At 72.5% G+C, this 225,596-nt stretch carries 206 protein-coding genes and 1 riboswitch (1 of these 207 running past the window's edge); of the genes, 78 read left to right on the top strand and 128 right to left on the bottom strand.

Features of this window, described 5'->3' with window-relative positions:
• On the bottom strand, positions 1-302 hold the 5' end (the start) of the coding sequence (locus ABT118_RS21315; protein ID WP_350670983.1) for an SDR family oxidoreductase. 547 nt of this gene lie to the left of the window's left edge; 302 of the gene's 849 nt are visible here — the first part of the coding sequence; its start codon is at positions 300-302; its stop codon lies beyond the left edge, outside the window.
• Positions 303-397: 95 nt separating this feature from the next.
• Between ABT118_RS21315 and ABT118_RS21310 the strand changes: the two genes are divergently transcribed.
• Positions 398-775 (top strand): winged helix-turn-helix transcriptional regulator, encoded by a 378-nt coding sequence (locus tag ABT118_RS21310; protein ID WP_350670980.1) that lies wholly within the window; start codon positions 398-400, stop codon positions 773-775.
• A 40-nt stretch (positions 776-815) separates the two neighbouring features.
• Here ABT118_RS21310 and ABT118_RS21305 read toward each other — a convergent pair whose 3' ends face one another.
• The 20 genes from ABT118_RS21305 to ABT118_RS21210 form a co-directional block, all read right to left on the bottom strand.
• A complete protein-coding gene (locus ABT118_RS21305) occupies positions 816-1,847 on the bottom strand; it encodes a 2-oxoacid:ferredoxin oxidoreductase subunit beta (protein WP_350670974.1) in 1,032 nt (343 codons plus the stop codon).
• Positions 1,847-3,793 carry a 2-oxoacid:acceptor oxidoreductase subunit alpha gene (locus ABT118_RS21300; protein WP_502884623.1) on the bottom strand — a complete coding sequence of 649 codons (1,947 nt, stop codon included), beginning with the start codon at positions 3,791-3,793 and terminating at the stop codon, positions 1,847-1,849. Before ABT118_RS21300 ends, ABT118_RS21305 begins: the two co-directional genes overlap by 1 nt.
• A 176-nt stretch (positions 3,794-3,969) precedes the next feature.
• Positions 3,970-4,632, bottom strand: a complete 663-nt coding sequence (locus tag ABT118_RS21295; RefSeq protein WP_350670964.1) for a LuxR C-terminal-related transcriptional regulator — start codon at positions 4,630-4,632, stop codon at positions 3,970-3,972.
• Positions 4,633-4,690: 58 nt separating this feature from the next.
• Complete coding sequence (locus ABT118_RS21290; protein WP_350670961.1) at positions 4,691-5,704, bottom strand: polyprenyl synthetase family protein; 1,014 nt, start codon at positions 5,702-5,704, stop codon at positions 4,691-4,693.
• Positions 5,705-5,867: 163 nt separating this feature from the next.
• Positions 5,868-7,499: an NADH-quinone oxidoreductase subunit NuoN gene (nuoN, locus tag ABT118_RS21285; RefSeq protein ID WP_350670956.1), complete on the bottom strand. Its 1,632-nt coding sequence runs from the start codon at positions 7,497-7,499 to the stop codon at positions 5,868-5,870.
• Complete coding sequence (locus ABT118_RS21280) at positions 7,496-9,112, bottom strand: NADH-quinone oxidoreductase subunit M (RefSeq protein WP_350670952.1); 1,617 nt, start codon at positions 9,110-9,112, stop codon at positions 7,496-7,498. Before ABT118_RS21280 ends, nuoN begins: the two co-directional genes overlap by 4 nt.
• Before the next feature lie 31 nt (positions 9,113-9,143).
• Complete coding sequence (gene nuoL / locus ABT118_RS21275) at positions 9,144-11,039, bottom strand: NADH-quinone oxidoreductase subunit L (protein WP_350670948.1); 1,896 nt, start codon at positions 11,037-11,039, stop codon at positions 9,144-9,146.
• Between the two features lie 14 nt (positions 11,040-11,053).
• A complete protein-coding gene (gene nuoK, locus ABT118_RS21270) occupies positions 11,054-11,353 on the bottom strand; it encodes an NADH-quinone oxidoreductase subunit NuoK (protein WP_057227572.1) in 300 nt (99 codons plus the stop codon).
• Positions 11,350-12,198 (bottom strand): NADH-quinone oxidoreductase subunit J, encoded by an 849-nt coding sequence (locus ABT118_RS21265; RefSeq protein WP_350670942.1) that lies wholly within the window; start codon positions 12,196-12,198, stop codon positions 11,350-11,352. Before ABT118_RS21265 ends, nuoK begins: the two co-directional genes overlap by 4 nt.
• Positions 12,195-12,776 (bottom strand): NADH-quinone oxidoreductase subunit NuoI, encoded by a 582-nt coding sequence (gene nuoI, locus ABT118_RS21260; protein ID WP_350670938.1) that lies wholly within the window; start codon positions 12,774-12,776, stop codon positions 12,195-12,197. The genes ABT118_RS21265 and nuoI overlap by 4 nt, the downstream gene beginning before the upstream one ends.
• Before the next feature lie 2 nt (positions 12,777-12,778).
• On the bottom strand, positions 12,779-14,110 hold the full coding sequence (gene nuoH, locus ABT118_RS21255; protein ID WP_350670934.1) for an NADH-quinone oxidoreductase subunit NuoH: 1,332 nt from the start codon (positions 14,108-14,110) through the stop codon (positions 12,779-12,781).
• Positions 14,107-16,545 (bottom strand): NADH-quinone oxidoreductase subunit G, encoded by a 2,439-nt coding sequence (locus ABT118_RS21250; protein WP_350670930.1) that lies wholly within the window; start codon positions 16,543-16,545, stop codon positions 14,107-14,109. Before ABT118_RS21250 ends, nuoH begins: the two co-directional genes overlap by 4 nt.
• Positions 16,542-17,897 (bottom strand): NADH-quinone oxidoreductase subunit NuoF, encoded by a 1,356-nt coding sequence (gene nuoF, locus ABT118_RS21245; protein ID WP_350670925.1) that lies wholly within the window; start codon positions 17,895-17,897, stop codon positions 16,542-16,544. The genes ABT118_RS21250 and nuoF overlap by 4 nt, the downstream gene beginning before the upstream one ends.
• Positions 17,897-18,637: an NADH-quinone oxidoreductase subunit NuoE gene (gene nuoE / locus ABT118_RS21240; RefSeq protein WP_502884622.1), complete on the bottom strand. Its 741-nt coding sequence runs from the start codon at positions 18,635-18,637 to the stop codon at positions 17,897-17,899. Before nuoE ends, nuoF begins: the two co-directional genes overlap by 1 nt.
• Positions 18,634-19,956: an NADH-quinone oxidoreductase subunit D gene (locus ABT118_RS21235; RefSeq protein ID WP_350670922.1), complete on the bottom strand. Its 1,323-nt coding sequence runs from the start codon at positions 19,954-19,956 to the stop codon at positions 18,634-18,636. Before ABT118_RS21235 ends, nuoE begins: the two co-directional genes overlap by 4 nt.
• Positions 19,956-20,660, bottom strand: a complete 705-nt coding sequence (locus tag ABT118_RS21230; RefSeq protein WP_350670917.1) for an NADH-quinone oxidoreductase subunit C — start codon at positions 20,658-20,660, stop codon at positions 19,956-19,958. Before ABT118_RS21230 ends, ABT118_RS21235 begins: the two co-directional genes overlap by 1 nt.
• Positions 20,657-21,211: a NuoB/complex I 20 kDa subunit family protein gene (locus ABT118_RS21225; protein ID WP_350670914.1), complete on the bottom strand. Its 555-nt coding sequence runs from the start codon at positions 21,209-21,211 to the stop codon at positions 20,657-20,659. The genes ABT118_RS21230 and ABT118_RS21225 overlap by 4 nt, the downstream gene beginning before the upstream one ends.
• 60 nt (positions 21,212-21,271) lie before the next feature.
• Positions 21,272-21,631, bottom strand: coding sequence for an NADH-quinone oxidoreductase subunit A (locus ABT118_RS21220; protein ID WP_057227592.1), 360 nt, complete (start codon positions 21,629-21,631; stop codon positions 21,272-21,274).
• A 442-nt stretch (positions 21,632-22,073) separates the two neighbouring features.
• The gene (locus ABT118_RS21215) at positions 22,074-22,718 is read right to left on the bottom strand and encodes a response regulator (RefSeq protein WP_350670907.1); all 645 of its coding nucleotides are present in this window, start codon (positions 22,716-22,718) and stop codon (positions 22,074-22,076) included.
• Complete coding sequence (locus tag ABT118_RS21210) at positions 22,715-23,758, bottom strand: sensor histidine kinase (protein ID WP_350670902.1); 1,044 nt, start codon at positions 23,756-23,758, stop codon at positions 22,715-22,717. The genes ABT118_RS21215 and ABT118_RS21210 overlap by 4 nt, the downstream gene beginning before the upstream one ends.
• A gap of 154 nt (positions 23,759-23,912) precedes the next feature.
• Between ABT118_RS21210 and ABT118_RS21205 the strand changes: the two genes are divergently transcribed.
• Positions 23,913-24,485, top strand: a complete 573-nt coding sequence (locus tag ABT118_RS21205; RefSeq protein ID WP_350670897.1) for a hypothetical protein — start codon at positions 23,913-23,915, stop codon at positions 24,483-24,485.
• Here the strand turns inward: ABT118_RS21205 and ABT118_RS21200 are convergent.
• Positions 24,455-25,399, bottom strand: a complete 945-nt coding sequence (locus tag ABT118_RS21200) for a DMT family transporter (RefSeq protein ID WP_350670893.1) — start codon at positions 25,397-25,399, stop codon at positions 24,455-24,457. The genes ABT118_RS21205 and ABT118_RS21200 overlap by 31 nt on opposite strands.
• 142 nt (positions 25,400-25,541) lie before the next feature.
• Between ABT118_RS21200 and ABT118_RS21195 the strand changes: the two genes are divergently transcribed.
• The 10 genes from ABT118_RS21195 to ABT118_RS21150 all read left to right on the top strand — a co-directional run bounded on the left by ABT118_RS21195 (position 25,542) and on the right by ABT118_RS21150 (position 38,573).
• Positions 25,542-26,765, top strand: coding sequence for an ROK family protein (locus ABT118_RS21195; RefSeq protein WP_350670889.1), 1,224 nt, complete (start codon positions 25,542-25,544; stop codon positions 26,763-26,765).
• Positions 26,766-26,800: 35 nt separating this feature from the next.
• The gene (locus tag ABT118_RS21190; protein ID WP_350670883.1) at positions 26,801-26,899 is read left to right on the top strand and encodes a putative leader peptide; all 99 of its coding nucleotides are present in this window, start codon (positions 26,801-26,803) and stop codon (positions 26,897-26,899) included.
• 144 nt (positions 26,900-27,043) lie between these two features.
• A complete protein-coding gene (locus ABT118_RS21185) occupies positions 27,044-28,630 on the top strand; it encodes an ABC transporter substrate-binding protein (protein ID WP_350670877.1) in 1,587 nt (528 codons plus the stop codon).
• Between the two features lie 5 nt (positions 28,631-28,635).
• On the top strand, positions 28,636-29,580 hold the full coding sequence (locus ABT118_RS21180; protein WP_350670871.1) for an ABC transporter permease: 945 nt from the start codon (positions 28,636-28,638) through the stop codon (positions 29,578-29,580).
• Between the two features lie 4 nt (positions 29,581-29,584).
• On the top strand, positions 29,585-30,409 hold the full coding sequence (locus tag ABT118_RS21175; protein ID WP_350670867.1) for an ABC transporter permease: 825 nt from the start codon (positions 29,585-29,587) through the stop codon (positions 30,407-30,409).
• Positions 30,406-32,019 (top strand): ABC transporter ATP-binding protein, encoded by a 1,614-nt coding sequence (locus ABT118_RS21170; RefSeq protein WP_350670865.1) that lies wholly within the window; start codon positions 30,406-30,408, stop codon positions 32,017-32,019. Before ABT118_RS21175 ends, ABT118_RS21170 begins: the two co-directional genes overlap by 4 nt.
• A complete protein-coding gene (locus tag ABT118_RS21165) occupies positions 32,019-34,346 on the top strand; it encodes an arylsulfatase (protein WP_350670861.1) in 2,328 nt (775 codons plus the stop codon). Before ABT118_RS21170 ends, ABT118_RS21165 begins: the two co-directional genes overlap by 1 nt.
• A 67-nt stretch (positions 34,347-34,413) precedes the next feature.
• A complete protein-coding gene (locus ABT118_RS21160) occupies positions 34,414-37,419 on the top strand; it encodes a tetratricopeptide repeat protein (RefSeq protein WP_350670857.1) in 3,006 nt (1,001 codons plus the stop codon).
• Between the two features lie 99 nt (positions 37,420-37,518).
• A complete protein-coding gene (locus tag ABT118_RS21155; protein ID WP_350670853.1) occupies positions 37,519-38,181 on the top strand; it encodes a peptidylprolyl isomerase in 663 nt (220 codons plus the stop codon).
• 56 nt (positions 38,182-38,237) lie between these two features.
• On the top strand, positions 38,238-38,573 hold the full coding sequence (locus ABT118_RS21150; protein WP_350670850.1) for a MazG-like family protein: 336 nt from the start codon (positions 38,238-38,240) through the stop codon (positions 38,571-38,573).
• 32 nt (positions 38,574-38,605) lie between these two features.
• On the opposite strand, the gene ABT118_RS21145 is transcribed toward ABT118_RS21150, so the two are convergent.
• The 6 genes from ABT118_RS21145 to ABT118_RS21120 form a co-directional block, all read right to left on the bottom strand.
• Positions 38,606-39,874 carry a geranylgeranyl reductase family protein gene (locus ABT118_RS21145; protein WP_350671081.1) on the bottom strand — a complete coding sequence of 423 codons (1,269 nt, stop codon included), beginning with the start codon at positions 39,872-39,874 and terminating at the stop codon, positions 38,606-38,608.
• 94 nt (positions 39,875-39,968) lie between these two features.
• Positions 39,969-40,661: a demethylmenaquinone methyltransferase gene (locus ABT118_RS21140; RefSeq protein ID WP_350670847.1), complete on the bottom strand. Its 693-nt coding sequence runs from the start codon at positions 40,659-40,661 to the stop codon at positions 39,969-39,971.
• Positions 40,662-40,763: 102 nt separating this feature from the next.
• A complete protein-coding gene (locus ABT118_RS21135; RefSeq protein ID WP_350670842.1) occupies positions 40,764-41,348 on the bottom strand; it encodes a hypothetical protein in 585 nt (194 codons plus the stop codon).
• 210 nt (positions 41,349-41,558) lie between these two features.
• Entirely contained in the window at positions 41,559-42,167 is a 609-nt protein-coding gene (locus ABT118_RS21130) for a hypothetical protein (RefSeq protein ID WP_350670839.1), read from the bottom strand.
• 8 nt (positions 42,168-42,175) lie between these two features.
• Positions 42,176-43,384: a cyclic dehypoxanthinyl futalosine synthase gene (gene mqnC, locus ABT118_RS21125; RefSeq protein ID WP_350670835.1), complete on the bottom strand. Its 1,209-nt coding sequence runs from the start codon at positions 43,382-43,384 to the stop codon at positions 42,176-42,178.
• Positions 43,385-43,481: 97 nt separating this feature from the next.
• A complete protein-coding gene (locus tag ABT118_RS21120; protein WP_350670830.1) occupies positions 43,482-44,354 on the bottom strand; it encodes a menaquinone biosynthetic enzyme MqnA/MqnD family protein in 873 nt (290 codons plus the stop codon).
• A gap of 351 nt (positions 44,355-44,705) precedes the next feature.
• Here ABT118_RS21120 and ABT118_RS21115 point away from each other — a divergent pair, with 351 nt between their 5' ends.
• The 3 genes from ABT118_RS21115 (at position 44,706) to ABT118_RS21105 (ending at position 46,982) form a co-directional block, all read left to right on the top strand.
• A complete protein-coding gene (locus tag ABT118_RS21115; RefSeq protein WP_057227626.1) occupies positions 44,706-44,909 on the top strand; it encodes a cold-shock protein in 204 nt (67 codons plus the stop codon).
• Between the two features lie 170 nt (positions 44,910-45,079).
• Entirely contained in the window at positions 45,080-46,081 is a 1,002-nt protein-coding gene (locus ABT118_RS21110; RefSeq protein WP_350670822.1) for a bile acid:sodium symporter family protein, read from the top strand.
• A 94-nt stretch (positions 46,082-46,175) separates the two neighbouring features.
• The gene (locus ABT118_RS21105; RefSeq protein WP_350670815.1) at positions 46,176-46,982 is read left to right on the top strand and encodes a glycerophosphodiester phosphodiesterase; all 807 of its coding nucleotides are present in this window, start codon (positions 46,176-46,178) and stop codon (positions 46,980-46,982) included.
• Between the two features lie 58 nt (positions 46,983-47,040).
• Here ABT118_RS21105 and ABT118_RS21100 read toward each other — a convergent pair whose 3' ends face one another.
• Positions 47,041-48,348, bottom strand: coding sequence for a dicarboxylate/amino acid:cation symporter (locus ABT118_RS21100; RefSeq protein WP_350670812.1), 1,308 nt, complete (start codon positions 48,346-48,348; stop codon positions 47,041-47,043).
• 309 nt (positions 48,349-48,657) lie between these two features.
• Complete coding sequence (locus ABT118_RS21095) at positions 48,658-50,148, bottom strand: peptidoglycan D,D-transpeptidase FtsI family protein (RefSeq protein ID WP_502884621.1); 1,491 nt, start codon at positions 50,146-50,148, stop codon at positions 48,658-48,660.
• Positions 50,149-50,358: 210 nt separating this feature from the next.
• Between ABT118_RS21095 and ABT118_RS21090 the strand changes: the two genes are divergently transcribed.
• Entirely contained in the window at positions 50,359-51,591 is a 1,233-nt protein-coding gene (locus ABT118_RS21090; RefSeq protein WP_350670809.1) for an MFS transporter, read from the top strand.
• 32 nt (positions 51,592-51,623) lie between these two features.
• On the opposite strand, the gene ABT118_RS21085 is transcribed toward ABT118_RS21090, so the two are convergent.
• The 7 genes from ABT118_RS21085 to ABT118_RS21055 form a co-directional block, all read right to left on the bottom strand.
• Positions 51,624-54,809, bottom strand: coding sequence for an SdrD B-like domain-containing protein (locus tag ABT118_RS21085; RefSeq protein WP_350670804.1), 3,186 nt, complete (start codon positions 54,807-54,809; stop codon positions 51,624-51,626).
• A gap of 86 nt (positions 54,810-54,895) precedes the next feature.
• On the bottom strand, positions 54,896-55,930 hold the full coding sequence (locus tag ABT118_RS21080; RefSeq protein WP_350670800.1) for a LacI family DNA-binding transcriptional regulator: 1,035 nt from the start codon (positions 55,928-55,930) through the stop codon (positions 54,896-54,898).
• Between the two features lie 38 nt (positions 55,931-55,968).
• The gene (locus tag ABT118_RS21075) at positions 55,969-56,295 is read right to left on the bottom strand and encodes a DUF4229 domain-containing protein (protein WP_350670792.1); all 327 of its coding nucleotides are present in this window, start codon (positions 56,293-56,295) and stop codon (positions 55,969-55,971) included.
• Between the two features lie 104 nt (positions 56,296-56,399).
• Positions 56,400-56,927, bottom strand: a complete 528-nt coding sequence (locus tag ABT118_RS21070) for a GNAT family N-acetyltransferase (RefSeq protein ID WP_350670789.1) — start codon at positions 56,925-56,927, stop codon at positions 56,400-56,402.
• An 11-nt stretch (positions 56,928-56,938) separates the two neighbouring features.
• Complete coding sequence (locus ABT118_RS21065; RefSeq protein ID WP_350670782.1) at positions 56,939-58,264, bottom strand: MFS transporter; 1,326 nt, start codon at positions 58,262-58,264, stop codon at positions 56,939-56,941.
• Between the two features lie 89 nt (positions 58,265-58,353).
• Positions 58,354-59,655 carry an MFS transporter gene (locus tag ABT118_RS21060; RefSeq protein ID WP_502884624.1) on the bottom strand — a complete coding sequence of 434 codons (1,302 nt, stop codon included), beginning with the start codon at positions 59,653-59,655 and terminating at the stop codon, positions 58,354-58,356.
• Between the two features lie 297 nt (positions 59,656-59,952).
• Positions 59,953-60,423: an ATP-binding protein gene (locus ABT118_RS21055; RefSeq protein WP_350670774.1), complete on the bottom strand. Its 471-nt coding sequence runs from the start codon at positions 60,421-60,423 to the stop codon at positions 59,953-59,955.
• 429 nt (positions 60,424-60,852) lie between these two features.
• Between ABT118_RS21055 and ABT118_RS21050 the strand changes: the two genes are divergently transcribed.
• Positions 60,853-61,371 carry a sigma-70 family RNA polymerase sigma factor gene (locus ABT118_RS21050; protein ID WP_350670770.1) on the top strand — a complete coding sequence of 173 codons (519 nt, stop codon included), beginning with the start codon at positions 60,853-60,855 and terminating at the stop codon, positions 61,369-61,371.
• On the top strand, positions 61,368-62,501 hold the full coding sequence (locus ABT118_RS21045) for a zf-HC2 domain-containing protein (protein ID WP_350670766.1): 1,134 nt from the start codon (positions 61,368-61,370) through the stop codon (positions 62,499-62,501). Before ABT118_RS21050 ends, ABT118_RS21045 begins: the two co-directional genes overlap by 4 nt.
• A 27-nt stretch (positions 62,502-62,528) precedes the next feature.
• Here ABT118_RS21045 and purU read toward each other — a convergent pair whose 3' ends face one another.
• Positions 62,529-63,395 carry a formyltetrahydrofolate deformylase gene (gene purU, locus ABT118_RS21040; protein WP_350670763.1) on the bottom strand — a complete coding sequence of 289 codons (867 nt, stop codon included), beginning with the start codon at positions 63,393-63,395 and terminating at the stop codon, positions 62,529-62,531.
• A gap of 91 nt (positions 63,396-63,486) precedes the next feature.
• Entirely contained in the window at positions 63,487-64,005 is a 519-nt protein-coding gene (locus ABT118_RS21035; protein ID WP_350670756.1) for an SCO4402 family protein, read from the bottom strand.
• A 184-nt stretch (positions 64,006-64,189) separates the two neighbouring features.
• On the opposite strand from ABT118_RS21035, the gene ABT118_RS21030 reads away from it, so the two are divergent.
• Positions 64,190-65,470 carry an ABC transporter substrate-binding protein gene (locus tag ABT118_RS21030; RefSeq protein WP_350670752.1) on the top strand — a complete coding sequence of 427 codons (1,281 nt, stop codon included), beginning with the start codon at positions 64,190-64,192 and terminating at the stop codon, positions 65,468-65,470.
• Positions 65,471-65,552: 82 nt separating this feature from the next.
• Here ABT118_RS21030 and ABT118_RS21025 read toward each other — a convergent pair whose 3' ends face one another.
• Both ABT118_RS21025 and ABT118_RS21020 read right to left on the bottom strand, forming a co-directional pair.
• Positions 65,553-66,623, bottom strand: coding sequence for a hypothetical protein (locus tag ABT118_RS21025; RefSeq protein WP_350670749.1), 1,071 nt, complete (start codon positions 66,621-66,623; stop codon positions 65,553-65,555).
• A gap of 156 nt (positions 66,624-66,779) precedes the next feature.
• Positions 66,780-68,156, bottom strand: a complete 1,377-nt coding sequence (locus tag ABT118_RS21020) for an NsdA family TPR-like regulatory protein (RefSeq protein WP_350670745.1) — start codon at positions 68,154-68,156, stop codon at positions 66,780-66,782.
• Between the two features lie 355 nt (positions 68,157-68,511).
• Between ABT118_RS21020 and ABT118_RS21015 the strand changes: the two genes are divergently transcribed.
• On the top strand, positions 68,512-69,207 hold the full coding sequence (locus ABT118_RS21015; protein WP_350670744.1) for a bifunctional DNA primase/polymerase: 696 nt from the start codon (positions 68,512-68,514) through the stop codon (positions 69,205-69,207).
• A 396-nt stretch (positions 69,208-69,603) separates the two neighbouring features.
• Here the strand turns inward: ABT118_RS21015 and ABT118_RS21010 are convergent, their stop codons facing one another.
• Positions 69,604-70,302: an iron-dependent transcriptional repressor DtxR gene (locus tag ABT118_RS21010; protein ID WP_350670742.1), complete on the bottom strand. Its 699-nt coding sequence runs from the start codon at positions 70,300-70,302 to the stop codon at positions 69,604-69,606.
• Positions 70,303-70,521: 219 nt separating this feature from the next.
• Here ABT118_RS21010 and ABT118_RS21005 point away from each other — a divergent pair, with 219 nt between their 5' ends.
• From ABT118_RS21005 to ABT118_RS20995, 3 genes are all read left to right on the top strand, one after another.
• Positions 70,522-71,271, top strand: coding sequence for a sugar isomerase domain-containing protein (locus tag ABT118_RS21005; protein WP_350670739.1), 750 nt, complete (start codon positions 70,522-70,524; stop codon positions 71,269-71,271).
• Positions 71,272-71,438: 167 nt separating this feature from the next.
• Positions 71,439-72,392, top strand: a complete 954-nt coding sequence (locus ABT118_RS21000) for a DUF4231 domain-containing protein (RefSeq protein ID WP_350670738.1) — start codon at positions 71,439-71,441, stop codon at positions 72,390-72,392.
• A 38-nt stretch (positions 72,393-72,430) separates the two neighbouring features.
• On the top strand, positions 72,431-73,297 hold the full coding sequence (locus tag ABT118_RS20995) for an alpha/beta fold hydrolase (RefSeq protein ID WP_350670735.1): 867 nt from the start codon (positions 72,431-72,433) through the stop codon (positions 73,295-73,297).
• Between the two features lie 65 nt (positions 73,298-73,362).
• Here the strand turns inward: ABT118_RS20995 and ABT118_RS20990 are convergent, their stop codons facing one another.
• The 12 genes from ABT118_RS20990 to pdxH all read right to left on the bottom strand — a co-directional run bounded on the left by ABT118_RS20990 (position 73,363) and on the right by pdxH (position 90,915).
• Positions 73,363-74,322 carry a 2-hydroxyacid dehydrogenase gene (locus tag ABT118_RS20990; RefSeq protein ID WP_350670732.1) on the bottom strand — a complete coding sequence of 320 codons (960 nt, stop codon included), beginning with the start codon at positions 74,320-74,322 and terminating at the stop codon, positions 73,363-73,365.
• Positions 74,323-74,416: 94 nt separating this feature from the next.
• Positions 74,417-78,436 (bottom strand): FxSxx-COOH system tetratricopeptide repeat protein, encoded by a 4,020-nt coding sequence (fxsT, locus tag ABT118_RS20985; protein ID WP_350670731.1) that lies wholly within the window; start codon positions 78,434-78,436, stop codon positions 74,417-74,419.
• A complete protein-coding gene (locus tag ABT118_RS20980) occupies positions 78,433-79,767 on the bottom strand; it encodes a TIR-like protein FxsC (protein WP_350670730.1) in 1,335 nt (444 codons plus the stop codon). The genes fxsT and ABT118_RS20980 overlap by 4 nt, the downstream gene beginning before the upstream one ends.
• Positions 79,768-79,919: 152 nt before the next feature.
• Complete coding sequence (locus ABT118_RS20975) at positions 79,920-80,735, bottom strand: AAC(3) family N-acetyltransferase (protein WP_350670726.1); 816 nt, start codon at positions 80,733-80,735, stop codon at positions 79,920-79,922.
• A gap of 26 nt (positions 80,736-80,761) precedes the next feature.
• On the bottom strand, positions 80,762-83,167 hold the full coding sequence (locus ABT118_RS20970) for an FxsB family cyclophane-forming radical SAM/SPASM peptide maturase (RefSeq protein WP_350670723.1): 2,406 nt from the start codon (positions 83,165-83,167) through the stop codon (positions 80,762-80,764).
• 60 nt (positions 83,168-83,227) lie between these two features.
• Positions 83,228-83,413 (bottom strand): FxSxx-COOH cyclophane-containing RiPP peptide, encoded by a 186-nt coding sequence (gene fxsA, locus ABT118_RS20965; protein WP_350670720.1) that lies wholly within the window; start codon positions 83,411-83,413, stop codon positions 83,228-83,230.
• A gap of 313 nt (positions 83,414-83,726) precedes the next feature.
• Positions 83,727-83,885, bottom strand: a complete 159-nt coding sequence (locus ABT118_RS20960; RefSeq protein WP_350670718.1) for a hypothetical protein — start codon at positions 83,883-83,885, stop codon at positions 83,727-83,729.
• Between the two features lie 41 nt (positions 83,886-83,926).
• Positions 83,927-86,608 (bottom strand): SAV_2336 N-terminal domain-related protein, encoded by a 2,682-nt coding sequence (locus tag ABT118_RS20955; protein WP_350670716.1) that lies wholly within the window; start codon positions 86,606-86,608, stop codon positions 83,927-83,929.
• Positions 86,605-87,582 (bottom strand): AAA family ATPase, encoded by a 978-nt coding sequence (locus ABT118_RS20950; RefSeq protein ID WP_350670710.1) that lies wholly within the window; start codon positions 87,580-87,582, stop codon positions 86,605-86,607. Before ABT118_RS20950 ends, ABT118_RS20955 begins: the two co-directional genes overlap by 4 nt.
• Before the next feature lie 27 nt (positions 87,583-87,609).
• The gene (locus ABT118_RS20945) at positions 87,610-89,685 is read right to left on the bottom strand and encodes a VMAP-C domain-containing protein (RefSeq protein ID WP_350670708.1); all 2,076 of its coding nucleotides are present in this window, start codon (positions 89,683-89,685) and stop codon (positions 87,610-87,612) included.
• 40 nt (positions 89,686-89,725) lie between these two features.
• Complete coding sequence (locus tag ABT118_RS20940) at positions 89,726-90,145, bottom strand: CU044_2847 family protein (RefSeq protein ID WP_350670706.1); 420 nt, start codon at positions 90,143-90,145, stop codon at positions 89,726-89,728.
• A 71-nt stretch (positions 90,146-90,216) separates the two neighbouring features.
• A complete protein-coding gene (pdxH, locus tag ABT118_RS20935; RefSeq protein WP_502884619.1) occupies positions 90,217-90,915 on the bottom strand; it encodes a pyridoxamine 5'-phosphate oxidase in 699 nt (232 codons plus the stop codon).
• 328 nt (positions 90,916-91,243) lie between these two features.
• Here pdxH and ABT118_RS20930 point away from each other — a divergent pair, with 328 nt between their 5' ends.
• Positions 91,244-92,344, top strand: coding sequence for a citrate synthase 2 (locus tag ABT118_RS20930; RefSeq protein WP_350670704.1), 1,101 nt, complete (start codon positions 91,244-91,246; stop codon positions 92,342-92,344).
• 147 nt (positions 92,345-92,491) lie between these two features.
• Entirely contained in the window at positions 92,492-93,610 is a 1,119-nt protein-coding gene (serC, locus tag ABT118_RS20925) for a phosphoserine transaminase (RefSeq protein WP_350670702.1), read from the top strand.
• A gap of 185 nt (positions 93,611-93,795) precedes the next feature.
• Here the strand turns inward: serC and ABT118_RS20920 are convergent, their stop codons facing one another.
• Complete coding sequence (locus tag ABT118_RS20920) at positions 93,796-94,647, bottom strand: AraC family transcriptional regulator (protein WP_350670698.1); 852 nt, start codon at positions 94,645-94,647, stop codon at positions 93,796-93,798.
• 87 nt (positions 94,648-94,734) lie between these two features.
• Here ABT118_RS20920 and ABT118_RS20915 point away from each other — a divergent pair, with 87 nt between their 5' ends.
• The gene (locus tag ABT118_RS20915) at positions 94,735-96,489 is read left to right on the top strand and encodes a glycoside hydrolase family 35 protein (protein WP_350670697.1); all 1,755 of its coding nucleotides are present in this window, start codon (positions 94,735-94,737) and stop codon (positions 96,487-96,489) included.
• A gap of 279 nt (positions 96,490-96,768) precedes the next feature.
• Here the strand turns inward: ABT118_RS20915 and ABT118_RS20910 are convergent, their stop codons facing one another.
• Together ABT118_RS20910 and thpR are read right to left on the bottom strand one after the other, a co-directional pair.
• The gene (locus tag ABT118_RS20910; RefSeq protein ID WP_350670693.1) at positions 96,769-97,707 is read right to left on the bottom strand and encodes a LysR family transcriptional regulator; all 939 of its coding nucleotides are present in this window, start codon (positions 97,705-97,707) and stop codon (positions 96,769-96,771) included.
• Between the two features lie 80 nt (positions 97,708-97,787).
• Positions 97,788-98,378, bottom strand: coding sequence for an RNA 2',3'-cyclic phosphodiesterase (gene thpR, locus ABT118_RS20905; protein WP_350670690.1), 591 nt, complete (start codon positions 98,376-98,378; stop codon positions 97,788-97,790).
• 46 nt (positions 98,379-98,424) lie between these two features.
• Between thpR and ABT118_RS20900 the strand changes: the two genes are divergently transcribed.
• Positions 98,425-98,943 (top strand): GNAT family N-acetyltransferase, encoded by a 519-nt coding sequence (locus ABT118_RS20900; protein ID WP_350670688.1) that lies wholly within the window; start codon positions 98,425-98,427, stop codon positions 98,941-98,943.
• 19 nt (positions 98,944-98,962) lie between these two features.
• Here the strand turns inward: ABT118_RS20900 and ABT118_RS20895 are convergent, their stop codons facing one another.
• Together ABT118_RS20895 and ABT118_RS20890 are read right to left on the bottom strand one after the other, a co-directional pair.
• A complete protein-coding gene (locus tag ABT118_RS20895; protein ID WP_350670686.1) occupies positions 98,963-100,483 on the bottom strand; it encodes an MFS transporter in 1,521 nt (506 codons plus the stop codon).
• A gap of 119 nt (positions 100,484-100,602) precedes the next feature.
• The gene (locus ABT118_RS20890) at positions 100,603-101,043 is read right to left on the bottom strand and encodes a MarR family winged helix-turn-helix transcriptional regulator (protein ID WP_502884618.1); all 441 of its coding nucleotides are present in this window, start codon (positions 101,041-101,043) and stop codon (positions 100,603-100,605) included.
• Positions 101,044-101,279: 236 nt separating this feature from the next.
• On the opposite strand from ABT118_RS20890, the gene ABT118_RS20885 reads away from it, so the two are divergent.
• Positions 101,280-102,059, top strand: a complete 780-nt coding sequence (locus ABT118_RS20885; protein WP_350670682.1) for an MHYT domain-containing protein — start codon at positions 101,280-101,282, stop codon at positions 102,057-102,059.
• 57 nt (positions 102,060-102,116) lie between these two features.
• Here ABT118_RS20885 and ABT118_RS20880 read toward each other — a convergent pair whose 3' ends face one another.
• Positions 102,117-103,814, bottom strand: coding sequence for an enoyl-CoA hydratase-related protein (locus ABT118_RS20880; RefSeq protein WP_350670680.1), 1,698 nt, complete (start codon positions 103,812-103,814; stop codon positions 102,117-102,119).
• 218 nt (positions 103,815-104,032) lie between these two features.
• Positions 104,033-105,493, bottom strand: a complete 1,461-nt coding sequence (locus ABT118_RS20875) for an NCS2 family permease (protein ID WP_350670677.1) — start codon at positions 105,491-105,493, stop codon at positions 104,033-104,035.
• Positions 105,494-105,737: 244 nt separating this feature from the next.
• Between ABT118_RS20875 and ABT118_RS20870 the strand changes: the two genes are divergently transcribed.
• Both ABT118_RS20870 and ABT118_RS20865 read left to right on the top strand, forming a co-directional pair.
• Entirely contained in the window at positions 105,738-106,013 is a 276-nt protein-coding gene (locus ABT118_RS20870) for a DUF2530 domain-containing protein (protein ID WP_350670675.1), read from the top strand.
• A gap of 52 nt (positions 106,014-106,065) precedes the next feature.
• A complete protein-coding gene (locus ABT118_RS20865; RefSeq protein ID WP_350670673.1) occupies positions 106,066-108,600 on the top strand; it encodes an HAD-IC family P-type ATPase in 2,535 nt (844 codons plus the stop codon).
• 62 nt (positions 108,601-108,662) lie between these two features.
• On the opposite strand, the gene ABT118_RS20860 is transcribed toward ABT118_RS20865, so the two are convergent.
• Positions 108,663-111,953, bottom strand: coding sequence for a sacsin N-terminal ATP-binding-like domain-containing protein (locus ABT118_RS20860; RefSeq protein ID WP_350670671.1), 3,291 nt, complete (start codon positions 111,951-111,953; stop codon positions 108,663-108,665).
• Between the two features lie 213 nt (positions 111,954-112,166).
• The gene (locus ABT118_RS20855) at positions 112,167-113,048 is read right to left on the bottom strand and encodes a DUF3027 domain-containing protein (RefSeq protein ID WP_350671070.1); all 882 of its coding nucleotides are present in this window, start codon (positions 113,046-113,048) and stop codon (positions 112,167-112,169) included.
• Positions 113,049-113,496: 448 nt separating this feature from the next.
• Between ABT118_RS20855 and ABT118_RS20850 the strand changes: the two genes are divergently transcribed.
• The 4 genes from ABT118_RS20850 to ABT118_RS20835 all read left to right on the top strand — a co-directional run bounded on the left by ABT118_RS20850 (position 113,497) and on the right by ABT118_RS20835 (position 117,117).
• Positions 113,497-114,867: an MFS transporter gene (locus ABT118_RS20850; protein WP_502884617.1), complete on the top strand. Its 1,371-nt coding sequence runs from the start codon at positions 113,497-113,499 to the stop codon at positions 114,865-114,867.
• Positions 114,868-114,965: 98 nt separating this feature from the next.
• Positions 114,966-115,535: a hypothetical protein gene (locus ABT118_RS20845; RefSeq protein WP_350670668.1), complete on the top strand. Its 570-nt coding sequence runs from the start codon at positions 114,966-114,968 to the stop codon at positions 115,533-115,535.
• Positions 115,532-116,278 (top strand): futalosine hydrolase, encoded by a 747-nt coding sequence (locus ABT118_RS20840; protein WP_350670666.1) that lies wholly within the window; start codon positions 115,532-115,534, stop codon positions 116,276-116,278. The genes ABT118_RS20845 and ABT118_RS20840 overlap by 4 nt, the downstream gene beginning before the upstream one ends.
• On the top strand, positions 116,275-117,117 hold the full coding sequence (locus ABT118_RS20835) for a 1,4-dihydroxy-6-naphtoate synthase (RefSeq protein ID WP_350670665.1): 843 nt from the start codon (positions 116,275-116,277) through the stop codon (positions 117,115-117,117). Before ABT118_RS20840 ends, ABT118_RS20835 begins: the two co-directional genes overlap by 4 nt.
• A 7-nt stretch (positions 117,118-117,124) precedes the next feature.
• Here ABT118_RS20835 and ABT118_RS20830 read toward each other — a convergent pair whose 3' ends face one another.
• Entirely contained in the window at positions 117,125-117,508 is a 384-nt protein-coding gene (locus tag ABT118_RS20830) for a cold-shock protein (protein ID WP_350670662.1), read from the bottom strand.
• A gap of 393 nt (positions 117,509-117,901) precedes the next feature.
• Positions 117,902-119,041, bottom strand: a complete 1,140-nt coding sequence (locus ABT118_RS20825; protein WP_350670660.1) for an alpha/beta hydrolase — start codon at positions 119,039-119,041, stop codon at positions 117,902-117,904.
• Between the two features lie 181 nt (positions 119,042-119,222).
• Between ABT118_RS20825 and ABT118_RS20820 the strand changes: the two genes are divergently transcribed.
• The gene (locus ABT118_RS20820; RefSeq protein ID WP_350670657.1) at positions 119,223-119,435 is read left to right on the top strand and encodes a hypothetical protein; all 213 of its coding nucleotides are present in this window, start codon (positions 119,223-119,225) and stop codon (positions 119,433-119,435) included.
• 12 nt (positions 119,436-119,447) lie between these two features.
• Here ABT118_RS20820 and ABT118_RS20815 read toward each other — a convergent pair whose 3' ends face one another.
• Positions 119,448-120,053: an HAD family hydrolase gene (locus tag ABT118_RS20815; RefSeq protein ID WP_350670655.1), complete on the bottom strand. Its 606-nt coding sequence runs from the start codon at positions 120,051-120,053 to the stop codon at positions 119,448-119,450.
• Between the two features lie 81 nt (positions 120,054-120,134).
• Between ABT118_RS20815 and ABT118_RS20810 the strand changes: the two genes are divergently transcribed.
• The 4 genes from ABT118_RS20810 to ABT118_RS20795 all read left to right on the top strand — a co-directional run bounded on the left by ABT118_RS20810 (position 120,135) and on the right by ABT118_RS20795 (position 124,050).
• The gene (locus tag ABT118_RS20810) at positions 120,135-121,169 is read left to right on the top strand and encodes a FecCD family ABC transporter permease (protein WP_350670653.1); all 1,035 of its coding nucleotides are present in this window, start codon (positions 120,135-120,137) and stop codon (positions 121,167-121,169) included.
• A complete protein-coding gene (locus ABT118_RS20805; protein WP_350670652.1) occupies positions 121,166-122,209 on the top strand; it encodes a FecCD family ABC transporter permease in 1,044 nt (347 codons plus the stop codon). Before ABT118_RS20810 ends, ABT118_RS20805 begins: the two co-directional genes overlap by 4 nt.
• Complete coding sequence (locus ABT118_RS20800; protein ID WP_350670648.1) at positions 122,209-122,997, top strand: ABC transporter ATP-binding protein; 789 nt, start codon at positions 122,209-122,211, stop codon at positions 122,995-122,997. The genes ABT118_RS20805 and ABT118_RS20800 overlap by 1 nt, the downstream gene beginning before the upstream one ends.
• A gap of 69 nt (positions 122,998-123,066) precedes the next feature.
• On the top strand, positions 123,067-124,050 hold the full coding sequence (locus ABT118_RS20795; protein WP_350670643.1) for an ABC transporter substrate-binding protein: 984 nt from the start codon (positions 123,067-123,069) through the stop codon (positions 124,048-124,050).
• Between the two features lie 42 nt (positions 124,051-124,092).
• Here ABT118_RS20795 and ABT118_RS20790 read toward each other — a convergent pair whose 3' ends face one another.
• A complete protein-coding gene (locus tag ABT118_RS20790) occupies positions 124,093-124,800 on the bottom strand; it encodes a hypothetical protein (protein WP_350670642.1) in 708 nt (235 codons plus the stop codon).
• Between the two features lie 192 nt (positions 124,801-124,992).
• Between ABT118_RS20790 and ABT118_RS20785 the strand changes: the two genes are divergently transcribed.
• Positions 124,993-127,527, top strand: coding sequence for a helicase-associated domain-containing protein (locus ABT118_RS20785; protein WP_350670639.1), 2,535 nt, complete (start codon positions 124,993-124,995; stop codon positions 127,525-127,527).
• 18 nt (positions 127,528-127,545) lie between these two features.
• Entirely contained in the window at positions 127,546-128,265 is a 720-nt protein-coding gene (pgeF, locus tag ABT118_RS20780; protein WP_350670638.1) for a peptidoglycan editing factor PgeF, read from the top strand.
• A 1-nt stretch (position 128,266) separates the two neighbouring features.
• On the opposite strand, the gene ABT118_RS20775 is transcribed toward pgeF, so the two are convergent.
• Positions 128,267-128,515, bottom strand: a complete 249-nt coding sequence (locus ABT118_RS20775; protein ID WP_350670634.1) for a hypothetical protein — start codon at positions 128,513-128,515, stop codon at positions 128,267-128,269.
• Between the two features lie 103 nt (positions 128,516-128,618).
• On the opposite strand from ABT118_RS20775, the gene ABT118_RS20770 reads away from it, so the two are divergent.
• Both ABT118_RS20770 and ABT118_RS20765 read left to right on the top strand, forming a co-directional pair.
• Complete coding sequence (locus tag ABT118_RS20770; RefSeq protein ID WP_350670632.1) at positions 128,619-130,256, top strand: DNA repair helicase XPB; 1,638 nt, start codon at positions 128,619-128,621, stop codon at positions 130,254-130,256.
• A gap of 196 nt (positions 130,257-130,452) precedes the next feature.
• Positions 130,453-132,510, top strand: a complete 2,058-nt coding sequence (locus tag ABT118_RS20765; protein WP_350670628.1) for a HelD family protein — start codon at positions 130,453-130,455, stop codon at positions 132,508-132,510.
• 31 nt (positions 132,511-132,541) lie between these two features.
• Here ABT118_RS20765 and ABT118_RS20760 read toward each other — a convergent pair whose 3' ends face one another.
• On the bottom strand, positions 132,542-133,228 hold the full coding sequence (locus tag ABT118_RS20760; RefSeq protein ID WP_350670625.1) for a copper homeostasis protein CutC: 687 nt from the start codon (positions 133,226-133,228) through the stop codon (positions 132,542-132,544).
• 147 nt (positions 133,229-133,375) lie between these two features.
• Positions 133,376-134,074 carry a hypothetical protein gene (locus tag ABT118_RS20755; protein WP_350670621.1) on the bottom strand — a complete coding sequence of 233 codons (699 nt, stop codon included), beginning with the start codon at positions 134,072-134,074 and terminating at the stop codon, positions 133,376-133,378.
• 76 nt (positions 134,075-134,150) lie between these two features.
• Here ABT118_RS20755 and ABT118_RS20750 point away from each other — a divergent pair, with 76 nt between their 5' ends.
• Positions 134,151-134,780 carry an HD domain-containing protein gene (locus ABT118_RS20750; RefSeq protein WP_350670619.1) on the top strand — a complete coding sequence of 210 codons (630 nt, stop codon included), beginning with the start codon at positions 134,151-134,153 and terminating at the stop codon, positions 134,778-134,780.
• Here ABT118_RS20750 and ABT118_RS20745 read toward each other — a convergent pair.
• From ABT118_RS20745 to thrC, 6 genes are all read right to left on the bottom strand, one after another.
• Positions 134,761-135,030 (bottom strand): DUF4031 domain-containing protein, encoded by a 270-nt coding sequence (locus ABT118_RS20745; protein ID WP_350670617.1) that lies wholly within the window; start codon positions 135,028-135,030, stop codon positions 134,761-134,763. The two genes, ABT118_RS20750 and ABT118_RS20745, sit on opposite strands and share 20 nt — an antisense overlap.
• Positions 135,027-135,383 carry a DUF8819 family protein gene (locus tag ABT118_RS20740; RefSeq protein ID WP_350670614.1) on the bottom strand — a complete coding sequence of 119 codons (357 nt, stop codon included), beginning with the start codon at positions 135,381-135,383 and terminating at the stop codon, positions 135,027-135,029. Before ABT118_RS20740 ends, ABT118_RS20745 begins: the two co-directional genes overlap by 4 nt.
• 137 nt (positions 135,384-135,520) lie before the next feature.
• A complete protein-coding gene (groL, locus tag ABT118_RS20735) occupies positions 135,521-137,143 on the bottom strand; it encodes a chaperonin GroEL (RefSeq protein WP_350670612.1) in 1,623 nt (540 codons plus the stop codon).
• Between the two features lie 320 nt (positions 137,144-137,463).
• A complete protein-coding gene (locus ABT118_RS20730) occupies positions 137,464-137,667 on the bottom strand; it encodes a cold-shock protein (RefSeq protein WP_030289665.1) in 204 nt (67 codons plus the stop codon).
• A 579-nt stretch (positions 137,668-138,246) separates the two neighbouring features.
• Positions 138,247-138,525: a ubiquitin-like small modifier protein 1 gene (locus tag ABT118_RS20725; RefSeq protein WP_350670607.1), complete on the bottom strand. Its 279-nt coding sequence runs from the start codon at positions 138,523-138,525 to the stop codon at positions 138,247-138,249.
• Positions 138,526-138,556: 31 nt separating this feature from the next.
• The gene (gene thrC / locus ABT118_RS20720) at positions 138,557-139,837 is read right to left on the bottom strand and encodes a threonine synthase (RefSeq protein WP_350670604.1); all 1,281 of its coding nucleotides are present in this window, start codon (positions 139,835-139,837) and stop codon (positions 138,557-138,559) included.
• 17 nt (positions 139,838-139,854) lie between these two features.
• A riboswitch (SAM riboswitch) is annotated at positions 139,855-139,991 on the bottom strand.
• A gap of 137 nt (positions 139,992-140,128) precedes the next feature.
• On the opposite strand from thrC, the gene ABT118_RS20715 reads away from it, so the two are divergent.
• Positions 140,129-141,154 (top strand): glucosyl-3-phosphoglycerate synthase, encoded by a 1,026-nt coding sequence (locus ABT118_RS20715; RefSeq protein ID WP_350670601.1) that lies wholly within the window; start codon positions 140,129-140,131, stop codon positions 141,152-141,154.
• Positions 141,155-141,235: 81 nt separating this feature from the next.
• Positions 141,236-142,708 carry an alpha,alpha-trehalose-phosphate synthase (UDP-forming) gene (locus tag ABT118_RS20710; protein WP_350670599.1) on the top strand — a complete coding sequence of 491 codons (1,473 nt, stop codon included), beginning with the start codon at positions 141,236-141,238 and terminating at the stop codon, positions 142,706-142,708.
• A gap of 24 nt (positions 142,709-142,732) precedes the next feature.
• Here ABT118_RS20710 and ABT118_RS20705 read toward each other — a convergent pair whose 3' ends face one another.
• A complete protein-coding gene (locus ABT118_RS20705; protein WP_350670596.1) occupies positions 142,733-143,473 on the bottom strand; it encodes an SDR family NAD(P)-dependent oxidoreductase in 741 nt (246 codons plus the stop codon).
• Between the two features lie 103 nt (positions 143,474-143,576).
• Positions 143,577-145,541 carry a carbohydrate-binding protein gene (locus ABT118_RS20700; protein WP_350670593.1) on the bottom strand — a complete coding sequence of 655 codons (1,965 nt, stop codon included), beginning with the start codon at positions 145,539-145,541 and terminating at the stop codon, positions 143,577-143,579.
• A 191-nt stretch (positions 145,542-145,732) separates the two neighbouring features.
• Between ABT118_RS20700 and ABT118_RS20695 the strand changes: the two genes are divergently transcribed.
• The 5 genes from ABT118_RS20695 to ABT118_RS20675 are packed head-to-tail and all read left to right on the top strand — an operon-like array spanning position 145,733 to position 151,473.
• Positions 145,733-147,076, top strand: a complete 1,344-nt coding sequence (locus tag ABT118_RS20695) for an ABC transporter substrate-binding protein (RefSeq protein WP_350670592.1) — start codon at positions 145,733-145,735, stop codon at positions 147,074-147,076.
• Positions 147,073-147,927 (top strand): carbohydrate ABC transporter permease, encoded by an 855-nt coding sequence (locus tag ABT118_RS20690; protein ID WP_350670589.1) that lies wholly within the window; start codon positions 147,073-147,075, stop codon positions 147,925-147,927. The genes ABT118_RS20695 and ABT118_RS20690 overlap by 4 nt, the downstream gene beginning before the upstream one ends.
• Positions 147,924-148,739 (top strand): carbohydrate ABC transporter permease, encoded by an 816-nt coding sequence (locus ABT118_RS20685; protein WP_350670586.1) that lies wholly within the window; start codon positions 147,924-147,926, stop codon positions 148,737-148,739. Before ABT118_RS20690 ends, ABT118_RS20685 begins: the two co-directional genes overlap by 4 nt.
• Complete coding sequence (locus tag ABT118_RS20680; RefSeq protein WP_350670583.1) at positions 148,736-150,475, top strand: glycoside hydrolase family 36 protein; 1,740 nt, start codon at positions 148,736-148,738, stop codon at positions 150,473-150,475. The genes ABT118_RS20685 and ABT118_RS20680 overlap by 4 nt, the downstream gene beginning before the upstream one ends.
• A complete protein-coding gene (locus ABT118_RS20675) occupies positions 150,472-151,473 on the top strand; it encodes a LacI family DNA-binding transcriptional regulator (protein WP_350670582.1) in 1,002 nt (333 codons plus the stop codon). The genes ABT118_RS20680 and ABT118_RS20675 overlap by 4 nt, the downstream gene beginning before the upstream one ends.
• On the opposite strand, the gene otsB is transcribed toward ABT118_RS20675, so the two are convergent.
• Together otsB and ABT118_RS20665 are read right to left on the bottom strand one after the other, a co-directional pair.
• A complete protein-coding gene (gene otsB, locus ABT118_RS20670) occupies positions 151,464-152,276 on the bottom strand; it encodes a trehalose-phosphatase (RefSeq protein ID WP_350670580.1) in 813 nt (270 codons plus the stop codon). The two genes, ABT118_RS20675 and otsB, sit on opposite strands and share 10 nt — an antisense overlap.
• Positions 152,277-152,325: 49 nt before the next feature.
• The gene (locus tag ABT118_RS20665; RefSeq protein WP_350670576.1) at positions 152,326-152,553 is read right to left on the bottom strand and encodes a DUF3263 domain-containing protein; all 228 of its coding nucleotides are present in this window, start codon (positions 152,551-152,553) and stop codon (positions 152,326-152,328) included.
• 99 nt (positions 152,554-152,652) lie between these two features.
• On the opposite strand from ABT118_RS20665, the gene ABT118_RS20660 reads away from it, so the two are divergent.
• Positions 152,653-153,000, top strand: coding sequence for a cupin domain-containing protein (locus ABT118_RS20660; RefSeq protein ID WP_350670573.1), 348 nt, complete (start codon positions 152,653-152,655; stop codon positions 152,998-153,000).
• 60 nt (positions 153,001-153,060) lie between these two features.
• Here ABT118_RS20660 and ABT118_RS20655 read toward each other — a convergent pair whose 3' ends face one another.
• Together ABT118_RS20655 and ABT118_RS20650 are read right to left on the bottom strand one after the other, a co-directional pair.
• Positions 153,061-154,344, bottom strand: coding sequence for an extracellular solute-binding protein (locus ABT118_RS20655; RefSeq protein ID WP_350670569.1), 1,284 nt, complete (start codon positions 154,342-154,344; stop codon positions 153,061-153,063).
• A 131-nt stretch (positions 154,345-154,475) separates the two neighbouring features.
• Positions 154,476-155,255, bottom strand: a complete 780-nt coding sequence (locus ABT118_RS20650) for a DeoR/GlpR family DNA-binding transcription regulator (protein WP_350670566.1) — start codon at positions 155,253-155,255, stop codon at positions 154,476-154,478.
• Between the two features lie 159 nt (positions 155,256-155,414).
• On the opposite strand from ABT118_RS20650, the gene ABT118_RS20645 reads away from it, so the two are divergent.
• The 3 genes from ABT118_RS20645 to nagA all read left to right on the top strand — a co-directional run bounded on the left by ABT118_RS20645 (position 155,415) and on the right by nagA (position 158,585).
• Positions 155,415-156,326 (top strand): SIS domain-containing protein, encoded by a 912-nt coding sequence (locus tag ABT118_RS20645; RefSeq protein WP_350670564.1) that lies wholly within the window; start codon positions 155,415-155,417, stop codon positions 156,324-156,326.
• Between the two features lie 157 nt (positions 156,327-156,483).
• Positions 156,484-157,416 carry an ROK family protein gene (locus tag ABT118_RS20640; RefSeq protein ID WP_350670562.1) on the top strand — a complete coding sequence of 311 codons (933 nt, stop codon included), beginning with the start codon at positions 156,484-156,486 and terminating at the stop codon, positions 157,414-157,416.
• Positions 157,413-158,585, top strand: coding sequence for an N-acetylglucosamine-6-phosphate deacetylase (gene nagA / locus ABT118_RS20635; protein ID WP_350670559.1), 1,173 nt, complete (start codon positions 157,413-157,415; stop codon positions 158,583-158,585). Before ABT118_RS20640 ends, nagA begins: the two co-directional genes overlap by 4 nt.
• A 211-nt stretch (positions 158,586-158,796) precedes the next feature.
• On the opposite strand, the gene ABT118_RS20630 is transcribed toward nagA, so the two are convergent.
• Together ABT118_RS20630 and ABT118_RS20625 are read right to left on the bottom strand one after the other, a co-directional pair.
• The gene (locus tag ABT118_RS20630) at positions 158,797-159,696 is read right to left on the bottom strand and encodes a carbohydrate-binding protein (protein WP_350670555.1); all 900 of its coding nucleotides are present in this window, start codon (positions 159,694-159,696) and stop codon (positions 158,797-158,799) included.
• 164 nt (positions 159,697-159,860) lie between these two features.
• Positions 159,861-161,669, bottom strand: a complete 1,809-nt coding sequence (locus tag ABT118_RS20625; protein WP_350670553.1) for a GGDEF domain-containing protein — start codon at positions 161,667-161,669, stop codon at positions 159,861-159,863.
• A gap of 386 nt (positions 161,670-162,055) precedes the next feature.
• Here ABT118_RS20625 and ABT118_RS20620 point away from each other — a divergent pair, with 386 nt between their 5' ends.
• Positions 162,056-162,580 (top strand): flavin reductase family protein, encoded by a 525-nt coding sequence (locus ABT118_RS20620; RefSeq protein ID WP_350671058.1) that lies wholly within the window; start codon positions 162,056-162,058, stop codon positions 162,578-162,580.
• A 23-nt stretch (positions 162,581-162,603) separates the two neighbouring features.
• On the opposite strand, the gene arfB is transcribed toward ABT118_RS20620, so the two are convergent.
• Entirely contained in the window at positions 162,604-163,038 is a 435-nt protein-coding gene (arfB, locus tag ABT118_RS20615) for an alternative ribosome rescue aminoacyl-tRNA hydrolase ArfB (protein WP_350670549.1), read from the bottom strand.
• 63 nt (positions 163,039-163,101) lie between these two features.
• Between arfB and ABT118_RS20610 the strand changes: the two genes are divergently transcribed.
• Together ABT118_RS20610 and ABT118_RS20605 are read left to right on the top strand one after the other, a co-directional pair.
• Entirely contained in the window at positions 163,102-163,590 is a 489-nt protein-coding gene (locus tag ABT118_RS20610; protein ID WP_350671054.1) for a hypothetical protein, read from the top strand.
• 103 nt (positions 163,591-163,693) lie between these two features.
• A complete protein-coding gene (locus ABT118_RS20605; protein ID WP_350670546.1) occupies positions 163,694-164,269 on the top strand; it encodes a TerD family protein in 576 nt (191 codons plus the stop codon).
• Positions 164,270-164,344: 75 nt separating this feature from the next.
• Here ABT118_RS20605 and ABT118_RS20600 read toward each other — a convergent pair whose 3' ends face one another.
• The 7 genes from ABT118_RS20600 to ABT118_RS20570 form a co-directional block, all read right to left on the bottom strand.
• A complete protein-coding gene (locus tag ABT118_RS20600) occupies positions 164,345-165,391 on the bottom strand; it encodes a hypothetical protein (protein ID WP_350670545.1) in 1,047 nt (348 codons plus the stop codon).
• Positions 165,392-165,496: 105 nt separating this feature from the next.
• Complete coding sequence (locus tag ABT118_RS20595) at positions 165,497-165,985, bottom strand: DUF3180 domain-containing protein (protein ID WP_350670543.1); 489 nt, start codon at positions 165,983-165,985, stop codon at positions 165,497-165,499.
• A gap of 99 nt (positions 165,986-166,084) precedes the next feature.
• Positions 166,085-166,684 carry a 2-amino-4-hydroxy-6-hydroxymethyldihydropteridine diphosphokinase gene (gene folK / locus ABT118_RS20590; RefSeq protein WP_350670541.1) on the bottom strand — a complete coding sequence of 200 codons (600 nt, stop codon included), beginning with the start codon at positions 166,682-166,684 and terminating at the stop codon, positions 166,085-166,087.
• Between the two features lie 43 nt (positions 166,685-166,727).
• Positions 166,728-167,087 (bottom strand): dihydroneopterin aldolase, encoded by a 360-nt coding sequence (folB, locus tag ABT118_RS20585; RefSeq protein ID WP_350671050.1) that lies wholly within the window; start codon positions 167,085-167,087, stop codon positions 166,728-166,730.
• A 221-nt stretch (positions 167,088-167,308) separates the two neighbouring features.
• A complete protein-coding gene (locus ABT118_RS20580; protein ID WP_350670538.1) occupies positions 167,309-167,803 on the bottom strand; it encodes a nuclear transport factor 2 family protein in 495 nt (164 codons plus the stop codon).
• Between the two features lie 44 nt (positions 167,804-167,847).
• Positions 167,848-168,705, bottom strand: a complete 858-nt coding sequence (gene folP / locus ABT118_RS20575; protein ID WP_502884615.1) for a dihydropteroate synthase — start codon at positions 168,703-168,705, stop codon at positions 167,848-167,850.
• Positions 168,706-168,801: 96 nt separating this feature from the next.
• Positions 168,802-170,640, bottom strand: coding sequence for a phosphatidylglycerol lysyltransferase domain-containing protein (locus ABT118_RS20570; RefSeq protein ID WP_350670536.1), 1,839 nt, complete (start codon positions 170,638-170,640; stop codon positions 168,802-168,804).
• A gap of 468 nt (positions 170,641-171,108) precedes the next feature.
• On the opposite strand from ABT118_RS20570, the gene ABT118_RS20565 reads away from it, so the two are divergent.
• A complete protein-coding gene (locus ABT118_RS20565) occupies positions 171,109-171,861 on the top strand; it encodes a ferritin-like domain-containing protein (RefSeq protein ID WP_350670533.1) in 753 nt (250 codons plus the stop codon).
• A gap of 305 nt (positions 171,862-172,166) precedes the next feature.
• Here the strand turns inward: ABT118_RS20565 and folE are convergent, their stop codons facing one another.
• From folE to dacB, 6 genes are all read right to left on the bottom strand, one after another.
• Positions 172,167-172,775 carry a GTP cyclohydrolase I FolE gene (gene folE, locus ABT118_RS20560; protein WP_350670530.1) on the bottom strand — a complete coding sequence of 203 codons (609 nt, stop codon included), beginning with the start codon at positions 172,773-172,775 and terminating at the stop codon, positions 172,167-172,169.
• A 99-nt stretch (positions 172,776-172,874) separates the two neighbouring features.
• Positions 172,875-174,902 (bottom strand): ATP-dependent zinc metalloprotease FtsH, encoded by a 2,028-nt coding sequence (gene ftsH, locus ABT118_RS20555; RefSeq protein ID WP_350670528.1) that lies wholly within the window; start codon positions 174,900-174,902, stop codon positions 172,875-172,877.
• Between the two features lie 247 nt (positions 174,903-175,149).
• Complete coding sequence (gene hpt, locus ABT118_RS20550) at positions 175,150-175,704, bottom strand: hypoxanthine phosphoribosyltransferase (RefSeq protein WP_350670525.1); 555 nt, start codon at positions 175,702-175,704, stop codon at positions 175,150-175,152.
• Between the two features lie 67 nt (positions 175,705-175,771).
• A complete protein-coding gene (gene tilS / locus ABT118_RS20545; RefSeq protein WP_350670523.1) occupies positions 175,772-176,899 on the bottom strand; it encodes a tRNA lysidine(34) synthetase TilS in 1,128 nt (375 codons plus the stop codon).
• Between the two features lie 212 nt (positions 176,900-177,111).
• The gene (locus tag ABT118_RS20540) at positions 177,112-178,266 is read right to left on the bottom strand and encodes an Rv3626c family coenzyme F420 biosynthesis-associated protein (RefSeq protein ID WP_350670521.1); all 1,155 of its coding nucleotides are present in this window, start codon (positions 178,264-178,266) and stop codon (positions 177,112-177,114) included.
• 104 nt (positions 178,267-178,370) lie between these two features.
• Positions 178,371-179,771: a D-alanyl-D-alanine carboxypeptidase/D-alanyl-D-alanine endopeptidase gene (gene dacB, locus ABT118_RS20535; protein ID WP_350670518.1), complete on the bottom strand. Its 1,401-nt coding sequence runs from the start codon at positions 179,769-179,771 to the stop codon at positions 178,371-178,373.
• Positions 179,772-179,907: 136 nt separating this feature from the next.
• Between dacB and ABT118_RS20530 the strand changes: the two genes are divergently transcribed.
• Both ABT118_RS20530 and ABT118_RS20525 read left to right on the top strand, forming a co-directional pair.
• Entirely contained in the window at positions 179,908-180,396 is a 489-nt protein-coding gene (locus tag ABT118_RS20530; protein ID WP_350670514.1) for an inorganic diphosphatase, read from the top strand.
• Positions 180,397-180,610: 214 nt separating this feature from the next.
• Positions 180,611-181,279: a biliverdin-producing heme oxygenase gene (locus ABT118_RS20525; RefSeq protein WP_350670512.1), complete on the top strand. Its 669-nt coding sequence runs from the start codon at positions 180,611-180,613 to the stop codon at positions 181,277-181,279.
• A gap of 63 nt (positions 181,280-181,342) precedes the next feature.
• Here ABT118_RS20525 and ABT118_RS20520 read toward each other — a convergent pair whose 3' ends face one another.
• Together ABT118_RS20520 and ABT118_RS20515 are read right to left on the bottom strand one after the other, a co-directional pair.
• Complete coding sequence (locus ABT118_RS20520; protein ID WP_350670509.1) at positions 181,343-183,484, bottom strand: HtaA domain-containing protein; 2,142 nt, start codon at positions 183,482-183,484, stop codon at positions 181,343-181,345.
• A gap of 42 nt (positions 183,485-183,526) precedes the next feature.
• The gene (locus ABT118_RS20515; RefSeq protein WP_350670506.1) at positions 183,527-184,984 is read right to left on the bottom strand and encodes an HtaA domain-containing protein; all 1,458 of its coding nucleotides are present in this window, start codon (positions 184,982-184,984) and stop codon (positions 183,527-183,529) included.
• 163 nt (positions 184,985-185,147) lie between these two features.
• On the opposite strand from ABT118_RS20515, the gene ABT118_RS20510 reads away from it, so the two are divergent.
• The 3 genes from ABT118_RS20510 to ABT118_RS20500 are packed head-to-tail and all read left to right on the top strand — an operon-like array spanning position 185,148 to position 188,010.
• Complete coding sequence (locus ABT118_RS20510) at positions 185,148-186,146, top strand: heme/hemin ABC transporter substrate-binding protein (protein WP_350670504.1); 999 nt, start codon at positions 185,148-185,150, stop codon at positions 186,144-186,146.
• 17 nt (positions 186,147-186,163) lie between these two features.
• Positions 186,164-187,204, top strand: coding sequence for a FecCD family ABC transporter permease (locus tag ABT118_RS20505; protein WP_502884614.1), 1,041 nt, complete (start codon positions 186,164-186,166; stop codon positions 187,202-187,204).
• On the top strand, positions 187,195-188,010 hold the full coding sequence (locus tag ABT118_RS20500; RefSeq protein ID WP_350670500.1) for a heme ABC transporter ATP-binding protein: 816 nt from the start codon (positions 187,195-187,197) through the stop codon (positions 188,008-188,010). The genes ABT118_RS20505 and ABT118_RS20500 overlap by 10 nt, the downstream gene beginning before the upstream one ends.
• Before the next feature lie 18 nt (positions 188,011-188,028).
• Here the strand turns inward: ABT118_RS20500 and ABT118_RS20495 are convergent, their stop codons facing one another.
• Positions 188,029-188,244 (bottom strand): dodecin, encoded by a 216-nt coding sequence (locus ABT118_RS20495; protein WP_350670496.1) that lies wholly within the window; start codon positions 188,242-188,244, stop codon positions 188,029-188,031.
• 61 nt (positions 188,245-188,305) lie between these two features.
• Positions 188,306-188,833 carry an RsiG family protein gene (locus ABT118_RS20490; protein ID WP_350670493.1) on the bottom strand — a complete coding sequence of 176 codons (528 nt, stop codon included), beginning with the start codon at positions 188,831-188,833 and terminating at the stop codon, positions 188,306-188,308.
• Between the two features lie 373 nt (positions 188,834-189,206).
• Here ABT118_RS20490 and dtd point away from each other — a divergent pair, with 373 nt between their 5' ends.
• Complete coding sequence (dtd, locus tag ABT118_RS20485; protein WP_350670491.1) at positions 189,207-189,641, top strand: D-aminoacyl-tRNA deacylase; 435 nt, start codon at positions 189,207-189,209, stop codon at positions 189,639-189,641.
• A 7-nt stretch (positions 189,642-189,648) separates the two neighbouring features.
• Here the strand turns inward: dtd and ygfZ are convergent, their stop codons facing one another.
• The 3 genes from ygfZ to ABT118_RS20470 form a co-directional block, all read right to left on the bottom strand.
• Positions 189,649-190,605, bottom strand: coding sequence for a CAF17-like 4Fe-4S cluster assembly/insertion protein YgfZ (gene ygfZ / locus ABT118_RS20480; protein WP_350670489.1), 957 nt, complete (start codon positions 190,603-190,605; stop codon positions 189,649-189,651).
• 10 nt (positions 190,606-190,615) lie between these two features.
• Complete coding sequence (locus ABT118_RS20475; protein WP_350670487.1) at positions 190,616-191,065, bottom strand: Fur family transcriptional regulator; 450 nt, start codon at positions 191,063-191,065, stop codon at positions 190,616-190,618.
• A gap of 79 nt (positions 191,066-191,144) precedes the next feature.
• Positions 191,145-191,729 (bottom strand): heme-binding beta-barrel domain-containing protein, encoded by a 585-nt coding sequence (locus ABT118_RS20470; protein ID WP_350670485.1) that lies wholly within the window; start codon positions 191,727-191,729, stop codon positions 191,145-191,147.
• 268 nt (positions 191,730-191,997) lie between these two features.
• On the opposite strand from ABT118_RS20470, the gene ABT118_RS20465 reads away from it, so the two are divergent.
• Positions 191,998-192,360 carry a DsrE family protein gene (locus ABT118_RS20465; protein ID WP_350670483.1) on the top strand — a complete coding sequence of 121 codons (363 nt, stop codon included), beginning with the start codon at positions 191,998-192,000 and terminating at the stop codon, positions 192,358-192,360.
• Here the strand turns inward: ABT118_RS20465 and ABT118_RS20460 are convergent.
• From ABT118_RS20460 to ABT118_RS20435, 6 genes are all read right to left on the bottom strand, one after another.
• Positions 192,354-192,614 carry a DUF3099 domain-containing protein gene (locus tag ABT118_RS20460; RefSeq protein WP_350670480.1) on the bottom strand — a complete coding sequence of 87 codons (261 nt, stop codon included), beginning with the start codon at positions 192,612-192,614 and terminating at the stop codon, positions 192,354-192,356. The two genes, ABT118_RS20465 and ABT118_RS20460, sit on opposite strands and share 7 nt — an antisense overlap.
• Positions 192,615-192,688: 74 nt before the next feature.
• The gene (locus tag ABT118_RS20455; protein ID WP_057227860.1) at positions 192,689-192,979 is read right to left on the bottom strand and encodes a DUF1416 domain-containing protein; all 291 of its coding nucleotides are present in this window, start codon (positions 192,977-192,979) and stop codon (positions 192,689-192,691) included.
• A 30-nt stretch (positions 192,980-193,009) separates the two neighbouring features.
• Positions 193,010-193,846 (bottom strand): sulfurtransferase, encoded by an 837-nt coding sequence (locus ABT118_RS20450; protein ID WP_350670477.1) that lies wholly within the window; start codon positions 193,844-193,846, stop codon positions 193,010-193,012.
• Between the two features lie 228 nt (positions 193,847-194,074).
• Positions 194,075-194,155 (bottom strand): putative leader peptide, encoded by an 81-nt coding sequence (locus tag ABT118_RS20445; protein WP_350529122.1) that lies wholly within the window; start codon positions 194,153-194,155, stop codon positions 194,075-194,077.
• Between the two features lie 184 nt (positions 194,156-194,339).
• The gene (locus ABT118_RS20440; protein WP_350670475.1) at positions 194,340-195,056 is read right to left on the bottom strand and encodes a hypothetical protein; all 717 of its coding nucleotides are present in this window, start codon (positions 195,054-195,056) and stop codon (positions 194,340-194,342) included.
• 54 nt (positions 195,057-195,110) lie between these two features.
• Positions 195,111-195,419 (bottom strand): MoaD/ThiS family protein, encoded by a 309-nt coding sequence (locus ABT118_RS20435; RefSeq protein WP_350670472.1) that lies wholly within the window; start codon positions 195,417-195,419, stop codon positions 195,111-195,113.
• Between the two features lie 656 nt (positions 195,420-196,075).
• On the opposite strand from ABT118_RS20435, the gene ABT118_RS20430 reads away from it, so the two are divergent.
• From ABT118_RS20430 to ABT118_RS20410, 5 genes are all read left to right on the top strand, one after another.
• The gene (locus tag ABT118_RS20430; protein WP_350670469.1) at positions 196,076-196,807 is read left to right on the top strand and encodes a response regulator transcription factor; all 732 of its coding nucleotides are present in this window, start codon (positions 196,076-196,078) and stop codon (positions 196,805-196,807) included.
• A gap of 100 nt (positions 196,808-196,907) precedes the next feature.
• Positions 196,908-197,951 carry a LacI family DNA-binding transcriptional regulator gene (locus tag ABT118_RS20425; RefSeq protein WP_350670465.1) on the top strand — a complete coding sequence of 348 codons (1,044 nt, stop codon included), beginning with the start codon at positions 196,908-196,910 and terminating at the stop codon, positions 197,949-197,951.
• Between the two features lie 97 nt (positions 197,952-198,048).
• Positions 198,049-199,134 carry a S1C family serine protease gene (locus ABT118_RS20420; protein ID WP_350670461.1) on the top strand — a complete coding sequence of 362 codons (1,086 nt, stop codon included), beginning with the start codon at positions 198,049-198,051 and terminating at the stop codon, positions 199,132-199,134.
• Between the two features lie 44 nt (positions 199,135-199,178).
• On the top strand, positions 199,179-199,952 hold the full coding sequence (locus ABT118_RS20415) for a response regulator transcription factor (protein ID WP_350670459.1): 774 nt from the start codon (positions 199,179-199,181) through the stop codon (positions 199,950-199,952).
• Positions 199,949-201,442 (top strand): sensor histidine kinase, encoded by a 1,494-nt coding sequence (locus ABT118_RS20410; protein WP_350670457.1) that lies wholly within the window; start codon positions 199,949-199,951, stop codon positions 201,440-201,442. The genes ABT118_RS20415 and ABT118_RS20410 overlap by 4 nt, the downstream gene beginning before the upstream one ends.
• A gap of 21 nt (positions 201,443-201,463) precedes the next feature.
• Here the strand turns inward: ABT118_RS20410 and ABT118_RS20405 are convergent, their stop codons facing one another.
• From ABT118_RS20405 to ABT118_RS20375, 7 genes are all read right to left on the bottom strand, one after another.
• Complete coding sequence (locus tag ABT118_RS20405; protein WP_350670456.1) at positions 201,464-201,880, bottom strand: nuclear transport factor 2 family protein; 417 nt, start codon at positions 201,878-201,880, stop codon at positions 201,464-201,466.
• A gap of 158 nt (positions 201,881-202,038) precedes the next feature.
• Positions 202,039-203,856, bottom strand: a complete 1,818-nt coding sequence (locus ABT118_RS20400; RefSeq protein ID WP_350670454.1) for a bifunctional metallophosphatase/5'-nucleotidase — start codon at positions 203,854-203,856, stop codon at positions 202,039-202,041.
• Between the two features lie 180 nt (positions 203,857-204,036).
• Positions 204,037-205,386, bottom strand: a complete 1,350-nt coding sequence (locus tag ABT118_RS20395) for an ATP-binding protein (RefSeq protein ID WP_350670451.1) — start codon at positions 205,384-205,386, stop codon at positions 204,037-204,039.
• A 23-nt stretch (positions 205,387-205,409) separates the two neighbouring features.
• A complete protein-coding gene (locus tag ABT118_RS20390; protein WP_502884613.1) occupies positions 205,410-206,978 on the bottom strand; it encodes an SCO6880 family protein in 1,569 nt (522 codons plus the stop codon).
• 7 nt (positions 206,979-206,985) lie between these two features.
• Entirely contained in the window at positions 206,986-208,233 is a 1,248-nt protein-coding gene (locus ABT118_RS20385; protein WP_350670447.1) for a hypothetical protein, read from the bottom strand.
• Positions 208,223-209,032: a hypothetical protein gene (locus ABT118_RS20380; RefSeq protein ID WP_350670444.1), complete on the bottom strand. Its 810-nt coding sequence runs from the start codon at positions 209,030-209,032 to the stop codon at positions 208,223-208,225. Before ABT118_RS20380 ends, ABT118_RS20385 begins: the two co-directional genes overlap by 11 nt.
• A 125-nt stretch (positions 209,033-209,157) precedes the next feature.
• A complete protein-coding gene (locus ABT118_RS20375) occupies positions 209,158-209,508 on the bottom strand; it encodes a DUF8827 family protein (RefSeq protein WP_350670441.1) in 351 nt (116 codons plus the stop codon).
• Positions 209,509-209,756: 248 nt separating this feature from the next.
• On the opposite strand from ABT118_RS20375, the gene ABT118_RS20370 reads away from it, so the two are divergent.
• Together ABT118_RS20370 and ABT118_RS20365 are read left to right on the top strand one after the other, a co-directional pair.
• On the top strand, positions 209,757-210,809 hold the full coding sequence (locus ABT118_RS20370) for a C40 family peptidase (protein WP_350670438.1): 1,053 nt from the start codon (positions 209,757-209,759) through the stop codon (positions 210,807-210,809).
• 147 nt (positions 210,810-210,956) lie between these two features.
• Positions 210,957-211,622: a phosphatase PAP2 family protein gene (locus ABT118_RS20365; RefSeq protein ID WP_350670433.1), complete on the top strand. Its 666-nt coding sequence runs from the start codon at positions 210,957-210,959 to the stop codon at positions 211,620-211,622.
• Here the strand turns inward: ABT118_RS20365 and ABT118_RS20360 are convergent.
• Positions 211,619-211,783 (bottom strand): hypothetical protein, encoded by a 165-nt coding sequence (locus ABT118_RS20360; protein WP_350670429.1) that lies wholly within the window; start codon positions 211,781-211,783, stop codon positions 211,619-211,621. The two genes, ABT118_RS20365 and ABT118_RS20360, sit on opposite strands and share 4 nt — an antisense overlap.
• A gap of 158 nt (positions 211,784-211,941) precedes the next feature.
• Between ABT118_RS20360 and ABT118_RS20355 the strand changes: the two genes are divergently transcribed.
• Both ABT118_RS20355 and ABT118_RS20350 read left to right on the top strand, forming a co-directional pair.
• The gene (locus tag ABT118_RS20355) at positions 211,942-212,793 is read left to right on the top strand and encodes an SCO4651 family lipoprotein (RefSeq protein ID WP_350670426.1); all 852 of its coding nucleotides are present in this window, start codon (positions 211,942-211,944) and stop codon (positions 212,791-212,793) included.
• Positions 212,794-212,897: 104 nt separating this feature from the next.
• Positions 212,898-213,134 carry a hypothetical protein gene (locus ABT118_RS20350; protein ID WP_350670424.1) on the top strand — a complete coding sequence of 79 codons (237 nt, stop codon included), beginning with the start codon at positions 212,898-212,900 and terminating at the stop codon, positions 213,132-213,134.
• Between the two features lie 22 nt (positions 213,135-213,156).
• On the opposite strand, the gene ABT118_RS20345 is transcribed toward ABT118_RS20350, so the two are convergent.
• Complete coding sequence (locus ABT118_RS20345) at positions 213,157-213,492, bottom strand: metal-sensitive transcriptional regulator (protein ID WP_350670421.1); 336 nt, start codon at positions 213,490-213,492, stop codon at positions 213,157-213,159.
• Positions 213,493-213,800: 308 nt separating this feature from the next.
• Here ABT118_RS20345 and ABT118_RS20340 point away from each other — a divergent pair, with 308 nt between their 5' ends.
• Together ABT118_RS20340 and ABT118_RS20335 are read left to right on the top strand one after the other, a co-directional pair.
• Positions 213,801-214,421, top strand: coding sequence for a DUF47 domain-containing protein (locus ABT118_RS20340; protein ID WP_184915803.1), 621 nt, complete (start codon positions 213,801-213,803; stop codon positions 214,419-214,421).
• A 5-nt stretch (positions 214,422-214,426) separates the two neighbouring features.
• On the top strand, positions 214,427-215,422 hold the full coding sequence (locus ABT118_RS20335) for an inorganic phosphate transporter (protein ID WP_350670419.1): 996 nt from the start codon (positions 214,427-214,429) through the stop codon (positions 215,420-215,422).
• Between the two features lie 109 nt (positions 215,423-215,531).
• On the opposite strand, the gene pstB is transcribed toward ABT118_RS20335, so the two are convergent.
• The 8 genes from pstB to mshD form a co-directional block, all read right to left on the bottom strand.
• Complete coding sequence (gene pstB, locus ABT118_RS20330) at positions 215,532-216,308, bottom strand: phosphate ABC transporter ATP-binding protein PstB (protein WP_350670418.1); 777 nt, start codon at positions 216,306-216,308, stop codon at positions 215,532-215,534.
• 42 nt (positions 216,309-216,350) lie between these two features.
• A complete protein-coding gene (pstA, locus tag ABT118_RS20325) occupies positions 216,351-217,421 on the bottom strand; it encodes a phosphate ABC transporter permease PstA (protein ID WP_350670416.1) in 1,071 nt (356 codons plus the stop codon).
• Entirely contained in the window at positions 217,421-218,398 is a 978-nt protein-coding gene (pstC, locus tag ABT118_RS20320) for a phosphate ABC transporter permease subunit PstC (RefSeq protein WP_350670412.1), read from the bottom strand. Before pstC ends, pstA begins: the two co-directional genes overlap by 1 nt.
• Positions 218,399-218,539: 141 nt before the next feature.
• The gene (pstS, locus tag ABT118_RS20315) at positions 218,540-219,670 is read right to left on the bottom strand and encodes a phosphate ABC transporter substrate-binding protein PstS (protein WP_350670409.1); all 1,131 of its coding nucleotides are present in this window, start codon (positions 219,668-219,670) and stop codon (positions 218,540-218,542) included.
• A 233-nt stretch (positions 219,671-219,903) separates the two neighbouring features.
• Positions 219,904-220,392 (bottom strand): NUDIX hydrolase, encoded by a 489-nt coding sequence (locus tag ABT118_RS20310; protein WP_350670407.1) that lies wholly within the window; start codon positions 220,390-220,392, stop codon positions 219,904-219,906.
• A complete protein-coding gene (locus ABT118_RS20305) occupies positions 220,377-221,459 on the bottom strand; it encodes a CHAD domain-containing protein (protein WP_350670404.1) in 1,083 nt (360 codons plus the stop codon). The genes ABT118_RS20310 and ABT118_RS20305 overlap by 16 nt, the downstream gene beginning before the upstream one ends.
• An 80-nt stretch (positions 221,460-221,539) precedes the next feature.
• On the bottom strand, positions 221,540-223,747 hold the full coding sequence (locus ABT118_RS20300; RefSeq protein WP_350670402.1) for an RNA degradosome polyphosphate kinase: 2,208 nt from the start codon (positions 223,745-223,747) through the stop codon (positions 221,540-221,542).
• A 220-nt stretch (positions 223,748-223,967) separates the two neighbouring features.
• On the bottom strand, positions 223,968-224,900 hold the full coding sequence (gene mshD / locus ABT118_RS20295) for a mycothiol synthase (protein WP_350670399.1): 933 nt from the start codon (positions 224,898-224,900) through the stop codon (positions 223,968-223,970).
• A 106-nt stretch (positions 224,901-225,006) separates the two neighbouring features.
• On the opposite strand from mshD, the gene ABT118_RS20290 reads away from it, so the two are divergent.
• Positions 225,007-225,474, top strand: coding sequence for an NUDIX domain-containing protein (locus tag ABT118_RS20290; RefSeq protein ID WP_350670394.1), 468 nt, complete (start codon positions 225,007-225,009; stop codon positions 225,472-225,474).
• Positions 225,475-225,596: the final 122 nt, after the last annotated feature.

The following is a 225,596-nucleotide window of genomic DNA, read 5'->3' as shown; positions in this document are numbered from 1 at the left end:
TAGGCGAACAGCGCCACCCCGGCGGCCTTGGCGGCCTCGACCACGGCGGTGTGCTGCGGCACCCGGGCGCCGACCGCGTTGCCCGAGATCAGCAGCACCTTGTCACCGGCGCCGAAGGCGGCGGCCAGCGTCTCGGGGCGGTCGTAGTCGACCACCCGGACGTCGACGCCCTGGGCGGCCCAGTCGGCGGCCTTCTCGGCGGAACGGACGGCGACCGCGACCTCGGTGGCGGGGACCTTGGCGAGCAGGCCCTCGACCACCAGGCGGCCGAGCTGTCCGGTGGCTCCGGCGACGACGATCATGACGTTCTCCCTGCGTGGGCTCTTGTGCTGACTGGACTTACCGTATGTACTGGACTTACCAATCGGAAGTACGCACTTCAAAGTAGGGTACTGACATGAAGGTAAGTGCAGAGCTGATGCCGCCGGCCGACGTCAACGACCGGATGTGCCCGTCCCGGGGCGTGCTGGAGCACGTCACCAGCCGCTGGGGCGTGCTGGTGCTGATCGCCCTGACCGAGCGGGAGTACCGGTTCAGCGAGCTGCGCCGCCGGGTCGCGGGGGTGAGCGAGAAGATGCTCGCGCAGACCCTGCAGAACCTGGAGCGGGACGGCTTCGTGCACCGCGAGGCCCACCCGGTGATCCCGCCCCGGGTCGACTACCGCCTCACCGGGGCCGGCACCGAGGCGGCCGGGCTGGTCGCCGGGCTGGCGCACTGGGTGGAGCGGCAGACCCCCGACGTGCTGGTGGCCCGCCAGGCGTACGACGCCCGCTGACCCCGGGCGGGGTCAGCGGGCGTCGTACCGCGGGGCCGGGTCAGACCACCGTCCAGGTGTCGCTGCCGTTCAGCAGCGCCCCCAGGTCGCCCGCGCCGCGCTGGGCCACGGCCTGGTCGAGCTGATCGCCCATCAGGTCGTCGTAGACCGGCCGCCCGACCGCGCGGAGCACGCCGATCGGGGTGTGGTGCAGGGTGTCCGCGTCGGCGATCCGGGAGAGCGCGAAGGCGAGCGCCGGGTTGGGGTGGTGGGCGTTGTGCACCAGCACCTGCGCCTGGTTCTGCTCGGTCAGCGGGGCGACGTACAGCTCCCCGAGCGCGTCCCGGAAGACGCCCCGGCCGGCGAAGGTGACGGGCTGTCCGTGTTCCAGCCGGATCAGCGCCTCGTCCCGGGTGCCCGGGTCCTTGAGCACCTCGAAGGCGCCGTCGTTGAAGATGTTGCAGTTCTGGTAGATCTCCACCAGCGCGGTGCCCTGGTGCTCGGCCGCGGCCCGGAGCACCGAGGTCAGGTGCTGCCGGTCCGAGTCGATGGTGCGGGCGACGAAGGTGGCCTCGGCGCCGATCGCCAGCGAGAGCGGGTTGAACGGGTGGTCCAGCGAGCCCATCGGCGTGGACTTGGTGATCTTCCCGACCTCGCTGGTGGGCGAGTACTGACCCTTGGTCAGACCGTAGATCCGGTTGTTGAACAGCAGGATCTTCAGGTTGACGTTCCGCCGCAGCGCGTGGATCAGGTGGTTGCCGCCGATCGACAGCGCGTCCCCGTCACCGGTCACCACCCAGACCGACAGGTCCCGCCGGGAGGCCGCCAGGCCGGTGGCGATCGCCGGGGCGCGGCCGTGGATCGAGTGCATCCCGTAGGTGTTCATGTAGTACGGGAACCGGGAGGAGCAGCCGATCCCGGAGACGAAGACGGTGTTCTCCCGGCGGATGCCCAGCTCGGGCATGAAGGACTGGACCGCGGCCAGGATCGCGTAGTCCCCGCAGCCGGGGCACCAGCGCACCTCCTGGTCGGTCTTGAACTCCTTGGCGGTCTGCAGTGCCTCCGCCTTGGGGACCAGCCGAAGACTCTCCATCAGTTCTCCTCCAGGGTGCCGATGGCGGCGGACAGGACGTCGGCCAACTGGGCCGCCTTGAACGGGAGTCCGCGCACCTGGTTGTAGGACTCGGCGTCCACCAGGTACTTGGCCCGCAGCAGCAGCGCCAGCTGCCCGAGGTTCATCTCCGGGACGATCACCTTGTCGTAGCTCTTGAGGATCGACCCCAGGTTCGCCGGGAACGGGTTGAGGTGGCGCAGGTGCACCTGGGCGACCTGGCCGCCGTCGGCCCTGACCCGCCGGACCGCCGCGGTGATCGGGCCGTAGGTGGAGCCCCAGCCGAGCACCAGCACCCGGGCGCCGTCCGACGGGTCGTCGACCTCCAGGTCGGGCACGTCGATGCCGTCGATCTTGGCCTGCCTGGTCCGGACCATGAAGTCGTGGTTGGCCGGGTCGTAGGAGATGTTCCCGGTTCCGTCCTGCTTCTCGATCCCGCCGATCCGGTGCTCCAGGCCCGCCGTACCGGGCACCGCCCACGGGCGGGCCAGCGTGGCCGGGTCGCGCTGGTACGGCCAGAACTCGCCGTCGTGGTTCGGCCCGGTGGCGAAGTCCGGCTCGATCACCGGGAGTTCGTCCACCGCCGGGATCCGCCACGGCTCCGAGCCGTTGGCCAGGTAGCCGTCCGAGAGCAGGAAGACCGGGGTCCGGTAGGTGACCGCGATCCGGGCCGCCTCCAGGGCGGCGGCGAAGCAGTCGGCCGGGGTGGCCGGGGCCACGATCGGCACCGGCGCCTCGCCGTTGCGGCCGAACATCGCCTGCAGCAGGTCGGCCTGCTCGGTCTTGGTCGGCAGCCCGGTGGAGGGGCCGCCGCGCTGGATGTCGACCACCAGCAGCGGGAGTTCGAGCGAGACCGCCAGGCCGATGGTCTCCGACTTCAGTGCCACCCCGGGGCCCGAGGTGGTGGTGACGCCGAGCGCCCCGCCGAAGGCGGCGCCGAGCGCGGCGCCGATGCCGGCGATCTCGTCCTCCGCCTGGAAGGTCCGGACGCCGAAGTTCTTGTGCCGGGACAGCTCGTGCAGGATGTCCGAGGCCGGGGTGATCGGGTACGAGCCGAGGAAGACCGGCAGGCCGGAGCGCTGCCCGGCCGCGATCAGGCCGTAGGACAGCGCGAGGTTGCCGGAGATGTTGCGGTAGGTGCCCTCCGGCAGCCGGGCCGGGGCCACCTCGTAGGAGACCGCGAAGTCCTCGGTGGTCTCACCGAAGTTCCAACCCGCCCGGAACGCGGCGATGTTGGCCTCGGCGATCTCGGGCCGCTTGGCGAACTTGGTGCGCAGGAACGCCTCCGTCCCGTGCGTGGGCCGGTGGTACATCCAGGACAGCAGCCCGAGCGCGAACATGTTCTTCGCCCGCTCGGCGTCCTTGCGGGCCAGCCCCGAGTCCTTGAGCGCCTCCAGCGTGAGCGCCGTCAGCGGCACCCGGTGCACGTGGTACGCCTCCAGCGAGCCGTCGCCCAGCGGGTCGGCCGCGTAACCGACCTTCGCCAGCGCCCGCTTGGTGAACTCGTCGGTGTTGGCGATGATCTCGGCGCCGCGCGGCAGGTCGCCCAGGTTGGCCTTGAGCGCGGCCGGGTTCATCGCGACCAGCACGTTCGGCGCGTCGCCGGGGGTCAGGATGTCGTGGTCCGCGAAGTGCAGCTGGAACGACGACACGCCCGGCAGCGTGCCGGCGGGGGCCCGGATCTCGGCCGGGAAGTTCGGCAGCGTGGAGAGGTCGTTGCCGAACGAGGCCGTCTCCGAGGTGAAGCGGTCGCCGGTGAGCTGCATGCCGTCGCCCGAGTCGCCGGCGAACCGGATGATCACCCGGTCCAGCCGCCGGATCGGCTTCGCGACCCGCTGTCGGCCGCCGGGCGGCGGCACCGGCCCCGAGCGGTCCTCGCCGTCGTCCGAGCCGTCCACTGCCTCTGCCTGATCCACCTGACTGGTCACTGCCGCGGACCTCCTCGTGGGCGCCAGCCGCGGGCGTGAGCCGTGTGCCCCGTCCGCCTGGTGCACTGCTTCGCATCCTAGGCGGCCGGACCCCGGACGTACCGGAACTTCAGGCCAAACGGCGGGGCCGCCACCCGTTCACAACGTTGACGCGGGTGGAGTCCATACCCTGCCGGTCAGGACTGGAGGTAGGTCAGGACGGCCAGCACCCGGCGGTGGTCCTCCGGGCTCTGGCCCAGGCCCAGCTTGAGGAAGATGTTGCTGACGTGCTTCTCCACCGCACCGTCGGAGATCACCAGCTGCCGGGCCACCGCGGCGTTGGTCCGCCCCTCGGCCATCAGCCCGAGCACCTCGCGCTCGCGCGGGGTCAGTTTGGCCAGCACGTCGCCCTTGCGGCTGCGGCTGAGCAGCTGCTGCACCACCTCCGGGTCCAGCGCGGTGCCGCCGTCGGCGACCCGGACCACGGCGTCGACGAACTCCCTGACCTCGGCGACCCGGTCCTTGAGCAGGTAGCCGACCCCCCGGGTGGAGCCGGCCAGCAGCTCGCCCGCGTACTTCTCCTCGACGTACTGGGACAGCACCAGCACCCCCAGCGCCGGGAACAGCCCGCGCAGCGTGACGCAGGCCCGGACGCCCTCGTCGGTGTGGGTGGGCGGCATCCGGACGTCGGCCACCACCACGTCGGGCAGCTCGCCGATGGCGGCCAGCTCCTGCACGGTGCGCACCAGCGACTCGCCGTCGGCGACGCCGGCGACCACCTCCAGGCCCCGGTCGGTGAGCAGCCTGGTCAGGCCCTCGCGCAGCAGCACGGAGTCCTCGGCGATGACGACACGGAGCATGACGGCCTTTCGGAGCGAGCGAGTGGACGGCGCCCAGTCTCCCTCATCCGACGGTCCGTCACATCGTGCGGATGGCCACCGCGTCGCACAGGCCCTGCAGGGCCGCCTTGGCCGGGCACTCCGGCAGCGGGGCGAGCAGCGCGCGCGCCTCCTCGGCGTAGCGCAGGGTGTCCCGGCGCGCCCGCTCCAGCGCGGGGTGACGGCGCAGCAGCTTGAGCGCCTCGGCGTGCAGCTCGTCGTCGGCCGCCAGGTCGAGGGTCAGCAGCTCGCGCAGCCGGACGTCCTCGGGGTCGGCCGGGTCCACCGGCATCTGCTGGAGCAGCAGGATCGGCAGCGTGGGCACGCCCTCGCGCAGGTCGGTGCCGGGGGTCTTGCCGGACTCGTGGCCGTCGCTGGCGATGTCGAGCACGTCGTCGGCGAGCTGGAACGCGGTGCCCATCCGCTCGCCGTACAGGCGGAGGATCTCGACCGTCTCCGGGGCGGCCCCGGCCATCAGCGCGCCGAGGTGGCAGGAGACGGCGACCAGCGAACCGGTCTTGCCTGCGATCACGGCCAGGTAGTGCTGGAGCGGGTCGTCCTCGGCGGTCGGTCCCGCGGTCTCCAGGATCTGACCGGTCACCAGCCGCTCGAAGGCGTCGGCCTGGATCCGGACCGCCTCCGGGCCGAGGTCGGCCAGCACCTGGGAGGCGCGCGAGAACAGGAAGTCGCCGGTCAGGATCGCGACCGAGTTGTCCCAGCGGGAGTTGGCGCTCTGCGCACCGCGCCGGACCGGGGCCTCGTCCATCACGTCGTCGTGGTACAGCGTGGCCAGGTGGGTCAGCTCGACCACCACGGCGGACGGCACCACACCGGGGGCGTACGGGTCGCCGAACTGCGCCGCCAGCATCACCAGCAGCGGGCGGAACCGCTTGCCGCCGGCCTCGATCAGGTGGCTGGCGGTGACGGTGATGAACGGGACGTCGCTCTTGACCGTCTCGGCCAGGGAAGCCTCCACGGCATCCATGCCGGCCTGGACGTCGCTGGTCAGATCGCGGTCCTGCACGCTCAGCCCGAAGGGCCCCACGACGGTCACGCAGACCACTCCTGTCCCTGGTCGAATCGCGGCCCGGTCCCTGAGTGCCGCCGCTGGCCTACTACTAGGAGGGTATCCGGTCGCGAGTGGATCACTGCACGGGCGTGCTCGTGTATACGAAACGGGGCCCGCAGCCTGCGGCTACGGGCCCCGTCGACACGACTCAACGCGTGAAGACCGAAGCCGAGGAGGCCAGGTCGAGGAAGTACTGCGGCGCCAGACCGAGCACCAGCGTGACCACCACGCCGAGCGCGATCGCGGTGCTGGTGAGCACGCTGGGCACGGCCACGGCGGGCCCGCCCGGGCGCGGGTCGGAGAAGAACATCAGCACGATGACGCGGATGTAGAAGAAGGCCGCGACGGCCGAGCTGAGCACACCGACGATCACCAGCGGGGTGGCGCCGCCGGCCGCCGCCGCCTGGAACACCGCGAACTTGCCGGTGAAGCCCGAGGTCAGCGGGATGCCGGCGAAGGCCAGCAGGAAGAGCGCGAAGACCGCCGCCAGCAGCGGCGAGCGCCGGCCCAGACCGGCCCAGCTGGAGAGGTGGGTGGCCTCCCCCTTGGAGTCCCGCACCAGCGTCACCACCGCGAACGCGCCGAGGGTGACGAAGGAGTACGCGGCCAGGTAGAACAGCACCGCCCCGATGCCCTGCTTGTTGGAGGCGATCACCCCGGTGAGGATGAACCCGGCGTGCGCGACCGAGGAGTACGCCAGCAGGCGCTTGACGTCCTGCTGGGTCACCGCCAGCACCGCGCCGACCGCCATGGTCAGGATCGCCACGCCCCACATGACCGGCCGCCAGTCCCAGCGCAGGCCCGGGAAGGCCACGTAGAACAGCCGGAGGAAGGCGCCGAACGCGGCCGCCTTGGTGGCCGCCGCCATGAAGCCGGTGACCGGGGTCGGCGCGCCCTGGTAGACGTCCGGGGTCCAGGAGTGGAACGGGACGGCACCGATCTTGAAGAGCAGGCCGACCGAGATCATCGCCAGGCCGATCAGCAGCAGCGCGTCGTTCTGGGTGGAGCCGGCCAGCGCCGGGGTCACCTGGGCGACACCCGACACCACGTCGGCGATCTCGCCGAGCCGGACGGTGCCCGCGTAGCCGTACAGCAGCGCGGTCCCGAACAGGAAGAAGGCCGAGGCGAAGGCGCCGAGCAGGAAGTACTTGACCGCCGCCTCCTGCGAGAGCAGCCGGCGGCGCCGGGCCAGTGCGCAGAGCAGGTAGAGCGGGAGGGAGAAGACCTCCAGCGCGATGAACATGGTCAGCAGGTCGTTGGCGGCCGGGAAGAGCAGCATGCCGCCGACCGCGAACAGGGTGAGCGGGAAGACCTCGGTGGAGGCGAACCCGGCCGTGGCGGCCTGCCGCTCCTGCTCGCTGCCGGGGACGGCCGCGCCCTGCGGGGCGAAGGCGTCCACCGCGTTGCCGTTCAGGCGCGGCTCCAGCCGGCGCTCGGCGTAGGTGAGCACGGCCACCACGGCGGTGAGCAGGATGACGCCCTGGATGAACAGCGCGGGGCCGTCGATGGCGACCGCGCCCATCGCCAGCAGCCCGGCCCCGGTGGTGCCGTGGCCCTGGGCGGCGAGCACCACCACGGCGCCGAAGGCGGCCGCCAGCCCGAGCAGGGCCAGCGTCACCTGGGTGCCGTACCGGGCCCGGCGGGGCAGGAACGCCTCGGCCAGGATGCCCAGCAGGGCGGCGCCGAAGACGATCAGCATCGGCGAGAGCTGGCCGTACTCGATGTGCGGCGCCGGGATGCTGGGGCTGTTGCCGCCCGCGGCGGCGAGCCAACCGCTCACTTGTGCTCACCTCCGGTGGTGGCGGCGACCGGGTGGGCCGGTGCCGGGTCGGACTGCTGGACCTGGGTCTGGGTGGCGTCCACGGTCGGGTTGACCAGGTCGGTGAGCGGCTTGGGATAGACGCCCAGCAGGATGGTCAGCGCCACCAGCGGGGCCACCACGGCGAGTTCACGGACCTTCAGGTCCTTCATGCCCGCCACGCCCTCCTTGACCGGACCGGTCATGGTGCGCTGGTAGAGCAGCAGCGCGTACAGCGCCGCCAGCACGATGCCCAGGGTGGCGACGATCCCGATCACCGGGTACTTGGCGAAGGTGCCGACCAGGACCAGGAACTCGCTCACGAACGGGGCCAGCCCGGGCAGCGAGAGGGTGGCCAGGCCGCCGATCAGGAAGGTGCCCGCGAGCACCGGGGCGACCTTCTGCACCCCGCCGAAGTCGCTGATCAGGCGCGAGCCCCGACGGGAGATCAGGAAGCCCGCGACCAGCATCCAGGCGGCGGTGGAGATGCCGTGGTTCACCATGTAGAGGGTGGCACCGCTCTGCGCCTGGGTGGTGAAGGCGAAGATCCCCATGATGATGAAGCCGAAGTGCGAGATCGAGGCGTACGCGACCAGGCGCTTGATGTCCTTCTGACCGACCGCCAGCAGCGCGCCGTAGACGATCCCGATCAGGGCCAGCACCAGGATCACCGGCCCGAAGGTGGTGGACGCGTCCGGGAACAGGCCGAGGCAGAACCGCAGCATCGCGAAGGTGCCGACCTTGTCCACGACCGCCGTGATCAGCACGGCCGTCCCGGCGGTGGCCTCGCCCATCGCGTTCGGCAGCCAGGTGTGCAGCGGCCAGAGCGGGGCCTTGACCGCGAAGGCGAAGAAGAAGCCCAGGAAGAGCGCCTTCTCGGCGGTCGGGTCGATCACCAGCTTGCCGTCGGCGATCGCCCGGGTGAGCGTCGGCAGGTCGAAGGTGGCGAACCCCTGCCCGGAGGCGATCACGTACAGCCCGATCACCGCGGCCAGCATGACCAGGCCGCCGAGCAGGTTGTAGAGCAGGAACTTGACGGCGGCGTACGAGCGCTGGGCACTCGCGTCCGGACCGCCGGCCCGGTCGCCGAAGCCGCCGATCAGGAAGTACATCGGGATCAGCATGGCTTCGAAGAAGACGTAGAACACGAACACGTCGGTGGCCAGGAAGGAGACCACCACCATCGCCTCGACCGCGAGCACCAGGGCGAAGAAGCCCTGGGTCCGGCGCAGGTTCTCGAACGTGCCGTCCGGGTTCTGGATCGGCTCCGCGTCGTGCCAGGAGGCCAGCAGCACGATCGGCACCAGCGCGGCGGTGAGCAGCACCAGCACGGCGCCGATCCCGTCCACCCCGAGCGAGAAGCTGATCCCGAAGGACCTGATCCAGCTGTACGACTCGGTCAACTGGTAGCGGGCGCCACCGGGTTCGTACCGGACCACGACCAGCACGGCCAGCACCAGGGCGGCCGTGGAGACGGCCATCGCGGTGAGCTTCGCCGTCCGGCGGCGGGCCTCGGTGGTACCGCCCGGCAGCGCCGCGGTGAGCACCGCCCCGGCCGCCGGGACGGCACAGGTGGCGGTCAGCAGGTAGCTCATCGCCGTACCTCCCATGCAAGTTGACTGGTCATCAGACGGACCTCATCAGGAGAGTGGTGGCGACCAGCACCAGGGTGCCGCCGAACATCGAGAGCGCGTACGTCCGGACGTATCCGGTCTGGACCCGGCGCAGCCGGCCCGAGAGGCCCCCGATCGCGGCGGCGAGGCCGTTCACGAAGCCGTCCACCACCTTGCTGTCGGCGTAGACCAGCGAGGCGGTCAGGGCGGAGCCGGGGCGGACCAGCACGGCGTGGTTGAAGTCGTCCTGGAGCAGGTCGCGGCGGGCCGCCCGGGTGAGCAGCGAGCCCACCGGCGGGGTGACCGGCACCTGGGAGCGGCCGTACATCAGCCAGGACAGCAGCACACCGGCGGCCACGCAGACCGAGGTGAGCACGGTGACCGTGGTGGCGTTCAGCGGCGAGTCGCCGTGGGCCAGCCCGGTGACCGGCTCCAGCCAGCCGACGAAGGACTCGTTGAAGGCGAAGAGTCCACCGGCGAAGACCGAGCCGAAGGCGAGCACGACCATCGGCAGCGTCATGCTGGCCGGCGACTCGTGCGGGTGCGGCTCGTGGCCCTCGGCATCGGGCTGCCAGCGCTTCTCGCCGAAGAAGGTCAGGATCATCACCCGGGTCATGTAGAACGCGGTGACGGCCGCGCCGACCAGGGTGCAGACGCCGAGGATCCAGCCCTCGGTACCGCCCTTGGCGAACGCCGCCTCGATGATCTGGTCCTTGGAGAAGAAGCCGGACAGGCCGGGGAAGCCGATGATCGCCAGGTAGCCGAGGCCGAAGGTGACGAAGGTGACCGGCATGTACTTCCGCAGGCCGCCGTAGTGGCGCATGTTCACCTCGTCGTTCATGCCGTGCATGACCGACCCGGCACCGAGGAACAGCCCGGCCTTGAAGAAGCCGTGCGTCACCAGGTGCATGATGGCGAAGGCGTAGCCGATCGGACCGAGGCCCGCGGCCAGCACCATGTAGCCGATCTGCGACATGGTCGAGCCGGCCAGCGCCTTCTTGATGTCGTCCTTGGCGCAACCGACGATCGCACCGAACAGCAGCGTCACCGCACCGACCACCACGACCACGGTCTGGGCGTCGGGGGCCAGGTTGAAGATCACGCTGGACCGGGTGATCAGGTACACCCCGGCGGTCACCATGGTGGCCGCGTGGATCAGGGCCGAGACCGGGGTCGGGCCCTCCATCGCGTCACCGAGCCAGGACTGCAGCGGCACCTGGGCGGACTTGCCGCAGGCGGCCAGCAGCAGCATCAGCGCGATCGCGGTGAGCTTGCCCTCGCTCGCCTGGCCGGCGGTGCCGAAGACGCCGCCGAAGCTCAGGTCGCCGAACTCGGTGAACATCAGCATGATGCCGATCGACAGCCCGAGGTCGCCGACCCGGTTCACCAGGAAGGCCTTCTTGGCGGCCACCGCGGCGCTCGGCTTGTGCTGCCAGAAGCCGATCAGCAGGTACGAGGCCAGCCCCACGCCCTCCCAACCCGCGTACAGCAGCAGGTAGTTGTCCGCCAGCACCAGCAGCAGCATGGCGGCCAGGAAGAGGTTCAGGTACGCGAAGAAGCGACGGCGGCGCGGGTCGTGCGCCATGTAGCCCATCGAGTAGATGTGGATCAGCGTGCCGACACCCGTGATCAACAGCACGAAGGTGACCGACAGCTGGTCCAGCTGGAAGGCGATGTCGGCCTTGAAGCCGCCGACCTCGATCCAGGTGAAGAGGCGCTGGGAGACCGAGCGGTGCTCGGCGTCCCGGCCCAGCATGTCCGAGAACAGTGCCAGGCCGAGCCCGAACGAGGTGGCGGCCAGCGCGGTGCCGAGCCAGTGCCCGTAGCGGTCGAACAGCCGACCGCCGAGCAGCAGCAGGGCAGCACCGAGCAACGGGGCCGCCACGAGCAGCGGAATGAGTGAGTTCACCGTGGGCCCTCCGCCTACAGCTTCATCAGGTTGCTGTCATCGACCGAAGCCGAGTGCCTGGACCGGAAGATGGACACGATGATGGCGAGGCCGACCACGACCTCGGCCGCGGCGACCACCATGGTGAAGAACGCGATGATCTGCCCGTCCAGGTTGCCGTGCAGCCGGGAGAAGGTGACCAGGGCCAGGTTGGAGGCGTTGAGCATCAGCTCGACGCACATGAAGAGCACGATCGCGTTCCGCCGGATCAGCACGCCGGAGGCACCGATGGTGAACAACAGGGCCGACAGGTAGAGGTAGTTGACGGGGTTCACGCCTCGTCCTCCGACTTCTGCGGGACCGTCTCCAGCGCCTTGCGCGGACCGGTCACCGGCGGCCGGGCCGACTGCGGGCGGTCCAGCCAGTCGGCGGTGCTCGCCTCCAGCTCGGCCATCCGGTCCAGCATGTCGCGGCTGACGTCGCGGATCTGGCCGCGCTCGCGCAGCGTGTTCATCACCGAGTCCTCGCTGATGGTGCCGTCCGGCAGCAGGGCCGGGATGTCCACCGCGTTGTGCCGGGCGTAGACGCCGGGGGCGGGCAGCGGCGGCAGCTGGATGTTGTCCTTGACCCGCTGGGCCGCCAACTGCCGCTGGGTGAGCGGCGCCCGGACGTGCTCGCGGTGGGTCAGCACCATCGCGCCGACCGCCGCGGTGATCAGCAGCGCGCCGGTCAGCTCGAAGGCCCAGACGTAGTCGGTGAACAGCAGCCGGGCCAGGCCCTGCACGTTGCCCTCGGCGTTCGCCTCGGTCAGGCCGGCGAAGGTGGACAGCTTGGCGTTGGCGATACCGGCGATCAGCAGGACGCCGAAGCCGAGACCGCAGACCACCGCGGCCACCCGCTGGCCCTTGAGCTGCTCCTTGAGCGAGTCGGCCGAGGTGACGCCGACCAGCATCACCACGAACAGGAACAGCATCATGATCGCGCCGGTGTAGACCACGACCTGCACCACGCCCAGGAAGACCGCGCCCTGGGCCAGGTAGCAGACCGCCAGCGCCATCATGGTGGTGGCCAGGCAGAGCGCGCTGTGCACCGCCTTCTTCATCAGCAGCGTGCCGAGCGCGCCGCCGACCGCGAGCACGGCGAGGATCCAGAACTGGACCGCCTCTCCGGTGGAGGTCATCCCTGCACCTCCCGCTCCCGGTCGGTCTTCTGCTGCTGGACCGTGCCCGGCGCCGCCTGGGTGATCTCGCCCAGGTAGTAGGCGCTCTCGCCGGCCCCGGGGTAGTAGGCGTGCGGGGCCTCCACCATGCCCTCGGTGAGCCCCACCAGCAGCTGCTCCTTGGTGAAGATCAGGTCGGCCCGGGAGGAGTCGGCCAGCTCGTACTCGTTGGTCATGGTGAGCGCCCGGGTCGGACAGGCCTCGATGCACAGCCCGCACAGGATGCAGCGGGCGTAGTTGATCTGGTACACCGCGCCGTACCGCTCACCGGGCGAGTAGCGCTCCTCGTCGGTGTTGTCCGCGCCCTCGACGTAGATCGCGTCGGCCGGGCAGGCCCAGGCGCAGAGCTCGCAGCCGACGCACTTCTCCAGGCCGTCCGGGTGCCGGTTCAGCTGGTGGCGACCGTGGAAGCGAGGAGCCGTGGGCTTCTTCTCCTCCGGGTACTGCTCGGTCAGCCGCGGCTTGAACATGGCCTTGAAGGTCACGCCGAAGCCTGCGGCCGGGCCGAGGATCGACGACTTGTCGGTCTCGTCAGGCATGGTCAGCTCCCTTCCGACGAGGAGTGGTTGGCTCCGTTGAGGGCGTCCTGGAGTTTCGGCGCCCGGCTGGGCCGGCGCGGCACCGGCGGCAGGGTCTGGCCGGGCAGCGGCGGGACCGGGTAGCCGTCCGCCATCGGGTCGAACTCGGCCTGTTCGGCGGCGACTTCGTCCTTCTCCTTCGGCTTGAGCAGATCCCGGACCAGGAAGCCCAGCAGGATCACCACGATCGGCGCGCCGACGTACAGCACCACCTGGCCGAAGTCGTAGCCCTCGTTGCGCAGCGCGCGGACGGTGGCCACCATCACCAGCCAGACCAGCGAGACCGGCAGCAGCACCTTCCAGCCCAGCTTCATGAACTGGTCGTACCTGAGCCGGGGCAGCGTGCCGCGCAGCCAGATGAAGAAGAACAGCAGCAGCTGGATCTTCAGCGTGATCCAGAGCATCGGCCACCAGCCGTGGTTGGCCCCCTCCCAGAAGGCGGAGACCGGGTACGGGGCCCGCCAGCCACCCAGGAACAGGGTGGACGCCACCGCCGAGACGGTGACCATGTTGACGTACTCGGCCAGCATGAACATCGCGAACTTCAGCGAGGAGTACTCGGTGTTGAAGCCGCCGACCAGCTCGCCCTCGGCCTCCGGGAGGTCGAACGGCGCCCGGTTGGTCTCACCCACCATCGCGATGACGTAGACGATGAAGGAGACCGGCAGCAGCACCGCGAACCAGGTCGGCTGCTGCGAGGCGACGATCTCCGAGGTGGACATCGAGCCCGAGTAGATGAAGACCGCCGCGAACGACAGGCCCATCGCGATCTCGTACGAGACCATCTGGGCCGCCGAGCGCAGCCCGCCGAGCAGCGGGTAGGTCGAGCCGGAGGACCAGCCCGCCAGCACGATCCCGTAGATGCCGATCGAGGCCACCGCCAGGATGTAGAGCAGGGCGATCGGCAGGTCGGTGAGCTGCATCGGGGTACGGGTGCCGAAGATCGAGACCTCGTTGCCGGGCGGGCCGAACGGGATCACCGCGAAGGCCATGAAGGCCGGGATCGCGGCGACGATCGGGGCCAGCACGTAGACCACCTTGTCGGCCCCGGTGACCACCAGGTCTTCCTTCAGCGCCAGCTTGATGCCGTCGGCCAGCGACTGCAGCATGCCCCAGGGGCCGTGCCGGTTCGGGCCGATCCGCAGCTGCATCCAGGCGACGACCTTGCGCTCCCAGACGATCGCGATCAGCACCGTGCCGACCAGGAAGGCGAAGACGAAGACCGCCTTGATCAGCACCAGCCACCACGGGTCGTGCCCGAAGAAGCTCAGGGTCTCGGAAGCAGCGAGTGTCATGACTCCTCCGCCGGGGCGATGGTCACCAGGTGGCCGGTGGTGGTGCCGAGGCTGCGGTGGACGCCGCCCGGCGTGGAGTTGAGCGGCAGCCAGACCGTGCGGTCGGGCTGCTCGGGGTTCAGCTCCAGCGGCAGGGTGAGCGAGCCGGCCGGGCCGGTGACCCGGAGCGCGGTGGTGGCGCCGATCTCGGCGGCGGTGGCGGGCGAGAGCCTGGCCACCGCCGGGTGCCGGGTGCCGGCCAGGTGCTCGTCACCGATCTGCAGCGTGCCCTGGTCCAGCAGCAGCCGGTGGCCGCCGAGCACCGCCTGGCCGGCGGCCGGGCGGGGCAGGGCCGTGGCCGCCGCGTCGGGCGCGGCCGGGCGGTCCCCGTCCCAGGGGGCGAAGCGGTCCAGCTCCAGCCGGGCCGCGCGGACGTCCGGCAGGCCGATCGGCCGGTCCAGCGCGTCGCTGAGCATGCTCAGCACCCGGACGTCCGAGTGCAGGTGTCGGCCCATCAGCTGGTCGGGCTTGATCGCGGTCTCGAACATCCGGACCCGGCCCTCCCAGTCCAGGAAGGTGCCGGTCTTCTCCGCCACCGCGGCCACCGGCAGCACCACGTCGGCGCGGTCGGTCACGGCGGACGGGCGGATCTCCAGCGAGACCACGAACCGGACCCGGGCCAGTGCCTCGTCGGCCAGCGCCGGGTCGGCCAGGTCGTCCGGGTCGAGACCGCCGATCACCAGCGCGTCCAGGTCGCCGTGGGCGGCGGCGGCCAGGATCTGGTCGGTGTCCCGGCCGCTCCTGGACGGGAGTTCGGCGCCGCCCCAGATCGCGGCGGCCTCGGCCCGCGCCTCGGTGGCGGAGACCGGACGGCCGCCGGGCAGCAGGCCGGGCAGCGCGCCCGCCTCGACGGCCCCGCGCTCACCGGCCCGGCGCGGCACCCAGGCCAGCCCGGCCCCGGTCGCGGCGGCCAGCTTGAGCGCGGCGGTCAGACCGCCGGGCACGGTGGCCAGCCGCTCGCCGACCAGGATCACCGCGCCCGGCTGGCGCAGCAGTTGACCGGCCCGGCCGGCGTCGTCGCCGAGCGCGGTGTCCTCGGCCAGGGCGGTCAGCCACTCGGCCTCGGTGCCGGGCGCGGCGGGCAGCAGCGCACCGTGCAGCTTGGCCAGGCCCCGGCTGCGGTGGCTCGCCACTGCGAAGACCTGGAGGCCGCTGGCCCGGTTGGCCTTGCGCAGCCGCAGGAAGACGACCGGCGACTCCTCCTCCGGCTCGAAGCCGACCAGCAGTGCGGCGGGTGCGGCTTCGAGGGCCTGGTAGGAGAGGCCCGTTCCGTCCAGGTCCACCCCGCGGCCGGCCACGGCGGCGGCCAGGAAGTCGGCCTCCTCGCCGCTGAGCGGGCGGGCCCGGAAGTCCACGTCGTTGGTGCCGAGCGCGACCCGGGCGAACTTGCCGTAGCCGTACGCGTCCTCGACCGTGACCCGGCCGCCGGCCAGCACCCCGGTGGCGGCCCCGGCCAGGCCCTGGGCGGCGGCGGCCAGCGCCTCCGGCCAGGAGGCGGCCACCAGCTCACCGTCCTTGCGGACCAGCGGAGTTGCCAGCCGGTCGCGCTGCTGGGCGTAGCGGAAGGCGAACCGGCCCTTGTCGCAGTTCCACTCCTCGTTCACCGCCGGGTCCTCGCCGGCCAGCCGGCGCAGCACCTTGCCCCGGCGGTGGTCGGTGCGCTGGGCGCAGCCGGCCGAGCAGTGCTCGCACACGCTCGGCGAGGAGACCAGGTCGAACGGGCGGGAGCGGAACCGGTAGGCGGCCGAGGTGAGCGCGCCGACCGGGCAGATCTGGATCGTGTTGCCGGAGAAGTACGACTCGAAGTCGTCCCCCTCGCCGGTGCCGACCTGCTGCAGCGCGCCGCGCTCGACCAGGTCGATGAACGGGTCGCCGGCGATCTCCTGGGAGAAGCGGGTGCAGCGGGCGCAGAGCACGCAGCGCTCCCGGTCGAGCAGTACCTGACTGCTGATCGGGACGGGCTTGGCGTAGGTCCGCTTCAGGCCGTCGAAGCGGGAGTCCGTCTCGCCGGTGGACATCGCCTGGTTCTGCAGCGGGCACTCGCCGCCCTTGTCGCAGACCGGGCAGTCCAGCGGGTGGTTGATCAGCAGCAGTTCCATCACGCCGCGCTGGGCCTTCTCGGCCACCGGCGAGCTGACCTGGGTGCGGACCACCATGCCCTCGGTGACCGGGATGGTGCAGGAGGCGACCGGCTTGCGCTGGCCCTCCACCTCCACGATGCACTGGCGGCAGGCACCGGCGGGTGCGAGCAGCGGGTGGTCGCAGAACCGGGGGATCTGGGTGCCGATCTGCTCGGCGGCGCGGATCACCAGGGTGCCCTTGGGCACACTGACCTCGACCCCGTCGATGGTGAGCGTGACCAGGTCGGTGCTGGTCTGCGGCTCGGTCACGGTCATGCGTGCACCTCCCTCTCGGTGGTGGACTCGTGGGCGCGGCGGTCGGCCCAGACGGTGGAGGCCGCCGGGTCGAACGGGCAGCGCCGCTCGCTCAGGTGCTGCTCGTACTCGGCCCTGAAGTGCTGGAGCGAGGAGACGATCGGGCTGGCCGCACCGTCGCCGAGCGCGCAGAACGACTTGCCGTTGATGTTGTCGGCGATGTCGAGCAGCTTCTCCAGGTCGCCCGCCACGCCCTGGCCGGACTCGATCCGCTTGAGCAACTGCACCAGCCAGTAGGTGCCTTCACGGCACGGGGTGCACTTGCCGCAGGACTCGTGGGCGTAGAACTCGGTCCACCGGGTGACCGCGCGGACCACGCAGGTGGTCTCGTCGAAGATCTGCAGCGCCTTGGTGCCGAGCATCGAGCCGGCCGCGCCGACGCCCTCGTAGTCCAGCGGGACGTCGAGGTGCTCGTCGGTGAACATCGGGGTGGAACTGCCGCCCGGGGTCCAGAACTTGATCCGGTGCCCGGCCCGCACGCCGCCGCTGACGTCCAGCAGCTGACGGAGCGTGATGCCGAGCGGGGCCTCGTACTGGCCCGGGTTGGTGACGTGGCCGGAGAGCGAGTAAAGCGTGAAGCCGGGCGACTTCTCGGTGCCCAGCGACTTGAACCACTCGTTGCCCCGGGCCAGGATCGGCGGCACCGAGGCGATCGACTCGACGTTGTTGACCACCGTCGGGCAGGCGTACAGGCCGGCGATGGCGGGGAACGGCGGCCGCAGCCGCGGTTGGCCGCGGCGGCCCTCCAGCGAGTCCAGCAGCGCGGTCTCCTCGCCGCAGATGTACGCCCCGGCGCCCGCGTGCACGGTGATGTCCAGGTCGATGCCGGAGCCGAGGATGTCCTTGCCGAGGTACCCGGCCGCGTACGCCTCGGCGACCGCCGCGTGCAGGCGCCGCAGCACCGGCACGGTCTCGCCGCGCAGGTAGATGAAGGCGTGGTCGCAGCGGATCGCGTACGAGGCGATGATCATGCCCTCGATCAGCGCGTGCGGGTTGGCGAACAGCAGCGGGATGTCCTTGCAGGTGCCCGGCTCCGACTCGTCCGCGTTCACCACCAGGTAGTGCGGCTTGCCGTCGTTCTGCGGGATGAACTGCCACTTCATCCCGGTCGGGAAGCCGGCTCCGCCGCGGCCGCGCAGTCCGGACTCCTTGACCAGGGCGATCAGGTCGTCCGGTGCCATCGCGAGGGCGTTCTGCAGGCCCCGGTAGCCGTCGTGGCGGCGGTAGGTGTCCAGGGTCCAGGGGCGGTCGTCGTCCCAGGAGGCGGACAGCACGGGCGAGAGCAGCTTCTCGGCCGGCTCTACGGAGGTCATCACGCTTCCGTCCCTTCGTGCCGGGGGGCCACGACCTTGGCGCCCGGGGTGCCGGGCAGTGCCTCGCCCTTGGCGAGCCGCAGGCCCGCCATCGAGGGCGCGCCGCCCGCACCGGAGGCGTCCACCGCGCCGGGGCGCTCGTCCGGGAAGCCGGCCAGGATGCGGGAGGTCTCCTTGAACGAGCAGAGCTTGGCGCCCCGGGTCGGCCGCGGGTCGTGCCCGGCCCGCAGGTCGTCGACCAACTGCCGTGCGCTGTCCGGGGTCTGGTTGTCGAAGAACTCCCAGTTGACCATCACCACGGGGGCGTAGTCGCAGGCCGCGTTGCACTCGATGTGCTCGATCGAGATCTCGCCGTCGGCGGTGGTCTCGTTGTTCTCGATCGCCAGGTGCTGCTTCAGCTCGTCGAAGATCTGGTCGCCGCCGAGCACCGCGCAGAGCGTGTTGGTGCAGACGCCGACGTGGTACTTCCCGGCCGGGCGGCGCCGGTACATGGTGTAGAAGGTCGCCACCGCGGTCACCTCCGCCGTGGTCAGCTCCAACTGCTCGGCGCAGAACCGGATTCCGGTCGGCGTGACGCAGCCGTCCTCGGCCTGCACCAGGTGCAGCAGCGGCAGCAGGGCGGACCGGGCCACGGGGTAGCGGCCGATCAACTCCTTGGCGTCCTCGGCCAGTCGGGCGTGCACCTCGGCCGAGTACGGTTTGGCCGGGAGGGCCGGCATCCCCAGTTGGACGTCGCTCACCGGTCCACGCCTCCCATCACCGGGTCGATCCCGGCCACTGCGACGATCACATCGGCGACCTGGCCGCCTTCGCACATCGCCGCCATCGACTGCAGATTGGTGAACGAGGGGTCGCGGAAGTGCACCCGGTAGGGCCGGGTGCCACCGTCGCTCACCACGTGCACCCCGAGCTCGCCCTTGGGCGACTCGACCGCCGTGTACGCCTGGCCGACCGGGACCCGGAAGCCCTCGGTGACCAGCTTGAAGTGGTGGATCAGGGCCTCCATCGAGGTGCCCATGATCTTCCGGATGTGGTCCAGCGAGTTGCCCATGCCGTCGGGGCCGACGGAGAGCTGCGCGGGCCAGGCGATCTTCTTGTCCGCCACCATGACCGGCCCGGGCTTCAGCCGGTCCAGGCACTGCTCGACGATCCGCAGCGACTGGTGCATCTCCTCCAGGCGGATCAGGAACCGCCCGTAGGAGTCCGCGCTCTCGGCGGTCGCCACGTCGAACTCGTAGTTCTCGTACCCGCAGTACGGGTCGGTCTTGCGCAGGTCGTGCGGCAGGCCGGTGGCCCGCAGGATCGGTCCGGTGGCGCCGAGCGCCAGACAGCCGGCCAGGTCCAGGAAGCCGACGTCGACCAGCCGGGCCTTGAAGATCGGGTTGCCGGTGGCCAGCTTGTCGTACTCGTGCATCCGCGAGCGGAGCGTCTTGACCGCCTCGCGGATCTGGTCCACCGCGCCGGGCGGCAGGTCCTGGGCCAGTCCGCCGGGGCGGACGTAGGCGTGGTTCATCCGCAGGCCGGTGACCAGCTCGAAGACGTCCAGGATCAGTTCGCGGTCCCGGAAGCCGTAGATCATCAGCGTGGTGGAGCCGATCTCCATCCCGCCGGTGGCCAGGCAGACCAGGTGCGAGGAGATCCGGTTGAGCTCCATCATCAGCACCCGGATCACGCTGGCGCGGTCCGGGACCTGATCGGTGATGCCGAGCAGCTTCTCGACCGCGAGGCAGTACGCGGTCTCGTTGAACATCGGGGTCAGGTAGTCCATCCGCGTGACGAACGTGGTGCCCTGGACCCAGTTGCGGTACTCCATGTTCTTCTCGATGCCGGTGTGCAGGTAACCGATTCCGCACCTGGCCTCGGTCACCGTCTCGCCGTCGATCTCCAGGATCAGCCGCAGCACGCCGTGGGTGGACGGGTGCTGGGGGCCCATGTTGACGATGATCCGCTCGTCGTCGGCCCGGCCGACGGCCTCCACCACCTCGCCCCAGTCGCCACCGGTGACGGTGAAGACGCGGCCCTCGGTGGTGTCCCTGGCCTCTTCGTAGTGAGTGGTCATCAGCTGTACGACCTCCGCTGGTCGGGCGCCGGGATCTGGGCACCCTTGTACTCGACGGGGATGCCGCCGAGCGGGTAGTCCTTGCGCTGCGGGTGGCCGGTCCAGTCGTCCGGCATCATGATCCGGGTGAGCGCCGGGTGGCCCTCGAAGACCAGGCCGAAGAAGTCGTAGGTCTCGCGCTCGTGCCAGTCGTTGGTCGGATAGACGCTGACCACCGACGGGATCCGCGGGTCCGCGTCCGGCGCGGTGACCTCCACCCGGAGCGTCCGGGTGTGGGTGATCGAGCGCAGCTGGTAGACCGCGTGCAACTCCCGTCCGGTGTCGCTCGGGTAGTGCACCCCGTTGACCCCGAGGCAGAGCTCGTAGCGCAGGGCCGGGTCGTCGCGCAGCGTGCGGGCCGCCTTGAGCAGGTGCTCGCGGGCGATCTGGAAGGTGAGCTCGCCGCGGTCGACCACGGTCTTCTCGATCACGTCGGCCGGGTCGAGACCCTGCTCCTCCAGCGCGCCCTCGAACTCGTCCGCGACCTCGTCGAAGCCGTGGCCGTACGGGCGGCTGCTGGCGGGCGGCAGCGCGATCGGGGCGGCCAGGCCGCCGAAGCCGGAGGTGTCGCCGCTGCCCTGGGCACCGAACATGCCCTGGCGCTTGCCGACCACCTCGACCGCCAGCTCCCGGCGGGTGCCGGGGACGGGTGTCTGCTCGGTCATCGCAGCAGCCCCCGCATCTCGCTGGTCGGGGTGGCCCCCAGGGCCAGCTCCTCGGCCAGCTCCTCGGCCCGGCGCCGGTTCACGCCCAGCGGCTCGTGCTGGATCTTGTCGTGCAGCTTGAGGATCGCGTCCATCAGCATCTCCGGCCGCGGCGGACAGCCCGGCAGGTAGATGTCGACCGGGACGATGTGGTCCACGCCCTGCACGATCGCGTAGTTGTTGAACATCCCGCCCGAGGAGGCGCAGACGCCCATCGAGATGACCCATTTCGGATTGGCCATCTGGTCGTACACCTGGCGCAGCACCGGCGCCATCTTCTGGCTCACCCGGCCGGCCACGATCATCAGGTCGGCCTGCCGGGGCGAGCCCCGGAAGACCTCCATGCCGAACCGGGCCAGGTCGTAGCGGCCCGCCCCGGTCGTCATCATCTCGATCGCGCAGCAGGCCAGCCCGAAGGTGGCGGGGAAGAGTGACGACTTGCGCACCCACCCCGCCGCCGTCTCGACGCTGGTGAGCAGAAAGCCGCTCGGCAGCTTCTCCTCGATACCCATCAGATCCCTCTCTGCCTTCTCCAAGTCCGGTGGTTTGCCCTTGTGTTCACAAGGGGCTGCTCAGTCCCACTCCAGACCGCCGCGACGCCAGACGTAGGCGTAGGCGACGAAGACCGTGGCGATGAACAGGAGCATCTCGACCAACCCGAAGATCCCCAGGGAGTCGAAGCTGACCGCCCAGGGGTAGAGGAAGACGATCTCGATGTCGAAGACGATGAAGAGCATCGCCGTGAGGTAGTACTTGATCGGGAACCGGCCGCCGCCCATGGGCTGCGGGGTCGGTTCGATACCGCACTCGTACGCCTCCAACTTGGCCCGGTTGTACCGCTTCGGGCCGGTCAGTGAGGCCATCACGACGGAGCCGACCGCGAACGCCGCCGCGATGGCACCGAGTACGAGGATCGGCGCGTAGGCATTCATGAGCCCCCGCTCCCTCCGTCCAGTCGTCCTTGACTGCAGATCGGAACTGACGGGTCACGCTGTGGTTGACCCGTGATCCAACCCGTGAGATCACCTCATGTGAGGCAGTTCACAAGGGCTGGAACGAGCGCATCCTATGCCCGTCGGCTTGTGACGTGCGACACGCAGTTCTGGATGATCTTTGTGATCTGCGCCACCTCGCAAAGCATTACCAAGGCACCGGAGTCGTGTTCAATCAACACAGTGCAGGCAACTGCTCACAAACCGTCGCATTCACCTGTGAAGTGACTGGTCAGAGGGCTCCGCCTATATCAATGAGCACGTGCCCCAGGCAAATTTCAAGGACGGTGGTTGACGTGATAGTGGACCTCACCCGACCGGGTGGCGGTGCCCGAACGCGTGCTTGACCTTTCGTTCACAAGCGCACGAACGCGGGGCTCCGCTACCGGCGTTCGCTCCAGATCCGGGCCGCGATGCCGACCCGGTTCCGGACCCCGAGCTTGCGCTGGATCGCGGCCAGGTGGTTCTTCACCGTCCCGGGCGAGATGAACAGCCGGCCGGCGATCTCCGCGTTGGTCGCCCCGTCCGAGACCAGCCCGGCGATCTCGGCCTCCCTGGGGGTCAGCGGATCGGCCAGGGGCTCCGGCGCCTCCCGTACGGGGGCCGTCAGTTGACGCAGCAGCCGGACGGTGATCTGCGGGCTGATCAGGGTGTCCCCGGCCACCGCCGCCCGGACCGCCTCGACCAGCAGGGCCGGGCCCGAGCGCTTGAGCAGGAACCCGGCCGCCCCGTTCCGGAGCGCGGCGTGCACGTACTCGTCCAGGTCGAAGGTGGTCACCACGACCACCCGCACCGGGTTCGCCACCTCGGGGCCGGCCAGCTGCCGGGTCAGCTCCAGACCGTCCAGCCGCGGCATCCGGATGTCCGCGAGCACCACGTCCGGCCGCAGCAGCCGGGCCTGTTCGAGCGCCGAGACCCCGTCGGCCGCCTCCCCGACCACGGTCAGGTCGGGCTGCGCGTCCAGGATCATCCGGTACGCGCTGCGGATGTCGGCATGGTCGTCGGCCAGCAGGATCCGGACCGTCACAGCTCCCCCTCGGTGGCCGGCAGCACCGCGGTGACCTGCCAGCCCTGTTCGGTGCGGCCCGCGTCGAGCGTGCCGCCGAGCGCCTCGACCCGGGCGGCCAGCGCGGTCAGCCCGTGGCCGCCCCGGTGCCGGGGCCCGGGCTCGACCGCGCCCCCGTCGTCGGAGACGGTCAACTCCAGCTCCCGGTTCTGCCGGTGCCGGAGCGCCACCCGGACGGTGCGACTGTCCGGGGAGTGCCGCCGGACGTTGGTCAGCGCCTCCACCACGATCCGGTGCACGGTCGCCCCGGCCTCCCGGCCGACCGGCCGCTCCGGCAGGTCGAGCCGGACCACGGTGCTGCCGGAGGCGGCGAACCGTTCGGCCAGCTCGGGCAGTTCGGCCAGACCGGGCTGCGGCCCCCGGCCCGCCGCGTCGTCCTCGCCCGGGGTGCGCAGCAGTTCGACCGTGCGGTCGAGCGAGGACAGCGCCTGCTGCCCCGACTGCTCGATCCGGCGGAACACCTCGGCCAGCTCCGGGTGCGCCCCGGCCAGGAAGCCGCCCGCCTGGGCCAGCGCCACCATCCCGCTCACGTCGTGGGCCACGAAGTCGTGCAGGTCATGCGCGAGTTCGAGCTGCTGGGCGCGGCGGGCGGCCGCCACCCCGCGGCGGCCGCGCTCGTCCAGCGAACGGAGGTAGAACCCGACCAGGGCCGCCCCCAGCACGCCGACCGCACCGAAGCCGAGCAGCCCGCCCCGGGCCCACCCGTCGACGGGAGCCGCGTACCGCAGCGGCCAGCAGAGCAGGGCCGCCGCCAGTGCGGCGACCGCCGTCCGGCCCCGCCCCAACCGCACCGTCACCGTCACCAGGGCCAGCAGCCCGCCCAGTTCGACCACGCCGATCAACCCGGCCGGACCGCCGTCCGCGAACCCGCCGCGCGCCGCCCCGACGGCGGTCAGCCCGAGCGACACCGCCCCGGCCGCCGTCACCAGCCGCCGCTGCCCCGCCCACAGTGCGGCCGCGACCGCGAGCACCGGTACGACGCTCCCCCATTCCCCGATCATGCCGCCAGCCTAGGCAGGTCCACCCGGGTCCGCCTGTGCCGAACGGCACCTGACGGAGCGTCGGCCGGCTCCCGGACCTCCCGATCGGCATCTGCCGCCGGTGCCGGTCGCGCCGCGAGGCTGAGGGCACACCGAACGATCGAGAGGAACTCCGATGTCCGCCAGCACCCTTGCCGCTCCGCTCCGCCCCGCCGCACCGGCCGTACCCGCCGTACCCGCAGCCCCCTGGGCCGTGCGGGTGGCGCAGCTCGCCGCCCTGACCGCCGTGCCGTCCGGCCTGTGGCGGGTCGCGCTCGGGGTGGGGGTCCCGGTCGGCTTCTCCGGCACCATGGAGGCCCAGCTGACCGCCCACATGCCCGGCTGGGGCACCGCCTACGTACTCGCCCTCAGCGGGCTGGCCGAGCTGCTGGCCTTCCTGTCGCTGGGCCTGGTCCGCCCGTGGGGCCGGGTGACCCCGCGCCGGCTGCCGCTGATCGGCGGCCGCCGGGTCCGTCCGCTGGCCGCCGTGATCCCGGCCGGGCTCGGTGCGCTGGCCGTCACCGTGATCACCTTCGCGGCCGGGTTCGGCGGCTGGTACGGCCCGGACGCCATGGGCAGCCCCGAGGCACCGCAGGGTGCGGCCGGTCTGGTGATGACCCTCTGCTACGTGCCCCTGCTGGCCTGGGGCCCGCTGCTGGCGGTCGTCACGGTGGACTACTACCGCCGGGCCAGGGCCGGTTCGCGCTGATCCTCCGTCAGCGGGGCGGCGGGTGCGGGAGCCGGGGCCGCCGTGCGGCGGCCCCACTCGGTCCCGACCAGCACCAGCAGCGCCCCGGCCAGCGCGGGCGCACCGAGGTGGTCGCCGGCCAGCGTGATGCCGAAGACCGCCGCCCAGAGCGGTTCGGTGCCGAGCAGCAGCGACACCCGGGACGGCGAGGTGGCGCGGACGGCCCAGGTCTGCACCAGGAAGGCGAACAGCGTGCAGAGCAGCGAGAGGTGCAGCAGCAGGGCCCAGTCGGCGGCCGAGTAGGAGGCCGCCAGGGTGAGCGGCGAAGGGCCGACGAACGGTGCGACCAGGGCGAAGACCAGGGTGGCGGTGGCCAGTTGGACCCAGGTGAGGGCGCTGGAGTCGGTGTCCCTGATCACCCTGAGCCGGGAGACGGTGAGCACGTTGACGGTCCGCACCACGGCGGCGCCCAGCACCAGCAGGTCGCCGAGGCTGGGCGCGCGGAAGCCGCCGCCACCGGTCAGCAGGGCGACCCCGAGCACCGAGAGGCCGGCCGCCGCGACGAACGCCCGGGGCAGGGCGGTGCGGCTCAGCGCGCTCTCCGCGAGCGGGGTGAGGACCATGGTGAGGCTGATGATCAGTCCGGCGTTGGTGGCCGAGGTGTGCACCGCCCCGTAGGTCTCCAGCAGGAAGATCGCCCCGAGCACGACGCCGAGCGCGGCGCCGCCGAGCCACTCCCGGACGGTCAGCTTGGCCAGGGCCCGCCAGGTGAAGAGCGCCAGCAGCGGCAGCACCAGCCCGAACCGGAGCACCAGCATGGCCACCACGCTGTCCGGTTCGGCCACCTGCTTGACCACCAGGAAGCTGGATCCCCAGACCACGGCGACGCCGAGGACGGGCAGGTCGCGGAAGCTCTGGGCAGCGGATGTACGCACGGGGGTCTCCTCCGAGGCAGGGAAGGCCGGACCCGTACACCGTCGGACGGAGAAACCACCGATGGGTGGTGGCGGGCCATCGTCGCTCACCTGAGCACATACGATCAACACCTTTCCGGCCCGCGGACATGAGGGGGAAGCGATGCCCGGACCGACCGTCCGACCGCCGCGCGGGGAGGCGCCGCGGGGCGGGGACGACCGGCGGGACGTCAACGCGGCCGCCGTCCTGCAGACCGTCCGGGACCACGGGCCGGTGGCCCGCAGCCGGATCGCCGCCCTGTCCGGGCTCAGCCCGGCCGCCGTCACCCGGCAGGTGGTGGACCTGACCCGGATCGGACTGCTGCGCGAGCGGCCCGAGTTGGCGGCCGCCGGTTCGGTCGGCCGCCCCCAGCTGCCGGTGGACGTCGACACCGGGACGCTCGCCGTGGCCGGGGTGCACATCGGGGTGCCGCACTCCACCCTCTCGCTGCTCGACCTGCGCGGGCGAGTGCTGGCCCGGGAGGAGATGGGCAACCGGGGTCTGACCGGTCGGGCCGTGCTCGACCGGGTGACGGACCGGCTGCCCGGCTTCCTCGCCACCGCCCGGGAGTCCCGCCGGGTGATCGGTCTTGGGGCGATCATGGGCGGCAGCGTCGACCCGGTCCGCGGCGTGACGGTCCGCCACCAGCCGCTGGGCTGGCACGAGATACCGCTGCGGGCCGCGCTGGAGCAGGCGGGCGGACTGCCGGTGCACGTGGACAACCACGCCCGGGCGCTGGCCCAGTCGGAGATCCTGTTCGGCCGCCCGGCGGCCCGCCGCAGCGTGGTGCAGGTCTTCGTCGGCCATGTGGTCGACGCCGCGCTCGGCACCGGCGGGCTGGTCCACCGGGGGCCGCAGTCCGCCACCGGCGACGTCGCCCACCTGCCGGTCACCGGCAGCCGGGCGCTCTGCGTCTGCGGCCGCCGCGGCTGCTTCATGACCGCCGCCTCCGACGGCGCGCTGTACGCCGAGGCCGCCGCCGCCGGGGTGATCGCGGCTCCCGAACGCGCGCTGATGCTCGCCGCCGTACAGGCGGGCGACCCGGCCGCCGACCGGCTGGTGCGCCGCCGGGCCCGGCTGATCGGGCAGGCGGTCGCCCTGCTGGTGGATGTGGTCAACCCCGATCTGGTGGTGGTGACCGAGACCTTCGCGATGCTCGACCGGCGCTATCTGGACGCGATCCGGGCCGAGGTGGTCCGGCGCTCCCACCTGTGCCAGGACCCGGAGTTGATCGTCACCCAGCAGCTCGGGGCGGACGTGCTGGCGGTCGCGGCCGGCGCCGTCGTCCTGGGCGGCCTCTACCGCAGCCCGCTCGGTCTGCTGGACGGACCCGGTTCTGAGACGTGATTGACCAGCCCGAATCGGTCTGACAATCTGTCCGCATGTTCGCTCCCGCCCGGCTCGTCACCCGCAGGCACGTCGACCTCTGTCGACTCGCCGGCGCGCTCTGTGACGCCCGGCCGCAGCACTGCTGTCGCTGACCTCTCGCGACGCCCGCACCGCTCTCCGCTGATCTCCGCCTGCCGTCCGGCAGGTCCCGACCCGGGCCCTTTTTCGACCCCGGTTACTTCTGCTCCGAAATTAACTAAGTCCAGCCCCGCCCACAGCCAAGGTGGTCCCAGCCCATGAACGCGCTCAACTCCCCGCTCTCGAACGGCCTTTCGCGCCGCAACCTGCTCCGCGCCGGTGGTGCGGGCGTCGCGCTGCTGGCTCTCGCGGCCTGCCGTTCAGCGACGGACAAGAGCTCCGAGGGCGCGGGCGCCTCGGCCACCCCGAAGCGCGGCGGCACCCTCACCCTGGCCAGCGGCCTGGACTACACCCCCAGCCTGCTCTTCGCCCAGAGCGCGATGACCCACGTCCAGCGGCTGGTCTTCAACACCCTGACCCGCTACGACGACAAGCTCCAGCCGCAGCCCGAGCTGGCCACCTCCTGGCAGCTGGCCGCCGACGGCAAGGCCGTCACCTTCAAGCTCCGCGAGGACGTGCTCTTCCACAACGGCCGCAAGTTCACCGCCGACGACGTGATCTTCGCCGTGAAGAACCTGCAGAACCCGGTCCGCTCGGCCCAGTTGAGATCCACCGCACTCGCCGTCACCAACTTCGAGAAGAAGGGCGACTTCGAGCTCACCCTCACCCTCGCCCACCCGGTCAGCAACCTGTTCGACCTGTTCGAGTTCATGATCATCACCGACGAGGCCACGGTCGAGGACGCCGTCAACGGCAAGCAGCTGATCGGCACCGGCCCGTTCACCCTGGCCGGCCGCAACCCCGGCTCCTCGCTGAGCTTCAAGCGGAACGAGAAGTACTGGCTGCCCGGCCGCCCCTACCTGGACGCGGTCGAGATCCGGGTCATCCCGCAGGCCGACTCGCTCCTCTCCTCCCTCAAGACCGGCCAGTCCCAGCTGAGTTACGACGTGCTCGGCAAGGACGTGGCCGCCCTGAAGGGAGACTCCCAGTACCGGGTGAAGGAGTACGCCACCGGCGCCGGCGCCTACTACCTCGGCGTCAACCTGAGCGCGCCGCAGGTCCAGGACAAGCGGGTGCGGCAGGCACTGGCCTGGGCCCTGGACCGGGACCGCCTGGTCAAGCAGGCCCTCGGCGGCGTCGGCTTCCCCTCCTCCACCCCGTGGCCCAAGTCCTCCCCCGTCTACAGCGAGGCCGGCGCCGCCCACTACACCCACAACCCGGACAAGGCCCGCGCCCTGCTCAAGGAGGCCGGGGTGGACACCCTCACCCTGCCGCTCGCGCACGCCAACACCCCGGGCGGCACCGCGATCGCGCAGATCCTGCAGTACGACCTCAAGCAGGTCGGCATCACGGTCGAGCTCCAGCCGACCGACTCGGCCACCATGCAGAAGCAGCTCATCTCGCAGACCATGCCCGCGCTCTGGACCCTCAGCCACGGCTTCGCCCAGCTGCACCCGGCCACCCTGACGGTCAGCGCGTACCCCTTCAACGAGGCCAAGAACAGCTCGAAGTTCAGCTCCCCCGAGTACACCCGGATCGTCCAGGAGGCCTGGAACCGCGCCGACGGCGACAGCGCCGAGGCCAAGGCGCTTTACCAGAAGATCTCCGACACCCTGCTGGACGAGGCCTTCGTGATCGACCTCGCGGTGGCCGGCCGGACCGAGGTCGCCACCGGCAAGGTGGCCGGCGCCGACCTCAACAAGTACGCCTACCTGATCCTCGACGACGCCTACCTGACGGCCTGAAGGCGATGCGCTCCTACCTCCTCAAACGGCTGCCGTCGGCGGCGCTGGTCCTGCTGCTCGCCTCGTTCGTGATCTTCGCGATCCTGCGGCTGATCCCCGGCGACCCGGCCACCAGCCTGGCCGGGCCCGACGCCGGACCGGAGGCCGTCGCGGCCATCCGGGCCCGGCTCGGGCTGGACCAGCCGTTCCTCACCCAGTACGCCGGCTGGCTCGGCGACCTGCTCACCGGCGACCTCGGCCCGTCCTACGCGATCGGCGGCGAGGTCTCCGAGCTGATCGGCAACGGACTCGGCGCCACCGTCGAACTCACGCTCGCGGCACTGCTGTTGGTGGTGGTGCTCGGCCTGGCCATCGGCCTGGTCGGGGCCACCACCCGGCGCCCCTGGGTGGCCGGTGCGCTGCGCGCGCTCACCACCGCCGTGCTGGCCGTGCCGCCGTTCGTCACCGGCATCGCCCTGGTGCTGGTCTTCGCCGTCACGCTCGGCCTGCTGCCGCCCGGCGGGCACGAATCGGTGCTGGACGCCCCGGACCTGGCGGTCCAGTACCTGCTGCTGCCCGCGCTCTGCCTGGCCCTGCCCAGCGCGGCCATCCTCGGCCGGTACGTCAAGGACGGCCTGGAGCGGACCCTCGCCGAGGACTACGTCCGCACCGCGACCGCGCTCGGAGTCCCCCGGAAGCGGATCATCCGCCGGCACGCGCTGCCCAACGCGCTGCCGCCGGTGGTCACCGTGCTCGGCATGCAGATCGGCCAACTGCTCGGCGGCGCCGTCCTGGTGGAGGCCATCTTCGCCTGGCCGGGCCTCGGCCAGCTGGCCGAGCAGGGCGTGGTCCGGCGCGACTACCCGGTGGTGCAGGACCTGCTGCTGCTGATGGTCGGCGTCTTCGTCCTGGTCCAGCTGCTCACCGACCTCGTCTACGCCTGGCTCGACCCCCGGATCAGGTGGGAGTAACACCATGGCTCTTCTGCTCACCCGCCGCCGGCGACCGGGCCTGCTCTCCGCCCGCGGGCTCACCGGCCTCGCCCTGGTCGGCGCGGTCGCGCTGGCCGGGCTGTTCGCCCCGCTGCTCACCTCCTACGACCCGGTCGCGCAGAGCGACCTGGCCCTGGCCGGGCCGGGCGCCGACCATCTGCTCGGCACCGACGACATCGGCCGGGACCTGTTCAGCCGGGTGCTGTACGGCATCAGGACCGACCTGCTGATCAGCTTCACCGCCGTCCCGGTCGGCGCGCTGCTGGGCTGCGCCTTCGCCCTGCTGGCCGCCACCTCGCGCTGGGCCGACATGTCGGTCCAGCGGCTGTTCGACCTGATCCTGGCCTTCCCCGGCCTGATCCTGGCGCTGGCCGTGACCGCGATCCTCGGCCCCGGCGCACTGCCGGTGGTGATCGTCATCGCGCTGGCCGAAATACCCGGCTTCGGACGGCAGTTGCGGGCCGGCATCCTGGTCCAGCGGGAGCGCGAGTACGCCCTCGCGGCCCGGGTCGGCGGTGCCTCCAGACTCCGGGTGCTGGTCCGGCACGTGCTGCCGAACGCGGTCGACCCGCTGATCGTCCAGGGCGCCGTGGCGATGTCGGTCGCCGTCTTCATCGAGGGCGCGATGAGCTTCCTCGGCGTCGGCGTCCGCCCGCCGGAGCCCTCGCTCGGCTCGATCCTGAGCCAGTCGATGGCCTACCTCTCCACCCACCCCGCCTTCGCGATCGCCCCGCTGACCGCGGTCACCGCGCTGGTGCTCGGCTTCGCGCTGATCGCCGAGGCCCTGAACAAGGGGATCCGCCGATGAGCAGCACCACCGTCGCACCCGCCCCGGCCGACCGGGGGACCCGCTCGGTGCTCGAAGTCCGCGACCTGCGGGTCGCGTTCGGCGAGCAGGAGGCGGTCTCCGGGGTCAGCTTCTCGCTCGCCGCCGGGGACACCCTCGGCGTGGTCGGCGAGTCCGGCTGCGGGAAGTCGACCACCGCGCTGGCACTGCTGCGGATGCTGCCCTCCCCCGGCCGGGTCACCGGCGGCTCGGTGCTGCTGGACGGCGCGGACCTGGCCGCACTGCCGGAAGAGGCACTGCGCGCCGTCCGGGGCAAGCGGATCGCGATGATCTTCCAGGACCCGATGTCCTCGCTCAACCCCGTGCTCACCGTGGAACAGCACCTGCACGAGGCCCTGCTGGCCCACGGCCGGACCGACAAGGCAGCCCGCCGGGCCCGCGCACTCGAACTGCTCGACCTGGTCGGCATCCCCGACCCGGCCGCCCGGCTCCGCGACCACCCGCACCAGTTCTCCGGCGGCCAGCGCCAGCGCATCATGATCGCGCTCGCGCTCGCCAACGAGCCCGAGGTGCTGATCGCCGACGAGCCGACCACCGCGCTGGACGCCACCATCCAGCGCCAGATCCTCCAGCTGCTGGACCGGATCAACCGGGAGACCGGCACCGCGATCCTGCTGATCACCCACGACATGGGCGTGATCGCCCAGTCCTGCCGCCGCCTGCTGGTGATGCACGACGGCGAGGTGGTCGAGCAGGGCCGGACCGCCGAGATCCTGACCGACCCCCAGCACCCGTACACCAAAAGGCTGCTGGCCGCCGTGCCGCGCCTGGAGGAGCCCTCCCGGGCGGCCGGGCGGCCGGACGGCACGCCGCTGCTGGAGGTCACCGGGCTGCGCAAGACCTTCCCCGGCTCCGGCCGGTTCGGACGGCGCAGGCCGGTCACCGCGCTCGGCGGCGTGGACCTGGTGCTGCACCCCGGCGAGACGCTCGGCATCGTCGGCGAGTCCGGCTCCGGGAAGTCCACCCTGGCCCGGGCCCTGGTCGGGGTGCACACCGCCGACGCGGGGACGATCCGCTACCTCGGCCCCGGCGACCCGGCCCGCCGGATCCAGATGGTCTTCCAGGACCCGTACTCCTCGCTGAACCCCCGGATGACGGTCGGTCAGATCATCGCCGAACCGCTGATCGCGCACCGGCTCGGCGACCGGGCGGCCCGCGCCGCTCGGGTGGCCGACCTGCTCACCCGGGTCGGCCTGGACCCGGCGACCGCCGACCGCCACCCGCGCTCGTTCTCCGGCGGGCAGCGCCAGCGGATCGGCATCGCCCGCGCGCTCGCGCCCGAGCCGTCCGTGCTGGTCTGCGACGAACCGGTCTCCGCCCTCGACGTCTCGGTCCAGGCCCAGGTGGTCGACCTGCTGGCCGAGCTGCAGCGCGAACTCGGCCTGGCCGTCGTCTTCATCGCGCACGACCTGGCCGTGGTCCGCCAGGTCAGCCACCGGATCGCGGTGATGCACCGCGGCCTGGTGGTGGAGACCGGCGACGCGGACCAGCTGGTCACCGACCCGCAGCACGAGTACACCCGCACCCTGCTGGCCGCCGCGCCGCGCCTCACCGTAGTTCGGAGCACCTGATGACCTTCGGCACCCACCGCCGCGACCCCTACGCCGGCTTCCCCGGCACCGTCGGCCGCACCTTCGGCGAGTCCACCGCCGCCTGGCCGGACGCCCGCCGGGCACCCGAGCGGGCGCCCAACATCGTGGTCGTGCTGATCGACGACATGGGCTACAGCGACATCGGCCCGTTCGGCTCCGAGATCCCCACCCCGACCCTGGACGCGATCGCCGACCAGGGTGTCCGGCTCGCCAACTACCACACCATGCCGCTCTGCTCGCCGGCCCGGGCCGCCCTGCTCACCGGGCTCAACCCGCACCGGGTCGGCTACTCGATGGTCGCCAACTCCGACCCGGGCTTCCCGGGGTACGGCATGGAGGTGGCCGGCGACATCCCGACCCTGGCCGAGCTGCTGCACGACCAGGGCTACGCCACCTACGCCGTCGGCAAGTGGCACCTGACCCGGGACTCCGCCTCCAATGCCGCCGACGACCGGCGCAACTGGCCGCTGCAGAAGGGCTTCGACCAGTACTACGGCGTCCTGGAGGGCCTGACCAGCCTGTTCCACCCGCACCAACTGGTCCGCGACAACAGCCCGTTGGCGATTGACGAGTTCCCGGACGACTACTACTACACCGACGACATCACCGACCGGGCGATCGAGATGGTCAAGTCGCTCCGGGCCCACGACGCCGAGAAGCCGTTCTTCCTCTACCTGGCCCACAACGCCGTGCACGGCCCGCTCCAGGCCAAGCCCGCCGACCTGGCCCGGCACCGGGGCCGGTACGCGGACGGCTGGGACGCGCTCCGCTCCTCCCGGTTCGCCCGCCAGCTCGCCGCCGGGCTGTTCCCGGCGGGAACAGAACTGCCGGACCGGGAGACCGAGGCCGGGTACGACGTCCCCGCCTGGGAGTCGCTCACCGAGGTCCAGCAGCGGCTGTACGCCCGGTACATGGAGGTCTACGCGGCCATGGTCGACAACGTCGACCAGAACCTCGGCCGGCTCACCGACACCCTGGCCGCGCTCGGCGAACTCGACAACACCATCGTCGTCTTCACCTCCGACAACGGCGGCACCGGCGAAGGCGGCGCCGAGGGCACCCGGAGCTACTTCAGCCGCTTCGTCCACCACCCGAACCTCCCCGCCGACTGGAACCCCGACGTCGAGCGGGAGATCGACCTGATCGGCACCGCACAGAGCCTGGTGCACTACCCGCGCGGCTGGGGGATGGCCTCCAACACCCCGTTCCGCTTCTACAAGGGGCAGACCTACGCGGGCGGGGTGCGGGTGCCGTTCGTGCTCTCCTGGCCGGCCGGGCTGCCGCGCGCGGCCGGGGACTCCGGGGTGCGCAGCCAGTACCAGTACGTCACCGACCTGACCCCGACCCTGCTCGAACTCGCCGGCCTGGCCCGGCCGTCGGAGCGGAACGGGGCACCGGTCCAGGAGCTCGACGGGGTGAGCTTCACCGCCACGCTGCGCTCACCCGAGGCCCCGTCCGCGCACACCGAGCAGTACTGCGAGATGGTCGGCAACCGCAGCTACTACCGGGAGGGCTGGAAGCTGGTCACCCTGCACCGGCCCCGCACCCCGTACGACGACAGCGAGTGGGCCCTGTACGACCTGCGCACCGACCCGACCGAGATCCACGACCTGGCCGCCGAACACCCGGAGGTGGTCAAGGAGTTGTCCGAGGCCTGGGAGGCCGCGGCCTGGCGCAACGGCGTCTTCCCGCTCCCCGACGGCAGCGGGGCGATGGCCCTGCGCAACCCGGAGGAGGCCCGGCTGCGCCGACCCGTCACCCTGCTCGCGGGCACCCCCGAGCTGGAGCGCTACCGCTCGTCCCGGCTGATCTCCTTCCGCTCGTTCGAGGTCACCGCGAGGCTCGACGGCTACCTCCCCGGCGACCGGGGCGTCCTGGTCTCGCACGGCGACCAGGGCGGCGGCTACGTCCTCTACGTCGAGGACGGGCAGCTGCACTTCGCCTACAACCAGTACGGCGAACTGCACCACTCCGCCCCGGCCCCCGTCCCCGCCTCGGCCACCGCCGTCACCCTGCGGGCCACCGCCGTGGCGGACCTCAGGTGGGAGTTCGAGCTGCTGATCGACGGGGCCGCCGTGTCCGGCCTCCCGGCCGTGCACCAGCTCATCGGCATGGCCCCGTTCCAGGGCATCAGCGTCGGCATCGACCGCAAGTCCCCGGTCTCCTGGCCGCTCTGGGAGCGCCACCGCACCTTCCGCTACACCGGCGCCCTGCACTCCGTGACGTACACCCCGGGCGCCCCGGCACCGTACGACCCGGAGACCGTGGTCACCGCCCTGCGGGAGGCGGCGGCCGCCTTCGAGTGACGTTTCCGCGGCGTCGTCGGCAGCCCGGCCGTAGGCTGCTGACGACGTCCGGAGCGGTGGGGGTTGGGTGTTGGAGCTGTACGAGCGGCTGCGCGAGCTGCGGGAGCAGGCCCGGGCGGAGCGGGAGGCCGGCGGACTCCGGTTCTCCGCCCTCGCCGTCGAACAGGCCGTCCGCGCCTCCGCCCGGCCCGGGGCGGCCGGGTTCACCGCCCGCCGGATCAACGACTGGGCCCCGGCCGACCGCAGGAAGGCCCGGCTCCCCGGGGCCGAGGACCGCGGCTGCTTCCTCGCCCTGGTCGAACTCTGGAGCACCTGGGCGGAGCTGCCCTTCGACGAACCGTCCTGGACCGCCCTGCTCCCGGCCCAGTCGCCGTCGGCTCCCGGCTGGACCAACCTGATCAACGACGGCGACTTCGGCGGCACCGTGGTGATGGCGCAGACTGCCAACTTCACTCTCCCCGAGCGCCGCCCGGGCCCCGCCGACCTGCCGCCGCTGCGCGCACTCCCCCGTGAATTCACCGGACGCGAGGCCGAGTTGGCCGCCCTGCTGCCGCTCCTCGACCCCGACTCGGAGGCCGACCCGGTCCTGGTCACCTCCGTGGCCGGCATGGGCGGCATCGGCAAGACCACCCTCGCCCTGGCGGCCGGTCACGCCGCCCTCGCCAACGGCTGGTTCACCGGAGCCCTCTTCATCGACCTGCACGGCTACGACGACACCGCCCTGGCGGCGGGCCAGGCGCTGGACTCGCTGCTCCGCGCGCTGGGCGTCACGGCCGACCGCATCCCGCCGGACGAGGACGGCCGGGCCGCCCTGTACCGGGCCCAACTGGCCGCCCGGGGCGCCGTACTGGTGGTTGCCGACAACGCCTCCCGCCCGGAGCAGGTCCGTTCGCTGATCCCCGGCCCCGGCCCGCACCGGCTGCTGGTGACCTCCCGCGACGTGCTCACCCCGATCGGCTCCGCCCGGATCGACCTGGACGTGCTCACCCCGGACGGCGCCGTCACCCTGCTGGAGCGCACCCTCGCCACCGCCGACTGCCGCCCGGAGCGGGTCGGTTCGGCCCGGGAGGACGCCCTCCGGCTGGCCGCCCTGTGCGGACACCTGCCGCTGGCCCTCCAGGTCACCGCCGCCCAACTGGTCCGCGACCGGCACCTCCCGGTCGCCCGGCTCGCCGACGAACTGGCCGAGGAGCTGGCCGACACCGGCAGCCGACTCGGGCTGCTGGAGGACGGCGACCTGGCCGTCCGGGCCTCGCTGGAGCGGTCGCTGCACCCGCTCCCGCCGACCGCCGTCCAGCTGCTGGAGCTGCTGGCCCTCGCGCCCGGGCCGGACGTCTCCACCGAATCCGCCGCCCACCTCGCCGGACGCAGGCCCCGGGACACCCGGCGGCTGCTCACCACGCTCAGCAGTGCCAGCCTGCTCCGGCAGAGCCCCGGCGGCGGCCGCTGGACCCTGCACGACCTGGTCCGCGACTACGCGGCCGAGCACGCCAGGGCCCACGGCCACCGGCACGGACCCGCACTGCTGCGGCTGGCGCAGCACTACCGCTCGCTGGCGTCCGCCGCCGACCAGCTGCTCCACCGGCCGTTCGAGCCGGGCGGCCCGTCACCGTTCCCGGACCGGGCCGCCGCACTCGCCTGGATGGAGGCCGAGCGCAGGAACCTGGTGGCCGCGGTCGGCTCGGCGCCGGTCGACCCGGTCAGGTCGGTCCTGCTGGCCAACAGCCTGGCCCAACACCTGCACCGGCAGCGCTGGTTCGACGACCTCCACGCCGTGAGCTCGGTGGCGCTGGGGCTGGCGCAGGGGATCGGTGACCGCAGCCGCGAAGCCCTCGCCTGGCTCAACCTGGCCGGCGCCCACCACGACCTCCGGCAGTTCGACCGGGCCCGCACCGCCAACCGCCGGTCCCTCGCCCTGCTCCAGGAGCTCGGCGACCGCCACGGCGAGGCCACCGCCTGGAACAACCTCGGGAACGCCCTGCACGAGCTGCACCTCTTCGACGAGGCCGAGGATGCCACCCGCCGCGCCCTGACGCTGTACCAGGAGCTCGGCGACCGCCACGGCGAGGCCGCCGCCTCGGGCAATCTCGGCTCCTCGCTGCGCGAGCTCCGGCGGTTCGAGGAGGGCCACGCCGCCCACCGGCACTCCCTGGCCCGCCACCAGGAGCTCGGCGACCGCCACGGCGAAGCCACCGCCTGGAACAACCTCGGCGCCTCACTGCACGAACTCCGCCGGTTCGAGGAGGCCGAGAATGCCACCCGCCACGCCCTGACGCTGTACCAGGAGCTCGGCGACCGCCACGGCGAAGCCCGGACCAGGAACAACCTGGGGATCTCCCTGCACGGGCTGCGCAGGTTCGAGGAGGCCCGCACGGCCCACGGACAGGCCCTGGCCGCCCACGAGGTGCTCGGCGACCGCCACAGCCAGGCGATCTCCTGGTACAACCTCGGCAACGCACTCCGCGGCCTGGAACGCTTCGAGGAGGCGGAGGACGCCGCCCGCCGCGCGCTGACGCTGTACCAGGAGCTCGGCGACCGCCACAGCGAGGCCGCGGCCTGGAACGGTCTCAGCGCGGCCCTGCACGGCCTCCGGCTGTTCGAGCAGGCCCGGGACGCCGACCGGTGCGCCCTGCTCGCCGCCCAGGAGCTCGGCGACCGGCACGTCGAGGCCCTGACCTGGGGCAGCCTCGGCGCCTCCCTGCGCGAGCTCGGCCGGCTCGCCGAGGCCGAGGACGCCACCCGGCGCGCCGTCACCCTGTGCCGACAGCTGGACGATCCCCACGGCGAGGCCGTCGCCCACAACAACCTCGGCACCGTCCTGCGCGACCTGCAGCGCTTCGAGGAGGCCGAGCAGGCGGCCCGGCAGGCCGCCGAACTTCTCGGCGCCCCCCGGCTCCAGGACGCCTACCTGGAGGGCCGGGCCCTCGGGGAGCTCGCCGACACCCTGGCGGCGGCCGGGCGGGCCGGGTCCGAGGTCCGCGCCGTCCGCGCGAGCGCCGCTGCCGCCTACCGCCGGGCGGGCGAACCCGCCCAGGCCCTGGCCGCCCTGGACGGGACGGACCTCCGCCACTGACCGGCCCGGCCCGGGGCCGACCTGACACCGTGCATACCGACCGGGCGGATGGGCATGGATGATTGGTCCATGTCAATCACTCCCCCGGAGGCACCTCAAGTGCTGCGCAAACACTGGGCGTTGCTCACCGCCGCCACCACTCTGCCGCTCGTTCTCACCACCTCGGTGGGCATCGCCGACGCGGCCCCCGCCGCAGCCACGGTGACCTGTGCCTACACCCCGGCGGTGCCCGCCGACAACTTCAAGGGCATCCCGGTCTTCGACGCCAAGAAGGGCGCACAGCCGTACAGCGCGACCCTGAAGACCACCCAGGGATCGATCACCTTCAAGGCGCTCACCGACAAGGCGCCGTGCACCACCTTCTCGTTCCGCTTCCTGGCCGAGCACGACTACTTCGACAAGAGCCACTGCCACCGGCTCACCACCGAGCGGATCTTCGTGCTCCAGTGCGGCGACCCCACCGGCACCGGCAGCGGCGGCCCCGGCTACTCGTTCGCGGACGAGAACCTCACCGGCGCCACCTACCCGGCCGGCACCGTCGCCATGGCCAACGCCGGTCCGAACACCAACGGCAGCCAGTTCTTCTTCGTCTGGAAGGACACCAGGCTCTCCCCGGCCTACACCCCGTTCGGCCAGGTCACCGGCGGCCTGGACGTGCTCCAGAAGATCGCGGCGGCCGGCTCGGACTCGCAGAACAACCCCGGCGACGGCTACCCGAACCTGCTGCCCACCTTCAAGAACGTCAAGATCAGCAAGCGCTGACCCGGGCCCCGGCTCCCGTACGGTGGTGCTCCCCACCACCGTACGGGAGCACACGCATGGACAGCGCCACCTGGGACGCCCTCGACCGCATCGTCGACTGGCTCGACCACGAGAGCCGACTGCCGCCGGGCGAGGAGAAGTTGCTCCGCATCCTCAAGGTCACCGAGGAGGCCGGCGAAGCGGCCCAGGCCGTCCTCGGCGCCACCGGCCAGAACCCCCGCAAGGGCACCACCCACACCTGGACCGACGTCGAGCACGAACTCTGCGACGTCGTCTTCGCCGCCCTGATCGCCCTCCGCACCCTCACCCCGGACGCCCGCACCGTCTTCGCCGACCGCCTCGCCCACGTCACCACCCGCCCCCGACAGCCCGCCGCCCCCGAGCAGACGTAGTCCACTGGGGGGCGGGCCGGTTCGACGGGGGGTCAGGCGTTGGGGGCCACCCGGGAGAGGCCGTTGATGATGCGGTCCATCGCGTCGCCGCCCTGCGGGTCGGTGAGGTTGGCGAGCATCTTGAGCACGAACTTCATCAGGATCGGGTGGGTCAGGCCGCGCTGGGTGGCGAGCTGCATCACCTTGGGGTTGCCGATCAGCTTCACGAAGCCGCGGCCGAGGGTGTAGTAGCCGCCGTAGACGTCCTTGAGGACGGCCGGGTAGGCGTGCAGGGCGCGCTCGCGGCCCGCGTCGGTGATCCGGGCGTGGGCCTGGACGATGACGCCGGCGGCGAGTTGGCCGGATTCCATCGCGTAGGCGATGCCCTCGCCGTTGAAGGGGTTGACCATGCCGGCCGCGTCGCCGACCAGCAACAGGCCCCGGGTGTAGTGCGGCTGACGGTTGAACGCCATCGGCAGGGCCGCGCCGCGGATCGGGTCGGTCATGTTCTCCGGCGTGTAGCCCCACTCGGCCGGCATCGAGGCGCACCAGGCCTTGAGCACCTCGCGCCAGTCCAGCTCCCCGAACGCGGGCGAGGAGTTGAGGATGCCGAGGCCGACGTTCGAGGTGCCGTCGCCCATGCCGAAGACCCAGCCGTAGCCGGGCAGCAGCTTCTTCTCGCCGCCCCGGGTGTCCCACAGCTCCAGCCAGGACTCCAGGTAGTCGTCGTCGTGCCGGGGCGAGGTGAAGTACGTCCGGTACGCGACGCCCATCGGGCGGTCCTCGCGGCGGTGCAGGCCCATCGCCAGCGAGAGCCGGGTGGAGTTGCCGTCGGCCGCGACCACCAGCGGGGCGCGGAAGGTGACCGGCCGCTTCTCCTCGCCCAGCTTGGCCGTCACGCCGACGATCCGGCCGGTCCGGTCGTCCAGCACCGGGCCGGTCACGTTGGCCCGCTCGTACAGCCGGGCCCCGGCCTTCTGGGCCTGACGGGCCAGCAGTTCGTCGAAGTCGGCGCGCTTGCGGACCAGTCCGTAGTCCGGGAAGGCGGACAGCTCGGGCCAGTCCAGCTCCAGCCGGACGCCGCCGCCGATGATCCGCAGGCCCTTGTTGTGCAGCCACCCGTTCGAGGTCGAGACGTCGATCCCCATGTCCACCAACTGCTTGGTGGCGCGCGGGGTCAGACCGTCGCCGCAGACCTTCTCGCGCGGGAACTCGGTCTTCTCCAGCAGGAGCACGTCCAGACCGGCCTGGGCGAGGTAGTAGGCGGTCGTCGCCCCGGCCGGCCCGGCGCCGACCACGATGACGTCGGCGGTGCTCTCCACGGTCTCGCTGCTGTCGCTGCTCAGGTCAACTGCGGTCTCGGACACGGCTGGGCACACTCCTGCGATGCGGTCGGCTGGGCTTGGACGAGTCTAGCTAGGCCTTGAAGCCCCGGTGCAGAGCGACGATGCCGCCGGTGAGGTTGCGCCAGGCGACCTTGGACCAGCCGGCCTGCTGCAGGCGGGCGGCCAGCGCGGGCTGGTCCGGCCAGGAGCGGATCGACTCGGCGAGGTAGACGTAGGCGTCCGGGTTGCTGCTGACAGCGGTGGCGACCGGCGGCAGCGCCCGCATCAGGTACTCGGTGTAGACCGTGCGGAACGGCGTCCAGGTCGGGGTGGAGAACTCGCAGATGACCACCTTGCCGCCGGGCTTGGTGACCCGGTACAGCTCGCGCAGCGCGGCGTCGGTGTCCTGCACGTTCCGCAGCGCGAAGGAGATGGTGACGGCGTCGAAGCTGTCGTCCGCGAACGGGAGCTTGGTCGCGTCGCCCGCGGTGAGGGCGAGTTCGGGGTGGCGGGCCTTGCCCTCGGTCAGCATGCCGAGCGAGAAGTCGCACGGGACCACGTCGGCGCCCGCCTCCGCGAACGGCAGCGAGGAGGTGCCGGTGCCGGCCCCGAGGTCGAGCACGGTCTGGCCGGGCTGGGCGGCGATCGCCTCGGCCACCGCGCGGCGCCAGGCACGGGCCTGGCCGAGGGAGAGCACGTCGTTCGTACGGTCGTACTTGGCGGCGACGTCGTCGAACATCGCGGCGACTTCGTGCGGCTGCTTGTCCAGAGAGGCTCGGGTCACGACCCCCATTGTTCACCACGGCGCAGCGCAGCCTTCTGCAGGGCGCTCGGTTGCCCTGCCAAGGGCGCGGCGAACGGTGCCTGACCAGCCCTCGGACAGGCGCTAGCGCAGCGCGCGGCGGCCGCCGGGCTTGCGGCGGCGGCGGGAGCGCTTGCCGTGGGTGAGGGCGGGCATGCCCTCGCCGAAGGACTCGGTGGCGAAGGCGACCGTGGTGCGGATGCGGGTGGTGCGGGTGGCGGCGCGGGCGCGGTGGTGGCGCCAGATCCGGGCCGCGCATAGGGCGAAGAGCACCAGCGCGATCGGCACGCTGGTGCGGGCCAGGCCGACACCGGCCGGCTGGGGGTAGCGCTTGCCGCAGACCCGGACGGCGCCGGGGTCGGCGGCGGCGTACTCCAGGCAGATCGGGTCACCGGCCCTGGCGTGCTCGGGCAGCCAGAGGTCGGTGGCGGTGAGCGGGCGGCCGTCGGCCCGGTAGCTGATCGAGCTGTAGGTGGCACTGCCGGCCGGGAGTTGGGTGATGGTGCCCTGGACCCGGACGGGGTCGGCGCCGATCCGGTCGGCCTGGTCGGCCTGGCGCCAGCCGAGCAGGCACATGCCGAGGGCCAGCACCGCGCTCAGCACGGCCGCGAGGTACCAGCCTCGACCAAGGCGCGCGCTGCGCGGACGGGGAGCGGTCGCGGATCGCATGGTTCCTGTCGGCTTGCCGGACCGGGCTGGGGAGGACCCGGTGGAAGAGCACCCGTCCGCAGTACGGAGGGCTGACCGGGATCGTAACCGCTGGCGACCCCTCAGGTCACGGCGAGCAGCAATCAGTTTGTGTGAATAAAGCGGGAGTTAGTGCACTTACTTCCGCTTGACGGCCCGCCAGGCACACTGGTGGACCGGCGGTCGGCCGGCTCAGCGGCGGCGGTACAGCAGCCGTCCGCCCAGCACGGTGGCGAGGCAGCAGCCCGCGCCGGTCCGTTCGAGTTCGGCCACCGACCCGGCGGCGAAGACCGCGAAGTCCGCCCGGCCGCCGACCGTGAGCGGCCGGTGCACGACCGAGGCCAGCGGCGCACCGGCGAGCGGGTCCAGGCCCCCGGGCGGCCCGTCCGTACCCGGCACCACGACCAGGCCCGAGCGGGTCACCGCGGTCCGCACCGCGGGCAGCGCGAACGGGCCGGCCAGCGCCGTCACGCCGTGGCCGAGCAGCCGCTGCAGACCGAGCCGGGCGCTCCCGCCCCGGCGCTCCGCGGGGACGTCCAGCAGCAGCGGCCCGGTGCCGAGCTCCTCCCGGGGGTCCGGGTGGTACGCCGTCTCCAGCAGCCACTGCCCCGATCCGCACCGCAGACCGGGCGTCAGCAGCCCGTCCCACTCCCGCACCCGGGCCCCTGCGGCGGCATCGGCCAGCGCGGCGTACGGGCCCACCGCCGCCACCACCGCGCCGTCGACCAGCACCGCCCCGTCGGGGATCGACGGGGCGGTGGGGTCCGCGACCAGGGCGGTGGCCCGGTGCAGCGTGAGCATCAGGGCGCTCAGGTGGTGGAGAGGATCTTCAGCTCGGGGTGCGCGGTGCCGCCCTCGAGCGCGGTGGAGGCGATGTGCGAGGCCACCCGGGGGTCGACCGGGTCGTTGGCCGGGTCGTCCAGCACCCGCAGGTGCTGGTAGGTGGTGGAGCGCTGGGCCGGGGTGCGGTCGGCCGCGCGGATCAGGTGGATCAGCTCGGTCAGGTTGGAGCGGTGCTTGGCACCGGCCATCGAGACCACGTTCTCCTCCAGCATCACCGAGCCGAGGTCGTCCGCCCCGTAGTGCAGCGAGAGCTGGCCCGCCTCCTTGCCGGTGGTGAGCCAGGAGCCCTGGATGTGGGCGATGTTGTCGAGGAACAGCCGGGCGATCGAGATGATCCGGAGGTACTCGAACACGGTCGCCTGGGTGCGGCCCTTGAGGTGGTTGTTCTGCGGCTGGTAGGTGTACGGGATGAAGGCCCGGAAGCCGCCCGTGCGGTCCTGCACGTCGCGGATCATCCGCAGGTGCTCGATCCGCTCGGCGTTGGTCTCGCCGGTGCCCATCAGCATGGTGGAGGTGGACTCGACGCCCAGGCCGTGGGCGGTCTCCATGATCTCCAGCCAGCGCTCGCCGGACTCCTTGAGCGGGGCGATCGCCTTTCGCGGGCGCTCCGGCAGCAGCTCGGCGCCGGCACCCGCGAAGGAGTCCAGGCCCGCCCGGTGGATCCGGGTGATGGCCTCCTCGACCGAGACCTTGGAGAGCCGGGCCATGTGCTCGACCTCGGAGGCACCGAGCGAGTGGATCACCAGCTCGGGGAACGAGCCCTTGATCGCGGCGAACGCGGTCTCGTAGTACTCGACGCCGTAGTCCGGGTGGTGGCCGCCCTGGAACATCACCTGGGTGCCGCCCAGCTCGACCGTCTCGGCGCAGCGGCGGAGGATCTCGTCCAGGTCGCGCGACCAGCCCTTGTCGCTCTTCGGCGCCACGTAGAAGGCGCAGAACTTGCAGGCCGTCACACAGACGTTGGTGTAGTTGATGTTCCGTTCGATGATGTACGTCGCGATGTGCTCGGTGCCCGCGTAGCGGCGGCGACGGACGGCATCGGCGGCGGAGCCGAGCGCGTGCAGCGGCGCGGAGCGGTAGAGCTCCAGCGCCTCCTCCGGGGTGATCCGGCCGCCGGCGGCCGCGCGGTCGAGGACGGCCTGCAGGTCAGTGGCGGACAGGTGAAGCTCGGACACCTTGCTGGCCTTCTTTCTCTTCCGACGTCGGACGCGAACCAGCCTACGCCAGCCCCGGCACGCCCTTTCGGGCGTGTCGGGGCCTGCGGGGCACCGGTCAGGCGGGCTGGAGCAGAGTGACCGTCACATCGGGCGCGAAGCCGCTGTCGTGGCCGACCATGCGGGCGAACTCGGCGATGCCCGCGAGCTGCCGCTCGCCGAGCGAGAAGTCCAGCGCCTCGCTGAAGTACCGCTCCAGCACCGGGGCTTCGAAGGACTCCCAGCGGGCGGCCTGCGCGGCGACCTGGCCGGCCTCGGCCAGCGAGAGGTCGCGGGACTCCAGGAAGGCCCGGTGCACCGCGGCCACCGTCTCCGGGCTGCGCTCGGCGTAGTCGCGGCGGGCGGCCCAGACCGCGAAGACGAAGGGGAGGCCGGTCCACTCCTTCCACATCGCGCCCAGGTCGTGCACCGCGAGGCCCTGCTGCGGCGCCTGCTCCAGCGAGGCGCGCAGGGCCGGGTCGCCGATCAGCACGGCGGCGTCGGCCTCGGCCAGCATCGCGTCCAGGTCCGGCGGGGCGGTGAAGTACTCGGGCCGTACGCCCTCGCGCTGCTCCAGCAGCAGCCGGGCCAGCCGGACCGAGGTGCGGGAGGTGGAGCCGAGCGCGACCCGGCGGCCGTCCAGCTCGGCCAGCGGCCGCTTGCTGACGATCACGCAGGACATCACCGGGCCGTCGCTGCCGACCGCGATGTCGGGCAGCACCACCAACTTGTCCGCGTTGCGCAGGTACTCCACGCAGGTGATCGGGCCGATGTCGAGCGCTCCGCCCACCAACTGGTCGCTGAGCTTCTCGGGGGTGTCCTTGGTGAGGTCGAGGTCGAGCAGATTGCCGGTCCTGGCCAGTCCCCAGTACAGCGGAAGACAGTTGAGGAACTGGATGTGCCCGACCCTGGGCCGTACCGCCGCCGAGCCACTCGTGTCCTGACCGGTCACCGTGCGTCCTTCCTACCTGCCCGTTTCGTGCGCTCTCCGCAGCGTATGCCCGTTGACGCCGGCGGGGTGGTCAGGGGGTGCTCACTATCTGTGCCACGCGCGCGCGGGACACGAGGAGCGTGGCCTTGGTCACCCCTGGTCGGGGCTGCCGCTGCGTGCTACGGTTCCATCCAGTTGCAGTTTGATTCCCCTTGCAGTACTTGAAGCCTGCGGAGCATGTAACCGCGGGCTTTTTGTAGTTTTTCAGCTTTATCGAAAAACTCCGGACCCTTCCGGAGGCGGGGCGATCAGCGCAGCGGACCGGCTATCACACGGTGTGGTAGCCGAAACGTCCCTCGCAAGGAGAACGGCATGGCTCAGGGAACCGTCAAGTGGTTCAACGCTGAGAAGGGCTTCGGCTTCATCGCCCAGGAGGGCGGCGGCCCCGACGTCTTCGTCCACTACTCCGCCATCAACGCGAACGGTTTCCGCTCGCTGGAGGAGAACCAGGCGGTTTCGTTCGACGTCACCCAGGGCCCGAAGGGCCCGCAGGCGGAGAACGTCACCGCTATCTGATTCATCTCCTCTGATGATCTGATCGCTCTGGACCCCACTACCTCGGGTCCGGCGGCGGCCTACCGGTCGCCAGCAAGAGCATGACGCGCAGTACCAAGGGGGCCCGCCACGTCTTCGGACGCGGCGGGCCCCCTGCCTCTGCGTCAGCCCCCACCAGGCATGATCGGGCCATGCACCTGCTACGGGCCTTCGACCGCCGACTGCACCGGATCGGGATCGACGGCTACCTACTCCTGCTGCTCGGCACCGTCGGCCTGGCCACCCTGTTCCCCGCCCGGGGCGCGGCCGCCGAGCTCGCGAGCGACTCGGTGAGCGTCGCGGTCGGGCTCCTCTTCTTCCTGTACGGCGCCCGGCTCTCCCCGCAGGAGGCGCTGGCCGGCGCCCGGCACTGGCGGCTGCACCTGCTGATCCTGGGCTGCACCTTCGTGCTGTTCCCGCTGCTCGGCGAGGCCGCCCGGCTGCTGCCCTCCTCGGTGCTCGCCCCGCAACTGGTCACCGGGGTGCTCTTCCTCACGCTGCTGCCGTCCACCGTGCAGTCCTCGATCGCCTTCACCTCGATGGCCCGGGGCAACGTCGCCGCCGCGATCTGCGCGGCCACCTTCTCCAGCCTGGTCGGCATCGTGCTCACCCCGCTGCTGGCGGCCTGGCTGCTGTCCGGCTCCACCGGGGTGCAGGTCAGCGGGCAGCAGATCCTGGACATCCTGCTCCAACTGCTCGCCCCGTTCGCCGCCGGCCAGCTGCTCCGGCGCTGGGTCGCGCCCTGGCTGCGGCGGCACCGCTCGGTGACCCTGGTGGTGGACCGCGGCTCGATCCTGCTGATCGTCTACACCGCCTTCAGCGAGGGCGTCCGGGAGGGCATCTGGAGCCGGGTGACGGTCTCCCAGCTGCTCTGGCTGGGCGCGATCTGCCTGACCCTGCTCGGCCTGGTGCTGCTCTTCACCGCAGCCGCCTCCCGCCGCCTCGGCTTCCCCCGCCCCGACCGGGTCACGATCCAGTTCTGCGGCTCCAAGAAGAGCCTGGCCAACGGCCTCCCGCTGGCCACCATCATCTTCCCGGCCGCCACCGTCGGCCTGACGGTGCTTCCGCTGATGCTCTTCCACCAACTCCAGCTGATGGTCTGCACGGTGCTCGCCCAGCGCTGGGCCCGGGCGGCGGACGCCGAGGGGGGCTGACCCGGAGCGGCCCCGGGGCGCGCACCGGGCGGCTCGCCCGCCGAATCCGACGGCCTCCCCGCAGCAGGGCCCGCCGTGGGCTATCACTGGGCACATGGTCCGACTACGAAGAGTCGTCATCTGCGCGCTGACCGTCCTGCTCGCCTGGCCGTCGACCGCCTCGGCTCCCGCGTCCGGCTGCCCCCGGCCCGCCGTGGTCGGGCACCGGGGCTCCCCGGTGAACGCACCCGAGAACACCATGGCCGGGTTCGCCGCCGCCGTCCGGGACGGCGCCGACTGGATCGAGACGGACGTCCTGACCACCAAGGACGGCGTCCCGGTGCTGTTCCACGACCCGACCGTGGAACGGCTGACCGGCGGCACCGGCCGGGTCGCCGACCTGACCGCGGCCGAACTGGACCGGCTGCGGGTCACCGTCGGCCCCGGCCCACCGGAGCCGATCCCCCGGCTGACCGAGCTGCTGGACCGGCTGCGCGGCCGCCGGACCAGGCTGCTGCTGGAGATCAAGGAGATCGCCCGCCCCGAGGACGCCACCGTCATCGGCCGACTGGCCGCGGCGAGCGGGGCCGACGTGGAGCTCTACTCCTTCTACCCCCAGCACCTCAGGACCGCCCACGCCGCCGCACCGCGGCTGCCGGTCACCCTGATCCAGAGCTCCTGGTACGCCCAGGACCCCGCCGGACTCCCGCTGGCCGCCCTCTCCCTGGAACACGTCCTGGCCACCCCCGAACGGATCCGCACCGAGCACGCCGCGGGCCGGGCCGTGTACGCCTGGACGGTCGACGACAGCCGGAGCTGGGAGACCCTGCTCGGCGCCGGCGCGGACGCGCTGATCACCGACACCCCGGGGGCCGCCCGCCGCTGGCTGGACGAGCGCTGCCCGGCCGGGGCGGCACCCTGACGGAACGTCGAAGGGCCCCCGCCGGTGATCCGGCGGGGGCCCTGGGGCCGACGGTGCGTCAGGCGGCGATGACGACCTTGGGGGCGTCCTCGGTGAGGAGGTCGCCGGTGGGGTTGTTGTACGCGTTGAGGTCGAGGGTCTTCTCGCGGGCCGCGACCAGGATCGGGACGACGGACTGACCGGCCACGTTGGTGGCGGTGCGGATCATGTCGAGGATCGGGTCGATGGCGAGGAGGAGGCCGACGCCCTCCAGCGGGAGGCCGAGGGTGGAGAGGGTCAGGGTGAGCATCACGATCGCGCCGGTCAGGCCGGCCGTGGCGGCGGAGCCGATGACCGAGACGAAGGCGATCAGCAGGTAGTCGCCGATGCCGAGGTCGATGCCGTAGACCTGGGCGACGAAGATCGCGGCCAGCGACGGGTAGATCGCGGCGCAGCCGTCCATCTTGGTGGTGGCGCCGAACGGGACGGCGAACGAGGCGTACTCGCTCGGGACGCCGAGGCGCTCGGTGACCCGGCGGGTGACCGGCAGGGTGCCGACCGAGGAGCGGGAGACGAAGGCGAGCTGGATCGCGGGCCAGGCGCCCTTGAAGAAGTTCAGCGGGTTGAGACCGCCGACGAAGCGCAGCAGCAGCGAGTAGACGCCGAACAGCACGATCGCGCAGCCGACGTAGACGTCGATGGTCAGGGTGGCGAACGGCTTGAGCAGGTCCCAGCCGTAGACGGCGACGGACTTGCCGATCAGGCCGAGGGTGCCGAGCGGGGCGAGCCGGATGACCCACCACAGGGCGGTCTGGGTGAGGTCGAGGATCGCCTCGTTGAGCTTGCGGACCGGCTCGGCCTTCTCGCCGACCTTGAGGATGGCGGCGCCGACCACGATGCCGAGGAAGACGATCTGCAGCACGTTCACCTTGAGGAAGGCGTCCGCGATGTTGGTCGGGATGATGCCGGTCAGGAAGTCGATCCAGGTGCCGGGCTTCTCCGGGGCCTTGAGGCCCTGGGTGGAGAGGTTGGCGCCCTCGCCCGGGTTGGTCAGCAGGCCGAGGCCGAGGCCGACGCCGACCGCGATCAGCGAGGTGATCAGGAACCAGAGCAGCGTGCGGCCGGCCAGCCGGGCGGCGTTGGTGACGTTGCGCAGGTTGGCGACCGAGAGCACGATCGCGGTGAAGACCAGCGGCGGCACCGCCAGCTTGAGCAGCTGGACGAAGGTCTTGCCGATGGTGTCCAGGGTGGTGGTCAGCCAGGCGACGTCCTGGACCCGGGCGACGTAGCCGAGCAGCAGGCCGAGGACCAGACCGAGGACGATCTGGGCCCAGAAGGGGACGGTGCGGACCTTCGCGAGGAAGGTGGGCGCGGGCGCTGTGGACATGGTGGTGCGGCTCCGAGGAAGGAGAAGGGGGAGGGGAGGACGGGGCGGCGACACGGCCGGGGCCGACCACGGCGGGGAGGAGCCGGGGGCCTCAGGGGCGACGTGCCGCCCGAATACAGCTGACGGTGCGACAGGCGCGACCGCTGTCCACAGCGCTGGGCAGGCACGCGCAGCGCATGAGCGGGGGGCTCATGTCCTGCTGCCGGGGCGCGCCTGAGGTGGTCATGGCCGACACAGTAGCAATAAACCTTTGAGATGTTCAAAGTACTTGTTTGATGACGGCCACGAACCACCCGGGCGCCCCGGGGGTCACCGCTTCAGGTAGGCCTCCGTCATCGCCTTGACCACCGGGCCCGCCAGACCGCCGCCGCTGATCTCGGAGCGGTCGTCGGACCCGTTCAGCACCACGGCGGCGACGGCGATCCGGTGCCCCTTGCCGTCGTCGGCGTACGAGGTGAACCAGGCGTACGGCAGGCCGCTGTTGTTCACCCCCTGCTGGGCGGTGCCGGTCTTGCCGCCGACCGTCAGGCCCTTGATCGCGACCGACCTCCCGGTGCCGTCGGTGACCACCGAGACCATGGCGGACTGCAGTTGCTTCGCGGTCGCCCCGCTCATCACCCGGCCCAGCTCCACCGGCGGGAACTCCTGCACCGTCCGCCCCGAGTGGTCGGTGAGCTCCGACACGGTGGACGGCCGCATCAGCACCCCGTCGTTGGCGATCGCCGCCGAGACCATCGCCATCTGCAGCGGCGTCGCGGTGACCGAGAACTGGCCGATCCCGGTGAGCGCCACCTGGGACGGCTCCATCCCCGCCGGATAGACGCTGGCCGAGGCCCGCACCGGGGTGTCCAGCTGGGTCAGGTTGAAGCCGAACTTGGCCGCCTGCGCCGAGAGTTCGGCCTCACCGAGGTCGGCGGCCAGTTTGGCGAAGACGTTGTTGCAGGAGTACCGCAGCGCCGTCCGCAGGGTGGCGTCCGCGCACGGGGCGCTGGCCGACTCGTTGGTCAGCACCACCCTGGTCCCGGGCAGGGTGTACGGGTTGGGGCTGTCGGTCGGGGTGTCCACGTCCGGGTAGCGGCCGCGCTCCAGCGCGGCGGCGGCGACCACCAGCTTGAAGGTCGAACCGGGCGCGAGGGTGGAGCGCAGGGCGCCGTTCACCATCGCCCTGCCGCTGTCCGCACCGAGCCGCTGCCAGGCCTGCTCGTCCGCCTTGCCCCGCCCGGTGATCCCGGACGGGTCGTAGGACGGGGTGGAGACCAGCCCCAGAACGCGTCCGGTGGCCGGGTCGAGCGCCACCGCCGCGCCCTGCTTCCCGCCGAGCGCGTCCCAGCCGGCCCGCTGCACCGCGGGGTCGACGGTGGTGACCACGTCGCCACCGGCGGGCCGGGACCGGGTGAGCGGGTCGGTCACCGCCGCGACCGGACCGGTCAGCCGCCGGTCGCTGCCGTCCAGCAGGTCGGCGAAGAGGCTCTCCAGCTGGTTGCTGCCGTACGCCTGCGAGGTGTAGCCGGTCAGCGGGGCGTAGAGCGGGCCGTCGGTGTAGCTGCGCTTGTAGGCGAGCGGGCCGTCGGTCGGCACCGAGCCGGTCACCGGCTGCCCGCCGACCAGGATGTTGCCGAGCGGCTGGGCGTAGCGGTCGATGGCGAGCCTGGCGTTGGCCGGGTGCTGCGCGTAGGTGTCCGCCTCGGCCACGGCCAGCCAGGTGGCCCGGGCCATCAGGGCGAGCACCAGCAGCAGGCAGAACATCGAGGCGCGGCGCAGCGGGCCGGCCATCGGGTCACGGGTCCTGGGCTTGTTCATCCGTACCTGCGGCCCCCGGAGCGGCTTCCCGTCCGCCCGGCGGCCGGTCACGGCCGGCGTCCCGGTCCGGCCTGGCGAGTGATCAGCTGTCGGACTGTCAGACGACGAACGATCCCGCCCGGTTCCCGCCGCTCGATTGACCCCGATCCGGTTATACGTATAACTTATGACCTTGCCGCCACCCTCATGCCGTCTGGAGACCCGAATTCCATGGGCTACCTCGCCCTGCTCCGCGCCCCGCACGTCACCCGTCTCCTGCTCGGCACCCTGCTCGGCCGCCTCCCCGCCGGCATGACCGCGCTGGTGATCGCCCTCGCCCTGCGCGAGGCCGGCACCCCGTACAGCGCGATCGGGCTGGCCACCGCCGCGTACGCGATCGCCGCCGCGATCGGCGGCCCGGTGCTCGGGCGGATCGTGGACCGGACCGGGCAGCCGCGGGTCCTGCTCGCCTCCGCCGTGGTGGCCGGCGTCGGCTACGCCCTGCTCGCCCTCGCCCCCGGCTCGGCCTGGGCCGCCCCGCTCGGCGCCGCGATCGCCGGGCTGGCGATGCCCCCGCTGGAACCCTGCCTGCGCGCCCTGTGGCCCGCCGTGGTCGAGGAGGAGCAGCTCGACACCGCGTACGCCTTCGACTCCGCCGCCCAGCAACTGCTCTACGTGGCCGGCCCCTTGGCAGTGGCCGGGATCGCCGCCGCGTTCTCCCCGTCCACAGCCCTGTGGACGGCCGCCGGACTCGGCCTGGCCGGTGCCCTGGTGGTCGCCACCGCCGCACCCGCCCGGGCCTGGCGGGCCCCCGCCCGGCACCCCTCCTCGGGCCTGCTCGGCCCGCTCCGCTCCCCCGGCCTGGTCCTGCTGCTGATCGGCCTGGCCGGAGCCGGCTGGACGGTCGGCGCCCAGAACGTCCTCTTCATCGCCTACGCCGAGGACCACAGGGGCGGCCTCCCCGGCGGCGCCGGGCTGCTGCTCGCCCTGGCCGCCCTCGGCGGGCTGGTCGGCGCACTCGGCTACGGCGCCGTGAAGTGGCGCAGCACCACCGCCACCCGGACCTGGGTGATCGCGCTGGCGATGGCCGCCTCGTACCTGCCGCTGCTGCTGCTCCCCGCCCCGCTGCCGATGTCCGCCCTCGCCCTGCTCTCCGGCATCGGCCTGGCCCCGCTGCTCGCCGCCGCCTTCGTCCTGATCGCCGAGCTGGCCCCCACCGGCACCGTCACCGAGGCGTTCGCCTGGCTGATCACCCTCTTCGCCACCGGCAACGCAGCGGGCTACGCCGTCTCGGGAGCCCTGGTCTCGCACTCCCTCACCGCCGTAGCCCTCTGCTCCACCGCCGGGATAGGCCTCGGCGGCTGCCTGCTCTTCGCCGCCCGGGGCCGCCTGGTCAAGCCGTCAGAGGCTCGGGGAACTGCGACGCCGACCCCGGCAGAGGCCACCTTCAGCGTGCAGGGTTAGGCGCTTCCGCCGTTCGCCCGAGCCTCCCTGGGTCAGTGGCGCCCTCGCTGACGTGTGGTCAGGCCCAGCACCGCGCCCGCCGCACCCAGTGACAGTGCCAGCAGCCCGAGCAGCGCGAGCGGGAAGTCCGACCCCGTGACCGGCAGCCCCCCGGTCGGCGACGGCGAGGGCGGCGGAGTCGGCGAAACGCTCGGCTCCACCGTCGGGGCCGGCGTCGGCGACGGCGACGGCGGAGGCGTGGGCTTCGGCGGGAGCACGAGACCCAGGTCCAGGTTGAGCTGGGCCTCGCCCCCGGCGACCAGCACCTGCGGCGTCAGCCCGGTCACCGGGTCGGCGTCCGAGTCCTCCGCGCTGGCAGCCGTCCGGCGCACCGCGTCCTTCAGCGTCACGGTGGCCCCGGCCGGCAGCGTCGCCAGGTCGAACCGGACCGAGTAGGTCCCGTCCGGCAGCCGCCCGAACAGGTAGATCCCCCGCCCGTTCGAGGTGGAGCTGATCGGCTTGCCGTTGTTGCCGCGGACCTCCCGGCCCTTGGCGTCCAGCAGGTGGGCGGTGACCCCGGGCACGCCGGGCTCGCCCGGGTCCTGCAGGCCGTTCCGGTCGAGATCGTCCCAGACGAAGTCGCCGATCGAGTTGTTCAGCGGCTTCCGGTGGTGGACACCGACGCCGACCTTGGCCGGCTCGGCGGGCAGCAGCGGCGTACCGGTGCTGTCGGTGGCGGTGTACGCGAAGCTGTTCCAGGCGAACGCACCCTCGGGGGCGTCGATCGAGGCGACCATCGGCCAGGTCAGCGTGAACAGCCCGCCCGAGGGCAGCGTGCCCGGCCGGGTGATCCGGAACCAGGTGGCCAGCCCCGGGCCGGGGAAGGCCGTGGTCCACTCCGCGGCCAGACTGCATCCGGCCGGACCGCCGAGCGCGGCCGGACGGCACGGGTCCGCCGCCGTGGAGTACTCGACCACCACGGCCGGGTCGCTGCTGACGATGGGTTCGGTGAGCGAGGGCGCCCACGCACTGCCGCGCGGGGTGCCCGGCCGCAGCACGTACGCGTCCCCGGGGGCGGGCAGCCGGTCGTACGCCGTGAAGTCGGTGACGGCCTCGGGGGAGTCGTTGCGCACGGTCATCCGGTACGAGATCGCACCGCCGGGCGAGGAGGTGCCGGAGCTGCCGTAGCCCTTGTCCTCGTCGCCCTTCACCTCCTTGAAGGCCCGCAGCACGGCCGGCACCTGGATCTGCACCTGGGACGAGGCGTGGCAGAGCTTCTCGGTGGTGTTGCCGTTCCCGTTCAGGTCGCCGGTGTCGGGGACCGAGGTGTCGGCGCGGTAGTACATGCAGCTGACCGGGGCGGTCGGCCCGTCGACGGTGACGTACACGTCGTTGGTCAGGGTGCCCGGCTGGGCGCTGCCCGCCGCCTCGGCCTCGAACAGCATCCGGTAGGCGAGGCTGTCGTGCAGGTACATCATGTCCGGGGCGCCGGCGGGCCAGGTCATCCGGAGCAGCTGGCGGCCGTCCTGGCCGGGCAGCACCTTGACCTCCTGCGGTGCCTTGCTCTCCGGCCAGCTCGGGTCGGGCCGGGCGGAGCCGTCCACGTAGACCATGCCGGGCGGCAGCAGGTCGTACAGGACCAGCGGCCGGTCGAGGGTGTAGCCGGTCCGGTTGTACGGGACCACCTGGAAGGTGGCGGTGGCGCCGGGGGCGATCACCGCGCCCGCCGTGGTGGTCTTGGCGGCGCCGAGGTTGGTGGCGGCGGTGACCGTGGCCTCGGCACAGGCGTTGGCGGTCTGGCTGGTACCGGCCACGCTGCCGGTGACGTCCACACAGTTGCGCAGCGGGGTCGGCGCGGTCCGGCCGTCGTGTCCGGTGGCGACGATCTGGCTCAGCACCTGGATCGAGTTGCCCGGGCTCCAGCCGGTCGGGATCGGCCCGGCCCAGCTGAACCGCAGGCCGTCCAGCCGGCGGCCGGCCGGGATGCCGAGCACGTCGTTCGCCGGGTCGCTCGCGGCGGCGAAGGTGATCCGCCGGGCGTTCGCCCCGTTCAGCGCGGTGGTCGGGCTGAAGGCCTGCCAGGCCGGGTCGCCGTTCAGCCGGTACTCGAGGGTCAGCGCGATGCTGGTCGGGTTCCACGCCTCCAGCTGGATGCTCTGCGGGACCAGCCAGTTGTAGAGGCCGTCCGTGGTGCCGGTACCGGGATCGGTCACCACCATGCTGGTGATCGGCCCCGCGGTGTTCACCGGGAACAGGCTGAACGGGGCGATGTCACCGGAGGAGTACGTACCGCCCCAGTTCTTGGCGGCGGTGACCACCACACCGGTGCTGGCGTCCTGGAAGGTCGGCGAGACGGCGGTGGCGGTGGACAGGTCGCGCCCGGCGTCGGGGCCGAGCGGGTCGCCCGCCATGGTCACGGTGTTGGTGGCGGTGGAGCCGGTCGGGAAGGTCGGGTCGGGGTAGTTGACCACCAGCACCCCGGGGTTGCGGCAGCCCGCCTGGCCGTTGCCGGAGACGAACGGGCCGACGTCGTACTGCCAGGTGTTCGGCCCGGGCCCGCCCGAGGTCCAGCCCGGCGACCGCGAGGTGTCGACCACCGCGCCGACCGGCAGGCTGTCCAGCAGGGTGGCCGCGTCCAGGTCGACGTTCGGTACCCCGTCGGTCGAGCAGGTGCTGAACTGGTACGTCACCGTGCGGCCGTCCTGGCTGCTGGTCTGGACGCCCTTGGTCACCTTGTACTGCGGCTGCACCACCGCCGTGGTGGTGGCGGTGGCGGTCTGCGGGGTCTCGCCGTCGGCCGCGAAGGTGGCCGAGTTGACCGCCTGACTGCCGTTGGCGGTGGTGAAGTTGGGGAACTTCAGGGTGACCTTGACCGTCGCGGTGGTGCCGGGCGTCAGATCGTTCAGCACGATGTTCATCGTGCCGCCGTGCGCCCCGGCGGCCGGCACGGTCGAGGCGTCGACGTCCACCGTGGTGGCGTCCGGGGTCCAGCCGACGAACTCCATCCCGGCCGGCAGGGCGTCGGTGATGGTGCCGTTGGCGCAGTCCACCTGCGAGCAGGTGTAGCTGAGGGTGTAGGTGACGTTCTCACCCGGTGCGGGGCTGGCCTTGTCCACCGTCTTGGTGAAGGTGATCGCCGCCCGGGCGTTCGGGACACCCGCGAAGGTGCCGGCGAAGAGACCGGCGGAGAGCACCCCCAGGGCCGTCAGCAGCCGGGGAACCCGGGATTTCTTCCACATTCCGCCAGTTGACGGCCGGATCCGGGGCAGCATGCGGCGCCACGGCGGAGTTGTCCACCGGTAGGACCAACAGGTCGTCAGATGGCCTACTGCGCCGAGCGGGTGGAGCTGCGCAGCACCAGCCCGGTGGCCAGCGGCGCCACCGGCGGGACCGGCTCGCCGCGGAGCAGGGTCGCCAGTGCGGCCACCCCGGCCCGGCCGAGCTCCTCGCCCGGCAGGTCGACGGTGGTGAGCGGCGGGGCCAGCAGGTCGGCCACCGGGATGTTGTCGATGCCCACCACCGAGACGTCCGCCGGGATCCGCAGCCCGAGCTCGGCGGCCGCCTGGTACAGGCCCGAGGCCACCACGTCGTCGTCGCAGACCACCGCGGACGGCCGGTCGGGACGGCTGAGCAGCTCGTGCGCGGCGGCCCGCGCGGCCCGCTGGCCCTCGTTCAGGGTGACGCCCAGTTCGACCACGTCGAGGCCCGCGGTGGCCGCCTCGAACGCGGCCTGCCGGACCCGGAAGGTGTAAGCGGAGTGGGTCGAGCGCAGGTGGCCGATCCGCCGGTGGCCGAGTGCGGCCAGGTGCTCGACCGCGGCCCGCATGCCGCCCGCGACGTCCAGTTCGACGGTGGGGCGGGTCCGGCCGGTGCCCGGGTCGACCAGCTGCGGGTCGGCGTCCAGGAACACCGCCGGGGTGTCGGCGGGCAGCGCACCGAGCTGACTGTCGTCCGGCGAGCAGACCAGCAGCCCGTCGAACCGGCTGGTGGTGGCCGCCTCGGCCAGCGTCGCGCTCCCCCAGCCCGAACTGACCACCACGGCCAGGCCGTGCTTCCCCGCCTCCTCGTGCACCCCCACCAGCACCCGGCCGAAGAACGGACCGAGGATGTTCGGCACCGCGAGCAGGATCATCCCGCTCCGGCCCAGCCGGAGCTGACGGCCCGCCGCCTGCGGCCGGTAGCCCAGGCTCCGGGCCGCCGTCCGGACCCGCTCCCGGGTCGCCTCGGACACCCGCTGGCCGGCCTCCGCCCCGGAGAACACCAGCGAGACGGTCGCCTGCGACACCCCGGCCAGCCGCGCCACGTCCCGGCCGGTCGGCCGCCTGGACGGGCCCGGGGCGGGCGGCTCTGGCGTGGTCATCCGCTGCTCGGGGTCGGGGTCCGGCCGGGGTCGGCCGGTCAGCCCTGCGACCGGGCGGCGGCCGCGGCGCGGGCGGCGTCGTCGGCGGCGTCCTCCTCGGCGGCGACCTCGGCCGAACGGGACCGGCGGGTCGCGACCTTCTCCGCCAGCTGCGCGGACATCTCGTCCCGCTGCTTGCTGAGCATGACGTAGCTGAGCGGGGCCGAGACCAGGCCCGCGATCAGCACCAGGAAGACGACGCCGGTGCTGCCGGTGACCGGGATGACGCCGAAGTGGCCGAGCAGCATGGCGACCAGCAGGCACGACAGGAAGATGCTCAGGCGCATCGAGGTGTAGCGGAGCGTGGCGTGCTTCTTGCTGCTCACGAGGACGTCCTTCACTGCGGGGGTACGGCTGGCGCGGCTATCCAGTGAAGCATGCCTTCACATCGGCAACCGCCCCGGTATCTGCGCACCGGGGCCCAGGGCCGCTACGGCTGCAGCGCGAGCCACATGGTGACGTCGTCGCGGTCGTCGCCCGGGGCGACCCGGATCGCGCCGGGGACGCGGCCGACCTCGGTGTAGCCGCAGCGGAGGTAGAACTCCTCCAGCCCCTGGCCGCCCCGCAGGGTGAGCTTGAGACCGGCCCAGCCGGCCGCCGTGCCGACCCGGGCGGCCTCGGCCATCAACTCGGCGCCGTACCCCCGGCCCTGGAGGCCGGGGTCCACCATGACCCGCTTGAGCATCCGCCAGTGGTCCATCAGGTCGAACCGCATGTCCTCGAAGAACAGCGCCGCCGCCGGCCGCCCGCTGGGCTCGAAGCCGACCAGCAGCCGGTCGGGCTGCCCGGGGCCGAGCCCGGCGAACTGCTTCTCCGCCGTCACCCGGACCTGGTCCTCCGTCACCGGCGGGACGAACCCGACGGCGCCGCCCGCGTTGGTCACCGCCGTCCAGAGCGAGACGATCCCGTCGCGCAGCTCGGGGGTCAGTTCGGGGTCCAGGATGAAGGTGAGCGTCATGGGCACCGAGCCTAATCGGCGGCCGGGACGGCCTTCCCGGCGGTGGTGCCCCGGCCCAGGGCCAGGCAGAGCAGGACGGCCACCGCGCAGAGTGCGCCGGCGCCGTACCAGGCCAGGTCGTAGTCGCCGAAGCGGTCCCGGCTCAGCCCGGCCAGCCCGGCCACCGCGGCGGCGCCGAGCTGGTGGCAGGCGAGCACCCAGCCGAACACCACGGGTGCGTCGGCGCCGAAGTGGCGGCGGCAGAGTGCGATGGTCGGCGGGACGGTGGCGACCCAGTCCAGGCCGTAGAAGATCACGAAGGCCAGGATCGGCGGCTGCAGCGAACCGGCGAAGAGCTGCGGCAGCAGGAGCAGCGAGAGCCCGCGCAGCGCGTAGTACGCGATCAGCAGGGCCCGGGAGTCGAACCGGTCGGTGAACCAGCCGCTGGCGATCGTGCCCACCACGTCGAAGACGCCCACCATGGCGAGCAGTCCGGCCGCCGTGGTGACCGGCATGCCGTGGTCGTGCGCGGCCGGGATGAAGTGGGTGCCGACCAGGCCGGCCGTGGTGGCGCCGCAGATCGCGAACGAGCCGGCCAGCAGCCAGAAGGCCCGGCTGCGGCAGGCCTCGCGGAGGATCCGCAGACTGCGCAGGATCGCGCTGCCGTCGGTCCTGGGCGCGGGCGGCTGCTCGGTCGCGCCGTACGGGAGCAGGCCGAGGTCGGCCGGGCGTTCGCGCATCAGGACCAGCACCGGCAGCGCGACCGCGGTCGCGGAGCAGGAGACCACCACCACGGCGGTGCGCCAGCCGTGCTGCTCGACCAGCCAGGCGAGCAGCGGCATGAAGACCAGGTTGCCCGCCGCTCCGGCGGCGGTCAGCACCCCGGTGACCAGGCCCTGCCGGGCGGCGAACCAGCGCCCCGAGACCGTGGTGGCGAACGCGCCCGCCATCGAGCCCGAGCCGAGGCCGACCAACACGCCCCAGCAGAGCACCAGTTGCCAGCTCTGGGTCATCAGCATGGTGAGGCCGGCGCCGGTGGATATGGTCAGCAGCGCGGCCACGACCACCAGCCGGACCCCGAACCGGTCCATCAGCGCGGCGGCGAACGGGGCGGTCAGGCCGTAGAGGGTGAGGTTCACCGAGACGGCGCCGGAGATGGTCCCGTGCGACCAGCCGAACTCGGTGTGCAGCGCGTCCATCATCAGCCCGGGGGCGGACCGGAAGCCGGCCGAGCCGAGCAGCACCAGCAGCGCGACGCCCGCCACCACCCAGGCGTAGTGCAGGCGGGGCGGTCGGGCGGCGGGCGGGGCGTCGGCGGGCGCGGCGGCGGGGGACGCGGCGGCGGGGGCTTCGTTCACGGGCCGATCCTTCCTCGGTGCGGCCCCCCGGACGAGGCCCTGAGCTGCCAACCTGCGGCGAAACACCGCCACCTCCCGGTCGGACCGGGTCAGGGACGGTCGGGGACGCGGCGCAGGGTGCGGATGGGACGGACCAGCAGCAGGGCCGCGACCGCCAGCAGCGAGACCGCGATGCCGACCCCGAGCACGCGGTCCGCGCCGAAGGCCTCGGTGGCCGGGCCCGAGAGCGCGCTGCCGATCGGGAACATGCAGACCGAACCGGCCACTTCGTACGCGTGGATGCGGTTGAGCACCTCACCGGGGACCTGGGTCTGCACGCTGGTGGCCCACATGACGCTCCAGAAGGTCAGCCCGGTGCCGACCACCACCTGGGCGGCGGCGAGCAGCCAGACCGGCCAGCCGAGCACGATGCCGAGCGGGTAGAGCGGGAATGCGAGCATCGCCACCGCCCCGACGGCGAGCGGGCGTTCGGGCTTGTACCGGACCGCGAGCAGGCCGCCGATCACGGTGCCGGCGCCGAACGCGCAGTTGACCACGAAGTAGGCGGTGCCGCCGTACTCGGGGATGACCAGCCCGGATGAGACCGGGAGCAGCGGGCCCCAGCCGAGCACGGTGAAGAAGAGCCAGATCACGATGACGCCCCAGAGCCAGCTGCGGGCCCTGAACTCGTGCCAGCCGACCACCAGGTTGCGCCAGAGGCTGTCACCGTGCGGCGGGGCCGGGACGGTGCCGAGCCGGAGCGCGAACAGGCAGACCGCGCTGATCCCGTAGGTGACGGCCGCGATCACCATCACCCAGCCGGTGGCGACGGCGGCCAGGGCGCCGGCCAGGGCCGGGCCGAGCAGGGCGGCGAAGGCCTCGGCGGTGCGCAGTACGCCGTTGGCGCCCTGGACGTCCCGGGCCACCAGCGGGACGGTGGAGGCGGCGCCGGGCTGGAACATCGCGGCGGCGGTGCCGGCCAGCGCGAGCAGCAGGTAGAGCTGCCAGAGCTGGTCGATGCCGCGGAAGAAGAGCACCGCGAGCAGCACCCGGGTGGTCAGGTTGAGCAGGTCGGCGCCGATCATCATCCGGCGGGCGGTGAACCGGTCGGCGAGGACGCCGCCGAACAGCACCAGGCCGGCGAACGGGCCGAAGAGGAAGGCGAGCGCGAAGCCGACGGTGCTGGCGTCGTGGTGGGCACTGACCAGACCGGCCGTGACCGCGACCGGGAGCATCGCGTCACCGAGCAGGCCGGCGCCGCGGGCGGTGAAGTAGTACCGGAAGTTGCGGGACCAGATCGCCGGGGTCCCGGCTGCCGGGTCGGTGGTCGTCGGGTCGGTGGCCGGGTCGGATCCGGCCTGCCGGTCCTGTAGTTCGGGGAGCGTCACCCCAGCAGTTTTGGTGTAGACCACCTGGATTGCCAGTGGTTTACGGTCACGAATGATCACGATCGGACGGCGGCGGCATACGTGCCACGCGCGCGGCACGACGGCCGCCGTCCGATCGGCGTGCCCGGGGCCCCTGACCCGTGCACCGAGCGCTCCGTACTCGCCGAGGAAGGACCAGCCCCCTACAGCTCCCTCGGCGTCCCCTCACAACGGAGAACTGCACCCAAGAGTGATCAGTTGGATACGTCACGTCAATGGGTTGTCGGAAATTCGGAATGGTTGCGGCGCATTTACCGAGGCACGGGAGCACACGGCGGACACCTACGCGATCAGTGCGCCCCCTGCGCCGCTGGTCCGCTCCAGTGCCGGGACCGCCGTCGCACCGTCGCCGATCTCGCACCAGACCCGCTTGCCGGAGCCGTCCGGGTACCAGCCCCAGCGCTCGCAGAGCAGCTCCACCAGCTCCAGCCCGCGCCCGTTGGTCGCGTCACCCGCCGCGTGCCGGGGGGCGGGCGCGGTACAGCTGCCGTCGGCCACCTCGACTCGGACCAGCGTGGGGGCCGACGGCCCGTCACCCTCCGGCAGCGGCACGGAGAGCCGGAGCACGGCCGGCGAACCGGTGTGCACCACCGCGTTGGTGACCAGTTCGGAGACCACCAGCACCAGGGTCTCCGCGATCGGCGCGTCCGGGTCGAGCCCGTGTCCCTGGAGCCGCGAGCGCACCCACCGGCGCGCCCGGCCGACCTCGGCCGGGTCCGCCTGGACCGCCAACTGCACCTGAAGTACCTGCACCGCTCCACCACCCGCACTCGCAGTTCGAGGCCCGGTCGGACCGGCCGTGGCTCCGTCACGAATACGCCTCAGAATGATCCGGCAGGACGGTCGCAGCAAGCGCTTCGGGCATATTCCAGCGATGGGGGGACAGCGCAGTGCATACTGTCCCGCTCATCCTGGCGAGCGTCGCACCGGCGATCGTCCGGCCACCCGCCCCGACCTGGCCTTCCGGCGGAACGGCGCGAGCGTAACGAAAGGTACCGCGCAGCGGCGCGGATAGGACGGCCGCCACGAGCGAACCACCCTTCCTACATCTGTCCACCGCCGGTCGAACGGCCGAAAGTCCGTACCGCCACCGTCAACTGACGATTCGAAACTTCTTCATACGATTCCCCTCGCCGATGATTCTCGGCCAGCTACCGTGGAGGTGAGCGAGCGGGAGGGGCGATGGAGACCGCCGGACCGGTCCCGAGCTGGGACGAGCAGATCCACTGGCGGCTGGCCCGCGGCGAAGAGACCGCGCTGGCCGAGCTGTACGACCGGCTGGCCCCGCTGGTGCACGGTCTGGCGGGCCGGATCCTGGCCGACCAGACCGCCGCCGAGCAGCTCACCCGGGAGGTTTTCGGCCAACTCTGGGAGCACCCCGAGTCGTTCGACCCCCGGCAGGGCTCGCTCCGTTCCTGGCTCGGATCGCTGACCCGGCGCCGCGCCCTGGACCGGCTCCGGCTGGACCGGACCGACGACCACGAGCTGCGCGAGCGGGCCGGTGCCGCCCGGGCCCAGTACGTGGTCGACTCGCTGCCGCACCCGCTGCGCGAGACCATCGCGCTGGCCTGGTTCGACGGCCGCAGCTACCGGGAGACCGCCCGGCAGTTGGGCATCACCGAGCAGGCCGCCAAGCAGCGGCTCCGGCTGGCCCTCCAACTGCTCGCCACCGAACTGGCCGACGAGGAGGGTGAGTCGTGACGTACGAGGACGGTCCGGCGGCCGAACTCCGGCACGAGGCGTTCCGCTCGCTGCTCGGCGCCTGGGCGCTGGACGCCTGCCCGCGCCGCGAGGCCGCCGAGCTGGCGCAGCACCTGGCGGGCTGCCCCGAGTGCGCCGAGGAGGCCACCCGGCTGCGGAACGCGGCGGGCCGGCTCTCCCCCGACGAACCGCTGGACCCGGCGGGCTCGCTCCGCCAGCAGGTGCTGGACTGGTGCCTCGCCCGCCGCCCGGCCCGGCTCCCGGTCCCGCGCTGGGCCGCGCCGTACGCCACCGAGACCGCCAAGCTGGACGCGCTGCTGCGCGACCTCGGCCCGGAGGAGTGGCAGGAGGTGGCCGAACTCCCCTGGTACGGCGGGGTGCAGCGGTGGCGGCCGGCCGAGGTGCTGGGCCACCTGACCGCCGTCGACGGCTACCTCGCCCCCGGGCTCGGGCTGCCCGACCCGGTCCCGGGCGCACCGGTGGCCGTCCCGGCCCGCGTCCCCGCGCAGAGCACCCCCGGTGCCGCGGCCCCGGCACCCGAAGGACCGGCCGCCGGGGTGCTGGCCCGCACCGCGCGGCTGCTGGCCGTCCAGCGCGGCGCCGACCCGGGCACCGTCCGGGCGCAGTGGCGGCGGCAGAGCCACGCCCTGGTGCGCAGCGCCGCGCTCCGGCCGCAGGGCGGCGCGGTGGTGGACTTCGGCTTCGCCCGGCTCCCGCTCCGGGACGCCTTCGTGGACCGGGCCTTCGAGTGCTGGGTGCACGGCGACGACATCGCCCGCGCGGTGGACTACCCCTACCCGCCGCCGCTGCCCCGGCACCTGCGGCTGATGGTCGATCTGGCGGTCCGGATGCTGCCGGTGGCGCTGGCCGCCGTCCGGCCGCCGCTCACCGGGCCCGGGCGGGTGCTGCGGCTGGTCATCGAGGGGCCCGCCGCCGGGGAATGGCTGATTCCGCTCGACGGGCCCGGCACCGGCGGCCCACAGGTGGCCGAACTCGTCCTGGACGGGCTGGAGTTCTGCAACCTGGTGGCCGCCCACCGCGACCCCGACCGGATCCCGGCCGGTGAGTACGGCGACCGCACCGCGATCCGCGACGTGCTCCGGGCCGCACCGCTGCTGTCGCGTCCGTAGCCCGGCCGCGGCGCCGCCGGGGGCCGCCTAGGCGAAGACGACCGTGCGGGTGCCGTTGAGCAGCACGCGGTGCTCGCTGTGCCACTTGACCGCGCGGGCCAGTGCCTGGCACTCGACGTCGCGGCCGACCGCGACCAGCTGGTCGGGCGTCACGTCGTGGGTGACCCGGGCGACCTCCTGCTCGATGATCGGGCCCTCGTCCAGGTCGGCGGTGACGTAGTGGGCGGTGGCACCGATCAGCTTCACGCCCCGGGTGTGCGCCTGGTGGTACGGCTTGGCACCCTTGAAGCTCGGCAGGAACGAGTGGTGGATGTTGATGATGCGTCCGGTCAGCGCCTTGCACAGGTCGTCCGAGAGCACCTGCATGTAGCGGGCCAGCACCACCAGGTCGACCCGCTCGGCCGCGACCAGGTCGAGCAGCTGCTGTTCGGCCTCGGCCTTGTTCTCCCGGTTCACCGGCAGGTGGTGGAACGGGATACCGTACGACTCGGTCAGCTCGCGGAAGTCGGTGTGGTTGGAGACCACCGCGGCGATCTCCACCGGCAGCGCGCCGATCCGGGTGCGGAACAGCAGGTCGTTCAGGCAGTGCCCGAACTTGCTGACCATCAGGACCACCCGGATCCGCTCCGCGCTCGGGGTGATCCGCCAGTCCATCCGGAACGAGGCGCCGATCGCCGCGAAACTGGCCCGCAGCTTCTCGGTGCTGACGGGCTGTTCGGCCGAGAAGTGCACCCGCATGAAGAACAGCCCGCTGTCCCCGTCCCCGAACTGCTGGCTGTCGATGATGTTGCAGCCGGTCATGAAGAGGTAGCTGGAGACCGCGTGCACGATGCCCTGCTTGTCCGGGCAGGACAGCGTGAGGACGTACTGGGCGCTGGCCGTCGGCTGGTCCACGGGTGTCGTTCCGTTCTGCGGTCGCTGGTGGCGGATCGTCCAGGGTGTCACAGACCGGACCCGGCCGGTCGGAGCGACCGCAGTACGGACGTCAGCCGACCCGGGTGAGGATCCGCAGCACCTCCAGCGAGCGCGGCGGCTCGTCCGGGTCCTCGCCGTCGGCCAGTGCGAGCCGGACGTGCGCGGCCCTCGCCGCGTCGACCGCCTCGGGCCAGCCGGGGTGGGCCAGGTAGGCGGTGGCGTGGGCGTCCGCACCGATCTCGTGCAGCACCCGGAGCACCCGCAGCACGGCGGCGTCCACCAGGGCCGCCTCCTCGGCGTCGCGCAGGATGGTGCCGAGGTACTTCTCGGCCGGCCAGCGGTCCAGCCAGGTGTCCTCGACCAGGCGGTAGACGGCGTCGGTGACGTCACCGAAGCCGCTCCGGCCGGTCAGCCAGGTGTGCTGCTGGAAGGCGGGGTCGGACAGCATGTGCAGCGCCGAGCGCAGTCGGGCACGCCAGCGCCACCAGGGCAGGTCGTTGAGCGGCATGCCGCCCATCGTGCTTGAGCGGTGCCCGCTACGAGAAGGGGTTCGGTCAGACCGATGCGAAGAACTTGTACTGGCGGACATGTGGATCGATGCTACGTGCCCCGACTTCACACGTTCTACTCGCGTCACTGCGCCTGCCCACCCGGAGTTCCGCCCCCGTTGGCCCGTCGTTCGCTTTTCGTCCCTCTCGGCGCACTCCGCCCGGTCAAGGCTGAATCCGGCCGACCTGGCCTGCAGTTCTGTGACCTAGGAGGGGCACCCCATCATGAGGCGGAGCGGACCCGAGCTCGCACAGCCGACCGGAGCCCTGAGCCGGGCCGGCCGATGCCGTCGCACCGCCGGGGCGGTGGCCGCCGCCCTGTTGCTGCCCGCCCTGCTCTCCGCCTGCGGCGGTCCCGCCGACGCGGCCGGTGCCGACGACATCACCGTGATGACCTGGGCCCCGTCCGGCACCGGGTCCTCGGACCGGCCCGGGATGACCGCGCTGGCCGAGGCGGTGGGCCGTGAGCTCAACTCCTCCGGCGGGCTCTTCGGCCGCCGGATCAAGGTGCTCACCTGCAACGAGCACGACACCGCCGACGGCGCGGCGGAGTGCGCCCGCCAGGCGGTGGCCGCCCGTGCGCTCGCGGTGGTCGGCTCGTACAGCCAGTACGGTTCGAGCTTCATCCCGCCGCTGGAGGAGGCCGGCATCCCGTACATCGGCGGGTACGGCCTCTCCACGCCGGAGTTCAACAGCCCGATCGCCTACCCGGTCTCCGGCGGCACCCCCGCGCTGATCGCGGGCAGCGGCCAGCAGCTGGTCGAGGCCGGCTGCAAGAGCGTGTCGGTGATCCGCCCGGACACCCGGGCCGGCGACACCCTGCTCGGCTTCCTCGCCGGGGTGCTCAAGCCGGCCGGGGTCAAGCTGGTCGACGTCAAGGCCCCCGAGCGCTCGAACAACTACACCGAGATCGCCCGGAAGGCGATCGGCGACGACCGGGCCGGGAACTGCGTCACCGTCGCGCTCGGCTCCGAGTCCACCGCCAACCTGCTCGACCCGTACCGGCGGCTGGAGCCCCGGCGGACCCAGCTCGCCTCGGTGATCGGCAGCTTCCAGCAGTCGGTGGTCGACGCCACCGGCGGCGACGCCGGGCCGCTCAGCGGCGCGTACGCGACCGGCTGGTACCCGCCGGAGGCGTCGCACGTGTGGAACTCCCTGCGGTCCACCGTCCAGCAGTACGGCGGCGGCGGGGTGCCGATCGACGTCGCCGACCCCGGCGTGCAGACCACCTGGGTGGCGTACGAGGTGCTGCGGGTGGCCGTGGAGCGGGCCGGGCACGACAAGAAGCTGACCTCCCGGGGCCTGCGCAACGTCCTGGACAGCGGCGAGCCGATCGCGACCGGTGGCGCCACGCCCGAGCTGAGCTGGGGACTCACCGACATGCTGCCCAGCGCGGACTCGCCCCGGCTGGTGAACACCTCGGTGACCTTCCAGCGGGTCCAGGGCGGCCGCCTGGTCGACCAGCGGCCCGGCTTCGTGAACGTGCGCAAGATCCTGGCGGGCTGACCCCCGCCCCGGGACGACACGGCACAGCCCCGGCTCCCCTCACGGGGGGCCGGGGCTGACTGCTGTTCAGCGGCCGGTCGCCTCAGAGATCGGTGTCGACCTTGGTGGGCAGGCCGGTCTGGGCCGCGATCGCGTTCCACAGCGTGCTGGCCTGCTTCTTGGCCGTGGTGGCGTCGCCGCTGGCGGTGTTGCCGGCCTTGTAGTGCGGGTTGTCCTTCTTGGCCGGGTCGCAGGCGCCGGCCGAGTCGGCCGCCCAGAGGGCGTACTCGGAGTCGGCCTTGGCCGAGGCCTCCCACGCCTTCTTGAGCTGCTCGCCCAGCTGGGCCCCGCCCGGCAGCTGGTCGGTCTTCAGGCCGGCCAGGCCGGTGAGCAGCTGCTGGCGCTGGCCCGCCGCCTCGTTGAGCGCCTGCTGGGCCTCGGGGAGCTTCTCGCACTTGCCCACCCAGCCGACCGCGTTCACCACGCTCTGCCGGCTGGCGTTGGCGGTGCCGATCAGGGTCGACAGCGCCTGCGCCTGGGCCTTGCCGTCCGCGCTGATCGAGCCGGCGCCGCTGCTGGCGGCGGCGGACGCGCCGGCGGAGGTCTTGGCGGCCGGGCCCGCGCCCTTGCCGGCCGGGTCGTCGTTGCCGCTGAGCAGGACGGCGATCAGGATGCCGGCCGCCGCGCAGCCGGCCACCACACCGCCGATGATCAGCCGGTTGTTCGCCCGCCGGGGCTCCGGCGCGGGGGCCGGCGGGGCGTACGCCGGGGGCGCGGGCGGGAACTGCTGCTGCCCCCCGTACGAGGGCTGCTGCGGCTGGCCCCCGAAGGTCTGCCCGCCGAACGACTGCTGGCCCCCGAACGACTGCGGGGCCCCGTACCCCGGCTGGGCGGGCGGCTGCTGACCACCCGTCGGATCCGCGCTCGGGTACGGCGGCAGGAACTGGGTGGCCGGAGCGGCGTCACCGGCGACCGGCTGCTGCGGCACCCCTTGGTAGTCCTGCTGGTAGTCCTGGCCCCCCAGGTACTCCGGACCCCCGCCCTGGAACTGCTCGGTGGGCACGCCCTGCTGGACCGGTGGCTGCTGCGCACCGGCGTCCGGCTCCGGCCGGAACAGGTCGTCCAGGTTGAAGTCGTTTGAGTTGGAGTGGGAGTACGAGCGGCGCTGGCTCAACGCGATTCCTCACCTGTGCACGGCCCACCAACCGCACTGCGGGGGCCTTCCTCGGTTCTTCCGCGCGCTCGCTGCCTCGACAACGCAGGGGACGCCGACTATCGGGCCCAACCTACCCCGTCGCTCCGGCGGGTGACTACGCACCCTGGAAGTCCGTCATGCGGCCTCCACCTCCATCCGGGCCTGGAACTCCCGCACGGCGCGGTGGCTGCGGTACGGCTCCAGCCGGCGGCGGAACTCGTCCAGGTACTCCACGCCCCGGTTGGACCGCAGCCCGCTGAGCAGCCGGACCGCCTGGGTGCCGGTCTCGCAGGCCCGCTCCACGTCGCGCTGCTGGAGCTGGGCGGTGGCCAGCAGCACCAAGTCGACCGCGCGGCGACGGACCCGGGTCGGCGGGTGGAGTTCGAGCGCGGTGCGGGCGTACTTCTCCGCCTGCACGGCCTGCTCCAGGTCGCGGTGGCAGTGCGCCAACTCGTCCGCCAGGTACGCCTCGTCGAAGTGCACGATCCAGTCCGGGTCGTCCTCCGGGTTGCGCTGCTCCATCGCGGCCAGCGCCTTGGCGGCCACCGCCTCGCAGGAGCGGACGTCACCGAGCAGCGCGTGCCCCCGGGCCTCGGCGGCGTAGAACATCGCCATCGCGGTCGGGGTCGCCACCGAGCGGGCGCCCTCCTGGGCGGCGCGGGCGAGTTGGGCGATCTCGCGCGGATTGCCCAGCGCGGCCGCCAGGTGGCTCATCGAGGCGGCCAGCACGTACCCGCCGTAACCGCGGTCGTCGGCGGCCTGGGCCAGCCGGAGCGCCTGGATGTAGTAGCGCTGGGCCAGGCCGGGCTGGCCGGTGTCCACCGCCATGTAGCCCGCCAGCTCGGTCAGCCGGGCGACCGCGCCGAAGAGCTGACGGCCCGTCTCCTCCCGGTACGCCCCGCTGAGCAGGCCGGAGACCACGCTGTTCAGGTAGTGCACCACCACCGGGCGGACGTGGCCGCTGCCGAAGCGGTGGTCCAGGTCGACCAGCATCTGGGTGGTGGCCCGGATCGCCGCCACGTCGGCCAGGCCGACCCGGGGGCCGCCGGAGCGGGCCACCACCGGGTCCGGCGGGGTGATCAGCCAGTCCCGGCTGGGCTCGACCAGGGCGGAGGCCGCCACCGTGGCACCGGAGAGGAACTCCCGGCGGCCGACGTCGCTGCGCCACAGCTCGCAGACCTGGTCCAGCGCGCCGCTGAGGGTGGCGGCGAACTGCAGGCCGACGCCGGAGCTGAGGTTCTTGCCGTCCGCCATGCCGATCTCGTCGACCGTCACCCCCCGTCCGAGCTTGCGGCCGAGCGCCTCGGCGATCACCGCCGGTGCCTGACCCCGGGGTTGCTGGCCCCGTAGCCACCGGGCCACCGAGGTCTTGTCATAGCGCAGGTCGAGCCCGTGCTCGGCGCCACAGAGATTCACCCGGCGGGCGAGGCCCGCGTTCGAGCAGCTCGCTTCCTGGATCAGCTGCTGCAAACGCTCGTTGGGCTGCCGTGCGACGAGTGCTCTTGCGGCCATGGGCTTCGCCTCCCCACGCCCCCGGCCCTGACCGGCGGGCGACGATTCTTCTGCTCGAATTGCCGACGTGCCGACCGGTTAAGGCTTCTGAGTTCAGGTTAGCGATCAGCAACACCAGCGGGATACCCACGGTGACGGGCCCACCCCCCACGCGCCCTGCCAAATGCCCCTGTGCGCCCCCTGTTGCGCCGTCCGGGCTCCTTCGTCTTCTACCCGCCCCCGAACCCCGGGAACCCGTCCGGGAGTTGCCTGTTGGGCTCCGCGGCCGTCACCGGTACGGGTGACATTGCCGCCTGGCCGGAACCGACCGGGTCACGGGCCGTAACCCCACTCACGGACGGTAGTTGAGCAGCACGTGGAAGAGACCCCGGAAGCCCCCGAGTCGGGCCTGCCCAAGCCGCTCCTCGCGGCCCTCAGCTACGTCGAGGACCGCCACTGGGAGGTCGCGCCCGGGACTTGGCTGCTCGACGACGATGGCCCGGCGCGCTGCTCCTGCGGCGACCAGCGCTGCGCCCTGCCCGGCGCCCACCCCACCCACCCGGAGTGGCGGAACAAGGCCAGCGCCGGGCCCGGGGTGGTCCGCCGCTGGTGGTCCGAGCACCCGGAGGCGTCGATCCTGCTGCCCACCGGCCGGTTCTTCGACGTGCTGGACGTGCCGGAGGTGGCGGGCTGCCTGGCGCTGGCCCGGATGGAGCGGCTGAACCTCCAGCTCGGCCCGGTGGTGGCTGCCCCCGCCTCGTCCGGCCAGTCCGGCCGGCGGCTGCTCTTCCTGGTGCTGCCCGGGGTGGTGGCCAAGCTGCCGGAGATGCTCCGCCGGCTCGGCTGGGGCCCCGGCCGGCTGGACCTGGTGGCGCGCGGCGAGGGCGACTGGATCGTCGCCCCGCCGTCCCGGGTCGGCCCGTTCGGCCCGACCCGGTGGGCCCGGCCGCCGTCCGAGCTGAACCGCTGGCTGCCGGACGCCGAGGACCTGATCAGCCCGCTGGCCTACGCCTGCGGGCGGGAGGCCCCGCCGCTGCGGCCGCAGCCGAACCAGCCGGCCGCCGTGCACTGACCGGCTGACGGCGGCTCAGCCGCCTCCTCGAACTGCCGCCCTACCCCTATCGGGTGAGGGTGCGCACCGCGCGGGACCACGCGCGCGACTGACGGGCCTTGTCTCCCACCGGAGCCGGGGCCCGTCACACGTTTGCCCGGATAAGACACCGATGTACCCGGACGGCAGGGGCAGAAGCCGCTCGTACGAGTGACAACGCTCAAGGATTGCCAAGATCTGCCGAGGGGAGGAATTGCTCCGAGAGGGACCGCAGGAGGGACGCTCGGACGGGGAAGCCGAGCGGAGCGGATCGGGGGGGCTCTCGGGGGACGGCGGGGGAACGGCGGGGGACGGTGGGGGAACGGCGGAGCCCGGTGCCTGGGGAGGCACCGGGCTCGGCCGCACCGGAAGCAGAGGTCAGTGCGCCTCGGCCACGAACAGGTGCGCGGCGATCTCCTTGGGCAGCTCGGCCGCGCTCTCGCCGGAGCCGACCAGCACGCCGCCGTCGGCGCCCGCGGCGACCTTGACCGTGGTGCCGGGGCGGATGCCGGCCTTGCGCAACGTCAGCATCAGTCCCTCGTCGTTCTGGATCGGCTCACCGATCCGGCGGACCACCACGCTGACCCCGTGCTCGCCCGGCCGGACCGAGTCGAGGGTGGTCAGCGCGGCGTCGAAGCCCTCGCCCTCGGCCCGGGTGTCACCGAGCTCCTCCAGGCCGGGGATCGGGTTGCCGTACGGGGACTGGGTCGGGTGGCCGAGCATGGCGAGCACCTTGCGCTCGACCGTCTCGCTCATCACGTGCTCCCAGCGACAGGCCTCCTCGTGCACCTGCTCCCACTCCAGGCCGATCACGTCGACCAGCAGGCACTCCGCGATCCGGTGCTTGCGCATCACCCGGACGGCGAGCCGCCGGCCCTCCTCGGTCAGCTCCAGGTGCCGGTCACCGGCCACCTGGAGCAGCCCGTCCCGCTCCATCCGACCGACCGTCTGGCTGACCGTCGGGCCGCTCTGCTCCAGCCGCTCCGCGATCCGGGCACGCATCGGAACGATGCCCTCCTCCTCCAGCTCCAGGATGGTGCGGAGGTACATCTCTGTGGTGTCGATCAGCCCAGACATCGCCGCTGGCTCCGTTCCTCGGTATCCTCACCGCCAATTCTGACGTACGCCACCGGCAACCGTGAGCGCCCGACCCCTTCTTCCCGGGGCTTTCCGTCAGCTCGCCCGCATTTTCGTCACTGTTGACAGGCGCCCCCCGCAGGCCGCACCGTGCTGGCCGTAGCTTTCTCCCAATCTGCGGTCTGGACCATCGGGCCGCCCCCACGGTACGGAGATCTGATGAGCGACCTGGTCGGGGAGTACTTCGACGCCGCGGTGGAGCACCTGCACCGGATCAGGACCGAGGAGGCGGGGTCGATCGACCGCGCGGCCGAGCTGCTGGCCGAGGCGGTCGCGGACGGCCGGCGGATCTTCACCTTCGGCGCCGGGCACTCCTCGCTGGCCGCCCAGGACGTGGTCTACCGGGCCGGCGGCCTGGTGGTGATCAACCTGCTGAACGTGCCCGGCATGACCGGGGTGAACGTGATGCCCGCCCCGCTCGGCAGCGCGCTGGAGCGGGTCTCCGGGCTGGCCACCACCACCCTGGACCTCACCCCGGCCCGGGCCGGCGACCTGCTGTTCGTGATCTCGCTCTCCGGCCGCCAGACCATGCCGGTCGAGCTGGCCCAGCACGCCAGGTCCCGCGGCCTGACCGTGATCGGCGTCACCTCGCTGGCGTACCCGGGCGAGGTGAGCTCCCAGCACTCCTCCGGGACGTACCTCAAGGACCACTGCGACGTGGTGCTGGACAGCAAGATCGCGGTCGGCGACGGCGAGCTCAGCCACCCCGCGGCCGGGACCACCTTCGGCTCGGTCTCCACCATCGTCACCAGCGCGCTGATGCAGGCCGTGGTGGCCTCGGCGGTCGGCCGGCTGGCCGACCGGGGCATCACGCCCCCGCTGTTCCGCTCCGGCAACGTGGACGGCGGCACCGAGTGGAACGTCAAGGTGATGGCCGACAACGCCGAACGGATCTACTACACCTTCTGACCTTTGCTGTCGTCAGTTCCCCTGTCTTGATGGCCAGTTGACGCGCATACTGGCCGGACACCGGGCGTACCGCCGCTCCGTCGGGGGCAGTAGGTACCTGCTGGCGCGGACGGCGAGGGGCGGGGGTCCAGATGGTGGCGGCCGGTGGCGGGCGTTCGATGGGATGGGTGCGGGAGGACGAGCTGCTGCCCGAGCTGTTCTGGACGGCGGACTCCTCCTCACTGCAGGGGCAGCGGCGCGCGGTCGCACTGTCCCGCTGGGAGCTGCTGCTCCTGGTGGCGGCCGCCTTCACCGGCTCCGCCGACGGCAGCCTGTGGGCCTGGGCGGCGGCCCTCGCCTACCTGCTCACGGTCGGCCTGGCGACGGTCACCGGGCGGCAGAACCCGCAGGGCCTCTGGTACGAGGGCCGGGCCGCCGCCGAGTCGGTCAAGACGCTGTCCTGGAAGTACGCCGTCCGGGCCGACGCCTACCAGCCGCCGCCGAAGACCCTGCCCGACGCCGAGCGGCTCTACGACGTCCAACTGGGCGGGGTTATCAGCCAGTTCGGCACCAGCCGGGCGATCCCCCAGCTGGACCGGGTGCAGGCCGAACTGCAGTCCTGGCGCGGCCCGCTGGCCGGGCGGCCGCCGAGCCACCCCCAGATCACCGACACCATGCGGCAGCTGCGCGCCCAGCCGCTCACCGTCCGGCGCGAGGTCTACCTGCGCGAACGGGTCAGGACCCAGCGCGAGTGGTACCGGAACAAGGCCAGGTACTGCACCAACGCCATCCGCTGGGCCGACCTGCTCGGCGTGGTGCTGCCGCTCACCGGGCTGGTGCTGGCGATCCTGCGCGCCCTCGGCGAGTTCACCTTCGACGCGCTCGGCGCGGTCTCCGCGGTGGCCGCCTCGGTCTCCGCCTGGGCCCAGCTGCGCCAGTACCGGCCGCAGGCGGCCGCCTACACCATCGCCGCCTCCGAACTCGCGGTGATCGAGACCCAGTTGACCCAGCTGGCGGCCGAGGCACCGGACGCCGAGGAGAACTGGGCCCGGCTGGCCCGGGACGCCGAGGACGCCATCTCGCGCGAGCACACCACCTGGCAGGCCCGACGCGAGGTGCGCACCACCGACGCACCGATCTAGCGGGCCCTGCCCCGATCAGCTGTTCAGGAGGAGGCCACGTGGTGGTGCAACTGGTCGAGGTGGGCGATTCCCGCTCGCTCGCGGTCGAGACCTTCGGCGATCCGCACGGGCGGCCGGTGTTCCTGCTGCACGGCACACCCGGCAGCCGGGTCGGCCCCAGCCCCAGGACCTCGGTGCTCTACCGGCTCGGGGTGCACCTGATCGCCTTCGACCGGCCCGGCTACGGCGACTCCACCCGGCTGCCCGGACGACGGGTCGCCTCCGCGGCCGCCGACGTGGCCGCGATCGCGGACGCCCTCGGCCTGGGCGAGATCGCCATCCTCGGCCGCTCCGGCGGCGGCCCGCACGCCCTCGCCTGCGCCGCCCTGCTGCCCGGCCGGGTCAGCCGGGTGGCCTCGCTGGTCACCCTGGCCCCGCGCAACGCCGAGGGCCTGGACTGGTACGCCGGGATGACCCCCTCCAACGTCCGCGCCTACCGCGAGGCGGAGCACGGGCAGCACGCCTTCGCCGCCGCCTTCCAGTTCCGCTCGCAGCAGATCAAAGGCGACCCGGTCGGTCTGATCAAGAACCTGGCGCCCGAACTGCCGCTCACGGACCGGACGGTGGTCTCTGACACGGGGATCCGCCGGATGCTGTTGAGCACCTACCGGGAGGCGTTCCGTTACGGCGCGGACGGCTGGATCGACGACGTGCTGGCCTTCACCACCGACTGGGGTTTCAAGGTCGAGGACATCACCGTCCCGACCCGGCTCTGGCACGGTGCGGACGACCGGTTCTCCCCGGTCGAGCACTCCTACTGGCTCTGCGACCACATCCCGGGCGCCGAGCTCTACCTCCAGCCGGGCGCGGCGCACTTCGGGGCGTTCACGGTGTTGGCCGAGGCGCTCAAGTGGGCAGCCGGGTAGGCCTGGTACCCGGTTCGGCTCGCCGCCACGGGTGTCCAGCGCCCGCGCCGTACTGGCGCAGCCGCTCAGACAGCTGTGACCGGGGCTCCGCCCGCCAGTACGGCGAGGATGTTGTCGACTGCCAGACCGCCCATCGCCTGGCGGGTGCGGACCGTCGAGCTGCCCAGGTGCGGGGCGAGTACGGCACGGTCCTGGGCCAGCAGTGCGGCCGGGACGGCGGGCTCGTGCTCGAAGTTGTCGACCGCGGCGGCGAAGAGGTGGCCGGAGTCGAGGGCGGCGGCCAGTGCGGCCTCGTCCACCACTCCGGCGGTCATGCTCACCACCACCGCACCGGGCGGGAGCTGGGCCAGCCGGTCGGCGTCGATCAGGTGCCGGGTGGCGGCCGAGAACGGGCAGGTGACCACCAGGACCTGTGACCGCACGAGCAGTTCGTCCAGCGGGAGCCAGTGGGCCGTACCCTCCTCGGCAGCGGGCAGCCGGCTGCGGTTGTGGTAACTCACCGGCATGTCGAAGCCGGTGGCGCGGCGGGCCACGGCTTGGCCGATCCGGCCCATGCCGAGGATGCCGAGCTGAGTACCGGTCAGCTCCAGGCCGAGCATGAAGGTGGGTGCCCAGGCCCAGGGCTGTCCGGAGCGCAGCAGGCGCTCGCCCTCGCCGAGGCGGCGGGTGGCGGCCAGCAGCAGGGCCCAGGCCATGTCCGCGGTGGCGGCTGTGAGCACACCCGGAGTGTTGCTGACCGCTACGCCACGCACCGCGCAGGCTGCGAGGTCGACGTTGTGGGTGCCGACCGCGTGGTTGGCGACGATCCGCAGCCCTGGACCGGCCGCATCCAGGAACTCCGCGTCCACCCGGTCGTCCAGGGTGGTCAGCACCGCTGTCCGGCCGTGCACGGCCTGGAGCAGCTCGGCGCGGGACATCGGCAGCTCGCTGTCGTGCAGCGACACCGCGTGCGGCGCGAGTCGTTCCAGTACCCCGGGCGCGAGGCGGCGGGTGACGAGTACCGGGGGCGGCAGGGTGTCGGTCATCAGACCCGCAGCGTATCGCCCGCACCGGCACCCGCCCGTGCTCGGGCGGCTCCCCGGGGGTGCCGGGGAGCCGTTGTTCCCGAACCGGCTGTTCCTAGACCGGCTGGGGCTCCAGGTCCCGGTTGATGCGCTTCCAGCCGCGTGCCGCGACGGTGTTGGGGTGTTCCTCGCCGAAGAGGCGGAGGAGTTCGGCCACCGCGTGGTCCCGCAGTTCGGTGGCCTGGGCGAGGCGGCCGGCCTTGCGGAGGGTCACTCCGAGGTTGACCTCGCAGGCGACCGCGTCCGGGTGGCTCGGCCCGTAGCGGTTGCACAGGCCGCCGTAGGCCACCCGTTCCAGCTCCTCCGCCCGGGTCAACTGCCCGTCGTCGCCGTACGCGTTGGCCAGGTTGATCATCGCGTTGAGAGCGAACGGGTGGGAGGGGCCGAGGACCCGTTGCAGCCCCTCCAGGGCGTACCGGCCGCGCTGGATCGCGCCCTGGACATCACCGCTCCCACGCAGGTAGATGGCGAGGTTGTTCTCGCAGGCGAGGGTGAACGGGTGGTCGTCCCCGAACAGCCGCCGGTGGCCGTCGTAGACCGTGATGGCCAGGTCGCGGGCGGCCTCCTTGTCGCCGGAGGCGCTGTGGTCGGCGGCCAGGTTGAGTGCGCAGGCAAGGGTGTCGGCGGCCTGCGCACCGTAGCGGTCGAGATAGCGCTCGTAGGTCTGCATGGTGAGTTGGCGGGCCTCGCGCAGCTGGCCCTGGCGACGCAGCGAGACCGCGAGGGACTTGGCGTTGCGCAGGTTCTCCGGCAGGTCGGGCTGGAGCACGTCGGCGAGTTCCTCGGTGACCTCTCGGAGCAGTTCGATCGAGCCCCTGTAGTCGCCTGCCTCGCGCAGGTCCCGAGCCAGGTTGGACTTGCTGGTGAGGGTGTAGGGGTGCTTGGGCCCGAGCACGGCGAGCCGTCGGTCGAAGGTGTCCTGGTCGAGGTCGCGGGCGGCCTCGCTGTCACCGACCAGACGGTGGTCGATCGCCAGGTTGTTGGCGATCGAGAGCGTGCGGGCGTTGTCCTCGCCGAACAGCTCCCGGAACTGGCTGTGGGTTTCGAGGTCGAGGGAGAGTGCTTCCTGGAACCGGCCGAGCGCGCGGAGGTCGGCACCGAGCGAGCCGGCCGTCATCAGGGTGTAGGGGTTGTCCTCGCCGAGCAGCTCCCGCTGGCCGGCCAGGGTGCTCTCGTCCAGCGCCCGGGCCTCGGAGAAGTTGCCCTGCGAGCGCAGCACATTGCCGAGCTGGAAGTTGAGGCTGAGGATCTGCCGGTGCAGGAATCGGAGGTCGGCGGGCTCGTCGCGCTGCTCGGCCAGCCGGTGCTCCCAGATCAGCACCAGTTGTTCGGCGAGGGACCGGGCCCGGTCCAGGTCGACTCGCTTCCAGAGGTAGCGGACCCGGTCGATCAGCAGTTCGCGGGTCTCCCGCTCGTCGCAGTCCTGTGCCTTGGAGGGGCTGAGGTGCGGCCAGATCTTCTCGAACCTGGGCCAGTTGGCCGGGTTGTCGGTGTCCCCGAGCGGCGGGCGGGCACCGACCAGGATGCGGTGCACCTCGTGCATCGCGACCTCGCGCGCGCTGTCGTCCATCTCGGAGCGGACCACGGCCTGCACCAGCCGGTGCACCTGGAAGCTGTTGCTGGCGGCGTCCACCTTGGCCAGTGCGTACCGCCCCACCGCCTGGATCACCTTGCCCAGCATGAAGGTGTCGCTGAGGTCCGAGTCGTACCGGACCAGGGCCCGGATCATCTGGTCGCTGTAGAACAGGTCCATCGAGATCGGCTCCGGCGCGAAGAACGCGCAGAGCTGCAACAGCCGTACCGCCGCCGGGGACTGCTCACGCAGCCGCGCGATCGACACGTTCCAGGTCGCCCCGACCGGCGTGGGGTAGTCCACCGGTCGGCCGACCGCAAGGGCCTTCGTGGCCTCCGCGTGCAGTTGGGTGACGTAGGTGTCCACCGGCGTGCGAGTGGTGTCCAGCCAGGCGGCCGCGACCTCGACAGCCAGCGGCAGGTCGCCGACCGCCTCGGCCACCCGGTCCGCGTCGTGCCGGGAGAGCCCCCGGGTGCGTCGGGTCAGGTGCTCGATGCTCTCGCCGCGGGTGAAGACGTCGACCCCGAGCACCCCGGCCTGGCCCGACCAGGCCTGGTTCCGGGAGGTCACCAGGACGTGCCCCGAGCCGCCGGGGAAGTACCGGCGGATCTCCGACGGCTCGTCCGCGTTGTCGAAGATCAGCAGCCAGCGGGAGGTCGGGTGGCCCCGGCGCAGTGCCTCCCGCGCCGCCTCGGCGGCCTCGTTGACACTGTCCCCGCTGCGCAGCCCCAGCCGCCCCGCGAGCTCGGCGAGTGCGGCCGGGATCAGCTCGGTCTGTTCGGCGTCGATCCACCAGACCAGGTCGTAGTGGGACATGTAGCGGTGCGCGTACTCCATCGCCAGCTGGGTCTTGCCGACACCGCCGAGGCCGTACAGCGTCTGCGGAGTGGGCAGCACCACCGTCGGCCCGCCGATCAGCTGGTCGCGCAGCTCCTCCAGCACCTTGGCCCGTCCGGTGAAGGACGGGTTGCGCTGCGGGACGGACCAGTACGAGGGCTTGGTGCCGGGGAAGCGCGGGATCGACCCCGTCTCGTCATCGACCAGGGCGTCGTTCCGGCCGAGCGCGCGCAGCAGCGTGACGGCGGCCTGCGCCTCGTCGCGGCCGACCAGGTCGATCGGGTTACGGCTGTTGAACGGCGCGGTGAGCCGGACGTCGCTGACCCGGACGGGTACCAGCTGGCGGCGTGACCCGGCCGGGTCGAAGCCCGCCATCGAATCCCAGAGCGCGCGGGCCTGCGGCGAGCGCAGGTAGGCGGCCGAGAACACCGCGACCGTCCGGTGCGCGGCGTCGATGCCCCGCTCGGTCTCCGACCGGGAGTCCGCCCCCGCCTCCAAGTCCCGCGGAACCACCCGGAATCCGGCGCTCTCCAGGACGGCGGCGATCCAGTCCGCCCACATCCGGTCCTCGGGGACGTAGGAGAGGTAGAGGTCGGCGGGCACCGTCGGGCGGCGCCGGGTGTAGGCGTCCACCCAGTGCAGCCGGACGTCCTCGTCCAGCGGGGGCAGGCCGGTCACTCGGCCCTGGGTGAGCGTCGAGGTGAGCCGCTCGCAGGCGGCCAGCATCGAGGTCGGGGTGCCGACCTGGTCGCCGAAGGTGGCCAGGATCTCCTCGTACGCGTAGAACGGCCGGTACGGGATCTCCACCGCGCCCCAGTAGCTGGCGAGTTCGTCGTCGGCGAGGCCCTCGGGCAGTCCGCCGAAGCGGAGCCGGGCGAGTGCCCGGCCGGCGTCGGCCTTCTCCTTCTCCCCCTCGTCGATCCGCATCGGCACCGGCAGGATCCGGATCGCCCGCTCCCGGTACCGGTCGTTGATGTGCTGGGCGATCTTGGAGGCGCCCTCGATGCTCTGGTCGCTGAGGGTGAAGCAGACCACCAGGTCGTCCGGCATCTGCACGGTGCAGATCTCGGCGATGTCGGAGAGTCCGGTCCGGCTGTCGATCAGTACGTAGTCGTAACGGCTGGTCATGTCCCGCTTGAGCGCGTCGAAGAACTGTCCACCGTCGAAGCGGTCGTAGAAGAGGTCCCAGTCGAGCCGGCCGACCGTCTCGGAGTAGTCCCGGTTGGGCTGCCCGGCGGAGAGGAAGTGCAGGCTGCCGCCCGGCGGGAAGTTCGGCCAGGAGAGCGAGAGCGCGTGCGGGTGGACGCGGGCGAAGTCCTCGTGCCAGCCAGGGAGGTGGTCGACCTCGCGGAGCGCCTCCTCCCGGTACTCGGTGATCAGGTCCATCATGCCGGTGGTCCCGGCGAGGGCGTTCTGGTCGAGGAAGGGGCGGAAGAACTTGGCCAGGCCCGGTGCCTCCAGGTCCCAGTCCACGGTGAGCACCCGGAAGCCGTTGGCGGCCAGGATCCAGGCCGTGTTGGCAAGCGCCATGGTGCGGCCGGTGCCGCCCTTGTACGAGTAGAAGGTGACGATCCGGCCGTGTCGGTCCTCGCCCGCCTTCGGTTCGGCCGCCAACTCGGCTTCTCCCGGCGTCAGTCGGAGCTTCCTGGTCGGGTTCTCGGTCATTCGTGTCCTCCCCCGAAGGCGGCCCCCGGGGGAGAGCCGCCCTCCTCGTCGTCAGCTCCCCGCTCCGGAGGCCGACCTGGCGGTCTCGGCTCGTCACCGAAAGCCCCCCGCAGGCTGGGCCGCGGCGAACCTTGCGAATCCTGACTTCTCCTGGACCGGTCCTCGAAGGCGTACTTGGCCCCCATGACCGCCCGTTGCAGCGCCTCCTCGAAGTCCTCCAGGGTGTTCAGCCCGGAGGGGCCGCTGTGGAAGCTCGGCTTGGCCTCACGGTGCTTGAACCGCAGACTCCGGGCACTGAGCTCGGCCAACTCGCGGTCCTGCTCGACACATTCCTGATCGGCGGTGTTCCACGGCTCCAGCACCTTCACCCAGTCCGGATTCCTTCGGTCGAACTTCCTTACGATCTCCCGGCGTTGCTCGTCCCGCAGCGCCCAACGGTCCAGCAACAGCAGGCTGGGCGCGGTCGGCTCGGCCGCCTCCAGTACCTCCTCGGCCTCCTCGTCGAACTCGTGCACGCTCGACTCGAAGCCCATCTGTTTGGCCAGGCGCACCGCGTGTTCGGCCACCGGCCGGGTGGCCTGCGGCTGGTAGGGGTGCCAGTCCACCCGGCGCGGACCGTAGAAGTCCGGGTTCCGGCCCTCCGGCAGCTCGGCCTGCCGGTAAGAGAACACCGAGATCCGCAGCCGTTTGGCCGGCGCCTTCACCTCGAACGCGCTCGGCTGCGACAGGAAGTCCACCGGACGGACGGTGGGGATCACCGTGTTCTCCGCGACGTCCACGATCCGCCGGGCCAGCCGGAGCACCGCCAGTTGGTACGAGGCCTGGTAGTCACCCAGTTTCATCAGGGCGTACATCCCCTCGGCCACGTAGTTGGGCCCGAAACTGCTGTGGTTGAACTGGAGTTGGCTGGCCACCTGCGGCAGTGCGTAGTGCCTCGTCGCGACCCAGAGCACCGGCACGATGCCACTGGTCGGTTCCGAGGTCTGCCGCTCCGGGAAGACCGGACGGCGGGCGAAGGAGGACCACTCCTGCCCGCAGGCCACGCTGCTGAAGTAGCGCGGCGAGTAGAGCGGGACGAAGACCCGGCAGGTCGCCAGCTCCTTGGCCAGTCGCTGCGCCCACAACTGCCCCTGGTGCATGGACTGGTCCATGAATCCCACCGGGGCACCCTCGGGCAGGTCGGTGATCTGGAGCACCGCTTCGGAAAGGTCCTCGTACAGCTTTCCGACCCAGTGGTCGCCCCCGCCTCTGACGCCGACCCGGGGAGTGTGCGCGTAGGAGAGAAAGAAGTACGGCCGGGCCGTCTCCTCGTCCCAACCAGGGTTGTACACTCGCGCCTCCCCCGTGGCCCGCCCACCGTGGTCCGACGACAACACTTCGGACCCGCCCAGGACTGTGCCGTGCCCCCACAAAGCAGTTCAGTGTAGGAAGGTCGGGTTCCCGAATGGAATAGGGCGTCCCTCCCGATTGCCGCATGCCCTGGTCAACGGGGCAGCCCCAACAGCCACTCGGCTGCCGTGTCGACCCCCGCCCGGATCGGCAACAGGTAGCATCCTGCGTTTCCGAGCCGACCGGTGACCAGGCCCGGAAGCCGGTCGGCCAGCATCTCCCCCATCGCCTCGAAGTGCCGGATCTCCAGCTTGAGCCCGTCGAAGTGCACCCACTGCCGCAGCCCGCGCCGGTCGGTGATCACACAGCCGTAGCGTTGGACCACCTGCTCCGGCTGCCAGTACTCCGCGAGATGGAAGGCGGTGCAGCACCAGAGCGGGACACCGACCAGCAGCGCCCGGGCCCCTGCCTGGTAGAGCCGGTACGTGGGCGAGCGCTCACCCAGATGGCTCTCCAGTTGGTGATCCGTCATCAGCTCCTCGGCCCGGGGCCCGATCGCCGTGAACGAGGTCTGCGGATGCGCGCTGCGCACTGCGCCCGCCCTGGTCCGGACCTCCTCGGAGATCCGTCCCAGGGCCGGCGAGGCAGGGGTGTTCGCCCGGTCGAACGGCGGCATGGTGGCCCGGTGTGCGCGCAGTTTCTCCTGATCGAGACCGTCGGTGAGCAGTGCGGCCAGCGGGGAGGTGTCCGAGTTCTCCGGCGTCGCCGTGTAGACCACCAGGGTTCCGGTCGGGCCGAGCGCGGCGTGCAGGGCGGCCACGATGCCGGCCGTACCGCCCTCGACCTGCCCTATCGACCTGGCGGAGGACTGGACGAGCAGGGTCTCACCCTCCTGGACCCCGAGCTCCCGGAGATGGCCGGTCAGATCCGCCACCGAGTACACGTGCAACCTCCCAGAGCTGTCTGCCACTTCTTCCAGTCCACGGCCCGGCAGGCTCAGGACCCGATGTCCGCCGGCGCAATCCCACCGGCCTGCCATCGGGCCAGGTTCTCGGCCACCGCCTCCCGCGCCAGCGCCTCGGCCGCCGCCCCGACCGGCTCCGCCAGCCACGGCGCCACGGTGGCCGCCATCCCCGCCGCGAAGCGTAGTCCGAGCGGGGTGAGTGCACCCGAATCGGCCAGTGTCTCCACCGCCCTGGCCGTGTGCGAGCGCCAGGTGGCCAGCTGAAGACGGGCGAAATCCGCCGCCTCACAAGGGAGTCCGTCGTAAGCCCGGACCCGGGTGCCCCAGTACTCGGTGACCGCCAGGTGGGCGTACGTGCCCTGGAGCAACCCCTCCAGCGGGCGTGGGTCCGGCCGCCAGGGAGCGTGGAAGCGGCGGGTCTCGGTCGGGTCGTACAGGTCGTGGAAATCCAGCACGGCACCCAGCTTCACGTGCTGGAACTCGTGTGCGACCAGCAGTGCCAGCACCGGCGCGGTGGCCGGTCGGGCGATCCCGACCGCACCGAACGCCTGCCGGGCCGCCGCACTGATGTCGTGCCCCGGCTGCCCCTGGCGGAGCGGCGTGATGGTCCCGAGCCCGGCCCGGACACCGGCCGCGTACCCCGGCAGGTCACGCCCGAGCAGTTCCCACGCCTCGCGCAGCGCCCCCTGCCAGCGCAGGAGTTCCTCTTCACCCAGGCGATCCTCGACCGGCCACTGGTGGCTGTCCCGCTGCGGGTCGGTGTCCTCCAGCGCCACCGTCCAGCCATCGGGAAGGGCCAGCTGCCGGACCGGCTGCCACTGCTCGGCGTCAGCCCAGTACGCCCGCTCCCCGCGTACGGTGAAGCCGCCCGCGTCCGCCGTGAGCCGCTCCTCGCCGTGGCCGCCGACCAGCAACCTTCCCAGCCCCGGGAGTTGCATGTACCCGCCGCGGACCGGGAGCACCAGGTCCAGCTCCCGCCCGGCCCGGATCGCGGCCGCGGCCGCCAGCTCGGCGAGGGTGCCCAGATCCGCCCCCTGCTCACCTTGCAGGCAGCGCACCGCCCAGGCCCGTACGTACGGGTGCCGCAGCACCGTGTCGAGCGCCTGCGGGGCCTCCTGATCCAGCGTGGTCAGCAGCTCCCAGGCAGCCGAGGCCCGGCTGCCTGCCACCGCGGCCAGCAGGCTTCGGGTCAGGCCCAGTTGGGCGTTCGCCAGTACGCGCACCGTCTCGGCGCTGCCGTGGCCGTGCGCGAGCTCGTCGAGCTGCCCGTCGGTGAGCACCGGCTCCGCCGGGACTGCCTGCGCCGGGATCCGGGCGGCCGTTCGACTCTGGTCCCGGACGGTGGTGATGAGCTGCATGAGGTCCCCGCAGAAGACGGACGGGTTGTCGAAGCCACTGCCGGTCCGGTAGCGGTGCGCGTACAGCCCGCCGCCGCAGGAGCGCACCACCGGGCAGGCCCGGCAATCGGCGCTCAACCCGGCCAGGCCGGACTGTCGTTCGAGCATGCCAGGGTGTGCGGCAACCTCGTCCAGGGAGTTCGCGAAGACGTCGAAACCCGTCACGGGCGCGCCGTCGTAGGCAGTCTTCAGGGTGTCGGCCTGCTCGAAAGTACCGTCCGTCTCGATCACCACCAGATCGACCGGTTCCAACCCCAGCGATTCGGTGAGGCTGGAGCGGCCGCGCAGGGTTCGGTGGATCGAGTCGAAGCTCCGGACGGGGACGGGGCGTCCGGCGGCCGTCCAGCGGTCGTGGACGGCCAGCAGCCAGTCGGCGTACGGTGCCCGGCCCAGCGCCGCCGGGCGTTTCGGCGGATCGTCCCAAGTGGCGTGCGGGAGAAGGAAGTCGATCCTCGGCGGGTCCAGTGCGACCAGTGCGTCATAGACCGCCACCGGGTCGTTCTCGACGTCGATGGTGCAGAGCAGCCCCGCGTACAGGTGCCGGAACTCGGGCCTCCGGAGCAGTTGCACGGCGGCCAGCACCTTGGCATGGCTGCTGCGGCCGTCGGCGTAGCGCCGGTGGCGGTCGTTGGCAGCCTTGTCACCGTCCAGCGAGATTCCCACCTTGATGCCGAACTCGTCGAAGAGTTCGCAGAACTCCCGGCTCAGCAGCACACCGTTGGTGTGGATCCGCAGGTCGAGCTCGCAGTGCGCGGGCAGCGCCCGCCGGAGCTCCTCGGCGGCCCGGCGCAGCAGCGCCGGGCCGGCGAGCAGTGGTTCCCCACCGTGCAGCACGACATGAACGGCTGGGAGGCGATGGGAGGCCGCGTGATCGGCGATCCGATCCGCAACCTTGGCCAGCACCTCCTCGCTCACGGCTCGTGGCCGCCCACGCCAACTGGTGTCCGCGTGCTCATAGACATAGCAGTGGTCGCAGGCAAGGTCACAGCGACTGTGTACCTTGAGAACGAACTGGGTAAAAGGCACCGGCCGGTGCGTCATATTCAGCCAACCGCCGTCGGGGACGTACTACGCCCTACTGCATGACAATCGAGAACTTGGTCAGATCGAGGACTGGAAGGCCGCTACCGCGACCCGCCCCGCCTCGGCGCCCGGAAGCGCCCGGTGCAGCCTGGCGGTCAGCTCGTCTGCTCCGAGAGATGCAAGACTCACAAGGGACGTTCGCTCGGCGAAGAACTGATCGTCCGTCAGCTGCTCGGCGGGCATGGCGACAAGTGTGCTGGTCATGGCATTGTCCCTCTTCTGCGGGTGAGTGATTGAGACCGCTGTTCGACTGGCATCCGGGCGCCCGTCGCCGCCTCACCCGGACACCAACTACGGCTGGCCGGCTGGGGCATGCCACCTGCCCTACCAATCCTGATTCACCAATGTAGAGCCAATCGCCCGATTCCACGGCCCGCTCGGTCAGGTCGCGCGCCCCTGCACACCAACCCATCCGGCCGGTCTGGTCCTCCGAGGTGCAACGTTCCTCCAAGAGGGCCTGCGGAGTTTCACCCGATCGGCAGCGAGCGCATGGGGCACCGTCCCGATCGGTCCGGCCTCAGATGGCGGAATTGAAGGCCACCACCGTGAGCTCGCCCGGCCCCGCACCGGGCGCCACCACGGTCTCGTCGGCCTGGCGAGCCGCGAGTTCCATCAGTGGCACCCGAGCAGGCGGCGGGGTGTCCGTCGGCGGCTCGGTGGCGTGTTCCGTGATCATCTCGGTGTCCCCTCCGTACGGAGCTTCCGCTGCTACCGGAGCTATGCCCCCGCCTCACCCTCCACGACCTCCGCGGCGTCCAATTGTTCGGCCGTCTCCCGTACCCACCGGGTGTCCTGGTGGTCCGGCCCCAGGATGGCGTCCAGTTCCGGGAGCAGGTCGCGCAGCAGCTGCAGTCCGGCCGTCCGGTCCCCCGTTCGGACCGTCCAGAACGCGTACTCGGCCCGGACCCCGAGGAATGCCGGGTTCTCCGGGGGCAGGGCACGACCGACATCGGCGAGCAGTTCCCGCAGCAGGCCGAGTGCGCCGACGGTGTCCCCTTGGACCCCGGTCCAGTGGGCGATCCGGCGCCGATGCAGGTACGCGCTCGCGTGATGGGCCCCGAAGGCCTCGGTCAGCCGGGGCACGACCGCCGGGATCAGCCGCAGTGCGGACTCCGGATCGCCGGCGACCGCGCTCCAGTGCCCGATCTCGGCCTCCGTGATGACGATCAGCAGATCCTCCGGTTCCAGCACCTCCCGAAGCTCGGGCAACAGGGCCTGCCAGAGCTGGAGCGACTCTGCCACCTGCCCGGACTGACCGGTCCAGGACGCGATGTTGGCCCGGGTCCGAAACGTCTCGGGGTGCTGCGGACCGAGGAACCGCTCCTGGCGTGGCAGCAGGTCCAGGTAGAGCTCCAGCGTCGCCTCCGGGTCGCCACTGCCTGCCCCCGTCCAGAAGGCGATCTGGTGCCGGGTCACCAGGCAGTCGGGGTGCTCCGGCCCGAGCAGCCCCTCCTGGTCCGGCAGCAACTCGCGGTACGCGGCGACTGCTGCCGCCCAGTCGTCGGAACGCCCCGTCCAGTGCGCGACCTTGGCCCGCAGCACCATCAGGCGACCGCGCTCGGTGCCCAGTCGGCCGGTGAGGTCGGCCAGCAGTTCCCGGCAGAGCCGCAGGGCGGTCTGCGGTGCTCCCCCCTGCCCGATCCACTCCGCGAGGTCGAAGCGCCCGCCCAGAACCGTCGGGTGGTCCGGCCCCAGCTCGGTCAGCAGCCGCTCCAGGACCAGCTCCCCCAGCTCGACGGCACCCTGCCAGCGCTCGCCCCGTACCAGGGCGGCCAGCGTCGGATCGAGTTCGGCCAAGCGGCCGAACGGCAGCTCTTCGAGCGGCGCGTCGTCCGCAGGCTCGCCGCCGCCCGGTGGCCCGCCGGCTGGTCCGAAGTGCTGGAGCAACGGGGTGTCGGCTCCCGCAAAGGCGTTCGCCCCCGGCGGCAGGGCCGCGCTGCCGGCGGTGTCGCTCCGCAGTGCCGGCAACTGGCGGCCGCCACCGCCGTCACCGCCGTGCAGCAGCCGGGTGACCAGGGCAGCGGTGCCCAGCACTTCGCGGGCGGGCAGCGATTCGAGCAGCAGCTCGCGCAGGCCGGGCCGGAAGTCGTACCTGACAGTGTGTCCGGCCTCCGGGGCGGGAGCCCGCCGCAGCAGGCCGCCCAGCAGGACCTCGGCCAGCTCCGCCGGGCTGCGGCGGCCACCGAGCACGGCGCGCTGGACCAGGCGCATCACGGGCAGGGTCAACGGGCGCACCCCCGCCAGGTGCCCGGCCAGCCGGTATGCCTCGGGAGAAGCGGCGGCCCGGAAGTGCAGCAGTCTGGACCGCATGTCCCCGACGACGGCCGCCGGGCTCGGGGCAGGTGCCACGCCCTCACCCGTGAGCTGGGCGACCGGCAAGGTCGCCTCCCCGCCCCGGGCGACCAGGCCGGCCCAGGACGAGACGGCCGCTGGGCTGAACTCCAGCACCGGCAGCGGTAGTCCGTCGAACGGTGCCAGCTCGGGCGGCAGCAGCGGGTGCGCCACCTGCCACCCGGAGTTGGCGGCTCCGGCCCGGCCTGCCCGCACCAGCATGCTCTCGGCCCGCAGGCCCGTCCCCGGCCACATCCGCTGCGGCAGCGGTTGCAGGACCGCCGTGCCGCAGCTGCGGGCCCAGCGCGCCAGCAGCGGATCCATCCGTCCGTTCCGCCAGCCCGCGCCGACGGCGTCCGACAGCACCAGGACCACACCACGACCGTCGGCAGGGCAGACCGACCGGGGTGCCAGTGCCGCCTGGCCCGCCCCGAACGGGCGATCGTGCAGCCTGGGCCCATCCGGGTGCCGAGTGTCCAGTCCGTAGCTGCGCACCCGCCGGAAGACTCCGGACCGGCTCAACAACTCCTCAAGTTCACTGGACAGTTCACGCCAGAGGTCCATGGAGGGGCCGTCGTCGACCACCAGTGAGACGTCCAGCCAGCGTTCCGTCGCCGGCCGCAGTACCAGGTCGAACAACCCGGTCTCGGCCACCAGGTCGGCGGTGGCGCTCTCATCGATCTCCGCGCCGCCCGGGGTGGGCCGGTGCCGCCGCAGGGGGCGCAGTGCGCGGGTGAAGGAGCGGGCGGCGGGCAGCGCCCGCTGCGACCGCACCAGGACGGGTAGCGCGGCCGTCCCCGCCACCGCCGGGCCGGCCGCCGCGTACAGGTCGGTGCCCTGCGGCGTGGGGTGGGCGGAACCGTAGGAAGGCAGCGGGGCCGGGGCCGCCGGCGTTCGGGGCGGCGGGAGCGCTTCGGATTCGGCCTGCACACCAGCGGGCTCGGAGCCGGCGCGAGCCGGGAGTCGCCCGGCCAGCCAGAGCACGTCGGCGAGCTGCTCGGGAGTGAGGGCGACCCCGGCCGCCGACAGGATCTGGTGCAGCCGGGCGACCGGGGTCGGCCCGGTCACTCCTGCGACCCGCCGTCGTCCAGAGTGCGCAGCACGGCGGCCACCAGACCGTCGTGGTCCAAGTCGACGCCGCTGACCCGCAGGTGCACCGCGTTCAGCAACTGGTCGGTGGCCAGCACCGCCTGGCCGCTGTCACGGCGTGCCAGAAAAGCGTCGATCAGCCCCTCGGCAGCCGACAGTCCGTCAGCTCCGAGATGGGCCGCGACGATCTGCTCCAGCTGCTCCCTGGTCGGCTGCTTCAGGTCCAGTCGTACGCAGCGGCGCAGGAAGGCGGGCGGGAAGTCGCGCTCACCGTTGCTGGTCAGCACGATGATCGGGAACTCCTGGCAGCGGACCCGCCCGTGCCGCACAGCGTGCCGTTCCCGGCTGCCGGCCACCTGGACCGGGACGTCGGCGTACCGCTCGCCGAGCCGGGCCAGTTCCGGGATTTCGAACTCGCCCTCCTCGAACACCACCAGGAGATCGTTGGGCAGGTCGGTGTCACCCTTGTCCAGCTCGTCCACGAGCAGGACCCGGGGGCGGCCGGGCTGCCCGGTCGCCAACGCGGTACCCAGCGGCCCGAGCCGCAGATAGCTGCCGATGTCCGACTCGTCGTCACCTGCCCGCCCGGTCCGGTTGGCGTCCCTCAGCCGCCCGACCGCGTCGTAGCGGTACAGGCCGTCGGCGAGCACGGTGCGGCTGTTGACGGGCCAGCGCAGCACCTCACCGAGGCCCAGCTCGTAGGCGACGGAGGCCGCGAGGGAGGACTTGCCGGTGCCGGGTGATCCGGTGACCAGCAGCGGGCGGCGCAGGTGCAGGGCGGCGTTGACGATGTCCGACTCGGCCTCGCCGACCTGGTAGTTCAGAGCGTGCCGCTGGACGTCGTCGGCCGGGAACCGGCGCCAGGGCGGGGCCGGCGGCAGCACCCGGGGGCGCGGCACCCGATCGGCGCGGTAGAGCCGCCAGTCTCCGCCTGCTCCGTCTGCGGTACTCATCTGCACTGTTCTCCTTGCGAGTTGACGTTACTGAGGGTCGCCGAGCACCAGCGTCTCCGGAATCCGCTCCGGGCCGTCCCAGAGCAGCGCCAGGTGCCTGCCCAACCCGTTCTCCCCGGCTCGTATCCGCGCCTCGTACACCGCCCGGGGCAGGCCGGCCACGGTCACCCCCGAGGTCAGCTCACGCAGCAGCTCGGCCGCGCCGGCGGCTGCCACCGGCCGGGGCCAGAGCACTCCGGGGACGCCGACGGCCATCGCGATCACGCGCAGCCGCCCGGTCTCGGCAGGTGGGCAGCAGAGCACCACTCCGCAGACCGGCGAGGCCCGGCCGCGCTCCTGCACCTCCGGGTCGCGCTGCTGCTGCGGCAGGACCCCGGCGGTGTGCCGGGCCTGCCAGCGGTACCTGAGTTCGGGCAGGTACTCCGGCCGCCGCAGCTCGGGGCAGCGCAGGACCACCGGGAAGTCCTGGCCGAGGACGCTGGGGAACAACTCGTCCGGCCGGTAGACCCACTGGTCCAGGTCCAGGTCCAGCTCGTCCTTCTGGACGAAGCACTCCACTCTCGGCACGACGCCGGGTTCACTCTCCCGGCCGACCTGGACCAGCACCTCCGCCAGGACGTCCAGCAGGGCCGCGCGACTGTCCGGCCTGTCCTGGCAGATCCGGTGGCGTACGGAGCCGTCCGGGCCGAGCACCCGGACGGCGAAGCCGAAGTTCTCAGTACTGCCCGAGCGCCACAACTGGAGCTGAACCAGCGGTGGTTCGGTCTCTTCATGAGCCGCGCGGGCCCGGGCCGCCTCGCTCGCCTGAATTCGGTGCTCGGCCAGCCCGGCCCCCAGGTCGAGCCGCTTGGCCAGCGCGTCGTTCCAGACCCGCAGCGCACTCCCCAGATCAGGGTCGCCAGTCTCCCGGGCCGCGAACTCGATCACCCGCAGCAGGCTCGGAACCTTTCCGAAACGCGGCCGGTAACCCTCCAGGATCCGGACCGCTCCCGGCCAGTCGACTCCCTCCAGCCCGGGCCCCAGCGGGAGCGCCCGGGCTGCGACCTCCCCCGGGCGTAACTCCAGTCCGGCTACCAGTCGGAGCAGTTCGCGGTGCTCGGTGGCGGTCAGCAACTCGTCGGGGGCCGCGTACACAGCCTGCGCCTGGAGGGCGGACCGCTCCGTCTGGGACGGTGCCAGGTCGGCGAGCAGCGCCAGCAGCGAGGCGGTGCCGTGCGGGGCCGAGAGTGCGGTCAGCACAAACCACTCCGGGGCAGGGGGTTCACCCCCGACGGGCGGTGCCAGGCCCAACTCCGTCGCCAGCTCGCGGGCGTGGTCGGCCCGGGCGGCCGGACCGGGCAGCAGTCGGCGGACCGACTCCACCAACCCCTGCCAGCTCGCTTCGGCCGACGGATCGTCAGCGGGGCTGCGGTGCAGCCAGGGGAAGTGTTCCGTGATCACCCGGGTCGGGATGGCGAACGCGCGCTGCCGCCGCCGGCTTACCACCAGCCCCACCACCCGGCACTGTTCGCGATCCCAGAGCGGGGTTCCGCTGTAACCCTCGACCAGGGGCTGCGCGGAGGCCGGGGTGTCCAGTACCAGCCAGCGGCCGGTCTCGGCCTGCACCACCACGGCGGCCACCGTGCTCGGGTTGCCGCTGCCGTACCAGGCAAAGGCCGAGGGGCCGAGCCGGTGCTGGCCGAGCGCAACGCCGGCCGTCGCAGGACCGGGCAACGGCAGCTCGGTCGGCGGCACACCGGACGGACCCGGCAGCTGGTCCACGATCCGCAGCAGCGCCAGGTCTCCGGACCACTCGTGGTCGCCCTCCTGGGCGGCCCGGTCACCCGACTGCCCCGGCAGCCAGCTCTCCAGCGCCACCCGGAACCGGCCGCCGCCCGGCGCACGGCCCGGCAGTGCGACCACGATCCCGTCCACCACCCCGGCCCGTTCCGGCGGCGGCTGTTGGGCGAACTGAGGGCGACCCAGTGCGAGGTTGACCACATGCGCGCAGGTCAGCACCCGGTCACCGGCGACCAGCAGCCCCCCACCGTAGGCGCCTGCCTCGCCGGACCGGTACAGCGCGACGTGCACGGCCTTGATCGCCGCGTCCGGATCACTGCTCACCGCCGGATAACGCACCACCGTTCCCCCCGTCACCGTGGCGTCAAGACGTGGCCGAAGGCATCCCCTGATCGGATGAAATCTGGGTGGGCACCGACGCCCGGCCGATGCGCCAGGTCGCGTTGACGGTGAGCGTGGCCTCGCCGCCGCCCGAGACGATGCCCAGCCTGAGGTCCTGGGACACCTTCACGCCCAGCTCCACCGAGATCTCATCGGGCGGCCGGACCGCCGAACTCACCGCACCGTGCACCATGTCGAGCACCGCCCCGAGCGGCTGCAGTGCCTCCCGCAGCGCCTGCCCGGCGTTCCGCCCCCGGCCCACGGCGACCGTCTCGCCGGCGCCCTCGGGAAGATCCCCGAACTCCGGATTCCCCGGCGCCCGCACCCCGGCCGGGCCCAGGTCGGAGACCTGCAGAAGAACCGACGTCCCGTCAGGCAGCGTCAACTCGGTGAACTCCGTCATCCCGACACTCTCGCACACACCAGGCGCCACCGGAACACCAACAAGTCTTCACCACAGCAGAGTTCGGCCAGTCAGGGACAGAGCCGCTCGACCCGCCAGCCGCCGGCCTCCGCCACGTAGCGCAGCCGGTCGTGCAGCCGGTTCTCCCGGCCCTGCCAGAACTCCACCGTCTCCGGCACCACCCGGTAGCCGCCCCAGAACGGCGGCACCGGCACGCCCTCACCCTCCGGGTAGCGCCGCTCCAGCTCCGCGTACCGCTGCTCCAGCACCTCCCGGGCGCTCACCGGGCTGGACTGCTCGCTGGCCCAGGCGCCCAGCTGGGAACCGTGCGGCCGGGTCCTGAAGTACGCGGCGGTCTCGTCCCGGCCGACCTTCTCGACCCGCCCGGCGATCACCACCTGCCGGGAGATCGAGATCCACGGGAAGAGCAGCGAGGCCCAGGGGTTGACGCTCAGTTCGCTGCCCTTGCGGGAGCCGTAGTTGGTGAAGAAGACGAAGCCGCGCCGGTCGTAGCCCTTCAGCAGCACGGTGCGCGAGCTGGGCCGGCCCTGGGCGTCGGCGGTCCCCAGCACCATCGCGTTGGGCTCGGTCACCCCGGCGTCGACCGCCTGGTGGAACCACTCGGTGAACTGGGCCACCGGTTCGGCCGCGAGCTGCTTCTCGGCCAGGCCCTCGTGCTGGTAATGCCGGCGCATCACGCTCGGGTCCGGGGTGGGCCGGGCCTCGGTGGGCGTGGCCGGAGTGGTCGGGTGACGATCCGCGGTAGGCACGGCAACATCATCCCGTACGACAAGCGTCGGATACCGCTACGTCCAGGCAAACCCGGGTGGGAGATAAGGTGTCTCGCCACCGCTTCGCCCTCTGTCACACCGGGTATTGTCCGGCTTCGTCCGGTATTACCCCCGAAGGTCCGCCAATGCTGCCGGACCGGGCTGACCAGGGCCGAGGTGCCCCTGGGGAAACATCACCGCAGTGGTGTCTGGCGCAATGCACTCCGTGCCTGTCAGTCTGACACCGAGTGCCAACACACCATCGGTCACCGGCGTTGCCCGCCCCACCAACGGCGGCCCGTCGCATCGGATCTTTGAAGGAGCCGTCATGTCCGACTTCGTACCCGGGCTCGAGGGAGTCGTCGCGTTCGAGAGCGAGATCGCCGAACCGGACCGTGAGGGCGGCGCACTGCGCTACCGCGGTGTGGACATCGACGACCTGGTCGGACACGTCTCGTTCGGGAACGTCTGGGGCCTGCTGGTCGACGGCAAGTTCAACCCGGGCCTGCCCGCCGCCGAGCCGTTCCCGATCCCGGTGCACTCCGGTGACATCCGGGTCGACGTGCAGTCCGCGCTGGCCATGCTCGCCCCGGTCTGGGGCCTCAAGCCGCTGCTCGACATCTCCGCCGAGGAGGCCCGGGACAACCTGGCCCGCGCGGCCGTGATGGCGCTCTCCTACGTGGCCCAGTCCGCCCGCGGCCAGGGCCGCCCGATGGTCCCGCAGAGCGAGATCGACAAGGCCGAGACCGTGGTCGAGCGCTTCATGGTCCGCTGGCGCGGCGAGCCGGACCCGAAGCACGTCAAGGCGATCGACGCGTACTGGACCTCGGCGGCCGAGCACGGCATGAACGCCTCCACCTTCACCGCCCGCGTCATCGCCTCCACCGGCGCCGACGTGGCGGCCGCGCTCTCCGGCGCGGTCGGCGCGATGTCGGGCCCGCTGCACGGCGGCGCCCCGTCCCGGGTGCTCGGCATGATCGAGGAGATCGAGCGCACCGGCGACGCCGCCGCGTACGTCCGCAAGGCCCTCGACAACGGCGAGCGCCTGATGGGCTTCGGCCACCGGGTCTACCGGGCCGAGGACCCGCGCGCCCGCGTGCTGCGCCGTACCGCCAAGGAGCTCGGCGCACCGCGGTTCGAGATCGCCGAGGCGCTGGAGAAGGCCGCGCTGGAGGAGCTGCACAACCGCCGCCCCGACCGCGTGCTGGCCACCAACGTGGAGTTCTGGGCCGCGATCATGCTGGACTTCGCCGAGGTCCCGGCGCACATGTTCACCTCGATGTTCACCTGCGCCCGGACGGCCGGCTGGTCCGCCCACATCCTGGAGCAGAAGCGCACCGGCCGGCTGGTCCGCCCGGCCGCCCGCTACATCGGCCCGGCCGCCCGCAGCCCGCAGGACATCGAGGGCTACGGGTCCATCGCGCGCTGACGCCGCGTCACCCTTTCGAGCGGGTCCGGGACGGCCGTCCCGGGCCCGCTGCACACCCGCTGCACACCCGTGCTGAGCGGGCAAGATCACATCTCAGCGGGCGGACGGGCGTTCCGAGTTCACAATCCCGGGCAGTAGGCTGCCGCCGTGGCTAAGATCCAGATCCCCGCTGACATCAAGCCCGCAGACGGCCGTTTCGGCTGCGGTCCGTCCAAGGTGCGCCCCGAGGCACTGAGTGCCCTTGCCGCCACCGGTACCTCGCTGCTGGGCACCTCGCACCGGCAGGCCCCGGTCAAGAACGTGGTCAAGCGCGTCCGTGAGGGCGTCGCCGACCTGTTCTCGCTGCCCGAGGGCTACCAGGTGGTGCTCGGCAACGGCGGCTCCACCGCGTTCTGGGACATCGCCGCCTTCGGGCTGGTGCGCGAGAAGTCCCAGCACCTCAACTTCGGTGAGTTCTCCTCCAAGTTCGCGTCGTCGGTCAAGGCCGCGCCGTGGCTGGGCGAGCCCTCGGTGATCAAGTCGGAGCCGGGCACCCACCCGCTCCCGGTCGCCGAGGCCGGCGTGGACGTCTACGCCCTCACCCACAACGAGACCTCCACCGGTGTCGCGATGCCGATCCGCCGCCCGGCGGGCGGCGACGAGGGCTCGCTGGTGCTGGTCGACGCCACCTCGGGCGCCGGCGGCCTGCCGGTCGACATCACCGAGACCGACGTCTACTACTTCGCGCCGCAGAAGTCGTTCGCCTCCGAGGGCGGCCTCTGGCTCGCGACCTTCTCGCCCGCCGCGCTGGAGCGCGCCGCCGAGATCGCCGCCTCCGGCCGGTACATCCCGCCGTTCTTCGACCTGCCGACCGCGATCGACAACTCCTCGAAGGACCAGACCTACAACACCCCGGCGATCTCCACCCTGTTCCTGCTCGCCGAGCAGCTGGAGTGGCTGAACGGCCAGGGCGGCCTGGACTGGGCCGTCGCGCGGACCGCCGACTCCTCGTCCCGGCTGTACGGCTGGGCCGAGAAGTCCTCCTACGCCCGGCCGTTCGTGGCCAAGGCCGAGGAGCGCTCGCAGGTGGTCGGCACGATCGACTTCGACGACTCGATCGACGCCGCCGAGATCGCCAAGGCGCTGCGCGCCAACGGCATCGTGGACACCGAGCCGTACCGCAAGCTCGGCCGCAACCAGCTCCGGGTCGCGATGTTCCCGGCCATCGAGCCGGCCGACGTCGAGGCGCTCACCGCCTGCATCGACTACGTGGTCGGGCAGCTCTGACCACAGGTCCGACCGTCTGAGCCCCGGGGCCCGGGGAACGGCAGCGCCACCCGGCGTCACCGTTCCCCGGGCCCCGGTCGGCTCTCAGCGCCGTACCAGGGCGCTCACGACGACCACGGCCAGCAGCAGCACCAGCGCGCCGCTCACGATTCGCATTCGGGTCTTGGGGTCCACGGTCAACGAGGTTACCCGCTGGCCCGGACCGCCCCGGTGCTGCCCCGGTACTGCTGGGCGCGGAAGGCGGACGGGGCCAGGCCGACCCGGCGGGTGAAGATCCGGGTGAAGTAGGCCGGGTCCTCGTAACCGACCCGGCGGGCCACCCCGGCGACCGGCAGCTCGCCGGCGGCCAGCAGGGCCTTGGCCTCGTTCAGCCGGACGGTCAGCAGGTACTCCTTCGGCCCGACCGCCCCGACCGACCGCACCGCCCGCCGCAGTTCGGCCACCGTCAGCCCGGCCCGGCGGGCGTGCTGCGCCACCGAGAGCGGCAGGAAGGCGTCCCGGCGGAGCAGGTCGAGCACCGGCTCCCCGGCCCCCCGGCTCATCGGCACGGTCAGGTCGGCCCGGTGCCGGCGCAGCTCGACCAGCAGCTCGTGCACCGCGGCCGAGGCCTCCAGCTCCGCCAGCGGACCGCCCCGGCGGCAGGCCGCGGCGATCCGGGCCAGCACCCGCTGGGCCGACTCGGCCGTGGCCAGCGGCGTCACGTCCGCGGCGGGCAGCAGGCCCAGCTCGGCGTACCCGTCGGTGCCGGGACCGGTGAAGTCGACGAAGGACTCGGACCAGCCGCCGCCGTCCGGTGCGTAGTGGTGCGGCTCACCGGGGCGCAGCCAGAGCACGGCGGGGGCGGCCACCGGCTGGCGCACGCCGTTCGTCCCGGTGAACCAGCCGCGTCCCGTGGTGACCACCACGGCCACCCAGTGGTCCAGGGTGCGCGGCCCGACCGTGGGCAGCCGGCCGCGCTGGATCCCTACCCCGAGACAGGCCAGCCCCGTGGCCAGCTGCGCCGGACCTGGCGTCAGGTAGTGCCACCACCGCTCCATCGCCGACCTCCTTCCGGTCCGACAATCCAATACTCGCCGGGCCTTTGTCCATGGCCTCCGACCTGCTGGTTCGCGCAGGCTGGAGCCATGCTCACCTACGACTCCACCGGCTTCCGGCTCGACGGCGGCCCGCTGCGCATCCTCTCCGGGGCCATGCACTACTTCCGCACCCGGCCCGAGCAGTGGCCGGCCCGGCTGGCCGCGCTGCGCGCGATGGGCCTCAACACCGTCGAGACGTACGTCCCGTGGAACCTGCACGAGCCCAGGCCCGGCGCGTACACCCGGCTGGACGAGCTGCCCGCCTTCCTGGACGAGGCGGCCCGGCAGGGCCTGTGGGCGATCGTCCGCCCCGGCCCGTACATCTGCGCCGAGTGGGACAACGGCGGCCTGCCCGGCTGGCTGACCGCCCGGGTGGGCCGCCGGGCCAGGACCTCGGACGAGGTCTACCTGGCCGCCGTGGACAGCTTCCTGGACGTGCTGATGCCCTCGGTGGTGGAGCGCCAGACCACCCGGGGCGGCAACGTCCTGATGGTCCAGGTGGAGAACGAGTACGGCTCCTACGGCAGCGACCGGGCGTACCTGCGGCACCTGGCCGACGGGCTGGTCCGACGGGGCGTCACCGTCCCGCTGTTCACCTCGGACGGGCCGGAGGACCACATGCTCACCGGCGGCACCCTGCCCGGGGTCCTGGCCACGGTGAACTTCGGCTCCGAGCCGGAGGCCGCGTTCGAGACCCTGCGCCGGCACCGGCCGCAGGACCCGCCGTTCTGCATGGAGTACTGGAACGGCTGGTTCGACCACTGGGGGCGGCCGCACCACAGCCGGGACGCGGCCGATGCCGCCGACACGCTGCGCCGGATGCTGGCGGCCGGCGGCTCGGTCAACCTCTACATGGCGCACGGCGGCACCAACTTCGGCACCGGCGCCGGGGCCAACCACGCCGACCCGCCGTTCAACTCGACCGACTGGACCGAGTCCCCGTACCAGCCGGTCACCACCTCGTACGACTACGACGCCCCGCTGGACGAGCGGGGCGGGGTGACCGAGAAGTACGAGCTGTTCCGGGCGGTGCTGGCCGAGTTCGCGGCCGCGCACCCCGAGCAGGCCCGCTACCTGGACGACCGGGTGCCGGGCCCGGTGGAGCTGCCGCCGGTGCTGGCCGCCCGGTCGGTCGAGCTGACCGACTCGGCGCCGATCCCGTTCGGGGCCGAGTCGGTGCACCCGGTGCCGCCCGCCTTCGAGGAGCTGGGGATCGAGCACGGGGTGGTGCGGTACGTCTTCGACGTCCCCGCCGACCGGCCCGAACTGCCGCTGACGGTCGAGGGGTTGCACGATCGGGCCGCCGTGCGGGTGGACGGGAAGCGGGTGGCCGAACTGGCCCGCGGGGTGGCCGGCGAACCGCTCACCGCCCCCGGCGGGGTGACCCTGGAGCTGCTGGTCGACTCGCTCGGCCGGGTCAACTACGGCCCCGGCACCGGCGACCGGAAGGGCATCACGGGCGGGGTCCGGCACGAGCGGCAGTACCTGCACGGGTGCCGGGTGGCCGCGTTCGACCTGCTGGCGCCGCTGCCGCCGCTGCAGTTCGGGACCGAAGGCCCGCTGGCCCGGGGGGAGTTCACCCTGGACGCGACCGGCGACACCTTCCTCGCCGTCCCCGGCGGCCGCCGCGGCTACCTCTGGGTGAACGGCTTCCTGCTCGGCCGCTACGACGACCGCGGCCCCCAGACCACCCTGTTCTGCCCCCAGCCCCTGCTCCGGACCGGCAGCAACGAACTCCTCCTGCTCGAACTCGGCGACGCAGCACCCCGGTCGGTGGAACTCCGGGACCGCCCCGAGCTCTAGCGCCTCTCGTTCGGATCACGTCGGATCAGCGGGCGGCGTTGGGGTGCGTGCATCGACGGCGCCGAGAAGGGGGCACCTCCCGACCGAAGGCTGGGATGCCGAAGGCTGGGTGGGGGCACCTCCCGGCCGGAGGCTGGGGGAAAGTCCATGCGGAGCATCGGCGACCGACGAGAAGCCGGCGAAGGGCCCCTCCTGCCCGTTGCCGGGCAAGGAGGGCACGTGCCCCGGCGGCGCCCGCCCGACGTGATCCGAAAGAGAGGCCCTAACGCGCCGCGAGCTCTAGCGCGCCGCGAGCCAGCCCGCGTAGGACGGGCTGCGGTCGGCTGCCTCGGTGTGGGCGGTGCGGGCGTAGCGGGTGACCTCGGCGGCGGTGTCGGCGGACGTCGCCGCCGGGTGCCAGCCGAGCAGGTGGCGCCAGGTGAGCGGGGTGCCGGTCAGCGGCACGGTGACCAGGCCCGCCGTGGGCGGGAAGGTGGCGCGGCAGAGCCCGACCGCCCGCCCGACCTGCACCAGGTGCACGCAGGACGCGGTGTCGGTCTCGTACATCGACAGCGGCGTGAACCCCGCCCGGCTGCACGCCGCCGAGAAGCAGTCGGCGAAGCAGCCCTCCCCGGGCGCCACCGTCCACTGCTCCCCGGCGAGTTCGTCCAACACCAGCTCCTTCGCCCCGGCCAGCGGGTGGTCCGCCGCCAGCATCACGAAGACCGGGTCGGTGCCGACCACCCGCCAGGCCAGCTGCTCGGCACCGTCCGGCAGGCTCTCGCCGCACACCCCCACCAGGGCGAAGTCCAGCCGCCCGCCCGCCACTTGGCCGATGATCTCGCGGGTGGACCAGGAGTTCGAGGTGGTCACCGCCGCACCGGGGTGCTCCTGCACCAGCCGGTCCACCAGGGCGCCCAGCAGCGGGCCGTGGGTGGCGCCGAGCCGGAACCTGGGGCGGCCGACCGGCGCGTTGGCGAACCGGACCGCCTCTTCCTGGAGCAGCTGGGCGGCCGGCAGCAGCACCCTGGCCCGGTTCAGCACCAGCTCCCCGAGCGGGGTCGGCCGGACGCCGTCCCGGCCGCGTTCGAACAGCGCGCCGCCCAACAGCCGCTCGATCCGCTTGAGTTGGGTGCTCAGGGCCGGTTGGGCCAGGCTCAGGGCGACTGCGGCCTTGGTCAGGCTGCCCGCCTCGGCGATTGCCCGGACGGTCCGCAGGTGGCGCAGCTCCAGCTCCATCCGACGAACGTAAGGGCGGCGGCTCGCCCCGACAAGGGAGCCGCCAGCAGCGGTTCGACCCGGTCAGCGGTTCGGCCCGGTCAGGCGCTCCAGTCCGCCAGCGGCAGGCGCTCCAGCACGGTGTAGCGGGACGGACCGGCGCCGGTCTCACTGTGCATCAGGCAGAGCTCGGCCGCGCGCCACTCGCCGCCCCGGAAGGCCTCCAGCGCACCGGCCAGCGCCTGCAGTTCGCCCGCGTCGGTGCGCCGGGCGGCCCGGCGGCGGCCCGCCGCGGCGCCCGCCCGGGCCAGGGTGAGATGCGGAAGGAAGCCGAACTGGTCGCTCTCCACCCCGAGTTCGCCGACGCCCTCGCGGACGGCCTCGGCCAGTCGGCGCAGCGCCCACACCTCGCCGTCCACTCCGGCCCAGAGCGCCCGGTCGCCGAAGCAGCCCGCCCCGGCCAGCCGCAGCCGGTGCGCGCCGTGCTCCCCCGCCACCCGGGCCAACAGCCCGGTCAGCGCGGGCAGCTCGGTCTCCGGCAGCTCCCCCAGGAAGGCGAGGGTCAGGTGCCAGCCCTCGACCCCGGTCCAGCGCAGCCGTTCGGCCCCCGGCAGCCCGCGCAGCGGTGCCACCGCATCGGCCAGTTCCTGTACCGCGTCCACCGGCGGATTCACCGCCACGAAGAGCCTCATGCCCCCATGATCGTCCACCGGGCCCGGCCTTGATAGAACGTTCGTCATGGAGATCCGTACCGGCGGCCCCGCCGACACCCCCGCCGTGCTGGCCCTGCTCGACGGCGCCGTGGCCTGGCTGGCCGCCGAGGGCCGGACCGGGCAGTGGGGCGAGCAGCCGTGGAGCGACCGCCCGACCTCGGTGGCCGGGCTGGAGCGGTCCGCCACCGAGGACCTGGTCCGGCTCGCGGTGGACGCCGGCGGCCGGGTGGTCGGCGCCGCGGTGCTGGCCGGGACGGCCCCGTCGTACGCCGCCCCGGTCGACGGCCCCGAGCTGTACCTCCGCTGGCTGGTCACCGACCGGGCCGCCCGCGGCACCGGCGTGGGCGCGGCGCTGGTCGCGGACGCGCTGGCCGAGGCCCGCCGCCGCGGCGTCCCGCTGCTGCGGGTGGACTGCTACGCGGGCGACGACCGGCGGCTGGTGGCCCAGTACGAGCGGCTCGGCTTCACCCGGACCCAGGCGTTCGAGCTGGCCAAGGACGACGGCCGCCGGTGGCCCGGCCAGCTCCTGGAGATCAGGCTCTGACCGGGCCGCCGACGCCGCGTCAGCAGGCGGTGGCGAGCTCGCGGCTCCGCACCGGGGTGCGCGGCACGAAGGCCACCACCCGGGAGCCGCGGTGCAGGTCGACCCGCACCTTGAGGTCGGCCGCCCGGGCCAGCACCAGGCCGACCACCAGCGCGGCCAGCGCGGAGACCGCGCCGCAGGCCAGCAGGCCGAGCCGGGGCCCGTAGACATCGGTCACCCAGCCGACCACCGGGGCGCCGATCGGCGTGCCGCCGGTGAAGACCAGCACCAGCAGGCCGCTGACCCGCCCGCGCATCTCCGGGTCGGTGGAGAGCTGGATCATCGAGTTGACCGAGGTGTTGAAGGTCAGCCCGAACACCCCGATCACGGTGAGCAGCAGCGCGAAGGTCCAGTACCCGGGGGCGAAGGCGGCCAGCACCTCCAGCGCTCCGAAGACCAGCGCGGCCCCGACCAGCCGGCGCAGCCTGGGCGCGCCGCGCCGGGCCGCGAGCAGGGCGCCGGCCAGCGAACCGACCGCCATCGCGGTGTTCAGCAGACCGTACTGCCCGGCCCCGACGTGGAAGGTGTCGTAGGCGAAACCCGACAGCAGGGTCGGGAAGTTGAACCCGAAGGTGCCGATGAAGCCGGCCAGCACCATCGGCCAGAGCAGCTCAGGACGCTCCTTCACGTACCGGAGCCCCTCCCGGAGCTGGCCCTTCTGCCGGGCCACCGGCTCGGTCGGGCGCAGCTCGCCGGTCCGCATCGCCAGCAGTCCGCCGATCACGGCGGCGAACGAGAGCGCGTTGACCGCGAAGGCCCAGCCGCTGCCGACCGCGGCGATCAGCAGACCGGCCACCGCCGGGCCGATCAGGCGCGCGGTCTGGAAGTTGGCGGCGTTCAGGCTGACCGCGTTGGCCAGGTCCTTGGCGGGCACCATCTCGCTGACGAAGGCCTGCCGGGTGGGGTTGTCCACCACGGTGACCAGGCCGAGCAGCAGCGCGAAGACGTAGACGTACCCGGCGGTGACCGCACCGGAGATGGTGAGCACCGCGAGGCCGACGGCCAGCAGGCCCATCGCGCCCTGGGTGGCGATCAGCAGCCGCCGCTTGGGCAGCCGGTCGGCCAGGACGCCGCCCCAGAGGCCGAGCAGCAGCATCGGGAGGAACTGCATCGCGGTGGTGATGCCGACCGCGAGCGGGCTGCCGGTCAGGCTGAGCACCAGCCAGTCCTGGGCGATCCGCTGCATCCAGGTGCCGGTGTTGGAGACCACCTGGCCGGCGAAGTAGTAGCGGTAGTTGCGGACCCGCAGGGAGGAGAACATCCCTCCGGGCCGGGTGAACTGCGCCCCCGTGGGGCCGTCCCCGCGCCGGGGTTCCCCGGTCGGGGCGGACGCGGCGGTCGGTGCCGCCGCGGTGCGTTCGTCGGGGTCGTCGTCGCCGCTGCCCGGCAGGCCCACCGGAGTGGGCGCCAGGCTGTCGGCGGGGGCAGCCGTGGTGGCTGCCGAATCGGTGCTCGGGTCGTCGGTGCGGATGGCGGCGCTGGCTGCGGCCGGCGGTGTCACGTTGTGCTCCCCTCGAAGCGCGACCACGGACGTGGCTGCGGTCGCGCTACTGGTGTTTCGGTTGCGTCCTGCGGTGATGCGGTACTCCTTCTTCCGGTCCTGAGGTGTCCGTGCGTACGTCAGAGGTGGGCCAGCTTGTAGAGGACGGGTGCGGCCTCCTTGAGTACCGCCCACTCCTCCTCGGTCAGCCCCTGGGCCAGCTCGGCCAGCCAGGCGTTCCGCCTGCGGCGGCTCTCCGCGAGGATCGCCTCCGCCTGCTCGGTGCTGCTGACCACCACCTGCCGGCGGTCCTCGGGGTGCGGCTCGCGCCTGACCAGCCCCTTCTCCTCCAGCATCGCGATGATCCGGGTCATCGACGGCGGCTGGACGTGCTCCTTCCTGGCGAGCTCGCCAGGGGTGGCCTTGCCGCACCGGCCGAGGGTGCCGAGCACCCCGATCTCGGTGGGACTCAACGACTCCTCGACCCGCTGGTGTCGCAACCGGCGGGAGAGGCGCATGGCGGAGGACCGCAGCTGACTGACGGCTGCGAGGTCCTCCTCGGACATCTCGGGCATAGTCATTAGCCTATCTCATTACTCTCGCTAATAAAAATTCATACCCGCCGGCCGCCGGGAAGGCTGGACATCACGTCAGGACTTCGTGCCCAGCCCTTGGCGTACTCGTGAAGGACCGGCGCTGACCTGCGAGTTCACAGAATCCCCCAGGGTTGCCCGGAATCTGACCCGCCGTTAGCCTCCAGATTGTCAGGAACACAGCACATCGGCACAGTGCACCCCGCCCCGTCCAGGGAGTCCTTTTGGGTCACATCGACCACGCTGTCCACGGCTGGGTCACCCCGGCGATCTCGTACTTGGCCGCCTGCCTCGGGGCCATGCTCGCCCTGCGCAGCACCCGGTGGGCCCTGCTCACCGAGGGCCGGACCAGGCGGAACTGGCTCACCTTCGCCTCGGTCTCGCTCGGTGTCGGCATCTGGAGCATGCACTTCATCGCGATGCTCGGCTTCGCCGTCCGCGGCGCCGAGATCCGCTACAACGTCCCGCTCACCGTGCTCAGCCTGCTGGTCGCCATCGCGGTGGTCGGCGCGGGCATCTTCACGGTCGGCTACAGCAGCCGCCCGGTCGGCTCACTGCTGGCCGGCGGCGTGGCCACCGGGCTCGGTGTCGCGGCCATGCACTACCTGGGGATGGCCGCGATGCGGGTCTCCGGCAGCATCTCGTACGACACCACCACGGTGGCCGCCTCGGTCGGGATCGCGATCTTCGCGGCCACGGCGGCGCTCTGGGCCGCGCTCAACATCCAGGGCACCGCGGCGGTGCTGTCCGCCGCACCGGTGATGGGGATCGCGGTCTGCGCGATGCACTACACCGGGATGGCCGCGATCAGCGTCCAGCTCTCGGCGGTCCGCACCACGCCGCCCGGGGTGATCGCGCTGCAGTTCGTCTTCCCGCTCGCCGTCGGCCTGGGCACCTACGTCTTCTCCAGCGCGCTGGCGTTCGCCGTCGCCCCGAGCAAGCAGACCGGGCGCACCTCGGTCTTCCTCGGCCCCGCCGCACCCCTCGGCGCCCGGGCCCGGTGACCGTCCGGACCGGGTGACCCGGGAGGCCCCGCCGCTGCCCGGCGGGGCCTCCCGCGCTCAGCCCCGCAGGTGGGCCGGCGTCGCGTCCGGGCAGCTCTTGTGCACGAAGGCCCGCCGCAACTGGTGGTAACTCTCGCCCGGGTCCAGGAAGTTGTGCCGCATCCTGGCCAACTCCTCGGCCCGGTAGGCCGCCAGCGGCTTGACCGCCTCGTCGTCGGCCCGCCGCTGCTTCTTCGCCAGCAGCCCGGCCGCCAGCCCGCCCGAACCGGCCACCCCGGCGGCCTGCTCCTGCACCCAGCGCCGGAACGCGGTCGAGTCCCCGGTCCCGACCCGGTCCACCAGGCCGATCGCGAGCGCCTCCCCGGCCCCGACCGGCAGGGCCGCCGCGGTCAGCCGGTCGGCCTGCTCGGCACCGACCCGGCGGGGCAGCGTGTAGGTCCAGTACTCGGAGCCGTACAGCCCCATCAGCCGGTAGTGCGGGTTGAGCACCGCCGAGGCCCGGCACCAGACCTCGTCCGCGGCCAGCGCGAGCATCAGGCCGCCGGCCGCCGCGTTCCCGGCCAGCGCCGCGACGGTGTACTTGTCGGTGGTGGTCAGCACCGCCTCGACCAGGTCGTCCATCGCGTTGATGTTGGCCCAGGACTCCTCGGCCGGGTCGGCGGCGGCCTCGATCACGTTCAGGTGGATGCCGTTGGAGAAGAAGTCCCGGCCCGGGCCGAGCACCAGCACCGAGGTCGGCCGGGCCACCGCCGTCCGGTACGCGGCCAGCAGCCGGCGGCACTGCGCGGTGCTCATCGCCCCGCCGGGGAAGGCGAATTCGAGGTAGCCGACCTCGCCCTCCTCCCGGTACCGCAGCTCCGACCAGGTCTGCCGCCCGGCCGCGGCCGAGGGCGACACCGGCACCTCGGGCACCCCCGCCAGCACCAGGGCGGGCCCGAGCACCCGGGCGGCCGGCAGCTTGAACGCGGGCGGCCCGCCCGCCTCCCGGCGCGGCCGCAGCTGCGGTATCCAGACCGCCCCGTCCACCGTGGCCCGGCACACCGCGCCGTCCCGGCTGGCGATCAACTCACCCGGCCGGCCGCGCAGTTCGTCCTCGGCGCAGCCGCCGTGCAGGAAGTACTCCCGGCCGAACAGCACGTCCAGCACCCCGGGCTGGCTGTCCGCCGCCCGCAGCTTGCGCAGCACCGTCGCGGTGTCGTCCCGGTCCCAGTCGATCCGCCGGAACTCCTGGGCGTGGTACGGCCGGAGCTGCCCGGTGACGTCCCACTGGCCGTAGTCCAGCGGCTCGGGCGCGTACCAGCCGCTCTCGAACCGCTCCACCGCCAGCAGCGCCGCCTCGACCGCCGCGTCCGCGACCTCGTTCCGGTACAACTCGCTCTTCCCGCAGGCCCGGACGGCGAACGGCACCGAGGCCCAGATCGGCCCGGCGTCCATCTCCGCCACCGCCTGCAGCACCGTCACCCCCCATTCGGCCGCCCCCTGGTGGACCGCCCAGTCCAGCGAGGACGGCCCCCGGTCCCCCTTCGGCCCCGGATGCACGATCAGCACCGGGTACCGGCTCCAGACGTCCTCGGGCACCGCCCGGGTCAGCATCGGCGCCAGGATCAGATCGGGCCGGAACCGGGCCACCCCGGCCCGGACCACCCCGTCCCCGAGCGCGAGCTCGACCCCGACCGTGTGCCCGCGCTCCCTCAGCTCCACATGGACGCGCTGGGTCAGGCTGTTGAAAGCGCTGGCGATCAGCAGAATGCGCATTTGCCCTCCGACGGCAGGTCAGCAGTACCGCGAACTCCCCCCGTTCACCCTGCTCAGCCCCGCCCCGAGCCCCGGGCGAGCCTCATCCAAACATGGACATGACCACTGGAACCGCCTCCCCCCGGACCTCTACAACACCCCTCCCAAACACCCCCCGGGAACGCACCGGGCCCTCCCACCGGTCAACGGTGGAAGGGCCCGGGCGACTGCCGCGCGGATCAGCCGAGGCCGAGCGCCGGCATCAGGTAGTAGAAGGCGAAGACCGCGGCGACCGCGTACATCGCGACCGGGACGGAGCGGGCCCGGCCGGTGGCGAGGCGGAGCACGCAGAAGGTGATGAAGCCGAAGCCGATGCCGTTGGTGATGGAGTAGGTGAACGGCATCAGGACCATGGTGAGGAAGGCCGGGACGGCGATCGTGTAGTCCGACCAGTCGATCTCCCGGATCGAGTTGGCCAGGATCAGGAAGCCGACCGTGACCAGCGCCGGGGTGGCGGCCTGGGCCGGGACCATGGTGGCGAGCGGGGTGAGGAAGAGGGCGACCAGGAACAGGGCGCCGGTGACGATCGAGGCGAAGCCGGTCCTGGCGCCCTCGCCGACGCCCGCGGTGGACTCGACGAAGCAGGTGTTGGCGGAGGAGGAGGTCGCGCCGCCCGCGGCGGTGGCGATGCCGTCCACCATCAGGATCTTGTTGATGCCGGGCAGGTCGCCCTTCTCGTCCAGCAGGTGCGCCTCGTCCGCGACGCCGAGGATGGTGCCCATCGCGTCGAAGAAGCAGGACATCAGCACGGTGAAGACGAACAGGCAGCCCGTCAGGATGCCGACCTTCGAGAAGCCGCCGAACAGGCTGACCTGGCCGACCAGGCCGAAGTCGGGCGCGGCCACCGGGTTGCCGGGCCACTCCGGGACGGTCAGGCCCCAGGAGGAGGCCGGGACGCTCGCGGCCTGGTCGATCACGAGCGCGACGGCGGTCATGGCGACGATGCTGATCAGGATCGCGCCGGGGACCTTGCGGACCAGCAGCACCAGGGTGAGCAGCAGACCCAGGATGAAGACCAGCACCGGCCAGCCGTTCAGGTGGCCGTTGCCGCCCAGCTGGAGCGGGACGGTGGTGTGCGCGGCGTCCGGGATCCGGCTGACGAAGCCCGCGTCGACCAGGCCGACCAGGCAGATGAAGAGGCCGATGCCGATCGCGATGGCCTTGCGCAGGCCGAGCGGCACCGCGTTCATCACCCGCTCGCGCAGCCCGGTGGCCACCAGGATCATGATCGCGAACCCGGCCAGCACCACCATGCCCATGGCGTCCTGCCAGGTCATCCGGGGGGCGAGCTGGAGCGCCACGATGGTGTTGACGCCGAGTCCGGCTGCCAGGCCGATCGGCACGTTGCCGATCACGCCCATCAGCAGCGTGGTCAGACCGGCCGTCAGGGCGGTCGCGGTGACCAGCTGGGCGCTGCTCAGGTGGGTCCCGTTCATGTCCACGGCACTGGCCAGGATGATCGGGTTGAGCACCAGGATGTACGCCATGGTGAAGAAAGTGGCGACACCGCCGCGGACCTCGCGGGCGAGGGTGGAGCCCCGCTCGGAGATCTTGAAGTAGCGGTCCAGCGGGCTGGACGGCTGCGGGGCGGCCGGGGAAGGCTCGGGCGACTCTACGGTCGGCTGGGCCAGCGGAGACATTCGCGTCCTCGTCAGGTGGGGGAGGTGAGGAGGGCGGAGACCCGGAGCGTCACTGGCCGGGGCTGCCGGGCGACGGCCGGGCAGTCGGGGGATCGCACCAGGGCCGTAGCGGATTCTCAGTATGAGTTCCTCGATCGTGCACGCGCCATCTTCGCGCGTAGAAAGAGCCCATTACGGTCGGACTCGATCATTCGACCGCCCCTGCCACTACGGCGCCGGGCACCCCTCCCCTTAGGCTGGCCCCATGGCCAAGACCGCACTGCGCCCCTCTCCCCCGCCGCTGGAAGCGAACGACGTCGCCATCGTCGGCGGCGGCACGGTGCTCTGGTTCGTCGGCTTCCTGGTGCTGATCCCGTTCAAGGGCAGCCTGGAGCAGCACGGCCACGGCAGCTGGCCGTGGATCTGCCTGTCCGGAGCCGCGCTGGGGCTGATCGGCCTCTGGTACTGCCGGGCCCGCCGGGACGCGATCCGCCGGGACCGGGAACAGGCCGCCGAGAGCCCCGCCACTCGGTTGGACTGAATCGGCCCAAGGTAGGGCGCACCGCGCAAATCGCCCACCTAGAGTCGGTCCCATGACTCATCCCGCGGAGAACACGGCGACCGGGCCGGGCGACGGCAACGGCGACCTGGCCGGGACCGGGACCGGCGGTGCCGAGGCCGACGGCGCGCACGCCTGCCGCCCCCGCCAGGAGCGCCGGGGCGGACTGACCGCCGCCGAGGTCGCCGAGCGGGTGGCGCGGGGCGAGGTGAACGACGTACCCGTCCGGTCCAGCCGCTCGACCCGCGAGATCGTCCGGGCCAACGTCTTCACCCGGTTCAACGCGATCATCGGCATCATGTTCGGGATCATCCTGGTGGTCGGCCCGCTCCAGGACGGGCTGTTCGGCCTGGTCATCGTCGCCAACACGGCGATCGGCATCATCCAGGAGCTGCGGGCCAAGAAGACCCTGGACGGACTGGCGCTGATCGGCGAGGCCAAGCCGCAGGTCCGCCGGGACGGCACCGCGCAGCAGGTCGCGGTGGCCGGCATCGTGCTGGACGACACCGTGCTGCTCGGCATCGGCGACAAGGTGATCGTCGACGGCCGGGTCACCGAGGCGGACGGTCTGGAGATCGACGAGTCGCTGCTCACCGGCGAACCCGACCCGGTGCTCAAGCAGCCCGGCGACCAGGTGATGTCCGGCAGCTTCGTGGTCGCCGGGGCCGGCGCGTTCACCGCCACCAAGGTCGGCCGGGAGGCGTACGCCGCCCAGCTGGCGGAGGAGGCCAGCCGGTTCACCCTGGTCCGCTCGGAGCTGCGCAGCGGGATCGACGCGATCCTGAAGTTCATCACCTGGCTGCTGATCCCGACCGCGATCGGCCTGATCATCAGTCAGCTCGCGGTGGAGCGGAACGACTGGCGCGAGGCGGTCCGCCGGATGGTGGCCGGCATCGTGCCGATGGTCCCCGAAGGGCTGGTGCTGCTCACCTCGGTGGCGTTCGCGATCGGCGTGGTGCGGCTCGGCCGCAAGCAGTGCCTGGTGCAGGAGCTGCCCGCGATCGAGGGGCTGGCCCGGGTGGACACCGTCTGCCTGGACAAGACCGGCACCCTCACCGAGGGCGGCATGGACCTGGTCGAGCTGCGCCCGCTGGAGGCGGTGGACGGCCGCAGCATCGACGGCCACCTGCGCCCCGGCGCCCCACTGGCCAACCACGTGCTCGCCGACGAGCGGACGCTCCGGCAGGCGCTCGGCGCGATGGGCGGCGCGGACTCCCGGCCGAACCCCAGCATGCAGGCGGTGATCGACGCCTACGGGGACGGCAGCGGCGGCAGCGGCGAGCGCTGGCGGGTGCTGGAGGCGATGCCGTTCTCCTCCGCCCGCAAGTGGAGCGGAGTGCAGCTGCTGGAGCCGCAGGGCACCGAGGCCAGCTGGCTGCTCGGCGCCCCGGACGTGCTGCTGCCCGCCGGGCACCCGGCCCTGGCCGAGGTGGACGAGCTCGGCTCGCGCGGCCTGCGGGTGCTGCTGCTCGGCCGGACCCCGCACCCGCTGGACGCGCCCGACCCGGCGGCCGAGCTCCAGCCGCTGGCCCTCCTGGTGCTCCAGCAGCGGCTGCGCGAGGACGCCGCCGACACCCTGCGGTACTTCGAGAGCCAGCGGGTCGAGGCCAAGGTGATCTCCGGCGACAGCGCGGTCTCGGTCGGCGCGGTCGCCGCGCACCTCGGGCTGCCGGGCGCCGAGGCACCGCTGGACGCCCGGACCCTGCCCACCGACCCGGAGGAACTGGCCGAGGTGGCCGAACGGACCACCGTCTTCGGCCGGGTGACGCCGCAGCAGAAGCGCGAGCTGGTCGGCGCGATGCAGGCGCGCGGGCACACCGTGGCGATGACCGGCGACGGCGTCAACGACGTGCTCGCGCTCAAGGACGCGGACATCGGCGTGGCGATGGGCTCGGGCAGCGAGGCCACCCGGGCGGTGGCCCAGATCGTGCTGCTGAACGACAGCTTCGCCACCCTGCCGTCGGTGGTGGCCGAGGGTCGCCGGGTGATCGGCAACATCGAACGGGTGGCCAACCTCTTCCTGGTGAAGACGGTCTACTCGGTGCTGCTGGCGCTGCTGGTGGTGATCACCCAGGTGCCGTACCCGTTCCTGCCCCGGCACTCCACTCTGCTGAGCTCGCTGACCATCGGCATCCCGGCCTTCTTCCTGGCCCTGGCGCCGAACAACGAGCGGGCCAGGACCGGCTTCGTCCGCCGGGTGCTGCGGCTCGCGGTGCCGGGCGGCGCGATCGCGGGCGCCGCCACCTTCACGGCCTACATGCTGGCCAGGTCCGACCACGCGACCGACCTGAAGGCGGACACCAGTGTCGCGACGTTGACGCTGTTCCTGGTGGCGATGTGGGTGCTGGCGATCGTGGCCCGGCCGTACAACTGGCTCCGGATCGCGCTGATCGCCACCATGGGCGGGGCCTTCACGCTGGTGCTGCTGGTGCCGTGGCTGTCGGACTTCTTCCAGCTCTCGCTGGCGGGCACCCGGGACCCGTGGATCGGGGTGGGCATCGCGGTGGTGGCGGGCCTGCTGCTGGAGGTCGTCTGGCGGGTCATCGTCCGCCGCAACGGCGACGGCTGAGCGATGGTCGGACGCCGACGGCCCGCCCCCGGTGACCGGGGGCGGGCCGTCGCGTGGTCCGGCTACTCGAAGTCCCGGGCCGCCAGCAGCTCGTAGGCCCGGTCGGGCTCGGCCAGGGCGGCCAGGATCTCGAACCGGCGGTGCCACTGGCCGACCGACCAGGCCAGACCGGCGGCCAGGCCCTCGGGGGTGGCCGCGTGCAGCAGGCCCGGTACCGGCGGGACCTCGAACTCGTCGTCCTCGTCGGCCGCTTCGGCCTCCTCCGGGTCGTACGGGAGCTCGGGGGCGGCGGCGGAGGTGTCCCAACGCCAGCCGACCGCCGCCTCGTTGCCGTCCGGGCCGACCACCAGGAGCTCCTCGTGCTCCTCGTAGACGGCCGGGCAGCCGGGCAGCAGCTCCCGCACCACGGCCGGGGTCCGGTGCAGGGTGCCCTCGGACAGCACCCGGCCGCCGGCCACCTCGCTGGCCAGCGAGACGTGCAGCCGCTCGGCCAGCTCCGGCGCCAGCTCCGGGGCGACCGGCAGCAGCGGGTACGGGTGCAGCAGCTCGACCAGGTCGGGGGCGTCCGCGACCACCGCCTCGGTGGCGTCCACCAGCACCGTGGTGTCGGGGCGGCGGCCGGTCTCCGGGTCCATCGGCGGCACCGCCCGGACCAGGTCCAGCGGCTCGATCCGCTCGGCCGGGACGCCCGCCAGCGCACTGTGGATGCCGTGCAGTTGACGGTGCGTCACGGCGGAGGCCGGATCGGTCAGCCGGTCCAGCAGCTCGTCCGGGCCGTGCGGCTCGGCGAGCAGCGCGGCCAGCGTGGTGCGGACCCCGAGGGCGTGCAGGAAGGTCTCGTCCAGCGTGGTGCGGGCCTCGTCGTAGAGGCCGCGCAGCAGCGGGTCGGCACCGGCGGCGCGCAGGCCGGCCGGCTCGCGGCCGTCCAGCACCGGGTGGTCCCGGAGCCACCAGGCGGTGTACGGCGGCAGGTCCACGTAGCTGCCGTTCGGCAGCAGGGTGCGGACCGGGTTGACCACCGCCTCCCGGTACGGCGGCCGGGACAGCAGGGCCAGTGCCTCGGGCCAGGCGTCCTCGTCCACCAGGTCCAGGTCGCGGACCGCGAGCAGCTCGGCGGCCACCGGCGGGACCCCCAACTCCCCGTTGTCGTCCGCGTGCAGGGCCTCCAGCGCGTCCTCGCACCAGTCGGCCAGGCCGTCGGGGGCCTCGTCCAGCAGGCCGGTCGGACGGCCGCCGGCCGCCCGGTCGGCGGGGGCGGTCGGGTCGAGCCGCTCCAGGTCGTCCGGGTCCAGCACCACGTCCTCGGCCCGGACCAGCACGAAGGTGCTCAACGCCCCGGCCGCCGCCAGCACTTCCGGGCCCCAGCGCTCCAGCAGGTCCTCGTCCACGTAGCCGGCGTCGTCCTCCCGGGCCAGCGCGGCCAGCGGGGAGTCGGGCAGGATCAGCTCGCCCGCGCGGGACAGCTCGCCCTCGTCGTCCGGCAGGGCCAGCCGGGCCAGCCACCGGTGCTCGCCGGGGGTCGCCCCGGCGGCCTTCACCAGGGAGAGCACCGCGTCGGCCAGGTCGACGGCGGCGTCGAAGTCGTCCTCGCCCAGCTCCAGCGAACGGGCCACCGCCGCCCGCACCTCCGGGGTGTCCAGCACCCCGGCGGGGGTGGCCGTCCCGGCGCCGAGCTTGGCCAGCAGCGGGTGGGACGCCTCCGGGTGGGCCAGCCGCAGGTCGAGCAGGCCGAGCGCGTCGGCCAGTGATTCGGGGTAGCCCTCGAAGCCGGCCCAGTCGGCCGCGTCCGAGGGCAGCAGCACCCGGCGCGGTCCGGTCACCGTACGGCCGTCCGCCAGCGGCACCGGCAGGGCGCCCAGCGACTCGGGGTCGGCGCCCGCGAGCGCCGCGTACAGGTTCCGCCACCAGGCCGGTTCCCGCTCCAGGCCGCCGAGTTGGTCGACCACCTCGGCCAGCGGCACCCGGCGCACGGCGAGCACCCGCAGCTCGGTCCGGCGCTCCAGGCCGGCCGGCAGCAGGCCGGGGAAGATCGGCGCCAGCGCCTCCACCACGTCCCGGTCGGCACCCTCCAGCAGGGTGGCGTCCCGGGGCCGGAGCGCCGGGGTGCCCTCCTCCACCGGGGCCGGGTGCGGCAGGAACGGGGTGGCCGGCAGCCGGTGCAGGATCGCGTTGCGCAGCGCGTTGTCCAGCGCGCCCTCGCCGAGCGGCCCCGGCACCAGGCTGAGCGACCCGAGGTCGCCGCCCCGGGCCCGCAGCAGGTCGGCGTACGCGTCCGCCGCCCGCTCGGTCAGGAAGTCGGTGAGCGGGCCGGGCGCGACGTGGCGGCGGGTCGGGTCGAGCGGGTAGCCGGCGATCAACAGCGCGGGTACGCCCAGGGGTTCGTCGCTCGGGGTCGGCGCGTGCACCACCGGCGCGGTGCGCAGGGGTTGCGGGGTGCCGTCCGGGTTGACGGGCACCGCCCAGGTCACCGACCAGTACGGGCGGGCGCGTTCCTCGGTCGGACGGTCCGCCAGCAGCTCGGCCGCGGTGGTGCCGGTCAGGGTGACGGTCTGCCAGTCGGTGCTGCGGCCGCCGTCGGTGAGGGTGACGGTGGTGATCCCCTCGGCCGGCGCCGCGGCGGCGGAGCGCGACAGCGTCCGGACGCCCTCGGGCGTCTCCACCGTCACCTCGGCCAGACCGGGCAGGGTGAGCAGCAGCGCGTCGTCGATCCCGGCCAGCAGCCGGCGGGTCAGATCCTCGGCGGCGGCGTCCCGGAGCGGGAGCACCACCACGGTGTCGTAGCCGGTCGGCGCCGCACCCTCGGCCGGGAGCGGCAGCCGCAGCAGCGGTACGTGGCCCTCCCGGCGGCGCAGCTCCTCGGCCAGCTGCGGCCGGGCCCCGGTCAGCGCGTGCGCCTCGGCCAGCGACCAGCGCACCCCGCCGTGGGCGGAGAGCACGGCCGGTTCGTCGGTGACCGCGAGCACGGCCGCGAAGCCGACCCCGAAGCGGCCGACGGTGGGGGCGTCGTCGGTGCGCTTGGAGGAGGCGCGCAGGGTGGAGAGCGACTCGACGGCCGCCGCGTCCAGCGGGGCGCCGGTGTTGGCGGCGGCCAGCACGCCGTCCCGCAGGGTCAGCCGCAGCCGGCCGGGTTCGGCACCCGCGCGGGCCGCCGCGTCGGCGGCGTTCTGCGCCAACTCGACGATCAGGCGGTCGCGGTAGCCGCCGAGGGCCAGCTCCTCCTCGGCGTTGGCGTCCTCCCGGAACCGGGCCGGGGCGGCCGTCCACGCTTCCAGTACCCGGTGCCGCAGGCCGGCCGTGTCGAAGGGGTCGGCCACCTGCTCGTCGCTGCTGCCGCCGATGATCCGAGGCTCCACTGCACTGCCGCCTTCCGCCGCCACCCTGGCTTGCCGTACCGGGCATTCTCCCCTGCCGTGGCGGCGGCGCCGCGCAGGGGCGCATGGTTCGGCGGACCGGGGCCCGGGGAACGACGGCGCCGCCCCCGCGTGCCGGTCCGGGAACAGTGCCCGGCCGGCCACGCGGAGGCGGCGCCGTGTAGTTCTTCTCGCCGCTCCCCGGGCCCCTGACCGCTACGAGTGGCCGAGCTCCTCGGCGGGGGCGTCGGGCTCGACCGAGCCGCTGCTGCGGTCGGGGTGGAGCTGCATCGGCTCGACCTCGAGCTCGTCCAGGATGAGCTCGGAGGGCGCGGGCGGGGCCGGGATCACGGCCGCCTCGGAGTGGCCGCCGCAGCCGTAGGCGAGCGAGACGACCTGGCCGTCGGCCGGACCGTACTCGTTGCCGCAGATGCCGAAGGCCTGCCCGAGCGAGCCGCCGATCGGGATCAGGAAGCCGCAGGAGGTGCAGTTGGCCGGGGCCGCCTGCGCCATCGGGGTCTGCGGACCGTAGGCGGTCTCCCAGCGGTCGGCGGCCAGGTGCAGGCCGAGCCGGGACAGCACCCGGGGCCGGCCGAGGCCGAGCTCCTCGGCGATCGCGCCGATCCGGGCCCGGGCCGGGGCCGGCTGGACCCCGGAGTCGCTGACCACCAGGTCCTCGGCGGCGTCCAGGACGGCCACCGAGTTCGGGGCCGGCTCGTCCTCGCCGGACCAGCCCGGCTCCAGCCGGAGGTCGTCCGCGTCGGTGGGGAGCAGGTCGCCGGGACCCATGTCGCCGGGACGCAGGCGCTCGCTCCACGGCACCCACTGCGGTGCGAGCACCGCGTCGGGTCCGGGCAGCAGCACCGTCTCGTCCAGGGTCACGTTCTTCGCCCGGGGCGCACGGGCCACCGTCACGGCCCAGTGCCAGCCGCGGTAGGCCGCGTCCAGGCACTCGAACGTGTGGGTGACGACCCGTTCTCCGTCGGCGCGGACACCCAGGTGCGCACCGATGGTCTCGGCTCCGACCGCCTCGACGGCAGCCTGGCGGGCGATCTCGACGGCCTCGGCACAGAGCCGGTCGGGGGTACGGCTTCGCATCGCAGCACTCACGGCGTCGATTCTCTCCCAAGTTCTGTAGCCTGCGGCCCATTTGCCCACGGCCAGTCAGCTGCTGGACCCGCGCGGTCCTGCCAGGAGCTCCGGTCCGGTGGGCACCGTCTCTCGTATCATTCTGCGCGACCTGCGCCCGTCCGCTGACCGGCCGCGCCGCCCGCCGGGCAGTGCACGCGCGTAGTGCAGGCTACCCGCCGGTCGGCCACCCAGGACAGTCCGGCTTGGACGCGGGCCTGACGAGGTCCCGGTGATCATGGTGCTGCCCGGCGTCGTTCCGGTGTTTCTCGGGCAGGATTGGGGTGTGGCGGAGGAGATCCCGTCGCGGCCCGAACCGGACGGCCCGCAGCAGCCGGGCCCGCCCCCGCCGGTGCCGCGAGAGCCGAATGCCGTCCCGTCGGCGAGTGACAGCGGTCCGCCGCCGGACGGTGGAGCGGTGGCGCCCCGCCGGAACCTGTTGGTGCGCGGTGCCTCCTCGGCCGGGCTGCGCACCGGCCGGGTGGTGCACGGCACCGGCCGCCGGATCCGCCGGGCCACCGCCGCCGAGGGCGCGGGTGAATCGGGCCTCGCCAAGCTGATCGAACTGCACGCGCTGAACTCCTTCGGCGACATGCTGATCGCGATCGCGCTCGCCTCCACCGTCTTCTTCTCGGTGCCCACCGGCGAGGCCCGCGGCCGGGTGGCGCTCTACCTGCTGGTCACGATGGCCCCGTTCGCCCTGCTGGCCCCGGTGATCGGCCCGCTGCTGGACCGGATGCCGCACGGCCGCCGGACCGCGGTGGCGATCTCCATGCTGGCCCGGGCGGTGCTGGCCTGGACCATGGCGGGCCCGGTGGTCGACGGCGGCCTCGCGCTCTACCCCGCCGCGCTCGGGGTGCTGGTCGCCTCGAAGGGGTACGGAGTGGTGCGCAGCGTCGTGGTGCCCCGGCTGCTGCCGCCCCGGCTCTCGCTGGTGAAGGCCAACTCCCGGGTCACCCTGGCCGGGCTGCTGGCCGGCATGCTGGCCGCCGGGGTGGGCGGGCTGCTCCACCTGATCGGGCCCGCCTGGCCGCTGCGGGGGGCCTTCCTGGTCTTCGTGGCGGGCACCCTGATGGCCTTTCACCTCCCGCACGAGGTCGACTCGGCCAAGGGCGAGCAGCGGGCCCTGCTGCACTCCGAGGAGCACCTGAGCGGGGAGGAGCACCGGCGCAGGCCCGACAAGGCCCGGCTGCGGACGGTCGGCCCCTCGGTGATCCTCGCCCTGCGGGCGGTGGCCTCGCTGCGGGCACTGGTCGGCTTCCTGGTGATGTTCCTGGCCTTCCTGCTCCGGGACGACCCGGTCGGCGGTCTGCAGCCGACCGTGACGATCGGGGTGGTGGCGGCCTGTGCGGGCGGCGGCAACGCGCTCGGCTCGGTACTTGGCTCCTGGCTCCGGACCCGCAGTTCGGAGGCGATCGTCACCGCCGGTCTGCTGGTCGCCACGGTGGCGGCCGCGGCGGCGGCCGTCTGGTACGGGCTGCTGACGGTGGGTCTGGTCGCGGCCGCGGCCGGGGCGGCCGCCTCGCTGGGGAAGCTGGCACTGGACGCGCTGATCCAGCGGGACGTGCCGGAGGCGGTGCGGACCTCCGCCTTCGCGCGGTCGGAGACCCTGCTCCAGCTCTGCTGGGTGGCCGGCGGCGGGCTCGGGATCACCCTGCCGCTGAACGGCTCGCTCGGGCTCGGGCTGGCGGCCGGGCTGCTCTCGGTGTCGCTGGTGTGGACCCTCTGGGCCCTGGTCAGGCTGGGCACCCGCCCGGGGGTGGCCCGGGTGAAGAGCCGGAGCGCCTGACCCCGGATCCCCTGATGGCCGAACGGGCGCCCCGCCCGGGCGCCCGGACGGGCGACCCCCGCGTTTGATGATCGGGGAAGGCCGGTAGCCTCTTGCCCATGAGCCTCAGCACCCGTGTCATCGCCGCCGTCGGCGCCGTTGTCGTGATCGGCGCCGGCACGGTCGGCATCTCCATCGCCCATGCCAACTCCGAGGGCAAGCCCGAGAAGCCGCTGTCCACCCTGGTGGTCGGCCGCTCCACCCTGCACGCCGGTCCGACCTGCTACAACGACGGCAAGCCGATCGACGAGGCAGCTCAGACGAAGTGCCAGAAGGACGCCGCCGCGGCGGTCAAGGGCGGCACCCTCCCCTCGCTCGACGTCAAGGTCACCGACAAGATCGGTGTCGGCGTCGACCCCGAGGTGGCCGACAAGGGCTGGTTCGCCTTCACCGACGGCGGTCAGCAGCAGCGCGCCACGCTGGCGTCGACCCGCACTGGTTCGACCTTCTCCGGTCTGCTCCCGGCCTCGGGCCTGCTGACCACGACCGAGAAGACCACCGTGACCGTGGTCGAGGCGAACGAGAAGACCGGCGACATCATCGGCGTCTGGTATTTCCAGCTGAAGAACAAGGACGCCGCCGGGCAGGAGCAGCAGCAGCAGGCTCCCCAGGAGCAGCAGTCCCAGTGACGGCGAGCCAGCCCCGCAACGGCGACGAGCGGCCGGGTACCCCCCGGCTGCTCGTCGCCGTTGCCGTTGCCGCCGAGGCCGAGGCCGTGCTGCGCGGGCTGCGGGACGGCGCGCGGCCGGTGCCGCTGGACGTCGGCGAGCTGCGCCGCAGCGAGCACGCCTCGGGCGCCGAGGTGGACGTGCTGGTGGCCGGGGTCGGCCCGACCGCGGCCGCCGTGTCGGTGGCCGCCGTGCTGGCCCAGCACCCGTACGACCTGGTGGTCTCGGCCGGGATCGCCGGCGGCTTCGTGCCCCGGGCGCCGATCGGGACGATCGTGCTGGCCGACGAGATCGTGGTGGCCGACCTGGGCGCGCAGACGCCGGAGGGCTTCCGGGACGTGGCCGCGCTGGGTTTCGGCAGCATCCGGTACACCCCGTCGCCCGGCGCCGTGCGGCTGGCCGCCGACGCGCTGGACGCCGCGACCGGGACGGTGCTGACGGTCTCCACCGTGACCGGCTCCGCCGAGCGGGCCGAGGAGCTGACGGCCCGCCACCCGCACGCGGTGGCGGAGGCGATGGAGGGCTACGGGGTGGCCGAGGCGGCGGCGCGGTACCGGGTGCCGGTGCTGGAGCTGCGGACGGTCTCCAACGCCGTGGGACCCCGGGACCGGGACGCCTGGCGGATCGGCGAGGCCCTGGGCGCACTGGAGCGGGCGTTCGTCCTGCTGCCGTACCGAGAGCTGGTCGAGGAGGTCTCCCGATGACACTGCAGGTCGCGTACTCGCCCTGCCCGAACGACACCTTCGTGTTCCACGCCTGGGCGCACGGGCTGGTGCCCGGGGCCGAGGCGCCCGAGGTGACCTTCGCGGACATCGACATCACCAACGGCCTGGCCGAGGCCGGGAAGCTCGACCTGCTGAAGATCAGCTACGGCCAGCTGCCCTGGGTGCTGGACGAGTACGCCCTGCTGCCCTGCGGCGGCGCCCTGGGCCGGGGCTGCGGCCCGCTGGTGCTGACCCGGGAGCCGGGCGCGGCGGCCGGCCTGGCGGGCCGTACGGTCGCGGTGCCGAGCGAGCGCTCCACCGCCTACCTGCTGTTCCGGCTCTGGGCGGCGAACGCGGTGCCCGGGGGCTTCGGCGAGATCGTGGTGCTGCCGTTCCACGAGATCATGCCCGCCGTCCGGGACGGCCGGGTGGACGCCGGGCTGGTGATCCACGAGGCCCGCTTCACCTACCAGCAGTACGGGCTGCACCGGCTCGCCGACATGGGCGAGGCCTGGGAGCAGGAGACCGGCCTGCCGATCCCGCTCGGTGCCATCGTGGCCCGCCGCTCGCTCGGCCGGGACCGGCTGGAGCAGCTGGCGGCGACCATCCGCAGCTCGGTCCGGATGGCCTGGGACAACCCCGAGGCGTCCCGGCCGTACGTGCTGGCGCACGCGCAGGAGATGGACCCGGCGGTGGCGGACCAGCACATCGGGCTGTACGTGAACGAGTTCACCGCCGACCTGGGCGAGGCCGGCTACGCCGCGGTGCGCGGCCTGCTCACCCGGGCCGCCGCCGAGGGACTGGTCCCCGCGATCGGCCCGGGTGCGCTGGAGTTCTGAGCCGGGGTCAGACGTCGAACTGGTCGGCCACCGCGCGCAGCAGGCCGGCCAGCTTCTGACCGGTCGGCTTGGCCGGGTGCCGGCCGTGCTGGAGGCCGGGCAGGATCGCGTCCAGGGTGGTGATCAGGTCCTGCACGATCGGTGCCAGGTCGTCCGGGCTCTTGCGCTGGGCCGCGGCCACCGAGGGCAGCGCCTCCAGCAGCGTGACCGACATCGCCTGGTCACCCCGGTGCCCGGCCACCACTCCGAACTCCACCCGCTGGCCCGGCCGCAGCGCGGTCACCCCGGCGGGCAGCGCCTTGGTGTGCACGAAGACGTCGCCGCCGTCGTCGCGCGACAGGAAGCCGAAGCCCTTCGTCTCGTTGAACCACTTGACCTGGCCGGTGGGCATCTCGAAGAGTCCTCGTGTGGGTGCGGGGAGACCCCGGCCGTGGGCCGGGGATCACCGGGGTGGATGACGAGCCGACCGCGCCGTGGGCGTCAGGTCGGTCTCGGAGTCAGCAGCCTAATGATCCGTCAGTGCCTCACCGGCACGCAGCCGGTTTCTCGTACGGCGTTCTGACGTGGCGGGCACGGCCCGACCAGGGCCTGGCGCGGTCAGGGAACGGCTGAGCGCTCTCCACGGACGGCACCCCCGATCAGGACGGCGGGGCACCCGAACGGCCCCGTGCGAAGGCTGCATACCCCGACCACCCGCGGCCCGAAACTTTCCGTCCCCGGGGAACTGCACACCGTGACGGACCATCAGATCCGTGCAGGTCGGAACGGCCGGGGCGGACCGGGCTCAGGCAGGGGCGGGCAGCCGGTCGGCGAGCCAGCCGAGCGAGGCGGGGAGCATCCGGCTCCAGGTGTTGAAGTTGTGGCCGCCGGTGTCCAGCGTGATCGAGGAGACCTTGGTGGCGCTGCCCTTCGCGGCGGCGGCGAACTGCTGGGTCGACGGGTAGTAGTCGCCGTCGCCCTCCTTGCTCCCGCCGACCAGCAGCGCGACGTCCGGCTTCGGCAGGTTGTTCAGCCGCCAGCCCAGGTCGGCCTGGTTGCGGCGGTCCTGGCTGCCGCCGAACAGGTCGCCGGTGGTCGGGTCCTCGGCGGCCCGGTAGTAGCCCGAGAGCGACACCCCGGCCGCGAACACGTCCGGGTGCTTCATCGCCAGCTTGAGCGCGCAGTACCCGCCGGTGGAGTTGCCGATCACGCCCCAGCTGCCCGGCCCCGAGGCGACCCGGTACGAGTCCCGCAGGGTCTGCGGCACGTCCTTGGCGAAGTACGTCTCCGACTGCGGGCCGCCGGGGATGTCCTCGCACTCGGTGTCCCTGGGCATGGCCGGCGACGGGCGCATCAGCACCAGCACGTACGGCTTGGACCTGCCCTCGTTGATCAGGTTCAGCTCGGTCGAGGGGTAGTTCAGCTTGGTGATCAGGTTCTTCGCGTCGCCGGGGAAGCCGGTGATGGCGATCGCGGCCGGAAAGCTCTTGTCCTTGAACTCCGGCTGGAAGTACTGCGGCGGCAGGTAGACGTACCCCTCGGTGGTCAGGCCGGTGCCGGCGCCGGGGATCCGGATCTTCTCCAGCCTGCCCACCGCGGCCGGCTCCCGGCCGACGGTGTTGGAGCCCCGGACGTTCTCGTGCGCGATCGTCTGCACCACGGCGCCCTTGCGGCCGTCCGCGAGCTGGCTCTGGATCACCACCGGTCCGTCCTGGTTGGTGCCGACCAGGTCCGCCCAGCTGCTGTAGAAGGCGAAGTAGTTGTTGGCCACCAGCCCGACGGTGCACATCACGGCGAGCTGGGTGCCCAGGATGGTGCCGATCCGGCCGAACACGCTGGCCCAGCTCCTCTTCGCCAGCCGGGGCCAGAGCCAGACCGTGGCGGCGATCATCAGCACCGACACCAGCGCCGACAGCGCGAGCACCTTGTGACTCGTCAGACCCATGTGTTCGTTCGCCCCTGCTCGCCCGGCCCGCTTCCCGACAACACCCTCCAGGGTGCCTGAGAGTCCGCTGTGCGGACTGAGCGTCTGGGCGGAACCCCGCCCCGCCGATCGGCGGGGGCGGTGGGCTGCGACACTGGGGGGTCCGTCCGGAGTGTCCGTCGTCGTCCGTTGAGGAGTCCCCGTGAGCAGCACGAGCACCGACCGTGGCGACGGCCTGGTCCGGGCCGGTTCGATCGTCTTCCTGATCGGGGCGGTGGCCACCATGGTGACGTTCGTCCCGCTCTTCTTCGATCTGCCGCGACTGCCCACGATCGCCTACTGGGTCTCGATGGTCATGCCGCTCGGCTTCCTGATCGCCCTGCTCGGCCTGCTCCGCTCCGCGCGCAGCCAGTAGGACCCCGGGCCGTCAGGCCAGGTGCTCCGCGAGCCAGGCGGGGAAGGCCGTGAGGTCGGCCAGGACCACGTCGGCACCGGCCGCCCGGAGCTCGGCGCCGGTGTAGGGCCCGGTCGCGACGCCGACCGCGACGGCGTCGGCCGCGCGGGCGCCGCGGATGTCCCCGAGGTGGTCGCCGACGTAGACGGTGGCGCCGTGCTCGCGCAGCGCGTCGCCCTTGGACTCGGCCCAGGTGTCGCCGACCAGGACGTCGGTGACCAGCCCGACGTGGTCGAGCTGGAGCCGGGCGTTCGGCTCGTACTTGCCGGTGATCACGGCGACCCGGCCGCCCGCCGCACGGACCGCGTCCAGCGCCTCGACCGCGCCCGGCAGCAGCAGGGTGCCGGGCAGCGCGTGCTCCCGGTAGAAGGTCCGGTACAGGTCCGCCATCTCCTCGACCGCGTCGGCCGGGAACCAGTGCGCTATCTCCTGGGCGAGCGGCGGCCCGAGCCGGGTGACGGCCAGGGCGCTGTCGATCGGGACGCCGGTCACGGCTGACAGCACGTCATAGGTGGCCCGGATGCCGGGCCGGGTGTCGAGCAGGGTCATGTCGAGGTCGAAGCCCACGGTGAGAGACATGCCCCCACCCTAGGAGCCGGAACTTGCCCCGCCCGCAGCGGGCAACTTAGGTTTGCCTCGGTTTTCTGCGAAATGGGACATATGCCTGACACCACCGCCACCGGGCCCGGCCGCCGGGCGCTGCTGCGCCGGCGAATACTCTGGCTCACCGCCGCCCTGGCCGTCCTGCTGCTGGCGGTCCTGCTGAGCCTGGCGGTCGGCAGCCGCACCGTCCCGTTGGGCACGACCGTCTCCGCGCTGCTGCACGGCGGCGACGGCCCCGACGCCGTGGTGGTCCGCGAGCTGCGCCTGCCGCGCACCGCGGTCGGCCTGGCCGTCGGCGCCGCGCTCGGCCTGGCCGGGGCCGTGATGCAGGGCGTCACCCGCAACCCGATCGCCGAGCCCGGCATCCTCGGCGTCAGCCAGGGGGCGTCGGCCGGGGTGGTCCTCGCCATCTCGGTGCTGGGCGTGGGCTCGCTCACCGGGTACGTCTGGTTCGGCTTCGCCGGTGCCGCGGTCGCCGCCGTGCTGGTGTACGCGCTGGCGGGCACCGGACGGGGCGGGGCGACCCCGGTCAAGCTGGCGCTGGCCGGGTCCGCGATGACCGCGTTCATCGCCGCGCTGATCTCCGCCGTGCTGACCACGGACGCGGCGACGATGGACCGGTTCCGGTTCTGGCACGTCGGCTCGCTGGCCGGGCGGACGCCGGACGTGGCCTGGCAGCTGCTGCCCTTCCTGCTGGTCGGCGCCGCGCTGGTGTTCGCGGTGGCCCGCGGCCTGGACGCGCTGGCGCTCGGCGACGACACCGCCAGGGGCCTCGGCGCGCGGACCGGGACCACCCGCGCCGTGGGGGCGCTCGGCGCGACCGTGCTGACCGGTTCGGCGGTGGCGGCGGCCGGGCCGATCGCCTTCGTCGGCCTGGCCGTGCCGCACGCCGCCCGGGCCCTGGTGGGCACCGACCACCGCTGGGTGCTGACCCTGTCCGCGCTGCTCGGGCCCGCGCTGCTGCTGCTCGCCGACGTCCTGGGCCGGGTCGTGCTCCGGCCCGCCGAGGTGCCGGCCGGGGTGATGACCGCGCTGGTCGGCGTACCGGTGCTGATCGCGCTGGTGCGCCGGAAGAAGGTGGTGGCGGCATGAGCGTCCCCCTGGCCGGTTACACGGTGGCCCGGTTCGGCCCGGCCTCGTTCCTGGTGCACCGCCGGTCCGTCGCGGTCGCGGCGGCCCTGCTGGTGCTGCTGGCCGGCGCGGTGGTGGCCTCGCTCTGCCTCGGCGAGTCGACCGTCCCGCCCGCCTCGGTGCTGGACGTCCTGCTCGGCCGGCCGAGCCCGGACCAGCTGGTGGTCGGCGAGCTGCGGCTGCCCCGGGTGACGGTGGGTCTGCTGGTCGGCCTGGCGCTCGGCCTGGCCGGAGCGCTGATCCAGACCGTCGCCCGCAACCCGCTGGCCAGCCCGGACGTGATCGGGGTGAGCCACGGCGCGAGCGCGGTGGTGGTCGGCCTGATGAGCTTCGGCTACGTCCAGACGGCCCGTCAGGTGCCGTGGGCGGCGGTGGCCGGCGGGCTGGCGGCCGGGCTGCTGGTCTACCTGCTGGCCTGGCGGCGCGGGATGCACGCGCAGCGCTTCGTGCTGATCGGGATCGGCATCTCGATCGCGCTCTCCTCGCTCACCTCGCTCTTCCTGACCAAGGGCGACGGGCTCCAGGCGCAGCAGGCCAAGGTCTGGATGACGGGCAGTCTGAACGGCGCCGGCCTCGAACAGTCCGCCTGGCTGGCCTGGGTCCTGCTGGCCGCCGTCCCGGCCGTGCTCTGGTCCGCCCGGGCGCAGCGCAGCATCTCCTTCGACGACTCCACCGCGATCGGGCTCGGCCTGCGGCTGAACCGGATCCGGCTCGGCACGGCGCTGCTCGGCATCGTGCTGGCCTCCTGCGCCACCGGTGCGGCCGGGCCGGTGGACTTCGTCGCGCTGATGGCGCCGCAGATCGCGGTCCGGCTGGTCCGGGGCGCGCGGCTGCCGCTGTTCTGCTCCGCCCTGACCGGCGCCGTCGTGGTGGTGGCGGCCGACCTGCTGGCGCGTCGGCTGCTGGCGCCGGTCGAGCTGCCGGTGGGGGTGGTGACGGCGCTGGTGGGTGCGCCGTACCTGATGTGGCTGTTGATCCGTTCCCGTCGTGGAGGTTCCTGATGGACCGTCTGGAGGCGCGCGGGCTGACCCTCGCGTACGAGTCGAGGACGGTGGTCGAGGACCTCGACCTGACCGTCCCGGACGGCCGGGTGACGGTGATCGTCGGCCCGAACGCCTGCGGCAAGTCGACCCTGCTGCGGGCGCTCGGACGGCTGCTCAGGCCGGCCGGGGGCGCGGTGCTGCTGGACGGCGCCGAGCTGGCCCGGACCCCGACCCGGGAGATCGCCCGCCGGATCGGCCTGCTGCCGCAGTCGCCGGCCGCGCCCGAGGGGATCTCGGTCTCCGACCTGGTGGCCCGGGGCCGCCAGCCGCACCAGAGCTGGTGGCAGCAGTGGTCGGCGGAGGACGAGCGGGCCGTCACCGAGGCGATGGAGCGGACCTCCACCGCGGACCTGGCCGAGCGCAGCGTGGACGAGCTGTCCGGCGGCCAGCGCCAGCGGGCCTGGATCGCGATGGCGCTGGCCCAGGACACCGGCATCCTGCTGCTGGACGAGCCGACCACGTTCCTGGACATCGCCCACCAGGTCGAGGTGCTCGACCTGGTCCGGCGGCTGAACGCGGAGCGCGGGCGGACGGTGGTGGCCGTGCTGCACGACCTCAACCAGGCCGCCCGGTACGCCGACCACCTGGTGGCGATGCGGGACGGGCGGATCGTCGCGCAGGGCCCGCCGGCCGAGGTGGTGACGGCCGGGCTGGTCCGGGAGGTGTTCGGGCTGAAGTCGGTGGTGGTGCCGGACCCGGTGACCGGGACGCCGCTGGTGATCCCGGGCGCGCCCTGGGCGGCCTGACCGGGCATCATCCGACAACTCGGACATAATCGACATCTGTCGTACCGTCGAGTCCGCCCGGGGTGTCCGATGCCACGTCAGTTCTCCCGCCGCACCACCCTGGCCGGGCTGGGCGCGGCACTGCTGGCCGGCTGCACCTCCTCGCCCGCCCTCCCGGCCGCCCCCGAACTGCCGACCGGCACCGAGCTGCCGAGCCCCGCACCGGTCCCGAGCACCACCGTGACCACCGCGACCGGCGAGGTCGCGGTGCCCGGCGCACCGTCCCGGGTGGTGGTGCTGGACACCGCCGAACTGGACTCCGCCTTCACCCTCGGCGTCCCCCCGGTCGGCGCCGCCCGGGCCGCCGCCGACCCTGGCTTGCCCGACTACTGGCCCGCCTCCTGGCTGGCCCGGGTCGGCGGCGTCGGCGTGATCGGCAACCCCGACACCGGCCTGATCGCCGCGCTCGCACCCGACCTGATCCTCGGCAACCGGACCAGGGACGGCGACCGCTACGACGCCCTGCGGGCGATCGCCCCCACCGTGCTCACCGAGACCACCGGCTACCCCTGGAAGGACGACTTCCAGCTGCACGCCCAGGCCCTCGGCCGCCGCCGGCAGGCCGCGGCCGTCACTGCCGAGTACGAGCGGCACGTCGGCCGGGCCACCCGGGCGATCGGCGACGCCGGTTCGGGCGGCCGGCGGATCAGCGTGGTGCGCTTCGTCGAGGGCTCGCCGACGGTCCGGCTGTACGGCCGGCAGAGCTTCATCGGCTCGCTGCTGACCGACCTCGGGCTGGGCCGCCCAGACCCGCAGAACGTCGACCGGTTCGCGGTCGAGGTACCGCCCGACCGGATCGCCCAGGCCGACGGCGACCTGCTCCTCTACTCGACCTACGGCAACCCGGCCCGGGCCCTCACCGACGCCGTGCTGGCCGGTCCGGGCTGGCAGGGGCTCGGCGCCGTCAAGGCCCACCGGGCCTTCCCGGTCGACGACCAGCTCTGGTTCGAGGGCATCGGCTACACCGGGGCGAACCTGATCCTGGCCGAGCTCCAGCGCTTCCTGGGGGCCTGAGCCTCGGGCCTCCGCCGTGGAGCTCCGCCGTGGGCCTCCGCCTCAGACCTCCGCCACGGCCTTCCGGCGGCGGAGCGTCACCACCAGCAGGAACACCGAGGAGAGCACCGCCGCCAGCCGCAGCGCACCCGGCGCCCCGTCCCAGACCTGCTGCCCGAGCTGGTCGGCCGGCCCCGCCGGCGACCCCCAGCGGCCCTGGGCCCGGCCCCACTGCCACACCGCCGTGGCGGTCACCGTGCCCAGCGGCACCACCAGCACCGCGAACTTCCGGGTCAGGTCCCCGAGCCGGGGCGCCACGTACGCCAGCCCCCAGCCCGCGAGCAGCGCCAGCAGCTGGCCCGTCACCGCACCGCCCAGCAGCACCGCCACGGCCAACAGCACCAGCGCGGACGGCCGACGGCCCGTCAGGAACGTCCGGCCGGGACCGGCCGGGACCTGCTCGACCGCCTCGGGCTCGTCCGTCCGCTGCTCCGGCAGCTCCAGCACGGCCGGCTCGGGCTCGGCCACCGGGAACTCGAACACGATGCTGTCCCAGCCGGGGAAGTCGGCCGCCGTCAACGGGCCGCTCGGTGCCGCCCTGGCGATCAGCCAGGCGCCCTCGGGCGGCGTCTCCGGCTGCGTCACCGGCACCTCGGGGGCGTACACCGACTCGACCGGCTCGGCCGCCGCGCCCTCGACCGCCGCCCCCTCGGGCTTCCGCCCCAGTACCCGCCAGGGCCCGTCCACCCGCCACCACTCGCCGTCCGCCATGACCACCCCTCGCCTCACCGCCGACGCTACCCACATCCACCCCCGGAAACGACCCCCTTCACGCCCCCACGCCCCCCTTGTGGCCCACGCGTCGGCCGCCCGGGGCCCGGGGGGCGGCGCGGATGTCCGGCGTACGGGTCGCAGTTCCCCAGGCCCCTGGCGGGTTTGCCCAAGTGCCGTAATCTGGGTCGGATGACCAGTCAGCAGAGCGAGCCCCGAACCGCGAAGGCCGCCGCACCCCGGACCCTCGCCGAGGAGCTCCGTGCCCGCGACGACCAGGCGCTGGCCGATCTGCTGCACGCCCGCCCCGATCTGCTCAACCCGGTCCCGAGCGACCTCACCCAGCTGGCGGCCCGGCTCTCCAGCCGCGCCTCCACCCTGCGGGCGCTGGAGCGCCTGGACCGCTTCACCCTGCAGACCGCCGAGGCCCTCGCCGCCGCCCCGGACGGCGGCCCCGACACCGTGGTGCGGAACCTGCTGGCCGGCCCCGGCCGGGTGAAGCCGCATCCGGCCGCCACCCCGGCCGACCGCGCCGCCGTCGCCGCCGCCCTGCCCGCGGCGCTCGCCACCCTCCGGTCCCAGGTGCTGCTCTGGGGGCCCGACTCGGCGCTCCGGCTGGTGATCGCGGTCCGCGAGGCGCTCGCCCCGACCGCCGCCAACCCCGGCCGGACCGGCCTCGGCCCGACCCTGGCCGAGGCCACCATGGGGATGTCGCCGGCCCGGATCCAGCAGTTGATCGCCGGGGCCGGGCTGCCGCCGACCGCCGACCCGGTGACCGCTGTCGCCGCGCTCGGCCGGCTGCTCCAGGACCGCAAGCGCTGCGCCGCCCTGCTGGCCGAGGCCCCGGCCCCGGCGCTGGCCCTGCTGGAGAAGCTGGTCTGGGGACCGCCGACCGGCACCGTCCCGGACGCGGCCAGGCCGGTCACCGCGGACGAGGTCCGCAGCCCGGTCGAGTGGCTGCTCGCGCGCGGACTGCTGCTCCCCTCCAGTGCCGGATCAGTGGTGCTGCCAAGGGAGTTGGCGCTGCACCTGCGCGGCGAGCGGAGCCACCGCGCGGTCGAGCCGACCCCGCCCGTCCTGATCCCGACCGCCGAGCGCGATCCACAGGCTGTGGACGGCGCGGCGGCCGGCCAGGCGTACACGGCCGTCCGCACGGTCGAGGAGTTGCTGGAGGCATGGGGCCTGCAGCCACCGCCCACCCTGCGGGCCGGCGGCCTGGGCGTACGGGACCTCAAGCGGGCCGCACTCACGCTGGAGTGCTCCGAGCAGACCGCCGCGTTCTGGCTCGAACTCGCTTACACCTCAGGACTATTGGCCCCGGACGGGGAGGCCGACGAGCGGTGGGCGCCCACCCCGGCGTACGACCACTGGCTGCAGCAGGCGACCGCCGACCGCTGGGCCCTGCTGGCCCGCAACTGGCTGACCGCGACCCGGGTGGCCGGGCTGACCGGCACCCCGGACGGCAAGGGCCGGACGCGCGCGCCGCTCGGTCCGGAGCTGGACCGCACCCTCGCACCGTCGGTCCGCCGGGCGACCCTGGGCGCGCTGGCCACCCTGCCCCCCGGCGGAGTGGCGGACGCCGTGACGCTGCTGCCGCTGCTCCGCTGGCAGCGCCCGCTGCGCGGCGGCCCGGTGGGCGCCGACGGCCGCGACTTCCGTGACCACCTGGCCGAATGGGCCCTGCACGAGGCCGAGTTGCTCGGCATCACCGGCCGCGGCGCGCTCGGCGCACCGGCCCGGGCGCTGCTGGCCGGCCAGGACCCGGCCGCCGTACTGGACCCGCTGCTCCCGCAGCCGCTGGACCACGTGATCCTCCAGCCGGACCTGACCGCGATCGCGCCGGGCCCGCTGCTCACCCCGCTGGCCCACGCGCTGGCCCTGTGCGCGGACATCGAGTCCAAGGGCGGCGCCACGGTCTACCGGTTCAGCACCGCCTCGATCCGGCGGGCGCTGGACGCCGGACGGTCCGCCACCGACCTGCACGCCTTCCTGGCCCAGCACTCGCGCACGCCCGTCCCGCAGCCGCTCAGCTACCTGATCGACGACGTGGCCCGGCGGCACGGCGTGCTGCGGGTCGGCGCGGCCTCCTCGTACCTGCGCTGCGACGACCCGGGACTGCTGGCCGAGGTGCTGGCCGACCGGCGCGCGGTCGAGCTCCGGCTGCGGATGCTGGCGCCGACCGTGCTGGCCGCCCAGGCCGGGCCCGAGACGCTGCTCTCGGTCCTGCGGTCGATGGGGTACGCCCCGGCCGCCGAATCCGCCGAGGGCGACGTGCTGCTGACCCACCCCGACAGCCGCAGGACCCCGCCCAGGACCGCCCCCACCCCCGTCCCGGACGGACCGCCGGAGCCGGACCAGGTGCTGCTCGCCGCCGCCGTCAAGGCCGTCCGGGCCGGCGACCGGGCCGCCACCGCCGTCCGCCGGGAGACCGTCGCCGGGCCCGCCGCCAGCCGGCCGCAGACCGGCCCGGCCCGCAGCGACCTGCGCCAACTCCCGCGCACCGCCGCCGCGGACACCCTGGCCGCGCTCCAGACCGCCGTCCTGCTGGGCGAGCGGATGTGGATCGGCTACGTCAACGCCGAGGGCCTCTCCTCGCAGCGGGTGGTCGACCCGGTCAAGGTCGAGGGCGGGTACGTCACCGCCTACGACCACCTCAGCGACGAGGTCCGCACCTTCGCCCTGCACCGCATCACCGGTGTCGCCGAACTGGCGGACAGCGCGCAGTAAGGGTCTATGGTCAGAGACATGGACCTCGCACCCGGCATCCGTTACGCCGTCATGGACCGCCACGGCGGGGTCAGCCCGGCCCCGTACGACTCGCGCAACCTCGGCGGGCGCACCGACGACGACCCTTCGAACGTCCGGCGCAACCGCGAACTGACCGCCCGTGAGCTGGGGTTGGACCCGGCCAAGGTGGTGATGATGCGTCAGGTGCACGGCACCGAGGTCGCCTACGTCACCGGGCCGTACGAGCGCGACACCGCCCCGCCGCTGGACGGCCTGGTGACCGACCGGCCCGGCGTCGGCCTGGTCGCCCTGGCAGCCGACTGCGCGCCCGTGCTGATCGGCGACCCGGTCCGGCGGCTGATCGGCGCCGCCCACTCCGGCCGGGCCGGGACGGTGGCCGGGATGGCGCCCGCCCTGGTCGCGGCGATGACCGCCCGGGGCAGCGACCCGGCCGACCTCATCGCCCTGGTCGGCCCGCTCGCCTGCGGCCGCTGCTACGAGGTCCCCGAGCAGATGCGCGCCGAGGCCTGCGAGCGGCTGCCCGAGCTCTGGGCCACCACCCGGCAGGGCACCCCGTCACTGGACGTCCGGGCCGGCATCACCGCCCAGCTGACCAGGGCCGGGATCGGCGAGATCCGGCACGACGACCGCTGCACCATGGAGGACGAGAACTTCTTCTCGCACCGCCGGGAGCAGGTCACCGGCCGGTTCGCCGCCTACATCTGGCTGACCGGCTGAGCTACTTCTTCTCCTTGGCGGCCTGCTCGGCCTGCTGCTGCTTGGCCTGCTCCATCAGCACCTCCGGGTCCGGCGGCGTCGGGTCGACACCGCTGAGCAGCTCGGTCGCGGTGAAGGCCACCGTGCCGAACAGGCCACCCGCGTTCTTGATGTCGGGCATACCGGCGGGCTTGGCCGCATAGGCGGGGGCAGCGGCGGCAGCCAGCGCGGCACCGGAGAGGGCGACCGCGGCGAGCACACGATTGGGCATCTTCATGCCCAGCACAACGAGCACCTGCCCGGCAGGTCACCCATAACCACCCGAGTGCGGGACACTGGAAAGTCTGCGACCTGACAACCGGAGGACTCCCCGCGTGAACGACGGACCGCTGATCGTCCAGAGCGACAAGACCCTGCTGCTGGAGATCGACCACCCCAAGGCAGCCGACTGCCGCCGTGCGATCGCGCCGTTCGCGGAGCTGGAGCGGGCGCCCGAGCACGTGCACACCTACCGAGTCACCCCGCTCGGGCTGTGGAACGCCCGGGCGGCCGGGCACGACGCCGAGCAGGTGGTGGACGCCCTGGTGAAGTACTCCCGCTACCCGGTGCCGCACGCGCTGCTGGTGGACGTGGCCGACACCATGGGCCGGTACGGGCGGCTGCAACTGTCCAAGCACCCGGTGCACGGGCTGGTGCTGAGCACCACCGACCGGCCGGTGCTGGAGGAGGTGCTGAAGTCCCGGAAGATCGCCCCGCTGGTCGGGGCCCGGATCGACCCGGACACCGTGGTGGTGCACCCCTCGGAGCGCGGGCAGATCAAGCAGGTGCTGCTCAAGCTCGGCTGGCCGGCCGAGGACTACGCCGGGTACGTGGACGGCGAGGCGCACCCGATCGAGCTGGAGCAGGACGGCTGGACGCTGCGGCCGTACCAGCAGCAGGCCGTGGAGGGCTTCTGGCACGGCGGCAGCGGTGTCGTGGTGCTGCCCTGCGGTGCGGGCAAGACGCTGGTCGGTGCGGCCGCGATGGCCGAGGCCAAGTCGACCACGCTGATCCTGGTGACCAACACCGTCTCGGCCCGGCAGTGGAAGCACGAGCTGGTGAAGCGGACCTCGCTGACCGAGGACGAGATCGGCGAGTACAGCGGTACGAAGAAGGAGATCCGCCCGGTCACCATCGCCACCTACCAGGTGATGACGACCAAGCGGAAGGGCACCTACGCGCACCTGGAGCTGTTCGACGCGCGGAACTGGGGCCTGGTGGTCTACGACGAGGTGCACCTGCTGCCCGCGCCGGTCTTCAAGTTCACCGCCGACCTGCAGGCGCGGCGGCGGCTCGGCCTGACCGCCACCCTGGTCCGCGAGGACGGCCGGGAGGGCGACGTCTTCTCGCTGATCGGGCCGAAGCGCTTCGACGCCCCGTGGAAGGAGATCGAGGCGCAGGGCTACATCGCGCCGGCCGACTGCTGCGAGGTCCGGGTCACCCTGACCGACTCGGAGCGGCTCACCTACGCCACCGCCGAGCCGGAGGAGCGCTACCGGTACTGCGCCACCACCGCGACCAAGCGGCGGGTGGTGGAGGCGCTGGTGAAGAAGCACGAGAAGGACCAGACCCTGATCATCGGTCAGTACATCGACCAGCTGGACGAGTTGGGCGAGGTGCTGGGCGCGCCGGTGATCAAGGGCGAGACCAGCAACGCGCAGCGGGAGAAGCTGTTCGAGGCGTTCCGGAGCAAGGAGATCAGCGTGCTGGTGGTCTCCAAGGTGGCGAACTTCTCGATCGACCTGCCCGAGGCGACGGTGGCGATCCAGGTCTCCGGGACGTTCGGCTCCCGGCAGGAGGAGGCCCAGCGGCTCGGCCGGGTGCTGCGCCCGAAGGCGGACGGGCACTCCGCGCACTTCTACTCGGTGGTGGCGCGGGACACCGTGGACCAGGACTTCGCCGCGCACCGGCAGCGCTTCCTGGCCGAGCAGGGCTACGCCTACCGGATCATCGACGCGGACGACGTGCTGTAGCCGTACCGAGGGGTGCGCGGGTAATTGATTCGCGCCACGGGTGGGGGCAGGTCTAGGATTTCCGGTCTTGCCCCCTCCCGAAGCGTGGTGCCGTCCCGGCAGCCGTGGGAGTCCGTCCGGTCGGCAACCGGGCGGTTCTTCACTGTGAGCTACTGACGAGACCGCCACCCGGACCGGGTGGCCGGGAAGGTTCGCTGTGCACTCCCCCGCCCCCGTTGACCCCCTGCTCCAGCGCGAGCGCGACCACCTCGCCGCCTCCCGGGCCGCCCTGACCGCGATGCGCGCGGACGTCGAGTCGCTGGACCTGCGCGACGTGACCGGTACCTGGGTCTCCGCCGCCGTCCTCCAGAACCAGATCGAGAACCGGATCGCCGCGCTCGCCGATCTGGCGCACACCCCGCTGTTCTTCGGCCGACTGGACTACCTGCACGCGATCAGCGAAGGCCTGGCCGAGGGCGGCGTGGGCGAGCGGTTCTACATCGGGCGGCGGCACGTGCACGACGCCACCGGCGACCCGATGGTGATCGACTGGCGCGCGCCGGTCTCGCAGCCGTTCTACCGGGCCAGTCGGACCGACCCGCTGGACGTCGACCGCCGCCGCCGATTCGGCTACACCGGTGGCGAGTTGACTGCGTACGAGGATGAGCACCTGAGCGACCCGGCGGAGGTCGAGGGCGCTTCCGCCCTGCTGGCCGCCGAGATCGAGAAGCCCCGCGTCGGCCCGATGCGCGACATCGTCGCCACCATCCAGCCCGAACAGGACGAGATCGTCCGGGCCGAGATCGGCGGCACCATCTGCGTCCAGGGCGCCCCCGGCACCGGGAAGACCGCCGTCGGCCTGCACCGGGTCGCGTACCTGCTGTACGCGCACCGCGACCGGCTGGCCAAGTCCGGCACCCTGGTGGTCGGCCCGAACCGCTCCTTCCTGCACTACATCGAGCAGGTCCTGCCCGCCCTCGGCGAGTTGGACGTCGCCCAGGCGACCGTGCAGGAGCTGGTCAAGCACGTCGAGATCCGCGCCGAGGACCCGTCCGAGGCAGCCAGGCTGAAGGGCGACGCCCGGATGGCCGAGGTGCTGCGGCGCGCCGTCCGGTCCGGCATCAGCCTGCCGACCGAGCCGCTGGTGGCGGTCCGCGGCTCCCGCCGCTGGCGCCTCCCGGTGCACGAACTCGTCGAGATCATCGAGGAGATGAGCGGTCGGGAGATCCGCTACGGCGCGGCGGGCGATGCACTGCCGCAGCGGCTGTCGCACGCGCTGCTGCTGAAGATGGAGCAGGGCGGCGAGGCCCCCGACGACCGGGTGCAGGACGCGATGGCCCGCAACCCGCAGGTCAAGGCCATGGTGAAGCAGTGCTGGCCGCCGGTCGACCCGGCCAAGCTGGTGCACCGGCTGCTCACCGACGCCGAGTTCCTGGCGCGTTGCGCGGACGGCATCCTGACCGGGGACGAGCAGGCCGTCATCCGCTGGGCCAAGCCCGGACGTTCGGTGAAGACCGCGCCGTGGACCGCCGCCGACGCCGTCCTGGTGGACGAGACCGCCGACCTGGTGCACCGCACCGCCTCGCTCGGCCACGTGGTGCTGGACGAGGCGCAGGACCTCTCGCCGATGCAGTACCGCGCCGTCGGCCGCCGCTGCAGCACTGGCTCGGCCACCGTGCTCGGCGACCTCGCCCAGGGCACCACCCCGTGGGCGACCGGCAGTTGGGCCGAGGCGCTGCACCACCTCGGTAAGCCGACCGCCCACATCGAGGAGCTGACCAAGGGCTTCCGGGTGCCCGAGGAGGTGATCGCGTACGCCTCCCGGCTGCTGCCCGCGATCGCGCCGGGGCTGGCACCCGCCACCTCGGTCCGCGACGCCCCCGGTTCGCTGAACATCCGTCAGGTCGAGCCGGAGGCACTGGATCCGGCCCTGGTCGAGGCCTGCCGCACCGCGCTGGAACGGGAGGGCTCCACCGGCCTGATCGCCGCCGACGCCCGCATCCCCGCACTCGCCGAGGCCCTGACCGCCGCCGGGCTGCCGTTCCTGGAGCCCGGCACCGAGACCAGCGCGGACGCCCGTCTCACCCTGGTCCCCGCCTCGCTCGCCAAGGGCCTCGAGTACGACTACGTGGTCCTCGACGAGCCGGCCGCGGTGGTGGCCGGCGAGCCCGACGAACGCACCGGCCTGCGCCGGCTGTACGTCGCGCTCACCCGTGCGGTCTCGGGCCTGGCCGTGCTGCACGCACAGCCCCTGCCGGGCGAACTGGCCGCCTGAGCCGGGGGCCCCGGGGCCGGAACCGGGCGGGTCAGGCGTCGATCAGGGCCCGCCACTCGGCCACCTTGGCGGCGTCGACCGGGGTGTCCCAGCCGTTGGCCCGGACCGGGCCGCCGACGTGGAAGCCGTCGAAGCCGGCCGCCCGCAGGTCCGGGACGTGCTCGGCGCGGAGGCCGCCGCCGATCAGGATCTGCTGGCGGTACCCGGGGTCACCGGCCTTGGCGAGCTCGCCCGCCAGCACCTCCCGGCCGGCGCTCACGCCGGCGGCGGAGCCGGAGGTGAGGAAGGTGTCGAGACCGGGCAGGTCGGCCACGGCGGCCCGGACGGCGGCCCGGTCCACGCTGTGGTCGATCGCCCGGTGGAAGGTCCAGCGGCAGCCCGCGACGGCCTCGGCGACGGCCCGGGTCGAGGCCAGGTCGACCGCTCCGTCGGCGTCCAGGAAGCCGAACACGAACTCCTCGGCCCCCTCGGCGCGCAGGGCGGCGGCCCGCTCGCGCAGCCCGTCCAGGCTGCCGGGGGTGAAGCCGTCCCGGATCCGGAGCATCACCCGAAGCGGGATGGTCACCGCGGCGCGGATCCGGGCGAAGTCCTCGACCGACGGGGTCAGCCCGTCGGCGGCCATGTCGGCGACCAGTTCGAGTCGGTCGGCACCGCCCGCCTGAGCAGCCTGGGCGTCCTCCGCCGTCAACGCGATCACTTCGAACATTGGTCTAGACATATCGCTACCCTGCCATATCCGAAGGCCCGTCGGCGAGCCCTCTGCACGGGGAAAGTGATCAGCCCCGCCGGGGCGCCTGCCGGGAATTCCCAGCATGGCCGCCCCCGGACTGGGCCGCATCCTCCACCGGCCGGACCGGTGACGAAGTCACCTCGCGACCAGGTCACCTCGCGCCGCCCGCCGAACCCCCGCCTGACGCACCGCCAGCCCGAACCCGAGCGCCAGCAGCGCCCCGGCGGCCAGCGGGACCACCCGGTCCCGGAGGTGGAACGCCCCCAGCAGCAGCACCGGCGCCAGCAGCGGCAGCACCCCCAGCAGCAGCACCCCGGGCAGCAGCGCCAGGCCGCCGCGCCCGAACACCTCCCGCCGGACCGTCCGGCCGCGGCACTCCGGCGGCACCGCCGCCAGCAGCAGCCCGCCCAGCAGGGCCGGCCCGACCACCAGCAGCAGGCCGAAGGCCAGCAGGTCCGCGGTGCGGGAGTACCCGCCCGGCCCACCGGTGGCGAGCACCAGGTAGCCGCACCCGGCCACCGCGCCCAGCAGCTCCACCCCGGCCAGCACCAGGGCCGCCCGACGGCGGCCGGCCAGCACCGCCAGCAGCACCAGGCCCCAGCCGAGGGCCGCCACGGGGTGGTAGAGATCCAGCGCCCCGGTGCTCCAGACCCGGGCGGCCGGGGCGAGCAGCACCGACCACGCCATCAGCACCAGCAGCGCCACCGGCACCGCGGCGGCGGCCGTCCGCCCCGGCAGCCCGGTGGCGGTCAGCCCGGCCCGCAGGCGCCACCCGGCGGCACCGGCGGCCGGTGCGAGGGGTTCCGGCCGAGTGGGTTCCGCACGATCCGTCATATCCGCAGATATATCGTCCACCGTCAGGATGCGGCAAGGGCGCACCCCCTGACGGCGGGTCCGAAAGAATGGCCCCATGACCACCGAGCTGCTCGACCGCTGGAACGCACTGCTGCTCCGCACCGGGGCCACCACCGATCCGGCCCCGTACGGACTCGACCTGCTGGCCCGGTGGGCCGAGCCGCAGCGGCGCTACCACTCCACCGCCCACCTGGCCGCCGTGCTGGACCACGTGGACGCGTTGGCCGGGCACGCCGAGGACGCCGACGCCGTCCGGCTGGCGGCCTGGTTCCACGACGCGGTCTACCGCCCGGACCGCTCCGAGAACGAGGAGCGCAGCGCCCAACTGGCCCTCCGCGCCCTGCCCGAGGCCGGGCTGCCCGGGGCCCTGGCCGAGGAGGTGGCCCGGCTGGTCCGGCTGACGGTCGGACACCACCCGGCCGAGGGCGACCGCAACGGCGAGGTGCTCTGCGACGCCGACCTGGCGGTGCTCGGCGGCACCCCCGCGCAGTACGCGGCGTACGCGGCGGCGGTCCGGGAGGAGTACGGCTTCGTCCCCGACGACCTGTTCCGGGACGGCCGGGCGGCGATCCTGCGCCAGCTGCTCGCCCTGCCCGGGCTCTACCGCACCCCCGCCGCCCGGGACCGCTTCGACGCCGCCGCCCGCCGCAACCTGTCGGCCGAGCTCATGCTCCTGGAACGCTGACCTTCCGCCGCCGCAGCCCGGCCGCCGTCAGCCGGGCCACCAGCTCCTTGCTGCCGACCGGCACCGCGCCCAGCTCGACCGCCTGTTGGTACCAGGCGGCCGGTATGTCGTAGTGGTCCCGCTCGAAACCACGGGCGGGAGCGCCCAGCCGCCCGGCGAAGGCGTGCAGCTCCTCGTACGAGACGTCGCTCACCAGGTGCGACCAGTGCTTCCCGTGCCCCGGCCAGCTCGGCGGGTCGATCAGGATCACGACAGCGCACCCACCGCCGCCACTACGGCCGCCTCCTTGCCGCACACCCAGTGCGGCTCGGGCCCCAGCTCCGGCTCCACGCTCAGCGCGTGCGGGTCCCCCTCGGCCGCGCAGCTCTCGCACAGCGGCCAGCGCCCGTACGCCTCCAGCAGCGCGTCCTGCACGTCCTGCGCCACCAGCCCGAGCACGTAGTCGGTACCGTCCGGCCACTGCTCCAGCCACCACCGCCGGTGCGTCACGGCGTTCTCCACCAGCGACACCACGGTCGCGTCCGCCACATCGCGGGCGGTCAGGTCGGCGAGGATCAGCGCCCGCGCACTGTGCAGCGCGGCTTCGATGTCAGCGGAACTCATCCGCCCATTGTCCCGCAGTCCGCCCCGGAGCCGAAGCGGCGGTCGGAGGGCCGGACCGGAGACGCCGCGAAGGCGGCCTCCCCCGGAGGGGAGACCGCCTTCGTGAGTCGGTCAGGACTGACTGATCCTCAGGAGGATCAGAAGTCCATGTCGCCGCCCGGCATGCCGCCGCCCGCGGGGGCACCGGCCTTCTCGGGCTTGTCGGCGATGACGGCCTCGGTGGTGAGGAAGAGCGCCGCGATGGAGGCGGCGTTCTGCAGCGCGGAGCGGGTGACCTTGGCCGGGTCGATGATGCCCGCGGCGATGAGGTCGACGTACTCGTTGGTCGCGGCGTTCAGGCCCCAACCGGGCTGCAGGTTGCGGACCTTCTCCACCACGACACCGCCCTCGAGGCCGGCGTTGGTCGCGATCTGCTTGATCGGGGCCTCGAGCGCGACGCGCACGATGTTGGCACCGGTCGCCTCGTCGCCCTCGAGCTCGAGCTTGTCGAACGCGACCGAGGCCTGCAGCAGCGCCACGCCGCCACCGGCGACGATGCCCTCCTCGACGGCCGCCTTCGCGTTGCGAACGGCGTCCTCGATGCGGTGCTTGCGCTCCTTGAGCTCGACCTCGGTCGCAGCGCCGGCCTTGATCACGGCCACGCCGCCCGCGAGCTTCGCCAGGCGCTCCTGGAGCTTCTCGCGGTCGTAGTCCGAGTCGCTGTTCTCGATCTCGGCGCGGATCTGGTTGACCCGGCCGGCGACCTGGTCGCTGTCGCCGCCACCGTCGACGATGGTGGTCTCGTCCTTGGTGATGACCACCTTGCGGGCGCTGCCCAGCAGGTCGATGCCGGCGTTCTCGAGCTTGAGGCCGACCTCCTCGGAGATCACGGTGCCACCGGTGAGGATGGCGATGTCGCCGAGCATGGCCTTGCGGCGGTCACCGAAGCCCGGGGCCTTGACGGCGACGGACTTGAAGGTGCCGCGGATCTTGTTCACGACCAGGGTCGACAGGGCCTCGCCCTCGACGTCCTCGGCGATGATGACGAGCGGCTTGCCGCTCTGCATGACCTTCTCCAGCAGCGGCAGCAGGTCCTTGACCGAGCCGATCTTGGAGTTGGCGATCAGGATGTACGGGTCCTCGAACGAGGTCTCCATACGCTCCAGGTCGGTGGCGAAGTACGCCGAGATGTAGCCCTTGTCGAAGCGCATGCCCTCGGTGAGCTCGAGCTCGAGACCGAAGGTGTTGCTCTCCTCGACGGTGATGACGCCTTCCTTGCCGACCTTGTCCATCGCCTCGGCGATGAGCTCGCCGATCTGGGTGTCGGCGGCCGAGATGGAGGCGGTGGCAGCGATCTGCTCCTTGGTCTCCACCTCCTTGGCCTGGGCGAGGAGCTGGTCCGAGACGGCGATGACGGCCTTCTCGATACCGCGCTTCAGGGCCATCGGGTTGGCGCCGGCCGCGACGTTGCGCAGACCCTCGCGCACGAGCGCCTGGGCCAGCACGGTGGCGGTGGTGGTGCCGTCGCCCGCGACGTCGTCGGTCTTCTTGGCGACCTCCTTGACGAGCTCGGCACCGATCTTCTCGTACGGGTCCTCGAGCTCGATCTCCTTGGCGATGGAGACGCCGTCGTTCGTGATCGTGGGGGCGCCCCACTTCTTCTCAAGGACAACGTTGCGGCCCTTGGGGCCGAGCGTCACCTTGACGGCGTCGGCAAGCTGGTTCATGCCACGCTCAAGGCCGCGGCGAGCTTCCTCGTCAAACGCGATGATCTTGGCCATCGGAAGTGGTCCTCCAGGACACGGTCGACTGCACCGGACCGAGGGGCGCCCGCGACGGACGGCCCTGGTGTGCGGGGGTCTTGTCCCCTACCGCTCCCGGGGGCCTCACCGACCCGGTCCGTTGTCACTCTCATGCTGCGAGTGCTAACGCCAATGATTAGCACTCTCGGGTATCGAGTGCAAGCCCCGACGTGGTAGTGCCGTGTCGGCGGACGCCCTGGAACGGCAGCAGGCCCGGACGACGGAGTGTCGTTCGGGCCTGCGGACGAAGCAGGTGACTGCCAGCTCGTGCCGAGCCGAGGTTCCGAGGTTCGGAAAGGTCAGACCGCCGCGCGGACCATGTCCGCCTGCGGGCCCTTCTGTCCCTGGGAGATCTCGAACTCGACCCGCTGGCCCTCCTCGAGGGTGCGGTAGCCGTCCATCTGGATCGCGCTGTAGTGGACGAACACGTCCGCACCACCGTCGACCGCGATGAAGCCGTACCCCTTCTCCGCGTTGAACCACTTGACGGTGCCCTGAGCCATTCCGAACTCCCCTTGTGCTGTGCTGGCCCTTCGCGGGCCCGCAGGGATGCGGGCCCAGGTCTGAACAGGCACGCCCGAGGGAACCCCCCCTGGGCGCAGCCGTGCACGCCGCAAGCGCCCCACCGGGCCACGGTGAGGTGGTCCGGTCGACGGGTGAATGCGTCGATCGCGGCTGAATGTATCCGGACAGACGCCCTCTGCAACAGGGCCAACCTTGCCGAATTCACCGGAAGGCGAAGCGGATATCACGGGAGGAAAGCCGCACAGCGTCGCAATTCACTCCGGGCATAGCGGACTCATCACCGCAAAATGCGGCCAGATTTCTGACACTTGCCTGTCATCTTCCGTCTCACACTGTCCGACGGACGTCTCAGCGGCCGGACGGGCCTTGCGTACGCGATCCGCCGGCGGTGCACGGGAAGGGCGGCGGGGAGAACGGGATTCGCCGACTTCCGTCGCACTCTACTCTCTCGGGCGGGAGGGGATTTCCACCCGGACAAGCGGCGAGCCGCCGCCGGAACCGGAAATAGGGATTCCGGTTCGGCGGCGGCTCGGCCGCATTACTCGGGGTGCCGAAAGTCAGCAGCCGCCGGCCACGGCCGGAATGATCGAGATGCTGGCGCCGTCCTTGATCTCGGTCTCCAGGCCCTCGGCGAAACGCACGTCGTCGTCGTTCACGTACACGTTGACGAAGCGGCGGAGCTTGCCCGCGTCGTCCAGCACCCGGGCGGCGATGCCGGGGTGGTTGGCCTCCAGGTCGGCGATCACGGCGGCCAGGGTGGCGCCCTCGGCGGCCACCTCGGCGGTGCCGCCGGTGTAGGTGCGCAGGATGGTCGGGATGCGGACGGTGGCGCTCATGCGCGGGCTCCTAGCGGGGAGGGGGAGGGGATCAGGCGGAGGCGAGACCGGCGGCGCGGAACGATTCCAGCGTCGGGCGGATGGTGGTGGTCAGACCCGCGTCGGCGACCGCGTCCAGGGTCTTCAGGCCGTCACCGGTGTTGATCGCGACGGTCTCCTTGGACGGGTCCAGCTGACCGGTCTCGACCAGCTTCTTCAGCACGCCGATGGTCACCCCGCCCGCGGTCTCGGCGAAGATGCCCTCGGTCCGGGCCAGCAGCTTGATCGCCTCGACCACCTCGGCGTCCGTCACGTCCTCGACCGCACCGCCGGTGCGGCGGGCGATGTCCAGCACGTACGGGCCGTCGGCCGGGTTGCCGATCGCCAGCGACTTGGCGATGGTGTTCGGCTTGACCGGCTTGATCACGTCGCGGCCGGCCTTGAACGCGGCGGAGACCGGGGAGCAGCCCTCGGCCTGGGCGCCGAAGATCTTGTAGGGCCGGTCCTCGACCAGGCCGAGCTTGATCAGCTCCTGCAGCCCCTTGTCGATCTTGGTGAGCTGGGAGCCCGAGGCGATCGGGATCACCAGCTGCTCCGGCAGCCGCCAGCCGAGCTGCTCGCAGATCTCGTACGCCAGCGTCTTGGAGCCCTCGCCGTAGTACGGCCGGAGGTTGACGTTGACGAAGCCCCAGCCCTCGCCGGCCGGGTCGCCGATCAGCTCGGAGCAGAAGCGGTTCACGTCGTCGTAGTTGCCCTCGATGCCGACCAGCTCGCCGCCGTAGACACCGGCCATCACGACCTTGCCCTGCTCCAGGTCGTGCGGGATGAAGACGCAGGACTTGAAGCCGGCCCGGGCCGCGGCGGCACCGACGGCGCCGGCCAGGTTCCCGGTGGAGGAGCACGAGAGGGTGGTGAAGTTGAAGGCGCGCGCCGCCTCGATGGCGCAGGCGACCACCCGGTCCTTGAAGGAGTGGGTCGGGTTGCCCGAGTCGTCCTTGACGTGCAGCTGGGCGGTGAAGCCGAGCTCGCGGCCCAGGTTGTCGGCCTTCACCAGCGGGGTCCAGCCCGGGTTCAGGTTGGGCTTGCCGGCCACGTCGGCCGGCACCGGCAGCAGCGGGGCGTAGCGCCAGATGGAGGCCGGACCGGCCTCGATCCGCTTGCGCAGCTCCTCGGCGGAGTCGGAGCCGAACTCGTACGCGATCTCCAGCGGGCCGAAGCACTCGAGACAGGCGAAGCTCGGACCGAGCGGGAATCGGGTGCCGCACTCACGACACGACAGCGCGGCGGCGGGGCCGAGGTCGACGGTCGGGGTGGCAGAAACAGCGGTAGCCATGATGGCGGAGGCCTCTCTCCTCATCTTCCCCATGACGCGGGCGCGCCACAGGACGGAATTGGCACCTGTCCCGCCGGGGCCGCTGATGGGCCGGCCGAGCGAGAAGGTTGCCGGGACTTCGACGGGCCGTTCCCTCAGTCCCTCTGGATGAGCTCTGTGAAGTTGTGGTCCTGCTCTGTGGACGACCCCGACGTGCGAAGGTCTGACCGCAGTACGAAGACTGTATCCGAAGGCGGCCGGTGCGGAACCGCCCGTCCGAGTCGCGAGATACAAATCTTGAGGAGACGAGACGTGCCCCACCAGCCGACCCCGGCCGACCCGCCCGAGGAGCCGCTCCCGGAGGTGGCCGACTGGCTGCGCCGACGCTCCTGGCCGGCCTCCGCCCGGCCCCCGGCCGCGCTGGTCGAGGCCAAGCGGGCCGCCGGGGCGGCCGGCACGGTCAGCGTGGTGCTGCCCGCGCTCGACGAGGAGTCGACCGTGGGCGAGATCGTCCGGGTGATCCGGCGGGAGCTGGTGGAGCGGCTGCCGCTGGTGGACGAGATCGTGGTGGTCGACTCGGGTTCGGCCGACCGGACCGCCGAGACGGCGGCCGCGGCCGGCGCCCGGGTGGTGCACCGGGACGACGTGCTGCCCCGGCTGCCCGCCGCTCCCGGCAAGGGCGAGGTGCTGTGGCGCTCACTGCTGGTCACCTCCGGCGAGATCGTCTGCTTCATCGACGCGGACCTGCGCGAGTTCGACCCCGCGTTCGTGTCCGGGATCGTCGGGCCGCTGCTGACCGACCCGTCGGTCCAGCTGGTGAAGGCGATGTACGACCGGCCGCTGGAGACCGAGGGCGGCGCCGTGGTGCCGGCCGGGGGCGGCCGGGTGACCGAGCTGGTGGCGCGCCCGCTGCTGAATCTGCACTGGCCCCAACTGGCCGGGTTCGTCCAGCCGTTGGGGGGCGAGTACGCCGCCCGGCGGTCGCTGCTGGAGCGGCTGCCGTTCCCGACCGGGTACGGGGTCGAGCTCGGGCTGCTGGTGGACGCGCTCGACCTGGTCGGCCTGGACGCGCTGGCCCAGGTGGACGTCGGGGTCAGGCACCACCGGCACCAGGACGGGCAGGCGCTGGGCCGGATGGCGGCCACCATCTACCGCACCGCACTGGAGCGGCTGGACCGCACCGACCGGCTGAAGGCCGGCCCCGACCTGGTCCACCCGCTGCTCACCCAGTTCACCCGCGACCCCGTCACCCGCGACTTCACCGCCCACACCCACCCGGTCGGCGCACTGGAACGGCCGCCGATGGTCACCCTGCCCGAGTACCGCCGGCCCGGCTGACCGGCGGAGCCACCCGGGCCGGTCCGCCGAAGGCGGTGGCCGAGTGGTTTGGGTCCCCTGGTGCAAGGCAAGGTTGGTGGCATGGCCGATCTCGCGACCGAACGTTCGAATCTGACCGGGGCCGCCCCCATCCTGGTGGCCTCCAACCGGGGGCCGGTGTCCTTCACCGCCGAGGACGACGGCTCGCTGACCCTGCGCAGAGGCGGTGGCGGCCTGGTCTCCGGCCTCTCCGCGATCGACGACCCGTCCGCCGTCTGGGTCTGCGCCGCCCTCTCCGAGGCGGACCGGACGGCGGCCCGCCGCTCCCCCGACGGACGGCTCGACCTCGGCGGGTTCGAGGTCGGCGGACAGCTCGTCCGGATGCTGGACATCGATCCCGGCACCTTCACCCGGGCCTACAACGGGGTGGCCAACTCCACCCTCTGGTTCGTTCACCACCTGCTGTACGAGACCCCGGTCGCCCCGGTCTTCGACGACCGGTTCCGGCGCGAGTGGGACTCGTACCGGGCCTACAACACCGCCTTCGCCGAGGCGCTGGCCGCCGAGGCGGCACCGGGCGCGGCGGTGCTGATCCAGGACTACCACCTCTCGCTCGCCCCCGACCTGCTCCGGCGGCTCCGCCCGGACCTGCGGATCGGCCACTTCTCGCACACCCCCTGGGCGCCGCCCGAGTACTACCGGATGCTGCCGGACGACGTGGCCGCGGACGTGCTCACCGGCATCCTCGGGGCGGACCGGGCCGCCTTCCTGACCCGGCGCTGGGCACTGGCCTTCGCCGACTGCTGCGAGGCCGTGCTCGGCGCCGAGGTGGACCGGGCCGCGCTCACCGTCCGGCACGGCGGCCGGACCACCCGGCTGGGCGTGCACGCCCTCGGCGCGGACGCCGACTTCCTCCGCGACCGGTCCCACCAGCCGGACGTGGACGCCCGGCTGGCGACCCTGCGGGAGGCGGTCGGCGACCGCAGGACGATCGTCCGGGTGGACCGGACCGAGCTCAGCAAGAACATCGTCCGGGGCCTGCTGGCCTACCGGCACCTGCTGCGCTCCCGCCCGGAGTGGCAGGACCGGGTGGTGCACATCGCGTTCGCCTACCCGTCCCGGCACGACCTGCCCGAGTACCGGGAGTACACGGCGGCCGTGCAGCGGATCGCGCACGAGATCAACGACGAGTTCGGCACCCCCGACTGGCAGCCGCTGATCCTGCACGTGAACGACGACTTCCCGCGCTCGCTGGCCGCCTACCGGCTGGCCGACGTGGCGCTGGTCAACCCGATCAGGGACGGGATGAACCTGGTCGCCAAGGAGGTTCCGGTGGTCTCCGACGCGGGGTGCGCGCTGGTGCTCTCCCGGGAGGCGGGCGCCTACGCCGAACTGGCCGAGGACGCCATCACGGTGAACCCGTACGACGTGATCGCCACCGCCGAGGCGCTGCACCAGGCGCTCACCATGCCGGCCGCCGAACGGGCCGACCGCACCAAGCGGCTGGCCGCCGCCTCGACCGCGCTGCCCCCGCAGCAGTGGTTCCTCGACCAGCTCGCCGCCCTGCGCGAGTGACCGGCCCGCGCAGGTGACCGCCCGTCAGGCCCCGAAGCCGCCGTCGACGCTGATCGACGTCCCGGTGACGTAGGCCCCGTCCGGACCGGCCAGGTACGCCACGCTCGCGGCGATCTCGGCCGGTCCGGCGTAACGGCCCAGCGCCGTATAGCCGTTGACCGTCTCGGCGAACGGGCCCGCGGCCGGGTTGGCCTCGGTGTCGGTCGGGCCCGGGTGGACCAGGTTCACCGTGATGCCCCGGGGGCCGAGCTCCCGGGCCAGCCCCTTGGTCATGCCGATCAGCGCGGTCTTGCTGGCCGCGTAGAGGGCGAAGCCGGGGAACACCGCGCGCTCGGCCACGTTGCTGCCGATGCCGATGATCCGGCCGCCGTCGGTCATGTGCCGCACCGCCGCCTGCGCGGCCAGCATCGGCGCCCGCACGTTCACCGCCAAGGTCCGGTCCAGCACGTCGAGTTCGAGTTCCTCCAGCGGGCCGAGCGGGAACACCCCGGCGTTGTTGACCAGGATGTCGAGTCGGCCGAGGGTGGCGGCGGTCCCGTCCACGGCGGCCCGGACGGCGTCCGGGTCCGCGCTGTCGGCCCGGATCGCCAGCGCCCGGCGGCCGAGCGCCTCGACCTGCCGCACCACCTGCCCGGCCCGGTCCGCGTTCTGCTCGTACGTCAGCGCCACGTCGGCGCCCTCCTCGGCCAGCCGGATCGCCACGGCCGCGCCGATCCCCCGGCCGCCACCGGTCACCAGGGCCACATGTCCTTCAAGTCGGTTCATGGGTAAGAGCTTTGCCGGGCGGAGCGAGGGAGTCCGGCGGGAATCGGACCTTGCGCTCCGGGGCGCGGTGTCACCACAACCTCCGCACCCCGGAACGCCCGGATCAGCTCGCGGCCACCCCGACCACGACGGCCTGGCCCGGCGCCACCTTGACGTTCAGGTAGCTGTACGTGACCCCGTGCTCGACCTTGGTCAGCGCGGGCTTGGCGGCCCCGTTCACGGTCAGGGTCGGGTGGCTGCCGACGAAGCGGGCCTCCCAGGCGTAGGTGCGGGCGGCCGAGTGGTTGGTCAGGGTGGAGCTGGTGGCGCCGTCGTGCCGCAGGCCGATGGTGTCCTTGCCGACCGGGATGTCGTCGACCTGGAGCCAGTCCATCCCGGCGGGCAGCCGGGACTGGGTGGTCAGGCGGCGGTTGGCGGCGTCCGGGTCGAGGCCGAGCAGGCCGGAGACGGTCTGGCCGACCAGGGTGAAGGAGACCTCGGGGTAGTCGCCGTTCGGGCCCTGCGAGGCGTTGACGTGCTGGACGTCGCGCTGCTCGTAGACGTGCCGCATCCACTTCCAGGCGGTGTCGTTGCGGTTGTTGTTGAAGAAGGTGTCGGGCAGGTAGGTGAACGCCTCGATGTTGGACGGGCCGTCGGCGCCGGAGGCCTGGGCGTCGATGTAGTCCAGGTAGGCGTCGTTCCGCGGGCCGGCGTCAATGATCTTCTTCATCGGCATGAACCAGCTGTTCTCCAGCCCCCAGCCGGTCAGCGCGGTGCCGTCGGTGGAGTAGCCCCGCACCATCGCGGCACCCGAACCGGTGCCGCTCCACTCGGAGTTGAAGTACGCCTTGAGCGCGTCCGCCTGCTGCTGGGCCTGCGCCGCCAGTGCGGTGTCGCCCTTCGCCCGGGCCAGCGAGGCCACCGCCAGGTAGGCCTGGTACTGGGCCGCGATACCGTCGCCGGCCTCGGCCATCCGCTCGTTGCCCTGCTCGTTGTAGCTGGCGGTGCCGGAGAAGATGCCCTTGCCGGTGCCCTCGGCCACCTGCACCGCGCCGTTGCCCTTGGCCGCGTTGTGCAGCTCGACGAACTCCTTGGTGGTGTGCCGGTAGAAGTCCCAGAACGCCTCGTCGTCGAGGTACGCCCGGTCGCCGCTCCAGCGGTACGCCTGGGCCGCCTTCTCCACCAGCTCGAACGGGGCGGGCACCTCGCGGACGAACGAGCCGGGGTTGCGGTAGTCGATGCTCAGGTAGGTGCCGGTGTCGAAGTTGTGGGCCCAGACCGGGTAGTACTTGTGCGCCTCGGTGGCGGAGGCCGCGAACGAATGCAGCATGCTGCGGTTCTCCGCGGTCAGGCCGAGCACCTGGGCGCCGACCACCTGGTGGGCCATGTCCCGGGAGTAGTAGCCGCTGCGGTTGGCGTAGCCGGCCCAGTAGGACGGGCCGTAGGTGGCGGTGCCGGTGCCGAAGCGGTTGTTCTCGTCCACGTTCACCGGGCCGGTCGAACCGGCCAGCAGCACCCAGCTGTTGGCCTTCCGCTTGGCCCAGTCGAACATCGCCACCACCTCCGGGTCGGAGGAGCTGATCCGCGGGTCGGCCGGGGCCGCCGGCGAGAGCATCACGTCGTCGACGTTGAGCCAGCCGTCGCCGGACTCGAACGCGATCTCCAGCTTGTCGCCCTTGGCCACGGCGACCCGGCTGACGGTGTGCCGGGAGTACTCGTACCGCTCGGGCAGGACGGCCGCACCGGCCTCGGTGCCGTTCACCCGGACCACGAACCGGCCGTTCGGGCCGCCGCTGGCGATCCAGGCCGAGACGTCGTACCGGCCGGCGGCCGGGGCGGTCAGCGTCTGGCTGACCCGGAAGCCGGGGCCGCCGTCCAGGTACGCCAACTTCGCGCCGCCGTGCGGGTAGTTGCCGGCGACGCCGGTCCCTGCGGTGAACTCCCAACCCCTGGCGCCGAGTTCGAAACCGGGGTTCAGCACGGTGGGCACCCGGGCGGCGGGGGCCGCGTGCGCCACCGCGAGGGTCTGCGGGACGAGCGGTATCAGCAGTGCGAGAGCAGTGAGCAGCGGCAGTCTGGCGCGTCGCATCAGGGTCTCCAGGTCTCTCCGTTGAGGGTGCCGCGACGCTAACAGGGGGCCGGGGCGGCTTTCAATGCACTGGAGCAAGGATTCTTGGATGCCTGCACGATCTCGAAGAAAGTTTTCATTGATCCATTGCAAGCGCGTCCGTCCGTTGCTAGCGTCCAGCCCGTCACACCCCACCCTCGAAAGGCACCACGATGACCTCCCTGGACCGACGCGGACTGCTCAGACTCGGCGGCGCCCTGACCGTGGGAGCCGGGCTCGCGGCCTGCTCCGGCACCGGTACCGGCAGCGGCGCCGACAGCGGCGGGGCGGGCGACCCGCGTAAGGGCGAGATCACGGTCTGGAGCTGGCAGGGCCCGGCCGCCCAGCTCAAGGCGCTGCTCCCGGAGTTCAACAAGGCGTACCCGGACATCAAGGTCACCGTCCAGGACATCGGCAACCCGGCGATCTGGGACAAGATCACCACCGGCCTGGCGGCCGGCGGCAGCGGCCTGGCCGACGTGCTGCACATCGGCGTCGACTACCTGCCCGGATACGTGGAGAAGTTCCCGACCGGCCTGGCCGACCTCGGCCCGCTCGGCGCGACCAAGCACAAGGACGCCTTCGCCCAGGGCCTGTGGCAGACCGTCGCCCCCAAGGGCCGGGTCAACGCGCTGCCCTGGGAGGCGAACTCGGGCGGCTTCTACTACCGCGCCGACCTGTTCGAGAAGGCCGGGGTGGACGTCGAGTCGCTGGCCACCTGGGACGAGGTGATCGAGGCGGGCAAGAAGCTCAAGGCCGCCACCGGCGTCCACCTGCTCGGCATCGACAAGCCCGCCTCGCAGCCCGACGCGGCCAACTTCTTCCAGCTGCTGCTCCAGCTCCAGGGCAAGTTCTACTTCGACCTGGACGGCGCGATCACCCTGGACTCGCCCGAGGCGGTCACCGCGCTCACCCTGATCAAGAAGATGAACGACGCGGGCCTGGTCAGCGACCTGGCCGGCGGCTGGAGCGCGCTGGAGAACTCGATCAAGGAGGGCACCGCCGCCGTGCTGCCCTGGCCGACCTGGTTCGGCGGCATCATCGAGGGCCTGGTCCCGCAGGAGGCCGGCAAGTGGAAGGTCCGGCTGCCCCCGGCCGTCCGCCGCGGCGGAGCGACCGCCGCCACCGTCAACTCCACCCACCTGGCCGTGGCCGGCTCCAGCAAGCAGCAGGCCGCCGCCTGGAGCTTCATCGAGTTCATGCTCACCCGGCCCGCCTCCCAGGTGGCGATCTACCGCGGCAAGGGCATCGCCCCGGCGCTGATGGCCGCGTACGAGGACTCGCTCTTCCACGAGCCCTCGGCCTTCTTCAGCGGCCAGAAGAAGGGCGAGATCTTCCTCCAGGCGCTCAAGTCGCCCACCCCCGCCACCAACTACTCCGCCGACTACGCCCGGGCGCTCAAGGTCGTGACGGACGCCCAGACCAAGGTCCTGCTCAAGGGTGCCGACCCGGCCGAGGTGCTGAAGCAGGCCGCCGACCAGCTGGCCCAGCAGACCGGGCGCAAGGTCGTGCGATGACCTTCTCCGTTCGGCGGCGCACCCTGCCGTACCTGTTCGTCCTGCCGGCGGTGCTGCTGTTCGCCGCCTTCAAGCTCTACCCGATCGTCGCCTCGTTCCGCCTCAGCCTGTACCACCAGGCGGGCGGGGTGGAGGAGTTCGCCGGGATCGACAACTACACCCGGCTGCTGGACGACTCGCTGTTCTGGACCGCACTGGGCAACAGCGCCACCATCCTGGCCGTCCAGGTGCCGGTGATGCTGGCGCTGGCCACCGGCCTGGCGGTGGCCTTCAACTCCACCCTGCTGAAGGCCCGCCCGCTGTTCCGGCTCGGCTTCTTCCTGCCGATGGTCACCGGCCTGGTGGCGTACGGGATCGTCTTCTCGGTCCTGCTCAACCAGCAGTACGGGCTGGTCAACTGGCTGCTCGGCGCCGACCTGCCGTGGCTGACCGACCCGCTGCTGGCCAAGGCCTCGCTCGGCCTGGCCCTCACCTGGCACTACACCGGGTACAACGCGGTGATCCTGCTGGCCCGGCTCCAGACCATCCCGACCGAGCTGTACGACGCGGCCGCGGTGGACGGGGCCGGGGCCTGGGGCCGGTTCCGCCACGTCACGCTGCCCGGGCTCCGGCCCGCGCTGCTGCTGACCACCGTGCTCTCCACCATCGGCACCCTCCAACTCTTCGACGAGCCCTACGTGCTGACCGGCGGCGGGCCCGACAACGCGACCCTGACGATCGGCATGTACCTCTACCAGAACGCGTTCAAGTACTTCGACTTCGGCTACGCCTCGGCGATCGCCTACGCACTCGCACTGCTGATCGGGCTGCTCGGCCTGCTCCAGTTCAAGGTGCTGGGAGGGAAGTCGTGAAACTGCGCAGCCTCACCCTGACCTGGACGCTGGCGATCGTGCTGGCCGCCGTCCTGATCCCGTTCTACTGGCTGGTGATCGCCGCCACCCACAGCTCGCAGGAGATCTTCCGCACCCCGCCGCCGCTGCTGCCCGGCAGGCACCTGCTGGACAACCTGAGCAGCCTGCAGGAGAAGGCCGGCTTCGGCCGGGTGGTGCTCAACTCGCTCGGCATCGCCACCGTCTACACCCTGCTGGCCGGGACGGTCTGCACCCTGGCCGGGTACGGCTTCGCCAAGTTCCGGTTCGCCGGCCGGGAGCCGCTGTTCGGCCTGCTGATGCTCGGGCTGGTGATCCCGGCCCAGGTCACCCTGGTCCCGCTGTTCCGGCTGATGGCCGAGCTGCAGTGGCTGGACACCTACCAGGCGGTGCTGCTGCCCAACCTGGCGCTGCCGTTCGGGATCTTCCTGATGCGGCAGTCGATGGCGGCCGTACCGGACGAACTGCTGGACTCCGGACGGGTGGACGGCTGCGGGGAGCTGCGGCTCTTCCTCCGGGTCGCGCTGCCGCCGATGCGGCCGGCCCTGGCCGCCCTGGCCATCTTCCTGTTCCTGTTCCAGTGGAACGAGTTCATCTGGCCGCTGATCGTGCTGCGCTCCGACTCCGCCCTGACCATCCCGGTCGCGCTGGCCGGGCTCCAGGGCGTCGACGACACCGACTACGGCGCCATCCTGGCCGGTACGGCGATCGCCGCGCTGCCGATGGCCGCCCTGTTCCTGGCCCTCCAGCGGCACTTCGTGTCCGGGCTGCTCGCCGGGGCGGTGAAGGAATGACCGACGAACAGGCGGTCACCACGGCCGAGTTGGCCCCGGCGGTGTTCGAGGCCCTGCTCGACCGGGTCTCGCTCGCGGTCCCGGACGGCCACTGGTCCAGCACCGAACTCCCCTCCGGCATCCGGCTGGTGGCGGTCGAGGCCGGCTCCGGGCCGGTCGAGGTCAGGCTCTCCGTCCCGCTCGGCGACGCCGCCGGGTACTGGCACCCGCAGGGCGGCTGGCGCCGGACCCTGCCCGCCGACTGGGAGGGCCGGGCCCGGGTCTCGCTGGTCGACGCGCTGGCCACCGGGTGCCTGTTCGACCACTCCGGTGCCACCCTGCTGACCTTCGCGGCGGCCGACCCGGTGCCCGAGGTGCAGCTCAGGTTCGGCGTCTCGGAGGAGACCGACAGCTACGTCGTCCACCTCCTGCTGCCGCCCTCCGCCGACGGGCACCGGCTGCTCTTCGTCCCCCGCTCCCGCACCGTCGCCACCGCGATGCGCCGGCTGCGCGAGTGGTACGCCGCCGGGACCACCCCGATGCCCGTCCCCGAAGGCGCCCGCACCCCGGTCTACTCGACCTGGTACGCCTTCAACCAGCAGGTGGACGCCGGGTCGGTGGAGACCGAGGCCGCCCTGGCGGCCCGGCTCGGCTTCGGCGCCCTGATCCTGGACGACGGCTGGCAGCTGGGCGGCCGGGGCCGGGGCTACGCCGGCTGCGGCGACTGGCGGCCCGACCCGGCCAAGTTCCCCGACCTGGCGGCCCACGTCGCCCGGGTGCAGGCGGACGGGCTGCGCTACCTGCTCTGGGTCGCGCCCCTGCTGGTCGGCCCGAAGGCCGACTGCTGGCCGGACTGGGAGCCCACGGTGGCCGCCGGGGTACCCGGCGCGTACGTGCTGGACCCGCGCCGGCCCGAGGTCCGCCGGCACGTGGTCGGGCTCTGCGCTTCACTGGTCCGGGAGTTCGGGGTGGACGGCCTCAAGCTGGACTTCCTGGACGAGGCCATGGTGCACGCCGGGGACGGCGGCCCGGACGTCGGCCGGGCGATGACCGTGCTCCTGGCCGAGCTGCGGGCCGAGCTGGAACTGATCCGCCCCGGACTGCTGCTGGAGCTGCGCCAGCCGTACACCGGGCCAGGGATGGCGGCCTTCGGGAACATGCTGCGCTCGTTCGACTGCCCGGCCGACTCGGCCGCCAACCGGGTCCGCACCGTCGACACCTCCTTCCTCGCGGTCGGCGGGGCGGTCCACTCCGACATGCTGCTGTGGGCGCCCGAGGCCCCGGTGCAGAGCGCCGCCCGCCAGCTGATCGGGGCCCTGCACTCGGTCCCGCAGGTCTCGGTCCGGCTCTCCCTGCTGCCGGAGGAGCACCGGGCGGCGGTGGCCTTCTGGCTCGGGCAGTGGCGGCGGCTGCGCGCCACCCTGCTGGACGGCGAGGTCGAACCGGGCCGGCCGGACGAGCTGTACCCCGTGGTGGAGGCCGTCGGCGCCGGGGTGCGCCTGCTCAGCGTGCACGCCGCGCAGGTGGTGCCGGTGGCGCTGACCCGCTTTCAGGAGCTGGTGCTGGTGAACGGGTCGGCCGTGGACCGGGTGGTGATCGAGGTGGCCGGGCCGGGCGGTTCGGCCGAGCTCACCGTGCACGGCCCCACCGGCCGTATCATCGAACGGAGTCGGCTCCCGTTGCCGCCCGGCCTGCACACGCTGCCGGTGCCGCGCTCGGGCCTGGCCACTCTCACCGGCTTGGAAGGGACGGCATGAAGGTCGGCATCACCGAACTCGCAGCCCGCGCAGGGGTCAGCGAGGCGACCGTCAGCCGGGTGATCAACCGGCGCCAGGGCGTCGCCAGAAAGACCCGGGACGCGGTCGAGCAGGCGATGGCCGAACTCGGCTACGAACGCGCCACACCGGGCCAGTTGGTGGCCGTGGTGACCGAGCACATCTCCAACCCCTTCTTCGCCGACGTGGCCGAGCGGATCGAGTCCGCGCTGGCCCCGCACGGGCTGAAGATGGTGCTCTGCCCGGCCTTCCCCGGCGGCGTCCAGGAGCGCGACTTCATCGCCGCCCTGGTCGACCGGGGCGTCGCGGCGGTGGTCTTCCTCTCCGCCAGCAACACGCTGGAGGGGGCCGACACCGAGACGTACGAGCTGCTCCGCGACCGCCGCATCCCGTACGTCGGGATCAACGGCCAGTTCGAGGACGGCCACCCGGCGCCGGTCTTCTCCACCGACGACGCGCTCGCGGCCGAGCTGGCCGTCGACCACCTCTACCGGCTGGGCCACCGTCGGATCGGGATGGCCTCGGGCCCGGCCGGCAACCACCCGGCGGACCGCCGGGTGGGCGGCTTCCTGACCGCGATGACCCGGCGCGGCCTGGCCGACGCCGAGCAGTGGGTGGTCCGGCAGTCCTACACCGTCGAGGGCGGGCAGGCGGCGGCCGCGACGCTGGTCCGCCAGGGCGCCACCGCGATCGTCGCGGCCAGCGACTTCATGGCGCTGGGCGCGATCCGCGGGGTCCGGCGGCAGGGCCGCTCGGTCCCCGAGGACGTGTCGGTGGTGGGCTACGACGGCACGATGATCACCGAGTTCACCGACCCGCCGCTCACCACCGTCCGGCAGCCCGCCGACCGGCTGGCGCTGGAGGTCGGCCGCGGCGTGCTCGCGCTGGTGGCCAACCGGCCGGTGCCGGTCGGGGAGCTGCTCTTCGACCCCGAGCTGGTGATCCGTTCCACCACGGCGGCGCCGCCCGCTCAGAGCTGAGCCGCGAGGGCCTCCAGCAGCGCCGCCACCCCGGCCGGCCCGGGCACCAACAGGTCCGCACGGTCGGCCAGTTCGGTGACCTGGGCCTCCCCGGTGGTGGCGCTGCTGCACACCAGCAGCGCCGGGTGGCCCTCGGTCCGGCGGCGCTCCAGCGCGGCGTACGCGGGCAGGTCGCCGAGGTCGTCGCCGGCGTACAGCACCGCGCCCCGGGGGCGTTCGGCCAGGAACGCGGTCAGGGCCCCGCCCTTGTCGACCCCGGGCGGCCGGAGCTCCAGCACGTACCGGCCCGGCTCCACCATCAGGCCGGCCTGCTCGGCCAACTGCTCCAGCGGGGCCCGGAGTTGCTCCAGCACCCGCTGGGGGTCGGCGGTCCTGCGGGTGTGCACGGCGAGCGCGCGGCCCTTGTCCTCGATCCAGGCGCCCGACTCCGCCAGCACGGCCGGGAGCAGGGCCCGGGCGGCGGCCACCCCGGGCGGCGGCGGCGGCGAGCTCAGCTCGCCCGCCTCCCAGCGCTCGGCGCCGTACTGGCCCAGCACGGTGAACCGTTCGAGACCGGCGAAGCCGCCGTACTCCACCGCCACGGCGGCGGGGCGGCCGGTGACCACGACCACGGCGCCCAGGTGCGGCGCCAGCGCCTCCAGCGCGGCCACCGCGGCCGGGTCGGCCCGGGCGCTGCCCGGGTCCGCCACGATCGGTGCCAGCGTCCCGTCGAAGTCCAGCGCCACCACGGCGGACCGGGGGTCGGCCAGCAGCGCGGCCAGGCCTGCACGGCCGGCGGGTGTACTCGGCTCAGGAATACCCATGGTTCCGACCATAACCGCCCGACCGCCCGCGCACCGGTGACCTTCCCGGCTAGCGCTCGCTGCGCTTCGCCTCCCGGATCCGCCGGAGGCGGTTGACCAGGACCGGGTCGTGGGCGAGGGCCTCCTGACGGTCCAGCAGGCGGTTGAGGATCTGGTAGTACCGGGTGGCGGAGAGGTCGAGCTCCTCCCGGACGGCGCGTTCCTTGGCGCCGGTGGTGCGCCAGCTGCGGGCCTCCAGCGCGAGCACGGCCAGCTCGCGGTCGGTCAGCTCGGACATGGGCGGGTCACCTCCACTTACGGGGTGTCATTCTGCCCGCTCAGGCCGACACAGTGTGCCGCCCCCGCCGCGGCGGCCCGGGCGTTAGCGTCCCATGTCATGACGAACAGCTTCGCTCTGCACATCCCCGACGCCGACCTCGAACCCGACCCGCTGGACCCGGCGCAGATCGTCTCCGGCACCCCCGAGGTCTCCGGCAAGGTGGTCTGGGAGTCCGCCGACGGCCGCCGCATCCGCGGCGTCTGGCAGATCACCCCGGGCGTGGTGACCGACACCGAGGCGGACGAGATCTTCGTGGTGATCAGCGGCCGGGCCACCATCGCGTTCGAGAACGGCACCGTGCTGGAGGTCGGCCCCGGCGACCTGGCCGTGCTGAACGAGGGCGACCGCACCACCTGGACGGTGCACGAGACGCTCCGCAAGGCCTACGCGATCGACCTCGGCTGAGCACTCTCGGCCGAGCGGTCGGCGGGGCGGGGCCGGTGCCACGGCCCCGCCCCGCCGCTACTACTTGCGGGCGTCCGCGGCCGCCTCGCCGGCGAAGGACTGCAGCCGGGCCAGCGTCTCGCCGCCGCCGTCCTTGACCGCACCGCCGATGTCCTTCTTGATCTGCTCGCTGACCTTGCCCCAGGACGGCTCGCCGTAGGGGTAGAAGTGCGCGTCCGGGAGGGCGTTCAGGAACGGCTTGAGGTCGGCGTGGGCGGCGTCGGCGGCCATCTCCTCGCGGGCGTCCTGGGTGACCGGCAGCATGTTGTAGGTCTCGTAGAACTTCAGCGTGTTCTCCTTCTGGTAGGCGAAGGAGAGGAACTTCTTGATCTCGGCGCGGTGCCCGTTGGCCTTGAAGGCCATCATCCAGTCGGCCACCGCGAAGCTGGCCGCCTTGCTCGCCGGGTCCTTGCGCGGGATCGGGGCCAGCCCGTAGTCGATCTTGGCGGCGACCGACTTCTGGACCAGCGAGGGGTGGCCGTTGAGCATCGCGACCTTGCCCGCCGCGAAGTCCGCGAAGGCGGTCTTGCGGCTCACCGCGCCCGGGTCGCCGTAGGTCAGGCCGTCCTTGACCAGGCTGGTGCGCAGCCAGTCGAAGGTGGCCTTGTTGGCGCTGCTGTCGATGCTGTAGTTGCCGGTGTCGTCGGAGAGGCCGCCGCCGCCGCTCATGGTCCACATCAGCGACTCGGCCTGGGCCTCCTCGGGGCCGAGCGGCAGCCCGTACGGCACCACGCCGGGGACCTTCTGCTTGATCAGCTTGGCATCCTTGCGCAACTCCTCCCAGCTGGTGGGGGGTTGGCTGATGCCGGCCTTCTCGAAGATCGCCTTGTTGTAGAAGAAGGCGCGCGAGGAGGCGATAAACGGGATGCCGTACTGGCTGCCCAGCACCTGCCCGGCCTTGGCGAAGGCGTCGATCGTGTTGACCTGGGCGTCGATGGTCAGCACCTCGCTGACCGGGTACAGCCGTCCGGCCGCGACCTGGTCGGCGAAGCCGCCGGTCTGCAGGATGTCCGGCACCTTGCCGGTCTTGATCAGCTCGGCCACCCGCTTGTCGATGTCGTCCCAACTGACCACCTCCAGCTCGACCTTGATGTTCGAGTTGGCGGACTCGAAGCGCTTGACCAGGTCGCTCCAGTACAGGCTGGAGGAGTTGGCCGGGCTGTCGCCGTAGTCGGCGACCACCAGTCGCAGCGTGACGTCACCGCCGGAACCGAGCACGTTCGACCCGCAGCCGCTGAGCAGCAGTGCGGAGGAGGCGGCGAGCGCCGTCAGGGAGAGGACGGGCTTCCGGGCAGCGCTGAACAACGGGAACCACCTTCGGGGGTGAGGGAGCGTCGGCCACCCTCTCAGCGTGGACCCTCTGTGGTCCAGACCTGTACCAGGGGTAGTTACCCAATCTCCGCCCCCGTTGCAGCCCGTGCAACGGCGGCCACCGTTCAGACCGCGACCACCCGGACGCCCGCCTCCGTGAACGCGGCGGCCAGCTCGGGGCCGATCCCGGTGTCGGTGACCAGCACCGAGATCCGGTCCAGGCCGCAGATCCGGGCGAAGGCCCGGTGCCCGAGCTTGGACGAGTCGGCCGCGACCACCACCCGTCGGGCCCGGTCGGCGAGCAGCCGGTTGACGCTCGCCTCGCCCTCATTGTGGGCGGTCGCCCCGTGCTCGGCGTCGATCGCGTCCACGCCCAACACCGTTATGTCCAGCGTGAGTTCGTTCAGCACCAGCGAGGCCAGCGGGCCGATCAGCTCGTACGACTGCGGCCGGGCCACCCCGCCGGTGAGCACGATCTTCACCTGCGGGCGGACCGTCAGCTCGTTGGCGATGTTGACCGCGTTGGTGACGATGGTGATGCCCTGTCCGGACCCCTCCGGCTCCGGCCGGACGGCCAGCGCGCGGGCCACCTCGGTGGTGGTGGTGCCGCCGTTCAGGCCGACCACCTCGCCGGGCGCGACCAACTCGGCCACCGCGGCACCGATCCGCTGTTTCGCGTCGGCATTGCGGGCGGTCTTGTAGCGCAGCGGCAGATCGTACGAGACATTGTGGGCAACCGCCCCGCCCCGGGTGCGGGTGACCATCTGCTGGCGGGCCAGCTGATCCAGGTCGCGGCGGATCGTCGCGGCCGAGACCTCCAGCGCCTCGGCGGCCTCCTCGACCTCCAACTTGCCGTGCTCGGCGAGCAGTTCCAGCAGCGCATTCCACCGCTCGTACCTGGACACGCAGATGCCGTCCCTTCCAGTCCCGGAGCCGTCGGACGACGGCGGGGTCAGCTTCCCATAGTTCCATCGGGCGAGCCGGTCTTGCGCGATCCTGCTCGAAACCTCTATAAATCAAACAGCTTCACGCATTCGATCCGGAGCCCTTCCGAAGGAGCCCGCATGCCCCCCTCCTCGCTGACCGCAGCGGAACTCGCCACCCAGCCGGCGAACTGGCGCCAGGCCGCCGCCCTGGCCGCCGCCGCCGCCCCCGTCCTGCCGCAGCGCGGCGAGCGGGTCGCGGTGGTCGGCTGCGGCACCTCGTGGTTCATGGCCCAGGCGTACGCCGCACTGCGCGAGAGCGGCGGCCACGGCGAGACCGACGCGCTGGCCGCCTCCGAGTTCCCGGTCGGCCGCCGCTACGACCGGGTGGTGGCGATCACCCGCTCGGGCACCACCACCGAGGTGCTCGACCTGCTGGACCGGCTCAAGACCCCGAGCACCGTGCTGACCGGCACGGCCGGCAGCCCGGTCTTCGACGTCGCCGACGAGACCGTGCTGCTGGACTTCGCGGACGAGCGCTCGGTGGTGCAGACCCGGTTCGCCACCACCGCGCTGGCGCTGCTCCGGGCCCACCTGCAGTTGGAGGGCGCGCTGCCGCCCGGCACCAAGAGCGTGGCCGAGGCGGCCGAGGACGCCGAGGCGGCGGTCGCGTGGGAGGTCCCGGCCGAGCTGGTCGCGGCCGAGCAGGTCACCTTCCTCGGCCGGGGCTGGACCTACGGCCTGGCCCAGGAGGCCGGGCTGAAGATGCGCGAGGCGGCCTGCGCCTGGACCGAGTCCTACCCGGCGATGGAGTACCGGCACGGCCCGATCGCCATCGCCGCCCCCGGCCGGGCGGTCTGGGCCTTCGGCGAGCTGCCGGACGGACTGGCCGAGCAGGTCGCGGCAACCGGCGCGCTGCTGGTGCACGACGCCGCCGGCGACCCGCTGGCCGACCTGGTCCGGGCCCAGAAGCTCGCCGTGGCACTCGCCGAGGCACGCGGTCTCGACCCGGACCAGCCCCGCGCGCTGACCCGTTCGATCATCCTCGCTTAACGTCAACTGCCTTGCGGTCTTTAGGAAAGTAGTTTTCCGAAGGACACCCAAACATTCTTAAGTCATCCTTAAAGGCGACAAACCTCACCTACCTGGACCAGACCAATCACGCAACTGGACTAGACCTCTCCGACATGGTCAAGGGAAACTGTCCCCCGTGAAGCACGTCATCGCACTCGATGTAGGCGGAACCGGCATGAAGGCCGCGTTGCTCGCCCAGGACGGCTCCGTGCTGTTCGAGGCACGCCGACCGACCGGGCGGGAGCACGGCACCGATGCCGTCGTCGCCACCATCCTCGACTTCGCCGCCGAACTGGCGGACGAGGGTCGCGCCCGCTTCGGCAGCGCCCCCCTCGCCGCCGGTGTCGCCGTACCGGGGACGATCGACGAGAAGAACGGCATCGCGGTCTTCTCCGCCAACCTCGGCTGGCGGGACCTCCCGATGCGCAAGCTGCTCGGCGAGCGACTCGGCGGTCTGCCGGTCGCCCTCGGCCACGACGTCCGCTCCGGCGGGCTGGCCGAGGGGCGGATCGGCGCCGGGCAGGGCGTGGACCGTTTCCTCTTCATCGCGCTCGGCACCGGCATCGCCGGCGCCATCGGCATCGGTGGGGCGATCGAGTCCGGCGCGCACGGCTACGGCGGCGAGATCGGCCATGTGGTGGTCCGCCCCGGCGGACCGCAGTGCGGCTGCGGCGCCAGGGGCTGCCTGGAGACGCTGGCCTCGGCCTCCGCGGTCTCCCGGGCCTGGGCCGAGGCGAGCGGCGACCCGACCGCCGACGCGGCGGCCTGCGCCACCGCGGTCGAGGCCGGGGACGAACGCGCGCTGGCGGTCTGGCGGAACGCCGTCGAGACCCTCGCCGACGGGATCGTGCTGGCCCAGAGCCTGCTCGACCCCTCGACGGTGATCGTCGGCGGCGGGCTGGCCGAAGCCGGTGACACGCTCTTCACACCATTGCGCGCAGCGGTGTCCGAGCGGCTGACCTTCCAGATGCCCCCGAAGGTCGTACCCGCCATGCTCGGAGACACCGCCGCATCCCTGGGCGCGGGCCTGCTCGCCTGGGATCTGCTCTCCATGGAGGTGACCGCGTGACCGCGGACCGAACTGCACTGGCCGGCGCCCGACTGGTCCTGCCCGGCGGCGTCGTCGAGAACGGGCGGCTGTCCGTCGAGGGTTCGCGGATCGCGGGCCTCGGCGGCGCCACCGAGCCGGGTGACATCGACCTGACCGGCTACACGGTCGTCCCCGGCTTCGTGGACCTGCACGTGCACGGCGGCGGCGGCGGCAGCTACGCCTCCGGCATCGCCGAGGAAGCCCTCACCGTCGCCCGGACCCACCTCGCGCACGGCACCACCACCACGATCGCCTCCACCGTCACCGGGGAGATCGACGAGCTCTGCCACCAGGCGGCCGTCCTCTCCGAGCTGGTCGAGGACGGGGTGCTGGCGGGCGTCCACTTCGAGGGCCCGTTCATCTCGCACAACCGCTGCGGCGCGCACCGCCCCGACCTGCTCCGCGACCCGGACCCGGCGCTGGTGCGCAAGCTGGTGGACGCCGCCCGCGGCACCGCCAAAATGTTCACCCTGGCCCCGGAGCTGCCCGGCGGCCTGGAGTCGGTCCGGATGCTGGCCGAGCTCGGCGTGATCGCCGCCGTCGGCCACACCGACTCCGACTACGACAAGACCCTGGAGGCGGTCGAGGCCGGCGCCACCGTCGCCACCCACCTGTTCAACGCGATGCCGGGCATCCAGCACCGCGCGCCGGGCCCGATCGTCGCCCTGCTGGAGGACGAGCGGGTCACCGTCGAGCTGATCAACGACGGGGTGCACCTGCACCCCTCGGTGCTCGACCTCGCCTACGGCACCGCCGGTGCCGAGCGGGTCGCGCTGATCACCGACGCGATGGGCGCGGCCGGGATGGGCGACGGGCTCTACCCGCTCGGACCGCTCCAGGTCCGGGTCGAGAACGGCGTCGCCCGGCTGGTCGAGGGCGGCTCCATCGCGGGCTCCACCCTGACCCTGGACGTCGCCTTCAAGCGGTCGGTCACCATCAACGGCCTCTCGCTCAACCAGGCCGTCACCTCGCTGTCCACCGTCCCGGCCCGGCTGCTCGGCCTGGCCGACTCGATCGGCACCCTGGAGGCCGGCAAGAACGCCGACCTCGTCGTGCTCGACTCCGAGACCTTCGACCTCGTCGCGGTGATGCGCCGCGGTGAGTGGATCGTCGGCGCGGACCGGCTCGCCAAGGCCCACGCGGCCTGACCGTCCCCTCCCCCAGCCTTCGGCCGGGGGGACCCCCTTCCCGGGGAGGTGAGCAGCGGTTCTGCGTCCCGCTGCTCACCTTCTCCCGGGGGGGCACCCGTGCCCGTACCGCCGACCTGCTCGCCGCCGCCGTCGGTCGGGAGTTCACCCGCGATGACCACCCGGACGGCCGCGCTGGACCACGCGCTGATCCGCCGTCCGGCCGCAGTGGTCAGCCGGGGTAGGTGTCCACGCTCATCGGGGTGAGCGCGACCTGGTCGACCAGGATGCTGCCGCCGCTCCCGGCCGGGATGCTCACCGTCACGGTGTTCGTCCCGGCCTGCAGCTCCGGCCATATGTTGGTGGTGTACCAGGCCTGGGCCGGGTCGACCCCGGCCCCGGAGTAGTTCTTCACCGCGATGCCGCCGTCCCGGTCCTTGCCGTTGACGGCGACCGCGGCGTTGAAGGTCTGGCCGGTGTTGTTGAAGTGCAGCCAGAACTTGTACGCGCCCGCGCTCGGCGCCGTGAAGGTCCAGCTCACCGAGGAGCCCGCGGTCAGCGTCAGGTAGCTCCCGTTCGCCGACTTGGCACCCTTCACGCTGTTGCCCGAGGGCGCGTTCTGCCCCTGCAGCGAGCTCGCGTCCGCGACCGGCTTGCCGTCCGGGGTCGGGCTGGCCGACGGCGAGGGGGAGGCCGAGGCCGAGGGGCTGACCGGGGCGCCGCTGCTGCTGCCGGTCGCGCCCTTGGCGGAGGGCTTGCCGGGGTCGCCCATGGAGAGCGCCACGCCGGCCCCGATGGCGACCGCGGCGACCACCGCGACGGCACCGATCACCAGGGCCTTGCTCCGCCCGGCCGGGGGCTGCTCGCCCGGCTGCGGGCGGGAGTGCTCGGCGTACCTGGTCTGCTGCGGGGGGAGCTGGGCGGTGGGGGCCTGCGGCTGCGGGCGCGGCGGCTGTGCCACCGGCGCGGGCTGCTGGCCGTACTGCGCGCGGCCGACCTCGACCGGACGGGAGTACGACGAGTCGCGGGGCTGGCTGACCGCCTCCTCGCCCTCCGCCGGGCGGTAGAGGTACGCGAACGGGTCCTCCGCTGCCGAGCCCTCGGGCGCTCCGTTACTTCCGGCCGTCGTCACCGGTGGTCAACTCCCCATCGCCGCACACCGTACGGCGGCCGAACGCCGTACGGGCAAGTGAACGCTCATACCGGGGCACCCTACCTGGCGAGCATGACGCGGCGGAAAGACGGCCGGACCCTGCACCGATCAGGGGGCCGAGTGGAGGAACCGTGCCGGACGGTTCACCCCGCGCGCCGGTGCGAGCGCTCGCCCCGGGTGCCCCGGGCCGGGCCGCCGCGGGCCCGCTTCTCGTCGTACATCCGCTCGTCGGCCACGTGCAGCACCTCCTCGATGCTCATCCCGCAGCCCGCCCAGCCGATGCCGAGGCTGACCCCGACCCTGGTGGTCCTGTTGTCGATCCGCATCGGCGGGATGATCGCGGTGCGCAGCCGTCCGGCCAGGTCCTTGGCCTCCTCGCGGCCGATCCCGTCGGCCAGCACGACGAACTCGTCGCCGCCCAGCCGGGCCACCGTGTCGCCCTCCCGGACCACCTGCTGGAGCCGCCGGGCCACCTCGATCAGCACCCCGTCGCCGGCCTTGTGGCCGAACCGGTCGTTGATCGACTTGAAACCGTCCAGATCGCAGAAGATCACCGCCAGCCCCTTCTCCGCGGTGCCCGGCCGGACCGAACCGCCCCACAGGTCACCGCCCGACCCCAGCTCGGCCGGGATCACCGCGTGCACGTGGTCGGCCGGTACCTCGCTGCACTCCCGGGGGCGGCCGAACTGCTCCCGCTCCCCGGGCGGGCCGTCGAAGCCGTCAGGCTGCCCGTACCCGTGCGGGAGCGCGACCTGACTCCCGGGGGGCCCGAACGCGCCGTGCGCGCCGTAGGCGGCCGTCTGACCGGCGTACGCGGGCTCCGTGTCGTGCCGGTCCTGGTCCGGTACCGACGCCGGTCCGCCCGGGGCCTGCCCGCAGAGCCGGCGGCCGAGCCGGGACCGCAGCTCGGCACTGTTCGGCAGTCCGGTGAGGGCGTCGTGGCTGGCCCGGTGGGCGAGCTGGAACTCGTGCCGCTTCCGCTCCTCGATGTCCTCGACGTGGGTGAGCAGGAAGCTCGGGCCCTCGGCCGCGTCGGCCACCACCGAGTTGCGCAGGCAGACCCACTGGTAGCCGCCGTCCCGCCGGGACAGCCGCAGCTCGGCCCGGCCCCCCTCGGCGCTGGTGCGCCGCAGCAGCTCCAGGTCCTCGGGGTGCACCAGGTCGGCGAACCGCTGCTGCCGCAGCGTCGCCCTGGGGCGGCCCAGCAGTCGGCAGAGCGCGTCGTTCACCCGGGTCAGCTGGCCGTTGCCGGCCCCGTGCAGCTCGGTGATGGCCATCCCGCTCGGGGCGTACTCGAAGGCCTGCCGGAAGCTCTCCTCGCTGGCCCGCAGCGCCTGCTGCTCCTTCTCCAGCCGGGCCAGCGCCCGCTGCATCTCCGCGCGTAGCCGGGCGTTGCCGATGGCGATCGACGCCTGGAGCGAGAACATCTCCAGCGCCTCCCTGGTCCACGCCCCGGGCCGCTTGCCGCTGCGCGGGCGGTCCACCGAGAGGATGCCGAGCAGGTCGCCGCCGGCGCTGTACATCGGGGCCAGCAGGAAGTCGGCCGGGTGCCAGTCGTTGGCGTACACCGGCAGCGGGCCGTCGCCGACCCAGCTGGGGATGTCGGTGCCGATCGCCCAGCCCCGGTCGTACGGCAGGAAGCGCAGCGTGCCCCAGTGGTCGCTGACGCTCAGCATCCGCTCCCAGGACTCCCGCGAGCCGACCTGGCCGAGCAGCACCGCCGGGCCGCCGAAGGCGCTCTCCTCCAGCTCCCAGACCGCCGCCACCACCAGGTCGCCGTCCGGCCGCACCAGGCTGACCGCCGCCGCGTCGAAGCCGAGCCCGTGCACGGCACCCTCGACCACGGCCTGCAGGGTCCCGGCCAGGCTGCGGGCAGCGTTGAGGTCCGCCACGACCCGGTGCAAGGTGCGGAGGGTCGCGAGGCGGACGTAGGGCTCCGACTCGGCTTCCATGCGGGGGCTCCCCGGCTGCTTCGGATAGTTCTTGATGGTTATCGTCCGATTGCCAGAAGAACTGAATCACAGGGAGCACAACGTTCGGCACGCTCGGTCAACAATAGGTCACCACTTGTGACCCAAATCACACAATGAACATGCCCGAAACCGCAGCTCACCCGCCCTGGAGATGACATCTCCGGACAATCACGACTATTGGCTGTTCGGTCGTCCGGAGTCCGGACTGAAGGCCCCTGGGAGCCGGGAGGGTGCGGACCGTCACCCCTGCGAGTGAGCGGACCCGCCGCCGGACCGGTCGGGTTCAGCCTTCCGGCCCAGTGGGTCCTACGACCACGGCCCGATGCCGCCCGCCCGCCCGGCCGACTACCGTGCGGTACGTGCAGATGTCCCAGCAGTCCTCCACCAGCAGCCCGGCCGCCACTCCCGAGGAGTTCCGCGCGGCCCTCGGCCAGCTCGCCTCCGGCGTCACGCTGGTCACCGTCCACGACCCCGAGGACGAGGAGGACGCCGGCATGACGGCGACCTCGTTCCTCTCGGTCTCGCTGGAGCCCCCGCTGGTGCTCGTCTCGGTCCGCGAGGACTCCCGGCTGGACGAGCTGCTGACCCGCACCGACCGCTGGGCCGTCTCACTGCTCGGCGAGGCCCACCGGGCGGTCGCCTCGCGCTTCGCCATGAAGGGCCGGCTCAGCGACCGGCTGCTCTTCGCCGACACCGCCCACCACCGGGGCCCCCACACCGGCGCACCACTGATCGACGGGGCGCTGGCCACGGTCGAGTGCCGCACCGTCCAGCGCATCCCGGCCGGGGACCACGTGCTCCTGCTCGGCCACGTCCTCGCCGCCGAGGTCACCGCCCCGGGCGCCCGCCCGCTGCTCTACCACCGCGGCGGCTACCGCCACCTCGCCTGACCCCGCTCGCCTGACCCCGCCCGTCAGTCGCGCGCCGAAGGCTTGCCCCGGCCCTGCTTGAGGTCGGACCGGTGGCGCTTGTTGGAGAGCCGGCGCTCGATCATGCCCTTGCTCGGCTTGGTCTTGCGGCGGGCCTTGGGCGGCGGCGCCGTGGCCTCCCCCAGCAGCGCCGCGAGCCGGGCCGCGGCCACCTCGCGGTTGCGCCACTGCGAGCGGTGCTCGGAGGCCCGGACCACCAGGATCCGGCCGTCCACCAGCCGGCTCGCGAGCCGTTCGAGGGCACGGTCCTTCCAGACCTGGGGCAGGGCGTCCGAGGCCGCCAGGTCGTAGCGGAGCTCGACCTGGGTGTCGGAGGTGTTGACGTGCTGGCCACCGGGGCCGGAGGAACGGGAGAAGCGCCAGACGAGCTCGGCGTCGGGGACGACCACCGATCCCCGGACGCGGATGGGCTCGGGCATGCGCCCATCATCCCGCGCCGCCGCGGCGCGGTCACCAGGTTTACGCCTGGGAGAATGACCGGTGTGATCGAGCTCGGCTACGCCCTCTCCAACCGCTTCCCCGACCCTCCGCAGACGGACTACCGGACCGCGCCGGTCCGCAGCCTGCGGCACGACCTGTTCTGCGGTGACGTCTATCTCGACGCGGACGGCGCCGACCTGTCCACAGCCTGGGGATGGGTGCCGGTGCTGGACTTCGCCTGGGCGCTCTGCGACACGGTCGAGCACCTCGACCAGGACCGGCGCGGCAGCCGGTCCGCCACCGTGCAGACCTTCGACCTCGACTTCACCCAGAACACCGAGCTGCTCCGGTTCGCCCGCCGCTTCGGCCTGGTGGAGATCAGCGCGACCTGGCTGCCGGACGAGCCGATCGCGGTGGTGCGCCACGCCGATCTGCGGCGGGAGGCCAGGGACTTCCTCCAGGATGTACTGGCCGACCTGTTCGACCTGCACGAAGGCCTGGCCGACAATCCGAATATCTGGACGGTTCAGGGGCGTTTTCCCCGGGTCTGAGCCCGCGTCAGGGTCCGGGCATGAGAAATTGGCGACCGCGGCAGGAACCACCGGCCCCGCCGCTCGCGTTCTTCCGACAAAAGCGACGAAGGGACTCCACACCATGCCAGTCAGCCTCTCCAAGGGTGGCAACGTCTCGCTGACCAAGGAGGCCCCGGGCCTCACCGCGGTCAACGTGGGTCTCGGGTGGGACGTACGCACCACCACGGGTGCCGAGTTCGACCTGGACGCCAGCGCCATCGTGCTGAACGAGGAGGGCAAGGTGCTGTCCGCCGGGCACTTCGTGTTCTTCAACAACACCAGCTCGCCCGACAGCACGGTCGTGCACACCGGTGACAACCGCTCCGGCGAGGGCGCCGGCGACGACGAGGTCATCAAGGTCAACCTGGCCGGCCTGCCGCCCGAGGCGGCCCGGATCACCTTCCCGGTGTCGATCTACGACGGCAACGCCCGCGGCCAGAGCTTCGGCCAGGTCCGGAACGCCTACATCCGGGTGCTGAACCAGGCCGGCGAGGCCGAGATCGCCCGCTACGACCTCTCCGAGGACGCGGCCACCGAGACCGCCATGATCTTCGGCGAGCTCTACCGCAACGGCGCCGAGTGGAAGTTCCGCGCCATCGGCCAGGGCTACGCCTCCGGCCTGGCCGGCATCGCCCAGGACTTCGGCGTCAGCGTCTGACGGTCCGACCACTGAGGGGCGCGGGGATCACTCCCCGCGCCCCTCAGTCATGTGCCCGCAGTCATGCGCCCGGCGTCAGCCCAGCTCGGCCCTCAGCTGGGCCACCTGGATCACCTCGGTGTCGTCGTGCGGGGTCAGGTCGACCACCTCGGGCCGGGTGTGCTGGCCCTCGGGACCCGCCGCCACCGGCTGCTCCACCGACGGCTCCACGGACTGCTCGACCGGCTGCTGCCGGGCCGCGTACCGGGCGCTCTCGGCCAGCGCCTCGTCGCCGAGCACGTCGGCCAGGTCGCCCTGGGCCCCGAGCTCGGTCACGCTGCCGACGGCGGGCGCCGGGGCGGCGGCCCGGACGGCGGCGGCACCGGCCGCACCGCTGCGGCCGAAGAAGCTGAAGTTCGGCACCCGCGAGGCGGGCCTGGCCCGCTGCCGGACCACCACCGCGGACTCGTTCGCCGCACCGGGCGCGGACAGCACCGGGCGCTCGGGCGCGGCACCGAGCTGACGCACCGTCGGAACGGCCTCGGGCAGCGCGGCCGGACGGAGCGCCACCGCGGCCCGCTCGTCGCTCTCCCGGCGGGCCTCGGCCCGCTCGGCCGCCCGCTCCAGCTGCCGCAGGACGGACGCGGCACGGACGTACGCGGCCGGGGAGGCGGGGTACTTGGGGCGGGCGGCGGCCAGCGCCCGCTGGTGCGCCTCGGCCTCCTTGAGGGCCTGCTCGGCCACGCTCACGGCCCGCTCGCGGAGCAGCCGGGCGATCTCCGTCTCGGCCTTGGCCAGCCGGGACTTCTCGGCGGTCAGCCGGCGGCCGAACCGGGTCGCCCGCTCCTCGGCCACCTCGGCCGCGTACTCGGCCTCGGCGAGCTGCTCCTCGAACCGCTCCTCGGACCGTTTGCGGCGGGTGGCGGCCAGCTCGGCGGCCAGCCTGGCGGTGCGGTCGCGCTGGCGCAGCACGACGCCGAGGCCGACCGCGGCCAACACCGCCGCGAACCCGACCGAGCGCACCACGAGGGTGTCCGGACTGGCCGCGAGGGCACCGAAGGCGGCGACGACGAGTACGCCGATGGCGATCGGCGGCACAGAGCGGCCGAGGACGGAGGAGTGCCGGTGGCGTCCGCGAGACATGCCAAAGAAACTAGCGTGCGAATTGGGGCGCTGTCAGCCTGGGCCCGGTTTCCGCTCTTGACAGTCCGTCACGGCGACCGCGGGTAGCCGCCGTCCGACGCGCCGTCAGCGCGGCGACGGGGCCGAACCGGCCGGGCCGTCGTGGTCCTCGGGCAGCCGGCAGACGTGCTGGAGCCAGAGCGCCGCGGCGACCACCCCGGCCCCCGCCAGTACGGCGAGACCGGCGGTGATCGCCTGGGAGGCCCGGGCCGGGTTGTCCAGCTGGCCGAGCAGGTGGATGCCGGCGCCCGCGTACACGCCGGTCATCACGGCCGCCACCAGCGCACTGGCCTGGCCGAGCACCACCGCCCTGGCCGCGCCCAGCGGGTCCACGCCCTTGGCGTCGGGCCGGCGCTCGCGGACCGCCTTGAGCCGGGAGCGCAGCGAGATCGCGGTGGCCAGCAGGACCACCGCGACCGCCGCGAGCACGATCGGCGCGGCCGTGGGCACGCCGGGCAGGTGGCCCAACGAGTCCCACAGCCGGGCACCGGCCCAGGCGAGCGCCGTCGCCACGGCGGCGAGGGCGAGCAGCAGGCGGAGGCGGAGCGGCTTCACTGAGATCCTTCCCGGCAGGTGGTCAGACGGCGCTGACGGCTGGTCGGCCCACCGTACCGGCGCCCACCCGGTCGGACGGCCGACCGGATCCGGAAGTTCCTACTCGGGCAGCCGGAGCTGGAGGTCGTCCCGGCGCCGGACGCCCTGGCCGGGCTCGTCCGCGATGGCCTTCAGCAGGTCGGCGACCCGGCCCAGGCCCGGCAGCTCGCCGTCCGGGTCGGCGTCCTGCCAGGGGGCCAGCACGAAGGCCCGCTCGTGCGCCCGGGGGTGCGGGAGCAGCAGCTCGGGCTCGGCGCTGGTGACGCCCTCGTAGGCGAGGATGTCGACGTCCAGGGTGCGCGGGCCCCAGCGGACGGTGCGGACCCGGCCGAAGGCGTCCTCGACCGCGTTGGCGCGCTCCAGCAGCGAGCGCGGCGGCAGCGTGGTGCGCAGCACGACCACGGCGTTGAAGTAGCTGGGCTGCTCGTCCGGGCCGCCCAGGGCGTCGGTCTCGAAGACGCCGGACACGGAGGTGATCCGCACCCCGGGGGTGTCCTCGAGCGCGTCCACGGCGCCCTGCAGGGTCTCCAGGCGGTTGCCCAGGTTGCTGCCGAGCGCGACCACGGCGCGGCGCGGGTCGTGCAGGGTCGAGTCGGCGCTGTCGACCCGGCGCTCCAGGTCGAACGTGGTCGGCGAGGCGGTCGGGTCGCTGGTGCTCATCAAGATCCCTCTACGGCTTCGGGGGCGGTACGGACCACGTTCGTCACGCGCGGCCCCGGTGGATGGTGATGGTGACGTCGTCGAACGGGACGGTGATCGGGGCGTCCGGCTTGTGCACGGTGACCTCGACCTCCTCCACGGCGGCGTGCGCGAGGCACTGGTCGGCGATCCGCTGGGCCAGCGTCTCGATCAGGTCGACCGGCTCCCCGGAGATGATCGCGGTGACCTCCTCGGCCACCACGCCGTAGTGCGCGGTGCGGGTCAGGTCGTCGCCGGAGGCCGCCGGGCGGGTGTCCAGGTACAGCACGAGGTCGACCACGAAGGTCTGGCCCTCGATCCGCTCGCGCTCGAAGACACCGTGGTGGCCCCGGGCGCGGAGGCCCCGCAGAGTGACGCGGTCCAGCAACTCTTCTCCCATGTGGACAGGCCCCGCCCGAGGGCGGGGCGCCGGGCCTCGTCGCCCGCGACCTTCGAATCTACCCGCGGCCGACGGTGAACCCCGACCGTCCTACCCGGCACCGCGCGGCGCCACGCGCGCCGGATCGGCCATTGACGTGAACATCCGGTGCACGTTGGCGCAACGCGCGGGGGCCCGGCCGGATTCCCGGCCGCCCTGATCCCCCGTCAGTCCTCTTCCTCGTCGTCACCGCTGGTCAACACGGGTGAACCGTGGTGCGACCAGAGCTTCCAGCCGGCCGCGGTCCGGCGGAACAGGTTGGTGGAGACCACCTTCCCGCCCACCAGCGGGCCGAGTTCGCCCTCCTCCTCGGCCTCCCCGCCGGAGAGGATGTTCTCGGTGCACGTGACCAGGGCCACATCGCCCTGCACCTCGCACTCGACGTCGGTCAGGAAGAACTGGATGTACTCCGTGTTCATCATGATCAACATGTACGAACGGGTCACCTGGGCCCGGCCGCGCAGCACCGGCCAGCCCGGGTGGACACAGACCGCACCGGTCTTGTCGTCCGCCTCGTCCGGCCCCAGCCAGGCGGCCTCGACGCCCTCCAGGTCCCCGTTCTCCAGCGCCTCGTAGAAGGTCCGGTTGGCGGCCAGGACGGCCTCGCGCTCCAACTCCGCCGCCGTCGCCCGGTCATCGGTCGACCTGCCGTCACCCGCCATGCTTCCTCCGCAGTGCCAAGCCAGCGTCCCCTCCGGGGCCCACGTCACCGCCCCCTTCGTGCGGCCCGTTCCCAGGCCGCGACCACCCGTACGGCGTCGGCCGTGCCGGACACGTCGTGCACCCGGACCGCCCACGCGCCCGCCTGGGCCGAGAGCACCGAGACCGCCGCGGTGGCGTCGTCCCGCTGCCGGGCCGGGCGCGGCTCCCCGGTTTCCGGGTCGGCGAGCAGCGTACCCAGGAACCGCTTGCGCGAAGCGGCCACCAGCACCGGCCGGCCGAGCGCGGTCAGCTCCCCCAGCCGGCCGAGCAGCTCCCAGTTGTGCTCGGAGGTCTTGGCGAAGCCCAGGCCAGGGTCGAGCACCAACTGCTCCTCCTTCACCCCCGCCGCGGTCAACGCAGCCATCCGGGCCGTCAGTTCGGCCACCACGTCCGCTGCCACGTCCTGGTAGACCGCCAGCCGGTCCATGTCCGCGGACTGCCCGCGCCAGTGCATCACCACGAACGGCGCCCCGGTGGCGGCCACCACCGCCGCCATCCCCGGATCGGCCAGCCCGCCCGAGACGTCGTTGACCAGCCGGGCCCCGGCCGCCAGCGCCTGCGCGGCCACCTCGGCCCGCATGGTGTCCACCGACACCACCACCCCCGCCGCAGCCAGCTCCCGCACCACCGGGACCACCCGCCGCAGCTCCTCCGCCTCCGTCACCCGCTGCGCCCCCGGCCGGGTCGACTCCCCGCCGACGTCCACCAGGTCCGCACCCCGCGCCGTGAGCGCCAGCCCGTGCGCCACCGCCGCCGCCGGATCCAGCCACAGCCCCCCGTCCGAGAACGAGTCGGGGGTCACATTGACCACCCCCATCACAGCGCAGCGGTCAAGAACCGGAAGCCCGGGCAGGTAGTTCATGCGGTCATTATCCGGCACCCGTTCCGGCCGCCGGGGGCCCGGGAACGGCGGCGCCTGCCCCACCGCTCCGCGGCCCCCGGCTTCCGGGCCCTGTGCCTAGGCCGCCTTCGTCAGCGCCGCAGGCTCCGGCATCAGCCCCTGCCGCTGCCGCTTCCGCCCGAACCGCGGCATCCCCAGCGTGATGAACGCCTCCGCCTGCATCGCGGCGAAGCCGATCCGCGGCAGGTCCCTGGTCTGCGGGTACACCAGGAACCGCGGCTCCCACTCCGGCTGGAACTTCGCGTTGAACTTGTACAGCGACTCGATCTGGAACCAGCGCGAGGAGAACACCAGCAGCCCCCGCCAGGCCCGCAGCACCGGCCCCGCCCCGATCCGCTCCCCCCGCGCGAGCGCCGAGCGGAACATCGCGAAGTTGAGCGAGACCCGCCGCACCCCGAGCGCCGGCACGGCCTGCAGCGCCGCCACGATCAGCAGCTCGTTCAGCCCCGGGTCGGCCGCCCGGTCCCGCCGCATCAGCTCCAGTGAGATGCCGTCAGGGCCCCACGGCACGAAGTGCAGCACCGCCTTGAGGTCGTCCCCGGCCTCGCCCTCCTCGGGCGCCTTGTGCGCGGTGACCACCACGCACGCGTCGTCCCCGGGGTCGCCGAACCGGCCCAGCGCCATCGAGAAGCCGCGCTCGGTGTCGGTGCCCCGCCAGCGGGCGGCGGCGTCGGCGATCCGGCGCTTCTCCTCCGCCGCCAGGTCGCCGACCCGGCGGACCTGGCAGGAGTAGCCGTTGCGCTCGATCCGCTTCACCATCTGGCGGACGTTGCGCATGGCCCGCCCGGAGAGCGAGAAGGTGGTCGCGTCGACGATCGCCTCGTCCCCGAGTTCGATCGCGTCCAGCCCCGCCTCCCGGGTCCAGATCTCGCCGCCCAGCTCGCTGCAGCCCATCACGGCCGGCACCCAGGCCCGCTCGCGGGCCTCCGTCATGAAGACCTTGATCGCTCCGGGCCAGGCCTCGGGGTCGCCGACCGGGTCGCCGGAGGCGAGCATCACGCCGGAGACCACCCGGTAGGAGATCGCCGCCTTGCCGGTCGGCGAGAACAGCACGCTCTTGTCCCGGCGCAGCGCGAAGTAGCCCAGCGAGTCCCGCTCGCCCTGCTTGTCCAGCAGCGCCCGGACCTTCACCTCGTCCTCGGCCGTCAGCTCGGGCTGCGGCTTCTCCGGCCGCAGCGCCAGGTACGCGGTGGTGCCGGCGGTCAGCAGGCCGAGCGCGCCGAGCGAGTAGCCGACGTACCAGGCGACCCGCTCGTTGCGGTAGTCGATCGGGCCCTCGAAGCCGAACAGGCCGTACGCCACGTGCTCCAGCCGCTGGAACAGGCTCGGGTCACCGATCTCCGCCGGGGTGCGGACCCCGACGATCAGCAGGCCGAGGCCGACGCTGACCACCGTGAGCAGGACGAACGCGACCACCGCGCGCCAGCGGGTGCGCGGGTCGGCCTTGGCGTAGAACTCGCGGTGGTGCACCAGCATCACCGCGAGCAGCACCAGCGAGATCACCGCCGGGCCGATCTGGTGCCAGCGCAGCAGGTGCAGCCCGGCGCCGACCGGCAGCAGGACGCAGACGGCCCGCCAGGCCCGCCGCTTCCGGCGCCGCAGCGCGTGCGCCAGTATCACCAGCAGCAGACCGACCATCAGGGTGCCCGCCGCGGCGAGCGTGGTGGTGCCGCCCGGGAACTGCCCGGCCAGCCAGTGCATCTTGGTGTTGCGCAGCTTGGGGAACACCGCGCAGGCGATGTCGACCAGACCGATCAGCAGCGCGGCATACCCGACCGCGCCGGGAAGCCAGGCGCGGGGCACGGCGGCAGCCTGGGTACGCAGGTTCTGGAGCCGACGGCGCGGCTGCTCCTGGGACGCCTCGGCGGGCGGCTCAACGGGCACGGGAACGCTCATGGAGAGTCAGCGTAGAGGTTGCGGTGGTCCGTTCTGTCACTCCGGAGGAGGAGCGGTGGTGAACCTTCATGGCAAATCCTTGTTCTGGCAATCGGACCGTCAAGAAGGCACCCCAGGAAGGCACTTGCTGGAGCACCCGACGACGGCAGAGCCCTGGGGACGGGTGTGCGCCCCCCGCCGAACGGCGGGGTGTCGCGTGGTGGATCCGTGGGGCGCGCAACGCGCCGCACACGGTGGACGCCGCATTCTAGGCCCTCGGTTGCGGCCCCCGGAGCACCCGCCCGGGCCGGGGCGGCCCTACCCGTCCGGCGCAGCCCCACTGGCCCCGGCCGCCGCGTCCGCCGCACGATGATGCCTGGCCCCGGTGCGGAACGGGAGCGGGCGAGGCCACCGGACCGACCCGCGCCGCCCTGCTGACGGCCGCTCAACTCCCGGTGCCGACCGGGCCCGCCCGCCAGGAGAGGACCCATGCTCAGTACTCGCGCACTCTTCCAGCAGATCTACGCCGACGACGAGGCGTACCAGCTGTTCTGCAGCGTCGCGGCCGGCGGCGAGGACCAGGGCGGCTGGGAGAACGAGCGGATCACCGAACTCACCACCGACCCGGTGCTCGCCCCCAAGATCGCCCGGCACGGCGCGGACGAGCGCAAGCACGGGCGGATCTTCACCCAGCTGCTGCACAAGCGCGGGCTGTCCAAGGTCGCGATCCCCCCGGAGACCGACTACTGCATGCTGCTGGAACGCCAGGGCATCGGCCTCTCGCACGACCGGCTGACCTCCGACCGGCCGCTCGACCAGCGGGAGATCATCACCTACCTGGCGCACAGCCGGGTCACCGAGCAGCGCGCCTCGGAGCAGATGCGGCAGCTGGTGAAGGCGTACGGGTCCAATCCGGAGCTCGACAAGGCGATGCGGATGATCTCCGCCGACGAGGACAACCACCTCGCCTACTGCCACGAGGAGCTGCTCCGCCTCAGCGCGGCCGGCCACGGGCCCTACATCCGGCACGCCCTTGAGTCGATCGCCCGCGGCGAGATCCGCACCCACCGCGACGTCGGGCTCGCCGTGATGGCCTCGATGGGCCGCATCCTCCGCTGGCCCCGGCACCAGCGCCTCCTGCTGGCCGCAGGCCTGCACGCCCTCTACCTCTACGACCACCTCTACGGCTGGCGCCGGATGGTCTCGCTCAGGACGCCCGCCAAGCGCAACGCCCTGGGCTGATCACCCAGGGCGTCGGACTCCGGCGGCAGCCGGGGCGGGCCTAGGGCCACTCTTTCGGATCACGTCGGATCAGCGGGCGTCGTTGGGGTGCGTGGCCCGGCGGCGCCGAGAAGGGGCCCCTCCCGGCCGGAGGCTGGGATGCCGCAGGCTGGGTGGGGGCACCTCCCGGCCGGAGGCTGGGGGAGAGTCCATGCGGAGCATCGGCGACTGACGAGAAGCCGGCGAAGGGCCCCTCCTGCCCGTTGCCGGGCAAGGAGGGCGCGTGCCCCGGCGCCGCCCGCCCGACGTGATCCGAAAGAAAGGCCCTAGCGGCCGATGATCAGGCTCATCGCCTCGGCGCGGGTGGCCGGGTCGCGGAGCTGGCCGCGGACGGCCGAGGTGATGGTCTTGGCGCCGGCCTTGCGGATGCCCCGCATCGACATGCACATGTGCTCGCACTCGATCACCACGATGGCCCCGCGCGGCTCCAGGATCCGCATCAGCGAGTCCGCGACCTGGCTGGTCAGCCGCTCCTGGACCTGCGGGCGGCGGGCGTACACGTCGACCAGCCGGGCCAGCTTGGACAGGCCGGTGATCTTGCCGCTGGTGGACGGGATGTACCCGACGTGGGCGACGCCGCGGAACGGGACCAGGTGGTGCTCGCAGGTGGAGAACACCTCGATGTCCTTGACCAGCACCATCTCGTCGTGGCCGAGGTCGAAGGTGGTGGTGAGGACGTCCTCCGGCTGCTGCCAGAGCCCGGCGAATATCTCCTGGTACGCCCGGGCCACCCGGGCCGGGGTCTCCAGCAGGCCCTCGCGGTCCGGGTCCTCCCCGATGGCGATGAGCAGCTCGCGGACGGCGTTCTCGGCACGCTTCTGGTCGAACGTCCCGATGGCGGCGGCGTCCTGCTCCAGGGTCACCGGGTCGATCATGCGTGCCTCGCTTGGGTCAGGGTCAGGGACGAGCAGCACGAATGCCGCGCCTCCAGGGTACAAACCCTGGTGGCGCGGCATCCATTCCGTACCGGTCGGTCAGCTTTCCGGAGAGGTCTCCGGCTGCTTGACCGTGTCGACCACCGGGGTCGCGGTCTCCGGCTGAGCGGCGTTGGTGAGCGCCAGCTCCTTCGGGGACTGCACCGGCGGGCGGGTGGACGGCGTACGACGGGACGAGCCCGTCCAGGCCGGCCGGGCCGGGCGCCTGACGATGGAGCGGAAGATCTCGGCGATCTGCTCCTTGTTCAGGGTCTCCTTCTCGAGGAGCTCCAGCACCAGGTTGTCGAGCACGTCGCGGTTCTCGACCAGGATCTCCCAGGCCTCGTTGTGCGCGTTCTCGATCAGCTTCTTGACCTCCTCGTCCACCAGCCCGGCGACCTCTTCCGAGTAGTCGCGCTGGTGGCCCATCTCGCGGCCCAGGAACGGCTCGGAGTCACTCGTGCCGAACTTGATCGCCCCGAGCCGCTCGGTCATCCCGTACTGGGTGACCATGGCGCGGGCGGTGGCGGTGGCCTTCTCGATGTCGTTCGAGGCGCCGGTGGTCGGGTCGTGGAAGACCAGCTCCTCCGCCGCGCGCCCGCCCAGCATGTACGCCAGCTGGTCGAGCATCTCGTTCCGGGTGGTCGAGTACTTGTCCTCGTCCGGGAGCACCATGGTGTAACCCAGGGCCCGGCCGCGGGACAGGATGGTGATCTTGTGGACCGGGTCCGCGTTCGGGGAAGCCGCCGCCACCAGGGCGTGGCCGCCCTCGTGGTACGCGGTGATCTTCTTCTCCTTCTCGGACATGATCCGAGTGCGCTTCTGCGGTCCGGCAACGACCCGGTCGATGGCCTCGTCCAGGATGTTGTTGTCGATCAGCTTCTTGTCCGAACGGGCCGTCAGCAGGGCGGCTTCGTTCAGGACGTTGGAGAGGTCCGCACCGGTGAAGCCGGGGGTGCGCTTGGCGACGGCCTTGAGGTCGACGTCCGGCGCGACCGGCTTGCCCTTCTGGTGCACCTTGAGGATCTCGAGGCGGCCCATCAGGTCCGGGCGGTCGACCGCGATCTGGCGGTCGAACCGGCCGGGGCGCAGCAGTGCCGGGTCCAGGATGTCCGGGCGGTTGGTGGCGGCGATCAGGATGACGCCGCCCTTCACGTCGAATCCGTCCATCTCGACCAGCAGCTGGTTCAGCGTCTGCTCGCGCTCGTCGTGACCGCCGCCGAGGCCGGCGCCGCGATGGCGGCCGACCGCGTCGATCTCGTCGACGAAGACGATCGCCGGGGCGTTCGCCTTGGCCTGCTCGAACAGGTCACGGACTCGCGAGGCACCGACACCGACGAACATCTCGACGAAGTCGGAACCGGAGATGGAGTAGAACGGGACGCCCGCCTCGCCGGCGACGGCACGCGCCAGCAGGGTCTTGCCCGTCCCGGGCGGGCCGTACAGCAGCACGCCCTTGGGGATCTTGGCGCCGACCGCCTGGAACTTGGCCGGCTCCTGCAGGAACTCCTTGATCTCGTGGAGCTCCTCGACCGCCTCGTCCGCGCCTGCGACGTCGGAGAAGGTGGTCTTCGGGGTGTCCTTGGTGAGCAGCTTGGCCTTGGACTTGCCGAACTGCATGACCCGGGAGCCGCCGCCCTGCATCTGGTTCATCAGGAAGAGGAAGACCAGGACGATGATGACGATCGGCAGCATCGACAGCAGCACGCTGATGAAGGTGGACTGCTTCTCGGGGACGACGGTGTAGCCGTTGGGAACCAGGCCGGTGTTCTTGCTCAGGTCGGCCGCGACAGCGGCGCCCTGGTCTCCGATGTACGAGGCCTGGAACTTGGAGCCGGAGGGAACCTTGCCGTTGCTGCCCGCGGGCAGCTTCTGACCGTCCCTCAGCTCGACCTTGATCAGATTCGAGTCGCCGGTGGTGATCTGCACCGACTTCGCCTGGTTGTTGTTGATCGCAGCCACGATCTGGCTGGTGTCCACCGTCTTGGAGCCGCTCGAGTCGGAGACGACCTGCATCAGCACAATGACGGCTAGGACGGCCAGCACGATCCACATGATCGGCGCACGGAAGTATCGCTTGACGTCCATCCATGCGGGGCGTTGCCGCCCCGTCCCTCCTGCCACTCAACGGCGCTGCACGGCTAGTGGGCCGTCGGCGCATTCCGGGTTATGTGCTCATGAGAAGAGCGGGTTAATGGGACCGTACCGCAGTACTCTCCGCCGAAGACGGGAGCACGACGACTACGACGTATTTTCCTACCCCGGCACAACGGGCGGGAACAGCGCACTGTTCCCGCCCGTCGCCCGAATGGGGCAGCAATCGTCCGACGGTCCGTCAGCCCCCGTAGACGTGCGGGGCCAGCGTGCCGATGAACGGCAGGTTGCGGAGCTTCTCCGCGTAGTCCAGGCCGTAGCCGACCACGAACTCGTTCGGGATGTCGAACCCGACGTACTTGACGTCGATCTCGACCTTGGCCGCGTCGGGCTTGCGGAGCAGCGTGCAGACCTCCAGCGAGGCCGGCCCGCGCGAGCCCAGGTTGCCCAGCAGCCAGGACAGGGTCAGGCCGGAGTCGATGATGTCCTCGACGATCAGCACATCGCGGCCCGCGATGTCGGTGTCGAGGTCCTTGAGGATGCGGACCACGCCGGAGGACTTGGTGCCCATCCCGTACGAGGAGACCGCCATCCAGTCCATCGTCACCTGCGAGTGCAGCGCACGGGCGAGGTCGGCCATCACCATCACGGCGCCCTTGAGCACGCCGACGATCAGCAGATCCCGTCCGGCGTAGTCCTGGTCGATGCGCTCGGCCAGCTCCAGCAGCTTGGCGTCGATCTCGTCCTTGCTGATGAGCACCTTCGCCAGGTCGGCGCCCATGTCGTTGTGATCCACCGGGGATACGTCCTCAAACGTTCGGGGTCCTGTGTCGGCGGCGGCCCTGCGACCAGGTGTTCACTTGTCAGTCGCTCTGTCGCCGAAACACCAGCGTGCCACACCTACGGGTGACCTCCACGCCACCGGGTAGGTGCAGCGGCCCCTGACCGCGCCAGCCGGTCACCAGCAGGTCCACGGTTTCGAGGTGACGGGCGAACAGGTCCCCGGCCGGACAGCCCGCCCTGAGCGCGGCCCGGCGGAGCAGTCGGCGGCGGACGGCGGGGGGCAGTTCGGCCAGCTTCGCGACGTCCAGCGCCCCTTCGGCCGTCCGGAGGTCGCGCTCGGCCAGCGCGGCCCACTGGTCCAGCGCGTCGGCGTCGTCGCGGAACAGCCGGGCGGTCCTGGCCAGTGCTTCGACCACCCCGGCGCCGAGGTGCTTCTCCAGCACCGGGAGCACCTCGTGCCGGACCCGGGAGCGGGTGTAGGCCGGGTCACTGTTGTGCGGGTCGTCCCAGACCGGGATCGACTGGGCCGAGCAGGCCTGCCGGGTGGCGGCCCGGTCCAGCTCCAGCAGCGGGCGGCGGTAGCGGCCCTTCTGCGCGGGCATCCCGGCCAGCGAGCGGGAGCCGGAGCCCCGGGCCAGGCCGAGCAGCACGGTCTCCGCCTGGTCGTCCCTGGTGTGGCCGAGCAGCACCGCCTCCGCGCCGAGCCGGTCGGCGGCCGCGTCCAGCGCGGCGTACCTGGCCTCCCGGGCGGCGTTCTCCGGGCCGCCCTGACGGCCCACCAGGACCGGGATCGCCTCCACCGGGTCCAGGCCCAGCTCGCGCAGCCGCTCGGCCACCTGGCGGGCCCGCTCGGCCGAACCGGCCTGGAGTCCGTGATCCACCGTCACCGCGCCGACCCGCAGGCCGAGCTTGGGCGCCTCGAAGGCGGTGGCGATGGCCAGGGCCATCGAGTCGGCGCCGCCGCTGACCGCGACCAGCACCAGCGGGGAGCCGGGGGCGGCGGGCGTACGGGGCAGGCCGGAGGGGTGGCGGCGGGCGTTGCCGATCAGGGTGGTGGCACCGGCGGCGCCGCTCAGGGCGAGTTCACTGGGGCGGGTCCGGGGCGCCCGGGCGGCGGGGGTGGTGGTCTCGCTCAGGTCGGCGGCGAGCTCGGCGAGGGTGCGGCGGACGGCGAGGCGTATCGCCGCGACAGCGGGGTGTGGTCCCACGGGTAAGCACTCCTTGGCGGAGAGGCGGAGCGGACGGTGACCTTGCGTCAGCACTCGGTCACCGGTTGCTCACAGATGGTCGCAGAGTCCGGGCACCGGCTACGCCACCCGCGCCACCGGTACGACCACCGTCCCACGTACGAGTGAATGAAGAAACGTTCATCCGCAGCCAACGGGTCAAGCTGCGCGAACGCACGAGCGGACCGCTCCGGTCAGGGCGCCACCCGGGCCACCCAGGCGGCCGGATGGTGGATCTCGTCCCGGGTCGGCAGCGTGTTCGGCGAGGTCCAGACCCGGTTGAAGCCGTCCATCCCGACCCGGTCCACCACGCCCCGGACGAAGACCGCACCGTCCTGGTACTGCCGCAGCTTGGCGTCCATCCCGAGCAGCCGGCGGACCACCAGGTCCAGCCGGCCCGCCCCGCTGGCGCGGCGCAGCTGGAACTTCTCCCGGATCTCCGCCACGCTCCCCACCACGGCCGGGCCGACCCCGTCCATCACCACGTCGGCGTGGCCCTCCAGCAGGGACATCACGGCGGTCAGCCGGTTCAGCGTCTCGCGCTGCCCCGGGGACTGGACCGCCTCCAGCAGGGTGCCCCGGCGCTCCTCCCCGCGCCCGGCCACCAGCTCCCTGGCCCGGTCCAGCAGCGCCCCCGGATCGACGTCGGTCTGCGCCAGGAAGGACTGCACCTCGGCCTGGATGTGGTCGCGGAGCCACGGCACGGCGGTGAACTGGGTCCGGTGGGTCTCCTCGTGCAGGCAGACCCAGAGCCGGAAGTCGTGCGGGTCGACGTCGAGCTCGCGCTCGACCTGGACGATGTTCGGCGCCACCAGCAACAGGCGCCCCGGCGGCGGCGGTTGGAGCGCCCGGCGCGGGGTGTCCAGGATGCCCTCCGGACTGTCCGGCGCAGCCGGCAGCGGGCCGGGGAACTCGGCCGGGGCGAAGGTCTCGTACTGGCCGAGCACCTTCCCGGACAGGAACGCCAGCACCGCGCCGATCTCCACGCCGGTGGCCTTCTCGCCGAGCGAGCCCAGCATCGCCGAACCGGCCGAGTCCGAGCGGCGGGCCTCCAGCTTCTCCACCAGCGGGCGGACGATCGCCCGGAAGCCCGCCACGTTGGCCCTGACCCAGCCCGGGCGGTCCACCACCAGCACCGGGGTGGCTTCCGCCGCGAGCAGGCTGGTCGATCCCATCCGGGTGTAGGCGCGGACGTGCTCCTCCGCCTCCAGCGCGTGCCGGCGCAGCTCCGAGACCACCTCGCGCGCCTCGACCCGGCTCACCTCCGGCCCCGGCCGGGCCAGCCTGGTCGCCGTCGCGACCGCGAGATCCCAGTCGACCATCCCAGCCCCACCGCTCGCGCTCGTCATGCCCTCACCGTACGGGACCCGGTGCCCTTCGGGCAGGCTCTGTCGCAGCTGCTCGACCGGGCGGCACCAGGGGCCCGGGGCCCGGCCGGCGTACCGGCGGGGCCTCAGTGGCAGCCGCAGGTGGCGAGGCGGCCGACCAGGCGGTCGACGGCGGCGCGGGCGGCGTCGCCGTTGGCGGTGGTCTTGGTCATCAGGGCGAAGGAGAGCACCCGTCCCTCGGCGTCCGGCACGGTGCCGGCCAGGGTGTAGATCCCGCTGCTGCCCAGGGTGCCGGTCTTGGCGCGGACGATGCCGATCCCGTTCTGCGCCTTGGTCGCGGCACCGAAGCGGTTCAGCAGCGTCCCGGTGAAGCCGGCGATCGGCAGGCCGGTCAGCACCGGCCGGAGCCGGGGGTGTTCGGGCGAGGCGGCCAGCGCGAGCACCTTGGCGAGGACCAGCGGTGAGATCTGGTTGCCGGTGTGCAGCCCGCTGCCGTCGTACATGACCACGCCCGCCATCGGTACGCCGAGCTTCTCCAGCGTCTGCCGGGTCGCGGCCGAGGCGCTGTCGAAGCTCGCGGGCTGCTGGGCGGCCAGGGCGACCTGACGGGCCATCGCCTCGCTGAGGGTGTTGTCCGAAGTGGTGAGCAGGCGTTCCACCAGGCGGGCGACGGTGGGCGACTCGACGGCGGCCAGCTGCTGGGCCCCGGCGGCGGCGACCGCCCCGGGCTTCGGCTTGCCCTGGACCGGGACGCCCTCGGCGGCGAGGGCGGCCGCGAAGGCGTCCGCGGCCTGGCCGGCCGGGTCGAAGGCCCGGGCCGGGCCCTCGTCGGTGGACTTCGGGTCGATCCGGCCCTCGTTCACCATCAGCGGGGTGACGGTGGCGATGTTCATCGCGTCGTGCTGCGGGTGGTTGAGCGGGCCGGTGTACATCGAGGTGTCGAAGCCGAGCTTCACCGAGGCCACGCCGGCGGCCTTCAGCGCGGCGGCCGTCCGCTTGGCGAGGTCGGCCACCGTCGCGGGCGCGGTGTCGGCGTCGACCGGCAGGCCGCCGACCCTGACCTGGTCGGCCGGGAGGGTGGACAGGGTCGGGTCGCCGCCGCCGACCAGGACGATCTCGTCCGGGGCCGCGCCCTTGACCACCTTGGTGCTGAGCCGGGTGTCACCGGGGATCAGTTCGAGCGCGGCCAGCGCGGTGAGCAGCTTGGTGGTGGAGGCCGGAGTGGCCGGGTTGTTCTCGCCCGCGCCGTAGAGCAGCTGCCCGGTGGCGCCGTCGGTGACGGCGAAGCTGAGGGTGCCGAGCGCCTTGTCCTGGAGCAGGGCGGCGAGGTCGCGCTGGAGCCCGGCCGTGGTCGGCAGGCCGTCCGTACCGGTCGCGCTCGCGGTGAGCACGGCGCCGCCGGTGGCAACTGCCTTGCGCCCGACGGCAGTCGGCGGCTGCGGCGGTGCGCTGCCGGTCTTCCCGGGGGTGGCCCCCGGGCTGGGGTCGGCCCAGGCCGGCGTCAGTACCGCTGCCGTGAGCGCCACCCCGAGCACCCCGGCGACTGCCGCCCTGCGGCCACGCCCCACCCCTGTACCTCGCTGCACCGACCGGCCCCTTTCCTGAGCACACCCTGCCGTAGGAGACACTTGGATTCTGTCAGTCCCTACCTTGGAGGAACCGTTGGAGTTCGACGTCCTGATCGAGATCCCGAAGGGCTCGCGGAACAAGTACGAGGTCGACCACGAGACCGGTCGCCTTCGCCTCGACCGGATGCTCTTCACCTCGACCCGCTACCCGGCCGACTACGGCTACGTCGAGGGCACCCTCGCGGATGACGGCGACCCGCTGGACGCGCTCGTCATCCTGGACGAGCCGACCTTCCCGGGCTGCCTCATCAAGTGCCGCGCGATCGGCATGTTCAAGATGACCGACGAGGCCGGCGGCGACGACAAGCTGCTCTGCGTCCCGGCGACGGACCCGCGCTGGGAGCACCTGAAGGACATCCACCACGTGTCGGAGTTCGACCGGCTGGAGATCCAGCACTTCTTCGAGGTCTACAAGGACCTGGAGCCCGGCAAGTCCGTCGAGGGCGCCAACTGGGTCGGCCGCGCCGAGGCCGAGGCCGAGATCGTCGCCTCGATCAAGCGCCTGGCGGAGTCCGGCCACTGAGCCCGGTACCGCGAACGGCCCTTCGGGCCACCCCGGCCGGGGCGAGCAGAAATGCTCGCCCCGGCCGTTTTTTCTGCCCGGTTGACGGTGTTTCACCACGGTTCGGGCGGACTGATCCCGACGGTTTTACCGACAGGCTGTCGGCATCACGTTGACTTAGGTAAGGCTAACCATTAAGAATCGGGGCAGAGCCCGTACCGACCGGAGGTCCCGTATGACCAGCGCCGAGCCCACCCCGTTCTCCACCGTGCTGCGCACCGCCAGCGCCTCCGAGCACGAGGCCGCCGAGTCGTCCTCGTTCATGGGGAACCTGCTGAAGGGCCACCTGGGCGTCGACGCCTACGCGGAGCTCTCGGGCCAGCTCTGGTTCGTCTACCGGGCCCTGGAGGGCCGGGCCGCCGAGCTCGCCGAGCACCCGGTGCTCGGCCCGTTCATCGACCCGGCGCTGTTCCGCACCGCCGCGCTGGAGGCCGACCTGCTGCACCTGCGCGGCGCCGACTGGCAGGCCGGGCTGACCCCCTCGCCCGCCACCGCCGCGTACGTGGCCCGGCTGAACGAGCTGCTGGACACCTGGCCGGCCGGGTACCTGGCCCACCACTACACCCGCTACCTGGGCGACCTGTCGGGCGGTCAGATCATCCGCGGCATCGCCGAGAAGACCTGGGGCTTCGAGAAGAAGGGCGCCGGCGTCCACTTCTACGTCTTCGAGCAGGTGGAGAACCCGGCCGCGTTCAAGCGCGACTACCGGGCCAAGCTGGACGCGGCCGGCGAGGCGCTGGACGAGGTGGAGCGCCGCCGGGTGGTCGAGGAGACCAAGCGGGCGTTCACCCTGAACGGCGCCGTCTTCTCCGACCTGGACCTGCGGTACCCGCTCAGCGCCTGACCCCGTACGACGCCGTTGCCCCCTGGTGGAGTCCACCAGGGGGCAACGGCGTCTGCGGAGCGACTACTTGGCGGTGCGACGGCGCAGCAGCACCGTGGTGCCGCCGCCGAGCAGCAGCAGGCCGGCCGCGGTGGCGACCAGCGGGACGATCGGGGTGTCCATGCCGGTGGAGGCCAGCTCACCCGAGCCGCTGCTGGTCAGCACCGCACCGCCGCCGGTGCTGCCGCCGCCGGTGACCGGCGCCGGGGTGGTGGCCGGGGTGCCGGTGGTCGGGGCCGGGGTGGGCACCGTGGCGCCCTTCTCGAAGACCAGCGAGGCGTTGACCGGGTCGAGCGCGGCGCCGGCCTGGTAGAAGCCGCCGAACGCGGCCGCACCGTCGGCGGTCAGCGTGGCGGGCAGCTGGGACAGCGTCACCACACCGTTCACCGGGGCGAAGCTCGCCTTCGAGACGTCCAGCGAGGCCACCTTCGCGCCCTTGAGCTCGGTCACCTTGCCGTCCAGCGCCTTGGACTTCACGTCAGCGGTCAGGAACGCACCGGCCCGGTCCACCTGGAGGCCGAGAGCGGCGAAGGTCAGGTCGAGCTCGTAGCCGCCGTCCTTCGGGTGGGCCAGGAAGCGCACCGAGCCGTCGAACGAGGTGGTCACCGCGTGCGTCGTGGTGTTGTACGCACCACTGCCGCCGCCGAACCGGAAGTCGGCCGCGCCGCCGCCGAACTCCACCTTGCCGGAGGCCGCCGGAGTGGCCAGGTACTTGCGGAACGACTCCTTCACGCCCCAGTCCAACGCACCGTCCAGGATGGGCAGTTCGTTGCTCACCGGGGTGGTGGGGGTCGGGGAGGCCGACGGGGTCGGGGAAGCCGAGGGGCTCGGGGAGGCCGAGGGCGAGGTGCTCACGGACGGCGAGGGCGACGGCGACGGCGCGGTCTTCTGGAAGGCGAGCGTCGCGTCGACCGGGTCGAGCGCGGCGCCGGCCTGGTAGAAGCCGCCGAACGCGGCCGCACCCTCGGCGGTCAGCGTGGCGGGCAGCTGAGTGAGCGTCACCACACCGTTGACCGGGGCGAAGCTCGCCTTCGAGACGTCGAGCGAGGCTATCTTCGCGCCCTTGAGCTCGGTCACCTTGCCGTCCAGGCCCTTGGACTTCACGTCCGCGGTCAGGAACGCACCGCTCCCGTCCAGCCGGAAGCCGAGGTTGGCGAACGCCAGGTCGAGCTCGTAGCCGCCGTCCTTCGGGTGGCCCAGGAAGCGCACCGAGCCCTGGTAGCCGGCCGTGACGCCGTGGGTCTTGGTGTTGTACGCGCCGGTGCCGCCGCCGAACCGGTAGTCGGCCGCGCCGCCGCCGAACTCCACCTTGCCGGAGGCCGCCGGACTGGCCAGGTACTTGCGGAAGGACTCCTTGAAGCCCCAGCCCAGGGTGCCGTCCACGATGGGCAGTTCGGCCGCCGGAGCGGTCGGGCTGGCCGAAGCCGAAGCGGACGGGGAGGCCGAGGCGGAGGCGGACGGCGAAGCGGAGGCGGACGGGGAGGCCGAGGCCGAGGCGCTCACCGAGGGGGACGGCGACGGGGCCGACTTGGTGAGCACCAGCTTCAGCGGGTCCATCGCCGCCCCGGCCTGGTAGAAGCCGCCGAAGGCCTTGGCCCCGTCCTCGGTCAGTACGGTCGGGGTGGCCACGCCGGTGGTGGTCTCGCGGCCGACCGCGAAGGTGACCAGGGCGACGTCCTCGCGCTCGACCAGCTTGGTGGACTTCGCCTTGGTGGCCGGGTCCTCGACGGTCTCGGCGGTCACCGCGTCGACCGTGATGGTGCCGGTGGAGCCCGAGGTCTTCAGCTTGAAGTCGGTCAGCGTGATGTCCAACTGGCCCTGGTGGCCGGTGAAGTGCAGGCCGCCGGTGAACGCGCCGCTGATGGTGTGCGCGGTGCCGTCGTAGGCGCCGCTGCCGTCGAGGTGGTAGGTGCCGTCGGCATTGCGGGTGGTGCCACCGGTCAGCGCGATCTTGCCGCCCTGGGAGGCGGGGCCCTCCAGGTACTTGCGGAAGGACTCCTTCACGCCCCAGTCCAGCGAGCCCTGGTCGTAGACCACCGTGGTCGGGCCGGCGCCGAAGGCCAGTCCCGGCATGCTGACGGCGGTGAGCCCGAGTCCGACCGCGACGGCGGCCAGGGCCGACAGGGGGGTGCGGTTGCGACGGGCGCTCTTGGCGGTGACGGCCATGGTGGCTGGTACTCCTTCAGGGTTGGACGGGGGAGGAAGAGTTCAGGCGGCCCGGCGGCGCCGGACCAGGACGGTGGCGGCCGCGGCGGCACCGGCCGCCAGCACCCCGCCGCCGACCGCGATCCACGGCCACGGCGAGGAGCCCTGGTCGGTGGCGGCCGCGACCGGCGCGGTGGCACCCGTGGAGGGTGCGGCCGCCGGGGCGCTGCCGAGGTCGGGCAGCGGGGGGAGGGCGGCGGCCGGGTCGAGCGCGACGGCGAAGCTCAGCGGGTCCATCGCGGTGCCCGCCGGGTAGAGGCCGCCGAAGGCCTTGGCGCCGTCCTCGGTGAGCACCAGCGGCAGTTCGACCGCCTTGAGCAGTCCGCCCTCCGGCTTGAGCGCCGCCGCGTCGAAGGTGCCGAGCGCGACCGCCGGGAGCTGCAGGGCGGCCCCGGTCGCGGTCCGGCCGGAGACGTCGGTCAGCAGCGTGCCCTTGCCGCCGGCCACCTTGACCGCGGGGTTGGTCAGGCTCAGGTCGAGACCGTACGTGTCGCCGGTCTTCATGCCCCGGAACCGGACCGCGCCGGTGAAGGCGGCGGTCAGCTCGCCGGTGGCCGGGTCGTAGCTGCCCTTGGCCGGGGTCCAGCGGAAGAACGCGCCGCCGTCGGCGGCGCCGTCGGCGAGCTGCCAGTCGCCCTTGGCGATGGTGCCGGTCACGTAGTCCCGGAAGGTCCGCCGGACGCCCCAGTCGAGCGCGCCCCGGGCGAACTCGGCCCGGGCCGCGGTGGGCTGGGCCGCCGGGGTCTCGGCGGCGGGGGCCGCCGGGGGCGGGGTGGCCGCCGGGGTGCTCGCCGGAGCGGTGGTCGGGGCGGCCGGCTCGGCGGGCGCCGCGGCCTTGACGTTGACCGAGAGCGTCAACGGGTCCAGCGCCGTACCGGCGGGGTAGAAGTTGCCGAACGCCACCGCACCCGAAGCGGTCATCGTGGTGGGCACGTTGGAGAGCGTCAGCGTCCCGGCCTGGCCGCGCAGGTCGATCCCGTCCAGGCCGAGGTCGACCAGCTTGGCCTGCGAGGCGTTGGTCACCACGCCGGTGTCCTTGGCCTTGCTGCTGACGTCCGCGTACAGCCCCGCGCTGCCGCCGCCCGCCTTCAAGGTGAACCGGCTGAGCTTCATGTCGAGGCCGTAACTCCCGTTGGCCTCATGCCCCTTGAAGTTCACCCCGCCGGAGAACCCGGCCGTCAGCGCACCGGTGGCCGGGTCGTACGTCCCGGTCGCCGAGTGGAACCTGAAGGTGTTGCCGCCGACCGTGGCGGCACCGCCGGTCAGGCTCCAACTGCCCTTGGCGATCGGGCCGGTGACATAGCTGAGGAAGGACTGCTTCAGCCCCCAGTCGAGCCGCCCGCCGGCGACCGCCCCCGGCGCGGCAGCCGCCGGGACGATCGGCAGGGCGACCAGCAGCAGCGCGGCGATCACGGCGACCAGGGTGGCGGCGAGGCGACGCAGACGTCGTGAACCGGGCATGGCGAAGCGCTCCTCGGGGGCAGCGGAAGGCGGGGGTGGGCTCAGCTGAACCCCCCCTTGCGAATTTGAGGTAAGGCTAACCTAATATATGCGTCAAGAGTCACCCCGGGTCCACAACGGCTTCACGATCCGGACGTGCCAGCACTCAGCCAAGGAGCAGCAGTTGACGGGGACCATCCGAAACCGCGCACGCGCGCTGGGCCTCGCCCTGCTGCTCGCCACCGCCGCCGCCTGCGGCAGCGGCGCCACCGGCAGCACCGCGGGGGCCTCGGCCCCGGCTGCCCCCGACCGGGTCGAGCCGCTGGCCGCCGCCACCCCGGCGCTGCCCGCCACCGTCGGCTCGGCCGACGGCCGGCAGGTCACGGTGGACGCCGCCGAGCGGATCATCCCGCTCAGCGGCAGCCTGTCCGAGATCGTGTTCAGCCTCGGCCTCGGGGACCGGGTGGTGGCCCGCGACGTCTCCACCACCTTCGAGCAGGCCGCCCGACTGCCCGTCATCACCCAGGCCCACGACGTCTCGGCCGAGGGTGTGCTCTCGCTCCGCCCGACCGTCGTGCTGGCCGACCGCTCCACCGGCCCGGCCGAGGCGGTCGCCCAGATCCGCGCCGCCGGGGTCCCGCTGATCGTGCTGGACGACGCCAAGCAGCTCTCCGACATCGACGCCCGGATCACCAAGGTCGCCGCCGCCCTCGGGGTCCCGGACGCCGGACGGCAGTTGATCGAGCGCACCACCGCCCGCACCAAGGAGGTGCAGGCCGCACTCAAGCCGAACGGCAGCAAGCCCAAGGTCGCCTTCCTCTACCTGCGCGGCAGCGCCTCGGTGTTCCTGCTCGGCGGTGCCGACTCCGGCGCCGGCTCGCTGATCGAGGCCGTCGGCGGGGTCGACGCGGGCACCGCCTCCGGCCTCACCGGCGACTTCACCCCGCTCACCAGCGAGGCCCTGGTCAAGGCCGCCCCCGACGCCCTGCTGGTGATGGGCAAGGGCCTGGAGTCGGTCGGCGGCATCGACGGGATGCTCAAGCTCCCCGGCGTCGCCCAGACCCCGGCCGGCCTGGACCGCCGGGTGGTCTCGGTGCCGGACGGCGTCCTGCTCAGCTACGGCCCGCGCACCCCCGAGGTGCTCAAGTCGATCTCCGAACAGCTCTACGGGGCCGCCAAGTGACCGCCACCGCACTTCCGTTGCCCCGGTCCCGAGTCAGCCGCACCACCCTGCTCACCGCTGGGCTCGGCCTCGCCCTGCTGATCGCCGCCCTGCTGGCGGCCGGCGTCGGCGCGTACCGCATCCCGCTCGGCGACCTGCTCGCCTCGGTCGCCCACCGGGCCGGCCTCGGCGGCCACGCGCTCGACCGCGTGCCCGAGTCGGTGCTCTGGAACGTCCGCTTCCCCCGGGTGGTGCTGGCCCTGCTGGTCGGCGGCTCGCTCGGCTGCGCCGGCGCCCTGATGCAGGGCATCTTCGGCAACCCGCTGGCCGAGCCCGGCGTGATCGGCGTCTCCTCCGGCGGCGCGGTCGGCGCGGTCGCCTGCATCGTGCTCGGCCTGGACTCGCTCGGCAGCTGGACCATCACCGTCTTCGCCTTCGTCTCCGGCCTGCTGACGGTCTTCGCGGTCTACGCGATGTCCCGCGCGGGCGGCCGGACCGAGGTGGTCACCCTGGTGCTCACCGGCGTCGCGGTGAACGCCTTCTGCGGCGCGCTGATCGGCCTGTTCCTGTTCACCGCCGACACCGCCGCGATCAACCAGGTGACGTTCTGGCAGCTCGGCTCGCTCGCCCAGGCCACCTGGGGCAAGGTGCTCGCCATCCTGCCGTTCGCCCTGGTCGGCCTGGCCGTCGCGCCGTTCTACGCCCGCAAGCTGGACCTGCTCGCGCTCGGCGAGCGCCCCGCCCGCCATCTCGGCGTCGACGTCGAACGGATGCGGCTGGCCCTGATCACCGTGGTCGCCCTGCTCACCGCCGCCGCCGTCTCGGTCAGCGGCATCATCGGCTTCGTCGGCCTGGTCGTCCCGCACCTGCTCCGGATGCTGGCCGGCCCCGGCCACCGCTTCCTGCTCCCCGGCAGCGCCCTGGCCGGCGCCCTGGTCCTGGTCCTCGGCGACCTCGCCGCCCGCACCCTGGCCCAGCCCGCCGAGCTCCCGCTCGGCGTCCTCACCGCCCTGATCGGCAGCCCGTTCTTCTTCTGGCTGCTCCGCCGGACCCGTACCAAGCAAGGAGGATGGGCGTGAAGCGACGCCGTCAGGTGCCCGCACGGCCCGAACCGGGTGCCGAGCTGCTCACCGCAGCCGGGCTGCACCTGGCGGTCGGCGGGCGTGAACTGCTGAGCGGGGTCGACCTGGTGGTGCGGGCCGGCGAGGTGCTGGCCCTGCTCGGGCCGAACGGGGCCGGGAAGTCCACCCTGCTCTCGGTGCTGGCCGGGGACGTCCCCCCGAGCTCGGGCACCGTCCTCCTGGGCGGCCGTCCGCTCGGCGACCACCGCCCGGCCGAACTGGCCCTGCACCGGGCGCTGCTGCCGCAGTCCGCCGCGCTCTCGTTCCCGTTCCCCGCCGGGGAGGTGGTCCGGATGGGCCGCGCCCCCTGGGCCGGGACGGCGGCCGAGGCCGAGGACGACGAAGCGGTGGCAGCCGCACTGGCCGCCACCGACTCCACCGCCTTCGTCGACCGCCCGTTCACCGCCCTCTCGGGCGGCGAACGCGCCCGGGTCGCCCTCGCCCGGGTGCTCGCCCAGCGGACCGCCCTGCTGCTGCTGGACGAACCCACCGCCGCGCTCGACCTGCGCCACCAGGAGCTCGTCCTCCAGGTGGCCCGCGACCGGGCGCGGGCGGGCGACGCCGTCGTCGTCGTGCTGCACGACCTCTCACTGGCCGCCGCCTACGCCGACCGCATCGTCCTGCTCGCCGACGGCCGCACCGTCGCCGACGGCCCGGTCGCCGAAGTCCTGGACGCCCCGCTGCTCAGCCGGGTCTACGCCCACCCGGTCGAGGTGTTCCCCCACCCCGGCACGGGCACCCCCCTGGTGGTTCCGGCCCGCTGACCGAGCTCCCCTTCGGCCTCAGTCCTCGTCGTCGAGCCGGAAGCCGAGCTTCAGCCCCACCTGGAAGTGCGCGACCCCGCCGTCCGCGATGTGGCCCCGGATCTGGGTCACCTCGAACCAGTCCAGGTTCCGCAGGGTCCGCGAGGCCCGGCCGACCCCGTTCCGGATCGCCGCGTCCACCCCCTCGGTCGAGGAGCCGACGATCTCGGTGACCCGGTACACGTGTTCGCTCATGGCTGTCTCCCATCGATGCGTCCCCGGTCCACCGTGCCCCAGCCGGACGGCTCCCGCACGCTCACCCGCCCGCGAGCAGGTCGTCCACCCGGGCCTCGCCCTCCCGGTACCGCCGGGTGATCTCCGCGCTGCAGTCGTCCGCCCGCCGCTGGAGCGCCTGCCGCCGCCCGGAGACCTCCCGCTCGTGCACCGTCAGCCGCTCGACGGCGGCCACCAGTTCGACCGTCGGGTGCGCCGCCAGGTCGGCCAGTTGGACGTCGCCCATCAGGGCGTCCGCCTCCCGCTGGTACCGCTCGCCGCGCGGCGGCCCGAGCCGCAGGTGCCGGGCCGGGCGGCGGACCGGTGACGGGGTGTCGGCCAGGATCGCCGGGAGCTGGTCGAGCAGGGCCTCCGCGGCCGGCTCGGACCCGGTCGAGCTCCGGCGCGCCAGCTCGGCCCGCAGGATGTCCAGCCGCCCGTGCAGCAGCCGGCGCAGGTACGAGAGGTCGGCCTCCTGGTCCTGCGCGTCCCGGCGGAGCAGCCGGAGCTGCTCCAGGCCGAGCCCGGTGAGGCCGTACGCCTGCTCGTGGGCCGTGCTGCTCGCGTCCATCAACCAACCACCTGCCGCTGTCCTGGTCACTGAATCCCCGCCGATCCCCCGGAGCGCCCCGCCGTCTGGTGCACGCCCGTCCGGCGTCCGGAGTTCCCGTCGGGGTCCGACTCCACTCGCGCGGGCGACCCCGGATTTCGAAACCTCCGAAAACGCCCACCCGCGTGCCGCCGCCCACAGCGTGCCACCCGGGACCGACCGGTGCACCGCCCGTGCACCCGAACGGCCCCCTGGCGAAGGGGGGTGGCTGATACGACCGGAACAATCCGCAGGCCGCGCCACCCGTGGCGGGGCGCGCCGAACGCGCCCCCGGCGCGCGGACCCACCGCACGCGCCGCCGGAACGGCCGTACGCCTCCGGCACAATGAGGCCCATGCGAGCAGTGGTACAGCGGGTCGCCGAGGCGGCCGTGACGGTGGACGGCGAGACGGTCGGCGCGATCGGGGGCCCCGGGCTCTGCGTGCTGGTCGGGGTGACCCACGACGACACCCCGGAGAAGGCGGCCCAACTGGCCCGCAAGCTCTGGTCGGTGCGGCTCTTCGACAACGGGGAGACCGAGCTGTCCTGCTCGGACCTGGGCGCCCCGCTGCTGGTGATCAGTCAGTTCACGCTGTACGGCGACGCCCGCAAGGGCCGCCGCCCCACCTGGAACGCCGCCGCCCCGGGCCCGCAGGCCGAGCCGCTGGTGGACGCCGTGGTGGCCGAACTCCGGGCGCTCGGCGCCACGGTGGAGACCGGCCGGTTCGGCGCCGACATGAAGGTGTCGCTGGTGAACGACGGCCCGTTCACCGTCCTGCTGGAGCTGTAGCCGCTGCTCAGGCGGGGACGATCACGTCCTGGCTGCCCGGCACGCCGTCGGCCAGCAGCACCTCGTCCACCGGCACGTTCCGCTTCACCAGGGCCAGCGCGATCGGGCCCAGCTCGTGGTGCCGGGCCGAGGAGGTCACGAAGCCCACCGGGCGGTCCTGGCCGGGCCGGAGCACCTCGGCGCCGTGCACCGGGAGCTTCTCCTCGGTGCCGTCCAGGTTGAGCAGCACCAGCCGACGCGGCGGCTTCCCGAGGTTGTGCACCCGGGCCACCGTCTCCTGGCCCCGGTAGCAGCCCTTCTGCAGGTGCACGGCGGTGGACAGCCAGTCCACCTCGTGCGGGATGGTCCGGTGGTCGGTCTCGAAGCCCAGCCGGGGCCGGTGCGCCTCGATCCGCAGCGCCTCGTACGCCCACACCCCCGCCGCCGGGCCGTAGCCCGCGGCCAGCCCGGCCAGCTCGGCCCGCGGCACGAACAGGTCCCGCCCGTACGGGAGTTCACGGACCGCCGCCGCACCCTCGGCGGAGACCTCGGAGCCGGCCGGCAGGAACACCACGGCGTAGTCCGCGGTCGCGTCGGCGACCTCCACCCGGTAGAAGAACTTCATGCTCTCCAGGTAGGCGATCAGCGCCTGCTGGGTGCCCGGCTCGACGTGCGCCCAGGTCGTCGTGCCGTCGTCCACCAGGTAGAGCGCGTGCTCGACGTGCCCGTTCGGGGAGAGCACCAGGGCGTCGGTGGCCTGCTGCGGCGGCAGCGCGCTGACGTGCTGGGTGATCAGCAGGTGCAGCCAGGACAGCCGGTCCGCGCCGGTGACGGTCAGCACGCCCCGGTGCGACAGGTCCACGAAGCCGCGCCCGGCAGCCAGTTCGCGCTGCTCGGGGAAGAGCCCGCCGTAGTGCGCGGCCACCCCCTCGTCGGCTCCTTCGGCGGGGACGGCACCGGGCAGGGCAAGCAGCGGACTCTTCATAGCCGCAAGCTTACGACTGCCGACCGGCCAGCTTCGCGGTGCAGTCGGAACAGCGGCCGAAGATGGCGAAGTGCTTGAGGTCGGTGTCGAAGCCGTGCTCCGCGCGCAGGCTGTCGATCAGCGGCGCGGCGATCGCGGTGTCGGTCTCGGTGACGCTCTCGCAGTCCCGGCAGACCAGGTGCAGGTGGGTGTGGCGGCCGGCCAGGTGGTAGGTCGGGGCGCCGTGGCCGAGGTGCGCGTGCGAGACCAGCCCGAGCTCCTCCAGCAGCTCCAGGGTCCGGTACACGGTGGAGATGTTGACCCCGCTGGCGGTCTTCCGCACCTCGTGCAGCAGCTCGTCCGGGGTGGCGTGGTCCAGCGCGTCGACCGCCTCCAGCACCAGCTGGCGCTGCGGGGTGAGCCGGTACCCGCGTCCGCGCAGGTCGGCCTTCCAGTCGGACGGGGAGTCGGTGTTCGCCACGGTGCGCCTGCCCTGCTCTAGGTCGTGCGACAAGTGTAGGGACCGACCTCGTGGTCGGCCCCTACGGTGTGCCTACGGCTCAGCGGAAGAAGGCGATGCCGTCGTCCGGCAGGTCCGCGATGTCCTGGATCAGCTGCATCGGGTTGAGCACCTTCTTCAGCTGGGCCGACATGTACGGCCGCAGCGGCACCTCGGGGGCGGCCTTCTCGCCGACCCAGAGCAGCTCCTCGGCGACCATGCCGTACAGGCGCTTGCCACCGGTGTACGGGGCCGCGCCCTCGATCCGGGCGACCGCGTCGGTGGCCAGGTCGATCTGCGGCTTGCCGTCGTGCAGCTTGCCGTACCAGATCTCCACGGTGCCGTCGTCGCGGACCGAGGAGACCTCGATCTCGCGCTCGCCGCTGGTGCCGTGCTGGTTGCTGGTGATCCGCCAGAAGGAGTGCTCGGTCTCGAGCGGGCGGACCTTCTCACCGTCGTTGTCCAGCACCCAGGAACGGGAGCGGAACTCCAGGAAGGCCCGGCCGTCGTGCCGGAACACGATCTCCTGGCCGAAGTTGCACTTCTCGGTGCCGGGGAAGTCGTAGACGCCCGCGCCCTCCCAGGTACCGAGGAGGAAGGCCAGCGGGACGACGTCCTTGTGGAGGTCAGAAGGGATCTCGATCATGTTCCTGGTCGCTGTCGTCGGTGTGGGACTGCCTCAACCGTACGGCAGTGGTCAGCGCTGGCCCTGGTACAGCTTCATGACGGCGAAGATGGCGAACCAGGTGACCAGCACCGCCACCAGGACGAGCAGACCTTCGAAGACGATTTCCAGACCGGACACGGGGCGCTCCCATTGCGGCGTTGCGGTACAGAGCAGGACGGGCCGAGTCTATCGGCCGGGTGTGCGCCGGTACCCGTGAGCCCCGCCACGTGGTCGATAGGGTGTCACCATGCCGAAGAAGCTCGTCATCAAGGTCACCGCCGGAGCCGACGCGCCGGAGCGCTGCTCGCAGGCCTTCACGGTGGCCGCGGTCGCGGTCGCCAGCGGCGTCGAGGTCTCGCTCTGGCTGACCGGCGAGTCGACCTGGTTCGCGCTGCCGGGCCGGGCGGCCGAGTTCGAACTGCCGCACGCCGCCCCGCTGCCGGACCTGCTGGAGTCGGTGCTGGCCGGCGGGCAGGTCACCGTCTGCACCCAGTGCGCGGTGCGCCGGGGCATCGAGGAGAAGGACCTGGTCGAGGGGGCCAGGATCGCCGGCGCCCAGCTCTTCGTGCAGGAGATCATGGCCGAGGACGTGCAAGCGCTCGTCTACTGATCGGGCCGGTCCTGGTCGTGCCCGGGCTCGTCCCACTTGGGGTCGTCCCAGCGCGGGTCGTTCCACCAGTCGTCGTCCGGGTCCCGCTTGTTGGCGAAGATCGCGGCCACCGGCGGGATCACCATGGCGAAGACGCACATCCCGATCGCCGCCGGGACGGACCAGAACCGCACCACGCCCCACGCCAGCACGAACGTCAGCAGGCAGACGCCCATCATGGCGTAGTACCAGCGATGCCTCCGACGACCCTGCACCCTTCCACGGTACGGCCGAGGGCCCCCTGCGCGGCAGGGGGCCCTCGGTGTACCTCGGAGCAGCTGTCGGGTCGTCAGACCGCGATCGCGACCTCGGTCTGGGCGCCCTGGGAGGCCACCACGACCCGGTCCACGGTCGCGCCCGGAACCAGCGCGCGCAGCGTCCACTTGCCCGGACGGGCGAAGAAGCGGAACTGCCCGGTCGCCGAGGTGGGCACCTCGGCGGTGAACTCGCCGCCCTCGTCCAGCAGCCGGACGTAACCGTTGACGGGCTCGCCGTCGCGGGTCACCGAACCCTGAATGATCGTCTCCTTGGCCACGTCAACTCCTGCCAGATCGGGGCCACCGGCCTTCGCACCGCACATGTCGTCTTCCCTTTCCTACGGTTCGATGGCTCAGTTGTCGCCGAGCGCGATCGGCACGCCGACCAGGCTGCCGTACTCGGTCCAGGAACCGTCGTAGTTCTTCACGTTCTCCTGGCCGAGCAGCTCGTGCAGCACGAACCAGGTGAGCGCGGAGCGCTCACCGATGCGGCAGTACGCGATGGTGTCCTTCGCCAGGTCGACGCCGGCGTCGGAGTAGATCTCCTTGAGCTCCTCGTCCGACTTGAAGGTGCCGTCGTCGTTGGCGTTCTTCGCCCACGGGATGTTGCTGGCGGTCGGGATGTGGCCCGGACGCTGCGACTGCTCCTGCGGGAGGTGGGCCGGGGCGAGCAGGCGACCGGCGAACTCGTCGGGCGAGCGCACGTCGACCAGGTTGAGGGTGCCGATCGCGTTCACCGCGTCGTCCCGGAAGGCGCGGATGGACTTGTCCTGCTCCTGCGCCTTGTACTCGGTCGCGGCGCGCTCGGGCACCTCGGTGACCAGCTCGCGGGCGTCCAGCTCCCACTTCTTGCGGCCGCCGTCGAGCAGGCGGACGTCACCGTGGCCGTACAGCTTGAAGTACCAGTAGGCGTACGAGGCGAACCAGTTGTTGTTGCCGCCGTACAGCACCACGATGTCGTCGTTGCCGATGCCCTTCTTCGAGAGCAGCGCCTCGAAGCCGGCCTGGTCGACGAAGTCGCGGCGGACCGGGTCCTGGAGGTCCTGCTTCCAGTCGATCCGGACCGCGTTGCGGATGTGGTTCAGCTCGTACGCGGCGGTGTCCTCGTCAACCTCGACGACGACGACCTTCGGGTTGTCCAGGTTCTCCTGGACCCAGTCGGCGTCGACCAGGACGTCACTGCGGCTCATGGTGGTGTCTCCATCCGGGGGCGGTACTGCGGAAGGGTGGCAAGGTCTGTGTGAGCGGCGCCCGGCGCCGGGCCGTCCGAAATTCTGTCCGAATACCGAGACGGGCACGGGTATGGCCGGGAAGAGCTCCGTGCGGGGCTGCCGGACGGTCCGAGGCGTGGAGCTGCCTGGTCGGAACCGTCGGCGAGGGAGTGGGCAGGGCCGGATGTACCGGTCAGAACCGCCCGGTCAGCGCATTCGACACAGGCAGGCGGACACGCGGCACAGGTCTACCGCCCGCCGCTTCGTGAGGTCCGCCTGTCGCTTCATGCCAACGATGCTAGGGACTCGGACGGGTCGCTGTCATCAGCGTGTCGAATGTTGAGACGATCTGCTTCACATGCTGAGATTTGACGCTTTCCAGCCCTTGCGGCGCCTGGCTCCGGGCGGTCCGGCGCCCGGGCGGGCATCCGGGTGCGGTCCGCCCTGGACGGTCCGTCTCGCAGAGCGGACGTCAGCCGAGCAGCCGCGAACCGATCCACCCCAGCGGCGCGGCCACCGCGAGCGGCAGCACCACACCCGCGGTGAAGTGCACGAACCGGGACGGGAAGTCGTACGACGCCACCCGGCGGCCGACCAGCGCACCCACCGCCACCAACCCCGCCTGCACCGGGGGCGCGCCCGCCAGCACCCCGGCGGCCGCGCCGAGCGCCACCCCCGCGAGCGCCCCGAGCGCCCCCGGGACCGGGGCCGCCGCCACCAGCACGGTGACCGCCACCGCCGCCAGCGCGGCCGGCACGTGCCCGGCGAGCAGCAGCGACGCCTCCAGCCCCGTCAGCACCACTCCCGAGGCGAGCACGGTCAGCGCGTAGAACCGCTCCGCCGGGTCGGCCGGGCGGAACGTCTGCCACACCAGCACCAGCACCAGCGCCACGCCCAGCGCCCCGGCGAGACCGGCCGCACCGCCGCCCGCCGCCACCGCCGCCGTCGCGGCGAAGCCCGCCAACGCCACCCCCGCGATCCCCTGCCGGGCCGGCCACATCCCGTGCAGCCGGAACCACCCCACCGCAGTGAGCCCCTGAGCCGCCGTCAGCCCCGCGGCCAGCCCCCACCGGCCGCCCAGCGCCGCCACCGCCAGCACCGCACCCAGCCCCGCCGTGAGCAGCGCCGGCCGCAACCCCGGCGGCACGATCGGCGAGCCGCTCTTCACGGGGGCGTCGGTCAGAACCATCTGCACTCTTCCAATCTGGAGCGACCAGGGGCGCCGGAGCGGGGTGCCGGCGGATCAGCCGCCGGCGAAGGGCGGGAGGGCCTCGACGGTGCCGCCCTCGGTGAGCGGGACGGTGGCGTGGTCACGGGTGCCGACCTGGTTGCCGTCGACCAGGTAGGAGCAGTGCGTCAGCACCTGGAGCAGCCTGGCGTTGTCCGCGTGGCGCCGCCGCACCTCGGCCAGTGCCTCGCCCAGCGTCACGGCCAGGTACGGCTCCTCGGGCAGACCCGCGGCGGACTTGGCGGCGGCCCAGTACCGGATGGTCCCGGTCACCCGGGTGGCCTCCGCTGCCGTCGCTCGTGCGGTGGAAGTGTGCGCTGTCATGGCAGCCCTCCTCGTCGTCCTCGCCCGGTGCGGTGCGCCGGCTCTGCTGCCGGGGCACCCACGCCAAAGGTGTACACGTACGGTGCGGCCGGTGCGGCTCCCATGATGGACCGGTCGGCCCCGGAAGCCGCAACCACCCTGGTCGGCGGGCGGCGCGCTCCGGCTCCCGGTGAACGGCGCGGACGTGGCCGGGGTCACGCCCGGAGCGGCCTGATGTGGCCCAGGCATCGCTGCACGCCCCTCCCCGTGCGGGGAGTGGTCGGCTATTCTCGTGGCGTGAGGGACCTGGGCAGAGTCGCCCCCGGGTCCTTTTGTGCTTTCAGGACGCCAGGTACGGATGGCCTCCCGGGACGGTGCCCCACCTGCACCGCCACCGGCGAGGACCGGCCGGCCGGAGCCGCACAACGGTGTGCGGGTGCCCGGTCGGGCGGCAGTGCAGCGGGAGCAGACCGAAAGGTTCGCGGATGAGCAGGACTGAGACGGAGCGTCAGGGGTTGCGGGACTCCTGGCGCGCGCCCCGCCCGGTGCTGCGCGCCCACGAACCCCTCGGATTCCACCCCACGGACGTCCGCTCCCCCACCTTCTCCGCAGCCGACCACCGGCCCCCCGGCCGGCCGGCTGCGACCGCGACGACCCGGAAAGGGGACTAACCGGGTATGAGTTCTCTCCTCCTCCTCACCAACGCACTTCAGCCTTCCGCGGAGGTGCTGCCGGCCCTCGGCCTGCTGCTGCACAACGTCCGGGTGGCCCCGGCCGAGGGCTCCGCCCTGGTCGACACCCCGAGCGCCGACGTCATCCTGGTGGACGGCCGGCGGGACCTGCCGCAGATCCGCAGCCTCTGCCAGCTGCTCCGCTCCACCGGAATCGGCTGCCCACTGATCCTGGTGGTCACCGAGGGCGGCCTGGCCGCGGTCACCGCCGAATGGGGCATCGACGACGTCCTGCTGGACACCGCGGGCCCGGCCGAGGTCGAGGCCCGGCTGCGGCTCGCCATGGGCCGGCTCCAGGTGGTCGCGGACGACAGCCCGATGGAGATCCGCAACGGCGACCTCACCGTCGACGAGGCGACCTACTCCGCCAAGCTCAAGGGCCGGGTGCTCGACCTGACCTTCAAGGAGTTCGAGCTGCTGAAGTACCTGGCCCAGCACCCGGGCCGGGTCTTCACCCGGGCCCAGCTGCTCCAGGAGGTCTGGGGCTACGACTACTTCGGCGGCACCCGGACGGTGGATGTGCACGTCCGGCGGCTGCGGGCCAAGCTCGGCGTCGAGAACGAGCAGCTGATCGGCACCGTCCGCAACGTCGGCTACCGCTTCGTCGTCCCGGAGAAGCCCGACAAGGGCGAGCGTCCCGGCCTGGAGCAGCGCTCGCCGGCCGGCCGCGAGGCCTAGGGCCTCTTCCGACCGTCTTGTCCGGCTACGCCCCGGCCTGTCCGTGGCGTGGCCGGGCACCCCGCCGACCCCCCTTGCGCCACCCGCGTAGACTCCCTCCGTGGCCAAGGTGACGCGTGACGATGTAGCCCGACTGGCTGGGACCTCGACCGCGGTCGTCAGCTACGTCATCAACAACGGGCCGCGCCCGGTCGCGCCCGCGACCAAGGAGAAGGTGCTCGCGGCGATCGAGCAGCTCGGCTACCGGCCGAACAGCGTCGCCCAGGCGATGGCCTCCCGGCGCACCAACCTGGTCGGCATGGTCGTCCCCGACGCCCGGCAGCCGTTCTTCGCCGAGATGGCGCACGCGGTCGAACGCGCCGCCTCCGAGCGCGGCAAGCTGGTGCTGATCGGCAACTCCGACTACGTGGACGACCGCGAGGTGCACTACGTCCGCGCCTTCCTCGGCATGCGGGTCTCCGGTCTGATCCTGGTCAGCCAGGGCCCCTCGCAGCGCGCGGCCGAGGAGTTCGCGGCGATGGAGGGGGCGAAGGTGGTGCTGCTGCACCGCCGTCCCGAGGCGATCGACGACGTCGCGGTGGTCACCGACGACGTCGGCGGTGCCGAGACCGCCGTCCGCCACCTGCTGGAGGTGCACGGGCACCCGTACGTGGTCTGCTTCGGCGGCCCGGTCGAGCAGCCCGCTCCCGGCGATCCGGTGATCGACCACGTCGAGGGCTGGCAGCGCGCCATGGACGCGCACGGCCTCCCGGTCGAGCCCAATCTGGTGGACGCCCCGTTCCACCGCTACGGCGCGTACGAGGTCGCGGTGGCGCTGCTGCGTTCGCCGCAGCGCCCGCCGGCCATCTTCTGCTCCACCGACGACCAGGCGATCGGCGTGCTCCGGGCCGCCCGCGAGGTCGGTCTGCGGGTGCCGGAGGACCTGGCGGTGGCCGGCTTCGACGACATCCCCGAGGCGGCGCTGGCCGACCCGCCGCTGACCACCGTCGCCTCCGACCGGGACGCGATGGCCCGGGCCGCCGTCGACCTGGTGCTGGACGACTCGCTGATGGTGCCCGGATCGGACACCGAGCGGGTCCGGAAGTTCCCGTCCCGGCTGGTCATCCGCCGTTCCTGCGGCTGCGGGGCACCCTCCGCGGTCTGACCGGCCTGACCAGGCTTTATGAGAAGTGAACACGCTTCTCGGGTGGCTCTGACCCCACTCTCATCCGGCTCTCATCAACCGGGCGGACGTTGGATGCATGAGCGACCAGCACCGCAACTCCGAAGACCAGGGTCCGTACGGCTACCCGGGCTGGACCCCGCCGCAGCCGGTCGAACCGCCGACCGCCCACATCATCGAGGGCACCGTGCTCCCGCACGGCCCGTACAGCGAGGACTTCACCGCTCCCCCGGCCGCGCCCGCCGCGCCGGTCCGCCACGCCCGCAAGGGCTTCCTCAAGGGCCGGCTCGCCCTGGTCACCGCGGTGGCCACGGTGGCCGCGCTGCTCGGCGGCGCCACCGGCGGCATGATCGCCGCCGCCGGTGAGGGCTCCGGCAGTGCGAACGGCACGCTGGTCAGCCCGGTCTCCTCGAACTCCGACGGCACCGCGAACGTGGCGTCGATCAACTCGGCCGTCTCGCCCAGCGTGGTCCAGATCACCGTCAAATCCAACGCCGGCACCGCCACCGGCACCGGCGTGGTGATCACCTCCAACGGCCAGATCCTGACGAACTACCACGTCATCTCCACCGCGGTCAGCGGCGGCGGCCAGATCACCGTCACCTTCAAGGACGGCTCCACCAGGACCGCCACCGTGACCGGCACCGACGCCGGCCTGGACGTCGCGGTCATCACCGCGGCCGGCGCCGGCGGCCTCACGGCCGCCACGCTCGGCGACTCGGACAGCGTCCAGGTCGGCGACTCGGTGGTCGCGATCGGCAACCCCGAGGGCCTGACCGGCACCGTCACCTCCGGCATCATCAGCGCCAAGAACCGCCCGGTCACCGTCCAGGTCGACGAGTCCACCACCAGCGGCAACGGCGGCTTCGGCTTCCCCAACCTGCCCGGCCAGCGCAGCTCCGGCTCCGGGTCCGGGTCCGGCGGCGAGACCGCCAACTACAAGGCGCTCCAGACCGACGCCGCGCTGAACCCCGGCAACTCCGGCGGCCCGCTGATCAACGCGGCCGGCCAGGTGATCGGCCTCAACTCGGCGATGTACTCGGCCGGCGGCTCCAGCTCCACCGCCGGATCGGGCACCGCGGGCAGCGTCGGCCTCGGCTTCGCCATCCCGATCAACGACATCAAGAACGTCCTGCCGAAGCTGCAGGCCGGCCAGCAGCTCTGAGCACCACAATGACAGGACGACCGGACTAGGAAAGGTCCCGCCCGATGACACCCCCCGCCGACGACCGCGCCCCTGCCGAGACCCCGGGCAGCACCGCCCGACTCCTCGTGGTCGACGACGAGCCCGCCCTGCGGGACGCGCTGGAGAGCAGCCTCGCCTTCGAGGGCTACGAGGTCACCACCGCCACCGACGGCTTCGAGGCCCTCGACGCGGTCGAGCGCGACCACCCCGACCTGGTGCTGCTCGACATCATGATGCCCCGGATGGACGGCCTCACCGCCGTCCGCCGGATGCGGGCCCGGGGCGACACCGCCCCGGTCCTGATGCTCACCGCCCGGGACGCGGTCGGCGACCGGGTCACCGGCCTCGACGTCGGCGCGGACGACTACCTGGCCAAGCCGTTCGAACTGGACGAACTGCTGGCCCGGGTCCGGGCCTTGCTGCGGCGCAGCGCGCTCGCCAGCGAGGCTGCCGCCCGCGCGGCGGTCGAGGCCGAGGACACCGAGGTGCTCGCCTTCGCCGACCTCCGGATGAACACCGCCACCCGCGAGGTCACCCGCGAGGGCAAGCCGATCGAGCTGACCCGGACCGAGTTCATGCTGCTGGAGATGTTCCTCTCGCACCCGCGCCAGGTGCTGACCCGGGAGCAGATCCTCAAGGCGGTCTGGGGTTTCGACTTCGAACCCTCCTCCAACTCGCTGGACGTCTACGTGATGTACCTGCGCCGCAAGACCGAGCAGGGCGGCATGCCCCGCCTGATCCAGACCGTCCGCGGGGTCGGCTACGCCCTCCGGTCGGCCACCGGCGCAGCCGCGTGAAACGACTCACGGGCTGGTTCCGCAGCCGCTCCCTCCGGAGCCGGCTCGCCATGCTCACGGCCGCCGCCGTGGCGGTCGCCATCGCGCTGTCCGCACTGGCCTGCTGGTTCATCGTCCGGGACCGCCTGTACGAACAGGTCCGGCAGAACCTGGCGACCGCGCCGTACAACCCGATCGGCCCCGGCAGCAACACGCGGAGCCTGGACTGGCCGAAGGCGAACTGCGGCACCAGCGCGGCCGAGGCGCTGACCACCACCCAGGCCAACAACAGCAAGCTGTTCGGCAGTTCGGCGGGCCCTGGCGGACGGGGCGGCTTCTACCAGTGGAACAGTCAGCTGGAGACCGACGACGGCAGCACCGTCTGCCTGCCGATCGGGGCCACCAAGGCGATCAACGCCACTCAGGGCGATCTGGCCGCACTGGGCTTCGCGCCGAATCAGGCGGTGTACCGCAGCGGGACCTACGTCGGTGGCGCACCGGCGATGGTCCGGGTCAGCCTCTTCACGGACGGCACCGGTGAGAAGTTCATCCTGCTGACAGCCAGTTCGACCCAGACCGTGCTGAACTCCCTGCAGCAGCTCGAGTTGATCCTGCTCGGGGTGGCCGTCTTCGGGATCATCGGTGCGGGCGTGACCGGGCGGCTGGTGGCGCGGTCGGCGCTGAAGCCGGTGGACCGGCTCACGGACGTGGTGGAGCACATCGCCCGGACCGAGGAGGTCGGCAACACCATCCCCGTGCACGGGGACGACGAGATCGCCCGGCTCTCCTCCTCGTTCAACTCGATGTCGACCGCGCTGGCCAACTCCCGCGACCGCCAGACCCGTCTGATCGCGGACGCCGGCCACGAGCTGCGCACCCCGCTGACCTCGCTCCGCACCAACGTCGACCTGCTGATCCGCTCCAACGACACCGGCCGGCCCCTGCCCGAGGCGACCCGGACCAAGCTGCTCGGCAACATGAAGGCCCAGATGCAGGAGCTCACCCTGCTGATCGGCGACCTGCTCCAGCTCTCCCGCCCGGACTCCCCCAAGCCGGGGCAGAACCCGACCGTGGTGGCCCTGCACGAGATCGCCGACCGGGCCGTCGAACGGGCCCGGCTGCGGGGCCCGGGGCTGCACTTCGACCTGGCCGTCCACCCCTGGTACGTGCACGGCGACGCCGCCGGGCTGGAGCGCGCGGTGATCAACCTGCTGGACAACGCGGTCAAGTACTCCCCGCCCGGCGGCACCGTCGAAGTCGCGCTGGTCCAGGGCCGGTTGACCGTCCGCGACCACGGCCCGGGTATCCCGGCGGACGAGCTCCAGTACGTCTTCGACCGGTTCTGGCGCTCCCCGTCCTCCCGGCAGCTGCCCGGCTCCGGCCTCGGCCTGTCGATCGTCGCGCAGACCGTCCGCGACGGCGGCGGCGAGGTCTCCCTCGGCGCACCCCCGGAGGGGGCCGGCACGCTGGCCACCGTCCGCCTGCCCGGTCAGTCGGACCGGCCGGAGTGACCGGACCCGCCGGGGCGACCGTCAGCCGGACGCCGCCTCGGCGGCCCGCACCATCGCGAGCAGTCCGCCGAGGTCCCGCTCGAAGCTGAACTCCCGTACCAGCGTGCCCCACCCATCCTGGTCCCGGCGCCAGACGAAGGTGTACAGGGTCGGTACGCCCTCGGGCACCCGGCGCATGACGATCGTCCCCTGCCCGCCGTACTCGCTGGTGGTCAGGAAGGTGACGTCGTCGAGCGTCTCGCCGATCCGCTGCCCCTGCGCCCGCAACGCCCGGAACCGGGCCATGAACTGGTCCTTCACCAGGGTCACCACCCGGCCCTCCGGGTCGAACCGGACGTTCTCGAACTCCGGGTCGTAGAGGGCGTCCAGCGCCTCCACGTCCATCGCGAGCCCGGCGTCCAGGTACTCCCGCATCCGGTCCACCAGTGCCTGATCCATCGTCGACCCCCGTCCTGCGGGCCTCGGTCGGCCCGTCACCCCTTCAGGGTCGCAGCCGCCGCTCACAGCTCACCGTCATCCCGCCCACACGAGAGGGGCACCCCCGGCGGGGGTGCCCCTCTCGCTGCGTCAGACCGTCAGCAGTCGCTCAGCGGGCGTCAGTTGACGTCCTCGCCGATGCCGATGACCTTGATCCGGTCCTGGGCCGGGACCACCAGCGGGGCGGTGGCGGTGGAGTTCGCGCCGAGGTAGGCGGCGAACAGGTCGAGGTCGGACGCGCCGACCAGCTTGTCGGTGCCCGCCGCGAAGGTCGGGAAGCCGTCGCCGCCGCCGGCCAGGAACTCGTTGGCCGCGACCCGGTAGGAGGCCGCCAGGTCGATCGGGGCGCCGTTGAGCTTGACCGAGTCGGCCGGCACCCGGTCGGCACCGGTCTTGTTGAGGTCCAGGGTGTAGGTCAGGCCCTTGGAGTTCTGCAGGATCTTCGGCGCCGCCAGGTTCAGGCCGCTGACCTGCTCCTTGAGCAGCTGGACGACCTGGGCCCCGGTCAGGGTCTTGACCTGCATCATGTTGGTGAACGGCTGGACGGTGAACGCCTCGCCGTAGGTCACCACGCCGTCGCCCTCGGCCGCGGAGGCCTTGAAGACCAGGTCGGAGCGGATCCCGCCGGGGTTCATGAAGGCGATCTGCGCACCGCCCTTGGCGGCCGGCGCGAGCCCGGCGAGCTGGCCGTCGGCGATCACGTCACCGAGCGGCTTCTCGTACGCGCTGGAGCCGCGGCCGTTGATGTCCGCGCCGATGAAGCCGAGCGGGCGGTTGGCGATCGGGGCCGCCAGCTTGCTGTAGCGGCCGATCAGGGTGGTGATGTCGGCGGCCTTCTCGACGCTGCGGCGCACCACGTGGTTGGCGGCCGTCACCGAGGGCCGGACGATGGCGCCGGAGCGCTTGTCCAGCTTGAGGTTGATCTCGGTGTACAGGCGGCCGAAGGAGGCGGCGCTGGTGACCGAGCGCAGCTCGCCCTTGGGGTCCGGGATGGAGCAGGCGTACGCGTTGTGGGTGTGGCCGGTGACGATGGCGCCGATCGCCGGGTCGAGGCCCTTGGCGATGTCCACGATCGGGCCGGAGATGCCCTGGCCGGCCGCGCCGCAGTCGTAGTTGTAGGTGGTGGAGGCGGGGTAGCCGCCCTCGTGGATCAGCGCCACGATCGAGTCCACGCCCTGGCGCTTGAGCTCCTTGGCGTACTTGTTGATGGTCTCGATCTCGTCGCCGAACTTGAGGCCCTTGATGCCCTCGGCGGTGACGATGTTCGGGGTGCCCTCCAGCGTCGCGCCGATGAAGCCGACCCGGACGCCGCCGACGTTCTTCACCCAGTACGGCTTGAGGATCGGGCGGCCGGTCTTCTCGTCGGTGACGTTGGCGGCCAGGTAGTCGAAGTCCGCGCCCTTGAACTTGCGGCCCTTCTCGTAGCAGCCGTCGGTCGGGTGGCAGCCACCGTTCTGCAGCCGGAGCAGCTCCTTGGAGCCCTCGTCGAACTCGTGGTTGCCGACGCTGGTGACGTCCAGGCCGACCTTGTTGAGCGCCTCGATGGTGGGCTCGTCGTGGAACAGCGCGGAGACCAGCGGGCTGGCGCCGACCAGGTCGCCGGCGGCCACCGTGACCGTGTTGCGGTGGCCCTCGCGGGCCTGGCGCAGCGCGGTGGCCAGGTACTCCATGCCGCCTGCCGGAGTGTCGACCACCTTGCCGGTGGCCGGGTCGACCTCCTTGATGTTCCCCGAGGAGCCGGCCGGCGGCTCCAGGTTCCCGTGCAGGTCGTTGATGGCGAGGATCTGGAGGTCCTCGGTCTTCGGCTTGTGCCAGTTCCAGTCCCAGCCGTGCGCCTGGGCGGCGCTCGGCACCAGCAACGTCCCGAACAGACCGACTGCGGCGGCCGCGGCGTACGCGGGCCGACGGAAGCGGCCGAGCTGGCCGACATTGGGCATGAGGGTTCCCCTGCACCGTTTGGGGCTCCGTCCGTGAGGGGAGCCGAGGGTGGTGTGACCCGATGCAGCCTAGGGTCAACGCGCGTAGCTGTCAGGACCCTGGAGGTAACGAGAGCGTTTCCTGGAGACGAATCCGGCCCCCTGCCGAAGGGGCAGGGGGCCGGGGGAACTGACCGGTCGTCACCGTCGCGGTTCGGCCGCCAGGTGCTGCTCGGCCCGGTGGCGCTCGGCCACCGCGTCCTCGGTCATCGCGCGGTCGGTGTAGACCAGCGGGCGCTCCGCGTCGGTGATGATGTGCTTGACCACTTGGACGTTGCCGTTCACGTCCCAGACCGCGATGCCGGGCGAGAGGGTCGGGATGATCTCCACCGCCCACCTGGGCAGACCGAGCACCCGGCCGGTGGCTCTCGCCTCGTCGGCCTTCTGCATGTAGATGGTCCGGGTGGAGGCCATCTTCAGGATCGCCGAGGCCTCCTTGGCCGCGGCGCCGTCCACCACGTCGGAGAGGTGGTGCACCACCGCGACGAAGGACAGGCCGAGCCGGCGGCCGAACTTCAGCAGCCGCTGGAACAGCTGGGCCACGAACGGGCTGTTGATGATGTGCCAGGCCTCCTCGACCAGGAAGATGCGCTTCCTCCGGTCGGGCCGCAGCCAGGTGTGCTCCAGCCAGACGCCGACGATCGCCATCAGGATCGGCATCGCGATCGAGTTCCGGTCGATGTGCGAGAGGTCGAAGACGATCAGCGGCGCGTCCAGGTCGATGCCGTCCGTGGTGGAGCCGTCGAACATGCCGCGCAGGTCGCCGTCGACCAGCCGGTCCAGCACCAGCGCGACGTCCAGGCCCCAGGACTGCACGTCGTCCACCCCGACACCGAGCGAGTCGACCGAGGACAGCTCGGGGCTGCGCAGGGTGTTGATGATGTCGTCCAGCACCGGCTGACGGTCCGTCACGGTGCCGATCACGTGGGCGTGCGCGGCCTTCAGCGCGAAGCCCGCCCGCTCCTCCAGACCGCGCCCCATCGCCACCTCGACGATGGTGCGCAGCAGCGAGAGCTGGCCGGTGGTGGTGATCGCCGGGTCGAGCGGGTTGAGCTTGACGCCGCCGTCCCGGGCGGCCATCGGGTCGAGCCGGATGGACTTTATCCCCAGCGCGTTGGCGATCAGGTTCCACTCGCCGACGCCGTCCTCGCCCTGCGCGTCCAGCACCACCACCTGGCGGTCCTTGAAGCGCAGTTGGCGCAGCACGTAGGTCTTCTCCAGCGCCGACTTGCCGTTGCCCGACTCGCCGAGCACCAGCCAGTGCGGCGCGGGCAGCTGCTGCCCGTACAGCTGGAACGGGTCGTAGACGTAGCCCTTGCCGCTGTACACCTCGCGGCCGATGATCACCCCGGAGTCGCCCAGCCCCGGCGCGGCGGTGGGCAGGTACACCGCCTGGGCCTGGCCGGTGGAGGTGCGCACGGGCAGCCGGGCGGTCTCCACCTTGCCGAACATCATGCTGGTGAAGGCGTCGGTCAGGCTTCCGATGGCCATCGAGCGGTCCTCTCCCTGACGGTTTAGCGGCGGATGCCGGTGGCGAACGGGAGGGTGTTGACGAAGGCCCGGTGGTGCTCGCGGTCGCACCACTCCAGCTTGAGGTAGCTCTTGCCCGCCGAGGCCCTGATGGTCCGCTTGTCCCGGGCCAGCGCCTCGGGGTTGCGCGCGGAGACCGTGATGTACCCGACCAGGTTGACCCCGGCCGCGCCGGAGGCCAGGTCGTCGCCGCGCTGGTCCACCCGGCCGGTGTGGGCCAGGTCGCGCGGGTCGACGGTGCGGTTCATCTTGGCGGCCCGGCTGGCCTCCGCCTCGTCGTTGGTCTTCTCGGTCAGCATCCGCTCGATCGCGACGTCGGTCGGCTCCAGGTCCATCGTGACGGCGACGGTGCGGATCACGTCCGGCGTGTGCACCAGCAGCGGGGCCAGGAAGTTGACGCCGACCGGGGTCAGCGGCCACTCCTTGATCCACGCGGTGGCGTGGCACCAGGGCTCCCTGGTGGCCGACTCACGGGTCTTGGCCTGGAGGAACTGCTGGTGGGTGGCGTCCAGTTCGGCCGGCCAGGCGTTCCGCTGGCTCATCGCCTGGATGTGGTCGATCGGGTGGTCCGGGTCGTACATCGAGTGCAGCAGCGAGGAGAGCCTGGCGTGGCCGAGCGGCTGCCTGACCCGGATGTCCGCCTCGGCCAGCCGGGCGCAGATGTCGGTCAGCTCACGGGCCATCACGGCCGCCAGGCCGTCGTCGTCCCTGGCCCGCCGCCCGTCGGCGGTGCGGCCCATCGCATGCGCCTCGGCCGCCAGGTCCCGGGTGTAGTGCATGCACGCCACCAGGTAGGCCCGGTGCTGCTCCGAGGAGGTGGAGACCATCGACTGGAGCTGGTCGTACGAGTCCTGCAGCCAGCCCGGCGCGCCCGGGTCGCCCCGCCGCTCGACGTCCTTGGCGTGCGCGTCCGGGTCGGCGGGCAGCGTCCGGGCCAGGATCTGCAGCCTGGTCACGAAGCCGTCCCCGTTGGCGACGTGCTTGAGCAGGGTGCCGAACCGGTCGACCAGCGCCTCCTGGTCCTCCGAGTCGCGCAGGCCGACGCCGGGGCCCTCGATCTCGATCGCGGCGGTGACCGTCCGGCGCTCCAGGTGCATCAGCACCCCGACCTCGTCCGGACCGAACGGTGCCGAGAGCCAGCGCAGCCGCCCGACCCCGGGCGGCGGGCCGACCTCGATCTCCCGGCCGTCCAGCCGGGTGCCGGCGTCGACCACGTCGGAGCGCCAGAGGCCCCGGCCGCTGCGCATGGTGCGCCGGAAGGTGCGGTTGATCTCCACCCACTTGTAGAACGTCCGGCGCCGGTACGGCACGTAGACGGCCATCACGGCGAGCAGCGGGAACCCGACCAGCCCGGCGATCCGCAGCGGCAGGACCGGCATCGCCAGCCCCCAGACCATGCCGAGGAAGGCGCCGAAGATGATCAGCACGATCTCGCCGGACTCCCGGTTGCGCCCGATCGGCGCGTTCGGGCGGGCCTTGCCGATCAGGTAGGTACGGCGCTGGTGCACGTACGGCTGGGCATAGGAACCCCCGCCGTACTGATCGCTGCTCACCGGCAGGTCACGCTCCCTTCACTGGGTTGGTGGCCTGGGCCGGGGCAGGGGCCTGCGCGGGCGGGGCCGGGGTGCGAGAGGCGTGGGCGGCGATGCCGGGGGCGACCGATCCGCCGCCGGAGCCGGGGGAGGCGTTGGCGGTCTGCGGGCCGCCGCGCGAGCCGTGGGTGGAGATGCCCTGCTTCACCAGGTTGGCCGGGCCGTTGATCATCGCCGAGCCGGCCGAGACGGCGCTGGCCCGGGCGTGCCGCATCTGCATGATCTCGTCCCCGAAGCCGGGTACGAAGCGGTAGACGGCGGCACTGGCGAAGATCGACAGGAACAGGATGGCCAGCCCGGACAGCACCTTGGAGAAGTCGTCGGACGCCCCGGCGCCGGTGGCCACCGCACCCGCCAGGCCGAGGATGATCACGATGATCGGCTTGGCCAGGTCGACCGCCAGCATCACCCCGGCCCAGCGCCGGACGTGCTTCCACAGCTGCTTGTCCACCAGCCCGGCGTACACGGCGGTGCCCAGCAGCGCGCCGACGTAGAGCATCGCGGCCCGGATCAGCAGCTCGATCCAGAGCACCGCCGCGGCCAGCACCGCGACCAGCGAGATGATGATCAGGATCAGCGGCCCGCCGCCGATCGAGCCCTTCTCCAGGGTGTCCGCGAAGCCGCCCAGGTAGGTACCGGTGTCGGACTTGGTGCCGGCCGAGATGGCGTTGGTCAGCCCGTCGGTGGCGGAGACCAGGGTGTAGAGGATCAGCGGGGTGAAGGCGGAGGCGATGACGGTCAGCCAGAGGAAGCCGATCGCCTCGGAGATGGCGGTCGCCAGCGAGACGCCGCGGACGGCGCGCTTGGTCACCGCGAGCAGCCAGAGCACCAGGGTGATCACCGTGGAGCCGGCGAACACCACCGCGTACTGCTGCAGGAAGGCGGCGTTGGTGAAGTCCACCTGGGTGGTGCCGTCGATCGCCCCGGAGAGCGAGCGGACCACGTAGGCGGCGGCCTGGGCGCAGCCCTTGGCCAGTGAGCCGAGCGGGTCGGTGATGCCGCCGGTGACCGCCCCGGTGCCGGGCACCACGGTGGCGCCGTCGGGCGGGCAGACCAGCTCGACCCCGGCCACCGGCAGGTCGCACTTGGCCGACGGCCGGGGGGTGGGCGACGGGGTCGGGGCGGCGAGGGCCTGACTCGCCGTCAGCAGCGCCAGGGCCGGGAGCGAGCCGAGCAGCACCGCCCCCCGGCGGAGCTGGTGACCGTCAGCGGGCATAGCGGAAGCCTCCGAAGTCCTGGACGGCGCCGGTGATCTCCTCGGCGGTGGCGGCCTGTTGGTCGCCGGGCAGTGGTGCCGGGCCGGAGCGCCGGGCGAAGTCGGTCAGCTTCCAGTCGGCCCCCGTCCAGCGCATGGTGACGGTGAGGGTGTACCAGCTCTCGGTCACCGGGCGGATCGAGCTGTCCCCGGCCAGGCCGAGCAGGCCGGTGCACCAGACCTCGACCGAGGTCGCGGTGTCGGCCGTGCTGGTGGTCCTGGTGCCGACCGGGACCGTCCGGCTGACGAAGGTCAGCCCCTTGGGGGCCTTGCCCTTCTCGTCCAGGCCCAGCTTGGCCAGCGCCTCCTTGCTGAACGCCGCGTCCAGCCGGGCCGCCAGCGCGGCCTGGCTGGTGCTGTCGGCGACGGTGGCCAGCACGGTGCGGCGGGCGTCCGGCCGGAACATCTCCGCCGAGCCCAGCGCCACCGCGTAGTTGGCGGCGGCGGACTGGGCGCCCTGGTCCGTGTGCGGGTGGCCGACGCCGATCCCGTTCGAAGCGGTGGCCACCGGCAGCTGACCGGTCGGGGCGGTGGCGGAGGCCGCGGGCGTGGCGGCCTGGTCCGCCGAGGGGGAGCTGCCGACCGGATCCGGCTTGCCCCGGTTGGCGATGGAGATGGCGACCACCAGCAGGGCCACCACCAGCAGCACCGTCAGCAGGGTACGCAGCGGGCGCGGCTGACGGCCCGTCGTCTGGTAGACGGACTGTTCGCCGACCGGCAGCCGCGTCCGGGTGTGCGGCTGGTCGTCGGACACCGGCACGGCGGCCCTCCTGTTACGGGGAGCCCGGCGGGCGCCCAAGCGGGACTGACTGGAGCTGCGGTGAGCGCGAGAACCCGGCGGCGACGGCCGCCTGGCCGCACCACCGGGGTAGGACTGTCAGATCGTCAGATGGCCATGCCGTACACAATGGTGAACAGAGTCCCGAGTGATCCGATGATGAACACGCCGGTCAGCCCCGCGACGATCAGCCCCTTGCCCTGTTCGGCTCCGAAGGTGTCCCGCATCGCGGTGGCGCCGATCCGCTGCTTGGCCGCACCCCAGACGGCGATGCCCAGGCAGGACAGGATGGCGACCGCCATCACCACCTGGACCATCGTCCTGGCCTCGGCACCGAGGCTGGCGAAGGGGCCCCAGTCGGGGGCGATCCCTCCGATGATGGTGTCGATACTGGCCTTCTTGGGTGGGTCCTCGGCCAGGAAGCCGATCCGGTCGCTCGTCACGCTGCTCAGGTTCATTCCATCTCACCGCCCGATCAGGCAAATTCAAGGCCCCGGACCAGGGTTACGCGAAGGGCCGGTACCCATTCTTGGCCAGATCTGATGTCGACTTGGCTGCTTCTCGCGGATTGGTCGTGAGGCACGGGACACGTACGCCAGGATGTCCACCGTACGAATGATACCGCTCACTCTTTGTATCTGCGATGATTGCGCTGAGCAATGCCTTCTCGGACACAGGAAACTGACGCCTCGTCGGGACGGTGCTGATGCTACTCGGGAAGGCCAAGGCCGCTGCGGCCGCCGCCGGCGTACTCGCCGTCGGCTTCGTCGGGGTGGTCGTGCTCGGCACGTACGCCGCCAGCGGCGCACCCCAGGCCGCCTCCAACAACCTGACCCTCTCCAGCCGTTCGGTGCCCGCGGTCTACCAGCCGCTGATCCAGCAGTGGGGCGTCCTCTGCCCGGAGATCTCCCCGCCGCTGCTGGCCGCCCAGCTCTACCAGGAGAGCGGCTTCGACCCGAAGGCGCGCAGCGGCGTCGGCGCCCTGGGCCTGGCCCAGTTCATGCCGGACACCTGGGCCGGTTTCGGCCGGGACGGCAACGGCGACGGCAAGGCCGACCCCTGGGAGGCGGCCGACGCGATCGCCTCCGCAGCCACGTTCGACTGCGCGCTGGCCAAGGACGTCGCCCGGGTCCCCGGCGACCTCCAGTCGAACATGCTGGCCGCCTACAACGCCGGCCCCAACGCGGTGGTCAAGTACAACGGCGTCCCCCCGTACCGGGAGACCCAGGGCTACGTGAAGAACATCAAGGCGCTCGCCCTGAGCTTCACCGCGCCGGCGGCCGACAGCTCGCTCGCGCTCTCCGCCCAGTCGGCCGGCGCGATCTACTTCGCCCAGAAGACCCTCGGCACCCCCTACCTCTGGGGCGGCAACGGCTGGGCCTCGCAGAACGGGCAGTTCGACTGCTCCGGCCTCACCCAGGCCGCGTTCGACAGCGTCGGCATCACCCTCCCCCGGGTCGCCAACGACCAGTGGAACTCGGGCCCGCACCCGAGCCGGGACCAACTCCGCCCCGGCGACCTGGTGTTCTTCGCCACCGACCTGACCGACCCGCGCTCGATCGACCACGTCGGCATCTACGTCGGCGGCGGCTACATGATCAACGCCCCGCACACCGGCGCCGTGATCCGCTACGACAAGATCGACCGGGCCAAGTACTTCGGCGCCACCCGGGTCACCCCCGACGGCGCCGGCGCCCTCCCCGCCAGGAACGCGGACGGCAGCATCGCCAGCGGCGGCCAGGGCACCGGCCGGAGCTGACCGTACGCCTGTGGCCGTGGAGTGGACGGTCAGTCAATTTTTCATAACACTGCGCCGGGCCGGAACCCGATGCCCCGGTTATGACGTTGTGTCCGATGGCGGACGGTCCGACCGATGGCGGACAGCCGGATACAACGGAGGTGTGGCGTGTCGACGCTGCTCGGCGACACGACCGGGCCGGACCTGGAGCTGCTGCGCGCAGTGAACGGGCTGGCCGATTCCGCCCCCGCCTGGCTCGACAGCACCGTCGCCTGGTTGGGCGAGTACGGCATCCTGCTCGGCCTGGCGCTGATCGGCGTGGTCGCCTGGCTGCAGGCCCGCCGCCGCCCCGACGCCCCGGTCGCGATCGCCGGCCTGCTCTGGGCCCCGCTGGCGGTGGCCCTCTGCGAGCTGGCCAACCTGCCGATCTCCGCCCTGGTGAACCGGCCCCGGCCGTTCGTCGACCACCCCGAGCTGGACGTGCTGGTGGCGGGCAAGGAGGGCACCCTCTCCTTCGTCAGCGACCACTCGGCGATGTCGATGGGGATCGCGATCGCCCTCTTCCTGGTCAACCGGCGGCTCGGGCTGATCGCGGGCGGGCTCGCCCTGCTGCAGGGCTTCGCCCGGATGTACGTCGGGGTGCACTACCCCACCGACGTCCTCGGCGGGTACGCGCTGGCCGCCGCCGTGGTGCTGCTGCTGGCACCGATCGCGATGGCCGTGCTCGTCCCGCTCTGCCACTCCCTCGGCCGGACCGCCCTGCGGCCGCTGCTGATCGCCCCCCAGGCCCGCCGCTCCCGCCGCCGCGTACCGGAACGCGACCTCGCCGCTTAGGGTCTGGGTGTCCCCGCCGGCTGCTCCTCGGCCAGGTGCTCGGTCGCGTCGCGGCGGGAGCGGTCGCGGGACCGGCGGGCCGGGGCGGACCAGCCGCAGGTGCAGTGGGCGAAGGTGAAGGAGCCGCGTTCGTCGACCGTCACCTGATGCTCGCGGGACACGCTCCTCACCGTAACCGCTGACCGGACCGGCGCGAAATGAACATCGCGCGCCGGTCCGGCCGTAACCCCCCGGGCCTCAACTCGTTTGCACCGCAAGAGCTCTGCCCATCCGGGGTGGCTGCTTGCCGGGCCCGGTGCCCGAGGGGGTTGTCGCTGTCGTGAAGAAGTCCGCCCGTACCGCCGCCGCCGTGACGGTGCTCGCCGCCGCCCTGACCGCCTGCGGAGGCGGTGCGGCCAAGCCGCCCGGCAGCTCCGCCGACCAGCTGTCGGCCGATCCGCTGACCGCCGTCCGCAGCGCGGCCGACATCACCGGCCGCACCGGCTCCGCCCAGGCGGTCACCGAGCTGACCACCGAGTCCGGCGACAAGAAGGCGGTGTTCAACGGCACCGGCGGCTACGACTACGTGAAGCGGGTCGGCCGGCTGGAGATCACCGTCCCGCCGGGCGCGGCGACCACCGGGAAGATCGTCGAGGTGGTCCTGCCCGGCACGGTCTACCTGCAGAACAGCGGCGCCAAGATCCCCGAGGGCAAGTGGGTCAAGCTGGACATCCGCCAGCTCCCGGACGGCAACCTGGTCAGCAGCGGCGCGACCGACCCGGCCAGCGCGGCCGGGGCGCTGCGCGGCGCGCAGAAGGCGGAGCTGGTCGGCACCGAGTCGGTCGGCGGGGTGGAGCTGAAGCACTACAAGGGCGTGCTCGACCTGGCCAAGGCGGCCGAGGCGACCGGCGGGCGGGGCGGGGACGGGCTGCGGATGGCCGCCCAGACCTTCACGCTGAAGGAGATCCCGTACGAGGTCTGGCTGGACCCGCAGGGGCGGCTGCACAAGGTGGTGCAGACCTTCGGCTTCGCCGGGGTGGCGGGCTCGAAGCTGCCCAAGGACCAGGTGCGGGTGGTCTCGACGCTCTCGCTGTCCGGGTTCGGCCAGCCGGTGCAGGCGGTGGAACCCGCGCCGGCCGAGATCTACTCGATGCGGCCCGAGCCGTCCGGGACGTCCGCCTCACCGAAGTAACCGCCCGGATGGTGGGCAGAGATGGCCCGTCCGTGCCATGGGTCCGCGCGCCCCGGCTGCCTACGCTGGAGTCGGGGCGGCAGCGCCACCGGTCGGACGGGTCCATGGGGGTGGAACGGGTGATGGCGTCCTCGGGGCCCCGTGGCGGCGGGCCGGACCAGACCGCCCTGGACGAGATCGAGCTGACCGGCGAGCTGATGATCGCCGCCACCGGCAGCGAGTGCGAGCGGCTGCCCCCGGAACGGATCGACGAGGTGCTGCTGGCCGGTGCCGAGGCGTCCGACCGGGCCTCCCACCAGGCCACCGACCGGGCCTCCGACCAGGACGGGCTGCCCGGCTGACGGCCGGTCAGGCCACGGCCCGTCAGGTCCGCAGCAGCCGGGAGATCGCGGCGGTGGCCTCGGCCACCTTGGCGTCCAGCTCGGCCCCGCCCTCCTCGGCGGCGGCGGCCACGCAGTGCCGCAGGTGCTCCTCCAGCAGCGAGAGCGCGAAGGCCTGGAGCGCCTTGGTGCCGGCCGAGACCTGGGTCAGGATGTCGATGCAGTAGACGTCCTCGTCGACCATCCGCTGCAGGCCGCGGACCTGCCCCTCGATCCGGCGCAGCCGCTTGAGGTGCTCGGCCTTCTGCGGGCCGTACCCGTGCGGGCCGTGCCCCTCCCCCTGCTGGTGCTCGACACCCTGTGTCCCGACGCTGGTCATCCGGCCCGCCTAAGTCTCGGTGCTCGCCTGTCCCGTAGGGCTCCAGTGTCCAACAAGGCGGGCCCCCGGTGTGTTCCCCCGTCCGGGCGGCGCGACGGATCTCCGGCCGCAGCACGGGGGCAATCGGGCCGCTGTTCCGTCAGACTGATGGCGCACGTCCGTACACAGCTGTGCGGACCCGATCGCACCGTCCCGCGCCGAAGTGCGGAACCGGACCCTCCGGTTCCTCGAACATCACCCCGTTTGCGCACTTCTGACGCCTTGCGCCTAGCATCGTTCAGTCCCTACCCCGCACATCGGAGATTTCCGTGCGTTTTAGCCTGACCCCGAAGGAGACGAGCTTCTACGACATGTTCGCCGCAGCCGCGGAGAACCTGGTCGTGGGATCGAAGCTCCTGCTGGAACTGCTGGGTTCAGACGTGTCGGCCCGCGCGGAGATCGTCGAGCGCATGCGCGCCGCCGAGCACGCCGGGGACGACACCACCCATGCGGTGTTCCACCAGCTCAACTCCTCCTTCATCACGCCCTTCGACCGCGAGGACATCTACAGCCTCGCCTCGTCGCTGGACGACATCATGGACTTCATGGAGGAGGCGGTCGACCTGGTCGTCCTCTACGACATCCAGACCCTGCCCAAGGGCGTCGAGCAGCAGATCGAGGTGCTGGCCCGGGCGGCCGAGCTGACCGCCGAGGCGATGCCGAAGCTGCGCACCATGGACAAGCTCACCGAGTACTGGATCGAGATCAACCGGCTGGAGAACCAGGCCGACCAGATCCACCGGAAGCTGCTCGCGCACCTGTTCAGCGGCCAGTACGAGGCGATCGAGGTGCTGAAGCTCAAGCAGGTCGTGGACGTCCTCGAAGAGGCCGCCGACGCGTTCGAGCACGTGGCCAACACGGTGGAGACCATCGCCGTCAAGGAGTCCTGACCAGCGTGGATACGGCAGCACTGATCGCCGTCCTCGGCGTGGCGTTCTTCTTCACGTACACCAACGGCTTCCACGACTCGGCGAACGCCATCGCCACCTCCGTCTCCACCCGGGCCCTCACCCCGCGCGCCGCGCTGGCGATGGCAGCGGTGATGAACCTGGCCGGCGCCTTCCTCGGCACCGGGGTCGCCAAGACCGTCTCCGAGGGGCTGATCGAGACCCCGACGGGCCGTCAGGGCATGGGCATCCTGTTCGCCGCCCTGGTCGGCGCGATCGCCTGGAACCTGGTCACCTGGTACTTCGGCCTCCCCTCGTCCTCCTCGCACGCGCTGTTCGGCGGCATGGTGGGCGCGGCGCTGGCCGGCGGCACCAAGGTGATCTGGTCCGGTGTGCTGGACAAGATCGTCATCCCGATGTTCCTCTCCCCGGTGGTCGGCCTGGTGGCCGGCTTCCTGGTGATGCTGGCGATCCTGTGGATCTTCAAGAAGGCCAATCCGCACCGGGCCAAGCGCAACTTCCGGGTCGCGCAGACCGCTTCGGCCGCCGCGATGGCGCTGGCGCACGGTCTGCAGGACGCCCAGAAGACCATGGGCATCGTGGTGATGGCGCTGACCATCTCGGGGCACCAGACCGGCAGCGACATCCCGGTCTGGGTGAAGATCTCCTGCGCCACCGCGCTCTCGCTCGGCACCTACGCGGGTGGCTGGCGGATCATGCGGACCCTCGGCCGGAAGATCATCGAGCTGGACCCGCCGCAGGGCTTCGCGGCCGAGACCACCGCCGCGACGATCATGTACATCACGTCGTTCGTCTTCAAGGCGCCGATCTCCACCACGCACGTGATCACTTCGGCGATCATGGGTGTGGGCGCCACCAAGCGGATCCGCGCGGTCCGTTGGGGCGTGGCCAAGAACATCGTGCTCGGCTGGTTCATCACCATGCCGGCCGCCGCCGCGGTCGCCGCACTGATGTACTGGGCCGTGCACCTGCTCTTCGCCTGATCCCGCTCGACCCGCAGCACGGCAAGGGCCCGCCCCCCACATCACGGGGGGCGGGCCCTTTCTGACTCCGCGACGGCACCGCCATGCAGCGCCGCGAAGCAGTCTGTGGTTATCCGAAGCGGCCCGAGATGTAGTCCTCGGTGGCCTGGACGGACGGGTTGGAGAAGATCCGCTGGGTGTCGTCGAGCTCGACCAGCTTGCCCGGCTGGCCCACCCCGGCGAGGTTGAAGAAGGCGGTGCGGTCGGAGACCCGGGCCGCCTGCTGCATGTTGTGGGTCACGATCACGATGGTGAACTGCGACTTCAGCTCACCGATCAGGTCCTCGATGGCGAGGGTGGAGATCGGGTCCAGGGCCGAGCAGGGCTCGTCCATCAGCAGCACCTGGGGCTCGACCGCGATCGCGCGGGCGATGCAGAGCCGCTGCTGCTGACCGCCCGAGAGGCCGGCGCCGGGCTTGTTCAGCCGGTCCTTGACCTCGTTCCAGAGGTTGGCGCCCTGGAGCGACCGCTCCACCACGCCGTCCAGCACCGACTTCTTCTTCACGCCGGCCAGCTTCAGCCCGGCCGCCACGTTGTCGTAGATCGACATGGTGGGGAACGGGTTCGGGCGCTGGAACACCATGCCGACGGTCCGGCGGACGGCGACCGGGTCGACCGCCGAGCCGTACAGGTTCTCGTCGTCGAGCAGCACCTTGCCCTCGACCCGGGCCCCGGGGATCACCTCGTGCATCCGGTTGAGGGTGCGCAGGAAGGTGGACTTGCCACAGCCGGAGGGGCCGATGAAGGCCGTCACCGAGCGGGGCTCGACGGTCATCGAGATGTCCTCGATGGCCTTGGTGGTGCCGTAGTAGGCGGACAGTCCGCTGACGTCGATGCGCTTGGCCATGATCGTTCTTCTCTCGTGTCTTCTCGTACGTCAGTCGGAGGCTCAGTGACCGGACTTGGGCGAGCGCCAGCGTGCGATGGCGCGGGCGACCAGGTTGAGCGCCATCACGAAGGCGATCAGCACCAGCGCGGCGCCCCAGGCCCGGGCGTACCCGAACTCGTTGTTGCTCTGGTACTGCTGCCAGATGTAGAGCGGCAACGACTGCTGCGGGCCCTCGAACGGATTCCCGTTGATGATGTCGGATCCGAAGACCAGCATCATCACGGGCGCGGTCTCACCGGTGATGCGGGCGACCGCCAGCATCACACCCGTGGTGATGCCGCCGATCGCGGTCGGCAGGACCACCCGCAGGATGGTCTTCCACTTCGGCACGCCCAGGGCGTACGAGGCCTCACGCAGTTCGTTCGGGACGAGCTTGAGCATCTCCTCGGTGGAGCGGACCACCACCGGCATCATCAGGATCGCCAGCGCGAGGCTGCCCGCGAAGCCCGAGTACTGGAAGCCGAAGAGCAGGATCCAGAGCGAGAGGATGAACAGACCGGCGACGATCGACGGGATGCCCGTCATGACGTCGACGAAGAAGGTGACCGCCTTGGCGAGCCGGCCACGGCCGTACTCGACCAGGTAGACGGCGGTCAGCAGGCCGATCGGAGCGGCCATCAGGGTGGCCAGCGCGACCTGCTCCAGGGTGCCGATCAGCGCGTGGTAGACGCCGCCGCCCGCCTCGGTGCTGATCACGCCCTTCATGGAGTGGTTCAGGAACCAGCCGTTGACCACACCGGCACCCTGCTGGAGGGTGTAGAAGGTCAGCGCGGCCAGCGGGATGACGGCCAGCACGAAGGCCAGCCAGACCACCGAGGTGGCGAGCCGGTCCTTGGCCTGCCGGCGGCCCTCGACCTTGGCGGAGAGCCCGTAGGTGATGCCGACGAAGAGCAGGCCGGCGATCAGGCCCCACTGGATCCTGCTCTGCAGGTCGCCCAGCACCCCGATCAGGACACCGAGCACGATCGCGACGGCGGCGATCCCGGCCGGGGCCCACTTCGGCAGCCGATTGGTCGTCAGACCCCGGCGCAGCTGAGGCGCGACGGCCACGGAGTCGGTAACGGCGCTCATCAGTTGGCCCCCGAGTATTCCTTGCGGCGCGCGATGATCATCCGCGCGGCACCGTTCACCAGTAGGGTGATCACGAACAGGACCAGGCCCGAGGCCATCAGCGCGTTCCGGCCGTTCTCGCCGGCCTCGCCGAAGCGGAGCGCGATGTTCTGCGCGAAGGTGCCGCCGCCCGGGTCGAGCAGGTGCAGCGAGAGCACCGGGCTGGAGGAGAGCACGGTGGCGACCGCGATGGTCTCACCGAGCGCCCGGCCCAGGCCGAGCATCGAGGCGGAGATCACGCCCGGGCGGCCGAACGGCAGCACCGCGGTGCGGATCATCTCCCAGCGGGTCGCCCCCAGGGCGAGCGCCGCCTCCTCGTGCATCCGCGGCGCCTGCTTGAAGACCTCGCGGGAGACGGCGGTGATGATCGGCAGGATCATGATCGCCAGCACGATCCCGACCGTGAACAGGGAGCGCGGGGAGGCGCCGTTCTTGGTCGAGTCGAAGATGTACGTCCAGCCGAGGTACTGGTCCAGCCAGCTGGTCAGACCGCTCATGTGCGGCACCAGGAAGAGCGCGCCCCACAGGCCGTAGACGATGCTGGGCACGGCCGCCAGCAGGTCCACCAGGTAGGCGAACGGCTGGGCGATCCGGCGCGGGGCGTAGTGCGAGATGAACAGTGCCACCCCGATCGCCACCGGCACCGCGATCGCCATCGCGATCACCGAGCTGGCGATGGTGCCGAAGACCAGCACCGCGATGCCGAAGGTCGGCTTCGGTGCGTCCGGCAGCCACTCGAAGGTGGTGAAGAAGTTGCCCTCGTTGTGGCCGAAGGCCAGGAACGAACGGTACGTCAGGAACCCTGCGATGGCGGCCATGATGACCAGCAGCAGGATGCCCGAACCGCGGGAGAGGTTGAAGAAGATGCTGTCGCCGCGCCGGCTGTCCCGGCTCCGGCGGGCCCCGCCGCGAGCGGCGGCAGGGGGTGATGAAGTCATGGTGTGTACTCCGGTCTGGTGGTGCTGCCCCGCGGAGGGCGGCACCATGGCGGCGGTGCCCCGGACTTGTGGTGATCTGTGAGCCGGCCGGGCAGCCCCGCCCCCCTCTTAGAGGGCTGCCCGGCCGGTGGTTCAGTTGGATCAGGCGAGCGCGGTGACCGCGGTCTTCACCTTGTCGCTCAGCTCCTTCGGGAGCGGAACGTAACCCTTGGTGGAGATGGCCTGCTGGCCGGCGTCGCTGATCGCGTAGTTCAGGAAGGACTTCAGGGTGTCGAGCGTCTCGGCCTTGTTGCCCTTGTCGCAGACGACCTCGTACGTGACCAGGACGAGCGGGTAGGCGCCCTCGTCCTTGGTGCCGTAGTCCAGGCTCAGCGCCAGGTCGCTGCCGGTGCCCGCGATCTTCGCCTTGGCGAAGGTGGTGGCGGCGTTGGCGGCGGTGGCCTCGACCGGCTTGCTGGCGCCGGTCGCGATGGCGGCCGACTTCAGGTTGTTGGTCTGGGCGTAGGCGAGCTCGGCGTAGCCGATCGAGTTCTTGCCCGACTTCACCTGGGCCGAGACACCGGCGTTCTGGGCCGCCGACTGGCCGCCCTTGCCCGCCCAGGTCTTGCTGGCCTTGTACGGCCAGGCGCCGCCCGAGGTCTTCTCCAGGTACTTGGTCAGGTTGTCCGTGGTGCCGGAGTCGTCCGAGCGGTGGACCGCCTGGATGTCGGCGTCCGGGAGCTTGGCGGTCGGGTTCAGCTTGACGATCGCCGGGTCGTTCCACTTGACGATCTTCGAGTCGAAGATGCCCGCCAGGGTCGGACCGTCCAGGACCAGGTTGTCGACGCCGTCCACGTTGTAGACGATCGCGATCAGGCCGGCCACCATCGGCAGGTTGATGCCCTGGCCGGTCTTGCAGACGTCCTTGGACGCGGTGACCTCCGCCTCCTTGAGAGCCGAGTCGGTGCCCGCGAAGGCGACCTTGCCCTGGTTGAACTGCTGCACGCCGGCGCCCGAACCGCCACCGGAGTAGGTGATGGTCGAACCGGAGCAGGCGTTGCCGTAGGCGACCTTCCAGACGTCGACCGCACTCTGCTGGGCGGTGGAACCGGCACCGAGCAGCTGACCGGCCTTGCCGCAGTCGATCTTGGCGGCGGCCGAGGCACCGGTCGAGGCGGCGGCCTTCGGGTCGGTGTTGTCGTCGGAGCCGCAGGCCGCGAGCGACAGCGAGCCAACGAGCGCCATGGCACCGATCGCGAGGGCCTTGGAGCGGCCGTTCCGCTGGAGCTTCACAGGGGTTCCCTTTCTGTGGCACCACCCGTTCTCTGCCGGGTCCCGGGACGGGACGGCGGTACGGGTTCTGCTGTGGTCCGGGGCCCGTTCGGCCCTCCGGTGATACCGAAGTTAGGCCGGGTAGGTGACGCGTCAGCCCGTCGCAAATGAACGGAGAGTGAACCTGTGGCGGATGGCGGGAAACACCGATCGGTAGTAACGGTTGCGTCACAGGCAGAGCGCGAGCAGGTCTCTCAGAACGCCCCGTCGGCGAGCGCCCGCAGCAGCGCGTCCACCAGCTCCCGGTCCCGCTCGTGGGTCAGCCGGGCCTTCGCCTTCCGCGGCGACAGCCACTTCAGCCGGTCCACCTCGCGGTTGGGCGCGAACGCACCACCGGTCGGCACCGCCGCCCAGTACCTGACCTCCTTGGCCCGCCCCTGCGCCAGGTAGTGCTGGGTGGGCAGCTCCACCCCCAGCACGCAGTGCAGCCCGGTCTCCTCCCGGACCTCCCGCAGCGCGGCCGCCCGCCAGCCCTCACCCGGGTCCAGCTTTCCCTTCGGCAGCGACCAGTCGTCGTACTTCGGCCGGTGGATCAGCGCGATCCGCGGCTTCTTCCGACCCGGCCCGCGCTTCTTCGGCGGCCCCGGCACCCAGAGCACCGCCCCGGCCGCCAGGATCGTCTGCCCGTGCCGGGCCGACCGGCGTCGCGGCCCCCGGACCGGTGCGGTCAGCAGCTTGCCCATTCGTGCCACCCGTGATGCTGGAGAGTCGGCCACTGGTGTCCGAAGGCGTACCTCGACGCCTCCACCTCCAGTCGCTGATCAGCATGCACCACCCCGAGCACGTACGCCGTCGCCGGGGTGATCCGCGGCGTCCGCGCCGCCGTCGACACCGTCACCGCCGCGTCCGCCGCCTCCTGGTGACGGTCCAGCACCCGGTCGATCCCGTCCAGCTCCGCCAGCCCCGCCCCGCACACCTCCAACGCGTACCGGGCCCGCTTCACCAGGATCCGCACCCGGTGCCACGGCGCGTCGTCCGCCGCCAGCGCCGCGTCCGCCGCCACCTCGGCCGCCTGCTGCACCGCCCCCACCGGGTCCACCGGGGAGGACTGGGCCGGCACCGCCCCCAGCCGGTGCAGACCCTCACCCCCGTACGGCGCCCGGGCCGGCGGCAGCGCCGCCACCCCGGCCGACAGCAGCCCGAGCGCGTCCGCCACCTGCACCCGCAGCTCACCGCCGCCGCCCGCGACCAGCGGAACCTCCCCCGCCAGCAGCGTCATCCGGTCCGCCAGCGCGTGCAGCCGGGCCGACCGCAGCTCCTGCAGCAGGGCGGTGTGCGCCCTGGTCCGCGCCAGCGTCAGCTGGCGCTCCATCAGCGCCCGCGCCTTCGGCGCCCCCGCGTGCCCGGCCAGCATCCCCGGCCGGCGCGGATCGGTCTCGCTCAACGAGTCCAGCGCCGCCAGCAGCCGGGCCGACCGCCGGACGTACCCCGGCTCCTGCGCCAGCAGCTCCAGCAGCCAGCGCAGCTCGGTCCTGGTCTGCTCCGCCCACTCCGGCTCGAACGCCGCCGAGTAGGTGTGCAGCGCCCCGCCGATCCGCCGCACGCAGCGCAGCAGCTCACCCGTCCCGGTGGCGGCGGCCTGCGGGCCCCCGCCGCTCGGCAGCGACCCGGTCCGCGACCCGGCCTCCCCCACCGCCAGCGGCAGCGCCCGCAGGAACGCCCCGGCCCGGGCGTGCAGGTACCCCGCCAGCACCTCCCCCGGCGGGGCCGGATGGTCGGTGCGCTCCGTCGTCGTCGGCAGATCGGTCATGCTGGTTCCTCGTCCCCCCGAGGGCTGTCCCCGCTGTGGTGGCGGATGCCCCGGGGATGGTGACTGTCTCTCAGCTGCTGCTAAGGCAGCTTGCGTCGGCGCTGTCGCGAGTCGATCAGCAGGTCCTGCACGTGCCGCAGCCGCCGGCCGTCGGCGTCCTGCGAGTGCCTGGTCCACCGGCCGTCCGACCCCAGGTGCCAGGACTCCGTCTCGTCCGACATCCCCAGGTCGATCAGCCCCGACAGCTCCGCCCGGGCCGCCGGGTCGGTGACCCGCACCAGCGCCTCGATCCGGCGGTCCAGGTTGCGGTGCATCATGTCCGCACTGCCGAACCAGACCTCCGGCTCGCCGCCGTTCCCGAACACGAAGATCCGGGAGTGCTCCAGGAACCGGCCCAGGATGCTGCGCACCCGGATGTTCTCGCTCAGCCCCGCCACCCCGGGCCGGACCGCGCAGATCCCGCGCACCCAGACGTCCACCGGCACACCGGCCTGCGAGGCCCGGTACAGCGCGTCGATCACGGCCTCGTCCACGATCGAGTTGACCTTGATCTTCACGAACGCCGGCCGCCCCGCCCGGTGGTGCGCGATCTCCTGCTGGATCCGCGCCACCAGCCCGTCCCGCAGCCCGCGCGGAGCGGTCAGCAGCCGGCGGTAGGACTCCCGCCGGCTGTACCCGGACAGCCGGTTGAACAGGTCCGACAGGTCCGCACCGACCTGCGGGTCCGCCGTCAGCAGCCCCAGGTCCTCGTACAGCCTGGCCGTCTTCGGGTGGTAGTTGCCCGTCCCGACGTGGGCGTACCGCCGCAGCGTGTCGCCCTCCTGCCGGACCACCAGCGAGAGCTTGCAGTGCGTCTTCAGCCCGACCAGGCCGTAGACCACGTGGCAGCCCGCCTCCTCCAGCTTGCGGGCCCACTTGATGTTGGCCTGCTCGTCGAAGCGCGCCTTGATCTCCACCAGCACCAGCACCTGCTTGCCGGACTCGGCCGCGTCGGTCAGCGCGTCCACGATCGGCGAGTCGCCCGAGGTGCGGTACAGCGTCTGCTTGATCGCCAGCACGTCCGGGTCGTTGGCCGCCTGCTCCAGGAACGCCAGCACCGAGGTCGAGAAGCTGTCGTACGGGTGGTGCAGCAGCACGTCCCGCTCGCGCATGGCCGCGAAGATGTCCGGCTGCGAGGCCGACTCCACCTCGATCAGGCCCCGGGCCGTGCCCGCCACGAACTTCGGGTAGCGCAGCTCCGGCCGGTCCAGGTCGGCGATCCCGAACAGACCGGTCAGATCCAGCGGCCCCGGCAGCGGGAACACCTCGGCGTCGGTGATGTTCAGCTCCCGCACCAGCAGGTCGAGGATGTAGGGGTCGATCGACTCCTCCACCTCCAACCGCACCGGCGGGCCGAACCGACGCCGCATCAGCTCCTTCTCCAGCGCCTTGAGGATGTTCTCGGTGTCGTCCTCCTCGACCTCGAGATCCTCGTTCCTGGTCACCCGGAACGCGTGGTGCGCCAGCACCTCCATCCCCGGGAAGAGCTCCTCCAGGTGCGCCCCCATCACGTCCTCCAGCGGGACGTACCGCTGCGGGCCCGCCTCCAGGAAGCGCGACAGCGACTGCGGGACCTTCACCCGGGCGAAGTGCTTGTGGCCGGAGACCGGATTGCGCACCACCACGGCCAGGTTCAGGCTCAGCCCCGATATGTACGGGAACGGGTGCGCCGGGTCGACCGCCAGCGGGGTCAGCACCGGGAAGATCTTCTGCCGGAACAGCGTGTGCAGCCGGGCCTGCTCCTTCTCCGCCAGCTCCGCCCAGCGGACCAGCTCGATCCCCTCCGCCGCCAGGTCCGCCAGCACCTCCTGCTGGAAGGTGGCCGCGTGACGGGCCATCAGCTCCCGCGACCTGGTCCAGATCTGGTCCAGCACCTCACGCGGCTGCAGACCGGAGGCCGAGCGCTGCGCCACCCCGGTGGCGATCCGGCGCTTCAGCCCGGCCACCCGGACCATGAAGAACTCGTCCAGGTTGCTGGCGAAGATGGCCAGGAACTTGGCCCGCTCCAGCAGCGGGATCTGCGGGTCCTCGGCCAGCTCCAGCACCCGCTCGTTGAACGCCAGCCAGCTGCGCTCGCGGTCCAGGAAGCGGCCCTGCGGCAGCTCGTCCAGCTCCTGGCCGTCGGCCTGGAGCTCGGCGTCGGCCAGCGCCAGCGACGGCGGCAGCGCGGAGGGCACGACGGTGGGCAGAACGGTGGTGGTCTTGGGGCTCGGGGCCTTCGGGACGGACGCGGGACGGGGGACGCTCATGGGTTCCAGCTCCTCCAGCAGGACGGTCTCCGGGTGCCCGGCGGCGGGCGCCAGCGCCCAACCGCCGGGGGCGGTCGGAGACCGGTCGGCCGAAGGGTGTCCGGCCGACCGGGGGCGTGGCACTGCTGACGTCATCCTGTGATCTTTGCGGCGGCAACTTAATCCACGGTAAACACCGCATGGCCAGGAGGAAAGCTGAGTCCGTCACCCCGTGTCCGGGTCAGCTCACCCTGTCACCACCTGCGGCGATGCGGTACATCAGGTCCACCTCGTGGATGGTGAATCCCAGTCGTTCATATACCCGCACCGCGGCCGGATTGTCGGCGTCCACATAGAGCAGTACGGCCGGCACCTTCCGGTCCTCCGCCAGGTGCCTGAGCCCGGCCGCCGTCAGCGCCCGGCCGAGACCGCTGCCCTGCTCCGCCGGGTCCACCGCCACCACGTACACCTCGCCCAGACCGTCCGGGTGCACCTTGGTCCAGTGCGACCCGACCAGCTGCTCCCCCCGGAACGCGAGGAACAGCCCGGCCGGGTCGAACCACGGCTCGGCCAGCCGGTCGGCCAGGTCCTGCTCGGTCCAGCTGCCCTGCTCGGGGTGGTGGGCGAACGCCAGCGCGTTCAGCCGCAGCCACGCCGCCCCGTCCGCCGTGCCGGGGCGGAAGCTCCGCAGCACCACGCCCTCGGGCAGCTCCGGCTCGGCCGGCACCGGCTCGCTCGGCCGCCGCATCTGCCGCAGCTCCCGGACCAGCACCGCCCCGTACTCCGCCGCCAACCGGGCCGCACCCGGGTGGCCGCCGTGCGCCCAGAAGTCGACAGTGTCCTCGTCCACCTCGGCCAGCGTGGCGTCCAGCAGCTGCCGGCCCAGACCGAGCCGCCGGTGGTCCGGATGGACCGTCAGCTCCACCGTGGTCCGGCTGTCCGCCGTCTCCAACTGCGCGTACCCCGTCGGCACCCCCTCCTGACGCTGCACCAGATGGGTCACCCCCGGCCGCACGCTGTCCTCCCGCAGCCGCAGCCGTCCCGCCTCCGACACCGCCTCCCGGCCGTCCACCGCACTCGCCGCCGCCAGCACCGCCCCGGCGGCCGCGAGATCGTCGCGGCTGAGGCTGTCGGTGCTCCGGATGCCGTCCTGACTCGGGTTCCTCGTCTCCATGCCGCCGACCTTACGCGGCAGCAGGAGCCGAAACCGGGTGGTCCCGCGGGTCCGTCCGATGATTGGCTGTCGGCTCTGCTTGTCCCGGTACGGAGGGAGTCCTGACATGACGGCGGAGCGGGTACGACGACAGCGGGTGGCCGCGTACGGCGTGTGCGTGCAGGACGGACAGGTGCTGCTCGCCCGCTGGGTCGGCGGCGACGGCACCCACGCGTGGACCGTCCCCGGCGGCGGGCTGGACCACGGGGAGGACCCGTACGACGCGGTGATCCGGGAGGTCCGGGAGGAGACCGGCTACGAAGTCGTCCCGGAGCTGCTGCTCGGCGTCGACTCCCGGCAGCTGATCGACCCGCCGTTCGCCCGGAACAAGGTCCCGACCGACTTCCACAGCCTGCGGATCGTCTACGCCGCCCGGGTGACGGGCGGCAGCCTCCAGCACGAGACCAACGGCTCGACCGACCTGGCGGCCTGGATCCCCCTGAGTGAGGTGGCCGGCCTGGAACGGGTGTCGCTGGTCGACATCGCACTGGAGCTGTACCGGTCCCGGCCGGCGCACGGCCGGGTGTCGGCCTGAGTTCCGCCCCGTTCGTTCTGTTCCGGTCCGGAAATGCAGAAAGCCCCGCCGGTTACCCGGCGGGGCTTTCTGACCAAAGATTGTTCGGCGGCGTCCTACTCTCCCACAGGGTCCCCCCTGCA

The sequence above is a fragment of the Kitasatospora sp. NPDC002040 genome, assembly GCF_040296785.1.
Classification (GTDB): domain Bacteria; phylum Actinomycetota; class Actinomycetes; order Streptomycetales; family Streptomycetaceae; genus Kitasatospora.
Note: the sequence above shows the minus strand (reverse complement) of the source record. Positions and strands in the feature narration are given on the sequence as shown.

What these genes read in the sequence shown, in the direction of transcription:
- ABT118_RS20385 (WP_350670447.1), bottom strand. Translation starts at nt 208,233, where the DNA reads ATGCCCGCTGACGGTCACCAGCTCCGCCGGGGGGCGGTGCTGCTCGGC.
- ABT118_RS20810 (WP_350670653.1), top strand. Translation starts at nt 120,135, where the DNA reads ATGCCTGACACCACCGCCACCGGGCCCGGCCGCCGGGCGCTGCTGCGC.
- ABT118_RS20960 (WP_350670718.1), bottom strand. Translation starts at nt 83,885, where the DNA reads ATGATCACGGAACACGCCACCGAGCCGCCGACGGACACCCCGCCGCCT.
- otsB (WP_350670580.1), bottom strand. Translation starts at nt 152,276, where the DNA reads ATGGGTATTCCTGAGCCGAGTACACCCGCCGGCCGTGCAGGCCTGGCC.
- ABT118_RS20845 (WP_350670668.1), top strand. Translation starts at nt 114,966, where the DNA reads ATGAGCCTCAGCACCCGTGTCATCGCCGCCGTCGGCGCCGTTGTCGTG.
- ABT118_RS21115 (WP_057227626.1), top strand. Translation starts at nt 44,706, where the DNA reads ATGGCTCAGGGAACCGTCAAGTGGTTCAACGCTGAGAAGGGCTTCGGC.
- ABT118_RS20495 (WP_350670496.1), bottom strand. Translation starts at nt 188,244, where the DNA reads ATGAGCGAACACGTGTACCGGGTCACCGAGATCGTCGGCTCCTCGACC.
- fxsT (WP_350670731.1), bottom strand. Translation starts at nt 78,436, where the DNA reads ATGACCGAGAACCCGACCAGGAAGCTCCGACTGACGCCGGGAGAAGCC.
- ABT118_RS21210 (WP_350670902.1), bottom strand. Translation starts at nt 23,758, where the DNA reads ATGATCGGGGAATGGGGGAGCGTCGTACCGGTGCTCGCGGTCGCGGCC.
- ABT118_RS20725 (WP_350670607.1), bottom strand. Translation starts at nt 138,525, where the DNA reads ATGAGCGCCACCGTCCGCATCCCGACCATCCTGCGCACCTACACCGGC.
- ABT118_RS21135 (WP_350670842.1), bottom strand. Translation starts at nt 41,348, where the DNA reads ATGCGATCCGCGACCGCTCCCCGTCCGCGCAGCGCGCGCCTTGGTCGA.
- ABT118_RS21010 (WP_350670742.1), bottom strand. Translation starts at nt 70,302, where the DNA reads ATGTCTGGGCTGATCGACACCACAGAGATGTACCTCCGCACCATCCTG.
- ABT118_RS20500 (WP_350670500.1), top strand. Translation starts at nt 187,195, where the DNA reads ATGGGCGTGAAGCGACGCCGTCAGGTGCCCGCACGGCCCGAACCGGGT.
- mshD (WP_350670399.1), bottom strand. Translation starts at nt 224,900, where the DNA reads ATGGAGACGAGGAACCCGAGTCAGGACGGCATCCGGAGCACCGACAGC.
- pgeF (WP_350670638.1), top strand. Translation starts at nt 127,546, where the DNA reads ATGGACCTCGCACCCGGCATCCGTTACGCCGTCATGGACCGCCACGGC.
- ABT118_RS20835 (WP_350670665.1), top strand. Translation starts at nt 116,275, where the DNA reads ATGACACTGCAGGTCGCGTACTCGCCCTGCCCGAACGACACCTTCGTG.
- ABT118_RS20825 (WP_350670660.1), bottom strand. Translation starts at nt 119,041, where the DNA reads ATGGGTCTGACGAGTCACAAGGTGCTCGCGCTGTCGGCGCTGGTGTCG.
- ABT118_RS21085 (WP_350670804.1), bottom strand. Translation starts at nt 54,809, where the DNA reads ATGTGGAAGAAATCCCGGGTTCCCCGGCTGCTGACGGCCCTGGGGGTG.
- ABT118_RS21030 (WP_350670752.1), top strand. Translation starts at nt 64,190, where the DNA reads ATGAGGCGGAGCGGACCCGAGCTCGCACAGCCGACCGGAGCCCTGAGC.
- ABT118_RS20930 (WP_350670704.1), top strand. Translation starts at nt 91,244, where the DNA reads ATGTCCGACTTCGTACCCGGGCTCGAGGGAGTCGTCGCGTTCGAGAGC.
- ABT118_RS20405 (WP_350670456.1), bottom strand. Translation starts at nt 201,880, where the DNA reads ATGGATCAGGCACTGGTGGACCGGATGCGGGAGTACCTGGACGCCGGG.
- ABT118_RS20750 (WP_350670619.1), top strand. Translation starts at nt 134,151, where the DNA reads ATGACCACCGAGCTGCTCGACCGCTGGAACGCACTGCTGCTCCGCACC.
- ABT118_RS20605 (WP_350670546.1), top strand. Translation starts at nt 163,694, where the DNA reads ATGCCAGTCAGCCTCTCCAAGGGTGGCAACGTCTCGCTGACCAAGGAG.
- ABT118_RS21230 (WP_350670917.1), bottom strand. Translation starts at nt 20,660, where the DNA reads ATGACCGAGCAGACACCCGTCCCCGGCACCCGCCGGGAGCTGGCGGTC.
- ABT118_RS20920 (WP_350670698.1), bottom strand. Translation starts at nt 94,647, where the DNA reads ATGGAGCGGTGGTGGCACTACCTGACGCCAGGTCCGGCGCAGCTGGCC.
- ABT118_RS20855 (WP_350671070.1), bottom strand. Translation starts at nt 113,048, where the DNA reads ATGCGAAGCCGTACCCCCGACCGGCTCTGTGCCGAGGCCGTCGAGATC.
- ABT118_RS21020 (WP_350670745.1), bottom strand. Translation starts at nt 68,156, where the DNA reads ATGGCCGCAAGAGCACTCGTCGCACGGCAGCCCAACGAGCGTTTGCAG.
- folP (WP_502884615.1), bottom strand. Translation starts at nt 168,705, where the DNA reads ATGAACTACCTGCCCGGGCTTCCGGTTCTTGACCGCTGCGCTGTGATG.
- ABT118_RS20795 (WP_350670643.1), top strand. Translation starts at nt 123,067, where the DNA reads ATGCCACGTCAGTTCTCCCGCCGCACCACCCTGGCCGGGCTGGGCGCG.
- ABT118_RS21310 (WP_350670980.1), top strand. Translation starts at nt 398, where the DNA reads ATGAAGGTAAGTGCAGAGCTGATGCCGCCGGCCGACGTCAACGACCGG.
- nuoI (WP_350670938.1), bottom strand. Translation starts at nt 12,776, where the DNA reads ATGCCTGACGAGACCGACAAGTCGTCGATCCTCGGCCCGGCCGCAGGC.
- ABT118_RS20755 (WP_350670621.1), bottom strand. Translation starts at nt 134,074, where the DNA reads ATGACGGATCGTGCGGAACCCACTCGGCCGGAACCCCTCGCACCGGCC.
- ABT118_RS20705 (WP_350670596.1), bottom strand. Translation starts at nt 143,473, where the DNA reads ATGAACCGACTTGAAGGACATGTGGCCCTGGTGACCGGTGGCGGCCGG.
- ABT118_RS20540 (WP_350670521.1), bottom strand. Translation starts at nt 178,266, where the DNA reads ATGACGAGCGCGAGCGGTGGGGCTGGGATGGTCGACTGGGATCTCGCG.
- nuoH (WP_350670934.1), bottom strand. Translation starts at nt 14,110, where the DNA reads ATGACACTCGCTGCTTCCGAGACCCTGAGCTTCTTCGGGCACGACCCG.
- ABT118_RS20950 (WP_350670710.1), bottom strand. Translation starts at nt 87,582, where the DNA reads ATGAGTACCGCAGACGGAGCAGGCGGAGACTGGCGGCTCTACCGCGCC.
- ABT118_RS20490 (WP_350670493.1), bottom strand. Translation starts at nt 188,833, where the DNA reads ATGGACGCGAGCAGCACGGCCCACGAGCAGGCGTACGGCCTCACCGGG.
- ABT118_RS21185 (WP_350670877.1), top strand. Translation starts at nt 27,044, where the DNA reads ATGAACGCGCTCAACTCCCCGCTCTCGAACGGCCTTTCGCGCCGCAAC.
- ABT118_RS20415 (WP_350670459.1), top strand. Translation starts at nt 199,179, where the DNA reads ATGACACCCCCCGCCGACGACCGCGCCCCTGCCGAGACCCCGGGCAGC.
- ABT118_RS21180 (WP_350670871.1), top strand. Translation starts at nt 28,636, where the DNA reads ATGCGCTCCTACCTCCTCAAACGGCTGCCGTCGGCGGCGCTGGTCCTG.
- ABT118_RS20695 (WP_350670592.1), top strand. Translation starts at nt 145,733, where the DNA reads ATGACCTCCCTGGACCGACGCGGACTGCTCAGACTCGGCGGCGCCCTG.
- ABT118_RS21220 (WP_057227592.1), bottom strand. Translation starts at nt 21,631, where the DNA reads ATGAATGCCTACGCGCCGATCCTCGTACTCGGTGCCATCGCGGCGGCG.
- ABT118_RS20805 (WP_350670652.1), top strand. Translation starts at nt 121,166, where the DNA reads ATGAGCGTCCCCCTGGCCGGTTACACGGTGGCCCGGTTCGGCCCGGCC.
- ABT118_RS20455 (WP_057227860.1), bottom strand. Translation starts at nt 192,979, where the DNA reads ATGTGCGGTGCGAAGGCCGGTGGCCCCGATCTGGCAGGAGTTGACGTG.
- ABT118_RS20465 (WP_350670483.1), top strand. Translation starts at nt 191,998, where the DNA reads ATGCCGAAGAAGCTCGTCATCAAGGTCACCGCCGGAGCCGACGCGCCG.
- ABT118_RS20790 (WP_350670642.1), bottom strand. Translation starts at nt 124,800, where the DNA reads ATGGCGGACGGCGAGTGGTGGCGGGTGGACGGGCCCTGGCGGGTACTG.
- ABT118_RS21305 (WP_350670974.1), bottom strand. Translation starts at nt 1,847, where the DNA reads ATGGAGAGTCTTCGGCTGGTCCCCAAGGCGGAGGCACTGCAGACCGCC.
- ABT118_RS20890 (WP_502884618.1), bottom strand. Translation starts at nt 101,043, where the DNA reads ATGACTATGCCCGAGATGTCCGAGGAGGACCTCGCAGCCGTCAGTCAG.
- ABT118_RS20710 (WP_350670599.1), top strand. Translation starts at nt 141,236, where the DNA reads ATGGCCGATCTCGCGACCGAACGTTCGAATCTGACCGGGGCCGCCCCC.
- ABT118_RS21175 (WP_350670867.1), top strand. Translation starts at nt 29,585, where the DNA reads ATGGCTCTTCTGCTCACCCGCCGCCGGCGACCGGGCCTGCTCTCCGCC.
- ABT118_RS21150 (WP_350670850.1), top strand. Translation starts at nt 38,238, where the DNA reads ATGGACAGCGCCACCTGGGACGCCCTCGACCGCATCGTCGACTGGCTC.
- ABT118_RS20910 (WP_350670693.1), bottom strand. Translation starts at nt 97,707, where the DNA reads ATGGAGCTGGAGCTGCGCCACCTGCGGACCGTCCGGGCAATCGCCGAG.
- ABT118_RS21225 (WP_350670914.1), bottom strand. Translation starts at nt 21,211, where the DNA reads ATGGGTATCGAGGAGAAGCTGCCGAGCGGCTTTCTGCTCACCAGCGTC.
- ftsH (WP_350670528.1), bottom strand. Translation starts at nt 174,902, where the DNA reads ATGGACGTCAAGCGATACTTCCGTGCGCCGATCATGTGGATCGTGCTG.
- ABT118_RS21190 (WP_350670883.1), top strand. Translation starts at nt 26,801, where the DNA reads ATGTTCGCTCCCGCCCGGCTCGTCACCCGCAGGCACGTCGACCTCTGT.
- ABT118_RS20570 (WP_350670536.1), bottom strand. Translation starts at nt 170,640, where the DNA reads ATGAGCGTTCCCGTGCCCGTTGAGCCGCCCGCCGAGGCGTCCCAGGAG.
- ABT118_RS20660 (WP_350670573.1), top strand. Translation starts at nt 152,653, where the DNA reads ATGACGAACAGCTTCGCTCTGCACATCCCCGACGCCGACCTCGAACCC.
- ABT118_RS20730 (WP_030289665.1), bottom strand. Translation starts at nt 137,667, where the DNA reads ATGGCTCAGGGCACCGTCAAGTGGTTCAACGCGGAGAAGGGGTACGGC.
- nuoF (WP_350670925.1), bottom strand. Translation starts at nt 17,897, where the DNA reads ATGACCTCCGTAGAGCCGGCCGAGAAGCTGCTCTCGCCCGTGCTGTCC.
- ABT118_RS20880 (WP_350670680.1), bottom strand. Translation starts at nt 103,814, where the DNA reads ATGCGCATTCTGCTGATCGCCAGCGCTTTCAACAGCCTGACCCAGCGC.
- ABT118_RS20600 (WP_350670545.1), bottom strand. Translation starts at nt 165,391, where the DNA reads ATGTCTCGCGGACGCCACCGGCACTCCTCCGTCCTCGGCCGCTCTGTG.
- ABT118_RS20580 (WP_350670538.1), bottom strand. Translation starts at nt 167,803, where the DNA reads ATGGCGGGTGACGGCAGGTCGACCGATGACCGGGCGACGGCGGCGGAG.
- ABT118_RS20420 (WP_350670461.1), top strand. Translation starts at nt 198,049, where the DNA reads ATGAGCGACCAGCACCGCAACTCCGAAGACCAGGGTCCGTACGGCTAC.
- ABT118_RS20370 (WP_350670438.1), top strand. Translation starts at nt 209,757, where the DNA reads ATGCTACTCGGGAAGGCCAAGGCCGCTGCGGCCGCCGCCGGCGTACTC.
- ABT118_RS20525 (WP_350670512.1), top strand. Translation starts at nt 180,611, where the DNA reads ATGACCAGCGCCGAGCCCACCCCGTTCTCCACCGTGCTGCGCACCGCC.
- ABT118_RS21035 (WP_350670756.1), bottom strand. Translation starts at nt 64,005, where the DNA reads ATGTCCGCCAGTACAAGTTCTTCGCATCGGTCTGACCGAACCCCTTCT.
- ABT118_RS20430 (WP_350670469.1), top strand. Translation starts at nt 196,076, where the DNA reads ATGAGTTCTCTCCTCCTCCTCACCAACGCACTTCAGCCTTCCGCGGAG.
- ABT118_RS20400 (WP_350670454.1), bottom strand. Translation starts at nt 203,856, where the DNA reads ATGCCCAATGTCGGCCAGCTCGGCCGCTTCCGTCGGCCCGCGTACGCC.
- ABT118_RS21130 (WP_350670839.1), bottom strand. Translation starts at nt 42,167, where the DNA reads ATGCTCACGCTGCACCGGGCCACCGCCCTGGTCGCGGACCCCACCGCC.
- ABT118_RS20680 (WP_350670583.1), top strand. Translation starts at nt 148,736, where the DNA reads ATGACCGACGAACAGGCGGTCACCACGGCCGAGTTGGCCCCGGCGGTG.
- ABT118_RS20565 (WP_350670533.1), top strand. Translation starts at nt 171,109, where the DNA reads ATGCTCAGTACTCGCGCACTCTTCCAGCAGATCTACGCCGACGACGAG.
- ABT118_RS20785 (WP_350670639.1), top strand. Translation starts at nt 124,993, where the DNA reads ATGACCAGTCAGCAGAGCGAGCCCCGAACCGCGAAGGCCGCCGCACCC.
- ABT118_RS21090 (WP_350670809.1), top strand. Translation starts at nt 50,359, where the DNA reads ATGGGCTACCTCGCCCTGCTCCGCGCCCCGCACGTCACCCGTCTCCTG.
- ABT118_RS20800 (WP_350670648.1), top strand. Translation starts at nt 122,209, where the DNA reads ATGGACCGTCTGGAGGCGCGCGGGCTGACCCTCGCGTACGAGTCGAGG.
- folE (WP_350670530.1), bottom strand. Translation starts at nt 172,775, where the DNA reads ATGATCGACCCGGTGACCCTGGAGCAGGACGCCGCCGCCATCGGGACG.
- groL (WP_350670612.1), bottom strand. Translation starts at nt 137,143, where the DNA reads ATGGCCAAGATCATCGCGTTTGACGAGGAAGCTCGCCGCGGCCTTGAG.
- thpR (WP_350670690.1), bottom strand. Translation starts at nt 98,378, where the DNA reads ATGAGGCTCTTCGTGGCGGTGAATCCGCCGGTGGACGCGGTACAGGAA.
- ABT118_RS21095 (WP_502884621.1), bottom strand. Translation starts at nt 50,148, where the DNA reads ATGAACAAGCCCAGGACCCGTGACCCGATGGCCGGCCCGCTGCGCCGC.
- ABT118_RS21100 (WP_350670812.1), bottom strand. Translation starts at nt 48,348, where the DNA reads ATGTCCACAGCGCCCGCGCCCACCTTCCTCGCGAAGGTCCGCACCGTC.
- fxsA (WP_350670720.1), bottom strand. Translation starts at nt 83,413, where the DNA reads ATGACCAGCACACTTGTCGCCATGCCCGCCGAGCAGCTGACGGACGAT.
- folK (WP_350670541.1), bottom strand. Translation starts at nt 166,684, where the DNA reads ATGAGCACCAGCGACCCGACCGCCTCGCCGACCACGTTCGACCTGGAG.
- ABT118_RS20900 (WP_350670688.1), top strand. Translation starts at nt 98,425, where the DNA reads ATGGAGATCCGTACCGGCGGCCCCGCCGACACCCCCGCCGTGCTGGCC.
- ABT118_RS21265 (WP_350670942.1), bottom strand. Translation starts at nt 12,198, where the DNA reads ATGACCTCCACCGGAGAGGCGGTCCAGTTCTGGATCCTCGCCGTGCTC.
- ABT118_RS20440 (WP_350670475.1), bottom strand. Translation starts at nt 195,056, where the DNA reads ATGGTTCTGACCGACGCCCCCGTGAAGAGCGGCTCGCCGATCGTGCCG.
- ABT118_RS20990 (WP_350670732.1), bottom strand. Translation starts at nt 74,322, where the DNA reads ATGACCGACACCCTGCCGCCCCCGGTACTCGTCACCCGCCGCCTCGCG.
- ABT118_RS20740 (WP_350670614.1), bottom strand. Translation starts at nt 135,383, where the DNA reads ATGAGTTCCGCTGACATCGAAGCCGCGCTGCACAGTGCGCGGGCGCTG.
- arfB (WP_350670549.1), bottom strand. Translation starts at nt 163,038, where the DNA reads ATGCCCGAGCCCATCCGCGTCCGGGGATCGGTGGTCGTCCCCGACGCC.
- ABT118_RS21080 (WP_350670800.1), bottom strand. Translation starts at nt 55,930, where the DNA reads ATGACCACGCCAGAGCCGCCCGCCCCGGGCCCGTCCAGGCGGCCGACC.
- ABT118_RS20350 (WP_350670424.1), top strand. Translation starts at nt 212,898, where the DNA reads ATGGGGGTGGAACGGGTGATGGCGTCCTCGGGGCCCCGTGGCGGCGGG.
- ABT118_RS21295 (WP_350670964.1), bottom strand. Translation starts at nt 4,632, where the DNA reads ATGCTCCGTGTCGTCATCGCCGAGGACTCCGTGCTGCTGCGCGAGGGC.
- ABT118_RS20940 (WP_350670706.1), bottom strand. Translation starts at nt 90,145, where the DNA reads ATGACGGAGTTCACCGAGTTGACGCTGCCTGACGGGACGTCGGTTCTT.
- ABT118_RS21205 (WP_350670897.1), top strand. Translation starts at nt 23,913, where the DNA reads ATGTCCGCCAGCACCCTTGCCGCTCCGCTCCGCCCCGCCGCACCGGCC.
- ABT118_RS21195 (WP_350670889.1), top strand. Translation starts at nt 25,542, where the DNA reads ATGCCCGGACCGACCGTCCGACCGCCGCGCGGGGAGGCGCCGCGGGGC.
- ABT118_RS21235 (WP_350670922.1), bottom strand. Translation starts at nt 19,956, where the DNA reads ATGACCACTCACTACGAAGAGGCCAGGGACACCACCGAGGGCCGCGTC.
- ABT118_RS20445 (WP_350529122.1), bottom strand. Translation starts at nt 194,155, where the DNA reads ATGAAGCGACAGGCGGACCTCACGAAGCGGCGGGCGGTAGACCTGTGC.
- thrC (WP_350670604.1), bottom strand. Translation starts at nt 139,837, where the DNA reads ATGGCTACCGCTGTTTCTGCCACCCCGACCGTCGACCTCGGCCCCGCC.
- ABT118_RS20760 (WP_350670625.1), bottom strand. Translation starts at nt 133,228, where the DNA reads ATGTCTAGACCAATGTTCGAAGTGATCGCGTTGACGGCGGAGGACGCC.
- pstA (WP_350670416.1), bottom strand. Translation starts at nt 217,421, where the DNA reads ATGAGCGCCGTTACCGACTCCGTGGCCGTCGCGCCTCAGCTGCGCCGG.
- ABT118_RS20700 (WP_350670593.1), bottom strand. Translation starts at nt 145,541, where the DNA reads ATGCGACGCGCCAGACTGCCGCTGCTCACTGCTCTCGCACTGCTGATA.
- ABT118_RS20675 (WP_350670582.1), top strand. Translation starts at nt 150,472, where the DNA reads ATGAAGGTCGGCATCACCGAACTCGCAGCCCGCGCAGGGGTCAGCGAG.
- ABT118_RS20620 (WP_350671058.1), top strand. Translation starts at nt 162,056, where the DNA reads ATGTCCCAGCAGTCCTCCACCAGCAGCCCGGCCGCCACTCCCGAGGAG.
- ABT118_RS20310 (WP_350670407.1), bottom strand. Translation starts at nt 220,392, where the DNA reads ATGGGCAAGCTGCTGACCGCACCGGTCCGGGGGCCGCGACGCCGGTCG.
- ABT118_RS21250 (WP_350670930.1), bottom strand. Translation starts at nt 16,545, where the DNA reads ATGACCGTGACCGAGCCGCAGACCAGCACCGACCTGGTCACGCTCACC.
- pstC (WP_350670412.1), bottom strand. Translation starts at nt 218,398, where the DNA reads ATGACTTCATCACCCCCTGCCGCCGCTCGCGGCGGGGCCCGCCGGAGC.
- ABT118_RS20290 (WP_350670394.1), top strand. Translation starts at nt 225,007, where the DNA reads ATGACGGCGGAGCGGGTACGACGACAGCGGGTGGCCGCGTACGGCGTG.
- ABT118_RS21110 (WP_350670822.1), top strand. Translation starts at nt 45,080, where the DNA reads ATGCACCTGCTACGGGCCTTCGACCGCCGACTGCACCGGATCGGGATC.
- ABT118_RS20865 (WP_350670673.1), top strand. Translation starts at nt 106,066, where the DNA reads ATGACTCATCCCGCGGAGAACACGGCGACCGGGCCGGGCGACGGCAAC.
- ygfZ (WP_350670489.1), bottom strand. Translation starts at nt 190,605, where the DNA reads ATGAAGAGTCCGCTGCTTGCCCTGCCCGGTGCCGTCCCCGCCGAAGGA.
- ABT118_RS20435 (WP_350670472.1), bottom strand. Translation starts at nt 195,419, where the DNA reads ATGACAGCGCACACTTCCACCGCACGAGCGACGGCAGCGGAGGCCACC.
- ABT118_RS20375 (WP_350670441.1), bottom strand. Translation starts at nt 209,508, where the DNA reads ATGAACCTGAGCAGCGTGACGAGCGACCGGATCGGCTTCCTGGCCGAG.
- ABT118_RS20875 (WP_350670677.1), bottom strand. Translation starts at nt 105,493, where the DNA reads ATGTCTCCGCTGGCCCAGCCGACCGTAGAGTCGCCCGAGCCTTCCCCG.
- ABT118_RS20345 (WP_350670421.1), bottom strand. Translation starts at nt 213,492, where the DNA reads ATGACCAGCGTCGGGACACAGGGTGTCGAGCACCAGCAGGGGGAGGGG.
- ABT118_RS20815 (WP_350670655.1), bottom strand. Translation starts at nt 120,053, where the DNA reads ATGTCTCTCACCGTGGGCTTCGACCTCGACATGACCCTGCTCGACACC.
- ABT118_RS20520 (WP_350670509.1), bottom strand. Translation starts at nt 183,484, where the DNA reads ATGGCCGTCACCGCCAAGAGCGCCCGTCGCAACCGCACCCCCCTGTCG.
- ABT118_RS20915 (WP_350670697.1), top strand. Translation starts at nt 94,735, where the DNA reads ATGCTCACCTACGACTCCACCGGCTTCCGGCTCGACGGCGGCCCGCTG.
- ABT118_RS20450 (WP_350670477.1), bottom strand. Translation starts at nt 193,846, where the DNA reads ATGAGCCGCAGTGACGTCCTGGTCGACGCCGACTGGGTCCAGGAGAAC.
- ABT118_RS21005 (WP_350670739.1), top strand. Translation starts at nt 70,522, where the DNA reads ATGAGCGACCTGGTCGGGGAGTACTTCGACGCCGCGGTGGAGCACCTG.
- ABT118_RS21170 (WP_350670865.1), top strand. Translation starts at nt 30,406, where the DNA reads ATGAGCAGCACCACCGTCGCACCCGCCCCGGCCGACCGGGGGACCCGC.
- ABT118_RS20830 (WP_350670662.1), bottom strand. Translation starts at nt 117,508, where the DNA reads ATGCCCACCGGCCAGGTCAAGTGGTTCAACGAGACGAAGGGCTTCGGC.
- ABT118_RS21165 (WP_350670861.1), top strand. Translation starts at nt 32,019, where the DNA reads ATGACCTTCGGCACCCACCGCCGCGACCCCTACGCCGGCTTCCCCGGC.
- ABT118_RS20645 (WP_350670564.1), top strand. Translation starts at nt 155,415, where the DNA reads ATGCCCCCCTCCTCGCTGACCGCAGCGGAACTCGCCACCCAGCCGGCG.
- pstB (WP_350670418.1), bottom strand. Translation starts at nt 216,308, where the DNA reads ATGGCCAAGCGCATCGACGTCAGCGGACTGTCCGCCTACTACGGCACC.
- ABT118_RS20305 (WP_350670404.1), bottom strand. Translation starts at nt 221,459, where the DNA reads ATGACCGATCTGCCGACGACGACGGAGCGCACCGACCATCCGGCCCCG.
- ABT118_RS21070 (WP_350670789.1), bottom strand. Translation starts at nt 56,927, where the DNA reads ATGACGCTCACCTTCATCCTGGACCCCGAACTGACCCCCGAGCTGCGC.
- ABT118_RS20690 (WP_350670589.1), top strand. Translation starts at nt 147,073, where the DNA reads ATGACCTTCTCCGTTCGGCGGCGCACCCTGCCGTACCTGTTCGTCCTG.
- ABT118_RS20625 (WP_350670553.1), bottom strand. Translation starts at nt 161,669, where the DNA reads ATGGAAGCCGAGTCGGAGCCCTACGTCCGCCTCGCGACCCTCCGCACC.
- ABT118_RS20870 (WP_350670675.1), top strand. Translation starts at nt 105,738, where the DNA reads ATGGCCAAGACCGCACTGCGCCCCTCTCCCCCGCCGCTGGAAGCGAAC.
- ABT118_RS20665 (WP_350670576.1), bottom strand. Translation starts at nt 152,553, where the DNA reads ATGTCCGAGCTGACCGACCGCGAGCTGGCCGTGCTCGCGCTGGAGGCC.
- ABT118_RS20515 (WP_350670506.1), bottom strand. Translation starts at nt 184,984, where the DNA reads ATGCCCGGTTCACGACGTCTGCGTCGCCTCGCCGCCACCCTGGTCGCC.
- ABT118_RS20395 (WP_350670451.1), bottom strand. Translation starts at nt 205,386, where the DNA reads ATGGCCATCGGAAGCCTGACCGACGCCTTCACCAGCATGATGTTCGGC.
- ABT118_RS20300 (WP_350670402.1), bottom strand. Translation starts at nt 223,747, where the DNA reads ATGAGCGTCCCCCGTCCCGCGTCCGTCCCGAAGGCCCCGAGCCCCAAG.
- ABT118_RS21050 (WP_350670770.1), top strand. Translation starts at nt 60,853, where the DNA reads ATGGAGACCGCCGGACCGGTCCCGAGCTGGGACGAGCAGATCCACTGG.
- dtd (WP_350670491.1), top strand. Translation starts at nt 189,207, where the DNA reads ATGCGAGCAGTGGTACAGCGGGTCGCCGAGGCGGCCGTGACGGTGGAC.
- ABT118_RS20970 (WP_350670723.1), bottom strand. Translation starts at nt 83,167, where the DNA reads ATGACGCACCGGCCGGTGCCTTTTACCCAGTTCGTTCTCAAGGTACAC.
- ABT118_RS20470 (WP_350670485.1), bottom strand. Translation starts at nt 191,729, where the DNA reads ATGATCGAGATCCCTTCTGACCTCCACAAGGACGTCGTCCCGCTGGCC.
- ABT118_RS20775 (WP_350670634.1), bottom strand. Translation starts at nt 128,515, where the DNA reads ATGCCCAATCGTGTGCTCGCCGCGGTCGCCCTCTCCGGTGCCGCGCTG.
- ABT118_RS21280 (WP_350670952.1), bottom strand. Translation starts at nt 9,112, where the DNA reads ATGAGCTACCTGCTGACCGCCACCTGTGCCGTCCCGGCGGCCGGGGCG.
- ABT118_RS21105 (WP_350670815.1), top strand. Translation starts at nt 46,176, where the DNA reads ATGGTCCGACTACGAAGAGTCGTCATCTGCGCGCTGACCGTCCTGCTC.